This window comes from Pseudarthrobacter sp. PvP004 (assembly GCF_017876035.1).
Lineage (GTDB): Bacteria > Actinomycetota > Actinomycetes > Actinomycetales > Micrococcaceae > Arthrobacter > Arthrobacter aurescens_A.
In genome coordinates this window covers 1,605,681-1,836,366 of the sequence record NZ_JAGINL010000001.1, presented here as the reverse complement: position 1 = coordinate 1,836,366, position 230,686 = coordinate 1,605,681, and the positions used below count along the sequence as shown (strand labels likewise).

The 230,686-nt window shown below is 61.0% G+C and carries 204 protein-coding genes and 4 pseudogenes (2 of these 208 only partly in view); 115 read left to right on the top strand and 93 right to left on the bottom strand.

Annotated features, from left to right (window positions below):
* From J3A64_RS08335 to J3A64_RS08325, 3 genes are all read left to right on the top strand, one after another.
* Nucleotides 1-103, top strand: partial view of a Gfo/Idh/MocA family protein gene (locus J3A64_RS08335; protein WP_237715699.1) — the end only. 1,031 nt of this gene lie to the left of the window's left edge; the window shows 103 of its 1,134 coding nt (coding positions 1,032-1,134); its start codon lies off the left edge, out of view; it ends in the stop codon at nucleotides 101-103.
* A 184-nt stretch (nucleotides 104-287) separates the two neighbouring features.
* Nucleotides 288-2,249 (top strand): 3D-(3,5/4)-trihydroxycyclohexane-1,2-dione acylhydrolase (decyclizing), encoded by a 1,962-nt coding sequence (gene iolD, locus J3A64_RS08330; RefSeq protein WP_017197453.1) that lies wholly within the window; start codon nucleotides 288-290, stop codon nucleotides 2,247-2,249.
* Nucleotides 2,250-2,342: 93 nt separating this feature from the next.
* Complete coding sequence (locus tag J3A64_RS08325) at nucleotides 2,343-3,698, top strand: aldehyde dehydrogenase family protein (RefSeq protein ID WP_026005296.1); 1,356 nt, start codon at nucleotides 2,343-2,345, stop codon at nucleotides 3,696-3,698.
* A gap of 74 nt (nucleotides 3,699-3,772) precedes the next feature.
* On the opposite strand, the gene J3A64_RS08320 is transcribed toward J3A64_RS08325, so the two are convergent.
* Nucleotides 3,773-4,957, bottom strand: coding sequence for a Gfo/Idh/MocA family protein (locus tag J3A64_RS08320; protein WP_017197454.1), 1,185 nt, complete (start codon nucleotides 4,955-4,957; stop codon nucleotides 3,773-3,775).
* Nucleotides 4,958-5,145: 188 nt separating this feature from the next.
* On the opposite strand from J3A64_RS08320, the gene J3A64_RS08315 reads away from it, so the two are divergent.
* The 16 genes from J3A64_RS08315 (at nucleotide 5,146) to J3A64_RS08240 (ending at nucleotide 25,726) form a co-directional block, all read left to right on the top strand.
* Nucleotides 5,146-5,913, top strand: coding sequence for an SDR family NAD(P)-dependent oxidoreductase (locus J3A64_RS08315; protein ID WP_017197455.1), 768 nt, complete (start codon nucleotides 5,146-5,148; stop codon nucleotides 5,911-5,913).
* A gap of 52 nt (nucleotides 5,914-5,965) precedes the next feature.
* Nucleotides 5,966-7,726, top strand: coding sequence for an IlvD/Edd family dehydratase (locus J3A64_RS08310; RefSeq protein ID WP_187329936.1), 1,761 nt, complete (start codon nucleotides 5,966-5,968; stop codon nucleotides 7,724-7,726).
* A gap of 59 nt (nucleotides 7,727-7,785) precedes the next feature.
* A complete protein-coding gene (locus J3A64_RS08305) occupies nucleotides 7,786-8,760 on the top strand; it encodes a D-2-hydroxyacid dehydrogenase (protein WP_014921507.1) in 975 nt (324 codons plus the stop codon).
* Nucleotides 8,761-8,912: 152 nt separating this feature from the next.
* Nucleotides 8,913-10,376 (top strand): APC family permease, encoded by a 1,464-nt coding sequence (locus J3A64_RS08300; RefSeq protein ID WP_014921508.1) that lies wholly within the window; start codon nucleotides 8,913-8,915, stop codon nucleotides 10,374-10,376.
* A gap of 41 nt (nucleotides 10,377-10,417) precedes the next feature.
* Complete coding sequence (locus J3A64_RS08295) at nucleotides 10,418-11,425, top strand: Gfo/Idh/MocA family oxidoreductase (RefSeq protein ID WP_014921509.1); 1,008 nt, start codon at nucleotides 10,418-10,420, stop codon at nucleotides 11,423-11,425.
* A 296-nt stretch (nucleotides 11,426-11,721) separates the two neighbouring features.
* Nucleotides 11,722-12,606: an ATP-binding cassette domain-containing protein gene (locus J3A64_RS08290; RefSeq protein ID WP_043470061.1), complete on the top strand. Its 885-nt coding sequence runs from the start codon at nucleotides 11,722-11,724 to the stop codon at nucleotides 12,604-12,606.
* Nucleotides 12,603-13,601, top strand: a complete 999-nt coding sequence (locus tag J3A64_RS08285) for an ABC transporter permease (RefSeq protein ID WP_231745402.1) — start codon at nucleotides 12,603-12,605, stop codon at nucleotides 13,599-13,601. The genes J3A64_RS08290 and J3A64_RS08285 overlap by 4 nt, the downstream gene beginning before the upstream one ends.
* 72 nt (nucleotides 13,602-13,673) lie before the next feature.
* Nucleotides 13,674-14,642: a sugar ABC transporter substrate-binding protein gene (locus tag J3A64_RS08280; protein ID WP_014921512.1), complete on the top strand. Its 969-nt coding sequence runs from the start codon at nucleotides 13,674-13,676 to the stop codon at nucleotides 14,640-14,642.
* A 110-nt stretch (nucleotides 14,643-14,752) separates the two neighbouring features.
* Nucleotides 14,753-17,701, top strand: coding sequence for an FAD-binding and (Fe-S)-binding domain-containing protein (locus J3A64_RS08275; protein WP_210064047.1), 2,949 nt, complete (start codon nucleotides 14,753-14,755; stop codon nucleotides 17,699-17,701).
* Entirely contained in the window at nucleotides 17,702-17,899 is a 198-nt protein-coding gene (locus J3A64_RS08270; RefSeq protein ID WP_014921514.1) for a hypothetical protein, read from the top strand.
* Between the two features lie 376 nt (nucleotides 17,900-18,275).
* On the top strand, nucleotides 18,276-18,959 hold the full coding sequence (locus tag J3A64_RS24075) for a carboxyltransferase domain-containing protein (RefSeq protein ID WP_374100538.1): 684 nt from the start codon (nucleotides 18,276-18,278) through the stop codon (nucleotides 18,957-18,959).
* A gap of 38 nt (nucleotides 18,960-18,997) precedes the next feature.
* On the top strand, nucleotides 18,998-19,699 hold the full coding sequence (locus J3A64_RS08260) for a TetR/AcrR family transcriptional regulator (RefSeq protein ID WP_014921516.1): 702 nt from the start codon (nucleotides 18,998-19,000) through the stop codon (nucleotides 19,697-19,699).
* Between the two features lie 47 nt (nucleotides 19,700-19,746).
* Nucleotides 19,747-21,210 carry an APC family permease gene (locus J3A64_RS08255; RefSeq protein ID WP_210064046.1) on the top strand — a complete coding sequence of 488 codons (1,464 nt, stop codon included), beginning with the start codon at nucleotides 19,747-19,749 and terminating at the stop codon, nucleotides 21,208-21,210.
* Nucleotides 21,211-22,792: 1,582 nt separating this feature from the next.
* Nucleotides 22,793-23,887: a tyrosine-type recombinase/integrase gene (locus J3A64_RS08250; RefSeq protein ID WP_210064045.1), complete on the top strand. Its 1,095-nt coding sequence runs from the start codon at nucleotides 22,793-22,795 to the stop codon at nucleotides 23,885-23,887.
* On the top strand, nucleotides 23,884-24,222 hold the full coding sequence (locus tag J3A64_RS08245) for a helix-turn-helix transcriptional regulator (protein ID WP_210064044.1): 339 nt from the start codon (nucleotides 23,884-23,886) through the stop codon (nucleotides 24,220-24,222). Before J3A64_RS08250 ends, J3A64_RS08245 begins: the two co-directional genes overlap by 4 nt.
* Before the next feature lie 436 nt (nucleotides 24,223-24,658).
* Complete coding sequence (locus J3A64_RS08240) at nucleotides 24,659-25,726, top strand: recombinase XerD (RefSeq protein WP_286176232.1); 1,068 nt, start codon at nucleotides 24,659-24,661, stop codon at nucleotides 25,724-25,726.
* A 23-nt stretch (nucleotides 25,727-25,749) separates the two neighbouring features.
* On the opposite strand, the gene J3A64_RS08235 is transcribed toward J3A64_RS08240, so the two are convergent.
* From J3A64_RS08235 to J3A64_RS08225, 3 genes are read right to left on the bottom strand one after another with little or no spacing between them, the layout of a single operon-like run.
* Nucleotides 25,750-26,418 carry a thioredoxin domain-containing protein gene (locus tag J3A64_RS08235; protein WP_210064042.1) on the bottom strand — a complete coding sequence of 223 codons (669 nt, stop codon included), beginning with the start codon at nucleotides 26,416-26,418 and terminating at the stop codon, nucleotides 25,750-25,752.
* On the bottom strand, nucleotides 26,415-27,248 hold the full coding sequence (locus J3A64_RS08230) for a cation diffusion facilitator family transporter (protein WP_210064041.1): 834 nt from the start codon (nucleotides 27,246-27,248) through the stop codon (nucleotides 26,415-26,417). Before J3A64_RS08230 ends, J3A64_RS08235 begins: the two co-directional genes overlap by 4 nt.
* Entirely contained in the window at nucleotides 27,245-27,571 is a 327-nt protein-coding gene (locus J3A64_RS08225) for a helix-turn-helix transcriptional regulator (protein ID WP_210064040.1), read from the bottom strand. Before J3A64_RS08225 ends, J3A64_RS08230 begins: the two co-directional genes overlap by 4 nt.
* 660 nt (nucleotides 27,572-28,231) lie before the next feature.
* Between J3A64_RS08225 and J3A64_RS08220 the strand changes: the two are divergent.
* Nucleotides 28,232-28,982 (top strand): annotated as a pseudogene (locus J3A64_RS08220) (recombinase family protein).
* Here the strand turns inward: J3A64_RS08220 and J3A64_RS08215 are convergent.
* Nucleotides 28,903-29,412, bottom strand: coding sequence for a MarR family winged helix-turn-helix transcriptional regulator (locus J3A64_RS08215; protein ID WP_210064039.1), 510 nt, complete (start codon nucleotides 29,410-29,412; stop codon nucleotides 28,903-28,905). The pseudogene J3A64_RS08220 and the gene J3A64_RS08215 sit on opposite strands and share 80 nt — an antisense overlap.
* Nucleotides 29,413-29,529: 117 nt before the next feature.
* On the opposite strand from J3A64_RS08215, the gene J3A64_RS08210 reads away from it, so the two are divergent.
* Complete coding sequence (locus J3A64_RS08210; protein WP_210064038.1) at nucleotides 29,530-30,321, top strand: SDR family NAD(P)-dependent oxidoreductase; 792 nt, start codon at nucleotides 29,530-29,532, stop codon at nucleotides 30,319-30,321.
* Nucleotides 30,322-30,384: 63 nt separating this feature from the next.
* Here J3A64_RS08210 and J3A64_RS08205 read toward each other — a convergent pair whose 3' ends face one another.
* Nucleotides 30,385-30,939, bottom strand: a complete 555-nt coding sequence (locus tag J3A64_RS08205) for a TetR family transcriptional regulator (protein WP_210064037.1) — start codon at nucleotides 30,937-30,939, stop codon at nucleotides 30,385-30,387.
* Between the two features lie 81 nt (nucleotides 30,940-31,020).
* On the opposite strand from J3A64_RS08205, the gene J3A64_RS08200 reads away from it, so the two are divergent.
* Entirely contained in the window at nucleotides 31,021-31,779 is a 759-nt protein-coding gene (locus J3A64_RS08200; RefSeq protein WP_210064036.1) for an SDR family NAD(P)-dependent oxidoreductase, read from the top strand.
* Nucleotides 31,776-32,417, top strand: a complete 642-nt coding sequence (locus J3A64_RS08195) for an NAD(P)H-binding protein (protein WP_210064035.1) — start codon at nucleotides 31,776-31,778, stop codon at nucleotides 32,415-32,417. The genes J3A64_RS08200 and J3A64_RS08195 overlap by 4 nt, the downstream gene beginning before the upstream one ends.
* A gap of 665 nt (nucleotides 32,418-33,082) precedes the next feature.
* Here J3A64_RS08195 and J3A64_RS08190 read toward each other — a convergent pair.
* A complete protein-coding gene (locus J3A64_RS08190; RefSeq protein ID WP_210064034.1) occupies nucleotides 33,083-34,081 on the bottom strand; it encodes a sugar phosphate isomerase/epimerase in 999 nt (332 codons plus the stop codon).
* A 1-nt stretch (nucleotide 34,082) separates the two neighbouring features.
* Nucleotides 34,083-35,279: a Gfo/Idh/MocA family protein gene (locus J3A64_RS08185; protein ID WP_210064033.1), complete on the bottom strand. Its 1,197-nt coding sequence runs from the start codon at nucleotides 35,277-35,279 to the stop codon at nucleotides 34,083-34,085.
* A gap of 178 nt (nucleotides 35,280-35,457) precedes the next feature.
* On the opposite strand from J3A64_RS08185, the gene J3A64_RS08180 reads away from it, so the two are divergent.
* The 8 genes from J3A64_RS08180 (at nucleotide 35,458) to J3A64_RS08145 (ending at nucleotide 43,737) form a co-directional block, all read left to right on the top strand.
* Entirely contained in the window at nucleotides 35,458-35,694 is a 237-nt protein-coding gene (locus tag J3A64_RS08180) for a hypothetical protein (protein ID WP_210064032.1), read from the top strand.
* A 140-nt stretch (nucleotides 35,695-35,834) separates the two neighbouring features.
* Nucleotides 35,835-37,187: an ABC transporter substrate-binding protein gene (locus tag J3A64_RS08175; RefSeq protein WP_210064031.1), complete on the top strand. Its 1,353-nt coding sequence runs from the start codon at nucleotides 35,835-35,837 to the stop codon at nucleotides 37,185-37,187.
* Between the two features lie 8 nt (nucleotides 37,188-37,195).
* Entirely contained in the window at nucleotides 37,196-38,137 is a 942-nt protein-coding gene (locus J3A64_RS08170; protein ID WP_210064030.1) for an ABC transporter permease, read from the top strand.
* Nucleotides 38,137-39,921 carry a dipeptide/oligopeptide/nickel ABC transporter permease/ATP-binding protein gene (locus J3A64_RS08165; RefSeq protein WP_374100537.1) on the top strand — a complete coding sequence of 595 codons (1,785 nt, stop codon included), beginning with the start codon at nucleotides 38,137-38,139 and terminating at the stop codon, nucleotides 39,919-39,921. The genes J3A64_RS08170 and J3A64_RS08165 overlap by 1 nt, the downstream gene beginning before the upstream one ends.
* A complete protein-coding gene (locus tag J3A64_RS08160) occupies nucleotides 39,918-40,760 on the top strand; it encodes an ABC transporter ATP-binding protein (RefSeq protein ID WP_210064028.1) in 843 nt (280 codons plus the stop codon). Before J3A64_RS08165 ends, J3A64_RS08160 begins: the two co-directional genes overlap by 4 nt.
* A 122-nt stretch (nucleotides 40,761-40,882) precedes the next feature.
* Nucleotides 40,883-41,761 (top strand): sugar phosphate isomerase/epimerase, encoded by an 879-nt coding sequence (locus tag J3A64_RS08155; RefSeq protein ID WP_210064027.1) that lies wholly within the window; start codon nucleotides 40,883-40,885, stop codon nucleotides 41,759-41,761.
* Between the two features lie 167 nt (nucleotides 41,762-41,928).
* The gene (locus J3A64_RS08150; RefSeq protein ID WP_210064026.1) at nucleotides 41,929-43,281 is read left to right on the top strand and encodes a GMC oxidoreductase; all 1,353 of its coding nucleotides are present in this window, start codon (nucleotides 41,929-41,931) and stop codon (nucleotides 43,279-43,281) included.
* Nucleotides 43,282-43,515: 234 nt separating this feature from the next.
* Nucleotides 43,516-43,737 (top strand): hypothetical protein, encoded by a 222-nt coding sequence (locus J3A64_RS08145; protein WP_210064025.1) that lies wholly within the window; start codon nucleotides 43,516-43,518, stop codon nucleotides 43,735-43,737.
* A 990-nt stretch (nucleotides 43,738-44,727) separates the two neighbouring features.
* On the opposite strand, the gene J3A64_RS08135 is transcribed toward J3A64_RS08145, so the two are convergent.
* The 5 genes from J3A64_RS08135 to J3A64_RS08115 all read right to left on the bottom strand — a co-directional run bounded on the left by J3A64_RS08135 (nucleotide 44,728) and on the right by J3A64_RS08115 (nucleotide 49,653).
* Complete coding sequence (locus tag J3A64_RS08135) at nucleotides 44,728-45,909, bottom strand: FAD-dependent monooxygenase (protein ID WP_210064023.1); 1,182 nt, start codon at nucleotides 45,907-45,909, stop codon at nucleotides 44,728-44,730.
* 10 nt (nucleotides 45,910-45,919) lie between these two features.
* Nucleotides 45,920-46,615, bottom strand: coding sequence for a TetR/AcrR family transcriptional regulator (locus J3A64_RS08130; protein ID WP_210064022.1), 696 nt, complete (start codon nucleotides 46,613-46,615; stop codon nucleotides 45,920-45,922).
* Complete coding sequence (locus tag J3A64_RS08125) at nucleotides 46,608-47,525, bottom strand: alpha/beta hydrolase (RefSeq protein ID WP_286176626.1); 918 nt, start codon at nucleotides 47,523-47,525, stop codon at nucleotides 46,608-46,610. The genes J3A64_RS08130 and J3A64_RS08125 overlap by 8 nt, the downstream gene beginning before the upstream one ends.
* 219 nt (nucleotides 47,526-47,744) lie before the next feature.
* Entirely contained in the window at nucleotides 47,745-49,175 is a 1,431-nt protein-coding gene (locus J3A64_RS08120) for an APC family permease (protein WP_210064020.1), read from the bottom strand.
* A 70-nt stretch (nucleotides 49,176-49,245) separates the two neighbouring features.
* Nucleotides 49,246-49,653: a hypothetical protein gene (locus J3A64_RS08115; RefSeq protein WP_210064019.1), complete on the bottom strand. Its 408-nt coding sequence runs from the start codon at nucleotides 49,651-49,653 to the stop codon at nucleotides 49,246-49,248.
* 209 nt (nucleotides 49,654-49,862) lie between these two features.
* On the opposite strand from J3A64_RS08115, the gene J3A64_RS08110 reads away from it, so the two are divergent.
* The gene (locus J3A64_RS08110) at nucleotides 49,863-50,792 is read left to right on the top strand and encodes a dihydrodipicolinate synthase family protein (RefSeq protein ID WP_210064018.1); all 930 of its coding nucleotides are present in this window, start codon (nucleotides 49,863-49,865) and stop codon (nucleotides 50,790-50,792) included.
* A gap of 11 nt (nucleotides 50,793-50,803) precedes the next feature.
* On the opposite strand, the gene J3A64_RS08105 is transcribed toward J3A64_RS08110, so the two are convergent.
* The 4 genes from J3A64_RS08105 to J3A64_RS08090 form a co-directional block, all read right to left on the bottom strand.
* Nucleotides 50,804-51,520, bottom strand: coding sequence for a YoaK family protein (locus J3A64_RS08105; protein WP_307807176.1), 717 nt, complete (start codon nucleotides 51,518-51,520; stop codon nucleotides 50,804-50,806).
* Between the two features lie 145 nt (nucleotides 51,521-51,665).
* Nucleotides 51,666-52,391: a GntR family transcriptional regulator gene (locus J3A64_RS08100; RefSeq protein WP_210064017.1), complete on the bottom strand. Its 726-nt coding sequence runs from the start codon at nucleotides 52,389-52,391 to the stop codon at nucleotides 51,666-51,668.
* A 103-nt stretch (nucleotides 52,392-52,494) separates the two neighbouring features.
* Complete coding sequence (locus J3A64_RS08095) at nucleotides 52,495-54,309, bottom strand: gamma-glutamyltransferase family protein (RefSeq protein WP_286176230.1); 1,815 nt, start codon at nucleotides 54,307-54,309, stop codon at nucleotides 52,495-52,497.
* A 47-nt stretch (nucleotides 54,310-54,356) separates the two neighbouring features.
* The gene (locus J3A64_RS08090; RefSeq protein WP_210064016.1) at nucleotides 54,357-54,881 is read right to left on the bottom strand and encodes an Lrp/AsnC family transcriptional regulator; all 525 of its coding nucleotides are present in this window, start codon (nucleotides 54,879-54,881) and stop codon (nucleotides 54,357-54,359) included.
* 148 nt (nucleotides 54,882-55,029) lie between these two features.
* Here J3A64_RS08090 and J3A64_RS08085 point away from each other — a divergent pair, with 148 nt between their 5' ends.
* The 19 genes from J3A64_RS08085 (at nucleotide 55,030) to J3A64_RS07995 (ending at nucleotide 77,379) form a co-directional block, all read left to right on the top strand.
* The gene (locus tag J3A64_RS08085) at nucleotides 55,030-56,121 is read left to right on the top strand and encodes a Glu/Leu/Phe/Val dehydrogenase (protein ID WP_210064015.1); all 1,092 of its coding nucleotides are present in this window, start codon (nucleotides 55,030-55,032) and stop codon (nucleotides 56,119-56,121) included.
* A complete protein-coding gene (locus J3A64_RS08080) occupies nucleotides 56,118-57,200 on the top strand; it encodes a thiamine pyrophosphate-dependent enzyme (RefSeq protein WP_210064014.1) in 1,083 nt (360 codons plus the stop codon). Before J3A64_RS08085 ends, J3A64_RS08080 begins: the two co-directional genes overlap by 4 nt.
* Complete coding sequence (locus J3A64_RS08075; RefSeq protein ID WP_286176229.1) at nucleotides 57,197-58,183, top strand: alpha-ketoacid dehydrogenase subunit beta; 987 nt, start codon at nucleotides 57,197-57,199, stop codon at nucleotides 58,181-58,183. Before J3A64_RS08080 ends, J3A64_RS08075 begins: the two co-directional genes overlap by 4 nt.
* 13 nt (nucleotides 58,184-58,196) lie before the next feature.
* On the top strand, nucleotides 58,197-59,504 hold the full coding sequence (locus tag J3A64_RS08070) for a dihydrolipoamide acetyltransferase family protein (RefSeq protein WP_210064013.1): 1,308 nt from the start codon (nucleotides 58,197-58,199) through the stop codon (nucleotides 59,502-59,504).
* A 43-nt stretch (nucleotides 59,505-59,547) separates the two neighbouring features.
* Nucleotides 59,548-59,787, top strand: a complete 240-nt coding sequence (locus J3A64_RS08065; RefSeq protein ID WP_159734508.1) for a hypothetical protein — start codon at nucleotides 59,548-59,550, stop codon at nucleotides 59,785-59,787.
* 43 nt (nucleotides 59,788-59,830) lie between these two features.
* Entirely contained in the window at nucleotides 59,831-61,045 is a 1,215-nt protein-coding gene (locus tag J3A64_RS08060; RefSeq protein WP_210064012.1) for an acyl-CoA dehydrogenase family protein, read from the top strand.
* 46 nt (nucleotides 61,046-61,091) lie between these two features.
* Nucleotides 61,092-61,847 (top strand): SDR family NAD(P)-dependent oxidoreductase, encoded by a 756-nt coding sequence (locus J3A64_RS08055; protein WP_210064011.1) that lies wholly within the window; start codon nucleotides 61,092-61,094, stop codon nucleotides 61,845-61,847.
* 47 nt (nucleotides 61,848-61,894) lie between these two features.
* Nucleotides 61,895-63,115, top strand: coding sequence for an acetyl-CoA C-acetyltransferase (locus J3A64_RS08050; RefSeq protein ID WP_210064010.1), 1,221 nt, complete (start codon nucleotides 61,895-61,897; stop codon nucleotides 63,113-63,115).
* A gap of 79 nt (nucleotides 63,116-63,194) precedes the next feature.
* Complete coding sequence (locus J3A64_RS08045; RefSeq protein ID WP_210064009.1) at nucleotides 63,195-64,715, top strand: MmgE/PrpD family protein; 1,521 nt, start codon at nucleotides 63,195-63,197, stop codon at nucleotides 64,713-64,715.
* The gene (prpB, locus tag J3A64_RS08040; protein WP_210064008.1) at nucleotides 64,716-65,642 is read left to right on the top strand and encodes a methylisocitrate lyase; all 927 of its coding nucleotides are present in this window, start codon (nucleotides 64,716-64,718) and stop codon (nucleotides 65,640-65,642) included.
* Nucleotides 65,639-66,817: a bifunctional 2-methylcitrate synthase/citrate synthase gene (locus J3A64_RS08035; RefSeq protein WP_286176226.1), complete on the top strand. Its 1,179-nt coding sequence runs from the start codon at nucleotides 65,639-65,641 to the stop codon at nucleotides 66,815-66,817. Before prpB ends, J3A64_RS08035 begins: the two co-directional genes overlap by 4 nt.
* Nucleotides 66,818-66,860: 43 nt before the next feature.
* Nucleotides 66,861-67,634, top strand: coding sequence for an enoyl-CoA hydratase (locus tag J3A64_RS08030; RefSeq protein ID WP_210064007.1), 774 nt, complete (start codon nucleotides 66,861-66,863; stop codon nucleotides 67,632-67,634).
* 236 nt (nucleotides 67,635-67,870) lie between these two features.
* On the top strand, nucleotides 67,871-68,983 hold the full coding sequence (locus J3A64_RS08025) for a branched-chain amino acid aminotransferase (RefSeq protein WP_210064006.1): 1,113 nt from the start codon (nucleotides 67,871-67,873) through the stop codon (nucleotides 68,981-68,983).
* A gap of 103 nt (nucleotides 68,984-69,086) precedes the next feature.
* Nucleotides 69,087-70,643 carry a Re/Si-specific NAD(P)(+) transhydrogenase subunit alpha gene (locus tag J3A64_RS08020; protein ID WP_210064005.1) on the top strand — a complete coding sequence of 519 codons (1,557 nt, stop codon included), beginning with the start codon at nucleotides 69,087-69,089 and terminating at the stop codon, nucleotides 70,641-70,643.
* Nucleotides 70,640-72,112, top strand: coding sequence for a Re/Si-specific NAD(P)(+) transhydrogenase subunit beta (gene pntB / locus J3A64_RS08015; RefSeq protein WP_286176225.1), 1,473 nt, complete (start codon nucleotides 70,640-70,642; stop codon nucleotides 72,110-72,112). The genes J3A64_RS08020 and pntB overlap by 4 nt, the downstream gene beginning before the upstream one ends.
* Nucleotides 72,113-74,610: 2,498 nt before the next feature.
* On the top strand, nucleotides 74,611-75,060 hold the full coding sequence (locus tag J3A64_RS08010) for an SdpI family protein (protein ID WP_210064003.1): 450 nt from the start codon (nucleotides 74,611-74,613) through the stop codon (nucleotides 75,058-75,060).
* A 45-nt stretch (nucleotides 75,061-75,105) separates the two neighbouring features.
* Complete coding sequence (locus J3A64_RS08005) at nucleotides 75,106-75,807, top strand: hypothetical protein (RefSeq protein WP_210064002.1); 702 nt, start codon at nucleotides 75,106-75,108, stop codon at nucleotides 75,805-75,807.
* A 45-nt stretch (nucleotides 75,808-75,852) separates the two neighbouring features.
* Nucleotides 75,853-76,437 carry an SdpA family antimicrobial peptide system protein gene (locus J3A64_RS24070; protein ID WP_210064001.1) on the top strand — a complete coding sequence of 195 codons (585 nt, stop codon included), beginning with the start codon at nucleotides 75,853-75,855 and terminating at the stop codon, nucleotides 76,435-76,437.
* Nucleotides 76,438-77,178: 741 nt separating this feature from the next.
* The gene (locus tag J3A64_RS07995; protein WP_210064000.1) at nucleotides 77,179-77,379 is read left to right on the top strand and encodes a hypothetical protein; all 201 of its coding nucleotides are present in this window, start codon (nucleotides 77,179-77,181) and stop codon (nucleotides 77,377-77,379) included.
* 1,258 nt (nucleotides 77,380-78,637) lie between these two features.
* Here the strand turns inward: J3A64_RS07995 and J3A64_RS07990 are convergent.
* Nucleotides 78,638-80,014 carry an MFS transporter gene (locus tag J3A64_RS07990; protein WP_210063999.1) on the bottom strand — a complete coding sequence of 459 codons (1,377 nt, stop codon included), beginning with the start codon at nucleotides 80,012-80,014 and terminating at the stop codon, nucleotides 78,638-78,640.
* A 117-nt stretch (nucleotides 80,015-80,131) separates the two neighbouring features.
* Nucleotides 80,132-81,697: a PucR family transcriptional regulator gene (locus J3A64_RS07985; protein WP_210063998.1), complete on the bottom strand. Its 1,566-nt coding sequence runs from the start codon at nucleotides 81,695-81,697 to the stop codon at nucleotides 80,132-80,134.
* A gap of 107 nt (nucleotides 81,698-81,804) precedes the next feature.
* Here J3A64_RS07985 and J3A64_RS07980 point away from each other — a divergent pair, with 107 nt between their 5' ends.
* Nucleotides 81,805-82,176: a pyrimidine/purine nucleoside phosphorylase gene (locus J3A64_RS07980; protein ID WP_017197464.1), complete on the top strand. Its 372-nt coding sequence runs from the start codon at nucleotides 81,805-81,807 to the stop codon at nucleotides 82,174-82,176.
* 943 nt (nucleotides 82,177-83,119) lie between these two features.
* Here the strand turns inward: J3A64_RS07980 and J3A64_RS07975 are convergent.
* Nucleotides 83,120-84,127: an Lrp/AsnC family transcriptional regulator gene (locus J3A64_RS07975; RefSeq protein ID WP_210063997.1), complete on the bottom strand. Its 1,008-nt coding sequence runs from the start codon at nucleotides 84,125-84,127 to the stop codon at nucleotides 83,120-83,122.
* Between the two features lie 120 nt (nucleotides 84,128-84,247).
* Here J3A64_RS07975 and J3A64_RS07970 point away from each other — a divergent pair, with 120 nt between their 5' ends.
* The 3 genes from J3A64_RS07970 to J3A64_RS07960 are packed head-to-tail and all read left to right on the top strand — an operon-like array spanning nucleotide 84,248 to nucleotide 87,274.
* Complete coding sequence (locus tag J3A64_RS07970; protein WP_210063996.1) at nucleotides 84,248-84,976, top strand: DUF5058 family protein; 729 nt, start codon at nucleotides 84,248-84,250, stop codon at nucleotides 84,974-84,976.
* A 19-nt stretch (nucleotides 84,977-84,995) separates the two neighbouring features.
* Entirely contained in the window at nucleotides 84,996-85,727 is a 732-nt protein-coding gene (locus tag J3A64_RS07965; RefSeq protein WP_071162403.1) for a hypothetical protein, read from the top strand.
* Nucleotides 85,728-85,786: 59 nt separating this feature from the next.
* Nucleotides 85,787-87,274, top strand: coding sequence for an amidohydrolase (locus J3A64_RS07960; RefSeq protein WP_014921607.1), 1,488 nt, complete (start codon nucleotides 85,787-85,789; stop codon nucleotides 87,272-87,274).
* A gap of 213 nt (nucleotides 87,275-87,487) precedes the next feature.
* Here J3A64_RS07960 and J3A64_RS07955 read toward each other — a convergent pair whose 3' ends face one another.
* The 8 genes from J3A64_RS07955 to J3A64_RS07920 form a co-directional block, all read right to left on the bottom strand.
* Nucleotides 87,488-88,474 (bottom strand): cyclase family protein, encoded by a 987-nt coding sequence (locus tag J3A64_RS07955; protein WP_210063995.1) that lies wholly within the window; start codon nucleotides 88,472-88,474, stop codon nucleotides 87,488-87,490.
* Entirely contained in the window at nucleotides 88,471-88,713 is a 243-nt protein-coding gene (locus J3A64_RS07950) for a hypothetical protein (RefSeq protein ID WP_210063994.1), read from the bottom strand. Before J3A64_RS07950 ends, J3A64_RS07955 begins: the two co-directional genes overlap by 4 nt.
* A 10-nt stretch (nucleotides 88,714-88,723) precedes the next feature.
* The gene (locus J3A64_RS07945; protein ID WP_210063993.1) at nucleotides 88,724-90,061 is read right to left on the bottom strand and encodes a TRAP transporter large permease subunit; all 1,338 of its coding nucleotides are present in this window, start codon (nucleotides 90,059-90,061) and stop codon (nucleotides 88,724-88,726) included.
* Between the two features lie 76 nt (nucleotides 90,062-90,137).
* On the bottom strand, nucleotides 90,138-90,929 hold the full coding sequence (locus J3A64_RS07940; RefSeq protein WP_210063992.1) for an NAD(P)-dependent oxidoreductase: 792 nt from the start codon (nucleotides 90,927-90,929) through the stop codon (nucleotides 90,138-90,140).
* Between the two features lie 15 nt (nucleotides 90,930-90,944).
* Nucleotides 90,945-91,577 carry an RraA family protein gene (locus J3A64_RS07935; protein ID WP_014921612.1) on the bottom strand — a complete coding sequence of 211 codons (633 nt, stop codon included), beginning with the start codon at nucleotides 91,575-91,577 and terminating at the stop codon, nucleotides 90,945-90,947.
* A 47-nt stretch (nucleotides 91,578-91,624) separates the two neighbouring features.
* Entirely contained in the window at nucleotides 91,625-92,626 is a 1,002-nt protein-coding gene (locus J3A64_RS07930) for a tripartite tricarboxylate transporter substrate binding protein (protein WP_014921613.1), read from the bottom strand.
* Nucleotides 92,627-92,666: 40 nt separating this feature from the next.
* Nucleotides 92,667-94,169, bottom strand: a complete 1,503-nt coding sequence (locus J3A64_RS07925) for a tripartite tricarboxylate transporter permease (protein ID WP_014921614.1) — start codon at nucleotides 94,167-94,169, stop codon at nucleotides 92,667-92,669.
* Nucleotides 94,170-94,171: 2 nt separating this feature from the next.
* Nucleotides 94,172-94,675, bottom strand: coding sequence for a tripartite tricarboxylate transporter TctB family protein (locus J3A64_RS07920; RefSeq protein WP_043470122.1), 504 nt, complete (start codon nucleotides 94,673-94,675; stop codon nucleotides 94,172-94,174).
* Between the two features lie 124 nt (nucleotides 94,676-94,799).
* On the opposite strand from J3A64_RS07920, the gene J3A64_RS07915 reads away from it, so the two are divergent.
* Nucleotides 94,800-95,600, top strand: a complete 801-nt coding sequence (locus tag J3A64_RS07915) for an IclR family transcriptional regulator (RefSeq protein WP_014921616.1) — start codon at nucleotides 94,800-94,802, stop codon at nucleotides 95,598-95,600.
* A gap of 123 nt (nucleotides 95,601-95,723) precedes the next feature.
* On the opposite strand, the gene J3A64_RS07910 is transcribed toward J3A64_RS07915, so the two are convergent.
* The 17 genes from J3A64_RS07910 to J3A64_RS07830 all read right to left on the bottom strand — a co-directional run bounded on the left by J3A64_RS07910 (nucleotide 95,724) and on the right by J3A64_RS07830 (nucleotide 108,677).
* Nucleotides 95,724-96,632, bottom strand: coding sequence for a carbohydrate ABC transporter permease (locus tag J3A64_RS07910; RefSeq protein WP_210063991.1), 909 nt, complete (start codon nucleotides 96,630-96,632; stop codon nucleotides 95,724-95,726).
* A gap of 12 nt (nucleotides 96,633-96,644) precedes the next feature.
* Entirely contained in the window at nucleotides 96,645-97,595 is a 951-nt protein-coding gene (locus J3A64_RS07905) for a carbohydrate ABC transporter permease (RefSeq protein ID WP_014921618.1), read from the bottom strand.
* Between the two features lie 28 nt (nucleotides 97,596-97,623).
* Entirely contained in the window at nucleotides 97,624-98,571 is a 948-nt protein-coding gene (locus J3A64_RS07900; protein ID WP_210063990.1) for a phosphodiesterase, read from the bottom strand.
* Between the two features lie 16 nt (nucleotides 98,572-98,587).
* Nucleotides 98,588-99,361: a tyrosine-protein phosphatase gene (locus J3A64_RS07895; protein WP_210063989.1), complete on the bottom strand. Its 774-nt coding sequence runs from the start codon at nucleotides 99,359-99,361 to the stop codon at nucleotides 98,588-98,590.
* 30 nt (nucleotides 99,362-99,391) lie between these two features.
* Nucleotides 99,392-100,750, bottom strand: a complete 1,359-nt coding sequence (locus tag J3A64_RS07890) for an ABC transporter substrate-binding protein (protein WP_210063988.1) — start codon at nucleotides 100,748-100,750, stop codon at nucleotides 99,392-99,394.
* Nucleotides 100,751-100,800: 50 nt separating this feature from the next.
* Entirely contained in the window at nucleotides 100,801-101,925 is a 1,125-nt protein-coding gene (locus tag J3A64_RS07885) for an ABC transporter ATP-binding protein (protein WP_307807175.1), read from the bottom strand.
* Between the two features lie 137 nt (nucleotides 101,926-102,062).
* Nucleotides 102,063-102,968 (bottom strand): MurR/RpiR family transcriptional regulator, encoded by a 906-nt coding sequence (locus tag J3A64_RS07880; RefSeq protein WP_210063987.1) that lies wholly within the window; start codon nucleotides 102,966-102,968, stop codon nucleotides 102,063-102,065.
* 462 nt (nucleotides 102,969-103,430) lie between these two features.
* Nucleotides 103,431-103,625, bottom strand: a complete 195-nt coding sequence (locus tag J3A64_RS07875) for a hypothetical protein (protein ID WP_014921624.1) — start codon at nucleotides 103,623-103,625, stop codon at nucleotides 103,431-103,433.
* A gap of 19 nt (nucleotides 103,626-103,644) precedes the next feature.
* Complete coding sequence (locus J3A64_RS07870; RefSeq protein ID WP_307807174.1) at nucleotides 103,645-103,935, bottom strand: ATP-binding cassette domain-containing protein; 291 nt, start codon at nucleotides 103,933-103,935, stop codon at nucleotides 103,645-103,647.
* Nucleotides 103,936-103,959: 24 nt separating this feature from the next.
* Nucleotides 103,960-104,430 (bottom strand): pyridoxamine 5'-phosphate oxidase family protein, encoded by a 471-nt coding sequence (locus J3A64_RS07865; protein WP_210063986.1) that lies wholly within the window; start codon nucleotides 104,428-104,430, stop codon nucleotides 103,960-103,962.
* Complete coding sequence (locus J3A64_RS07860) at nucleotides 104,405-104,920, bottom strand: hypothetical protein (RefSeq protein WP_286176223.1); 516 nt, start codon at nucleotides 104,918-104,920, stop codon at nucleotides 104,405-104,407. The genes J3A64_RS07865 and J3A64_RS07860 overlap by 26 nt, the downstream gene beginning before the upstream one ends.
* A 235-nt stretch (nucleotides 104,921-105,155) precedes the next feature.
* Complete coding sequence (locus J3A64_RS07855; protein WP_210063985.1) at nucleotides 105,156-106,601, bottom strand: DUF4389 domain-containing protein; 1,446 nt, start codon at nucleotides 106,599-106,601, stop codon at nucleotides 105,156-105,158.
* A gap of 2 nt (nucleotides 106,602-106,603) precedes the next feature.
* Nucleotides 106,604-106,897, bottom strand: coding sequence for a hypothetical protein (locus J3A64_RS07850; RefSeq protein WP_210063984.1), 294 nt, complete (start codon nucleotides 106,895-106,897; stop codon nucleotides 106,604-106,606).
* The gene (locus J3A64_RS07845; protein WP_210063983.1) at nucleotides 106,894-107,436 is read right to left on the bottom strand and encodes an ATP-binding cassette domain-containing protein; all 543 of its coding nucleotides are present in this window, start codon (nucleotides 107,434-107,436) and stop codon (nucleotides 106,894-106,896) included. Before J3A64_RS07845 ends, J3A64_RS07850 begins: the two co-directional genes overlap by 4 nt.
* Nucleotide 107,437: 1 nt before the next feature.
* Nucleotides 107,438-107,884: a universal stress protein gene (locus J3A64_RS07840; protein ID WP_014921631.1), complete on the bottom strand. Its 447-nt coding sequence runs from the start codon at nucleotides 107,882-107,884 to the stop codon at nucleotides 107,438-107,440.
* The gene (locus tag J3A64_RS07835; RefSeq protein WP_210063982.1) at nucleotides 107,884-108,351 is read right to left on the bottom strand and encodes a flavodoxin domain-containing protein; all 468 of its coding nucleotides are present in this window, start codon (nucleotides 108,349-108,351) and stop codon (nucleotides 107,884-107,886) included. Before J3A64_RS07835 ends, J3A64_RS07840 begins: the two co-directional genes overlap by 1 nt.
* Nucleotides 108,348-108,677: a DUF3040 domain-containing protein gene (locus J3A64_RS07830; RefSeq protein WP_014921633.1), complete on the bottom strand. Its 330-nt coding sequence runs from the start codon at nucleotides 108,675-108,677 to the stop codon at nucleotides 108,348-108,350. Before J3A64_RS07830 ends, J3A64_RS07835 begins: the two co-directional genes overlap by 4 nt.
* 87 nt (nucleotides 108,678-108,764) lie before the next feature.
* Here J3A64_RS07830 and J3A64_RS07825 point away from each other — a divergent pair.
* Nucleotides 108,765-108,872, top strand: a pseudogene (locus tag J3A64_RS07825) (PEP/pyruvate-binding domain-containing protein); the annotation flags it as partial.
* Nucleotides 108,873-108,874: 2 nt separating this feature from the next.
* Nucleotides 108,875-109,411 carry a YegP family protein gene (locus J3A64_RS23650; RefSeq protein WP_286176222.1) on the top strand — a complete coding sequence of 179 codons (537 nt, stop codon included), beginning with the start codon at nucleotides 108,875-108,877 and terminating at the stop codon, nucleotides 109,409-109,411.
* Nucleotides 109,412-109,524: 113 nt separating this feature from the next.
* Here the strand turns inward: J3A64_RS23650 and J3A64_RS07815 are convergent, their stop codons facing one another.
* Nucleotides 109,525-110,655 (bottom strand): zinc-dependent alcohol dehydrogenase family protein, encoded by a 1,131-nt coding sequence (locus J3A64_RS07815; protein WP_286176615.1) that lies wholly within the window; start codon nucleotides 110,653-110,655, stop codon nucleotides 109,525-109,527.
* A 217-nt stretch (nucleotides 110,656-110,872) separates the two neighbouring features.
* Here J3A64_RS07815 and J3A64_RS07810 point away from each other — a divergent pair, with 217 nt between their 5' ends.
* Together J3A64_RS07810 and J3A64_RS07805 are read left to right on the top strand one after the other, a co-directional pair.
* Nucleotides 110,873-111,319 carry a universal stress protein gene (locus J3A64_RS07810; protein ID WP_210063981.1) on the top strand — a complete coding sequence of 149 codons (447 nt, stop codon included), beginning with the start codon at nucleotides 110,873-110,875 and terminating at the stop codon, nucleotides 111,317-111,319.
* A gap of 2 nt (nucleotides 111,320-111,321) precedes the next feature.
* The gene (locus tag J3A64_RS07805) at nucleotides 111,322-111,765 is read left to right on the top strand and encodes a pyridoxamine 5'-phosphate oxidase family protein (RefSeq protein WP_162486144.1); all 444 of its coding nucleotides are present in this window, start codon (nucleotides 111,322-111,324) and stop codon (nucleotides 111,763-111,765) included.
* Between the two features lie 82 nt (nucleotides 111,766-111,847).
* Here the strand turns inward: J3A64_RS07805 and J3A64_RS07800 are convergent, their stop codons facing one another.
* The 3 genes from J3A64_RS07800 to J3A64_RS07790 form a co-directional block, all read right to left on the bottom strand.
* The gene (locus tag J3A64_RS07800; protein ID WP_210063980.1) at nucleotides 111,848-112,711 is read right to left on the bottom strand and encodes a universal stress protein; all 864 of its coding nucleotides are present in this window, start codon (nucleotides 112,709-112,711) and stop codon (nucleotides 111,848-111,850) included.
* A gap of 98 nt (nucleotides 112,712-112,809) precedes the next feature.
* Nucleotides 112,810-114,195 carry an MBL fold metallo-hydrolase RNA specificity domain-containing protein gene (locus J3A64_RS07795; protein ID WP_210063979.1) on the bottom strand — a complete coding sequence of 462 codons (1,386 nt, stop codon included), beginning with the start codon at nucleotides 114,193-114,195 and terminating at the stop codon, nucleotides 112,810-112,812.
* 130 nt (nucleotides 114,196-114,325) lie between these two features.
* Nucleotides 114,326-114,688 carry an SPW repeat protein gene (locus J3A64_RS07790; protein ID WP_014921640.1) on the bottom strand — a complete coding sequence of 121 codons (363 nt, stop codon included), beginning with the start codon at nucleotides 114,686-114,688 and terminating at the stop codon, nucleotides 114,326-114,328.
* 237 nt (nucleotides 114,689-114,925) lie between these two features.
* On the opposite strand from J3A64_RS07790, the gene J3A64_RS07785 reads away from it, so the two are divergent.
* A complete protein-coding gene (locus tag J3A64_RS07785) occupies nucleotides 114,926-115,624 on the top strand; it encodes a response regulator transcription factor (protein ID WP_014921641.1) in 699 nt (232 codons plus the stop codon).
* A gap of 4 nt (nucleotides 115,625-115,628) precedes the next feature.
* Here J3A64_RS07785 and J3A64_RS07780 read toward each other — a convergent pair whose 3' ends face one another.
* Nucleotides 115,629-117,344 carry a GAF domain-containing sensor histidine kinase gene (locus J3A64_RS07780; protein ID WP_210063978.1) on the bottom strand — a complete coding sequence of 572 codons (1,716 nt, stop codon included), beginning with the start codon at nucleotides 117,342-117,344 and terminating at the stop codon, nucleotides 115,629-115,631.
* Nucleotides 117,345-117,498: 154 nt separating this feature from the next.
* On the opposite strand from J3A64_RS07780, the gene J3A64_RS07775 reads away from it, so the two are divergent.
* Genes J3A64_RS07775 through J3A64_RS07760 form a run of 4 tightly spaced genes read left to right on the top strand, consistent with a single transcriptional unit; the run spans nucleotide 117,499 to nucleotide 121,485 of the window.
* Nucleotides 117,499-117,969 (top strand): pyridoxamine 5'-phosphate oxidase family protein, encoded by a 471-nt coding sequence (locus J3A64_RS07775; protein WP_210063977.1) that lies wholly within the window; start codon nucleotides 117,499-117,501, stop codon nucleotides 117,967-117,969.
* The gene (locus J3A64_RS07770) at nucleotides 117,966-118,424 is read left to right on the top strand and encodes a pyridoxamine 5'-phosphate oxidase family protein (protein ID WP_014921644.1); all 459 of its coding nucleotides are present in this window, start codon (nucleotides 117,966-117,968) and stop codon (nucleotides 118,422-118,424) included. The genes J3A64_RS07775 and J3A64_RS07770 overlap by 4 nt, the downstream gene beginning before the upstream one ends.
* A 49-nt stretch (nucleotides 118,425-118,473) precedes the next feature.
* Nucleotides 118,474-119,541, top strand: coding sequence for a zinc-dependent alcohol dehydrogenase family protein (locus J3A64_RS07765; protein ID WP_014921645.1), 1,068 nt, complete (start codon nucleotides 118,474-118,476; stop codon nucleotides 119,539-119,541).
* Nucleotides 119,542-119,550: 9 nt separating this feature from the next.
* Nucleotides 119,551-121,485, top strand: a complete 1,935-nt coding sequence (locus J3A64_RS07760; protein WP_014921646.1) for a heavy metal translocating P-type ATPase — start codon at nucleotides 119,551-119,553, stop codon at nucleotides 121,483-121,485.
* Here J3A64_RS07760 and J3A64_RS07755 read toward each other — a convergent pair.
* Nucleotides 121,424-121,846 carry a pyridoxamine 5'-phosphate oxidase family protein gene (locus tag J3A64_RS07755; RefSeq protein WP_043470135.1) on the bottom strand — a complete coding sequence of 141 codons (423 nt, stop codon included), beginning with the start codon at nucleotides 121,844-121,846 and terminating at the stop codon, nucleotides 121,424-121,426. The two genes, J3A64_RS07760 and J3A64_RS07755, sit on opposite strands and share 62 nt — an antisense overlap.
* Nucleotides 121,847-122,057: 211 nt before the next feature.
* On the opposite strand from J3A64_RS07755, the gene pta reads away from it, so the two are divergent.
* Complete coding sequence (gene pta, locus J3A64_RS07750; protein ID WP_043471257.1) at nucleotides 122,058-124,133, top strand: phosphate acetyltransferase; 2,076 nt, start codon at nucleotides 122,058-122,060, stop codon at nucleotides 124,131-124,133.
* On the opposite strand, the gene J3A64_RS07745 is transcribed toward pta, so the two are convergent.
* A complete protein-coding gene (locus J3A64_RS07745) occupies nucleotides 124,130-124,588 on the bottom strand; it encodes a universal stress protein (protein WP_210063976.1) in 459 nt (152 codons plus the stop codon). The genes pta and J3A64_RS07745 overlap by 4 nt on opposite strands.
* A 67-nt stretch (nucleotides 124,589-124,655) precedes the next feature.
* Nucleotides 124,656-125,333 (bottom strand): annotated as a pseudogene (locus J3A64_RS07740) (cation transporting ATPase C-terminal domain-containing protein); the annotation flags it as partial.
* 101 nt (nucleotides 125,334-125,434) lie between these two features.
* On the opposite strand from J3A64_RS07740, the gene J3A64_RS07735 reads away from it, so the two are divergent.
* Nucleotides 125,435-125,941, top strand: a complete 507-nt coding sequence (locus tag J3A64_RS07735; protein ID WP_210063975.1) for a pyridoxamine 5'-phosphate oxidase family protein — start codon at nucleotides 125,435-125,437, stop codon at nucleotides 125,939-125,941.
* Between the two features lie 58 nt (nucleotides 125,942-125,999).
* Here J3A64_RS07735 and J3A64_RS07730 read toward each other — a convergent pair whose 3' ends face one another.
* Nucleotides 126,000-126,725, bottom strand: a complete 726-nt coding sequence (locus tag J3A64_RS07730; RefSeq protein WP_307807173.1) for a universal stress protein — start codon at nucleotides 126,723-126,725, stop codon at nucleotides 126,000-126,002.
* A gap of 164 nt (nucleotides 126,726-126,889) precedes the next feature.
* On the opposite strand from J3A64_RS07730, the gene J3A64_RS07725 reads away from it, so the two are divergent.
* Genes J3A64_RS07725 through J3A64_RS07715 form a run of 3 tightly spaced genes read left to right on the top strand, consistent with a single transcriptional unit; the run spans nucleotide 126,890 to nucleotide 130,869 of the window.
* The gene (locus J3A64_RS07725) at nucleotides 126,890-128,038 is read left to right on the top strand and encodes an acetate/propionate family kinase (protein ID WP_210063974.1); all 1,149 of its coding nucleotides are present in this window, start codon (nucleotides 126,890-126,892) and stop codon (nucleotides 128,036-128,038) included.
* Nucleotides 128,039-128,045: 7 nt separating this feature from the next.
* Nucleotides 128,046-130,466, top strand: coding sequence for a phosphoketolase (locus J3A64_RS07720; protein WP_210063973.1), 2,421 nt, complete (start codon nucleotides 128,046-128,048; stop codon nucleotides 130,464-130,466).
* Nucleotides 130,467-130,503: 37 nt separating this feature from the next.
* Nucleotides 130,504-130,869, top strand: coding sequence for a DUF1003 domain-containing protein (locus J3A64_RS07715; protein WP_210063972.1), 366 nt, complete (start codon nucleotides 130,504-130,506; stop codon nucleotides 130,867-130,869).
* 48 nt (nucleotides 130,870-130,917) lie between these two features.
* On the opposite strand, the pseudogene J3A64_RS07710 reads toward J3A64_RS07715, so the two are convergent.
* The 5 genes and pseudogenes from J3A64_RS07710 to J3A64_RS07690 form a co-directional block, all read right to left on the bottom strand.
* A pseudogene (locus tag J3A64_RS07710) lies at nucleotides 130,918-132,198 on the bottom strand (multicopper oxidase family protein).
* 383 nt (nucleotides 132,199-132,581) lie between these two features.
* Nucleotides 132,582-132,830 carry a hypothetical protein gene (locus J3A64_RS07705; protein ID WP_210063971.1) on the bottom strand — a complete coding sequence of 83 codons (249 nt, stop codon included), beginning with the start codon at nucleotides 132,828-132,830 and terminating at the stop codon, nucleotides 132,582-132,584.
* Between the two features lie 430 nt (nucleotides 132,831-133,260).
* The gene (locus J3A64_RS07700) at nucleotides 133,261-134,631 is read right to left on the bottom strand and encodes an L-serine ammonia-lyase (RefSeq protein ID WP_210063970.1); all 1,371 of its coding nucleotides are present in this window, start codon (nucleotides 134,629-134,631) and stop codon (nucleotides 133,261-133,263) included.
* A gap of 131 nt (nucleotides 134,632-134,762) precedes the next feature.
* Nucleotides 134,763-135,656 carry a LysR family transcriptional regulator gene (locus J3A64_RS07695; protein ID WP_210063969.1) on the bottom strand — a complete coding sequence of 298 codons (894 nt, stop codon included), beginning with the start codon at nucleotides 135,654-135,656 and terminating at the stop codon, nucleotides 134,763-134,765.
* A 45-nt stretch (nucleotides 135,657-135,701) separates the two neighbouring features.
* The gene (locus J3A64_RS07690; RefSeq protein WP_286176219.1) at nucleotides 135,702-136,706 is read right to left on the bottom strand and encodes an Lrp/AsnC family transcriptional regulator; all 1,005 of its coding nucleotides are present in this window, start codon (nucleotides 136,704-136,706) and stop codon (nucleotides 135,702-135,704) included.
* A 102-nt stretch (nucleotides 136,707-136,808) separates the two neighbouring features.
* On the opposite strand from J3A64_RS07690, the gene J3A64_RS07685 reads away from it, so the two are divergent.
* Both J3A64_RS07685 and J3A64_RS07680 read left to right on the top strand, forming a co-directional pair.
* The gene (locus tag J3A64_RS07685; RefSeq protein ID WP_210063967.1) at nucleotides 136,809-138,263 is read left to right on the top strand and encodes an MFS transporter; all 1,455 of its coding nucleotides are present in this window, start codon (nucleotides 136,809-136,811) and stop codon (nucleotides 138,261-138,263) included.
* A gap of 25 nt (nucleotides 138,264-138,288) precedes the next feature.
* Complete coding sequence (locus tag J3A64_RS07680) at nucleotides 138,289-139,518, top strand: M20 family metallopeptidase (protein ID WP_210063966.1); 1,230 nt, start codon at nucleotides 138,289-138,291, stop codon at nucleotides 139,516-139,518.
* A gap of 751 nt (nucleotides 139,519-140,269) precedes the next feature.
* Here J3A64_RS07680 and J3A64_RS24065 read toward each other — a convergent pair.
* From J3A64_RS24065 to J3A64_RS07650, 6 genes are all read right to left on the bottom strand, one after another.
* Complete coding sequence (locus J3A64_RS24065) at nucleotides 140,270-140,512, bottom strand: competence protein CoiA family protein (RefSeq protein ID WP_374100559.1); 243 nt, start codon at nucleotides 140,510-140,512, stop codon at nucleotides 140,270-140,272.
* Between the two features lie 235 nt (nucleotides 140,513-140,747).
* Nucleotides 140,748-141,536 (bottom strand): SDR family NAD(P)-dependent oxidoreductase, encoded by a 789-nt coding sequence (locus J3A64_RS07670; RefSeq protein WP_210063965.1) that lies wholly within the window; start codon nucleotides 141,534-141,536, stop codon nucleotides 140,748-140,750.
* Nucleotides 141,537-141,648: 112 nt separating this feature from the next.
* Complete coding sequence (locus tag J3A64_RS07665) at nucleotides 141,649-142,461, bottom strand: sugar phosphate isomerase/epimerase (RefSeq protein ID WP_286176613.1); 813 nt, start codon at nucleotides 142,459-142,461, stop codon at nucleotides 141,649-141,651.
* A gap of 116 nt (nucleotides 142,462-142,577) precedes the next feature.
* Nucleotides 142,578-143,996 (bottom strand): MFS transporter, encoded by a 1,419-nt coding sequence (locus J3A64_RS07660; protein ID WP_014921664.1) that lies wholly within the window; start codon nucleotides 143,994-143,996, stop codon nucleotides 142,578-142,580.
* Between the two features lie 313 nt (nucleotides 143,997-144,309).
* Nucleotides 144,310-144,852 (bottom strand): AAA family ATPase, encoded by a 543-nt coding sequence (locus J3A64_RS07655; RefSeq protein WP_210063963.1) that lies wholly within the window; start codon nucleotides 144,850-144,852, stop codon nucleotides 144,310-144,312.
* The gene (locus J3A64_RS07650) at nucleotides 144,852-145,499 is read right to left on the bottom strand and encodes a bifunctional 4-hydroxy-2-oxoglutarate aldolase/2-dehydro-3-deoxy-phosphogluconate aldolase (RefSeq protein WP_018778619.1); all 648 of its coding nucleotides are present in this window, start codon (nucleotides 145,497-145,499) and stop codon (nucleotides 144,852-144,854) included. Before J3A64_RS07650 ends, J3A64_RS07655 begins: the two co-directional genes overlap by 1 nt.
* A gap of 207 nt (nucleotides 145,500-145,706) precedes the next feature.
* On the opposite strand from J3A64_RS07650, the gene J3A64_RS07645 reads away from it, so the two are divergent.
* The 9 genes from J3A64_RS07645 (at nucleotide 145,707) to J3A64_RS07605 (ending at nucleotide 154,144) form a co-directional block, all read left to right on the top strand.
* Nucleotides 145,707-146,627, top strand: coding sequence for a Gfo/Idh/MocA family protein (locus J3A64_RS07645; protein WP_210063962.1), 921 nt, complete (start codon nucleotides 145,707-145,709; stop codon nucleotides 146,625-146,627).
* A complete protein-coding gene (locus tag J3A64_RS07640; protein WP_014921668.1) occupies nucleotides 146,620-147,615 on the top strand; it encodes a LacI family DNA-binding transcriptional regulator in 996 nt (331 codons plus the stop codon). Before J3A64_RS07645 ends, J3A64_RS07640 begins: the two co-directional genes overlap by 8 nt.
* Complete coding sequence (locus J3A64_RS07635) at nucleotides 147,612-148,178, top strand: VOC family protein (RefSeq protein ID WP_014921669.1); 567 nt, start codon at nucleotides 147,612-147,614, stop codon at nucleotides 148,176-148,178. The genes J3A64_RS07640 and J3A64_RS07635 overlap by 4 nt, the downstream gene beginning before the upstream one ends.
* A gap of 4 nt (nucleotides 148,179-148,182) precedes the next feature.
* Complete coding sequence (locus tag J3A64_RS07630) at nucleotides 148,183-149,082, top strand: sugar phosphate isomerase/epimerase (RefSeq protein ID WP_014921670.1); 900 nt, start codon at nucleotides 148,183-148,185, stop codon at nucleotides 149,080-149,082.
* Nucleotides 149,082-150,074: a Gfo/Idh/MocA family protein gene (locus tag J3A64_RS07625; protein ID WP_210063961.1), complete on the top strand. Its 993-nt coding sequence runs from the start codon at nucleotides 149,082-149,084 to the stop codon at nucleotides 150,072-150,074. The genes J3A64_RS07630 and J3A64_RS07625 overlap by 1 nt, the downstream gene beginning before the upstream one ends.
* Nucleotides 150,075-150,172: 98 nt before the next feature.
* Nucleotides 150,173-151,540, top strand: a complete 1,368-nt coding sequence (locus tag J3A64_RS07620) for a CynX/NimT family MFS transporter (protein ID WP_286176218.1) — start codon at nucleotides 150,173-150,175, stop codon at nucleotides 151,538-151,540.
* Between the two features lie 134 nt (nucleotides 151,541-151,674).
* Nucleotides 151,675-152,661 (top strand): Gfo/Idh/MocA family protein, encoded by a 987-nt coding sequence (locus J3A64_RS07615; RefSeq protein ID WP_210063960.1) that lies wholly within the window; start codon nucleotides 151,675-151,677, stop codon nucleotides 152,659-152,661.
* Between the two features lie 136 nt (nucleotides 152,662-152,797).
* Nucleotides 152,798-153,547 carry an SDR family NAD(P)-dependent oxidoreductase gene (locus J3A64_RS07610; protein ID WP_014921674.1) on the top strand — a complete coding sequence of 250 codons (750 nt, stop codon included), beginning with the start codon at nucleotides 152,798-152,800 and terminating at the stop codon, nucleotides 153,545-153,547.
* Between the two features lie 144 nt (nucleotides 153,548-153,691).
* Nucleotides 153,692-154,144: a VOC family protein gene (locus J3A64_RS07605; RefSeq protein ID WP_051024967.1), complete on the top strand. Its 453-nt coding sequence runs from the start codon at nucleotides 153,692-153,694 to the stop codon at nucleotides 154,142-154,144.
* Between the two features lie 477 nt (nucleotides 154,145-154,621).
* Here J3A64_RS07605 and J3A64_RS07600 read toward each other — a convergent pair whose 3' ends face one another.
* The 9 genes from J3A64_RS07600 to J3A64_RS07565 form a co-directional block, all read right to left on the bottom strand.
* A complete protein-coding gene (locus tag J3A64_RS07600; RefSeq protein WP_280115938.1) occupies nucleotides 154,622-155,176 on the bottom strand; it encodes a carbohydrate ABC transporter permease in 555 nt (184 codons plus the stop codon).
* Nucleotides 155,177-155,478: 302 nt separating this feature from the next.
* A complete protein-coding gene (locus J3A64_RS07595; RefSeq protein WP_014921677.1) occupies nucleotides 155,479-156,321 on the bottom strand; it encodes a carbohydrate ABC transporter permease in 843 nt (280 codons plus the stop codon).
* A gap of 144 nt (nucleotides 156,322-156,465) precedes the next feature.
* The gene (locus tag J3A64_RS07590) at nucleotides 156,466-157,722 is read right to left on the bottom strand and encodes an ABC transporter substrate-binding protein (RefSeq protein WP_162486146.1); all 1,257 of its coding nucleotides are present in this window, start codon (nucleotides 157,720-157,722) and stop codon (nucleotides 156,466-156,468) included.
* A gap of 1,090 nt (nucleotides 157,723-158,812) precedes the next feature.
* Nucleotides 158,813-159,919 carry a low temperature requirement protein A gene (locus tag J3A64_RS07585; RefSeq protein WP_307807172.1) on the bottom strand — a complete coding sequence of 369 codons (1,107 nt, stop codon included), beginning with the start codon at nucleotides 159,917-159,919 and terminating at the stop codon, nucleotides 158,813-158,815.
* Nucleotides 159,920-160,127: 208 nt separating this feature from the next.
* The gene (locus tag J3A64_RS23645) at nucleotides 160,128-160,499 is read right to left on the bottom strand and encodes a hypothetical protein (protein WP_238324572.1); all 372 of its coding nucleotides are present in this window, start codon (nucleotides 160,497-160,499) and stop codon (nucleotides 160,128-160,130) included.
* Between the two features lie 50 nt (nucleotides 160,500-160,549).
* Nucleotides 160,550-160,972, bottom strand: a complete 423-nt coding sequence (locus J3A64_RS23640; protein ID WP_286176217.1) for a hypothetical protein — start codon at nucleotides 160,970-160,972, stop codon at nucleotides 160,550-160,552.
* Nucleotides 160,973-161,554: 582 nt separating this feature from the next.
* Nucleotides 161,555-162,127: a flavin reductase family protein gene (locus J3A64_RS07575; RefSeq protein ID WP_011774548.1), complete on the bottom strand. Its 573-nt coding sequence runs from the start codon at nucleotides 162,125-162,127 to the stop codon at nucleotides 161,555-161,557.
* Nucleotides 162,128-162,129: 2 nt separating this feature from the next.
* On the bottom strand, nucleotides 162,130-163,176 hold the full coding sequence (locus J3A64_RS07570; protein ID WP_210063958.1) for a methionine synthase: 1,047 nt from the start codon (nucleotides 163,174-163,176) through the stop codon (nucleotides 162,130-162,132).
* Between the two features lie 20 nt (nucleotides 163,177-163,196).
* The gene (locus tag J3A64_RS07565; protein WP_210063957.1) at nucleotides 163,197-164,189 is read right to left on the bottom strand and encodes a DUF1852 domain-containing protein; all 993 of its coding nucleotides are present in this window, start codon (nucleotides 164,187-164,189) and stop codon (nucleotides 163,197-163,199) included.
* A 120-nt stretch (nucleotides 164,190-164,309) separates the two neighbouring features.
* On the opposite strand from J3A64_RS07565, the gene J3A64_RS07560 reads away from it, so the two are divergent.
* From J3A64_RS07560 to J3A64_RS07535, 6 genes are all read left to right on the top strand, one after another.
* Nucleotides 164,310-165,251: a LysR family transcriptional regulator gene (locus J3A64_RS07560; protein WP_011774551.1), complete on the top strand. Its 942-nt coding sequence runs from the start codon at nucleotides 164,310-164,312 to the stop codon at nucleotides 165,249-165,251.
* A 627-nt stretch (nucleotides 165,252-165,878) separates the two neighbouring features.
* The gene (locus J3A64_RS07555; RefSeq protein WP_011774553.1) at nucleotides 165,879-166,154 is read left to right on the top strand and encodes a hypothetical protein; all 276 of its coding nucleotides are present in this window, start codon (nucleotides 165,879-165,881) and stop codon (nucleotides 166,152-166,154) included.
* A gap of 561 nt (nucleotides 166,155-166,715) precedes the next feature.
* Nucleotides 166,716-167,549, top strand: a complete 834-nt coding sequence (locus J3A64_RS07550; RefSeq protein ID WP_210063956.1) for an aldo/keto reductase — start codon at nucleotides 166,716-166,718, stop codon at nucleotides 167,547-167,549.
* A 260-nt stretch (nucleotides 167,550-167,809) separates the two neighbouring features.
* Nucleotides 167,810-168,121 (top strand): putative quinol monooxygenase, encoded by a 312-nt coding sequence (locus tag J3A64_RS07545; protein ID WP_011774555.1) that lies wholly within the window; start codon nucleotides 167,810-167,812, stop codon nucleotides 168,119-168,121.
* Nucleotides 168,122-168,185: 64 nt separating this feature from the next.
* The gene (locus tag J3A64_RS07540; RefSeq protein ID WP_210063955.1) at nucleotides 168,186-168,821 is read left to right on the top strand and encodes a TMEM175 family protein; all 636 of its coding nucleotides are present in this window, start codon (nucleotides 168,186-168,188) and stop codon (nucleotides 168,819-168,821) included.
* 143 nt (nucleotides 168,822-168,964) lie between these two features.
* On the top strand, nucleotides 168,965-171,187 hold the full coding sequence (locus J3A64_RS07535) for a catalase (protein ID WP_210063954.1): 2,223 nt from the start codon (nucleotides 168,965-168,967) through the stop codon (nucleotides 171,185-171,187).
* A 74-nt stretch (nucleotides 171,188-171,261) separates the two neighbouring features.
* Here J3A64_RS07535 and J3A64_RS07530 read toward each other — a convergent pair whose 3' ends face one another.
* The 4 genes from J3A64_RS07530 to J3A64_RS07515 form a co-directional block, all read right to left on the bottom strand.
* Nucleotides 171,262-171,849 (bottom strand): hypothetical protein, encoded by a 588-nt coding sequence (locus J3A64_RS07530; RefSeq protein WP_210063953.1) that lies wholly within the window; start codon nucleotides 171,847-171,849, stop codon nucleotides 171,262-171,264.
* Between the two features lie 11 nt (nucleotides 171,850-171,860).
* Nucleotides 171,861-173,009: a zinc-dependent alcohol dehydrogenase gene (locus tag J3A64_RS07525; protein WP_014921687.1), complete on the bottom strand. Its 1,149-nt coding sequence runs from the start codon at nucleotides 173,007-173,009 to the stop codon at nucleotides 171,861-171,863.
* A gap of 54 nt (nucleotides 173,010-173,063) precedes the next feature.
* Nucleotides 173,064-174,212 carry a glutathione-independent formaldehyde dehydrogenase gene (locus J3A64_RS07520; RefSeq protein WP_011774560.1) on the bottom strand — a complete coding sequence of 383 codons (1,149 nt, stop codon included), beginning with the start codon at nucleotides 174,210-174,212 and terminating at the stop codon, nucleotides 173,064-173,066.
* A 719-nt stretch (nucleotides 174,213-174,931) separates the two neighbouring features.
* Entirely contained in the window at nucleotides 174,932-175,111 is a 180-nt protein-coding gene (locus J3A64_RS07515; protein WP_011774561.1) for a hypothetical protein, read from the bottom strand.
* Between the two features lie 851 nt (nucleotides 175,112-175,962).
* On the opposite strand from J3A64_RS07515, the gene J3A64_RS07510 reads away from it, so the two are divergent.
* Nucleotides 175,963-176,901 (top strand): EAL domain-containing protein, encoded by a 939-nt coding sequence (locus J3A64_RS07510; protein ID WP_307807171.1) that lies wholly within the window; start codon nucleotides 175,963-175,965, stop codon nucleotides 176,899-176,901.
* Nucleotides 176,902-177,055: 154 nt separating this feature from the next.
* Here J3A64_RS07510 and J3A64_RS07505 read toward each other — a convergent pair whose 3' ends face one another.
* The 5 genes from J3A64_RS07505 to J3A64_RS07485 all read right to left on the bottom strand — a co-directional run bounded on the left by J3A64_RS07505 (nucleotide 177,056) and on the right by J3A64_RS07485 (nucleotide 183,463).
* Nucleotides 177,056-178,099, bottom strand: coding sequence for an AraC family transcriptional regulator (locus J3A64_RS07505; protein WP_011774563.1), 1,044 nt, complete (start codon nucleotides 178,097-178,099; stop codon nucleotides 177,056-177,058).
* A gap of 196 nt (nucleotides 178,100-178,295) precedes the next feature.
* Nucleotides 178,296-179,384 (bottom strand): hypothetical protein, encoded by a 1,089-nt coding sequence (locus tag J3A64_RS07500; protein WP_011774564.1) that lies wholly within the window; start codon nucleotides 179,382-179,384, stop codon nucleotides 178,296-178,298.
* 136 nt (nucleotides 179,385-179,520) lie between these two features.
* Entirely contained in the window at nucleotides 179,521-181,134 is a 1,614-nt protein-coding gene (locus tag J3A64_RS07495) for a CdaR family transcriptional regulator (protein WP_011774565.1), read from the bottom strand.
* Nucleotides 181,135-181,409: 275 nt separating this feature from the next.
* Nucleotides 181,410-183,176, bottom strand: a complete 1,767-nt coding sequence (locus tag J3A64_RS07490) for an FAD-dependent oxidoreductase (protein WP_210063952.1) — start codon at nucleotides 183,174-183,176, stop codon at nucleotides 181,410-181,412.
* A gap of 23 nt (nucleotides 183,177-183,199) precedes the next feature.
* Nucleotides 183,200-183,463, bottom strand: a complete 264-nt coding sequence (locus tag J3A64_RS07485; RefSeq protein ID WP_011774567.1) for a UBP-type zinc finger domain-containing protein — start codon at nucleotides 183,461-183,463, stop codon at nucleotides 183,200-183,202.
* Between the two features lie 467 nt (nucleotides 183,464-183,930).
* Here J3A64_RS07485 and dnaK point away from each other — a divergent pair, with 467 nt between their 5' ends.
* The 8 genes from dnaK to J3A64_RS07445 all read left to right on the top strand — a co-directional run bounded on the left by dnaK (nucleotide 183,931) and on the right by J3A64_RS07445 (nucleotide 192,697).
* A complete protein-coding gene (gene dnaK / locus J3A64_RS07480; RefSeq protein WP_011774569.1) occupies nucleotides 183,931-185,829 on the top strand; it encodes a molecular chaperone DnaK in 1,899 nt (632 codons plus the stop codon).
* An 8-nt stretch (nucleotides 185,830-185,837) separates the two neighbouring features.
* Nucleotides 185,838-186,380 carry a nucleotide exchange factor GrpE gene (locus J3A64_RS07475; protein ID WP_210063951.1) on the top strand — a complete coding sequence of 181 codons (543 nt, stop codon included), beginning with the start codon at nucleotides 185,838-185,840 and terminating at the stop codon, nucleotides 186,378-186,380.
* Entirely contained in the window at nucleotides 186,373-187,314 is a 942-nt protein-coding gene (locus J3A64_RS07470) for a DnaJ C-terminal domain-containing protein (protein ID WP_210063950.1), read from the top strand. The genes J3A64_RS07475 and J3A64_RS07470 overlap by 8 nt, the downstream gene beginning before the upstream one ends.
* Nucleotides 187,311-187,628 (top strand): chaperone modulator CbpM, encoded by a 318-nt coding sequence (locus tag J3A64_RS07465; RefSeq protein ID WP_011774572.1) that lies wholly within the window; start codon nucleotides 187,311-187,313, stop codon nucleotides 187,626-187,628. The genes J3A64_RS07470 and J3A64_RS07465 overlap by 4 nt, the downstream gene beginning before the upstream one ends.
* Entirely contained in the window at nucleotides 187,625-190,261 is a 2,637-nt protein-coding gene (gene clpB, locus J3A64_RS07460) for an ATP-dependent chaperone ClpB (protein ID WP_210063949.1), read from the top strand. Before J3A64_RS07465 ends, clpB begins: the two co-directional genes overlap by 4 nt.
* The gene (gene trxA / locus J3A64_RS07455) at nucleotides 190,258-190,686 is read left to right on the top strand and encodes a thioredoxin (protein ID WP_011774574.1); all 429 of its coding nucleotides are present in this window, start codon (nucleotides 190,258-190,260) and stop codon (nucleotides 190,684-190,686) included. The genes clpB and trxA overlap by 4 nt, the downstream gene beginning before the upstream one ends.
* Before the next feature lie 336 nt (nucleotides 190,687-191,022).
* Entirely contained in the window at nucleotides 191,023-191,601 is a 579-nt protein-coding gene (locus J3A64_RS07450; protein ID WP_014921694.1) for a WxL domain-containing protein, read from the top strand.
* A gap of 109 nt (nucleotides 191,602-191,710) precedes the next feature.
* The gene (locus J3A64_RS07445; RefSeq protein ID WP_307807170.1) at nucleotides 191,711-192,697 is read left to right on the top strand and encodes a WxL protein peptidoglycan domain-containing protein; all 987 of its coding nucleotides are present in this window, start codon (nucleotides 191,711-191,713) and stop codon (nucleotides 192,695-192,697) included.
* A gap of 90 nt (nucleotides 192,698-192,787) precedes the next feature.
* On the opposite strand, the gene J3A64_RS07440 is transcribed toward J3A64_RS07445, so the two are convergent.
* Both J3A64_RS07440 and J3A64_RS07435 read right to left on the bottom strand, forming a co-directional pair.
* Complete coding sequence (locus tag J3A64_RS07440) at nucleotides 192,788-193,831, bottom strand: helix-turn-helix domain-containing protein (protein ID WP_307807169.1); 1,044 nt, start codon at nucleotides 193,829-193,831, stop codon at nucleotides 192,788-192,790.
* Nucleotides 193,832-194,096: 265 nt separating this feature from the next.
* Nucleotides 194,097-195,365, bottom strand: coding sequence for an ROK family protein (locus J3A64_RS07435; RefSeq protein WP_014921697.1), 1,269 nt, complete (start codon nucleotides 195,363-195,365; stop codon nucleotides 194,097-194,099).
* 252 nt (nucleotides 195,366-195,617) lie between these two features.
* Between J3A64_RS07435 and J3A64_RS07430 the strand changes: the two genes are divergently transcribed.
* From J3A64_RS07430 to J3A64_RS07375, 12 genes are all read left to right on the top strand, one after another.
* Complete coding sequence (locus tag J3A64_RS07430; RefSeq protein WP_011774579.1) at nucleotides 195,618-196,754, top strand: Gfo/Idh/MocA family protein; 1,137 nt, start codon at nucleotides 195,618-195,620, stop codon at nucleotides 196,752-196,754.
* Nucleotides 196,751-197,794 (top strand): Gfo/Idh/MocA family protein, encoded by a 1,044-nt coding sequence (locus tag J3A64_RS07425; RefSeq protein ID WP_014921698.1) that lies wholly within the window; start codon nucleotides 196,751-196,753, stop codon nucleotides 197,792-197,794. Before J3A64_RS07430 ends, J3A64_RS07425 begins: the two co-directional genes overlap by 4 nt.
* A gap of 44 nt (nucleotides 197,795-197,838) precedes the next feature.
* Nucleotides 197,839-198,978: an ABC transporter permease gene (locus J3A64_RS07420; protein ID WP_210063948.1), complete on the top strand. Its 1,140-nt coding sequence runs from the start codon at nucleotides 197,839-197,841 to the stop codon at nucleotides 198,976-198,978.
* A gap of 65 nt (nucleotides 198,979-199,043) precedes the next feature.
* The gene (locus J3A64_RS07415) at nucleotides 199,044-200,030 is read left to right on the top strand and encodes a sugar ABC transporter substrate-binding protein (protein ID WP_011774582.1); all 987 of its coding nucleotides are present in this window, start codon (nucleotides 199,044-199,046) and stop codon (nucleotides 200,028-200,030) included.
* Between the two features lie 77 nt (nucleotides 200,031-200,107).
* A complete protein-coding gene (locus tag J3A64_RS07410) occupies nucleotides 200,108-200,959 on the top strand; it encodes a sugar phosphate isomerase/epimerase family protein (RefSeq protein WP_014921700.1) in 852 nt (283 codons plus the stop codon).
* Complete coding sequence (locus J3A64_RS07405) at nucleotides 200,952-201,806, top strand: sugar phosphate isomerase/epimerase (RefSeq protein ID WP_210063947.1); 855 nt, start codon at nucleotides 200,952-200,954, stop codon at nucleotides 201,804-201,806. The genes J3A64_RS07410 and J3A64_RS07405 overlap by 8 nt, the downstream gene beginning before the upstream one ends.
* Nucleotides 201,803-203,299, top strand: a complete 1,497-nt coding sequence (locus tag J3A64_RS07400) for a sugar ABC transporter ATP-binding protein (RefSeq protein WP_210063946.1) — start codon at nucleotides 201,803-201,805, stop codon at nucleotides 203,297-203,299. Before J3A64_RS07405 ends, J3A64_RS07400 begins: the two co-directional genes overlap by 4 nt.
* 26 nt (nucleotides 203,300-203,325) lie before the next feature.
* Nucleotides 203,326-204,339: a sugar phosphate isomerase/epimerase gene (locus J3A64_RS07395; RefSeq protein WP_210063945.1), complete on the top strand. Its 1,014-nt coding sequence runs from the start codon at nucleotides 203,326-203,328 to the stop codon at nucleotides 204,337-204,339.
* A 409-nt stretch (nucleotides 204,340-204,748) separates the two neighbouring features.
* The gene (ppsA, locus tag J3A64_RS07390) at nucleotides 204,749-207,157 is read left to right on the top strand and encodes a phosphoenolpyruvate synthase (RefSeq protein ID WP_210063944.1); all 2,409 of its coding nucleotides are present in this window, start codon (nucleotides 204,749-204,751) and stop codon (nucleotides 207,155-207,157) included.
* Complete coding sequence (locus J3A64_RS07385; protein WP_014921704.1) at nucleotides 207,158-208,000, top strand: pyruvate, water dikinase regulatory protein; 843 nt, start codon at nucleotides 207,158-207,160, stop codon at nucleotides 207,998-208,000.
* 468 nt (nucleotides 208,001-208,468) lie between these two features.
* The gene (locus J3A64_RS07380) at nucleotides 208,469-208,675 is read left to right on the top strand and encodes a ribbon-helix-helix protein, CopG family (RefSeq protein WP_286176214.1); all 207 of its coding nucleotides are present in this window, start codon (nucleotides 208,469-208,471) and stop codon (nucleotides 208,673-208,675) included.
* Nucleotides 208,672-209,040 carry a type II toxin-antitoxin system death-on-curing family toxin gene (locus J3A64_RS07375; protein ID WP_210063943.1) on the top strand — a complete coding sequence of 123 codons (369 nt, stop codon included), beginning with the start codon at nucleotides 208,672-208,674 and terminating at the stop codon, nucleotides 209,038-209,040. Before J3A64_RS07380 ends, J3A64_RS07375 begins: the two co-directional genes overlap by 4 nt.
* 17 nt (nucleotides 209,041-209,057) lie before the next feature.
* Here J3A64_RS07375 and J3A64_RS07370 read toward each other — a convergent pair whose 3' ends face one another.
* Complete coding sequence (locus tag J3A64_RS07370) at nucleotides 209,058-210,044, bottom strand: helix-turn-helix domain-containing protein (RefSeq protein WP_014921706.1); 987 nt, start codon at nucleotides 210,042-210,044, stop codon at nucleotides 209,058-209,060.
* A 185-nt stretch (nucleotides 210,045-210,229) separates the two neighbouring features.
* Here J3A64_RS07370 and J3A64_RS07365 point away from each other — a divergent pair, with 185 nt between their 5' ends.
* From J3A64_RS07365 to J3A64_RS07355, 3 genes are all read left to right on the top strand, one after another.
* Nucleotides 210,230-211,264 (top strand): carbon-nitrogen hydrolase family protein, encoded by a 1,035-nt coding sequence (locus J3A64_RS07365; RefSeq protein ID WP_210063942.1) that lies wholly within the window; start codon nucleotides 210,230-210,232, stop codon nucleotides 211,262-211,264.
* Nucleotides 211,265-212,365: a phenylacetaldoxime dehydratase family protein gene (locus J3A64_RS07360; RefSeq protein WP_210063941.1), complete on the top strand. Its 1,101-nt coding sequence runs from the start codon at nucleotides 211,265-211,267 to the stop codon at nucleotides 212,363-212,365.
* Between the two features lie 90 nt (nucleotides 212,366-212,455).
* Nucleotides 212,456-214,711 carry a beta-glucosidase gene (locus tag J3A64_RS07355; RefSeq protein ID WP_210063940.1) on the top strand — a complete coding sequence of 752 codons (2,256 nt, stop codon included), beginning with the start codon at nucleotides 212,456-212,458 and terminating at the stop codon, nucleotides 214,709-214,711.
* Nucleotides 214,712-214,732: 21 nt separating this feature from the next.
* Here J3A64_RS07355 and J3A64_RS07350 read toward each other — a convergent pair whose 3' ends face one another.
* The 6 genes from J3A64_RS07350 to J3A64_RS07325 form a co-directional block, all read right to left on the bottom strand.
* Nucleotides 214,733-216,196, bottom strand: a complete 1,464-nt coding sequence (locus J3A64_RS07350; RefSeq protein WP_210063939.1) for a glycosyltransferase — start codon at nucleotides 216,194-216,196, stop codon at nucleotides 214,733-214,735.
* Nucleotides 216,197-216,341: 145 nt separating this feature from the next.
* Complete coding sequence (locus J3A64_RS07345) at nucleotides 216,342-217,244, bottom strand: diacylglycerol kinase family protein (protein WP_210063938.1); 903 nt, start codon at nucleotides 217,242-217,244, stop codon at nucleotides 216,342-216,344.
* A gap of 365 nt (nucleotides 217,245-217,609) precedes the next feature.
* Nucleotides 217,610-218,653 (bottom strand): zinc-binding dehydrogenase, encoded by a 1,044-nt coding sequence (locus tag J3A64_RS07340; protein WP_011774595.1) that lies wholly within the window; start codon nucleotides 218,651-218,653, stop codon nucleotides 217,610-217,612.
* Between the two features lie 41 nt (nucleotides 218,654-218,694).
* Entirely contained in the window at nucleotides 218,695-219,993 is a 1,299-nt protein-coding gene (locus J3A64_RS07335; protein WP_210063937.1) for a four-carbon acid sugar kinase family protein, read from the bottom strand.
* A gap of 1 nt (nucleotide 219,994) precedes the next feature.
* Entirely contained in the window at nucleotides 219,995-221,260 is a 1,266-nt protein-coding gene (locus tag J3A64_RS07330) for a RuBisCO large subunit C-terminal-like domain-containing protein (RefSeq protein ID WP_210066076.1), read from the bottom strand.
* 38 nt (nucleotides 221,261-221,298) lie between these two features.
* On the bottom strand, nucleotides 221,299-222,267 hold the full coding sequence (locus J3A64_RS07325) for a 2-keto-3-deoxygluconate permease (RefSeq protein WP_286176212.1): 969 nt from the start codon (nucleotides 222,265-222,267) through the stop codon (nucleotides 221,299-221,301).
* 191 nt (nucleotides 222,268-222,458) lie between these two features.
* Between J3A64_RS07325 and J3A64_RS07320 the strand changes: the two genes are divergently transcribed.
* The 4 genes from J3A64_RS07320 to J3A64_RS07305 all read left to right on the top strand — a co-directional run bounded on the left by J3A64_RS07320 (nucleotide 222,459) and on the right by J3A64_RS07305 (nucleotide 229,286).
* Entirely contained in the window at nucleotides 222,459-223,319 is an 861-nt protein-coding gene (locus tag J3A64_RS07320) for a GntR family transcriptional regulator (protein ID WP_307807168.1), read from the top strand.
* A 1,142-nt stretch (nucleotides 223,320-224,461) separates the two neighbouring features.
* Nucleotides 224,462-226,675 (top strand): GEVED domain-containing protein, encoded by a 2,214-nt coding sequence (locus tag J3A64_RS07315; RefSeq protein ID WP_307807167.1) that lies wholly within the window; start codon nucleotides 224,462-224,464, stop codon nucleotides 226,673-226,675.
* Nucleotides 226,676-226,761: 86 nt separating this feature from the next.
* A complete protein-coding gene (locus tag J3A64_RS07310; protein ID WP_210063933.1) occupies nucleotides 226,762-228,243 on the top strand; it encodes a SpaH/EbpB family LPXTG-anchored major pilin in 1,482 nt (493 codons plus the stop codon).
* A 113-nt stretch (nucleotides 228,244-228,356) separates the two neighbouring features.
* On the top strand, nucleotides 228,357-229,286 hold the full coding sequence (locus J3A64_RS07305; protein WP_011774602.1) for a class C sortase: 930 nt from the start codon (nucleotides 228,357-228,359) through the stop codon (nucleotides 229,284-229,286).
* 78 nt (nucleotides 229,287-229,364) lie between these two features.
* Here the strand turns inward: J3A64_RS07305 and J3A64_RS07300 are convergent, their stop codons facing one another.
* Nucleotides 229,365-230,686: the 3' portion of a sigma-70 family RNA polymerase sigma factor gene (locus tag J3A64_RS07300; protein ID WP_011774603.1), read on the bottom strand. Its footprint extends 349 nt past the window's final position; 1,322 of the gene's 1,671 nt are visible here — the last part of the coding sequence; its start codon lies beyond the right edge, outside the window — the gene reads right to left on this strand; the stop codon is at nucleotides 229,365-229,367.

Sequence of the window (230,686 nt, the reverse complement as noted above, 5' to 3'; positions counted from 1 at the left end):
AGCATCCTCGGAGCAAGGCCGACACATCCGGATTGAAAGCACCTGCGAACGGCCGCGCCCGCTGCCCTCCGTCGGGCCCCAGGAACCTTACCGTTTCGACTAAAAGGACAACAGCCAGAACAGCAGCCGACGGCGGGACTCAAGTTCCGCCGTCGGCTGCTGTTTGTCTTCCATGGCCGGGCCGCGTATCAAACTGGGACACACCGGCGCCTTCGCGCGGTGAAAACCTGAAGTTCGGGCGAATCGGTGTGGAAAATGCCGACGCACCTTCGAATTTAGGAGATCGCATGACTAGCACAGCCGCTGCTGACATCGGCACCGTGGTCAACACCGCAGGCGACAAAAAGGCCGTCCGCCGCCGCACAGTCGCACAAGCAATCGTTGAATACCTTCAGGTCCAGTACAGCGAATTGGACGGTGAACGCAGGCGCCTCGTTCCCGGAATGTACGGCATCTTTGGCCACGGCAACTCCGTTGGCTTGGCGCAGGGAATCGACGAATATGGTGTGGACTTCCCGCACTATCAGGGCAAAAACGAGCAGTCCATGGTCCATGCGGCCATCGGGTTTGCAAAGGCTTCCAACCGCGCCGCAACACTTGCGTGCACGGCCTCAGCCGGCCCGGGATCGACCAACATGGTATCCGGCGCCGCCACAGCAACCACCAACCGCCTCCCGGTGCTTCTTTTCCCCGCGGACATCATCAACAACCGTTTCGGTGACCCGGTGCTCCAGCAGATCGAGCACCCGGTGGAACGTGATGTGTCGGCCAACGATTGTTTCCGCCCGGTCAGCCGCTACTTTGATCGGATCACCCACCCGGCACAGTTGCTGTCCACACTCCCTGAAGCCATGCGGGTACTCACCGATCCCGTCGAAACCGGGGCCGTGGTTGTTTGCCTGCCCCAAGACATTCAGGGCGCGGAGTTCGACTTCCCGGAATCCTTCTTCACGCCGCGCGTATGGCACATTCGCCGTCGCCCGGCAGTTGAGGACGAGCTGCGCGACGCCGCCGAAATCATCCGCAACGCCAAGCGTCCGCTGCTGATCTCCGGTGGCGGTGTCCGCTACTCCAAGGCACAGGAGGAACTGGCACGCTTCAGCGCGGAGTTCGGCATCCCGGTGTCAGAGACCTACGCGGGCAAGGGCAGCGGACCCATCACCGACCTCAACCTCGGTGCTCTGGGTGTGACCGGAACCGTTGGCGCCAACGAGATCGCGGACGGCGCAGATGTGGTCATCACTGTCGGCTCGCGTCTCCAAGACTTCATCACGGCCTCGCATTCGCTGTTCCAGAACCCGGATGTTAAGTTCGTCAACCTCAATGTGGGCTCCTTCGATGCCCACAAGATGGGCTCATTCCCGGTCATCGGCGATGCAAGGCTGTCGCTGGCTGCTCTGCGGGAGCGTCTGGCGGCCGTTGGGTACTCGACGTCGGACGAGTTCCGCAGCGACATCGCAGATGCCCGCAAGGCCACGATGGAGGTGCGCAAGCACGACCTTCAGGATTTCGCCGGCGAACTGATGAGCCAGGCCCAGGTGATCGACGTACTCAATAAGCGCACCACAAGTGACGACGCCCTGATTTTGGGCTCCGGCGGCGTGGTTGAAGGCATCCATAAGGCGTGGGATCCCTCCAACGGCACCGAAATTCACTTTGAATACGCCAACTCCTGCATGGGCCATGAGATCCCGGCGGGCCTCGGCTACCGTTTGGCTCGTCCCGATGCGCCGGGCGAGGTATATGTCCTGATCGGTGACGGTACCTACTTCATGCAGCCCACCGAACTGGTCACGGCAGTCCAGGAACGCAAGAAGATCATCACTATCGTTATCGACAACCGCGGACACCAGTGCATCTGGCCCCTCCAAGTTGCCAAGGGTGGTCCTGGCCGCGAATTCGGCACACAGTACCGGGAACGCAGCAAAGAGTCAGGTCGACTGGACGGGTCGATCCTCGACTTCGACATCGCAGCCAACGCAGCCAGCATGGGCTGTGCTGCCTGGTCCACGACGACCATCGAGGAGTTCTCGGCCGCCCTCACCGAGGCGCAGGAAGCCGAAGGCCCCGCCGTGATCGTGGCCCGAGTTGAGCCCTGGCGCTACCTTTCCGGCAATGGCGCCTTCTGGGACGTTGGAGCTCCGATGACTTCGGAGCGACCCGCAACGCTCGAGGGCATCGCCAAGCATCTCAAGGGCCGTGAGCGCCAGCGCTTCTACGCTGCCACCACCGCACCTGAAACGCGCTGAGCGCACCGGGCGGGACCGCTACGCAGCGGTCCCGCCCGTCGTCTTACGGGCTTGCCCGTTCTTTCCAATTTTCGCAACAAAGGAGCATTCATCATGAGCGCATTTGCCGTTACTGATCCGGCTACCGGAACCATCCACGCCGAATACCCCGCAGCCACTGATGCCGAGGTGGAAGCCGGGCTCAGCGCAGCACAGAGGACCTACCAGGAGTGGTCCCGTACCACCACGGTGGCCGAACGGGCGGCCTTGGCCAAGCGTCTTGCGGACCTGTTTGTCGAGCGTAAGGACAAGCTGGCCGCCATCATCAATCGGGAAATGGGCAAGCCGCTGCAGCAGGCAGTGGGCGAAGCTGAGTTCTCCGGTTCCATTGCGGCCGCTTTCGCGGAGCACGCCGAGGAATGGCTGGCCGATGAGCAACTCGAAGTAGCAGACGGGCTCCGGAGCTTCTTCCGGTACCAGGGCCTCGGCGTGATCCTGGGCATCATGCCGTGGAACTACCCCTACTACCAGGTGGCACGGTTTGCCATTCCGAATATCATTTTGGGCAACACAGTGATCGTCCGCCACGCCAGCCAGTGCCCGGAATCGGCGTTGGCGTTGGAGGAACTCTTCCGCGACGCAGGCTTCCCGGAGGGCGCCTACGTCAACCTGTTCGCCACGCACCAGCAGATCTCCACCATCATTGCCGACGATCGTACACAGGGCGTCTCACTCACGGGCTCAGAGCAGGTGGGTGCGATCGTTGCCGAGCAGGCCGGACGCGCCTTGAAGAAGTGCGTGCTGGAGCTCGGTGGGGCCGACGTCTTCCTGGTGCTCGATACGGATGACGTGGACCTTGCAGTGAAGAAGGCCGTCATGGGCCGCATGGGCAATACAGGCCAATCCTGCAACGGTTCCAAGAGGATCGTCGTGATGGACAAGTACTTCGATGAGTTCTCGGAGAAGTTCAAGGCGGCCATCGCCGGCCAGTCCTACGAGAACGGTGATTTCGGGCCGATGTCTTCGGCTTCCGCCACCAAATTCCTGGCCTCGCAGGTGCAGGGTGCCTTGGACCAGGGGGCCGAGATCCTGGTGGGCAACAATGAGCCCGAGGGCAACGTCTTCACGCCGACGGTTATCACCAACATCACCCCGTCCATGGACGTTTACAGCGAGGAGCTTTTTGGCCCTGTTGCGCAGCTCTACAAGGTCGGCAGTGACGCTGAGGCGATCAAGCTGGCCAACTCTTCGCCGTACGGCCTGGGTTCCGTGGTGATTTGCGACGACGTTGAGCGCGCCGAGCGCGTCGGCAACCAGCTCGACGTCGGCATGGTCTTCGTAGGCGCCTATGACCTCAGCGGTGCGGATGTACCGTTCGGCGGCGTCAAGAAGTCCGGGTATGGACGGGAACTCGGCAAGGTAGGAATGCTGGAGTTCGCGAACAAGAAGCTGTTCCGCTTCGCCAAGTAGTCAGCAAACCTAAGAAGGAGGCCGGATCGTCGTGATCCGGCCTCCTCTTTTGTGAGTGGGGTGATGGTGGCGGTTCAGGCCTGGTAGGTGGTGTGTCCGGAGACTTCCGGGATCTCAACCCAGTTCCCGGAACCGGCGCTGCGCAGCGATGCATCCACCAGTTCCGAGGCAGACCAGCCGTCAGCAGCAGACGGACCCAGCTGTTGACCTTCGGCCACTGAGCGCAGGAACAGGGCAGCCTCTATGGTCTTGAGATCGTTAAAACCTATGCCCGGACCCGGACCCGGCTGGAAGCGTCCGAACTCGCCGTAGGACGGCGGCGTCATGATGGTTCGGTAGCCGCTGCGGTCCGTGGCAACTTCCAGCTGGTTCATCCGTTCGAAGTTCCAGCGGAGTGAGCCCTCGGTGCCGTAGACCTCGATGATGTATTCCGCGTGGGGTCCAATAGCTACCCGGGTGGACTCGAACATGCCGATCGCGCCGCCTTCGAACCGGGCGAGCATTGCCGTGTAGTCCTCGTTTTCCACCTCCCGGGTGACTTCGGACGCCTGGCCCATGTCAAAGGAATTCGAGGAGTTTCCCGCCGGAAGAGGCCGGTCCTTGATGAACGTCTCCGTCACAGCATTCAGAGAGGTGATGCGTCCTACCAAGAACTGGGCGAGGTCGAACCCGTGGCTCAAGACGTCACCCAGGACTCCCGAACCTGCCCGGGCCTGCTCGTAACGCCAAGTAAACACCTGGCTTGGATCCGAGGCGTAGCCGGTGAGCAAACGGATCTGCACGTTGGTGATGCGGCCCAGAGTGCCGGAGCGAATCAGCCTGCGGGCCTCCGCCACAGCCGGGGCGTGCCGATAGTTAAAGCCCACCGAGGTGATCAGCCCCGCAGCCTCGGCCCCCTGCGCGATCTCGCGGGACTCCTGGGCGCTCCGTCCCATAGGCTTCTCGATCCAGAAGTGCTTGCCGGCCTCGATGGTGGCAAGGGCTATTTCATGGTGGAGGAAGTTCGGGGAGCATATGGAGACCACATCCACATCCGGGTTCTCCAGTACCTTGCGGTAGTCAGTGGCGGTCTCCTTATACCCGAGGGCATCCTCGGCATGATGGCGGCCGGCGTCGTCGGGATCCGCGGCGATCACAAGCTCCGGGTGCCGTGGCAGTTCCGGGAAGAACTGCTTGGTGGCCAAGTAAGCGCGGGAGTGCAACCTGCCCATCCATCCGACCGAAATCAGGCCAACCCCAATGCGGTTCTGCTGTTCCAAGAGGACTCCTTAGTCTTTACCGCTCTCAGGCGGTGCTGTGCCGCAGAATGACGGCGGCATCTACTGATCAGCCTAGGAATGTTGCGGGTGTGTGCTGTGTCTCAATGTGAGACACATGGCGCCGGGATAGCGCTGTTTTAGTTGAAGGAACCAGCCCGACACCACCTAGCAAGAGGAGCCCGTCGACGATGATGGACCGCAACCAACCACTACGAACCGGCCCCCTGCGCGTGCTCGTTACTGGAGCTTCGTCAGGTGTCGGGGAAGCCACGGCCAAGTTGTTCGCAAGCCGTGGCGCCCGTGTGGCGTTGTTGGGCCGCCGGCCTGAAGAACTGCAGCGGGTGGCCGCGGACATCGGCACCGATGCCCACACTCTGGTTGCCGACGTCTCCGATGCCGGGGCCGTCAGGAACGCTGTGAGGAGTGCGATCCACGTCATGGGTGGTTTGGACGTGGCGGTCAACGCCGCAGGTGTAGCAGGACATGTTGCCTTGGAAAACCTCACCGATGACCACTGGCATGAGGTGCTGCAGACCAACTTGTCCGGCACCTTTTATGTGGCACGCGAGGCTGCACTCCATATGCGGCGGGCCGGCCGGGGTGCGATCGTCAATGTCGCTTCCGACCTGGCCTCTGTTGGCGCTGCAGGACTCGTCCACTACTGCGCAGCCAAAGCCGGTGTCGTGGGACTCACCAAAGCGCTGGCCCTGGAACTTGCGCCCTCCGTCAGGGTCAACGCCGTCTGCCCAGGTCCGATAGATACGCCCATGGTGCGCGCCGGATTGTCGGCGGCACCGGATCCTTTGGCGGCCCTCACGTCGAAAGAAGGCACCGTGCCGCTGAACCGCCTCGCTGATCCAGAGGAGGTGGCAGCCGCTATTTATTTCCTGGCGGTCGAGGGGACCTTTGCCACCGGAACCAGCATGGCGTTCGACGGCGGCACAACAGCTGCGTAGGAACGCCACCAATTACCTGTCAACTGAACAAGCCCAAGGAGCTTTGAAGGAAATGGAAGAGTCAAACTACAAGGACCTCCGCAGCGCACGATGGTTCGCGCCGCATGATCTCACCGGATTTGTTCACCGCACGGCGATCCAAGCTGAGGGATTCTCACGCTTTGCGCTCAAGGACAAGCCGGTCATTGGCATCGCCAATTCCTGGTCGGAACTGGTCAACTGCAACATCCACTTCAAGCTCCTGGCTGATGCGGTCAAGCGCGGTGTCTTGATGGCCGGCGGCCTGCCGCTGGAGTTCCCCACAATTTCCTTGGGCGAAAGCCTGATGAAGCCCTCGGCCATGCAGTTCCGCAACCTGATGGCCATGGACGTCGAAGAGTCCATCCGGGCATACCCTTTGGACGCGATCGTACTCCTGGGTGGCTGTGACAAGACTGTCCCGGCACAGCTTATGGGAGCAGCAAGTGCCGATGTTCCCACGATCATGCTGACCGGCGGACCCCAGGAGCCCGCACACTTCCGCGGGAAACAGCTCGGTGTCGGTACAGACACGTGGAAGTACGCAGATGAACTGCGCGCAGGAAAGATTACCGAGGCGGACTTCGACGAGCTTGAGTCGGCCGCGAAGCCCTCTGCCGGGCACTGCAGTGAGATGGGTACGGCCTCAACCATGACCTCGCTGGTTGAAGCACTTGGCATGTGTTTGCCGGGTACCGCGTCGATCCCCGCGGTAGACGCGCGCCGTGCCCAGGCAGCGGAAGCAACGGGACGCCGCGCGGTGGAGATGGCGCTGTCACAGGGGCCGAAGCCCAGCGAAATCTTGACAAAGGAGGCCTTCGATAACGCCATCACACTCCTGATGGCTGTGGGAGGGTCCACCAACGCAGTGGTCCACCTGCTGGCCCTGGCACGGCGTGTCGGCTACGAGCTGCCCTTGGACCGATTCCATGAGATTTCCCAACGGACGCCCCGAATTGTCAACGTACGTCCATCCGGCGAGTACCTGGTCCAGCAACTCTTCCAGGTTGGCGGAATCTCCACCGTTCTCAAGGAGCTGACGCCACTGCTAAATAAGGACGCAATAACCGTCACAGGCGAGTCCCTTGAGAAGGGCTACCTTAGTGCTCCCGAACCTGACGGCGTGGTGGTCAGTACGCTGGAGGCGCCTTTCGATGCCTCCGGAGGCATCGCCGTCGTGCGTGGCTCCCTGGCGCCCAACGGCGCTGTCATCAAGAGGAGCGCCGCTTCCAAGGACCTGCTGCAGCACAAGGGTTCCGCAGTGGTGTTCGAAGACATCTACGATCTGGGACGCAGGATTGATGACCCCGATCTGGACATCTCCGAGGACTCAGTCTTGGTCCTGCGCAACAGCGGGCCGGTTGGGGCTCCCGGTATGCCCGAGTGGGGCATGCTGCCGATCCCGGAGAGACTTCTGCGCCGCGGTATCCGGGACATCGTCCGGATCTCAGATGCCCGGATGAGTGGCACGGCCTTCGGCACTACAGTCCTGCATGTTTCCCCAGAGGCTGCCGTGGGCGGCCCGCTGGCGATTGTCCGCGATGGTGATCCAATCGTGCTCGACGTCGAGAACCAGCGCCTCGACTTGGACATCCCGGCAGAAGAAATCGATAACCGCTTGGCCGAACTCAAACTTCCGGAACCGAAATATCGTCGCGGCTATGGTCGGCTCTTCATCGACCACGTGAACCAGGCCCACGAAGGGTGCGACTTCGACTTCCTCAAGGGCCTGCCTGACGAGGAACCACAGCGACTGCCGTACGGCCTGATGAGCGGTTGGCAGGGCGGCTGGTAGCCGGCAACGGGTCCAATCTGAAGATGGGTTCCCCACAGGGACACCCCGGGAAGGAAAATGTGTCACAACCAAAAGTAATAGCCATTGTTCAGGAAGGTCGCCCGCTCCCTCCACTGGAACGGCTGAAGGCCGACGCCGATATCGTTGTGGTCCGCACCGCGGATGAGTACCGTAAAGCGCAACCGGGTGCGGAAATCCTGTTTTTGAACGACTTCAGGACCAAACTCCTGCGCGAAGTAGGGCCGGGGGAGTTGCGGTGGATCCATACCTCGAGCATCGGCGTCGATAGTCTCATGACGGACGACATCATCAATAGTGACATCGTTGTGAGCAACTCCCGGGGCGTCTGTGAGCGTCCCATTGCCGAGTGGGTTCTGGGCGTCTTGTTGATGTTCACCAAGGACCTCCGGCGCACCATTGAATTGCAACAGGCCAGAACATGGCAGCATCGTGAGACCGAGCCCCTGCTGGGTCGGAAAGTGCTTGTGGTGGGTCCGGGGCCTGTAGGCCGCGAGACGGTCCTTCTGCTCAGGGCAGCCGGCATGGACGTGACGGTCGTGGGCCGGTCAGGCAGGAACGATCCCCAGCTGGGCACCATATCCGGCTTTGATGGCCTTGAGGAGCTGTTGAGCCAAGCCGATGACGTCGTGCTGACACTGCCGCTCACAGAGGAGACCCGGGGATTGTTCAACTCTGCAATGTTCCGCACCATGAAGCCCGGGGCGAGACTGGTCAACGTGGGCCGTGGAGCGGTGGTCGTGGAGCAGGACCTCCTGGACTCCCTTGATGCCGGACACCTCGGTGCAGCCGCGCTGGACGTCTTCGAGTATGAGCCGTTGGATGCCGGCAATCCGTTGTGGGGTCGACGCGACATCCTGGTCTCACCGCATGCATCCGGCGATCTCATCGGTTGGCGGGGAAGGGTAGTGGACTGCTTCGCCCGGAACCTGAGCCTCTGGAAAGCCCACGAGCCGCTGAACGACGTAGTGGACCTGAAGAAACTCGGCACGGTCAGCCCGGCGGCCGGGGTCTGAGACACCCTGCTGGGGCCAATCCCATGGGGTATTCGGCGCTTTAAAACCGCGTGGAATACCCCATGTGATCCCGTGTCCCAAGCTGGTACAGTGCTCCCACCATCCCCGTCGATAGTGTGATTCAGCATTCAAACTTTCGTGACGAGGATTACATGTCTAGCACAACAAGAGGTACGACGAAAACGCCGACCCAGACCCAGGACCATAAGCTCAGCGGCAATATGGGCGTAGGTGAGCTCGTGATGAACGTGCTCGCTTTCTCCTCCCCGCTGACGACAGTCGCGGGCACCCTGCCCGTGATGCTCCTCTTCAGTGGGCACACTGCTCCGGGCATCTACCTTCTGGTAACACTGATGCTCCTGATTTTCTCCGTGGGTTTTGTGAAGATGAGCCGCAGCGTGGAGGCGCCGGGAGGTTTCTACTCCTTCGTCACGGCAGGCCTGGGCAAACCCGCCGGCCTTGGAGGAGCGTTGCTTGCCCTCTTCGGATATGTGTTTATTGGGTTCTTCGCTCCGTCCCTCTTCGCCCTGACACTTCAGAGCTTTGTGGTCAATACGCTCAATGGTCCTGACATCCCGTGGTACTGGTACGGTCTGGGCATCATTGCCGTCACCACACTGCTCGCCTACAACCGCATTGATCTCTCCGCCAAGGTCTTGACGGTGGTCATGCTGCTGGAATCGGCAGTAGTTATCGTCTTTGACATCGCAGCCTTTGCGGCGGGTTCAGGCGAAGTTGTCCAGGGAATCGGCTTCTCCATGCCGTGGATAACAGATGCCGGTCTGGGTTTGGCACTGCTGTTCGCCGTCGGAAACTTCTTCGGGTTTGAAGCGACGGTCATTTACAGGGATGAAGTCAAGAACCCGGACCGCACCATTCCCAGGGCCACCTACATTGCGGTAGTAGGAATCGGTCTGTTCTATGCTGTCGCCGCCTGGGCTTACACGACCTTCATTGGAGCAGACAAAGTTCAGGACGAGGCCGCCGCTAATACAGTTAACCTCTTCAACGACGGCGCCACTGCTCTGGTCGGCAAGATCTTTGCGGATGTGGCGGTGGTATTGCTGATCACCTCGATCCTGGCTTCGATGCTCTCCATCCAAAATATTGCCGCGAGGTACAGCTTCTCGCTGGCAGCCGATGGGGCGCTACCGTCCGTGCTGAGCCGGGTCCATCCCCGGCACAAGTCACCTTACGTGTCAGCCCTGGCAGTGGGCCTGGTGTGGGCCCTGGCCACGGTGGTCTTCACCTTGGTGGGCGTTGCCCCGGAGCTGCTGTATCCCATCGCAAGCGGCAGCGGAACCTTTGCTGTTCTCCTGTTGATGTTCATCACGAGCTTTGCTGTCCTTGTGTACTTTGTACGGCGGCGCCGCATCGCCCCTGAGTCGGTGTGGAAAACGATTGTCGCACCGATCATCAGCGTCATCTTCCTTGGCGTGATCACCTACCTTGCGATCACTAACTACCCCGAGCTCATCGGGGGATCGGCCGTGATGACGGCGATCTTCATGACTTTCACTTTCGCCTTGTTCTTCGGCGGGATCGGGTACGCGTACTACCTGCGGTCACAACGCCCTGATGTGTACCGGCGACTGGGCCGGCAAAGAGTCGACTAAAAACCAATCTCACCTGATCTTCAACTGTCTGGAGTTTTGCAATGACGCAACAAATCAGAGTTGGCCTCTTCGGCACGGGAAGAATAGGCCAAGTCCATGCCATGAGTGTGGCCACCTTGGATGAAGCCACCTTGTCCTGGGTCTGTGACCCTTTCGTCGAGGGTGCCAAGCAAACAGCCGCGGAGTTCGGGGGGCGCGTCAGCGATGACCCTCACGAGGTCTTCGCGTCAGGGGAGGTTGACGCTGTCATCGTAGCCTCGCCCACGAAGACCCACCTCGACCTTCTGGAGATGGCGGTAGACGCCAACATCCCGGTGCTCTGCGAGAAGCCGATAGATCTGGACATAGGCCGTGTGGATGCCCTGCGTGCAAAAGCAGCGTCGGCGGGCGTGCCCATTGCCTTGGGCTTCAATAAGCGCTTTGACAGGCACTTTGTGGAGCTCAGGAGACGGGTGGGCGCCAATGAAATTGGGGCATTGGAGCAGCTGGTCATTACCAGTAGGGATCCAGCGGAACCACCGGCTGCCTATTTGCCTCAATCGGGAGGAATCTTCCGGGACATGACCATCCATGACCTGGATATGGCGCGCTACTTCATCCCTGACATCGTTGAGGTGTCCGCGAGGGGTGCGAACGTTTTCAGCGATGGCATCCGTGAGGCAAACGACTTCGACTCCACCGTAGTCACCCTCCGGGGTTCCAAGGACGAACTCGTAACAGTCCTGAACTCGCGTCACTCGGCGTACGGTTACGACCAGCGAATTGAGGCTTTCGGAGCAACAGGGCTCCTGCACGTGGGCAACAAAAGCGACAGCCTCGTGCGGCACTGGGGAAGCCGGTCCGTCGAATCCGCGGGCCCCTACCAAGACTTCTTCTTGGAGCGATATGCGGAGGCCTACCGGCTGGAAGTTGCCGAATTCCTCCGCGCCGTCCGTGGCCTGCCATCGAGAAGCCCGGGATTTGAGGACGGCAGGGCTGCTCTCATCCTTGCCGATGCCGCGGAAGAGTCAGCCCGGACCGGTGTTGCCGTGGCAGTGAACCTCAACTAACACCTAGAGGTCGCCTGCCTGGGCCGTTGGCGTTTCGCAACGACATTTACGGCCCAGAGCAGGCTTTTTCCATTCTTTTTGAAACGATTCACAATCGGTGTTCCAAAGTGGTACACATGCTGAATTCGGGGATCCGTCAGAGTTCAGGTAAGTGAAACAGTGTGGTGAAGGTCACGCAGCTTCGGGATGTATTTGCAACTACCCGGAGCCAGCAGGGTCAAACAATGTTGATTGATCAGCCGCCACCAAAGGTGTTTCACCGGTTCATTTACATGGCCCTATCGAACGAGGATGAGATGACCGACGTACCACCGGCGACCCCTCCACTGGTCGCCCTCAACGACATACACAAAACATTCGGGGCGGTGTCCGCATTACGCGGCGTCAGCATCGATGTCCAACCCGGCGAAACCTTTGCTCTGCTTGGCGATAATGCCGCCGGCAAGTCCACGCTGATGAAAGTACTCACTGGCGTGTATCAACCCGATCAGGGTTCCATTGAGCTTGACGGAAAGACCACGGAGTTCCCCACGCCATCCGCCTCCCGCGACCAAGGGGTGGAGATGGTTTACCAGGACTTTGCCCTGGCAGACAACCTGGATGTTCGCTCCAATATCTTCCTGGGGCGGGAGCCGCAAAAGAATGTCCTTGGCCCCTTGTTGCGGATTATCGACCGCAAAAAGATGGAGCTTGAAACCAAACGGGTGCTTGAACGCCTGGACATACCCATCAATCCTCGGCTCAAGGTCAAGCGGTTATCCGGTGGTCAACGTCAAGCCGTCGCCATAGGCAGAGCGCTGGCATTTGACGCCCGACTCATCATCATGGACGAGCCGACAGCGAACTTGTCGGTGGCCAAGGTGGACAAGCTCATTGAGGTGACTCAACGCCTCAAGGATCTGGGCATTGCCGTCATCATCATCACACACCGATTGGACGAGGCCTTCGCCGTGGCTGACCGCTTTGCGGTCATGCGCCAGGGCCAAGTGGTGGGGCGGTTCCGCGTCGGGGATGTTTCAGAAGCCCAGGTGGCCCACTTGATCTCCCACGGCACCTTGGATGACTACATCGACGACGGTGCCGGCATCCCCGAAAAGCGCCGCAAAATCGGGAGCACCTCATCGATGGAAGTCGTCGATGTGATGGCAACTCCAGCCACTACGAACGGGAGTCACTCATGAGTCTCACAATGGAACGCGTCAAAACAAAGCTGGGCCCTGCGGACCTTAAAGAAGGTATGACAGCTACCAAGGTCAAGCGCTTCATCGGTGATTACGGGATCATCATACTTTTTGTGGTCATCCTCGTCTTTCTTGCCGCCGTAGCCCCCAACTTCCTGACCCTCAACAACATCGTCAATGTGGTTAGACAGTCGTCCATCATCGGACTGATCGCCCTCGGGATGACCTTCATCATGATTACCGCCGGCATCGACCTTTCTGTTGGTTCGATTGTGGGTTTGGCGGGTATGACCTTCGCCTTGCTGGCCCCGGCAAGCGGTGGAGCCTTTTGGTTGCCGTTGGTTGCCGGTCTTGCGGTAGGCCTGCTGGTTGGATTCCTGAGTGCAGCCTTAGTGGTCTGGGGAGCCATCCTGCCGTTCCTGGCAACACTGGCAACCATGGCCATTGCCCGCACGGCAGTCCTGGTCATGACGGACGGCCAGGTTGTTTCCGGACTCAGTGGACCTGCTGAATGGCTCGGCTCGGGCTTCATAGGCCCGGTTCCCGTCCCGGTCATCATCTTCTTGATCGCGGCCATAATCTGCGAGTTTGTGCTCAGCCGGACAAAATTCGGTTCGCACGTTTATGCCGTGGGTGGCAATGAAGAGTCTGCCAAGAAGGTTGGCATCTCCACCGGCCGTGTGCTGTTCACCGTGTACCTCATTGGTGGTGTGACAGCCGCGCTGGGTGGTTTGGTCCTCACTGCGCGTTTGGATGGCGCGGCCCCGGTGGCCGGCACTGGCTATGAACTCCAGGTGATTGCCGCCGTCGTCATTGGAGGAACGAGTCTCTTCGGTGGCGTCGGCACCATCCGCGGAACGGTCATCGGCGTTCTCCTGCTGGGTGTGGTGATGAATGGCATGAACCTGATGGGGGTCTCGTCGTACTTCCAGCAAGGCGTCCAGGGCATCATCCTGGTGCTCGCCGTGCTGTTGAACCGTTGGAAGTCGGACTGACCGCAACACCCGCACCAAGCAACAAAAAAATCTCCCTCAGCACAGACAGAAAACCACCGAAAGGAACACACCATGGGAATGCGACGGAGTATCGCAGCGGCGTTCGCAATGATGGCAGCAGGTGCGCTTACGCTGACCGGCTGTGCCGGCAGCAGCAACGCAACCAGCAGTGGCGGGACAGGCAAGACCTACAACATTGGCGTTGTGGTTCTTGACCTCCAAGACCCGGATCTGGCCCACATGACGGACGCCATGAAAAAGACGGCTGATGAAAAGGGTGTCAAGCTCAACATCACCGACTCCAAGAAGGACGTAGGCAGTGAACTGAACCAGGTTGAGGACCTCCTCACCCGCCAGGTTGATGCCGTAATTATGCAACCGTTGGATGGTGACGCCAGCCAGAACGCCGCAAAGCGCGTTATCGCCGCCAACATCCCGCTGTTTATCCTGTCCACCGAGTTCGCCGAAGGCTCAGACGTTGGGTACAAGAGCTACATCGGCGTCGATGACACAGTGGCCGGTGAAATGCAGGCAGATTATTTGAACAAGGCGCTGCCGGAAGGTGGCAACATCGTGTTCGCCGCCGGTGTCTACGGAGCCTCTTGGACGGATCGCCGAAAGAACGGCTTCGACAGCAAGATCAACAAGAACTTCAAGATCGTGGCGGAATTCCAAGCCAAGGGAAGCCGTGACGATGCCAAGCGCAACATGGAGGATACCCTTCAGCGCTTTGGCGCCGGCCAGATTGATGCGGTCGTGGCAAACAATGACGAGATGGCCATTGGTGCAGCCTCTGCCATTGCTGACGCTGGACGGACGGCGGAGTTCAAGGCAGTAGTCGGCGTCGATGGTACCGAACCAGCCATGCAGGACATCAAAGCCGGGACAATGTCGGCTACAGTCCGGCAGGACTCCGCTGGACAGGGTGTTAAAGCAGTTGAAGTGGTTACTGACTTCCTCAACGGCGGGAATGTCGAGAATCGCTACACCCTGCCCTTCACCCTCATTACCAAGGACAACCTCTCTGAGTTCTTGAAGTAGGACAATCCATCAATCAAACGGGCACGGCGGTTTTCTCCGCCGTGCCCGTTCCGTTTTGGCACACCTCCGCACATGCCGCGGCTGCCTACACTTCAGGCGGACCACTACGAATGGAGAATGCGACCATGCCCCATGGTGACGATCGCGACGCGAACATCAGTCAGCTACTCGCCAGACTGGAGCATCACGGGATTGAGGTGGACGACTCCCAGCGAAGACGATCCGAGTACTCCTACGACGCATCCAACTACCGCGTGCGCCCGGCCGCTGTCGCCTTTCCTGGGAATATCGAGGACGTACGCACCGTCTTGCGCGTCTGTTCGGCGCTGGAGGTCCCGACGACCACACGCGGCGGCGGGACCTCGATGGCAGGCAACGCTATAGGCGACGGTTTGGTGATCGATCTTTCCCGCCATATGACCTCGGTAGGAACCCTTGAGGCCGGGCAGAGGACTGTATGGGCCGATGCGGGGGTGGTCCTGGGAGAGTTGCGTACGCAGATTGAAACCATCACCTCTGGGGTGCTGACGTTCGCCCCGGACCCTTCGTCCTTATCGCGGGCCACGATCGGTGGTTCCATTGGTAATGACGCCTGCGGAAACCACTCTGTAGCTTACGGTCGCATGACCCATCACGTGCAGGAATTGGAGTTGGTGACCGCAGACGGCGCGTACCTTCGGGCCGGCCGTGATTTCCTGCACGCAGTCGACCACAACGACATCCATTCCATTGCCCGGGCCCGTGAGTTGTTCGAAGGCCTGAAGTCGCTGGCTGCCGCGAACTTGTCGCCCCTCCGCGTGGAGCTGCAGACCATCCCGCGGCAGGTCTCCGGTTACCACGTGGGACACCTGTTGCCGGAACACGGTTTCAATGTTGCCAGTGCGCTCGCGGGCAGCGAAGGGACCTGTGCTGTTGTTGTGCGTGCCAAGGTGAAACTGGTGCCGAAGCCCCGCGCCACCGCGCTGCTATGTCTGGGCTACCTCGACACCATTGATTCTGCCCGCGATGTCATGACCATATTGTCCGCCAAACCGAGCGCGATCGAGGGTTTGGACGTTTCTATCGTGGACATCATGCGTCACCGTCGGGGACCGGCAAGCGTGGAATCACTGCCGGACGGCAATGCCTTCCTTATGGTCGAGTTTTCAGATGACACCCTTCATCAGGCCGCCGCTTCCTGTGAAGACCTCGTGGAGAAGCTTCGGGCCGAGGGCCGTGTTGTCGACTACTCGGTGGTCACAGAACCCCTGGCGCGAGCCGCGATGTGGCGGGTCCGCGAAGACGGGGCAGGGCTCTCCTCGCGACGGATTGACGGAATTCAAACATGGCCCGGTTGGGAAGATTCTGCCGTTGCTCCCGAACGACTCGCTGACTATTTGGCGGACCTGCTTCCCTTGGTGAAAAAGTACGGCTACGCAGCATTCATGTACGGCCACTTCGGTGCGGGGTGTGTCCACATGCGTTTGGATTATGATCTGCGCAGTGAGGCCGGGCGTCGCAATTTCACTGATTTCACCCGTGAAGCTGCCCAGCTGGTGGTGGCCCATGGGGGCTCGCTGTCAGGGGAACACGGTGACGGGCGGGCGAGAAGCGAACTGTTGTCGGTGATGTATTCCAAGGAGATGATTGGCATCTTCAAAACGTTCAAAGAGCTGTGGGACCCGGCGGGGATTCTCAACCCTGGGGTCATCGTGGACCCCGTTCCGTTCACTGCCTCGCTGGCCTTGGAAGGCGTGGCCAAAGCCGGCCCCACGCACAGTGAACTGACGACGTCGCCGACTGCCGCCGTCGTGCCGTCCTCTGACCGTGAGCTGCTTCCGGTGGTGAGTCCGTTCGTGGGGAACACCCATGCCTGCATAGGCGTGGGTAGGTGCCGCTCCACCACCGGGGGTTTCATGTGTCCCAGCTACCGCGCCACCAAGGATGAGAAGGACTCCACTCGTGGCCGCGCACGGGTGTTGCAGGAGCTGACCAGGGTTCAAGGGAGCAGTAAGGACGGCTGGAAGAGCGCGGAAGTCCGGGAAGCGCTGGATCTTTGCCTGTCCTGCAAGGCATGTTCCGCAGACTGTCCCACGGGAGTGGACATCGCTGAGGCCAAGTCGGAGCTCGTGGATGAGTATTACCGCGGGCGTATCCGACCCTTCACGCACTATTCGATTGGGTGGCTGCCTCGGTGGCTCCCGTGGTTGACCCGCGTAGCGGCTCTGGCGAATTGGGGGACCTCCTTCCGGCCCTTCAGGACGGTGGGGGAGTGGTTGGGCATTAGTGCTCGACGGCGGTTGCCGGCTTTCGCGGCGAACGGCCGGATCCGAAACCGGGTACGGGAAGCCCGGTTCGAGGACAACGCAGACATCCTTCTGTTTATCGACAGCTTCACCCGCGCTTTCAGGCCGGAGGTCATTCCGGCAGCGGCCCGGGTTCTTCGCGACTCCGGTAGCTCTGTGGGGTGTACACCGGACGCCTGTTGCGGCTTGACCTGGATCTCCACAGGGCAACGTGATGGGGCCCGCCGGCGGCTGGCCCGGTTGATCAGCAGTCTCGACGATGGCACGGACAGGGATATCGTCGTACTCGAGCCCAGCTGTGCGGCCGCTATCCGCGATGAAGGTCCAAAAATGGTAGGCGGGCCGGCCGCTGCCCGAGTGGCGGCAAGGGTACGGTCGTTTTCTGTAGCAGTGGATGAGGCCATCAAACGCGGCTGGAAGCCCACGGCTCCTGCACCGGAAACAGCAGTACTGCAGACTCACTGCCACGAGCACGCCGTGTTCGGCTCGGGCGCCCAGAAACGCGTCCTTGAGGCCTGGGGAGTTCCACGAGTAGTGGAATCCTCGTCCTGCTGTGGCGTGGCTGGAAACTTCGGATTTGAGGCCGAGCATTTCGATATGTCCATGAACGTTGCTGAGCACTCTGTCATACCCGCCCTCGCGAAGGGCGAGGCTGATGCCCTTGTTCTCACCGACGGATTTAGTTGTGCCATGCAGGTCTCACAGGTTGATGCCGGGCGTTCAAGTGCACACCTGGCCGTGGCGCTGGATCCCAAACCCACCGAGTCAAAGTAGATGGAGTACGTCGGCATATTTCTGATCCTGATCGCTGCCGGACTGCGGGTGATCGGCGATCATATGGCGAACTCGGCCCAACAACCACGAACCACGGCAAGCATGCGTGGCATCCCCAGCGTTCCACCACGAGCCGCGGCCTTTCTGGTGGCTGCGGCCGGGATCTTCATCTTTGTCACGAGCATCAGTTCGCGGTGAGTGGCCCCATCCAGGGCAGTGTCTCAAACTGACACGATCGACTGTGTGCTTTAAGGCCGATTCTGGAAGAGACCAATAAGCACGACTAGTTTGAGGGTTGATCCCGATGATGAACAGGAAGCTCGCACAAGGACGGCACGTGGAGTGGCTCCGATCTTCGGCCCACTGTGGCCAAGCCGATTTGGGTGAACGCAGCGACTATCAGCCAAAGCGATCCGGCAGGCTTATACATCGTCTCCTACAGGACGTGGCGGAAGGCCGAGAGATCGGCGACGCCACGCCCTGGCCTTCTCCCGGGTCGTAGCCCTTTTAAAGCCGCGGTCCGTAGCGATTGTTCCTGGCACTGTGCTCAAGCGCTACGGACCGCTTTACCCCTGTGCAGGAGACAGATTTGTCCATTCCGGGCCCCGCCGTCCTCGCCAGTGAGCCTGGCAAGGTGTTGGTTGAACTCCCACAGCCGGACTTCCGGGGTCCCCGCGCAACCGCATTCATCGAAGCTTTGCAATCTTTCGAGCCGTTAGGCATTACACGGTGCCGACGGCTACGGGATGGAATCATCGTGACCTACGACGACGGCGCCTTGGAGGTGCACGAGCTACGGGCACTTCTGTTGGCCGCATCCTCCAAGGTCAAGTACATGGAGGGGGACTTTTCTCCGTCAACGCATATCTTGCCAGTGACGTTCGGCGGTTCGTTCGGACCGGACTTATCCATGGCCTCTGTGCTGCTCGACTCTGCCGAGCGAACCCTCATTCGACGGATGTGCCGTTCCCGGCATACTGTCAGGTCATTTGCTGGGCCAGGTGCCTCCGTCTTCTGCGAAGTGCCGTGGTCGAAAGACTGGCTCCGAGCCCAGCCGGACTTGTCTGTAAGAGAAGTGCCGAGAGGGTCCCTCACACTTTCAGCGCAGGGAGTGACCGTTACGAGCCGCCGAGGCTACACAAATGAGCTTGTGGTGGGCAGGGTCCGAGACGCCTTTCTTGACGTTCCGGCGGAGATACGGATGGGGGATTCAGTGTGGCTGAGACTAGGCAAAAGGTGCCTACCTAACGATAGTTAGCTAAATTGGATCCAGCCGGACAACGTTGTGAGGATGATATGGACCCTACGCCCCGCGAGCAAGCAAATGCTGCAGTCAGGAAGTTCCTGTCCGGTCATGACTGGTCAACCCAGACGCCCACCCGACAGCGAATACTCCTGGCTTTCCTGCACTTGGCGGCCGTCAAAGGCGTCAACGCCGTGAGCATGAGGACCATGGGTCGCGAACTCGACATGAAAGCGCCCAGCTTGTACTCGAGCTTCCCTCGCGGCAAGGACGAAATCGTTGCCGAGTCGCTCCGCTGGTTCACCCATGGATTCGCCAGAGATCTCCTTGAGGCTGTCGAATCGACAAACACGCCGGAGGATTACTGGGCCGCGCTGGTCCGCGTCCATCTTGCACAACAGCTCCAGCGACCGGAAGCCGATCTTTGGGACCTGCTGATAGCCACTGACAGGGCGGCCCGCTTCTTGAGCGACGACGCCCGTGCTGAGGCCAACCAATGGCTGCGCCTGCACGAGGATATGTTTTCGGCTGCTGCCCGGGAGATGGGGTATCGCTTCAGGGCGCAAACCGTCCGAGTGATTCTCGCGCTCCTCGACGGCGCCGGCCGATGGGTCGACAGGAGCGACAATGACCAGGATTTCGCGGCTCTGTCGGATCGCGCCGTAGCTCTAACTCTTTCGATTCTTGAGATCGATACTCAAAGGCGCTCCACGGATAGGGCATTGTCCCAAGCTGGCACAACGTCGCTCCGCTGAGCGCCGATACTGTGATTCGAAACTCAGATATTAGTGACAGGGATTACATGAATAACGTAACGCTGGAATCACCAAGGACGACGGTTCGAACCCAAGAGACCAGGCTCAACGGCAACATGGGCGTGGGCGAACTCGTAATGAACGTACTGGCGTTCTCCTCGCCACTGGCCACCGTTGCCGGAACGCTGCCTGTGTTGTTGATGTTCAGTGGACAAACAGCCCCTGCCATCTACATTCTTGTCACTTTCATGTTGCTGATCTTCTCGGTCGGCTTCGTCAAAATGAGCCAGAGTGTACGAGGCCCCGGAGGCTTCTATTCCTTTGTCACTGCAGGTCTGGGCAAACCCGCCGGCCTCGGAGGAGCCTTTCTCGCCCTTTTCGGTTACATCTTCATCGGGTTTTTTGCGCCCTCGTTCTTCGGTGTAACGCTGCAGGGTTTTGTGGTCGAAACGCTGAACGGACCGGACATACCTTGGTACTGGTATGCGTTGGGTATAACTGCCGCCACCACAGTTCTCGCCTACAACAAGATCGACTTGTCCGCAAAGTTGCTGACGGGAGTGATGCTTCTCGAAGTGGCAGTTGTTGTCGTCTTCGACGTCGCGTCGTTTTCAGCCGATGGACTGGAGGTCGTCTCGTCCGTGGGGTTTGCCCTTCCCTCATTTTCAGACGCAACATTGGGTTTGGCGCTCCTGTTCGCCGTAGGCAACTTCTTCGGATTCGAAGCCACCGTCATCTACCGCGACGAGGTCAAGAACCCTGACAAGACCATTTCAAGGGCCACATATATTGCCGTTGTGGGAATCGGGCTGTTCTACGCTGTGGCGGCCTGGGCCTTCATTGCATTCCTTGGACCTGAAAATGTCCAGGCCGCGGCCGAAACCAATACGGTGAACCTCTTTAGCGATGCAGTCGCTGCTCTGGCGGGCAAGATCTTCGCGGACGTTGCCATGATCTTGCTCATCACCTCAGTTTTGGCTTGCATGCTCTCGATCCAAAACATTGCTGCCAGATACAGCTTCTCGCTCGCCGCTGACCATGCGCTTCCAGCAATCCTTGGGCGGGTGCATCCCCGCCACAAATCCCCGTACGTTTCCGCTCTGGCCATCGGCCTCATATGGGCAGTTGCCACCGTCGTCTTCACTTTTGTGGGCGTTGCACCCGACGCCTTGTATCCCATCGCCAGTGGGAGTGGAACTTTCGCCGTCCTCCTGCTCATGTTCATCACCAGTTTCGCAGTGCTCGTGTACTTCGTTCGCCGACGCAGTTTCGCGCCAGAATCGGTCTGGAAGACCATCATTGCGCCGCTCGTCAGCGTGGCGTTCCTGGGCATTATCACCTATCTGGCTGTTGCCAACTACCCGGAACTCATTGGTGGCTCGGCAGTCATGACTGTCATTTTCATGAGCTTCACCTTTGCACTCTTCATCGGCGGAATCGCCTACGCGCTCATCCTCAGGTCCAAACGGCCCGAGATCTATGCGCGGCTTGGGCGGCAGCAGATCGACTGAACCACTGTGCTGGTGTATCGGCGAGTCGCGCGATATTCCGGCGTTCCCGAAGCCTCGCCTTCTGCGAAACACTTACCCGTCGAACTCACTTCGTGGCCGGTGGCCGCCCCAGAGCACCCTGGAGGACTCATGAATAGCTATTACCCACTCGCACTTCTCCTGGCGCGGCAGGAAGCTGCACAAAGCGCTCTTGAAACCGCGCACAGCGCCCTGCCCGGCGCGCCTGTCGTTGTAGAACGGCAGAGGCCTCATTCACTCCGGTGGGCCGCGTTGCGCGGGCGTTTAGCTACGCTTCTCCACCGCCTGGCCTGGGCGATTGAGCCGGGTGAGTACGGAACGCCGAACTCGGGATCATGACATATCTACTACTCTCGTGGAATCAGGGCGCTTGAGCGGAGCGCCCACCGAGTCGTTCTTTCGACTGCTCAGTCTCGTTCATCGGGCGGTTCCACTTGTTCAGCCTGTCGGGACGGATTTTGTTCCCGGTTCCCGCGGCTGGTGTGGACAATGTCCACACTTTCCGCCTCGGACTGGCCAGGACTGCCACCGGATTGGCCCGGAATCGGCATGTTTCCGCCACTTCCCAGTGTTCCCAAGACCCAGAATCCCGTTCGAGTCCCACCTCGGGCACAGCGAACCCCCTCGTCAGAGGGGGTTTTTGCTTTAATGTGTGTACATTCTGGGTGGTCAGGTCTCTCTGACACTGGCCGCGGGGTGTGCCTGGCGCCGCGTGTCTCCTGTGAAGTTGTGGGGGAGCGGGTTCAGGGTCGTGGCTGGGGGGCCCTCCGCTGGCTGTGAGCTGGGGCTATGTGTTCATTTCTTAGTTCGTTCGGTAGGTCGTTTTGCCTACACCTCTCCATGGGTAGGGGGAATGAGCGCAACATGACTTCGAGATCCGGCGTCAAAGTTCTTGGTTTTGGCTCGTTGCCGGAGTTAAGAGGCTTGAATCAGGAGAGCTTTGTCAGGCCAAAGGGGGTGTGGACATTGTCCACACTTAAATCTTCTTTATTGAGCCTGATCACAGCCATTTCCTGCGCCGCGTTCGGCCTACATCTACTGATCGCGTGTAAGGGCCCGAACAACATGACGCCCGTTCGCGGGCGCACCATGTGCAGGGCCGCAGCGACGTGAGAGTCCAGCCGCCACGGGCGACTGGGTGCTTTGGGGAGGTCTCTTCGGTGTCGTCGACGCGTAACTACGACTCAATGGGGGAGTGTCCGGCGCGGATTGCGGTCCCTGCCAAGGTCACCGAGCATTTGGAGTTCACACGCTGGTCGGGGCGTGCACGTCGAAGCCGACCAGTTCGCCGATAAGGGCCCATATGTCGTACTTTCCTCTGCGTATCTCATCAGATGAATCAATCGCGCGATTCGTGGCTCGATCAAAGGAGCCTGGTTAATTCCCTCGATTCGCGCCGCATTTCTTGCGCGTTCGGTGCCGTCTGCGGACCTTCCCCGTCCGCACTTGGGGTGAGCCCTTGACCCGACTTGAGCAGTAAAGGGACCTCTGACCTGCACGTTTGTCCTGATGATGCGTTTAATGAATCATTGATTCAGGATTTGAAGTTCACTTGGGAGGTTGTGTGGGTGTCGATGGATCGGGCCGTGTTCACCTTGTGGAGTCCTTACCTCTGCTGCATCCGGAGCAGCAGACGTTCGAGGAAATGCTCAGTGGATGGCGCAATCAGCAGTTGTCGCGGAATCTTCAGTTCGGCACGATCGATCAACGGATCCGCTTTGTTCAGCGGTTCATGGAACACGTCAACGAGTTCCCCTGGCGTTGGTCACCAGCCCATGTTGAGGAGTACTTCGGGGACCTGCGTTCGATCCGGAAGTTGGCTCACTCAACGCTGCGTGGTCAGCAGTCTGCCCTGCGGCAATTCAACTCTTACGTCGCCAATCCTGATTACGGTTGGGACGTTGTTTGCGAGCGACGGTTTGGTACCCACCCGGCCCAGGTCTTCTTCGACTGGAACACGGCCACGCATGCCGAGGAGTTCGAGGGCAGGCCATCGAAACGGCCCTTCACCAAGGACGAGCTGCAAAGACTCTTCGACTACGCGGACGACCAAGTCGAGATCATCCAGGCCTCCGGACGAAAAGGCTGGAAGGCTGCTTACCGTGATTCCGTCATGCTGAAGATCGCCTACTCCTATGGGCTGAGGTTCAACGAGCTTCGTCATTTGCAAACGGTCGATTTCAGCATCAACCCGCATATACGCCGGTTCAGGAAGGTAGGCGTTTGCAAAGTGCGGTTCGGCAAAGCCCGGAAAGGCTCGCCACCGAAGTCCCGTAGCGTGCTCACAGTCTTCGAGTGGACGCCGGACATTCTTGAAGACTGGCTGGCCAATGGCCGCGGGACGCTTCAGACGCTGGACCTCTTTCCCAGCGAACGCGGTGGTTTGATTGTCGAGTCGACTCTCCTGCGAAGGCTCCGCCGGTATTTGGATGAGTTGGGCATAGCTTCGGATGGGCTGGACTTGCATTCATTGCGGCGGTCGTACGCAACCCACTTGGCCGAGGATGGATGGCATTCTAGGTTTGTGCAAGATCAAATGGGTCACGAGTATGCGTCCACCACGGGTATCTATCAGTTCGTCAGCGATGACTTCAGGATCCGGACCCTGCAGGCGGCCCTGGACCGTACTGTTGCCGACGCTTTGGAGGCTGGCCGGTGAAACGCCAGGTTGAGTACACGTGGCGGCTTGCGGAGTTAATGGCCGCCCGGGGACTGCACAACACCACGGGGCTGATCCCCTTGCTGGCAGAACGCGGAATCGAGCTGTCCCGGCCCCAAGTCTATCGCCTGGTCAATCAACGACCGGAGCGGGTCTCACTGCAGGTCATCGCGGCGATCTGCGACATCTTCTCCTGCGGCCCGGAGGACCTGATCACCGTGACGGCCGCAGACGTCCGCGCCCGTAGATCCGGCACGACGAACTCCCCGAAGGTGGTCGACCTCAACCGGACGGTCCGCCCGCGTCGGGCACGCGTCATCAACAATGACGGCTGATAAGCCCGCGGGCCTCACCCCGCGCAACATCGTGCGCGGCCGGCCGCGCACGAAAGGATCCATCACCTGTGCCCGATGCGGCCGAGGCGTCCGCCGAACCAGGGCAAGCTGGCCCGAGGGGCGAATCTGCGGCCCTTGCTTCACGACGGCGACCCGAACTCACGGCACCTGCACAGGCTGCGGTCATCACAGGCTGTTGCCCGGACCACCCGTTTCGGATAGCGGAGACCCTCGGTGCGCCCCATGCGCTGGCATCAATCAGGATTTCCAGTGTTCCCGTTGCCGCCAGGAAGGCGAGTTTTACCGCAAAGGATTCTGCGCGCGTTGCGCCCTCGAAGATGACCTCAACGACCTGCTGACCAGCGATCCGGATCATTCTGGAACCGGGTCACGACTCGTGGAGGTCCTGTGTTTGGCCAGCCGCCCCGAAAGCGTCATGACGTGGAAACGTTCAGCCAGGGTCGCGACGTTGCTGCAATCGATCGCCAGCGGCCAGACCCCACTGACGCATGAGGGTCTGGACAGTCACCGGGACACAGCGGCCCGGGAAGCAGACCACTTACGGGAGATACTTACCCACCACGGCCTCCTCCCGCACCGTGACCTCTATCTGGCGCGTTTCGAGCGCTGGATCCAGGACGAGCTGCCGCAACTGCCAGCGGAAGTCGCCAGACCGGTTGAACAGTTCGCCAAATGGCACCACCTCCGACGCATCCGCCCCATGGAATCGCCGGAGCGGAACCTCCACAGCCAGGTGCACTCGGCCAAACAAGAGATCAAGGAGACGATCAAGTTCCTGAACTGGCTCTGGGCGGTCCACGAACGAACGGCGGCCAACTGCACCCAAGAGGACGTAGACAGCTGGCAGGCCTCAGGTCCCACTACACGGCGTTTGATCCGAACGTTCCTCGCATTCGCTCAGAAGACCGGTACAAACACGCAGGTCCGCGTTGCCCGCCCCACCAGCACGAACCGACCCACCATAACGCCCGAACAACGGCTCCTTTGGATACGCGAATTCCTCGAAGGCAATAGTGATTCCTTGCCCTACAGAGTCGCGGGAATTTTGCTCCTTCTCTACGCCCAACCCCTGACGAAAGTGGCAGCAATCCGAACGAGCGCCGTCACCGTCGACGAGGCCACCGGAAGACTCCGGATCACACTTGGCAAGCACCCCCTCCCGATCCCACCGCCGTTCGCAGAGCTCCTCAAGCAGCACCTTCGAACCCGGCCCAACCTAGGAACAGGAACAAGCGCTCAAAGCCCATGGCTCTTTCCCGGCGGCCGGGCGGGTCACCACTTGGGACCCAATACTCTCGCCGCGCGACTTCTCGACCTCGGCTTGAACTTACGCGGGGCACGCAACACAGCGCTTGACGAGCACGTCATCGCCTCACCACCGCCCATAATCGCCGACGCCCTGGGCTACAGCTACCAAGTCGCTCACCGCCACGCCGAAGCAGCCGGCGACACCTGGTCCCGCTACATCGCCGATCGCTCCTGACTCAAACGCCGTTGCTGTGAGTTCTAACGGATGGCTTCGTCGAGCAACTGCCGGAACTGGGCCTCGGTGTTCAGAGTCAGCTTTTTCCCGTTCAGGAAGAAGGTTGGCGTTCCGGTTACCCCCAGAGCTCGCCCATCAGCGACGTCCCGGTTGATGCGATCCTTCGTTGCTTGGTTAAGGACCGCGTTGTCATACTTTGCCGGGTCCAATCCGAGTTCCTGGGCGTAGTTCCTAAACAGGACCGCTTGGGAGTCCTGCCGTTCCCCCCATTGGGGCTGGGATTCAAACAGCTTGGCGGCCATTTCTTCATATTTACCCTGTCGGGCGGCGGCTTCCACGGCCACTGCTGCCGTGCCGGAATTCCGGTGCCCGGGCAGGGGGTAGTAGCGATGGATGAACGTGATCCGATCCCCGTATTCCTTTTTCAGTTCCGCCAGCAGTGGTTCGGCAGCGCGGCAGGATTCGCATTCGAAGTCCAGGAACTCCACCAGCTGCGCCTTCTCCGTGACCGGGCTCGTGACCCGATGGCTGTCCTCCCTGACGAGCTGGGCGTCGGCGGCCACGACCGGTGCGGCCGGAGCCGGCTTGTTGGCGACCAGCACGGCGTACCAGATCAGCCCGGCACCAACGATTGCAGCCAAGAAGATCCAGATAGCGATGCGGACCCTTCGGCCTGAAATGACGGCGCTCACCGATCCGTCTGCTTTGATCCAAGCTCCACGGCAACCGCCTCGCTCGAGGCGTCTGACCCGCACCCGGCACAGCAGGAACCCGTCGGCTCAGCGCCAGCTGGCCGAGCCAGTTCGATGACTACCGGAGCAGACGTGGTCGGGGGCTTGTCAGTAGGCGCGCAGCACTCATCAAGTTCTTCGTCGGCGTGGCCCTGATCGGCGTGCGGAACGGCGCAGCAGGCCTCACCCTTCCAGGCGTTGATGCCTTCCCTGACTGCGATACCGGCGATAATCAGTGCCGTGACCGCATCGGCCCACCACCAGCCCAGCGTGCTGTTCAGGACCAAGCCGACCAAGAGAACGGCGGACAGATATGTGCACAGCAACGTTTGCTTGGAATCCGCCACGGCCGTCCGGGAGCCGAGCTCCCGCCCTGCACGGCGCTGAGCCCATGACAGCACCGGCATGATCGCCAAACTCAACGCGGCGATAACGATGCCGGGTGTTGAGTGCTGAGCTTCTCCCGCACCGGTCAGGGAGCGGACAGCGTCCACGGCCACGAAAGCAGCCAGCGCGAAGAAGGAAATGGCGATGATCCGCAAGGTCAGATGTTCCCGCGGCTCGGGGTCCCTGGCAGTGAATTGCCAGGACAAGGCAAGAGCCGAGGATACTTCGATGACCGAGTCCAGTCCGAAGCCGATCAGCGCCGACGAATCCGCGGCCCCTCCTGCCCAGAGGGCCACGACGGCCTCGATGACGTTATAAGTAATGGTCGCAGCGGCGAAGAGCCGGATCCTGCGGCCCAGGACCGCACGGCGATCCGAGGTCGGTGCATTTACCAGGGCCGTCATGCGAAGCATTCTCCGTCCGGTGCGCAGCAGGCAGGGTCCACTGCCAGGACAACACCGAGCAGGTCTTTGATGGCGTGACCTAGCCGGGCATCAGCGAGTTCATACCGTGTCCGACGTCCGTCCGGGACCGCGACTACCAGCCCACAGCCGCGCAGGCAGGTCAGGTGGTTGGACATGCTCTGCCGGGACACCTTGATGGAGTCCGCCAGATCGGACGGGTATGCCGGGGCCTCGGCGAGAGCCAGGAGAACCTGGGCCCGCGTTGGATCCGAGACCGCGTAGCCGAACCGGGCCAGCACCGGGGCGTGGGTGAGAATTTCCATAAACCCAAAGTACAGCCATCAATGTATTCACACAATGATGTACCAACAAACCCTGTGACACCGTAGTCCGAAAATTCTCCCATCTAACACCGCATCCATCGCCCACACAACAGCCACGGCATAGGTCTCCACCGGCCTCGAATACGCCCGAACCTGATACACAGGGGTGCCAGTATGAGGCAACGCTTGGGCCGCCTGACCTGGCCTGTAGGTCTCAGAAGCGCCCGAATGATTGAGTCTTACCGCTGTTCTGGGACGGCGGCCGAGCCAGTTCCTCAAGCCACCCGCCGGGTGAGCCGGTATGCCGGTCAAGAGATGCCTTGTCGACGGCGTCCGGGGTGAAGCCTGAGACGAGCCACGCAGACGCCTACTACCCACTTCCCAGCAAACCATCAGGTGATCTAGGCAGAATCAATTCGAAGCTTCGGTCAACCGCTATTTGACCGGGGCTTCGCCAATTCAAGCTTGGTTGCTGGCCGTTGCCAGTTGTCAATTTCCGAAGTCGTCTGCACGATGTCCAAAGTCGTCTACACAGCCACAGCAGTGTCCCGTGAGGGGGTCCTTCATCGGCCACTGCGGGGAACCCAGGGACGTTCTTAAAACCCCTCGTTTTCGCGGTTTCGTGATTCCCGCAAGACCCGCCCATAAAACTGCCCAGTGATGGGCCCTAAACGCTACATCAGGCTCATGCTTGTCGGCTATGCCCGCGTTTCCACCAACACCCAAGACCCGACCGCCCAGCGGGATGCTCTCGCAGCAGCCGGCGTGGATCCCGACGCGATCTACGTCGATAACCGGCACCCAGCGCGAACGGCCCGGTCTTGGTAAGGTCCTGGCTGCCTGCCGCAATGGTGACACCCTGGTCGTGACCAAACTCGATCGCCTCGCGCGCTCATGGCCCCACGGCAGGGACATCGCTGGACGAGCTCACCCGCAAAGGGGTGGCCCTTAACCTCGGTGGCAGCGTCTACGACCCCATGAGCCAGTGGGCAAACTGCTGTTCAACGTCTTGGGCATGGTTGGCGAGTTCGAAGCCGACCTCATCCGTGCCAGAATGCGGGAAGGAATGGCCGTCGCGAACGCCAAGGGCCGGCTCCGCGGGAAACAACCAAAGCTCTCCAAAGCCCAAGAGGCGCACCTCGTATGTCTTCACCAAGGCAGCGTGCACACCACCACCGAGATTGCTGAAACTATTCGGCGTCGCCCTCTCAACCGTCTACCGTGGACCAACGCCGCCCAGGTGACAAATAGCTCCGTTTTCGGCGGCCGGGAACCCCCGCAACTCTCGCCTGTCCTCGCGGAGAGGGCAGTGCGCAGCCGGAGGCCGCCTGCTAGCTTTGCTGCGCCGCCGTTTCCTGTGGTGGTCTCCAGCCAGCGTCCGGTCCGATCGCCGCGGAAATCTTTCGCGTGATCGAGCTGAGGGTCTGCGCTTGGGCCGCGGAGATGCTCTCAAAGACCAGGTGACGGATCAAGGCGTGGTGAGCCGGTGTTGATTCGACGACCTTGTCCCGGCCCGCGTCGGTGAGGATGCCGAAGGTGAAACGACCATCTGCGGGATCGACTTCGCGACGCACCCAGCCCTTTGCCTCGAGTCGGGAGATCGCCCGTGACAGCCGAGACAGCGTGCAGCTGGCGTAGCCGGCGAGCACGCTGAGGCGGAGGGACGAGTCGGGTGCGGAGTACAGCGCGAAGAGGATGCCGTGCTCGAAGTTCGTCAGCCCGCTATCGCGCTGCAGCTGTGCGTCGAGCGCCGCCGGGAGCCGCTCGAGCAATGTCGCGACTCCTGCCCAGACATCGAGCTCCTGAGGGTTAAGCGAGGTGGCGTCCGCATTATCGACCATGTCTGAATACTAACGCATAACCAACCTATGACTTGCGCAGGCAAGTAAAAGTGGCTTACTGTTAGTTTCCTAAGCAAGTCAATGGCGCCAGATCAGGCGCGTGTCACGGGAGATTTCATGGATCTGCAGTTGCAGAAAAAGAGGGCATTTATCAGCGGCTCGTCGCAGGGGATCGGCTACGCGATCGCGGCCGCACTGGCCGCAGAGGGCGCGTCGGTCGTGCTAAATGGGCGTGACTCCGAGCGGCTCGCCGCCGCCGTTGATCGCCTTGAGTCCGAGCAGCCGGACGCGAACATCTCAGGGCTCGCCGCCGACTTCTCGAACGCAGCCGACGTGGCGCGCCTTGTTGAGTCCCTGGGAGAGGTCGACATCCTCGTGAACAACGTCGGCCTGTTCGGGCTCGCGGACTTCACTTCGGTCACGGACGAGGACTGGGCCCGCTACTTCGAGGTGAACGTCATGAGCGGCGTGCGCCTGTCCCGCGCGGTTCTCGGCGGCATGTTCGAGCGCGGCTGGGGGCGGGTGGTGTTCATCAGTAGCGAGTCCGGGGTGAACGTGCCGGCGGACATGGTCCACTACGGCATGACTAAGGCGGCGATGCTCGCCGTCGGCAACGGTCTGGCGAAGCTCACCCGCGGCACCTCGGTCACGGTCAACACGGTCCTCGGCGGCCCGACGTTCTCGGATGGAGTGGCGGCATCGGTGGCGGCAGTGGCGGATGCGCAGTCTCTCCCGCCTGAGGCAATGAAGGACGCGATCATCGCGCAGAATCTCACCACCCTGCTCGAGCGCTTTATCGAGCCAACGGAGATCGCGCACCTTGTGACCTACCTCGCGAGCCCGCTGTCGTCGGCAACGAACGGGGCAGCCCTGCGGGCGGACGGAGGCGTGCTCACCGCGATGCTGTGACGCCTGCCTACGCATGCGGTCGTCATGATGCCCTCGGATGTGAAGCTCTCACATCCGAGGGCATCATGCGTCACGGAGCATCCCCTCGACTGCTGAGACAACGGCGCGACGATGCGCCCTGATGCGGCGGGGGTCATCGTGTGCGCCCCCAAGGGCGGTGAGCCCAGTGGGCGAGAGCTGCCAGGCCTGCGCGATCGCATAGATAAAGATGAGGACATCGACCGGCGTCAGGGCGCTAGTACTCGCCGCCCGCACACCCTCAACTTTGGCGGAATATACGTCAACGGGCTCGGACAGCGCGGACGGTCGCTCCAGACGTGCCCACATGCTCAACCGGAGAATGTCCGGCCGTTCCTGGTGGTGGTCGAACACCCGCCCCGCCCATCCAGCCAGATCCTCGGGGTCGGGAGGAACATCGGTCGCGAGCGTCCGCAGCGCGGTCTCAAGCGCAGCATCGAATAAGCCACTCTTTCCCCCGAAGTACGCGTAGATCATCCGCACATTGCTTTCCGCACTCCGCGCGATCCGATCGACTCGGCCGCCTGCGAAACCTTGCTCCGCGAATTCCTCGATGGCCGCGGCAAGGATCCGCGACCGGGTTGCTTCTGCGTCTCTCATGCACTCCCCTTCGATTTGACGATCTCCGTCTCTGCGTTAATCTTACAGGTAAGTATTCGTTTACTTATTTAGGGAGTCAGTATGGAGAATCCAGAAATCGCTGTCGTTACAGGCGCAAGTCGAGGGCTGGGGCGTGCGACCGCGCTTGCCCTTGGCGAGAGCGGCTACCGCGTGGTCGTAGCGACCCGGACCGTCGAGTCGGCGCAGGACGTGGTGAGCCGCATCAAGGAGGCTGGCGGCGAAGCGCTGCCGCTTCGGTTGGACGTCGCGGATCCACAGTCGATCGACAACGCGACGACGACGGTTCTTGCCGCGATCGCTGCGAAGTGGGCAGGGTCTCGCATCACGGTCCTCGTGAACAATGCCGGGGTGGGGCATTTCGCACCATTGGGTGAGGTGAGCGTCGCAGACTTCGACGACACGTTCGCCGTCAATGTGCGCGGACCGTTCCTCCTGATCCAGACGCTAGCGCCGCATCTCGCGGAAGGGGCGCGCGTCGTGAACCTGTCGAGCTCGCTGAGTCGACATGTGAGTCCCGCCACCGCCGTGTACGCGGCATCCAAGGCGGCGATCGAAGCCCTGTCGCGGAGTCTCGCGCTCGAGCTCGGGCAACGAAACATCCGCATCAACACGATCGCTCCCGGTCCGACCGCGACCGACTTCAACGGCGGTGCGATGCGTGACAACGCCGAACTGCGCCACGGGCTGGGTCAGCAAACCGCGCTCGGCAGGGTCGGCGAACCGGCGGAGATCGCCGACGCCATCGTCGCTCTCGTCTCACCCAGCCTCCGCTGGGTCACGGGTGAGCGCATCGAGGTCTCCGGCGGGGTCCTGCTGTGAGTACGGTCGCCGTCTTCGGCTCCAGTGGGCAAACTGGCCGCCGGGTCGTCGACCACCTGGCACGCGAGGGACATGATGTTCTCGCGGTCAGTCGGCGGGCCGCGGTCGGCAGCTCGCCCCAGGTCCGGACAGCGGCCGCCGACCTTACGCGCGCGAGCGTCAGCCAGCTGCGCGAGATCCTGGACGGGGTCGAAGCCGTGGTCTTCGCGGCAGCTGGCGACCCGATCCGCGTGGACCGGGACGGTGCTCTGCGCGTGATCGAAGCCGCCGAGCAGGCAGGCGTCACACGTTTCGTCCTGATCACCGGGATGGGGGTCGGGCGAACCCGGCCAGCCGAATACTACGGCGGGTTCTGGGACACGTACTTCGGAGCGAAGGAGGCCTCCGAACACGCACTCCGAGCGAGCAGACTGTCGTGGACGATCCTGCAACCGGGAGAGCTACTCAACGATACTGGGCGCGGCCGCGTCGAGCTGGCGCTCACCGGATCACTCCCGATCGGCGCCGTCACCCGTGACGACCTCGCCGCGGTGGCCGCGGCGGTAGTCAATCGCGCGGATTCAGCCGGCCACGGATGGGAGGTGGTCGGCGGAAACCAGGGCGTAGGGTGCGCAATCGACGCGGCAGTTCTGCGCTGACTCCGAGACAGCACGCCCCTCAACAAGTACGGAACTTAAATTATGAGCAAGACCATCCCATGACTCGTTTCACCCCCACCGCTGCCAAGCCTGGCGCGTCACATCGTAAGCACATCGAACTGAAACTACCCGCAGACCCAATCACTGCGTTCGGAACGGGTTTGACCCCTGCCTGCCCCTCGCGTCTTCAAAGAAGACTTTCTTTTTCGGCGACAGGATTCACCATTCAGTCACATTCAATACATGGAGATGTCTGTCCGCCGTCCAAAAGTGTGGGATTGGACTCTAGGACTCGCACCAAGTGCTGCCCAGAAAAGGTCTTCGGCGCCCTAGCCTGACGCCTTCCCGGCAACAACCTGACGTCAGGTTGGGGGTGTGGTCTAGGACGATCCTTTGGGTACCAAGCTAGTTCCGACGCATGCTTGCGGCAACGTCTTTCTGTCGGGACTGCATAAGTGTCCTGATATCCGCCACGACCTGGTTTCTGGCTGTGCTTTTGGGGTCAGTCAATGATCTCTGTTCACCGCTCGTGACCTCTTGTCTTCTTAGTTCCGTATCCTGGACCTCAAAGGGGCCGTTTCCCGACGAGAACGGATCGTAGAATATTCGGTCATACACAAGGCCTCCCCTCGTAGGAAGGAATTGATGATCCCCAAGTCATGCGCCTAGTCCTGGCTGAAGGCGGCGTCGAAGGAGGTCTGTGAGGCGGGGAAGTCGAACTTCTTCAGCGCCGCGAGGGCTTCGGGGGCGCCGTGGAGGCGGTCCATGCCTGCGTCTTCCCATTCCACGCTGATGGGTCCGGTGTAGCCGATCGCGGTGAGCGCCCGGAAGGAGGATTCCCAGGGCACGTCACCGCGTCCGGCGGAGACGAAGTCCCAGCCTCGGCGGGGGTCGCCCCAGGGCAGGTGCGAGCCCATGACGGTGTTCCGGCCGGTGGGGCGGAGCTTGGTGTCCTTGCAGTCCACGTGGTAGATCCGGTCCTTGAAGTCCCAGATGAAGGACACGGGGTCGATGCCCTGCCACATGAAGTGGGACGGGTCCCAGTTCAGGCCGAACGCTTCCCGGTGTCCGATCGCTTCGAGGGTCCGGACGGTGGTCCAGTAGTCGTAGGCGATTTCGGAGGGGTGGACTTCGTGGGCGAAGCGGACCCCTTGTTCGTCGAAGACGTCCAGGATGGGGTTCCACCGGTCGGCGAAGTCCTGGTAGCCGGCGTCGATGACCTTTTCCGGGACGGGCGGGAACATGGCGACGTATTGCCAGATGGAGGAGCCGGTAAACCCCACCACGGTGTCCACGCCCAGGGCGCGGGCGAGGCGGGCGGTGTGTTTCATTTCTTCGGCGGCGCGTTGGCGGACACCTTCGGGTTCCCCGTCGCCCCACACACGGGAGCCGACGATCGCTTCGTGGCGGAAGTCGATGGGGTCATCGCACACGGCCTGGCCCTTGAGGTGGTTGGAGATGGCCCAGACCTTCAGGTTGTACTTTTCCAGGATGGCGAGTTTGGATTCGACGTAGCCGGGTTCGTCCCAGCGCCAGGCGTCCAGGTGGTCTCCGGAGACGGCGATTTCCAGGCCGTCGTAGCCCCAGCCCGAGGCAAGGCGCGCGACTTCCTCGAAGGGAAGGTCGGCCCACTGGCCGGTGAACAGGGTGAACGGCCGGGGCATGTCAGGCTCCTTCAATAGTGGTTGCGTTGAGCTGGATCAGTGAGCTCTTGGCGGCGGCGGACTCTTCAACCGCGGCCAGGACGCGCTGGATTTGGAGTCCGTCCTCGAACGACGGCGACGGCTGGCTCCCGTCCCGAACTGCCAACAGGAAGTCGCGGATCTGGTGCGTGAAAGTGTGTTCCCAGCCGATAATGTGACCCTGCGGCCACCACGCTTCGAGGTACGGGTGTTCGGGCTCGTTGACCAGGATCCGCCGGAAGCCCTGCTCCCGGACGGGAAGAGTGGCGTCCAGGAACATCAACTCGTTGAGGTTTTCGAGGTCAAAGGTCAGCGACCCGGCAGAGCCGTAGATTTCGATCCTGAGGCTGTTCTTTTGTCCCGTGGCTACGCGGGAAGCCTCGACAGAGGCGCTGATATTTCTCGTCAATCCAAGGGTGGCCCATACTGCATCGTCCACGCTAACTTCTTCCAACCCCGCCGGGCCCGGCCGGTCATTTACGAAGGTCCGTAGCGTTCCGGTCACTTCGGTGACCGTTTCGCCGGTGAGGTTCTGAATCTGGTCGATGGCGTGGGAGGCGATGTCGCCCAACGCTCCGGAACCGGCGGTTTCCTTCCGAAGCCGCCAGGTCATGGGGGACTCGGCGTCGGAGAGCCAGTCCTGAAGGTAGGCGGCGCGGACGTGCCGGACCGTGCCAAGCCGCCCTTCGGCGATGAGTTCCCGTGCCAGTGCCAGGGCGGGGACGCGCCGGTAGTTGAAACCGATCATGGACTGCACGCCCCGGGCGCGCGCCTTGGCTGCGGAAGCGGTCATGAGTTCGGCCTCGGCCAGGGTGTTGGCGAGGGGTTTCTCGACCAGGATGTGCTTGCCGGCCTCGAGGGCCGCGATGGCGATTTCGGCGTGCATCCAGCCCGGGGCGCAGATATCGATGATGTCGATGTCGTCCCTGTAAATGACAGAGCGCCAACTGCTCGATGATGTGGCCCATCCATACCGCGAAGCGGCTTCAGCTACCAGGGATGTATCGCGACCTACCAGGACCTTCTGTTCGAAGGTGGGGACGTCGAAGTAACTGGACACGTTCCGCCACGCGTTCGAGTGCGCCTTTCCCATAAAGGCGTAGCCGACGCAGGCCACGCCGAGCGGGCGGGAGGAGCTTGGACGTTCTCCAGATGGCGAAGAAAAACTTGAAGGAGCCATTGACGTTTCCTTTGGGAATGAGTCTTCGTGTCGCCTCAATCTCGCCAGTTATGGGCGTGGGTGAGGTTGTACGGGGCGGTAGAGACGGGGCGACAGGGGACAGTCGCCGGGCACGGCGTGCGTGAGACTGCCTGGCTCCACAGGCGGACGTGACCGTAGCAGCAATCTAGGAGAACTTTTGCCTGACGTCAAACAAAAGCTGCGCGCTCTTGACGAAAAAGGTCTTTTCAAACTGGATCCAACTTGTTACTTTGTAAATGGATCCAATTTCTATGGATTGGATCACAAGGAGAAGGTTTGGCCGATGCTCCCCGGAAACGGCGGCCGTTCCAGTCCAATCAAGATCAAGTTTCTGACCATCAACGAAAGCGAAAAACGATGCTTCGTCGCCTTAAATATGCCTGCGGTGCTGTAGCTACAGCCGCCGTGCTGGCATTGACTGCGTGCAGCCCAACGGGAACGCCGCAACCTGAATCCGCTGTTCCGACGACTCTGACGATCAACGGAGCCCGTCCGATTTCGTTTGATCCTGCCCAGGGGCAGGAGGGCTCTTGGATGCCGACATTCCAGGCTGCCTACGACACCCTCATTCTGCGCAAGCCCGACGGCTCCCTGGCACCGATGCTTGCCACGGCCTGGGAGTTTAACGGCGACCGGACAGAATTGACGTTGCAGTTGCGCAGCGATGTGACCTTCAGCGATGGATCCAAGTTCGACGCTGCGGCCGCGAAAGCAAATCTTGATCATTTCCGAACCGGAACAGGTCCTCAAGGGGGCACATTGGCGGACGTCAAGTCCGTGGAGGTTCTTAGCGAGGACTCTATCAAGATCGTCCTTTCCGCCCCGTCGCCTTCACTGCTCATCGCACTGTCAAACGCCGCCGGCTTGATGGGCAGCCCGAAGGCCCTGGGCACTGAAGCGATCAAGGCGAGCCCCGTCGGTAGTGGACCCTACACGCTCAACCATTCAGAAACTGTCGCCGGATCCCAGTACACGTTTGTGAAACGCGACGGTTATTGGAACCCCGAGCTCCAGCACTTTGACAAAGTTGTGATCAAAGTAATCCCTGATGCCACGGCAGCGGTCAACGCTCTTGTCTCCGGACAGCTTGATGCCGCCTTACTCAACACGAAGACAGCCGCCCAGGCACGCCAAAACCCCGACCTTGCTGAATACAGGTACGTCAACAACTGGCTCGGCTTAATTCTCTACGATCGCTCAGGCAAGATCCTCCCGGCGATGAAGGATGTCCGGGTCCGTCAGGCCATCAATTACGCCATCGACTCCAAGTCGATCTTGAAGAACATTTATGGAGACCAGGGCAAACAGACGGCCCAGATCTTCGGTCCGAACTCGTCGGCCTACGACGAAACCCTGGATGAGCGCTACCCCTACAACCCGCAAAAGTCCCGCACTTTGTTGGCGGAGGCGGGATATTCAGACGGTTTCGAGATCACCTTGCCGGTGGCCGCGTCACTCGATCCTGCAATGATTGCAGTCGTTGTCAAGCAACTGGGTGAAGTTGGAATCAAGGCCAAGACACAAGCCGCGGATCCGGCTAACCTGATCGGCGACCTGACCTCTGCGAAGTACGCGGCAATCCCGATTACGCTCTTCCAGCCTGACACATGGGCAACGATCAGAACCTCCGTCTCCCCGACTGCCCTTTTCAACGCACAGAAGACCCAGGATCCCAAAGTCGATGAACTGATGGAGAAGATCCGGATCTCTTCGGAGGATGATGCCAAGAAGGCTGCCCAAGAACTGAACAGATATCTCGTTGATCAAGCCTGGTACGTGCCGTTCTTCCGGCTGGATCAGACCTTCTTTGCCAAAAAGACGGTCAAGGTGACTCCGCAGCAGGAGCAGTTGGTTCCGTCGATCTACAACTACGAACCGGCGTCCTAGGATTCCCTATGCTTCGATTCATCGCTGAACGGCTGGTCTCAGGAGCCATTCTCTTATGCGCCATCGCGACTTTCACGTTCTTTCTCATTTATTCTTCCGGCGCCAACATTGCCCAAACAATTCTCGGGCAGTCGGCTAGCCAGGAACAGGTCGCAGCGAAAGCTGCCGAACTTGGTCTCGACCAACCGCTTGCGGAGCGCTACATCTCCTGGCTGGGAGCCGCTGCGAAGGGTGATCTGGGGAATTCGTGGTTCACCAGTGAAGCTGTTTCCTCGGCTATCCTCGGCAGACTGCCCGTGACTATCACTCTTGTGGTCATGGCCTTGGTCATATCCGGGTTGGCCGCGACGGTTCTGGCGATGCTTGCCGCCGTCAGGAGGGGCTGGCTCGACAAGGTACTTCAAGTGTTCAGTGTCGCGGGTTTCGCGATCCCTGGTTTTATTGTTGGGATCCTGCTCATTACGGTCTTCGCGCTCAACCTCAAGATCCTTCCGGCTACAGGCTACGTCCCCTTCCCGCGCGACCCGGCACGGTGGTCCATGTCGATTACGTTGCCAGTTGCCGCGTTGGCCATCGCTTCAGTGGCTGCGGTTGCCAGTCAATTACGAAGCTCGATTATCGAAGTACGCCAGAAGGATTTCGTGCGTACGCTCAAAACGCGAGGGCTGGGACAAGGCGAGATCCTTTTCAGGCACGTCCTTCGTTCTTCCGCCTCGTCTGGTCTGACAGTTTTGTCGTTGCAGTTCGTGGGCCTGATGAGTGGAAGCGTCGTTATTGAGCAACTCTTCGCCTTGCCAGGAATCGGGTCCTTGGCCGTTAACTCCACGGCCCAGGGCGACTTGCCCGTCGTCATGGGCGTGGTCGTATATACGGTGATCGTGGTCATCGTCGTTAACGTCCTCGTTGATTTGCTGGTCGGTTTCCTGAATCCGAAAGTGAGGGTCCACTGATGGCGGCTTCGCTCAAGGGCCATACAATAAGCATCAGTCCGGCTATTCGCAGATTCCTGCACGACAAGGTGGGGATGTCAGCGGTTGCGATCCTGCTGATGATCACCCTGCTCAGCGTCGCTGCGGGCCTCATAACGCAGATGAGCCCGAGCGACGCGGATATTAACGCGATCATGCAGGCCCCATCTTCGATGCACCCGCTAGGGACGGACAGCGCGGGGCGGGACGTCTTCAGCAGGCTCCTTCACGGCGGTCAACAGACACTTCTGGCCGCTCTCCTCGCCACCGGTGTTGCTCTTGCCCTGGGTATTCCAACGGGATTGGTTGCGGGCTACTACGGCAAATGGCCTGACACCCTCGGAATTTGGGGTTCGAGCCTGCTGCTTTCTCTGCCAGCCATCGTTGTCCTTCTGGCGGTCCGGGCATCCTTCGGCCCATCCGTTTGGATTTCCATGACTACCTATGGGGTGCTTACTTCCGCCAGTATCTTCCGTGTCACCCGGGGAAGTGTCCGGAACGTCGTCGGGGAACTGTACGTGGACGCGGCCCGTGTCTCGGGTTTGTCGGATGCCAGAATTATCGCCAGACATATACTCAGCGCTGTAAGGGCGCCCATTATCATTCAAAGCGCTCTCATTTCCGGCATCGCCATCGGTGTCCAGGCAGGCTTGGAGTTTCTTGGGCTTGGCGATCCGACGGTGGCGACGTGGGGGCTCATGCTCAGCGAGGGTTTCCGCAATATCTATGTCAGCCCATGGCTGGCCGTCTGGCCGGCCTTGGCGGTCAGCCTGACAATACTTTGCCTCGTGTATTTGGGTGGCAGCGTCCGTGACTCTGTCGAAGAAACTGCAGGCCCTGACCCACAGTCCGCCCGGGCGGTAGTTGCTGCTCCCGCCAGCAGGAATCGCAAACCAGTCACGACATCCGTGCTGGGCGCAGAGCGGCTTCTGGTAGTGGAGGGATTGACCATCGCCTACCCCCAGGAAGACGGCTCATTTAAACGGGTTGTCAATGGAGTCAGCTTCGAACTGGGCCCGGGGGAGACGCTGGGCATCGTGGGGGAATCCGGCTCAGGCAAGTCTCAAATAGCCTTCTCCGTTCTCGACCTTCTTCCGGATTCAGCACGGCGTGTGGCCGGAGAAGTAACTTTCAACGCAGATTTCCTGAGCTCCCCCGGGAGGAACAATGGCGGCAAAGCCTGCCCTGCGTATGGTCGGGACGTCGCCTACATACCCCAAGAGCCAATGAGCAACCTGGATCCATCGTTCACCATAGGTCATCAGTTGGTCCGGCCGATGGTCAAAGTGATGGGTCTGAGCCGGTCCGAAGCGCGGGACCGCGCGATTTCGCTTTTGACCAGGGTGGGCATCCGGGACCCCCAAAGGACCTTGGCATCCTATCCCCATGAAATCTCAGGAGGCATGGCCCAACGTGTGCTGATCGCCGGTGCTGTTTCGTGTTCCCCACGATTGCTCATCGCTGATGAGCCCACAACAGCACTGGATGTGACAGTGCAGGCTGAAGTCCTTGACCTACTGAAAGAACTACAGGCCGAACTGGGCATGGGTCTGCTGCTGGTCACGCACAATTTCGGCGTGGTCGCGGACATGTGCGAACGGGTGCTGGTCATGGAACAGGGAACAGCTCTTGAAATCGGCAACACCGCAGAGGTGCTATCTGCTCCGAACCATCCCTACACCCGGCTGCTGCTTTCCTCCATGTTGGAGGGCAGGGAGCCCTTCACCCCGATAATTGGCTCTGAGAAGGCTGGCGTACCGAGATGACGGACAAGAATCAGGCACTGCTACAGGTTGAAAACCTCGTGGTCGAGTACAAGGCAAAATCACGCCGTGAAAAGCGCTTCCGCGTTCTCAAGGGCGTCAGCCTCGAGCTGAATGCAGGGTCGACGCATGGGATTGTCGGTGAATCCGGCTCAGGCAAGTCCACCCTGGGCCGGGCGGTGTTGGGTTTGGCACCTGTCACGGACGGTTCCATCCGGTTCAGTAACACCGAGATCGGACATGCCAACCGCCGGGAGCGCCGCAAACTCGCCCGGGACATCCAAGTGGTCTTCCAGGATCCGTACACCTCGCTGAACCCCGCCCTGACAGTCGGAGAAATTCTTGCGGAACCATTGGTGGCCCACGGGACCGCCAGGAAAGAAGCTGAAGCACGGATTCGTCGTCTTCTGGATCAGGTTCACCTCCCGGCGGGCGCCTTTTATCGGCGGCCACGGGAGTTCAGCGGCGGCCAACGGCAACGAGTGGCCATAGCCAGGGCACTTGCCTTGGAACCTGCCTTGATCATCTGCGACGAGCCGGTCAGCGCACTGGACCTGGTCAACCAGGCCAGAGTTCTGGACCTGCTCCTTGAAATTCAACAGCAAACGAATACTGCCTACCTGTTTGTCTCGCACGACCTCGACGTCATCCGGCACATCAGTCACACCGTCTCCGTCATGCTCAATGGCGAGATCGTCGAGCAGGGAAGCGGAAAGGCCGTAACCACCAACCCTCAGGATCCCTACACCCGGAAGCTCCTTCTGGCAGCACCGGTCCCGGATGTAGAACGACAACGTGCAAGGCGCGAGCAGCGACTGGCCAGTCCTGCTCCAAGCAGGTAACTGGGTCCGACCTACAGCAACTGACGAGAACACGGAAGGATCCCGCTATCACCATTTCCGAGGGCCAGTTCGCCCTGAACCCCATACAGTGGAACCACACCCACGAGGCTTTTCCTCGAAGGATGGACCCTCTATACCGTTTGTCGCGGCAGGAGGAAATCTACCGTGAAATCCGCTCTTCCGGTTTCAGCACTGTGATGCTTGAACTGGTGGGCCTCCAAACCTTGCAGCACTACCAGCAGGTCCTGCAGAACGCAGACCTGCGAGTGGCGCCCGGCATTGTCCCGGTCCCTTTCCCCATGGATTTCGGATTGACTATCTCACCCGGTTCTGTGGAATTCGCAAAGTGGTTTGACCCAGTGCGCCGTCTGGCCGAAGTATCAAACTACTTCGACTTGAAAACGGCCTTTCTGTGTCCCCACATGCCACTTGATGGTGTGCGCAACAGCCGCGTAAGCGCGGTCGGGTACGGATATTCCCGGGAAAGGATGGACCACGTAGTGGAAATCATGAGTGCAGCAGCCGAAGTGCTCGCCTACGAAGGGATCAGAGGCGGTCTGCACAACCACGTCGGCACATGGATCGAGACCCAATCCGAGGTTGAGTATGTCCTTGACAACACCGACCCCCTACTACTCGGCGCCGCTTTCGACGTGGGACACTTGGAATGGGCCGGCGCTGATGCCACCAGGCTGTTCCGAAAGTACCGGGACCGTATCACCGACCTCCACATCAAGGACATCGACAAACGAATTGCCCAACGGACCCGGGAACAACCCGGCCCATACTTCGATGTCTACGAAGAAGAGTTCTTCTTGGAGCCAGGCCGGGGCGACATCGACTTTCCTACTCTTCTTTCGGAACTCCCCGACGACTACGGTGGCTGGATCATTGTCGAAGTCGACAGGACCTCCATGAGCCCGAAAACCAGCGCCGAAGTCAGCTGGGAATGGGTACAGAAATTGACTGCTCACACGGAAACCGCGGTGAACGGATGCTAGACGTTGTTATCGTCGGCAGTGGTCCTGTCGGAGCTGCTTACGCGAGAACTATTTTGGAATCCAGACCATCGGCGAAAATCACCATCGTCGAGGCGGGTCCCGCGGTGTCAGATCCGCCGGGGTCCCACATAAAGAACATTCATGAGTCCAAACGACAGGCCCTTGCGATGACAATGGCTCAAGGGCAGCGCCAACGCGTGGACGAGCCTGTGACGCTGCCGCAGCGGGCCGGAGCGGTACGCGATGCGGCGGAAAAATTCTTCCACCGTCCAGGGCTCTTTCTGGTTGAGGGACAACGGGTGCCCGAAGAACAGAGTGGGTTGCCGGCGGCATCGGCAACCCAGTGCGTCGGAGGTATGGCTACTCAATGGACAGCGGCTTGCCCCCGGCCCCGCGGGAGCGAGGTCATACCTTTCATTGACCCGAAGTCCATGGATGCAGCGTTCGACCGGGCTGAGAAACTGCTCGACGTCTCGAATCAGCAACTAGGCCTGTGGTCGGAGGACCCAGTGGGCCAAGTGATCGCTGAACTATTCAATGCAGGACGGACCCCGGAATCCGTCGTGCAGAGCATGCCACTCGCCGTCACCTCCGAGAATGGTCACCGGAAGTGGTCTGGAATGGACACCGTCCTGGGAGACACAGTTGGCAGCCCGGGTTTTGAGTTGCTGGCGAACACCCGATGCACCCGGGTAATCATGGACGGGCGCACAGCCCGCGGAGTCGAGGTAGTCGACGAAGTTTTGGGTGCTGTACGTCAAATCTTTGCCAGCAACGTTGTCATTACCGCCGGTTCGCTGCATGGACCCCAACTCCTCTTCGCATCCGGCATCCGGCCGCGAGCATTGGGGCGATACCTGAATGACCATCACATGATTGTGGGCGCGGTCGCAGTGCCACGGCGCAGCAGCGGAAACGACGAAAGCCTGATCCGCAGTGGAACTGACGTTGTGAGTGGCGTGACTTGGATTCCGTTTGACGACGACGTACTGCCACTTCATGGTCAAATCATGCACACAGATGCTTCACCCGTGGCCGTCACCGGCAATGCGGATGCAGGCATGCAGGTGATCTCACTAGGCTGGTTTGCGGCCAAAGACATTCAGGACACAGACCGCATGGAATTCTCCGAAACCGAGACGGACAGCTATGGGATGCCGTGGTTCACCATCCACTACGAGCTGACCCAACGAGATCGCGAGTTGATCCAACTGGCGAAGGAAAAGACAAGCCTCATGGCTGACGCGCTTGGCAGTTCGATCTATTCCGACGATGCATACCTGATGCCTGCGGGTTTTTCTTTGCACTACCAAGGCACCATGAGAATGGGCCCGGTTGATGACGGGACCTCCACTTGCGATGCCACGAGCAGGGTATGGAACACAGAGAATGTGTTCGTTGGTGGCAACGGTGTCATCCCCACTGCTACGGCCTGCAACCCAACCCTGACGAGTGTCGCACTGGCGGTTCTTGGTGCCGATGAGATTGTTCGACGGATGGGCCCGTACTCAGCTTCCTGAGGACCTGGCAGTGGCGGGGCCGCGTTCCGCATCCCGGAAAGCGTTCCTGCCGCTGTCCTCCTAGTTGGCGGAGAGGATTCTTCGCAGCGTTTCGACGGCGGACCTGCGTTCCTGGGCGGGTGGACGAACAGCCCGGACGCGATACCGGCCCAGTACCGTGACGCGTATCTTGAAGCATCCGCTAACGCCCTCCTTTCCATCGTGGCCGACTACCGTGCCTCCGCAGGAATCGACGTGCTTCACGACCAAGCCGACCGGAACGCCTGCACCGCCCTCACCATGCCCGTCACCGTCATCCAACAGGATTGGGGAGCAGCCCTCGGCTACAACGCCAGCGCCCTCTGGAGCGCATGGGCGCCCAAGCTGCGGCACATCACACTGAACTCCGGACACTTCATGGCCGAGGAAAACCCCGAAGCCGTCAGCCAAGCTCAACGCGAACTCATGCAGAGTTAGCACGTTGCCTCCGGCAGGTCGGTCCAGGAACTTGGAGCGACCCGCCGCCGGGCTAATCGGTTCGGACAGTCACTTTCGGGGGGAACTGCTGATTCCGGGCATCAATCTTTTCTTGAGATTCTGAAACCATGAAGTCCCGCGCCTCGATGGCTCCGTCCTGTGCTTTTCTTACCGCAGGACGGAGGCGCTGCTCATACTTTTCGAAGGCTGTGGACGGATCGTAACGGCCTGCCGGGCTTTACTGATCACAGCTCCGAAGCGCCGGCTTCGGGGGCCCAGTGTGGTTGGCCGGCATCGGCAGTGGCAGCTCAGATCTACTTGCCTGCGAAGGCCCCTTACATGGAGGGGCCCATTGGTACGTTCGTTCAGGCTGTAAGGCGGGCCGGTCTCCGGTAGCCGTGATGCTAAAAGTCAGCGTCTGACGGCCAGTGAAGATGCCAGTGCACTTGCGGCACTCGTCGGCCCCGAAAAGACTCGTTTCTGAAGGCGTCGGGCAAGGAGATTCACGCTCGGGGCCAGGGAATACTGCGCCAGGAACACGGCGAAATTTTCGGGAGCACGTTCGGCCTCGGGTGCAATGATGTCAGTCAGGAGGCTGGGATCTCCAGCTTCTGAGCAGATCTTGAAATCCCTCGGAGCAGTTGCGGGACGGCATGCACGCAGCGCGGTAGGCGTTGCTGCGCTGCCACATAATGCCAGTGTTGAAGTGGAAATGATCGCCCGAATCCAATGACCTGTGCCCTCGGGGCAAGCTAGCGGCATCCGTGGCGGCATGTTGCGCGGGTGGACTCCATTGCATAACCGGACGACGCCGATTAGTGGACTTAGGGTGGCATCAGGTCCGTGAGCGGAATTTGCGATCCCTGAAAGGAAGCGCTTGTTTGCAGAGAAGGTAACCGAGTAGCGTGCTCTGATGGCGAAGGCATGTTCAAGACACAAGAAGCATTGGCGGCTGTCCGGTATCCCGGAAAGCCGCCATTGTGATGTCTTTTAGGCCAGCGGGAGTGAAATCAGGGGAAATTGCCGGTTTCGCTCATCGATTTGGTCTTGGGTCTCGGGCACCATGAAGTCGCGTGCTTCTGAGACCCCCTCTTGTGCCTTTGCCACAGCAGGCCGGAGACGGGACTCATACCGGGCGAATGCGAGCTCAGGTACGTGATCTGAATTGAGGAGTTCTTCAGCGAGGATGGAAGCACCCATTATCGCCAAAGACGTTCCCCTGCCTGAGAACAGCGATGCCGCGTGCGCAGCGTCCCCGACCAGCACAACACGTCCTTGGGACCATCGAGGCATGTGAACCTGGCTGACGGAGTCGAAGTAAATCTCGGAGGCTTCCCAGACGGTGTCCAGAAGAAACGGGATGTGCCATCCTTGCTCTGCTTCGAATGCTTCTATGAGGAGCTTCTTTTGGGCTGTTGTATCTCTGTAGTCGTATTCGGTTTCCGGGCCTCTGTAGGCAAAAACACCGAACGAGCGGTCTCCGTAGTCGTTAATCCCCACCATGCGGCCTGGACAATTGAACGTGCGGCTTTCGCCGCTGATACCTTTGCTGGAGCGGGGGAGGTCGACGATTGCGTAGTAAACGCCCAGGTGCTTTCGGTACAAGCTTTCCGGACCCATCAGAAGTCGCCGCACTGACGAGTGAATCCCATCCGCGCCCACGACGATGTCAAAGGTCTTCCGCTCCCCACTTGCAAACTGCACATCCACGTTTGTTTCACCATCGGTAATGGAAACCGGCCAGTCACGATACACGAACTCGGTTGTCCCGTCCGTCTTGGCATGAAGTATGTTAATCAACGCTTCGCGGGAGATTTCGATGTCATCGTCGGAGTCGTTGGCCATTTCCAGGGGCAGTTGGGCAACCGCATCCCCGTTTTCGTTGACGAAAGTGGTGAACACTGGTCGTTCATCACTGGTTACCCTGTTCTTACGTAGGTCCTCGAGAATTCCCATCTTCTCGGCAACGGCCAGGGCTTCGCCGCGGACGTCGATGGGCGTTCCAGTGAGTCTCAATTGCGGTGACCGTTCAACCACCGTTGTTCTGTAGCCGACGGCAGAGAGCTGGGCGGCCGCAGAGAGACCTGCCATGCTTGCGCCCACTATGAGTGCGGTGCGGGTGTGAGCAATAATGGTGGGTGCTTTAGAGGGTGTTGGGAGATCGTGCGGCATGGTGGCCTCTCTAGGGATGGTTAGGGTTTGGTTCGTGTATTTCGCCCGATGCAGGAGTTTTACGGGGCGGGACGCGGCCCAATAGATATGCTGTGACCGTCTGGATTAATTCCCTCTCGTAGACGGCGGGATTGGGAAACCCGTCATACACGAGTTCAGCCTCGGTGACGGTTCCTAACGATGTGGCACGCATCAGAAGGCTCTGCACCATAAGTTCGTAGACGAAGTCAACGGATCTTCCGGATTCTTTGTCCCGGCCGGGATGGTTTAGCAGCAGGGTATGGCGCAGGGTTGTTTTTAGTCTCTGATGGAACAGGAACCCACGTCTCCGCATTTCAGCGTCGTGGACACTCTGCGCGAAAATGAAAGCGAAGAGCTTGCGTTGATCAGTGAGTGCACCTGACAGCTCGGTGACGAAAGCATCGATGGTACTTTCAACACTGTCGGCGCTGATTTGGAGCCGCTGTTCGAGTTTGAGCTCAAGTCGGGTCAGTACGTCGTTCTTCACCTCACGAAGCAGCGCTTCTTTGTTCGCGAAATGGGCGTATAGCGCGCCTATAGACAGTCCAGAGCCTGCTGACACCGAAGCCATACTGAATTCCGAGTAGCCGTGGAGATCAAGTGCTTTCTCGGTGGCTCCGAGTATTCGTTGAGCCGAGCGACGGCTCCGTTCCTGGACTGGCTTGGAGCTGGTTGAGTTAATCACGGGGGGCTCTGGTACTTGGGTCAGCCCAGGATGCCCGCAGAAAGATGATAGCCTGCTGGACTGTTTCTCGTTGGGAGAATACCTGGTCTCCGTGCTCGGCCCCAGCCAGCGTTACCAACGTAGAACTCCGGCCGAGACCCAAGAGCCCTTCGTGAAAACGAATACTTTGGCCAAGGCCAACGCGATGGTCAGCGTCTCCATGCATGAACAGGAACGGTGGAGAAGCTCCTCGTTCCAGGGCAACTTGCAGTGGCGTGGCTTGGGTTGCTCTTTCCGGATCCTTCATGGGATCGAAGCCAAGGAACTGACGAATGATTCTGGCGAGGGCTTCCTTCTCATCCTCGGTATTCTCAAACGCGTCTTCACTTAGCTTTGCGAAATCTGAGATGCCGTAGTGGTTTACGACCGCGGAGACATGTGTGGGTGTATCGAGATCGTCCCCGATGGGTCGACTCAATGGAATTTCTCCGGAAACGGCGGCCATGGAAGCGAGGTAGGCACCGGCGGAGCTTCCCCACAGGGCGATCGCGTTGGCATCCAGGTTGAATGCTTCGGCGTTCCTCCGGGTCCATCGCACAGCGGCGCGGATGTCTTCGACGGGGTCCGGGAAGTGGGCTTCTCCAGACAGGCGGTAGGACACCGAGACCACGGCTATTCCTTGCGCCGGCAGGGATTGCCATGGTCCCATCGCCTTGATTCCTCCTAGAAAGCTACCTCCGTGTACATACACAACCGCAGGGTAGGGACCTTTCGATCCTTCCGGAAGGTGTACGTCCAGAAGCAGCGGCCTCCAGCCGAGGGGGGAAGCATATGAGAGATTTAGGTGGCTAAGGCAGCCATCGAGCACCCTCTGGGGAGGTGGGCGAAGCAGCTCAGCGGGGGCTAGTTCTTCATAGTCGAACGCTGGCATGAGCGTTGAAATATGAGTGCCCGATTCGTCGCTGGTTGGCTCGTGGTCTGGGAACATGCGGCTTGCTTTCTACTCGGGACTCAAAGCCCTGCGTCTGTTCGGGGCTGTTGGGGGTACGGAAACCGAATTCTGTTTCGCCTTCGCGGACAAAAAAGAGGGCCGGTCGGGCCGGCTGGTTCGGATGCGGAGCCACGACGGCGGCTCCGCATCCAAGTCCTACTACTCCTTAAGATGTTCCTCCAGGTCCGCGGCATGGCGCCTTCTGTAGGCGATGGCTCCATAGAGCGCCGCCGCAGCGGGGATGGCCGGCATTAGGGCCACCACTACGGAGTCGCTTCCGGTGACCGCTTGGTAGTTCATGACGATGATGATCACGATGATGAGCAGTCCGGCTCCCGAGATGGCCGGGGCCACGATGGTTGCCCAGAGCCCTTCGGGAAGGAGCTTCCGGGTGCTTGCGACGATGATGCTGACGCAACAGCCGATCATGAGTGACGTCAGCGACAGCGATGTGATGCCTGAAACAGCCGGGAAAAGGTTCACTATGGGGTCGGCCTGTGTCAGGACGAACGGAACCAGCATGATAAGGGAAATGGCAATCTGGACCATTGAGCTGATGTAGGGGGTGCCGAAGCGCGAGTGTGTACGGGCCAGGCGTTTTGGGAGGAGGCCTGTGCGTCCCAGTGCAAAAAGGTATCTCGCGGCCATGTTGTGGAAGGCGATGGCCGCGGCCAGGAAGCTGACAGTCACCACTGTACTCAACACACCGCCGGACCAAGGACCCAAGTACATGTCAGCAGTACGGAATACGAGGGTCCCGGCATCCTCAAGAGCCACCGACTGAACGTCATCGAAGGCCGACACGATGGACCAGGTCGAGAAGACGAAAACGGCCGCCAGCAGGATCAGGGAACTATAGGTCGCAATTTTGATGCTGCGGCGGGCCGCTTTCGCTTCCTCCCCATATATTGCTGTTGCTTCGAATCCGGCGAAGGAGAGCACACAGAAGACCAAGCTAATGGCGATGTTGCCGTTGAATGCAGCAGAGGGAGAAAAGGCTGCCAACGACCATCCTTCGGGACGTTGCAGCAGGATCGCAACGCCGAGGGCAATAATGATACCGAACTGTATCAAGGAGATGCCTGTGGTGAAGCGTTGGGCTATTCCGACGCCGCGAACACCCAACAATCCAGTTACTACGAGTGCGACTGTTCCGTAAACATACCAAGGCACACTAAGTCCGGTGTAAGACTCGACAGTGAGGCTCGCGAAGTAGCCGGTGGCAGCGATCATCCCTCCTGCAGCCATGTTGTATGCCACGGATGCCACAAAGGCGGACGCCGCTCCGGTTCGCTTTCCCAAGCCGTAACCGATGAAGACGTAGTACGCTCCGGCGTTGGTGACGTGCCTGCTCAGGACTACGAAGCCGACTGCGAAGATGGCCAAGAGCCCTGCCACGAGAATTAGCTGACCTACTGTGCCTGCACCCACCCCAAGTGCAAGGCTGATGGAGAGGTTTGAAGCCATTGCTGTCATCGGCGCGGCTGCGGCGATAACCATGAAGGTCATCCCGAAGGCTCCGATGGTGTTCTTTTTCAGTCCGGGTGAAGCAGATTGTGCCACGTCTGCGGCGCTGCCCTGAACGGTCATATTTCCTACTCCTAAAGTGGTCCCGCCCGTTGGGGAGGGCGGGTGATGGCTGGTACGGCCCTGGAGTGAATCAGTACCTGTTGCGTAAGTCGGTGACTTTGCCATAGTCGTTGGAGACCGTGGGCAAATCCCTTGTGCTGGGGGACTCTTCGCTGATGAGCTCGATGATGTAATGCGTCGTTGCATGATCGTCGAGGCTTCGAACCCTGTGAGGAACAAGCGGTCCTGATGAACCGACAGTCTTGAAAGCGACGTATCCGGGCTGGGCGACTTGTTCCAGTGACCAATCGTCATCTCCAAGCTCCTGGCCTTGGACGTGTCCGTTTTCGGGCCAGAGGATCACATGATCGTGGAAATGCTGGTGGTAATCGAACATGCCATGGGCGGGGATGGTCATCGACCACACCCGGACCCTCTCGTTTTCGAAGATCAGTTTGTCTCCAGGGGTGGGAGGGTATGTGCCCTGTGCGTCCGTCATGACTCTCCTGGTCGATCCGTTCTTGGCCGGAGCGAGCTGCTACAGGGCCGCTTCGATTCCAAGGATTGGATGTAAATGTGTAGAATTGGATCCGATTTGATGTGATGAATATCGCATGCATCTGGTGGCGGCGTCAACCCGTCACGGAAAATTCACCGTATGTTTCTTCGCCCGGGTGCTTGGCTGCACCAGAGGCGCGAAGCACTTCCATGATGGGAAAGAACTTGACGAACGCAGAAGCATCCCGGACCGGCGCCGGCCTCACCGCAGAACCTCCCCTGGATCTATGGGGCATGGTTGCAACGCCATTTCTGGCGGATTTGAAGGGGGTTGATGAGAATTCGCTGGGGCAGCTGGCGCGGACGCTGGTCGAGCGAGGATGTACAAGGCTGGTAGGCCTTGGTGTTATCGCCGAGCCGGGTAGCCTCTCCATGAGTGAGAAGCTGCTGTCGATGGAAGTGATTGCGGAGGCTGCCGGCAAAATACCGGTAGTAGGGTCGGTTGTGTCGGTGAGTGAAAGTGAAGCGTTGCTGGAAGCCGGGCAGCTGGCGCGAGCCTTGCGGGGGCAACTCTCGGCGATCATGGTGCCGGTTACCAGTAGCGAGTTCGCGACATTCCGCGATCATCTTCTGGGCGTCCACCGGGCTACAGGACTGCCGATCCTGGTTCAGGATCTACCGCGTGCCACGGGCATCCGGATCAGCGCCGAGGATCTCTCGATGGCCGTTGCAGGCTTGGATTTCATCGCAGGTATCAAATGCGAGGCTGAGCCTACGTTTGCGACCATTCAGCATCTGGCAGCTACAACGTCGTGTCGCCTCATCGGAGGCTTCGGGGGGTTGGGATTGGTGGAGGATCTCCGTGCTGGAGCAGTTGGAATGGCTGCCGGGATCACTCGCCCGGAGGTACTTGCAGCGGCCATGACGGCGTGGCAGTCGGGCAATGAAAGTCGCGCCGCCGCCCTGATCGGGGGGATATCCGGGCTCATCAATTTTGAAACCCAGCCGGGGACGAGTGTAGCAATCCGAAAAGAGCATTGGCGCAGGCAGGGCATCATAGAATTCGCTGGGGTAAGGCCGCCGGCCAGCTCGTGGTCGGCGGCCTTCGATCCGCACAGTCGGTTCTATGGATTTATCTGAGCGCGGTGCAACTAAACTGCGGCGACCTGAGTTTCCGACTCGGGCACCGGCGTCTGCCGCCCCAAAAGATGGCCAACCACGGCTGCGACGAGGGTGATTGCTGCTGAAAGGGCGATGCCAAGGGCCAGGTGAACTGTTAACAGAACCGCGCCGACCGTTGCGCCGGCGCTGATGAGCAAAACAGCCAGTAGGCGCCGTGGCCACGGCTGGGAGATGCGGGCCGCCAACCACGAATCCGCAGAGAGTCCGGTAATGGTCGAGGTAACGACCACCGTAGTGACATCTTTGACGCCCAGGTGTCGGGCGGCGGCGGCTTGGGCACCCATTGTCGTTGCTATAACGGCGGCGACAATGATTTCACTCAATTCCGGGGCTCCGGCGGACTCGAGGCCCAGATACACAGCCAGTGCGGCCAGGGCCAGGCCTACGCCCAGCAGGATCCCGGTGGTGACGGCGGTCCATGCTGCTTTCAGCCCTCGAAGTGCGCGCCCGGCTATTGCTGCGCCGGCCATAAACCCCACAAGCGCAACGGCAGGGCCAACAATCGGTAGTCCATCCGCGCCGGCCAGAGCCATACCAAGGATGACCACATTCCCTGTCATGTTGCCGGTGAACACCTTGTCGAGGCCAAGGTATCCCACGGCGTCGGCCACGCCGGTGGAGAACGTCAAACCCAGCATCAGCCAAAGGTGAATCGTCGCTACCTTGGGGCGATTTCTGGCTTTCACAGTGCCGCCCCACTCAAGTCAGTGAGCCGGCGGAGGGGGTGAGTCATGGCAAAGGAGCTATCAATTGGATATGTCATAAGCTGATGATATCCAAAGTACAAAGAATTGGATCCAAAATGACTCAAAGTTATGACCGCAGTAACTGTCAGCCTTGTTGCGTTTGTGATCCCACGTGAATTTCGACAAGTTCCCGTGCTCGGGCGCTGTGCTCAATGGTCAGTTTGCGCGCAAATTCGGAGTCCCGTTCTTCGATTGCGTCCGCGATGCGCAGGTGCTCTTCTGCATTGTCGCTGAGCAATCGAGGGTCCCCTCCGAGCGCTGACCATGTCAGGTTTCTCGGCATCCGATGATGCAGGGCGTTGATGCTCAAGCTGAGCTGCCTGTTGCCGGAAGCTTGGATAACGGTGCCGTGGAAGAGCTCATTGGCTTTGTACCAAAGTTCCTTGGCCTTCTCGTTGGATCCCTTGCGCGCTTCTTCGGCGGCCGCTTCAAACCATTGCCCTGCCTGATGGAGCTTGTCCATTTCGGCCTGAGTGCAGCCGCGTGCCGCGCGGAATGCCGCATGGCCTTCAAGTACGCCACGAACCTCAAAGGCTTCTGCAATATCGCGCATGGAGGGCATCTTCACGCGGGCGCCACGGTTTGCGACAATCTCGACGACGCCGAGTGCCTGGAGTCGGTGGAGCGCTTCGCGTATTGGCATCCGGCTGACCCCGAATTCTTCGGCCAATCTTTCCTGCCGAATCCACGACCCGACGCCGAACTCGCCGTCGCTAATTCGCTCCTGAAGTGCGTTGACCAGAAAGTCGACGGTGCGTGCCCGCCCTTCGGTTGGTTGAAGGCGGGTATCACTGTCAGTGGGGTCAGTCATTGGGTCCTCCAAGATCGATGCTAACGCATTTCAGTCAATTGGATCCTATCTGAATGAACTACCTGTAGGGATGTAGTAACTGAAGCAGTGCAGAGAACGAAGGTCATCTACCGGCGGCGTAGCCCTGATTGCCTCGTGGGTTTGCGGCCGCACTGACTTGACCGGTCTCGGGATCCCTGAGGACCGTCGATAGGCGCCCCAGGGACCAGCCGTCGACCATGGTCACGTCGTGGCCCCTTTCCCTTAACTCGGCCAGGACCTCAGGTTGAAGACGATCCTCGGCAATGACACCCAGTGCGTTCCACGTTCGTGGCCAGAACGAACTGGCCAGGGCGCTGGTGTGGAAGGTTGGTGCGTCTATCGCTTCCTGGGGCGTATACCCACCTACAAGCGTCCTGAGCAGATAGAGCAACTGCCACTGATCCTGTTGATCACCGCCCGGCGATCCCAGGGAAGCGACCACACGGCCATCTCGCATCAGCAGCGTGGGGCTTAGTGTCGTTCGGGGCCTGGCCCCCGGGCGGAGTGCCGAAGGCGAGGATTCGTCCAGCCACGTCATCTGCAGTCGAGTCCCGAGGGCGAAGCCCAACTCGGGGATCGCGGGGGAGGACTGTAACCAGCCGCCCGATGGCGTCGCGCTGACCATGTTTCCGTATCTGTCGACGACGTCCAGATGGCAAGTATCTCCCCGGGTTTCGCCCGTTATCCGGACGGTGGGTTCGCCGGCGCCCAGCGCGGATGTCGAATCAAGGGCATTAATAAGCGGGGGCCTGTGGGCAGGGATTCCGGGCAAAGCTCCCGGCCGGAAGTCCTTTGACGCATAGTCCGAAATGAGCTGAGCCCGGTCCCTGCCGTATGAGTCGGAGTACAAGGCTGTTAGATCCGCCGGCTCCGCACGCGAGTCCCCATAGAAGGAATCCCGGTCAGCCATGGCGAGCTTCAATGCTTCGATGATGGTGTGGGCGCCGAGGGCTGTTGACGGATCCAAATGTTCAACGTCAAAATTCTTAAGGATAGCCAGACACTGCAAAAGTACCGGTCCCTGCGACCAGAAACCCGCTTTGAGAACAGTCGTCCCACGGAAGTCCATGGATACCGGTTCTTCGATGCAGACGCTGAAGTCAGAGAAGTCACTGAGGCCGATAACTCCCGCGTGATCTGTTCCGGACGAGTGCCTATGGGGCCTGCGTGCGAAAGTGGTAAGGGCTTGGGCGACAAAACCTTCCTTCCACTCCTTGAGGGATTCACGGATCCTGCCCTGGCGCGTATTAGCCGCGTTACCGGCTTCAATCAATCGTTTAAGGACATTGGCGTAGGCTACGTTTTTGACGTTGTCCCCCGCTGCGGGAAGTTTCTGGTCCGGGATCCAAAGCGACGCGGAAGTAGGCCAGTGTTGCTCAAAATGCACTGCCATGGTGCCGATCACTGCCGCCGCTTGATGACCTATAGGGTGACCATTCTCTGCGTAGTGGATGGCGTACTCGAGCACTTCTGCCAATTCCCACGTTCCGTGGTCGGCCAGCAATGTCATCCAGGCTTCAACGGCCGCCGGGACAGCTGCCGCAAGCGCGCCGGCACCAGGCACTGAATCGAGACCCTCCGCGGCAAAGTGCTGAATAGTGGCTCTCGCCGGGGCTGGTCCCTGACCCATCAGGACGCGCGGATCCCGGCCCTTGGGTGCGTAGAGCGCCACCATGTCACCAGCGGGCCCGTTGAGGTGGGGTTCAACGACGTGCAGCACGAAGCCAGCCGCTACGGCTGCGTCGAACGCGTTGCCCCCGCGTTCCAAAACAGACTGGGCACTCGCCGTAGCCAACCAATGGGTGGAGGCGCTCATGCCGAACGAGCCCCGAAGAGTGGGCCGGGTAGGCGTCGCAGCCGCCGTCGTGTATTTCGTTGCAAAACCTGTGTGCGTCATGAGCCTAGTGTATTCAATTTTTCCAGTTTTGGATCCAATTATTGAGCCTAGTTCTCGTCGACTTCCGGGCTGGCGGGAAGGGGAGTGGATCGGCCCCATCCTAAGTCCTTAGTGAGATGGTCCAGGAGTGGTTGAACCCGATAGGGCAGCGGGGTGGAGACCGTAAGCGTTGTGTTGGTGTGCCGAACGCCGGGAATGTCCACCATTCTGGCTGCAGCGGACTGAACTCCCTGCAGGGTGGTGGAGGCAACCCGGACCATGAGGTCTTCGCGTCCTGCCTGCGTAGTGACTTCAAGAACCTCCGGGATCCTGCTGAGGGCATCGACCACCTTTGCGAGCTGGCGCTGGTCCAATTCCAAGCCAATGAAGGCCTGGACGGGGACGCCCGCTGCCTCCAGGTTCATCACGGGGGCGAATCCCTTGAGTATCCCTGCGCCTTCCAGCCGTTGAAGTCTTCCCAAGACCGTATTCCGTGAAATTCCCAGTTGCGCTGCCAGTTCCGCCACTCCCACCCTGGCCTTACTGTGCAGCCGCTTGAGGAGTTCAGCGTCGAGCTTGTCAATGGTGATCATTTTGTTCAGCTGCCTCTTCGAGCGCATCGCACTAAGTGAGCGATTCGTTTAGTTGCTAAAGAATGTGTTGACCATATCACCATGCTTACCTCACGATTGTGGAACAGATCCATATTGGATCCAATTATCCGGCATCAGGAGGCACCACGTGTGTGCGGCGTTATTGATCAACCCCGACATGGGCAGGGACGGTACCTTCGACGTCGACGTTGATCAGACCAGCGGTCACGAACTAGTACGGATCATTCGTGACAGAGATACGGGACTGAGGGCGATCGTGGCGATCCATGACTCTTCCCTCGGCCCGGCACTGGGGGGAACACGCTTCTTTCCCTACAGGGATGAAAAGGAAGCCCTCACAGATGTCCTGCGGTTGTCCGAGGGAATGACGCTCAAGGCAGCCGCTGCTGGACTTCCGCTTGGCGGTGGCAAAGCGGTAATCATCGGGGACCCTCGGGCCCGAAAGTCTCGGGAGCTGCTTGAAGCGTACGGCAGGTTCGTGGACACGTTTGAAGGCGGATACATCACTGCAGGGGACGTGGGGACGACGGCGTCCGACATGGACATCATTGGTTCCCAAACCCGTTGGGTGGTAGGGCGCAACACGGGAGGATCCGGAGACAGCGGGTTTTCTACGGCCTTGGGTGTGTACTCGGCCATGCAAGCCGGCGCGGTCCACCTTTGGGGCAGTGCGGGGCTTTCGGGCCGCAGCGTCGGTGTAGAAGGTGCGGGAAAAGTTGGGGGCCAGCTTGTCCGTCTGCTCGTGGACGCAGGTGCGAAAGTGGTCCTTGCCGATCGTGACCCCGAGGCAGTGGAGCGCACCGTCCAAGCTAATCCCGGGATAGCCACAGCGTCTGCAGTACTGGATCAGGAAGTCGACGTCTACGCTCCTTGTGCTTTGGGAGCCACCCTAAACGAAAAGACAATCCCCTCCCTGAGGGCGCGATTGGTTTGTGGTGCTGCCAATAATCAATTACTGACTGCGGAGGGTGAAAGGCAACTCCACTCACAGGGCACCCTCTGGATACCCGATTACGTTGCCAACGCCGGTGGCTTGATTCAGGTCTCATCCGAGGTCTGCGATCCAGGCGCAGAAGAAGTAAGTACCCGAATTGCAATGATCGGCGCCGCCGTCACCGAGATGCTCAGCACAGCACGGGATGGTTCGAAATCCCCGGCAATGGCAGCTCGGGAAATTGTGCAGCGCCGTCTTGCCGATGCAACAGGAGGCCGCGCATGACTGCCGAACCAATCCAGCTACTAAGCCAGGATGGAACCCTTTTATCACACCCTGATTTGTCTCTTGATCAGGACACCGTAGATGGCGCTGCCCTCTTGCGAGACATGATCATGACCCGCAGGGTCGACACCGAGGCAATCGCGCTGCAACGCCAGGGAGAACTTGGACTGTGGCCATCCCTGCTGGGTCAGGAAGCAGCACAAGTAGGAGCCGCTGCCTCACTGGCGGAAAGGGATGTAGTTTTTCCTACCTACCGAGAACACGGTGTGGCGTGGTGCCGTGGGGTGGATCCGGTAAACCTCTTGGGACTCTTTCGAGGCACAACCCTTGGTGGCTGGGATCCCACAGAGAACAACTTCAACCTCTACACGCTGGTCATTGGCGCCCAAACCCTTCATGCAGTGGGATATGCGATGGCCATAGTGCGCGACGGTGACGTCGGGACGGGCAATCCTGAACGTGACCGTGCGGTCCTGGTGTTCCTTGGTGATGGGGCCTTGAGCGAAGGAGAAACCAACGAGGCGTTCATCTGGGCTGCGGCCCAGAATCTTCCCGTTGTCTTCTTCTGTCAAAACAATCAATGGGCGATCTCGGCTCCCTATTCTGTCCAAAGCCGGGTTTCCGTCGCACAGCGAGCCCAAGGGTTCGGTTTTCCCGGCATAAGAGTCGACGGCAACGACGTCCTTGCATGCCTGGCGGCAACCGGCGATGCAATGGCATCGGCCAGAGCGGGGAATGGCCCAACGCTCATCGAAGCATTCACGTACCGGCGCAATCCGCACACAACCTCGGACGATGACGGACGCTACCGCTCAGGCGCAGAAAACGACGTATGGGCATCACTGGACCCAATCGAACGCCTCAGCAACTACCTGACAGCAGCTGGACTTATCGATCAATCGTTTTTGGATCGGATCGCCCAGGAAGAACAGGAATTGGCCGAAAGGCTCAGGGCCGGCTGCCGCTCCGCCAAGGACCCTGCCCCCGATCTGCCCTTTAGAACTACGTACACCGACATCACAGCAGAACTTGAACGCCAAATGAATGACCATAAGGCGTTTGTGGAGGCAGCAGAATGAGCAAGCAGCTGAGCACAATGCCGATCGCGCACGCCTTGAACGCCGGGTTGCGGGAGGCCATGGAAGAGAATGACAAAGTCATGCTGATCGGAGAAGACATCGGCCAATTGGGCGGAGTTTTCAGAGTCACCGACGGGCTCCAAAAGAGCTTCGGCGATCTAAGGGTCGTGGATTCTCCACTGGGTGAAGCAGGGATTATCGGAAGTGCCATAGGTCTCGCAATGGCAGGCTATCGACCGGTCTGCGAGATCCAGTTTGACGGTTTTGTGTTTCCTGCAATGAACCAGATCATTACTCAGCTCGCAAAGTACAGGCACCGATCAGAGGGCAGAGTGAGTCTGCCTGTCGTAATCCGTATACCGGTCGGAGGAGGTATCGGCGCGATCGAGCACCACTCCGAGTCTCCGGAAGCCTATTTTGCCCATACTGCAGGCCTGAAGGTGGTCAGCCCGTCGTCGCCGCAGGAGGCATACGACATGATCCGTTTGGCAGTGCGCAGCCAGGACCCTGTGGTGTTCCTCGAACCCAAACGTTCCTACTGGCTCAAAGGCGAGGTAGACCCAGCCCGGGCGCCTCAGCCTTTGGAGAAGGCAACTGTCGTCCGACCCGGCAATGACTTGACTCTTGTAACCTACGGGGCCCTGGTTCCCGTGGCCCAAAAAGTCGCCGACGTATGCGCCGAAGAAGGCCGCAGCGTTGAGGTTGTTGATCTCCGATCGCTGTCCCCGATTGATGATGCCACGATCATCGAGTCAGTAGAACGCACCGGTCGTCTGGTCGTCGCCCACGAGGCTTCCCGCACGGCAGGATTGGGCGCGGAGATCGCCGCCCGAGTCCAAGATGCAGCCTTCCACTCTTTGGAGGCTCCAATCATCAGGGTAACCGGTTACGACACGCCGTACCCACCGAGCCGGCTTGAAGAAGACTGGCTGCCCGGGTTCGACCGCATTCTCGACGCCGTTGACCAGAGCTTCAACTACTAACGGAACCGGAACCATGACTATCAAAGAATTTGCCCTTCCGGATGTGGGTGAGGGCCTCACAGAAGCAGAAATCGTAAAATGGTTGGTCAAGAGCGGAGACCATGTCACGGTCAACCAAGCCATTGTGGAGATTGAAACCGCAAAATCGCTGGTGGAACTACCGTGTCCCTTCGCAGGAGAAGTCCGCGAACTGCTGGCCGAACAGGGCGAAACAGTTGATGTGGGACGCGCGATCATCAGCATAACGACCTCGTTGACCGAAAACTCCAGCACAAACCAGCCATCCACGGATGCGAAGGATTCCGTGGCCGATGATCGGAACCCGAAGCTGTTGGTGGGTTATGGGGCCCGGGAAACCGTGGCCAAACGACGGCGGTCGCGCATAACGGGACCAGATAAGCAATTTCGTCACGCTCCCGCAGTATCGGTGAGCCGGCCCAAAGCAAGCCCGCCGGTGAGGAAGCTGGCGAAAGACCTGGGATTGGACCTTCACACTATCGAACCAACAGGTAACGATGGAATAAGGACCCGCGAAGATGTGCTGAGGGCGGCACACTCAGTCAGTACATCCAACACTCCTGCAGTTCAGCCGGCCTCTGCAGGAACCGTTACCCCCGGCGACATCCGAATTCCCATTAAGGGCGTTCGTAAACACACTGCCGCAGCGATGGTCCAGTCAGCATTCACGGCACCGCATGTCACAGAATTCGTCGCCGTCGATATCACACGCACTTTGGAACTGAAGGCCGAAATCAGTCGCCGCAGAGAATTCTCAGGAATCAAGCTCACGCCTCTGACCTTCGTAGCGCGTGCCTTCCTGAAGGCACTTCAAAGAACGCCGGAAGCAAATGCCAGCTGGGACGAGAGAGCTCAGGAGATCGTGCAATTCGCGCAGATCAACCTAGGCATCGCGGCAGCCACACCCCGCGGTCTCATGGTTCCCAACGTCAAAGGCGCCCAGCAGATGGGCCTCCTCGAACTAGCGGGAGCGATTGGAGACTTGGCAGCTACGGCCCGTGCGGGCAAAACAGAACCGCAGGCTATGTCCCAAGGCACCGTGACCATCACTAACATCGGCGTGTTCGGCATCGATTCCGGAACCCCCATACTCAACCCCGGGGAAGCTGCGATCCTGGCGGTCGGAACTGTCCGTCGGACTCCCTGGGTTGTGGAGGACGAACGCGGGGAAAGGATCGAACCAAGGTCCATCCTTCAACTGGCTCTCTCTTTCGACCATCGCATCATAGACGGGCAGCAAGGCTCTCAGCTGCTGGCTGACACCGCTGCTCTGCTCCGCGAACCAGGGCTCGCATTTCTATAGAGCTCGCCCGCAGCCAACCTGAGAGACATGAGACAGGCCGGACATGGAGACGAACCAAGCCTTCCTGGTCACTGACTGGACCATCCTCATCGGAGCCATGGTTCATGTTTGGCAGGACCGACGCATTCTTCGTATGGGTGTCGTTGAGACAGTTTCGACAGACGGCCGCGTCATATGGCTCGAGCAGGGGCATGGCTTCGGCCGGCAAGTGGTGGACAAGGGGTCGGGATTCCAGATCCTCATATCCGAACAACAACTCAGATCCATCGGCAAGCTCCAGTAGTACAAATCCACCATTAGCTGACCCTGATAAGAAAAGAGGAAAAATGCCAGTGCTCAAAGAGGCAGTACCGACGGTATGCACAGCCACTGCCCAGCATAAGGACCTACCGCCATACCCTGAAGCCGACCTTCTGTTCCTCTCCGACCTCCTCACCGCAGAGGAATACGCCAGGCTCCAGAGCGTACGGGACTTCTTTCAGCGCGAGGTACGGACCATAGCTGTTGACTATTGGAACAGAGCCGAATTCCCCTTCGAACTCCTTCCCCGTCTTGCCGAACAGCAACTGACCTGCCTGAACAGCCAAGGACATTTGCTAGCGGGCCTGATTCAGATGGAATTCGCCCGTGCTGATACCTCCATCTCCACCTTCTTCGGGGTGCATGACGAGCTCTTCACCGCCGCCATCAGGGAACTCGGGTCTGAGGACCATCGCCGAAGAATTCTTCCCGAGCTGCTGTCGCTCAAAAAAATTGGAGCATTCGCCCTCACAGAGCCGCTGCACGGATCCGACATCTCACGGGAAATGCAGACGACGGCGACCCAAGACGGCGGCGAATGGATCTTGAACGGCCATAAGCGGTGGATTGGAAACGCCACTTTCGCTGATTACGTTTTAGTGTGGGCCCGTGACACCGCAGACGGGCAAATCAAGGGCTTTATCGTAGAAAAGGGCACCCAAGGCTTCCATACACAGGCAATCACCAACAAGACCGCCGTTCGGATAATCCAAAACGCCGACATCACTTTGGATAACGTTCGAATTCCCTTCACCAACTGGCTGCCCGGAACAAACACTTTCCGTGACGCCAATTCCCTTCTCCTGCACTCCCGGGTCTGGGTCAGCTGGCAGGCGGTGGGACAGCAGCTTGCAGCATTCGACGTTGCCCGGTCCTATGCCTTGCAGAGGAAACAGTTCGGCAAACCCATCGCGTCATTCCAACTCATTCAGGAACAGTTGGCCAGAATGGCCGGAAACGCCACCATGTCGCTCTCTCTCATGATCCAGCTTGCCCGGCTCGAGGAATCGGGGAGGCTCACCATGGACCACGCGGCACTGGCTAAGGCGAGTTGTACAGGTCTGATGCGCAGCACCGTTGCACTTGGCAGGTCCATCGTTGGCGGAAACGGAATCAGTACCGACTTTGAGATGGCGAAAATCTTTGCGGACGCCGAGGCCATCTATTCGTACGAGGGAAGCTACGAAATCAACGCCCTCTTGGTCGGCCGGGCGGTAACCGGGATCTCTGCATTCGGCTGATGCCCCCGCGACCTACTTCAGCACACCCCAACGGAGGAGCACCTCAATGGAAATCAACAACACAGCAGCAATCGTTACCGGTGGCGCTTCTGGGCTGGGCGCGGCAACCGCTCGTGCACTGGCCCTGAATGGCTGCTCGGTATTCGCCGTGGATCTGGAGGAATCAATTCAGAACGCTGAGCCCGTGAGCGGCGTGGAGTACCTCGCCGCCGATGTCACCGACCCAGGACAGGTCCGTACTGCCATCGAGAAGGCATCAGCTGGACTCCCACTCCGAACCGTTGTTAACTGTGCCGGGATCCTGCCAACAATGCGAATTCTCGGCAGGAGAGGAGTCCATGACTCCGCGCTCTTCATGAAAGTTGTCCAAATCAACCTGGTCGGTTCATTCAACGTTCTGTCGGCCGCAGCTGAAGCAATCTCGAAGACCGCCGCCGATGAGCACGGACAGCGCGGTGTCATCATCAACACTGCCTCGATCGCGGCGTTTGAAGGGCAAATAGGCCAATCCGCCTATGCCGCATCAAAGGCCGGAATCGTGGGCCTGACGTTGCCTGCTGCGCGGGACCTGGCTCCGTTCGGCATACGAGTGAACACCATTGCACCGGGCATTGTTGAAACCCCCATGATGGCGTCCGTGAGTGAAGAGGTGCGCAACGGCCTCGCCGCAGACGTCACATTCCCTAAACGGTTGGCCCGCCCCGAGGAATTTGCGCAGCTCGCCCTTTCGATCATTGAGCACGACTACCTCAATGGGGAAACCATCCGCATGGACGGCGCCCTGCGGATGGCATGTCGGTAAGCGACAACTCCATCCCGGAAGCCCACGACTTATCCCGAAGGACACACATGAACAAGCAATCGCCAGCAAAACACATCCCGCCACGACCGGACGACGTGGTGATCGTAGGGGGAGCCAGAACCCCACACGGCAAGCTAAACGGCCAACTGGCCAGCCTGACAGCCGTCGATCTCGGCGCGGCTGCCGTAAGCGGGGCACTCGAAAAGGCAGGAATCGATCCCTCTTTGGTCGACGCAGTCGTGATAGGGCAAGTAGTCCAAGCCGGCTCAGGTCAAAACCCCGCCCGCCAGACATCGCTCAAAGCCGGCATCCCGCCCGAAGCGCCCGCAACGACCGTGAACAAAGTATGCCTTTCGGGTCTTACCGCCGTTATTGACGCCGCCCGCCTTATCCGTGCCGGAGACGCCCAAGTGGTTGTGGCCGGGGGACAGGAGTCCATGACCAGGAGTCCGCACCTGCTGCCGGGGGCACGCCAGGGTTGGCTCTACGGCCAGGGGATCATGGAAGATTCGCTCGTTCGGGATGGGCTCAGTGACGCCCAGGAGGCCGTCTCCATGGGGATTCTGACGGAGCGCGGAAACGAAGTTCTCGGTATTGAACGGCTCGAGCAGGACGAAGTTGCAGCAGCGTCACACCGGCGAGCCGCGCAAGCTGCCCAGGAAGGGATTTTCAACGACGAGATCGTTCCCATCACCGTCAGGCTAAAAAGGGAAGAGCCTCGAGTCCTCAAACATGACGAGCAGGTGCGCCCCGCCACAGGCGTGGACACCTTGGCCAAACTCCCTCCAGCTTTCGACGCAAATGGGAGCATAACAGCGGGCAATGCTTCCCCACTCACCGACGGTGCTGCAGCCGTTGTCCTCACCAGCCGGGCAAATGCGGAACGCCTCAACTGCCAGGTACTTGCAGTTGTGGGCGCTCCCGGCCAGGTGGCGGGTCCAGGCAACTCACTGCATTCGCAGCCAGCACATGCCATCTCATCCGCACTGGCCAAGTCGGAGTGGACAGTAGAGCAACTCGATTTCATCGAGATCAACGAAGCTTTCGCAGCTGTCGCTGTGCAGTCCCTCAAAGAACTGAACATTCCCTTGGACCGCTGCAACATACACGGCGGAGCCATCGCGCTGGGCCACCCAATCGGCGCGTCCGGAGCGCGGATTGCGCTGCACGCAGCAAACGAACTGTTCCGCCGCGGCACCGGAAGGGCAGCAGTGGCCCTTTGCGGCGGCGGCGGCCAAGGCGAAGCACTTTTACTCTACCGAAACTAGTCTTCCCGGCTCCGAGATATACCAAACGGACCATCCGAGCGCGCCGACGTTCCCGACTACCAAATTTCAGGATGAATCAATGACACCAACCTATAAAGTCCGCGTCTCTAAGTCTGAAGAGAACCTGCCCCGTGAGGAGCAGTTGGCGCACAAGATCGCCGTAGTCGCCGCGGACACCGTCGATGTATCCGCCGAGGTCACTGACATGGTGATTAACCGGATCATCGATAATGCTTCGGTGGCCATCGCCTCGTTGAACCGGGCACCGATCGTCGCGGCCCGCGCTCAGGCGTTGACCCATTCCCCGTCTGCCAATGGCAAGGGCGCCTCAGTGTTCGGCATCGAAGAGCAGGTCTCCCCGGAGTGGGCGGCGTGGGCCAACGGTGTGGCCGTCCGCGAACTCGATTACCACGACACGTTCCTGGCCGCGGACTACTCCCACCCGGGCGATAACATCCCGCCGATCCTGGCCGTCGCCCAGCACGTTGGCTCCAACGGTGCCGACCTGGTCCGTGCCATCGCCACCGGCTACGAGATCCAGGTGAACCTGGTTAAGGCCATCTGCCTGCACAAGCACAAGATCGACCATGTGGCCCATCTTGGCCCCTCCGCCGCCGCAGGCATCGGGACATTGTTGGGACTGGATGTTGAGACGATCTTCCAGTCCGTGGGCCAGGCCCTGCACACCACCACCGCCACCCGGCAGTCCCGCAAGGGCGAAATCTCCACCTGGAAGGCCCACGCTCCGGCGTTCGCGGGCAAGATGGCAGTCGAGGCCGTGGACCGCTCCATGCGCGGACAGACCTCCCCCGTGCCGATCTACGAAGGCGAAGACGGCGTCATCGCCTGGATGCTCGACGGCCCCGATGCCTCCTACGAGGTCCCCTTGCCGCTGCCCGGTGAAGCCAAGCGCGCCATCCTGGACACCTACACCAAGGAACACTCCGCCGAGTACCAGGCCCAGGCGTGGATCGACCTCGCCCGCAAGCTCCACAAGGAGCACCCGGAAACCGCCGATCCCGCCAACGTGGCCTCGGTGCTGATCAAGACCAGCCACCACACGCACTACGTGATCGGTTCCGGCGCGAACGATCCCCAGAAGTACTCCCCGACCGCGTCCCGCGAAACTCTGGACCACTCCATCCCGTACATCTTCACGGTCGCCCTCCAGGACGGTGCGTGGCACCATGTGGACTCCTACGCCCCGGAACGGGCTGCCCGTCCGGACACCGTGGAACTCTGGCACAAGGTCACCACCGTGGAAGACCCGGAATGGACCCGCCGGTACCACTCCCTGGACATTGCAGAGAAGGCCTTCGGCGGTTCCGTGGAGATCACCCTCAACGACGGCACCATCATTACGGACGAGATCGCCGTGGCCGACGCCCACCCCCTCGGCGCCCGGCCGTTCGCCCGCGAGCAATACGTCAACAAATTCCGCACCCTCGCTGCCGGACTCGTTGAGGAATCCGAAATCGAAAGGTTCCTCACCGCCGTCGCACGCGTCACCGAACTGGGCGAAGGCGAACTGGACCAGCTGAACATCACCGCCGCCCCCGGCGTGATCAACCTCGAAGCAGCTCCGAAGGGACTGTTCTAAATGCTGTACTCGAAAGTCACTCCCGAACAGAAGCGGGTGAAGCTGCGGGAATTGCTGGCCTCCGGGACTGTGCAGCAGTTCCCGGGCGCGTTCAACCCGCTCTCGGCACGGCTCATCGAGGAAAAAGGCTTCGCCGGGGTCTACATCTCCGGCGCAGTCCTGGCCAACGACCTCGGCCTGCCGGACATCGGCCTCACCACCCTCACCGAGGTAGCCACCCGGGCCGGACAGATCGCCCGCATGACGGACCTGCCCTCCCTGGTTGACGCGGACACCGGCTTCGGCGAACCCATGAACGTTGCCCGATCCATCCAGGAACTCGAGAATGCGGGCCTGGCCGGCTGCCACATCGAGGACCAGTTCAACCCGAAACGCTGCGGGCACCTGGACGGCAAGAACGTGGTTGACCTGGACACCGCCACCAAACGGATCCGCGCCGCAGCAGACGCCCGCCGGGACCCGAACTTCCTCATCATGGCCCGAACTGATATCCGCGCCGTCGAAGGAATCCAAGCCGCACAGGACCGCGCCAAAGCACTGGTGGACGCCGGCGCTGACGCGATCTTCCCCGAAGCCATGGCCACCCTGGACGAATTCCAGGCCATCCGAGACGCCGTGGACGTACCGATCCTGGCCAACATGACCGAATTCGGCAAAAGCGAGCTCTTCACCGTGGACCAACTCCAAGGAGTCGGCGTGAACATGGTCATCTACCCCGTCACCCTCCTCCGCATTGCCATGCGGGCGGCAGAAGGAACCCTGAACACCCTCAAGAGGCTGGGTACTCAAGAGGTACGCGTCGGCGAAATGCTCACGCGTGCGCGCCTCTACGAACTCGTCGACTACGAGGCATACAACCAATTCGATACCGGCATATTCAACTTTGAAGTGCCCTCGTTGTTCACAATGACAAAGGAGTCACGATGACCATTCAGCAGGAAGTAGTGCAAGCGCCCGAAGTTCGTAAAGGATTGGCCGGCGTCGTGGTGGACTACACCGCCGTCTCGAAGGTCAACCCGGACACCAACTCGCTGCTGTACCGCGGCTATCCGGTCCAGGAACTGGCCGCCAAATGCAGCTTCGAAGAAGTCGCGTACCTCCTGTGGAACGACGAACTGCCGGGACACGCAGAGCTGGCTGATTTTACTGCCCGGGAACGCGCCGGCCGCGCGTTGGACCCCGTGGTCAAACAGGTGATAGACGCCCTTCCCACCAGCGCCCACCCCATGGATGTGTGCCGAACAGCTGCCTCCGTGCTCGGCGCCCGACACGAGTTGGCCGAGGATTCCACCCCCGAGGCGAACATGAAGAAAGCAATCGACCTCTGGGCTGCCATGCCCGCCGTGGTTGCCTACGACCAACGCCGACGCCGCGGCCAGGAACCCGTGGAGCCCCGCGAAGACCTGGACTACTCGGCCAACTTCCTCTGGATGACGTTCGGCGAAGAACAGGTGCCCGAAGTGGTGGAGGCGTTCAACGTCTCGATGATCCTGTACGCAGAGCACTCCTTCAACGCTTCCACCTTCACCGCCCGCGTGGTCACCTCCGCACTCGCTGACCTGCACTCAGCGGTGACCGCTGCGATCGGCGCCCTCAAGGGTCCGCTGCACGGAGGAGCCAACGAAGCCGTGATGCACACCTTCGATGAAATCGGCATCCGCAGCGAAGAGTCCCTCGAGGAAGCCGCCACCCGTGCCCGGGCATGGATGGACGACGCCCTCGCACAGAAAAAGAAGGTAATGGGATTCGGACACCGCGTCTACAAGCACGGCGACTCCCGCGTGCCCACCATGAAAGCCGCCCTGGACAAGATGATCGCCCACTACGGACGCCCGGAACTTCTGGGACTGTACAACGGGCTCGAGCAGGCCATGGACGAGGCCAAGGCCATCAAACCCAACCTCGACTACCCCGCCGGCCCCACCTACCACCTCATGGGCTTCGACACCCAGACGTTCACCCCGCTGTTCGTCGCCAGCCGCATCACCGGCTGGACCGCCCACATCATGGAACAGGTGGCCTCCAACTCCCTGATCCGGCCGCTCAGCGAATACAACGGACCCGAAGAACGGCAAGTCGCTGTAGCGACTCCTGCGATCTGATGAGACCCCTCCGGAACGGCAACACTGAACAATGAGGACCGCAATGAACTACCAATCCATCAACGTGTCGCGCAATGACAGGGTCGGCATAATCACGTTGAACAGGCCCGAGGCGCTCAATGCCTTGAACTACGAACTCATGCAGGAAGTAGTTTCAGCGGCGACTGAAATGGATAGAGACGCCACAATAGGAGCCATCGTCCTCACCGGTTCAGAACGCGTCTTTGCCGCAGGGGCTGACATTAAAGAAATGTCGTCCAAATCGTACATGGACTTGTACTTTGAAGATTGGCTGCAGGACTGGGAAAGGCTCTCTGCTGTTCGCACGCCTGTCGTGGCTGCAGTCTCTGGCCATGCACTGGGCGGCGGCTGTGAACTGGCCATGGCCTGCGATTTTATACTTGCCTCCGACACTGCAACCTTCGGCCAGCCGGAAGTTAAGCTCGGCGTCATTCCCGGAATGGGCGGTTCTCAGCGACTGACACGGGCGGTCGGAAAAGCAAAGGCCATGGAAATGATTCTTACCGGCCGAACCATAGATGCTGTCGAAGCCGAACGAATAGGTCTTGTGGCCCGAATAGTTCCCGGAAACGGACTCATCGACGATGCTCTAAAAACGGCTGCGGCGATCGCCGGGATGCCAGCCCCAGCCGTGATGCTCGCTAAAGAAGCAGTAAATGCGGCCTTTCAGACAACCCTGGATAGCGGGATCCTGTTCGAACGCCGCATGTTCCATTCCATTTTTGCCACAGCTGACCAAAAGGAAGGCATGCTGGCATTCGTCGAGAAGCGCCCTGCGCGCTTCTTGCACCGATAAGTACTCGTCCGCACGAGCCTCTTGAATACCTCAACATAAGCGAATCCAAGCCAGCGGAACAGAATACCCATAATCTCCCGGCGCGGCAGATGACGTCGCAACGCAGAGCCCGAAATCCGGGTGCCGCGCCGGGACCCACTCCCCGGGGCGTCTTTGCCAGCTGCAGTTCAGCGGCGGGATCGCCTACCCGGGCTTCACTTGCGAAAACGCACAATATGCCTAGACAGGAAATCGGAATGACTCAGACTGCCCATGGCGTCGAATTCAGCCAGCAGCTTTCGGAAAACCCGAAGTCTGCTGGGGAGCGTGCAGCCGTCCTGGCGAACCCAGGCTTCGGCGACTACTTCACCGACCACACCGCTGTCGTCGACTACAAAGTCGACGCCGATGGAAATGGCGGTTGGCAGAATGCCCGGATCGAGCCTTACGGACCCATTTCTTTGGACCCCTCGGCAGCTGTCCTGCATTACGGCCAGGAAATCTTCGAAGGACTCAAGGCATACCGCCACGCTGACGGTTCTGTGTGGACCTTCCGGCCCGAAGCCAACGCGGCACGGCTGAACAAGTCGGCCCGCCGGCTCGCACTTCCGGAATTGCCCGAGGAGTACTTCCTTGGCGCTATCCGCGAACTCGTCCAGGCAGACAGGGAATGGGTTCCGTCCGGCGACGGTGAAGCCCTGTACCTGCGTCCGTTCATGATCGCCACCGAGGCGTTCCTGGGTGTCCGGGCTGCCCGTGAGGTGTCCTTCCGCGTTATCGCTTCCCCTGCCGGCAACTACTTCGGCGGCGAGCTCAAGCCCGTCTCGATCTGGATCTCCCGCGAATACGCACGCGCGGGCCGCGGCGGTACAGGTGCGGCCAAGTGCGGCGGCAACTATGCTGCCTCGCTGATCGCGCAGCAGGAAGCTGAATCGAACGGTTGCAAGCAGGTGCTTTTCCTGGACCACTTCAATGACGAAGCCGTGGAAGAACTCGGCGGCATGAACGTGTTCTTCGTCATGAAGGACGGCTCGCTGGTCACGCCCGCCCTCAGCGGCACCATCCTTGAGGGCGTTACCCGTATGTCCGTGATCCAGGTGGCCAAGGACATGGGCCGCGAAGTGACAGAGCGCAAGATCACCCTGGACGAGTGGCGTGACGGTGTTGCTTCCGGCGAGATCACCGAGGTCTTCGCTTGTGGCACTGCAGCCGTGATCACACCGATCGGTGTCCTCAAGGACGCCACGGAGTTCATCGGCGCCGACGACGCCAAGGCTGGCGAGACCACCATGGCCATCCGCGAGCAACTCCTGGGCATGCAGACCGGAACCGTCGAGGACCGTCACGGCTGGCTGACCCGCCTGGTCTAGCCTCCGGGCGAGGAGGTGGATCATATCCAACCCGACGTGACCACGACGCCCGTTCACGACTGTGACGTGCAGCCAGGAACTTACATATGAAAGAGAGCAAACGATGACACGCATAGGTATCGTGGCCGAGCTGGGCCAGGAGTCGAGGGTTGCGGCGACGCCTGTCACAGTGCGGCACTTGTTGGGGTTGGGCTTCGAGGTTGTGGTCGAGAAGGGTGCGGGGGAGCGTGCCTCGTTCCCTAATGAGTCCTATGCCGAGGCTGGGGCCCTGATTGTGGGTAGCGACGAGGCATGGAGCAGCGAAATAGTGCTGCGGGTTAATCCGCCCTCTGAAGAAGAGATAGGCCGTCTAGCCGATGGTGCCACCCTCATCGGAACGCTCAGCCCGGCGCTCCGACCCGAACTGGTGGAGGCATTGGCGTCGCGCCCTATCACGGCCTTGGCCCTGGATGCCGTGCCACGCATTTCACGCGCGCAGTCGATGGACGTCCTCAGTTCGATGGCGAATATAGCAGGGTACCGGGCCGTAATCGAAGCCGCCCACGAATTTGGCCGCTTCTTCACCGGGCAGGTCACCGCAGCGGGCAAAGTCCCGCCCGCGAAAGTCCTGGTTGCCGGCGCAGGCGTTGCCGGACTCGCGGCAATCGGTGCGGCCTCCAGTCTCGGCGCGATCGTACGCGCCACCGACCCCCGGCCTGAGGTGGCTGATCAGGTGAAGTCCATCGGCGGTACCTACATTAAGGTCGAGGTTGAGGAGGAGATGAACTCCTCAGACGGCTATGCCAAGGCAACGTCCGAAGCGTACAACGCCCGTGCTGCCCAGATATATACAGAACAGGCCGCGGACGTAGACATCATCATTACCACTGCTCTGATTCCCGGCAGGCCGGCACCAAGGCTGCTCACAGCCGGGGACGTGGCCGGGATGAAGCCCGGGAGCGTGATCGTGGACATGGCCGCTGGCCAGGGCGGAAACGTGGAAGGCTCAGTCGCGGGACAAAGGATCGTGACCGAAAACGGCGTCGTGATCCTGGGCTATACGGATCTTCCGGCGCGATTGCCGGCCCAAGCATCGCAGCTGTACGGCACAAACTTGCTGAACCTGCTTAAGCTTCTTACGAAAGACAAGGACGGGCACCTCAGCATCGATTTCGACGACGTCGTTCAACGATCGGTCACCGTGGTGAGGAGTGGGGAGAAGACCTGGCCCCCACCTCCCGTCCAGGTCTCGGCGGCGCCGGTTGTAAAGGCCGACACCGGGACAGCGGAAAACACTGCGGCGACAAAGACAGAAGGTCTGGGCACAGTTGGTAAGGCTGGGTTGTTCGCTGCGGGCATCGCAGCGCTTTTCTTGGTCAATGTCGTCGCGCCAGCGCCGTTGCCACAGCACTTCACGGTACTGATGCTCTCTGTCGTGGTCGGTTTCTACGTCATCGGTAAAGTCCATCACGCCCTGCACACCCCGCTGATGTCGGTGACGAACGCCATTTCCGGAATCATCGTCGTCGGCGCCCTGCTGCAGGTCACCTCCGAAAACTCCCTCATGCAGATCCTTTCCTCCGTTGCGGTGCTGCTCGCAAGCATCAACATTTTCGGTGGCTTCGCCGTTACTCGGCGGATGCTCGCAATGTTCTCCAGCGGACGAAAGACACGATCATGAACACCGCCACCGAAACAGCAGCAACACTTACCAGGAGCCTAACCGTGACTGACACCGTCTCCGGTCCGTTGACCGCGGAGTCCATCGCAGGGGCGGCTTACATTGTCGCGGCCCTGCTGTTCATCCTCAGCCTCGCCGGGCTGAGCAAACACGAGAAAGCCCGCTCCGGAGTGATCTACGGCATCACCGGCATGGTCATCGCCCTGGCCGGGACCATCTGGCTGACCCTCCAGGACGGGCGGGGCACGAGTCACGCCCTGACCGGTCTGGGCCTGCTCGTCGCCGCGGTCATCGTTGGCGGCGCCATCGGGCTCTGGCGTGCCCGCGTCGTCGAAATGACCGGCATGCCAGAACTCATCGCACTATTGCACAGCTTTGTGGGCCTCGCCGCGGTCCTTGTCGGCTGGAACGGACACCTCCAAGCCCCAGGCCTGTCCCCGGAACTGACGGCAATCCACCACGCCGAGGTGTTCATCGGCGTCTTCATCGGCGCGGTCACCTTCACGGGCTCCATCGTGGCGTTCCTGAAACTCTCCGCCAGGATGAAGTCCACGCCGCTGATGCTGCCGGGTAAGAACGCTATCAACCTCGGCGCCCTTGTAGCATTCATCGCCCTGACCGTCTGGTACGTCAAGGACTCCCAGCTCTGGCTCCTGATCGTGGTCACCCTCGTGGCCCTCGGGCTGGGCTGGCACTTGGTGGCCTCGATCGGCGGCGGCGACATGCCCGTCGTCGTGTCCATGCTCAACAGCTACTCCGGCTGGGCTGCCGCGGCCGCAGGCTTCCTGCTCAACAACGACCTTCTCATCATCACCGGTGCCCTGGTCGGCTCGTCGGGTGCGTACCTGTCGTACATCATGTGTAAGGCCATGAACCGGTCATTCATCTCCGTGATCGCCGGCGGGTTCGGCATCTCCGCACCCAGCTCAACCGACGCCGACTACGGAGAGCACCACGAAATCACCGCACAGGCAACCGCAGAGATGCTGACCAACGCGTCCAGCGTCATCATCACCCCCGGCTACGGCATGGCTGTGGCCCAAGCCCAATATCCCGTCGCCGAACTCGCCCACCACCTACGGGAACGCGGCGTGAACGTCAGGTTCGGCATCCACCCCGTCGCCGGGCGCCTGCCAGGTCACATGAACGTTCTCCTCGCCGAGGCGAAAGTGCCCTACGACATCGTCCTGGAAATGGACGAAATCAACGAAGATCTGAACGAGACGTCCGTGGTTCTCGTCATCGGAGCCAACGACACCGTAAACCCCGCCGCTGCAGAGGATCCCAGCAGCCCCATCGCCGGCATGCCAGTGCTGCGCGTCTGGGAGGCTGAAAATGTCGTGGTATTCAAACGGTCCATGGCAGCGGGTTACGCCGGAGTACAGAACCCGCTGTTCTTCAGAGACAACTCCCAAATGCTCTTCGGAGACGCCAAACAACGCGTGGAAGACATCCTTCGTGCCCTTTAGCCATTGCCGCATTTGAATGCCTGCATCCGCAAATATCATCCCTAATACAACGGTGGTGAAAGTGATCGAACTACAGAAATATGCGAACTGGGCCCACCTTCGGGGCTACTTCGTAGAAATCAGACGTCTGAATAATGTGGTGCGGTGTGGCTTCGTGGACGATGCGACAGCAGATTCCGAAATCATATGGGTAGCGGCTGATGCCAACAGTCCACGACAGATATTCGAAAAGTCGGAGGACTACGAGGTTTGGATAGGAACGGATGCTTCAAGCCATGTCAGCTCGGCGTTCCCGCTGCGAAGTACAGAAAAGTGAGTAAAGCCAGTTGAAGAAGCGCGTCCTTCGCCGAGCCCTAACAGGTGAACATTGTCCTGCGTCCGGATGGTGGTCCCCGGACGACAGTATGAGCCCTGCGCTGTTTCTGAGCGAGGGCACGTTGATGCCAACGTCAAACGATGAACCCGCTATTTGGCGGCTGGTTTCTGTCCCGCGAACAGCAAAGGCCAGGTGGTTAGACGTATCCGCCGAACCGATACGACCCGTCGGCAGGACCAACGACGCATAGATTCGTCTCCTCTGACGTGCAGGTTCGTTCGAAGCACCAGAGGTGTCCAGAACGATCACATGAGGTTCTAGTTCGACCAGTTCGAGTGCGGTGTTCTTTTAGTCTCCAGACTCGTGGCGGACTAAAGGCGAGAGCAGGAGCGCTTAGCGGCGCGAAGCATCGGCATAAGGCCGAGCTCCGCTGGGCTCCCTCGAGGAAATCGGGCTATGTCTGCTGAACAGGTGGTTGGCTGATGTGGGACGGCCGGCTCTCGATGTGGCCTGAGGTTGGCTGATTATTGTCATGTGTTTCCGGGACCGGCATCCATGAAGGATATGAAAGGAGGCGAACCGGATGACTGTATTTGATGCTTCGTTGCTGGCCAGGACCGTGGTGCTTTGGCTCGAACTTTCATGCCCAGGTCCATCGGCCGGGATGGTCGCAACACGGCAGAAAAGAAGTGTGGACAATGTCCACACTTTCCGCGCCGGACTGGCCCGTACAGCCGCCGGATTGGCCCGGATTCCGTATGTTTCCGCCACTTCCCAGTGTTTACAAGGCCGGGAATCGCGTTCGAGTCCCACCTCGGGCACGGCATACCCCCTCGTCAGAGGGGGTTTTTGCTTTAACGTGTTGACAATTGTTGACACGAGTCTCTGATGTGTGGTGGCGGCGTTTGCCTGGCCGCCGGTTGGCCTGTTCAGTTGCGGGGGAGCGGGTTCAGGGTCCTGGCTGATGGGCCCTCCGCTTGCTTTGTAGAGGGCTTATGCGTTCCTCCCTTGGTTCGTCCGGTAGGTCGTGGCTGGCCTACACCTCTTCATGGGTAGGGGGACTGAGCGCGACGTGACTTCGAGAACCTACGTCAAGGACACCAGCCATGGCCTCGCTCCTGGGTGGGCGCCTTGTTCAAGGTCATGGCTGTGCACCGACTGCGGCTGTCGGCTGTGTTCAAGCCGTATTCGTTCCTTTGGGCACAGGAGAGGCCGGCTCAGTGGTCACCCATTGAAAGAGTTGAGATTGAGCGGCAGTCCCGAAATCCCGGACCGGCGGTGCGAAGTTGAACCTCTTGGCATTTAGCCGGGGCCTGTCCAGTCGGGCGCCTCCATGACGACGGTGGCTTTGGTGCTGGCCTTCCAGGCGGCCCGGGCGTCAACGTGGACTGTGGCTCTGCTGTTGTGCTTAGCCTCTTGCCAGGTGTCGTTTGGGGCCGCTTGTCGCCCGCGGCTTGACCGCGTCGAGACCACAAAATCCTGGCAACCACTTTGACCCTGCGCGGTTGCATCGGCATTGCCATTGCCATTGCCATTGCCATTGCCTTCACGTCCAACGTCACCGGGCTATTGATGCTGCTTGGGGTGGCCCCTGTGTGTCTGTGATCGATGGTCCAGCGCTGACGTTACTTGTGCTCAAGGTCCAGAAGCCAGGCTGGGGGCCCATGACAGCCATCGCCCGGATGTAAGCGTTCCGCGGCGTGGGTGTCGTTCTGGGCCCGTTGTTGGCTGGTGTGCTCGCGGACCAGCTCGGCAGCAGGATCGTACTGGTGAGCGGCGCTGGATTATTCTGGCTTGTCGCCGCGGTCATCGTGCTGTGGGGTGTGCGCCGGTACCCACCTGAGAACACGGCGCCGACGCAGTCTCCATAGTTCAAGCAGGTAGCCGCCGGCCCGCCACCTTGCCTGAGGTGAAGACTGTGGGGTTGGGAGTGAGCCAGCCGTGAGCGAGTTAGTACTCGGCCGCAGTTTCAGTGACCACGGCATAGACGGCGGTTTTGTCGGCGGAGCTTGAGGCCTTCTCCAGGATGGCTCCATTCCGACCCCTGCAAGACAAACGTAACTCCGCCGACGAATTATCTCCCTATTTCGCAGGTGCTAGCGAATGACTGAAGGCGGGGTCGTGGTCGGAGCCACAGCAAATCAAAGGCCGTGATTTGCGACGGGCTACGGCCGCTGTTAGCGTGGCATTTCAATCTGGAGTTTCCTCGGTTATCCGAGTACGTAACAGTGAAAGGATCGTTTTGGGGGCGGTTTTCAGCACGACAATGTTCACGATTGCGTTCTTGGTTGTAGCAGGCCTACTTCAAATGCTGGCATCGCAGGTTAAGTCCGGCGATTCGAAGCCTAACTATACGTTTGGCATCCGCTCGAAAGCTACTCTGTCGTCTGAGCGTGCATGGAACGCTGCACACACTTCAGCGCTTGGTGCCCTGAAAGCTATTCCGTTGATGCTCATCGGCTTTGTGGCAACACTGTGGGTCATATTCGCAGTACTGCCCAAGGATGATTCAAGTGTTCCGTGGATCTTCTTCTCGGGTATGGGGTTCGCAGCCATCATGGTGGCCCTGCTCATGCACATGTACTACAGAGCTGATTCGCTGGCTCGACGTATTACTGAGGGCGATGAATAATCGAAAGCGGCAATCAGTCTACAACTAAATTTCTTTTCATTAATATTGGGCAATATTGTGTTTTATAGTTCATCTAGTCGAACTTTTCGCATCAGCGTGGCTATGTTGCTATCTCTTCTGCTCGGCCCGGTTGGTATCTCGTCCGCTCAAGCATCTGTGGCTACCACTGTTTCAACGAAGAAAACAGATTTCCGAGGAAACTACAGCGCCGAAGATGCGCTCCGGCTTCTCCTAGCTGGTGTCGGCCCATTGGCCGAAAGTAACCCACGATTGCTTAGCCTGCTGGGTTTTGCCGCAGATCGTCCGGTCCCAACTCTTGCCGAGGTTGACCCGATTGTTCAGGACTTCATGGCCTATTACCCTGGGTTTAGTTCCGAAGTACTGCCAAAGCTCCGCTCCGGAAAGCTCCGCTCGGTCGAGGCTGGCCTGGCCACTTTCACGGAAAAGTTCTATGACTACCTGGCTTACCGCAAGGCGATAACCGATCCTCAGGATGCGCAGCAAGTTGCGCCCTATGGGTGCGGCGTGACTTGGACATGGGCAGCGGTGGCTGCCTTCGTAGTGGCAAACGGCGCCTTGTATGCCAACGTAGCGGTTGCGACCTTGGTGGTCGTCGCCGGTGGCGCCGTTTTGGTTTTGCTAGTAGTTCCCGGCTATTTGGCAAACAAGGACTACATGACAACGGCAGGTGTAGAAGAGATCGGGCGGGACACCGCTATTGCAGAGCTCACACGAGCGCTGCGATGAACTCGTCACTCCTATCCCTGAACTGGCTACCTGCCCAGACTTGCCATGACCCTGCATAACCCGTCACGGAGAACAAGAACGTCGGTGCTTGCGGGAGTAATTTCTCTAGCACTGTTTGGCGCCTTCTTCGCGCTTACGATCTTCTACGCCATGCCCAGCAATGTGTTAGCCGTGAAGGAGGGGGAGCCCCTTCGCCGCACATTGGTGTCAGTTGCACCCCAAGCGTGGGCATTCTTCACCAAGCCGCCGAACGAGCCGGAATTCGCCGTCTATCAGCTCCGAGATGACGGATCCGTAGAGTCGTTGATGCAGACTCCACAAACCCGGCCCGAAAACTACTTCGGACTAAGTCGTAAACAAAGGTCTCAGGGGCCGGAGCTGGGCGTGATTGGTAACACCATAATGGAATGGGTCGATTGCAGCCCCGACGGCGGTCGACAGGAATGCCTTGAGAGGGTGCGATCCTTGGAAACCCAGATTGTCGACAATGACTCACCGGTTGCTTCCGTTTGCGGCCGGATAGTAATTTTTCAAACCAAAGCAGTCCCATGGGCTTACCGGGAATTTGAATCAGAAGCCCGGTTTGAAGTCAAAGGTGCGGTTGTGGATTCGAGATGCAAGGTGCGATGAGAATAATATCCAGTCTGTAAAATGACATCTGGTCATTCAATCTACAATCCCGAATCATTGCTGGCGCCAGGAGCGGTCTGGCGCTCTCCCAGGTACTGACACTCCTACTGACACCAGCGCCCTACCTCTACTCGGTTCCGATTCTGGGACAGCCTCCAGCCGGACAGTGCACTCGTGCACTGGAGAACGTATCGTTATTCTGCGTTGCGAGCGAGCTCTCGGATGAGGTTGTGCATGTCTTGATGATTATTGGTCTAATCGTTGTGATTTCCGGGTTTCTTCCTCGAGTTACGTCAATTCTCCACCTTTGGCTTTCCTACTCATTTGCCCATACGGTTGCCCTACCTGACGTGGCGACACGGTATTGATTTTCACGACTTTTTCCTCGTGTTTGTCTCTCTGCCAGATAACCGGCTTTGGCACTGGCCGCAAGGCCACTCACGATCCACTACCAGGTTTGGTGCCTGGCAAGGAATTTCGTGGGCCGCACATTGGGCTCTTAGGATCCAGGTTGCGTATATCTATCTGCACAGTGCGTTGGCAAAACTGAGTGTTGAGAATTGGAGCGAGGGAAGTGCCCTGTACTACATCGTTCGCGGTGAATTCTTCGGAACTGCGAACTTTCTTCAAAGCTTCGTTTTCTTTCTTACATCCGTTCCTATCGTTGCTCTAATACTTAGTTGGGGAACGATGATTATGGAAGGCGTCATTGCAGGAGCCCTCCTTAGCAGGCGACCCATCGTGCAGACCGCAGGATTCGTCGCCTGCGTCTTGTTGCATGTCGGCATCATCATGTTCATTGGGATCTGGTCCTTCGCACTGGCCATGATTTTTTCCGTCATGATTGCAGCGTCGCGGGGGCTGGGTCCTGTCATGAACAAGCTCTTGTCGGAGTTGCCCTTCAAAGCGAGTCCGCGCGGCAATCCGGCGCCCATCGCTTGAGCAGTGAGCCGTCCGGAGGGTGCAGAAGCCAGCGCGGCGATTCGAGACCGGACCGCTGTCTGTGCCCGGCCCGTCATTGGGCCCCAGCTGGACGATTCCTCGGGCGTCTATCATCCGCTGTTCAAGGTGAAGCCTGCTTTGACGCTCCCCGCACTGACTGCGACCCGAACCCGGGTGTGGACAATGTCCACACCCTCCGCCCCGGACTGCCTCGTACACGCGTCGGACTGCCCCGAATTCCGCACGTTCCACGGACTTCCCGGTGTTCTCAAGGCCCTGAATCCCGTGCGAGTCCCACCTCGGGCACCGCATAACCCCTCGTCAGAGGGGATATTGCTTCTAACTGTTGACAGCGGTTGACAAGTCCCTCTGATTGGGTGTCCCGGATGGTGCCTGGCCGCCGGGTGCGGCCTGTTCAGTTTGGGTAGGGAAGCGGTATCGGCGTCCTGGCTGGTGGGCGTTCCGCTTGCTGTGAGCTGGGGTTATATGTTCGTCTCTTGGTTCGTTCGGTAGGTCGTGGTTGTCCTGCACCTCTTCGTGGGTAGGGGTGCTGAGCACGACATGACTTCGAGATCCTGCGTCAAAGATCTTGGGTTCGGCTCGTTCCTGGCGTTGGGGAGACTTGCCGGGCGGACGCTTTGTCAGGCCAAAGAGGGGTCTGTGCATTGTCCACACTGAGATCTTTCGTATTGTGACTGCTTGCGGCCATTGGCTCTTCCCCCTTGGGCCTTCATCTGCTCATGCATGTGAGCGGCAGTAGCGACATGACGCGGGTCCGGAAGCGTTCTACATGTGCAGGTTCATTCCGAAGTGAGAGTTCGGCGGCCACGGGCGGGCGAGTGCTATCAAATGGGTCCTGGCCTTGTCATCGAAGCGCACTGCGAAATCAAGCGGGACGCGGGCCCGACGCATATGACCGCTCCCAATGGTGCCTCCGGAACATTGCAGTTCACGCGAATGTCGGCTTAGCACGTCGGAGCCGGCCACGGATTGCCGAGAGGGGCCCCTCCGGAGCGGGTCGTTGACGACGGGTTTTCAAGAATCCTCGTTTCGGCTCTTCGACTCCGGGTGCTCAACGATTGGCAGTGTCGGCCGGGGTCACGTCTAGGTCCAGAAGGCAGGGAATGCCGGCAAGCGCTGCTTCGGACAAACGCCGCGGGCGATTACGCTGCTCTGATGGCACGCGTACGGGCCGGACAGCATTACCCGAGGTGCTGTCCGGCCCTGCCCATAGTTCCGAAAGACGAGTCCTGCGGTGTTATGGCGCTGTAACGTGGGGGACCGATTGCTTGCGTACTTCAGCTTGCTCGTCGGCGAGGGGTTTGCGTGCTGTCTCCGCGCTCATCAGCAAGCCCGCCAGGGAGAGCACACCGATGCCCATCAGGAAGAACGCCGGCGAGCTGGGGTTGCCTGTCGTGGCGATCAGCCAGGTGCCGATAAGCGGTGCGACGCCGCCGAAGAGCATGGCGCCGACGTTGAACGGCAACGCGAATCCGAGGTAGCGCGAGCGGGTGCCGAACAGTTCGGTGAAGAATGAAGGAAACACTGCATCGTTCATGGCGAAGAACATGAGCGAGACGATGAGGACCGCGGAGGCGAGGACCACGCCTCCGAAGGAAAGCAGGGTCATGATCGGGTAGCTCAACACGATGAAGGCGATGCTTGAGATCATCAGCGTCCGTTTGCGGCCGATCCGGTCGGACAGGCGGGCGGCCAGGGGTATGAAGATGATGTGGGCGACGAGCCCAATCGTGACTACTAATGTCGCGGTTGCTTCGCTCATTCCGGCTTCTTCGATGAGGAACGAGGGCGTGTAGCTGAGCAGGAGGTAGTAGGCGCCGGCATTGAGGGACATGACGAGCAGTGCCTTGAGCATTGAGGGGAGGCTCTTGCGGGTCTCGGACCAGCGGTTTGAGGCCGGAGGCTGATCAACTGCGCTCTGGCGCTGCTTCTTTTCGAGTTCCAGCACCCGGCGGAACTGCGGGGTGTCTTCCAAACGCAGGCGAAGCCAGAGGCCAACGATGCCGAGCGGGCCCGCGATGAGGAACGGGATCCTCCAGCCCCATTCCTGCATGAATTCCGGTGAGGTGCTGGCGTAGAGGATGGTGGCCATGAGCGAGGCTGCCAGGAACCCGGCGGCAGCTGCGATGGGTACGACACTTGTTAGCAGTCCGCGCTTGGCGGCGGGGGCGTACTCGGCAACGAAGGTGCCTGCGCCGGCGTATTCGCCGGAGGCTGAGAAGCTCTGTGTTACGCGGAGCAGCAGGAGCAGGATGGGTGCTGCGATGCCGATGGTGGCGTAGTTCGGTATGAATCCGATGAGGAAGGTGGCTCCGGACATGAGGATGATGGTCGTGGCGAGGATGCTCTTGCGGCCGATTTTGTCGCCTAGGCTGCCCCAGACGAAGGCCCCGAGCGGACGTACGAGGAACGATAGCGCGAACACTGCGAAGGTGCTCATCAGGGCAACAGCGCGGTCCTCCGGGGGAAAGAAAACTATTGCGATGGTGGTCGCGAGGTAGCTGTAGCTGGCGTAGTCGAAGTACTCCAACAACGTGCCGAGCCCGCTGGCGATGACGACTCGGCGGAGTATGGATCGGGGGACGGAATCTGTGGTGGCTACGGTGGTGGGCATGGTGTCGTTCCTCATTTGAGTACCGGATCTTCGCGGTGGGTCCGCAGGATGTGACGACCATCATGGCAGCTAACGTCAGCCCGGAATATGGCCTCGGCGGCGAATCCCCACTGTTAGTTATGGCCCTTTAGGTGAAGTACCTACGCTGTCGCGGAAGCCCCTGACTTTCAGGGCGAGCCAGAGCTCGGTCTGAGCATCGATTCCGTCCAGGTCGTGACCGGTGATCTGGACGATCCGCTGCATCCGGTTCCGTACTGTGTGCCGGTGGACTCCCATTCGTTCGGCTGTCGCTTCGACGGATCGGCGCTCGAGAAGCCAGGTGTGCAGTGTGTTCAGGAGGGCTTCGCCTCCGCGCGAGTTCTCGATGGGGGCGAGGACAGCGCTGGAGAAGGCTTCCAGGTATTCGGATGGAGCGGCGTTGATCAGGAACTCGTGCGAGGCTCCGTCGACGTACTCGATGGGGGTGCCGGCCCGACGGCTGGTCTCCAGGGCCAGGGTTGCCTGCCTGATGCTGCGGGCGGAGTGCTCGGGAGCGCCCCTGGTGCCGATCCCCGTGGGGACGTCGAGGCCGTAGTCAGCCAGGGCCTGGCGGGGGTCCACAGTTGCCAGACATTCGACGATGCGGTGACGGTGCCGTATAAAAGGGGCGGCGAGGACTACTGCGAGATCGTCGATGAGCACTTCGGCATGGGTCTCATTGCGCGCTTCGATGCTCACGCCCCGCAACGGGCCTGAATCTATGCCGATGCTCCGGAGGAACGTCCGGGCGCTGCCCGGCTCCGTGAACGTCAGGAGGCGGGCAAACCGTTCGGCGCGCTTACGGCGCGCAGATTCGTCGAGGAACCACACGCGTTCGAATTCGAGTGCCAGGAGCGAACGTAGTGCTGGCGCGGCGAGCTCAGCCGTCTCCTGGCCCGTCGGGATACGGACGCAGAACCCCCGGACAGTGTCATTGCCTGCGAACGGGAAGACCTCGACCGTCTCTTCTACGCCGGCGGATGTGCCGTCGGGATCCGCGACCAGTTCGGTGGCTGACAGGAGGAGTTGCTCTCCAAGTCGTGGTGCTTCACGTCCGGCGAGGCGTTCGCTCAAGGGCGCGAGCAGGATCGAAGGAAAGGCCGAGCTTCTGGCCATGACCCTCCCGAGACGATCGAATACAGCCACCGGCTCCTCGGTCCGTTGCTGCCAGCCGGACAGCAGGTCCCCAAACGAGCCGCCGCGGGCCACAATTGCTGTGATCTCCATCTGCAGGTCGAGCGGCCGTCTGAGCGCTTCCCGTTGTCCTTCCGCGTGCAGGACGGCGATGGTGTGCGCGATTCGCCCGAAGTCGGCGATGTCACCGGTCAGCAGTGGCAGGTCATTCTCGCTTGCCAGAGCCAGCACCTGCGCCGGGAGGCGCTCGAATGCGGCATCGGCGCCGAGGCCGATGATGAGCCCCGAGGCACCGGCGCCCGTGGCTTCCGACAGGAAATTCTTCCAGGCTGTCCAGTCCTCACCGATGTGCAGCCCGCTGGTAAGCACCATTTCGCCGCCGTGGAGTCTCGGAAACGGTCCTTTTCGCTCGACAGCAATGGGGACACCGGCGGCTCGTTCAACGCCGGCGCCTCCGTGCGCCGTCGTCAGCCCAAGCCCTGGGGTGGAAGCAAGCTTGGCCACCGTGAACGCCGTCAATTCAAGTGCCATGGCCCCATGTTAGCGACGATCAGGCGGCATTTCTGTACGGGCCGGCCACTATTTGGTTAGCTAAGAGTACGCCCCGGCGATGGTCTGGAAAGGATGGCTTCAATAGTGTGATTCGCAGCAGGCCGCACCAGCGAGCCGAAGACCGCAACTGCGAATGGGAGCATGTGATGATCGGCCAGAACGAGTACTTCGAGGGACAAGTACGAAGCCTTGAATTCAAGAACGAGCAGGGAAACTTCACCGTCGGGGTGATGGAGCCCGGTGAATGGAAGTTCGAAGCCCCCGTCAAAGAATGGATGCACCTCGTCCGCGGAACCTGGGATGTGCAGCAACCCGCCGGTCAGGGGGAGTGGACAACCTACAAGGAAGGCGAACGGTTCGAGGTTCCGGGTGGTACCGACTTCACCGTCCGCGTAAAAGACACCGTCGCCTACCTCTGCCCCTACACCGGTGAATTCCTCGGTCACCTGGACATGTAGCATCCGCAACTGCCTGAGCACTGACACAAGTGAGTATGTGTTGGACTGACCTCAACAAAAGGAGCCTGGCGCCAAGCCGGGCTCCTTTTAGTTGCGCCCGTGCGGGCCTTCACCTCTATGAGTGAGAGTTATATGTATCCGTAGCGTGACTCGACGGCTCAGTGGGCAGTCCGCTAAGCCGTCAATCAGTCAAGGTCCGTTCCCCTTGCCTCGAGGTAGACCCTGACTGCATCGATCAGGTGGCCGATATGTTGAGGCATCAGCTGGCCCCCCATATCTGCCGTCGGGGTTGGCCGGACGGGCCTGGACATATTCTTCGGTCTCGTTTCGGCGAGGTAATTGCTGAAGAAGGTGCTTCCACTGTGTCGAATTGTTCACTCGTTCTGGCAATTAGAGAGCCGCCGCAACTCGGTTTGCTCTTCCGACCGGCAGGCAATCTGCAGAGGCGGCAGCACCGATTTCCCTGCGCAGGGTTTGAGTGTGCAAGGGTGCGTCAAGTCCCTGCTTCTCGGTGTTCGATCGAGCAGAAAAGGGCGTGGACAATGTCCACACTCTTCATCTCGGATTGCCTTGTGCGGCCGCCGGATTGGCCCGGATTCCTTATGTTTCCGCCACTTGCCTCGAATCTCCCCGCCCGCGTCATCTTTCAACGAAGCAGATTGGATTTCTTGGGTGACCGCGGTGTTGCCCCTTTGCGGGTGCCGGCTGGTTGGTCGCCGAATGCTGGTAACGGAGGTTTTCCGGACTTTCCGAGTTAGGGTCCGGTTACCCGACAGACTGCGTAACCTCGACTGACTTCGAGCAGGTCTGGTCCTGCAGCGTTGGCTTGCGCAGCACGGATAGTTTGCAATCGAATATGCACGCGTACCCATAAGCAGCCGGGGGAGGGGCCTATTCGCTCTCCCCAGCCAGGCCGAGAATTTATGCCGCGGACGCCGGCGGCCTAGCTAGGCGGCGGCACGTAGCGGTCGGTGAAGCGGCCCGCGTCGTCGAGCAGATGGCCTAGCCGTTTGGACGTGCGCAGAATGATTTGGCGCCTGATTTTGACGCCTGTCTGGGAGAGTGAGTCGATCTTAGCCTCCAGGACGTGCAGCACACCTAAATTGCGCAGCCACACGTCGAACGTCAGGTTGGCCAGTCCTGCTGCAGTGCCGACGTACCGGACCTCCGGGTGGGTGGTGAGCGCGGACGCCACGGAACTGAGCTGTCGAGGTGGGACTTCCATGAAGTACCAGATGTGCACCGGCCAGCCGGACCAGACATTGACAACATCGGTACGCAACCGGTACTGCTGGCCGTGCAGCAGCACGGCAACGGCGTCGTGGATTTTCTGCTCACTAACCCCTAGGTCGCGAGCCAGCACGGCGGCCGGTGTGCGGGCGTCCTGTCCAAGCGCGGCCATGAGGGCGACGCGGAATTGTGGGTCCAGCGCCCGCGCGGCTCTGGCGCGGGGCGGTTGCGGGCCGCCGATCCGCGCCACCTCCTCCGGATCCAGCGACCGCACGTTCCATCGTTCGCCGGACTTCAGGACAGACGTAGCCATATGCGCCCGCACGTCCCGGACCCCCGGCAGCGACGGCAGGGTCTCGAGCAGTAGTGCCGCCAGCGCGGCCTCGCTGGGTGCGCTGAGTGTTGCGATAAGGCAGGTGCCTGAGGCTGCGGCATCCAGCGTCAGCGCCATGGGGAGCTCGGAGAGGATAGCCGTGGCCATAGCGAGCGAGCCCGGCTCCAGATCGATCTCGGCGAACGCAGTGTTGCCGCTGCTGTTAATCCACGAGGGGTGACCGATGGCCCGGACCAGACCAGCATCGTGCAGCCGCGCATAACGCCGGGCCAGTGCTGCTGGGCCGACAGACAACGCCCGTGACAGTTCGCTCCAAGGCGCCCGCGGCGAAATTTGAAGTGCGTGAATCAGGCGCGCATCCTCATCAGAAATCGAGATGTCATTCATTAGGAAACCCATTTTCACAGATTCAGCGTCTTTTACCTAGCGGAAACCGACTGTTGTCAAACTCACTTTTGACCCGCCCGCTCTAAGGAATGGGACCCTACGAGGTGAAAGGAGCGCTCCATGGAGGAAGCTGCCCCAACCCTGGCCGAGACCGTCAACCACCCACTGCTGTGGATCGGCGCCATCACGGTGCTCGTGGTGATTCTGGTTCAAAGTGTCATCTATCTGAGGGCTGCCAAGGCCGCCGCGGCCGAGGTGGGCATGCCCGCCAAGCAGGTGCGCACCGCGTTCCGCGCCGGGGGCGTTTCAGCCATCGGCCCATCAATCGCGGTCTGCTTGGTGGCACTCGCCCTGCTGCCGCTGTTCGGCAGCCCGAGCACGATCACCCGCATCGGTCTGATCGGTTCCGCCGCGTACGAAACAATCGCGGCCAACCTCGCCTTAGGCACCATGGGCTCCGCCCTCGGCGACCCCGGCGTGGATGGCAACATGCTGGTGACCATGTTGCTGGCGCTTGCCATCGGTGGCAGCGGCTGGATGGTGGTCACGCTCGTGATGACCCCCGTCATGAAGCGGAGTATGGCGGCAGGCACCAGCACAAAGACCGCCCGCAAGCGCTCCGCACGCTGGTCGGTTCTGCCCACGGCTGCCCTGATCGGCGCGTTCTTCACCATGGGTCTGAAGGAGGTGGCGGCCAGTTTCGACGGTGCCATCGTGTTCGCTACGTCCGCGCTGATCATGCTGGCGCTTACCCTGCTGGCCAGGCGGCTGAACAAGCCGACCCTGCTCGAATTTGCGCTCGGTGCCGCCATGATCGTGGCGATCGCTGTGGGCTATCTCATCTCCTGACCTTCTGAGAGGACCAAGCATGTCAAACACCTCCGCGCGTACCGAAAGTCCCGGCACGACACTAAACCCTATGGCGGGCTACGACCGCACCACCTCCTTGTGGGGACCGATCACGATGCTCGCCGGCATGGCGGCCATGCTGATCGGCCCGATCCTGATGGTCTTTGTAGGCGGATACACCATCAGCCCCGGGACGCTGGTCACCGCCGTCGTCGCGATTGCGCTGGTCATGGGCGTGGTTTGGGTGATCGAACCGATCTCCTATTTCCCGATCCTCGGACCAGGGGCCATGTACCAAGCGTTCCTGATCGGCAACATCTCCACCAAGCTGCTGCCCGCCGCGGTCACCGCCCAAGGCCGCATCAACGCCAAACCGGGAACTCCGCAAGCACAAATCGCCGCGACCCTGGCGATTTGCTCGGCCGCCATCATCCACGTCGTTGCGCTCGTGCTCGTCGTCGCCGTCTTCGGGCAGTGGCTGTTGACGGCCATCCCGGCCGACCTGCTCGCCGCCGTCACCAAGTTCGTGGTTCCTGCGGTACTGGGCGCCTTCCTGATGCAGAACATCATCAGCAACCGGAAGCAGCCGAAGGTGCTCATTGCCGGCCTCGTCGTCGGCGTCCTCGTCATCTACGTGCTGGTGCCGGCGGTGCCCGCGCTGGCCACCGCCGCCCCACTGTTCGGGGTGGTCCTCACCGCGGCCGCGGTGATGCTGACCTTTAGGCCGAAGCCAGAGGCCGACGCCCAGTAGGGCCATTCCGCCTTGCTACCGCGCCACAACGCGTATCCAACCCCTTCGAAAGGAAAACAATGACCATCGACAGCACCATGACCGCTGGCACCCTGGACACAGACCACCTGACCGCGCTCACCGAACGGACGGCGGCGGCCGCACCTGAGTTCACGGCAATGGCCGACGCAATCTGGGACGACCCGGAAATGCGCTGGGAGGAATCCCGCGCCCAGGAAAAGCACCAAGGTGCCGCCCGTGCGCATGGATTCACGATCACCGAGAAGGTGGCCGGCATCCCGACGGCGTTCAGCGCAGAACGTGGCACCGGCGGGCCCGTCATCGCGTTCTTGGGTGAGTACGACGCCCTGGCTGACATCAGCCAGGAGTCCGGGAACCCCGAGCGCACCCCGGACCCGGCGAACACCTCCGGCAACGGGCACGGCTGCCACCACCACCTGCTCGGCTCCGGTGCGCTGCTGGCCGCGGTGGTTACCGCGGAGTACTTCGAGGCAGCCGGCATCCAGGCCCGGGTTCGCTACTACGGCTGCCCCGCGGAGGAGGCCGCTGCCGGCAAGACGTTCATGGTCAAGTCAGGGGCGTTCAACGACGTCGACGCGGCCGTGACCTGGCATCCAATGACCCTTACGCGAAGCCGCCAGTCCCTGACGCTGTCGTATTCGCAGGTCTACTTCCACTTCACGGGCCTTGCAGCCCACGCGGGGGCGATGCCCCATCTTGGGCGCTCCGCGCTTGACGCCGTCGAACTGATGAATGTTGGGGTGAACTTCCTGCGGGAGCACATGCCCGATTCCGCACGGGTGCACTATGCGATCACCGATGCCGGTGGCCGTTCCGCCAACGTGGTCCAGGCCCACGCCAGCGTCTACTACGTGATCCGGGCCGAGGACACGCGTCAGATGCGGGACCTCCAGGAACGAGTAGAGAAGATCGCCCGCGGCGCCGCCTTGATGACGGAGACAGATTTGGAGATCGAGTTCGACGGCGCGTGCGCCGAGGTGCTCCCCAACGAGGTGCTCGAGCGCACCCTGGAGGGCGTACTGCAGCAGCTCGGCCCCGTGCCGTTCGACGCCGCCGACCAACTCGCCGCCTCGGAATTCGCTGTCGGGCTTGACGCCCGCGAGATTGCCGGGTCGAAGCGGCTCGCCGGCTGGGACGTGCGCGATGAACGCGCCCTGCACGACGAGATTGCCCCGTACCTTCCGGAACAGCCGCGCCCGCAGATGACCGGCTCCACGGATGTGGGCGATGTGAGTTGGGTGGTGCCCACAGTGCAGATCTCGTCCGCCACCGCGGCGCTGGGCACTCCATTCCACGCTTGGCAAACCGTGGCGCAAGGCAAAATGCCGGCAGCGCACAAGGGTATGATCCACGCGGCCACATCCATGGCGGCCATGGCCACTGCCATCGTCACCGATCCCGAAATCCTGGCGGCGGCGCAGCGGGAGCACGCGGAAATACTCGCGCTAACACCGTACCTGGAGCCGATCCCCGACGGCGTCGTAGCTCCACCTCTGCGCACCGCCGGCCGCTCGGCTACACACTAGCCCTCCAACAGTTGGACACCCCGGCCGTGTCGGGGTGGATGGTCAGAGGCCTTGCGCTTTCCGGCATCTACCCCGACACGGTTGCGCCCTATCAATACCCGGCGTGCGAATTCTGCTGAGGCGGGAGGTCGCGATCGTTACCTTTCGAGGCGACCACCGGGAAGATGTCAGGTCGATGATTGGGGCAAGTGACTGCTGCCAGTCCCGAAATGATCAAACCAGTGCTGTGGCGTTGGCGGGTGAGCCTGTGGCTCCGACGATGTTGAGGGGCTTGATGCTGATCAAAGCATCCCAGTTCCCTGTTGAACGCATGTACCGGCTGAGCGGACCCAGCTTCCAGAGTTCACCAAGGGGCATTCCAAGTTTGGCGAGGAGTTGCTGGTGCATCATGCCGTGATCGTTGGGTGCAGTATTTTTGAAGGGACTGTCGGGAACGGCAGGAAGGCATTCGAGGGCAAAGTTGTCGGCCGCCACAAGGGCAAGCTGGTTGTCCCATGCCCACGCTACGAATTCGTGTGATTGGGCAATGCCCGTAGCGCGGCGGCTTTCCCGCAGATCCTGCTTGTGGCCGTGAGACAAGGCAAGGAACCATTCGCACCAGCCGGTGTGGAGCATCAGGATGTCGCCTGGCCGGAGGGCGACGGACTGCTCCAACAACGCCGAGTGGATCAGATCCAGGGTGAGGGGTTCTCCGGCGGCGTGGTCAATGGACGATCCGTGGGCGGACCGGTAGCCGTCAAGATCCACAAGAACGCCGCGGCCCACAATGGGTTCCTCGGCCCAGCCCTGTATCCCCAGCTCCGGAGTGCCTGCCTCGACACGGTCATCCGGGGTGCCGTTGTAGAAACCGACGTCGTCCGCCCTTCGGTGCCTAAGCCCGTCGATCTGCGTAGAGCCCTGAAGGAAGTAGCCGTCCAGGTAGTCGTCCCGGTGGGCAGGGTGCGATGAGTAGATCGTGTGGCGTGGGGCGCCGCGCTTCAGCGACATCCCGGGGTCGAAGGCGTCCGCGGCATAGTCCAGGCCAAAGGCCGTCCCTGCCCGGATGCAGTCCCGCGCCTGTAGAACGGCGTGCGGGCTGATGAACGACGGCGTCCCGCGGGTTTCATCGGGAAACAGTCCCCACGAGGTGCCGGCGAGGTTCCCATTCCGTTGTTGCAGCTCGGCGAAGGTGGGGTACTTCCCGTTGGAGGTATTCGTCACCGGCTCCGGGCCTCCTCGGGTTGGCTTTGCTTTTGATGGCGTTTATAGCTGAGGAGGAAACCGGCGATCGCGCAGATGGAGGCGGCGATGCACATCGGGTCCTTCAAGGAATAGTTGAGGAACGTCAGCCATTCGCCTTGGCCCAGCACGAGGGAGACGCTTTGTCCTGCCACGAACACCACCCCGCCCAGGAGCAGGGCGGCGAGTGTGAGGACGAAGATGGTTTGGATGAGTTTCACGGAAACTTCCTTAGATGGGCAGGATGCCGAGGATGATCAGGACTCCGATGCCCAACAACGGCAGTGCGTAGTGGGTCAGTAACCGGGCGAACGTGGTGATGGGGTTGACGTCGGCGATGCCGCAGGCCACATAGAGCGGCGCACCTCCGGGCGGTACCGCGGCTTCACACGATGAAAAGACCAGGACGGCGACGGCGGCAGTAGTCGCCGGGACTCCTGCAGCTGCCAGCGTGGCCACTCCGACGGTCCCGACGGCGGCCATGGTCGCCGTCGCGGACAGGGGTGCGGCCACGGCGATCACGATCAAACCAATGAGGATGGCGAGCAGCCACAGCGGCAGGTTCATCTGATGGAGCAACGTGGTCATCTGCTGCGGCAAACCTGTAGCGGCGAGGGCATTGGCACCGGCAAAAGCAAACACCACGGTGATCCCGACAACACCGAACCTGGGCGCGGAACTCTCCAGGAGCTTCCACCAGTCCTGTCTTCCACGCGGCAGGCGCTTCCAGCCGAGCAGTGCCCCTGTGATGATGAGAACCACTGGGATCCAAACAATGACGCTGACAGACTTGGTGACATCACCGCCAGTCCAGTCGGACAACGCCGTGGCGATGGCCCCGGAAGTGATGATCAGCGGAATGGCAACCACTACGAAGAGCAGCAGGGTGGCCCATCCCTGGCGGAAAGCGGTTGTCACAGTGAGTCTGTGTGCCGCATCCAGCGGAGCCATCCCGCTCTTGCGGATCAGCAGCCATGTGACTATTAGCCGGTGCAGGAAGCACCACAGCCCACCGAACAACAACGGCAGCACGAGATCGTTGATGTTCAGCAAGGGTCCTACCGTGGCGGATCCCACTAGGACGAACATGGATGCGCTGAAAGGGAACGTGATGCCCATCCCCGCGTTTCCGGCCACCAAGGTAGCGGCTGCGGGCTTGTCCAGATTGGACTTTTCCATCCAGGGAATGGTGACAGAACCAACGGTTGCTGCGATGGCTGCTTGGTTGTGGACCACACCTCCCAGGCCAGCGGATGCCACGGTGGAGACCCACGCTGGACCACCTTTGACTCCGCCGATCAGGGAGTTCAGCAGGTCAATGAGACGATTCAGCACGCCGGACCTGTCCAACAGGTGGCCCATGAAAACGAAGGCCATGGTGGCGTACACGATCTCATCGGTCACTGCAGAGTAAAGCGATTTCCAGCCGATCTGCAGGGCAGCGGCTCCGGTGAAGGGAAGTATCACGAGGAAACCGATGATCATGGCTTCGCCGACGCTGCGCTTGATGAGGGTAGTCCACAGCAGGATGACGGCCAAGTAGGCGCCGAGGGCCCAAATGCCGATCATGATGCTGCTCCTGGAAGAAGGTGTGCTGGTGAGTGGGTCACCGTTGGTCCTGTTCTGATTCTTCCCGATGCCGGACTCAGCGCAAGGCTGCGGCGGCTTCTGTGGATTCTGTTGCCATGCGTGCGAGGGCAGCCGCTGATGCTGTGGTCATCTCTGCGGGTACCTCCAGGTCCGACGACAGGTAGTGGGCTGTGTCCTGCATTTCCTTGGAACGGCGTTGGGCATGTTTTGCAGTGCCGGAGAGGAACCGGTCTATCACTGCTTGCCCGTCACCAGCCAGTTGGCCGGCGATCTGGCCGCGGATCCACTCTTCGAGACCGGCAGCTCTTCCTGCGGTGACTGCTTCGACCACTACGGAGGCAAGGCCTTTCATCAGGACGCTGCGGAGCAGCTTGTGTGCCATGGCAGCACCAGGCTCGCCGTCGGCGATTTCGACGTCGGCGCCTAGCGGGCCGAGCAGGTCGGCCACCGCTCCGGAGCCGGGTCCGCTGACCATCAACGGTGTCTTGGCCCCCTGGGTGGGGACGGGTCCAAGGATCGCTACGTCGGCGAAGAGTGCTTCGCTGGGCACCTGCCCAAGTTCCTGCATAACGTGCGGCGAGGACGACGTGAAGTCTGCGTAGCAGCTGCCGGCGGGCAGCACGGGCAAACACTCCTGGGCAACGGCCCGGGCGGCCGCTGCGCCTGTAAGCACCAGGACGATGTCCGCATTGGCGCAGGCTTCCGCGGCCGTGGTGGCCCGGGTAACACCGGCGGGAGTGTTTGGGGCAACGGGATCGAATCCGCTGACCCGGTGCCCCGCGGCAACCAGGGCGGCCGCGTAGGTGGCTCCGGCCTCACCGAGGCCGATGACTGTGCAAGCTGTCATGTTCGTCTGTCTTTCTTACTTTGCCCGGTCCGCGATGATGGCGGCCCTGCGGTTCGTTTCGTCGGCGAACACGGCCTCGGCGGCCTCGGCCACGTTTGCTGCCTGTTCACGCGGGATGATGACGACGCCGTCGGAGTCGCCGATGATGATGTCGCCTGGCATGACGGGTACGCCTCCAAACGAGATCGGTGTCCCCAGGCGGGACGGTCCGTTCTTGTAAGGCCCAGCGGGGGTGGTTGATCGGGCAAAGACGGGCATCCCGATTTCCCCAAGAGTCTCGGCGTCCCGGGCTGCGCCGTCCAGTGCGAACCCGGCGATGCCGAGGTTGATGGCGCGTTCCCCGATGAGTTCTCCTAACAGGGCCCGGGACTCGTCTCCGCCGCCTGCGACGACGATGATGTCGCCCGGATGGGCGAGCTGCAATGCGCGATGAATGCCCTGGTTGTCGCCCGGGCGGGTCCAAACCGTGAAGGCCGGACCGGCAATACGTGCGCCTGGCCATATGGCCTGGATGGCCGAGTCGGCAACCCCCAGACGGTCCATAGCATCGCCGATGTTCGCAGCCGGCAGCTTGGCAAGTCGTGCAAGCACGTCCCCGTCGGGGCGCGGGAAATCGGCGTCGATATCTTCAAGGACTGGAGTTGTCATGATGTGGTTCTTCCGTGTGTGGTGGTGGGATGGGAAGCCGGCTTGGTTCAGTCGGCCTTCTGAACCAGCGGGAGGACCTTTTTGAAGTCTTCTTCCTGGCTTGCCCAGAATTCCTGGTAGTCCTTGCCGGTCAGGTAGCTGGTCTGGAGTCCGAGGTCTTCCATCTTCTGGACCACGGTGGGATCTTCGATTGCTTTTTGGATGGCAGCCTCCAGCTTGGTAGCCACAGCGTCCGGCAAGCCTGCCGGTGCTGAGTAGCCGCGAACGGTGCCCGCTTCGACGTCGTATCCGGATTCCTTGAACGTAGGCACGTCCGGAAGCGAGGGTGCGCGTTCGGCCGTCATGACGCCCAGTACCCGTGCTTTGCCCTGCTTGCTGAGGTCGGTGACGTCGCTGACGTTGGCCACCAGGATGTCCACGTGCTTCCCCAGGAATGCCGTGGTTGCCTGTGAGGCGCCTTCAGAGAAGTGCACGGGTGCAAACTCCGCGCCGGTGGTTTCCTGCAGTTGCGCCAGAGCGAAGTGCTCGCCGGTCTGCAAACCGGTAGTGCTGGCCGTCATGGACTTGGGTTCTGCCTTGGCAGCGTCCAGGAGTTCCTTCAGCGTCGTGTACTGGCTGTCCGGCTGGACGGCGATCACCGTGGGATCGATAACCTGCCGTCCCAGGGGCTGGAAACTGTCGCGGGTGTATTTCGCACCGCGGGCCGGGTCCAGGGGCGAGACGACCACGGACGGGGATCCTGTGGCGCCGATGGTGTAGCCGTCGGCCTTGGCGCTGGTGAGCTGCGTGTAGCCGATCTGTCCGCCGGCTCCCGGTTTGTTGACGACCTCAACGTTGGTACCAAGTTCCTTCTCCAGGATCGGCTGGACCAATCGGGCGGCGGTGTCCACGGCTCCTCCGGAGGAGAAGGAGACAATTAGTTCGATCGACTTTCCTTTCTTGGGGAAGTCGTCGCCTGCGTTGTTGGCGGCGCCGGGGTTGGAGCCGCAGCCGGTGAGCCCGATGAGGGCGGCAGCAGCGAAAGCTGCGGCGATGCGTGTGCGTGTCATGGTTCTTCTCCTTTGAAGGGGGATTACAAATGGGTGGTGTCTAGGTTTCCGGGTCTTCGTTGAGTGCTTTTGGCTTTCGGAGCTTGAGGAGCGGGCTCAGGATGATCAGGACGCCGATGCCGATCAGGACCACCGAGATGGGGCGGTTGACGAAGATGCCGAAGTCTCCTTGGGAGATTTCCAAGGACTCGCGAAGTGAGCGCTCCATAAGTGGTCCCAGCACGAGTGTCAGGACCATCGGAGCCAGCGGGATATCGAGGTGGCGCAGCGCCAGGCCCAGGAGGCCGAACCCGATCATGACGAAAACATCGAAGACGTTGAAGTTGATGGTGTAGGCGCCGATGACCATGAACAAGAGGATCAGTGCGGTGAGGATGGAGGCCGGTACCCGGAGAATTGACGTCCAAAGGCCCACCAAAGGGACGTTCAACAGGAGCAGCAGCAGGTTGCCGATGAAGAGGCTTGCAATGATGGCCCACGCAATTTCCGAGTGCTCGGTGAAGAGGGTCGGCCCCGGGGTTAGTCCTTGTTGGAGGAAGGCGCCCATCAAGACGGCAATCGTGGGGGAGGCGGGAATGCCCAAGGTGAACAACGGGATAAGGGCAGCGTTGGCGTGGGCGTTGTTGGCGGTTTCCGGTCCGGCGACACCTTCGATGGCGCCCTTGCCCAGCTCGTTGCGGTGCTTGGAGAACTTCTTTTCGGCCCCGTAGGCCAGCAGTGAGGAAACGGATCCTGTCATGCCTGGGATGAGGCCAAGCCCGAATCCGATGCCTGTTCCGCGTGCCATGGATGGTGCGCTGCGGCGCCATTCGGTGCCGGTCGGAAGCAAGGAACGCATCCCAGGTGCGTGTACGGCAGCAGCTTTGGAGTCTTTGCGGTAGGACAGTATTTCGGAGAGGCCAAAGACGCCTACGATCACGGCTACGAAGCTCACGCCGTCCAACAGGTTGTCCGAGCCGAAGGTAAAGCGGGGCGCGCCGGCCACGGGGTCGATGCCCACCATGGAGATCAGCAGGCCCAAGCCACCGGAGATAAGAGCTTTGACCATGGATTTCCCGGCCAATGCGACAAGAAGGGAGATTCCAACCACCATGAGCGCGAAGAACTCCGGAGGGCCGACCAGCAGTCCTAACTCACCTAAGGGTTTTGCGGCTGCCACCAAGCCGAGGGTTGCGATGGTTCCACCAACAAAGGACCCGACGGCGGCGATGGTCAGTGCCGCTCCAGCTTTGCCAATCTTGGTCATGGCGTAGCCGTCAATCGTGGTGATTGCTGAGGCGGCCTCGCCGGGTGTGTTCAGCAGGACGCTGGTGATGGTTCCGCCGTACGCTGTGCCGTAGAAAATGGCACACAGCATGATAATCGCCCCAGTCGCGTCGAGGTTCATGGTGAGGGGGATCAGCAAAGCGACGCCTGCCACGGGGCCGATTCCGGGCAGCACGCCGATGATGGTGCCGAGCAGGCAGCCCAGGAAGGCGAAGATCAGGTTCTGCCAGGTCAACGCGGAAGCGAATCCGTTGGCCAGTTCGTTGAGGGTATCCACGGTTAGAGTCCGATCGAGTTCAGGACGGAAATTGCGGCGGTGGGCAGGGCCACGTTGAGGCCGTAGTTGAAGGCGTAGAACGCTCCTACACTGCCGGCGAGGGCAATGATCAGCGATGACACCCATCCGCGGCGGCTTCGTATTTTCAGGTGGTACATCAGAAAGAGGAACATGCTCAGCTGAAAGCCGATCAGGTCCATGACTGCGGCCAGGAGCGCAAGGCTGACGACGACGGCGATCACCAGCCCTCGGTCAACTCCCTGCGGGGTTTCGCTTGGCTGCCGCAATTCCTGAACCAGCCAGATCGCTGACATGGCTACCAGTAGCCCGCCCATCGCGAAGGGAAACATCCCGGGGCCCGGGCCCAGGGAAGTCCATAGGCCTAAGTCGATAGAGCTGACCAAGACATAGACCCCCACTAAGACGAAGGCCCCGATGCCCGCCAGCACGGTGGGAGCAACACGTGTCCCGCGCTGGGGCTTGGTCATAACTGACTCCGTTGTCATTGGTTTTTCCTTCATACATTCCGTGGTCATTCATTTCATAGAATGAAAGAACATTGCGTCTGAAGAAATAGTGACAGGAGCCACATGTGATGTCAAGCGCAAGAAAATTACATAGGATGAAACAATGACCGTCAGCTCAACACACTCCGCCGGTTCCGCCGAAGATGGCCCCAAGGCGGCAAACATGCGTTCCCTTTCGAGGGCCTTGGAGGTGTTTGCAGAACTGCAGCGCGCTGAGCGGCCTCAGCGGCTTAGTGACCTCGCTAGGACCTGCGGCATGAGTCTGCCCACGACGCTCAGAATCCTCCGTGTCCTCCAGGATTTCGGCATGGTCAGCCAGACTGACAAGACCTATCGCGTCGGGCCGGCGGTTCTTCCTGCGGCCCGCAGCTTCCTGGAAAACGATCCGTTAGTAGTTGCGGCACGGCCCATTCTGCAGCAGGTTGCCACACAGACGGCCCGGACAGCGTCTCTCTACACTCGGCTTGGCTTCGAGCGGATTTTGGTGGCACGTGTGGATGGTGACTCGCCACTCCGGTATGACCTTCCCTTGGGTAAGAGGCTGCCTCTTACCGTGGGTGCCGCGGGAAAAATCCTGTTGGCCTCGGCTTCCGCGGAGGAACTGCAACAGGTTGCCGTGGCCGCCTCCGCATCGGGCCACGAAAGTGCTGGGTTTACCGCCGACGAGCTACGGGCACGACTGCCCGGTCCGGGCGAAGATTTCGCGTATTCCGCCGACGAGCGCGCCACGGGCGTACTCTCCGTCGCGGTGGCTGTTCCCAACAGGGCTGGCCGTGCGAGTGAATCCATCGCCCTGACGAGCCCCGTTGAGACGGCCACTGAAGCCGAGCTTAAGGCCAGCGTCCCGGAACTGCGACGTGCCGCTGCGCGCTTGTCGGAGCTCCTGATGGGCTCGGTGTATTAGCTATCGGGGATTCGTCCACCGAAAGCAATTTATGCGTGCAGTCGCGGCCAGAGGGACTACGACGGCGGTGGGCCACAGCGTGCGTGGCCCACCTCGTGTTGGGGATGTGCGGGTTGGGTGTTCCTATTTGAGTCCTGATCTGACGAATGCGTCCACGACGTAGCGCTGCAGGAAAATGTAGATCAGGAAGATTGGCAGGCACGCCAAGGCCGAGGCGGCCATGACGGCGCCCCAGTTGTTTCCTTCGGCGCCGAGGAAGCCACGGATTCCTACTTGGATCAGGGCATCGGATTTTTGCATGATCAGGGACGGCCAGAGGTATTCGTTCCATGCGCTGATGAACAGCATGATGCCCAGTGCTGCCAGCGCAGGCCGGAGGTTCGGGATCACCACTTCCCAGAGGGTCCGCCATGATGAGCGGCCGTCCATCTGGCTGGCGTCGAGCAGGTCCTTGGGGAAGGCTTCAAGGTGTTGCCGGAGCATCATCACGGCGAAGGCCGAACACAGCTGGGGGAGTACTACTCCGGTGATGGTGTTCAGCAGCCCCATTTGAGAGACCAGCAGGTAATTGGGAATCATTGTGACCTGGAACGGGACCAGCCATGATCCGACGAAGAGCAGGTACAAGGCCTTCTTGCCCACAAAGTTCCAGCGGGCGAAGCCGTAGGAGGCAAGGATTGCCACGAGCAGTTGGCACACCGCCAGAACAAGTGCCATGCCGAAGGTGTTTGCCATCATCCCAACAATAGGAAGCGTCTCCACCACGTACTCAAAGTTCTCCAGGCTGAACGGGACCGGGAAAGGATTGGTTGACAGCGAATCCGCCGCGGGGCGGAATGCGGTGACGAACATCCAGTAGACGGGGAAAATCGAAGCCGCCGCCAGCACCAGAAGCAGTGCATGGCTGGGGGCCGCAGACCAGGCCACCCACCGGGGGATGTTCCGCGCCTTGGAGTCATCTGCGCGACCCGTCACAGACGCCGCGGTCAAGGGACCGGGTTGGGCCGGTGGGGCAATCGCAACGAAGGTCATAGGGATCCCTTCCTAGTTGTCGTAAAAGCTGAGGCGTTCGGAAAGCTCCACAAAGAGAAGGGCAATCAGCCCGAACCCCGCGAAGAAGAGCATTCCGGCGGCTGATGAGAGACCGGCGTCGAAATTCCTGAAACCGAACTGGTACAGCAGGTAGTAAATGTTCGTGGAGGAGTTACCCGGGCCGCCCTGGGTCACGAGGTCAATGATCGGATAGGTCCATTGCGCGGAAAGCAGGATGGTCATCAAGGCCAGGAAGACCAAGCTGGGTGAGAGCAGTGGAATGATGATCCGCCACGTGATCTGGCGGCTGTTGGCGCCGTCGATGGAAGCGGCCGCGGCGTAGTCGGGGCTGATACCAGCCAGCCCTGCAGAGACCACCAGAACGCCGAATCCCAGCATCTGCCAGCCAACAATGACGATCACGGACATCATGGACCCATCAGGATCGCGGAACACATTGCCCATCGGGACGCCGAGGGCTGCCGCGATGGCAGGGATGGTTCCGCCTTCGGGAGCAAAAAGCCATCGCCAGATGGCGCTGGTGGCCACCGGAGTGATGAGGAAAGGCACGAAGATCAAGGCCTGATAGGCGGTGCGTGCCTTGCCCTGCACTTTGCGGGAGAGCAGGGCAAACACCAGCGGCAATGCAACGGAGATCCCCAGGAACGCCAGGATGTACAGGCCCGTGTTCAGCAGGGCTTGGTGCAATTCAGGCAGGCTCAGCACCTTCGCGTACTTCTCGACGCCGACGAATTGTTTGGGACGTGTGGGAATCAGGTTCCAGTCATGGAAGGAAAGGTTAAGGGTCTGTCCCAAAGGCCAGTACGTCCACACAAGGAGAAGGACGACGGCCGGAAGGACATAGAGATAAGGGTTCCAAGCGCGGCCGGTGCGGTGCATGACCCGACCGGCCGACGCGCCGGCAGCGACGGGCGCTGCCGGCGGGGCGGTTTCTACAAACATGGTGCGTGTCTTCCTCTAGTGGGCAGGACTAGCGGGCCGTCCCGGCAAAATTGGCATCTGCCGGTGCGGGTTCGACGTCGGGCACATAGTCTGCGCGCATGGCCGCGGTTGCATCTTCCAAGCTCATCTTCTGATAGGCGGCCATCTGCTCGGCGGAAACGCTGTACACCGTGGAAAATTCGCCGATCGGAACCACGGAGTTCAGCACCCGGTCCTGGTAGAGGTGGACAAGGTTGAACGCCTGGGCGCCGTTCTGTCCGCGCATGGTGTCGCGGGGAACGTTGAGATCCTGGGTGTAACAGGTAGCTGATGCAACCGAGACGGGGACGCCGGCGAAGGTGGAGAAAGTGGAGTAGTGCAGGTGGCCGGCCAGGATACCTCGGACGTCCGTGCCTTCGATGACCTTCTCGAAGCGGCTCTGCTCACGAAGTTCCACCATGGCCATGATTTCCAGAGGGCTGGGAACCGGCGGGTGGTGCAGGGCGATGAGTGTGCCGTGCGGTGCCGGGGTGGCCAGAACGTTGGCCAGCCACTCGAGTTGTTCGTCGGAGATCTCGCCATGGTGCAGTCCCGGGACGGTGGAGTCCAAGGCGATGATCCTCAGTCCGTTCACGTCGTGGACCATGTCCACGGATTCCTGGCCTGCATCGGAGCCGAGCAGCCCGGCACGGAACGCTGCGCGTTCGTCGTGGTTGCCCATGACCCAGATGATTTTTGCTCCGAGCTCTTCGGCAACCGGTTCAACGATGTTGCGCAGGCGGACGTAAGCGTCGGGGCGGCCGGTGTCGGCGAGGTCGCCGGTGAAAACCATCGCTTCTGGTTTGACCTGTGCTTTGACGAAGTCACGGAAAAGTTGGCGGAGGTTCTCGTCGCTGTCAACGCTGCCGTGCAAAAGGTCGTCGTCGGCGACGAAGTGGGTGTCGCTGATATGCAGGATGAAGTGCTCGGGGGCCGGGTGCTGAGCTTCGTTAGTCATGGTGTTCTCCTAGGTATCAGTTGGTGGTGGGGACGGTCAGGACATCGGTAAGGCGTTGGAGATCGGCCTCAGTGAAACCGTGAGTGGTGAGCAGGCCCCTCGCGCTGCCGAAATTGTCTTCAACGAGGTCGATCGTGGTGCCCAGGACTGCCGCCGGACTGGCGGAGATGATCTCGTGAAGGCGCTCGCCGACGGCACCCAGGCCCGGGTGGCTTTGGACGGCGGCCACCATTTTCTCGCTCCATTCGCCCGCAAGGTTGGTCTCGGTGGCTTCGTAGTCGCGGATTACCAGGTTCCGGTCGACGCCTGCTGCGAGCATGGCCAGGGCGATCACCACACCGGTCCGGTCTTTACCTGCTGTGCAGTGCACCAGGACAGGGGCAGTTCCGGAGTCGGCGATCAGCCTCACAGCGTCTGCAAGGCGTTGGGCGTGCAGGCTGATCATCAGTGCGTAGATGTTCTGGAGGGTGATCGATTCGGCAGCCCCCGGGACTTTTCCGGCGTCGAAGATCGGATGGTGTCGAACTTCGATGGGAAGCCCGTCCAGGCGGCTGGGGGAGTGGTCCAACTCGGTCTGGTCCCGCAGGTCGATGACCATGCCGATGCCCAATTGTGCCAGCTGGTTGCGACCGGCGTCGGTCAGTGCATGCAGGCCGTCAGAGCGGAAGAGTTTGCCGTCGCGGATGGTTCGGCCTGCTGCCGTGGGGTAGCCGCCGGTGCTGCGGAAGTTGTAGGTGCCTTCAACGTTGAGCGGCTCGTTGGCTGTTGCGGGGATCAATTCCCCGGACATGGTGGTCACAGTATGTCTTTCTGTATGTGGTTAGCGGGGGAGCAGGTCCTGGGCGCGGCGCGCGGCTTCGGACATAGTGGATTTGGGGTCCTTGCCGTAGTAGACGACGTCCTCGATGGCGGTGGCCAGAATGTCGTCGACCTGGACATAGCTGTTGCCGGGGTAGGAAACCCAGGGCTGGAGACGATCGAGTTGGGCAAGGTTCGGGGCCAGCAGGGGGTTCTTCTGTGCCCAGTCGTACAAGACCCCGCCTTTCTCGGTGAGGGATGGGCGCAGCGGCAGGTAGCCGATCTTGCTGGAAATCTCTTCGTACGCGTGATCGCTGGTCATGAACTTGATCAGTTCCCAGGACGCGCGTTGCTTGGCGGGGTCCTGGCTCAGGATGAAGAGGGCAGAACCGGAGTTCGTGGGAACGGAGGGCTTGTCCCCGAAGCCGGGCATTCCGGCTGCCTTGAGTTGCCAGCCTGTCTTGGCGGCGCTGGACATGAACATGCCTTGCATCGCCGAGGTGGTGAGCTGGAGAGCTGTCTCTCCCTTGGCGAAGCCTTCGTACATGCTGCTTGAGTCACTGTTCCGGAGGACGCCGGCCTTGTTCAACTCGGCCAGCTTCTCCACCGTGTCTACTGCGGCGTCGGCGCCGAAGCCGATGGTCTTCCGGTCAGCTGAGAGCACCTCGGCGCCGTTGGATTTGAAGACACCTTGCATGCACCAGTTGCCGCCCTTGACGGAGCACGAAATGTCCAGCGAGGGCTTGCCGGTCTTGGCGGTGACCGCTTTGGCCACTGCCAGCACCTTGTCCCAGGTGGAGAGATCGGTGTCGGCAGGGAGTCCCGCTGCCTCAAGCTGGGTTGCGTTGTAGAACAGGACGGGGGTGGAGAAAACGTAGGGGATGCCGTAGGTCTTGCCGTTCCAGTCGGCGAGTGTCTTTGCGTTCTCGTGGAAGGGGTTTTCACCGTTCAGGTGCGTGTCCACCGCTTCCTTTCCCACGAGGTCACTGATCGGCTGGGCACCCAGTTGGGTGGCGGCGAAGTCGAGGGTATCGAAGGTGAGCTGGGCGACGTCGGGTGCCTTCCCGGCAAGCAGCTGTGTCTGGACGCTGCTGACAGTGTTGGATCCGACGGCCCCGCCGCCTTGGGGAGCTTGAGCGGTGACGTGGATGTTGGGGTGTGCCTTTTCGAAGTCTGCGACGAGACCCTTGACGGTGTCCGTCCAGACGCCCGCTTGGGCGAGGTTGTAACTCTCGAAGGTGATTTCTACTTGCTGGTCGTTTGTGAGTTCGGGGATTTTTGCGGCGACGGAGCTGGCCTGGGTTGTACCGCCGCAGGCACTGAGGGTCAGTGCGGCTGTGCCGGCCACGATGGCGAGGGCAAGGGAACGGAGGGTTAGCACGGGTTTCCTTCTGGTGTTGGGGAGGACGGGTCGGGATAGTGCTTAGGGATTCAGGGGACTGATGCCGGAATGGGCGCGGGCTGCCACTCCAGTCGGCGGCCGCTTGCTCGGTCGAAGAGATGCAGGCGGTCGGCGTCGGCGCTGAGGATCACGGCGCTGCCGTGCTCCCAGTGTTCGTCGCGTGGTGCCCGCACTGCCACGCGCTTGGAGCCGACGCGACAGTAGATGATCTGCTCGCTGCCGAGGTTTTCGGATAGTTCGACGACGCCGCGGAGCGCGGCTCCGGCGGTCGGCGCGGCAGCGGCAGAGGCGGGTGCATTGATGGTGAGGTGTTCGGGGCGAATGCCGAGGACAATGTCCTGTTGGGGTGTGTCGCCGGGCCAGAGGACCGCCTCAATGGATGGGCCCATCACGGTGACGAGACCGCCACTGGTGCCCAATCCGGCGTCGAGCAGGTTGGTGGCAGGGGACCCGAGAAAACCGGCGGCGAAAATGGAAGCCGGTTTGTCGTAGAGCTCTTCCGGGGTACCCAGCTGTTCCAATTCCCCGCCGTTGAGCAGGGCGATCTTGGTGGCCATGGTCATGGCTTCCACTTGGTCGTGGGTCACGTAGATGAACGTGGCACCCAGGCGCCGGTGGAGCCCTGCCAATTCCTGACGGGTGGCCGTCCGGAGTTTAGCGTCAAGGTTTGATAGGGGCTCGTCCATGAGGAAGGCCTTCGGTTCCCGGACCAGGGCGCGGGCCACCGCTACCCGCTGGCGTTGTCCACCAGAGAGCTCGCGGGGCTTGCGGTCCAGCAGATGGCCGATCTCCACCATCTCAGCAACGGATTCGACGCGCTCCTTGATGAGCTGCTTGTCGGTCCGCCGCACAGTCAAGGGAAAGGCGAGGTTCTTGGCCACGCTCAGGTGCGGGTACAGGGCGTAGCTTTGGAAAACCATCGCCAGGTCACGCTTCTTCGACGGGACGGTGGTGATGTCCCGCCCATCCAGCTCAAGCGTCCCCGACGTCGGGTCCAACAGTCCTGCGATCATGCGCAGCAGGGTGGTCTTGCCGCAACCGCTAGGGCCGAGAAGGACCAGGAATTCACCGTCTTCGACGGTGAGCGAAATATTCTTTACAGCCGTCACGTCCTTGAACGAACGTGAGAGCTGGTTGAGCACTAGTTGGCCCACAGGCACCTCCGGGAAACTGTATTTCCTCAATCGATTTGTTGAGGAAACGTTCTACCCCTGAAGAGTGGGGGCCGCAGATTAACGAGTGGTGCTCATTTCGTAAACAGCGCTGGAGGCAAACAGAAACTTCTGCCTCCTTACACGGCGGGCGGCTCCGGTTCCTCGCCGATAATGTGAAGGACCTCCTCGAAGACGGCTGACCGTGCCTGATCGACCTCCGGGGAGTCGCCCGTGACGCCGGCGTGAAGCGCGGAGAGGACCAGCATCTGAACGATGTTTCCGATGGGGAGCTGGTCCTGCCAGTAATGGAATTCCGCGCCAGCCACGAGCGCGTGCGTGGAGATTTCGGCCAGGGTCGAGCGTGCATAACTTGTCACCCCGATGACAGTGGCTCCCTTCTCCAAAGCGATGCGTGCTCCGCCCAGGGTGAAGCCATTCAGGCCGCTGTCGCTGATCGCGATGCAGACATCATCCGGACCCAGCAACTTCGCTGTGATGTGTTGGGAGACGACGTCGTCCGGCGCCTCGCAAATCACCCCACTTCCCAGGAAGCGCAGAGCCAGGGACTTGGCTGGGGCAAGTGAAGCGCCATTGGCCACCACGAGCAGCCGCTTGGCTGACCGGACAGCATCGACGGCGGCCCCGAAGGACTCGAAGTCCAGCGAAGCCAGTGCGCCACGGATATCGTGTGAGGCACGCGAGAAGATACCCGAGATGAGATGTTCGGGAGTTCCCGGTGTCCCCGTGGCTCCCCATCCTTCCTGGTCCGCATTGTCGCGGGCAGCAGCGCCCAGGTCCCGCAACAGGACCTGCCGCAGGTGCTGAAAACCGTCGAACCCCATGCGCTTGCAGGCCCGCACGATCGTGGCCGGTGACGTACCGGTTGCGGCCACGAGGTCGGCCACGGACATTGTCGCGACGGATTCGGGGGAGTCGAGGCAGAACTGGGCAACCCGCTGCTCGCTGGGTACCAACGAAGGAAAGATCGACATGATGTGGGCTCGGGAGCCGCCCAGCGGCGGCTCCGCCTTGTACGGGTTCATCCGGCTTTCATATCAGATTCATTTGAACAACGTGGTACACCGTGGTGAGTGGAGGTTGCAACGAGGTGCTGCGTCGCCGCATGATCTGCTGCGTATTTGGGCGTTTTCTTGTCAGCGGCCTTACTACCAAGGGCCTGCGAGACAATAATCAACTGGCCGCATTTCCCAGGCCCAGAAGTGTTCGTGGTCATCGCGTTGTGGCACGGTATGTTTGGCGGCTTCTTCGGCTTTCTGGTGGGGGTAGGGCAAGGCTCCAAGGTACTTCTCCAGCTGGCGCAGCGTGCGGACAGTGCGGGCTGGCCTCGGCCGTGCCGTATGTACTGGAAATGCGGGTCTTACGTACGCTTCCGGAATCGACGTTCTCGATACTCATGTGTCTGGCACCGGCGGCAGCTGCCGAAGCGGGCCCAACCCGAGCGCGGGTATCCCGGATGCTCAGGCTGGGCCGACAAGCCTTTCTGGCTAATTCTCGTGGCGGTGGAACATCACGAACCACTGTCCCTCTTGGCAGACCTCGTCTTTCTGGTTCTTGACCTGAACGTCGAAAGTAACGATGCCCCGGTCCGTTTTGGATTTCGAGGCCCGGACCTCAGCGACGGTTTGTTCGACACGAATGGTGTCACCAATGCGCACAGCGCCGACGAGCTTCCAGTTCATGGCAGGTTCTCGCGTGCCGTCAGATCCGGATAGATGGCGAGCTCTTGGGGACCAGCCCCAGGTTGCGTTTTGCGGCTACACTCCCTGGGTCCATCCGGATACCGGCCACGTCCACTGATCCGGAATCGGCAGGGATCAGACCGGCAACCATGCTGATGATGGTGGTCTTTCCGGCACCCTTCGGGCCAAGGAAGCCGTAAGTCTCACCGGGGCGGATGGCGAAAGAGACGTCCTCGACGGCGGTTAGGTTACCGAATTTCTTGACGAGCCGGTCTGCTGACAAGACTGTTCCGGTGCGAGGCGGTGCCACCTGATTCTTCGAGGGCGCACCGCGCTATTCCAAGCCGGCCCGTGTTGCGTCGTTGAGTGGAGTTTGAAGCGACATTGGTGCTGAAAGGTCGAATCGTCTCCCGGTTACCGAGGCTGGAACAATTCTGAAGAGGTGGTCCTGACCCACTCCCTGCCACGGGGAAAGGGCGCGCCTGATCTCATCAAGTCGAGGGCCTTCGGACCCTGCGTCCTCAACTGTGCCTTTCACAACCACACTCCACGCAATTCCGAATTCGGCACTGACGGAGTCGGCCTCGATGGCTACCACGGCGTCATCCTCCATGGCCCACTGTTTGGTTCCCGGTCCGGTCCTGAAAACCACAGTGTTGTTACCCACCGCGAAGTTCACGGGAAAGATGTCAGGGTGGCCGTCGACGATCACAGAAAGCCGCCCAACGTTGGCCTCGCCAAGGAGCCTCCAACAATCGTCCGATTCAAGTACTTCTGCCTCAGGCACTATGTTTTCGTCGGTCATGGGGAGATCCTACGGCCGGTTCCCGGCCCTCAACAGGGCCCAAAGGCCCGAGTAGTTCCGCAAAGCTTGCCGTCCGCTCCGGGGAGGCGACACCCAGCAAAAGCAAGAGCAATCCTACTTCCGCCAAGGCAGCACTAAAGTAGACCGCTTGCAATGCACTGAACGGGATCAGTGCCATTTGAACGAATATCCACACGAGGATGGAATATCCCGCCGTGGCGGCCGCCATGGATGCCAATCCACGTCGACGGAGGAGCAGGACGAAGGCCACCGTGTGCGTGCCCCCTACGATGACGGCCAGCAGAAGCCCCGGGACCAGGTAGCTGCTGAACGGCGACCCGCCCAGGTATTCCACCGGTAGCTGGACTTCGGGCGGCAAAACGCTCTTGTCCACCCCCGGCCATGACCCCCAGACCATGACCAAGCCGCCGGCAATCGATGTCACCGCTACCAACGCTTGCACGGTCAGAAGCATCACTCGAATCATCATTCCTCCTAAATGATGGTGTGTCGAAAACGTTTGTCAGCAGCCACTGCCACGGAAGCAACTACACCGACACGCCGACGTCGTCGTTAGCGCTCCTCGAACCCCCTGCGGCTCCGCTGCGATCAACAGTGTCAGCCCCGCGGCGAGCACCGCCATGGCTGCCAAGCCACGACGGCGACCGCTCGCCGTCGTGCGCTTCTTCGCGGCGTCAAGGCTACTGCTGTTGTGTGGCCGTCGTTCACGGCTGGTTGGCCCTTCCGTCAGCGTTCGTGGGCTGCAGTGGTTCGGGATCGAACGCACCCTGGTCAAGGCGGAACGGCGGATATTCGTCGCGGAGGAGGGCCCCGTAGATGAGCACGCGGTAGACCCATCGGTTGATGCCCATGATGAAGGCGAACAGGGGGCGCGGATAGCTGCCGGTGAACAACAGGATTATCAGGGCGATGAGGACCAGCAGACCCAGCAAGGACAGTCCTCCGCCGCGATCGTTGATCACGCCGGCGGGTCCGTCCTGGGTTCTCCAAGCCCACGTCGCCGTCCCCGTGAATGCTGCCACGATCAACAAGTGCGGTATGAGCAGTAACCAGGACTTTACAAGAACCAGGCCCCGCGACAGGCGCGGCGGATAATCCACCTCAACGTTCGCCGGATAGTCCGTGCGGGAGAGACTGAACGGCGGATATTGATCGGTCCCGCCCACGCCGTAAGCGTAGAAGGCCACGCGCCAGTTCCATCGGAGGACGCCCACATTGAAATGGAAGAGGGACAACGGGTAGCGGCCCGTGAAGAGGATGGCGAACCAGGCAATGATGCTGGTGACAGCGAACGCGAACCAGAGAAACAACAGCACGAAGAAATGGGGGATGGCGAGGAACCATTTCACCAGCCACATCCAGGGCGACAGAGCGGGGTCCAGTTGGCCGGTGAAATGAAGCGGTGAACTCATGGCCCTTGCCGGTGCGGGGCCTTGTGCTGCCGCGGATGTCGAAGGGGGCTGCCCGGGCGATCCTCCGGCACGGCCCAGACCTACGGCGCCCAGCACCAACAGAGGCACGCCGATAAGGATGGCCAGCACGCCGGCGAACAGCAGGCCCATTGCGGCGGGCTTGATGAGGTCCGAACGGAAACCGGCTTGCAGATCTGCGGAGACCCCGCCGCTGGCGTCAGCGTTCATCACCACAACCGTCCAATTACCGGGGGCGATGTTCCACGTGAGCTCCTGCTCACCAGGGCCGGAGGCTGATGCTGCCCAGAACTGCTGCGCCCCGGGCGCTGCGGGGGGCGATGATCCTGGAACATCCCTGTAGACAGGCCGGAAGGGTTGGAATTTCACTTCACGCAGCTCGGTGTGATGTACGCCGGCGAGGTACCCGTCCACCTCGTTTTGGGGTGCAATGCCGATGAAAACTTCACGGCCGGCCTCCGTCGCAGTGGCCCGGAGCCTGAGGGTTCCGACGTCGAAGGGAAGCCTTTCGGGGGTGCCCTCGCCCACAGCATCGAGTTGGGGGGAGACCAATGCGCGGGACGAAACCGTGTACCGCTCTGTTGGGGAGGTGAAGAAGGCTCCGTCGTCTTGGGAAGAGGCTAGCCATGCCGCTGCCGCACCCGCCGCTGCCATAGTGACGCCGAGCAAGGAAAGAACTATGCCCACAACAAGAAGGACGATATGACCTGGCTTTTTCATGGCTAGAGTTCTTTTCGGTTGAAGATCAGGGAAGCAACCCCGAGGGCTGCGGCAGCGGCAATCGTGGCTGCGATCCCGGGTACGCCTGCCGGCCCGAAGGTCGCGATGGTGACGAACCACGTGGTGAGGGTCCCCAAGGCAAACACGACCGTGATTAACATGGCGTGCATGAATGGCTTGATGATGATGGTGAAAAGGACGATTTGTGAGAGGTTCTTTTTCCACTGCCCCCAGATCCGCCACGTCCGGAAGATTTTCTGGCCTTCCTTGGACGTCAGGACTGAGAAAGTGCTCACTGGTTCCCCTTTCCGACAAGCTCCAGGAAGACCTCTTCATGACCCGATTCAGCGTTTTCCATGCGAATGAGACCCGTATCCTGCCTGCTGATCGGGAGGGGGATTTCCCGCTGCGCGGTTGCTGTATCCGAGACCCGGACTTCTTCGCCTCGCGGTCGGGACTGGACTGATATCGCCCAGTCCTGTTGTCCGAGGACTCCGGCAAGGGCTTCCGCACCCTCGCACGCGGGGTGATCCGGTAAGTAGCTTATGCCGTCACGGATCGACGGCGTGCTCGTCGTCGCGTCTTCGCCCAGAAGCCGCAATGAACCCGAACTCGCCCGGGAAAGTCCGCTCATGACACGGAGCAATGTGGTTTCGCCAGCCCCGTTCAACCTTAGGAAACCGAAGACGGAACCCGCGGGCACCCTCAGGTTCATGGCGTTGAGCGCATGATAGTTCCCGTATGTCTTGATCAGCGCCACCGCCTCGATTACAGCAGGCGCGCCGGCCGCCGGTCGCCCTGGAGCTGAGGGGACGGACATCTGCCCGGTGGTCATCTCATTGACCCTTTTCGGGGGAGTGGACCACCAGAACCGGGCAGTGCGCGTGCGCGACGCAGGCCGAACTGACCGAACCAAGGAGGAGTCCGCCAAATCCACCGTGACCGCGCCGGCCTACTACAAGTAGTGACGCATGTTTGCTGCCTTCAACAAGCCCTGCCCGGGGCGAACGTTGAACGAGGCGGGAACTGACGTTCCTGGGCTTGTCAGTACCGAAAGCCTCGGCCACTGCCTTGTCGAGTCGCTCCTCGGCATCATGGGCAAAGCCGTCTACACCCATGGCCAGGTATCCCTCATATCCCAGTGGCATCTCCCAGCACCCCCACGCTTCAAGTGGTGCGTCGAGCGCCATGGCAATGCGCTGTCCTTGCCGAAGTGCCTCCACCGATGCTTCGGACCCGTCCACGCCGACAATGATCTTGCTCGGATCAAGCCACCCGGCCATCACGCACTCCTCCGGGTTCCATAGGCTTTGGCATTTGCCAGGAGTTCTTCAGCCCACGCAGCTGCGCGGGAGGTCTCTCCGTCAAGCAGGGGGCCCTCGGTTCCTTTCACGTAGAAAGCCATGGGTTTGGCAACAATGCTGGCTCCGGCGTCTTTTAAGGTTTTCGTGATCTTCTTGGCCGCATCACCGTGGATGAACAACTTGACCCTCGTATCAAAGCCGGCAGCAACCACTCCGGACAGCCCACGGCTGCCAAGGCGGGACAGGGCCTCCATTGTCTTCTGTGTGGGACGCCAACCATTGATGGGGCTTCCCACCACCAACAGGTCACCGACGGAGATATCTTCGGATCGGAGTTGTCCGACGGGCAACACTTTCGCGTTGAGCGAGCTGAGGCCCTGTGCAATGGCCTCAGCGATTGACTTCGTGTTGCCGAAGCCGGAATCATAAACGACGAGTGCTTTCATGACTGTTCCTTCTTGTTCTCGTGGGCGTTTGTCCGGGAACGCGGCTTCCCGCGAAGAGGGCGGTCACCTATAAAAACGGTTGCCAAGTACGTTCCTCCGCCCATGATGAGGAAACCCAGCACACCCAGTGCCAGACTGCCCAACGGGAAACTCACCAGCAGCAATCCGAGCCCGGCAAGAGCAGCGAGGCCGCCTCGCTTTATGCCCTTCCAGCGGCGCCGATTCATCTCGTCGAAGCTCATCAGTGCTGCCAGCCTGGGGTCCTCCTCCAGGAGCGCCTGTGAAATCTTCTCCAGTTCGAGCCGTTCGAACTCCGAAAGAGCCATGGTGTGCCTCCTGCCTTCCCTCCCAGCATGTGTGGTGCCGGAATCAGGAAACAGGGCCGAAAGTCACTAAGCATTGCCGGGCAATAGGAGGCATTCCTGAACGTTTCGGGCGAGAACGCGCGCCTGGACGCTTGCCGGCATAGCTTTGCATCGCTTTTCACTGATCGCGCTATCAGCTACCGGTGCACCCGCGGCTCTTGACAGGGTTTCTTGCCACCCGCTGGGGGTTGGATGCGGTCGATCTCGCGCTTGAGCAAAAGTGGGGCATCATGCTCTGCCTGAACGGCACCGACATCACCGATGTGCCCCTGGCATCGGCTTTGGGGAATCTGTTGACCGTTCTTCTGGAGGCTCGCTTTAAGGAAGCAGAAGCGGGACTTCCGGCCCTTACGACGGATCTCTGTTTGCGGGCATGCTCATGGAAGGCATGGGGGATCGATGATGCCGTGATCAGCAAGTGCAGAAGGGGCGGGCCCATGAACGGGATCTTTGAGCTTTTTACGGACGGCCAGGCCAATGTCCGGTTCCGGCTGGTGGACTCCGAGGGGCGGGAACTCGCAGTCTCGTGCTCATACGTAGACAAGGACTCCGCGGTGCAGGGCATCTCCCATGTCCGTGAGTGTGCAGGGATGGGCTTGGTCCAGGACCATTGTTCGCCTATGACGCCAGCCGACACGAAACCTGCAGGCAGCCGGGTTCCTGCGAATGGGCGGATGAGCAGGGCTGCCGAATGAAGATCGAACACATTTCTGAGAATCCGGATCCGGTCGGACGTCAACGCCCCTCTGAGGCGGTTGAGCCAGCGACGGGCAATCAGGGCCGGCAAACGCAACGCGGAAGGGTCCGTTCAATCCCACAGAATCCGTTGGTTCAGCAGTTGTTCCGGCTGGGAAAACGCCGCGAGGACGCGGAAGCGAAGCTTGAGAAACGGTTCGCTAAAAGAAAGAAGACCTAAAGCCCAGAGCACGCTGACCCGTAATGAAATCCTCAACACAGCAGCTCCAGTGATTCTGTCATTCGCGAGGTCGTCCAATGCCTGGTCAGCTGCTGCGAAGGCATATGCCGTGGTGGTGGGAATCAATGGCATGTCCGCTGCGAGGGCAAGCAATTCCGTTCCGTCACCCCTCGTGTTGGCGGTGACGCTGCGGACTTGCTTCTCGTAGAAGAGCTCGTCGGCATAGCTCATCGAGGGGATGTCGGAGAGATGGATGCCGGCAACCGCCAGAGTTCCGCCCCTGTCCAACGCCCTCATCGCGATTGGAACCAGGTCACCGACCGGTGCGAAGAGAATGGCTGAGTCCAGCTTCACGGGGGGAGCGTCGAATGCACCGCCGACGTATTCTGCCCCCAGGTTCCGGGCCAAAACCTGCGCCTCCTCCGATCGTGTCATGACGAAGACCGACGCGCCTGAATGGATTGCGATTTGCGCGGTTAGGTGGGCTGAGCCTCCGAACCCGTAGATGCCCAAGCGGCCGCCGGGGGGAAGGGCAGCCCGCTTCAGGGCGCGGTAGCCAATTATTCCGGAGCAAAGGAGCGGCGCCGCCTCCTCATCGCTGAATTGGGGAGGAATAGCGTAGGCAAAGTCCTCTCTGACTGTCATCATTTCCGCAAAGCCGCCGTCACGGTCCCAGCCCGTGAAAACCGGTCTGCTGCACAGGTTTTCGGCGCCGCGCTGACAATAGCGGCAAGTACCGCATGTGCTGCCGAGCCATGCGACACCCACCCTGTCGCCGGCTTCAAACCTACCCGTGCCAGCGCCTGATTCCACGACGATTCCCACAGCTTCATGACCTGGAACAATCCGGGAATGGCGCGGAGGGAGGTCACCTTCAGCCAGATGCAGGTCCGTGCGGCAGACTCCACACACGGTGACTTTGACCAGCAATTCGCCCTTGTCAGGTATCGGCACGTGCTTGGTCCCTTGCTCTAGCGGATGAGTCGAAGTGCTTCCTGGCCTTCCCACCCACCACGCCTTCATCATGTTTGCCATGCAATGAGCGTGATGGAGATGTGATCCGGCAGCAAGAGTCAAAGGTCCTGCAGGAAAGGGGGTGGGAAGCCTGCTCATCTCAAACGAGGTTCGGTCCGAAGGCAACGGACACCGGGGTCTCCACTGTGACCTTCGGCCCTGTTCGATGCTGTCTGTTCACGGCATTCTGACAGGAAGGAAAGTCACAAGCGCCAGGAGGACAAAGATGAGCAAGGACGGATCACCAGGGAAGATTGTTGTAGGGGTGGATGGTTCGGAGCCGTCCATCGAGGCGCTCCGCGAAGCCCAACGTTTGGCAGTCGCCTTGGGGGCAACCGTTGAGGCAATTGCGTATTGGGATTTCCCGCCAGTCTATGAGGGTTATGTGGCCGTGGGGATTACGGGATTTGAGGAGGCTGCAGGGCAAGTCCTGAAGGAGTCAGTCGAAAAGGCCTTCGGGATCGACGTGCCGGACAACGTCATTTCCCATCTGGAACAAGGCCATCCTCGGCAAGGACTGATCAAAGCCAGCCGCGGAGCAGGGATGGTAGTGGTGGGCAGGCGTGGCCACGGCGGATTCGACGGTCTATTGATGGGATCGGTCAGCTCGGCCTGCGTCGCACACGCCCATTGCCCCGTTCTTGTAGTGCACACCCCCGAAAAGGAAGCATGAAAATGAGTGTGCCCAGCCAAGAACCTGCACGCATCGATGGTGCCCGACACGTCAGCGAAGAACTCAGTGAGGTGCAATGCTGGGAGAGGCTGCGTGAGCACGACACAGGTCGGATTGGATTCGTCCACCATGGCAGGGTGATGATTTTGCCTGTCAACTACCTGGTTCACGATCATGCCATCTACTTCCGCACCTCCCTCGGAGGTTTGATTGGTGCGCCGGTGGCCCGCATGCAGACATCTTTCCAGATCGACGATGCCAGGGCTGATCGAAGCGAAGGGTGGTCGGTGTTGGTCAGCGGGTCCTCGTCCCATGTTGTTGACCGGGAGTCACTCACGCGCCTCTGGGGTCACATGACGGCAGAACCGTGGGCCGGTGGGGACAGAAGCCTCTTCATCTGCATCCAGCCCACCATCATTACAGGCAAGCACGTTTACCTCGCCTAGTCGGCAAGCAGAAAGTGCGGGCTTGCCGGGAGAACCGGTGAGCCCGCACTTTCATACCCAGCCAAGGGTACAGCCGTTGCTTTCAGTCGGAGTGCTTGACCGGGCTGATCCGCGTGATAATCGTTGGACAGGGCAATTTGGTGAGAACCGCGTGCGCTGTCGAGCCCAGCAGCAGGCGTTTGAAGCTGCCCCGTCCGCGGCTGCCGACCACCAGCAATTGTGCAGTGGCCCCGGCCGCGAGCAGTGCTTCGGCGGCCCGTGTGTGGGTATCGAGGACCTGGTGCACTACCAAATCCGGGTACTTATCTGCTAAGCCAGCAACAGTCTCGGCCAAGACCACCCGTTCTTCTTCCGTGATGACCTCGAAGTAGTTGGTGTGGGGTACATTGCGGGTTACCCATGGTTCTGGTGTGAGGAAGGCATGGAGGACAGTCAGCTCTTGGCCCTGGCGGTCGGCCTCTGCCGCGGCAAAAGCGACGGCCTGTGTGGACTCTTCGGAACCATCCACGCCGACTACAATCCCTTTGCGGTGTGTCATGTCGTGCTCACCGATGACTGCTACGGGACAACGCGCAACGGCTGCAATCTGTAAAGCGCGATCGGTCAGGGAACCGCCAGCCCAACCATGGCCGGAACCAATGACTACCATGGCGGCCTTTTTTGACCTTTTGCCCAATGCGTAGCCGGCTCCACCGGAGACGAGGTCGGTGGTGACATTGACGGTGGGCTCTATTTTGGCAGCCCGGTCCTTCGCAGCCGCAAGAAAGTTGCCGCCGGATTCCCGGATCCACTCGTTGTACCCCACAGAATCGTACGCCCAGCGGTCATCCACGGCATGGACAAGCTGTACCGGCAGCTTGAAGCTGGCCGCTCGATGCATGGCCCACCGCATGGCGGCCTCGCTGCTGGGGGAATCGTTGACACCGACGACAATTGCTTCATTCATGGCTGGGCCCGTTCTTCGTTGATGGGTTCCCCGGACGTCAGCCGGGGCTTGTTGCCAGTTTGTACCGTGTTCTTAGTGCCGGTTAGTGCCGGAAGTCCTTATTCCGGTCTGTCGATCGAGATGGTCTCTTGGTACTCCGGGACGCGTGCCTTCCAACCCAATTCGTGCTTGATGCGGAGGCGAAGCGCGTCAGATGCTTCCGGCTCGCCATGGGTGATGTACGTCATCCGTGGCGCCTGTGGGGCTGACCGCATCCAGCGGATAATGGCGTCCGAATCGGCGTGTGCACTAAAGCCTTCCAGCTGGACCACCTCCGCCTTGATCCTGACGTCCTGCCCATAGATCCTCAGTTCTCGTGCACCAGCCGCCAGCGCTGCGCCCCTGGTGCCGGCGGCCTGGTAACCACTGAGGACAATCGCGTTGTTGGGGTCGTTGCCGTAAGCCGTAAGGTGATGCAGTATCCGGCCACCCGTCAGCATCCCGCTGGCGGAGATAATGATCATGGGTCCACCCCTGAGGTTAAGGAGCTTGGAGTCGTCCGCCGAGCGGGTCATAGTGGCCACCCGGTACATGTCCTTGAATTCATCCGGGTGAAGGCGGTGTTCGTCCGGATGCTGCTGATACATATAGGAAGCATCGATGGCCATGGGGCTGTTGAGATACACGGGAATATCCGGAATGAGGCCTTTTCGGCGAAGCCGCGCCAACTGAAGCATGAGTGTCTCCGCCCGGCCAACGGCAAATGCCGCGATCAGTATGACTCCGCTGCGCTTCGCCACTCGGGAAACCACCTCGCCGAGTTCCACCTCAGAGCTACCGGCTGGGTGGGTCCTGTTGCCGTAGGTGGACTCCGTTACCAACACGTCGACGGCCTCAAGCTCCCGGGGAGGATACATGAGCGGGTCGTCGTCGCGGCCCAGGTCGCCGGTGAAATGAACGGAGTTGCCGCCCACCCGGATCTGTAGCTGCGCCGCTCCCAGGATGTGACCGGCCGGCACGAAAGTGGCCTCGACGCCGCTGCCGAGGTCCAGGGCCTCGTCGAACTCAACGGGGCGGAAACTATTGAGCGACTTCACTGCATCTGCCGCCGTATACAGGGGCAAGGCAGGAGTGTGGATGGACGATCCACGGTGGTCGGCGTACCTGGCCTCTTCTTCCTGCAGGTGTCCGCTGTCTGGCAGCAGGAGTTTGCACAGTTCGGTGGTCCCGTGTGTGGCATGGACGGGACCTCTGAAACCATCCCTCACGAGCCTGGGAACGTACCCTGTGTGGTCCAAGTGGGCATGCGTCAGCAAGACAGCGTCGATGGATGCAGGGGAGACAGGAAAAGGCTGCCTGTTCAGTAAGCGGAGGCGTTTGTAGCCTTGGAACAGCCCGCAGTCGACCAGGATTCGTGTTCCGTGGAAGTCCACAAGGTAGCGGGAGCCAGTTACGGTATCCGTGGCGCCAAGAAAGCGCAGCGTTGCGGGGTTTTTGGTGGCCATGCCGATGCTCCATCCTTAAGGCAGGGTACGGCTCCACGGGGTGAACCAAGGCCGGGCCGTTGAGGGCTGTTCACTGCCATGAAGCCATTGGCGCCGCGCGGTGACGCGGCGCCAAGCAGTGCTTTGGCGTTTATGGCGTAGACGCCACATGGTGATGCCTGTATTCCTCAGTGCTTGGCCGGATCGCCAGGGCTGTCACCACCAAGGCCACCGCCCCTGGGATCCAAGCACTCCATGCTGCGCCCGTTGCGGAGGTGAAGCCACCCACCCAAGGAGCCAGGAGGAGGGCTACTGCCACGATTGCCTGGGCCCACTCAGCGACCGGCATTCCGGGCATCGCCAGGTTCACTACTCCTCCAATGACCAGCAAGAGTCCCAACGTAACCATGATCGCCGTCGACGACCCGGCTTGTGTGGTCCACAGAACAGACAGAGCTGCATATGCGCCGGCGCCGATCACGGTGTAGTCCTGCCAACGCGTCCATTTCTTCATGGGGATCGATACTCCTTCATTTGTTCGATGCCGGGGCCGCCCACATTCTGCGAGCGGTTTCGGGTCTCCCGTTCTTCCAGCGTCGGTACAAAGGCACGTTCCCAACAGGGCCTAAAGTCACACGCACCGGCAGGGTCCTTGGGCCCTTGTGGCAGTGCCGGCCGTCAGCAAGAATTTGGCAGAGTCGCCAACACAAGCTCTCGACATCGCGGCCATCAGCCGCCGGACAGGAGAATCATGGATCGCCCAGAAACAGCCGGCCAAGGCACCGGCGTTTCCCGCGGAGAACCAATCCGCGTTTTCATCCTCGATGACCATGAGTTGGTTCGCAGAGGCCTCCAGGAACTTTTGGAAGGTGAAGGTTTCGTGGTAGTGGGCATGTCCGGTTCGGCGGAAGAAGCGACGCGCCGGATTCCCGCATTGCGTCCCGATGTCGCTGTTCTGGATGCACGGTTGCCCGACGGCACCGGAATCGAGGTCTGCCGGGACGTTCGCTCCGTTGACCCGGGTTTGAATTGCCTGATCCTCACCAGTTACGACGACGAACAGGCACTTCGCGGGGCTGTCCTTGCCGGTGCTGCCGGGTACGTCCTGAAGGAAATCGGAGGAATGGACCTGCTGGGTGCCCTGCGCAAGGCAGCCAAAGGCGAGTCGTTGTTCGATGAGGCCGTCAAGACAAGGATCATCCAGGGCCTCACGGAGCCGAAGAAGCAGGATCCCCGAGTCTCATCCCTCACACCGCAGGAGCGCAAGGTCCTGGAGTTCGTTGGACAAGGCATGACCAACCGCCAGATTGGCGAGGAAATGCTCCTGGCAGAGAAGACGGTGAAAAACTACGTCTCGTCCCTGCTGGCCAAACTAGGGTTTGAACGCCGAACCCAGGCGGCGGTCTTTATGGCCCATTCGCCCGGAGAGGACGCTGGAAACCTGCGCTGAGGGATCAGCCCAACGGGATCGACCATACCAGCGACGTACCCTTGCCTGGTGCGCTGGTGATAGTGCAGGTGCCCTTCAGTTCTGCTGCCCGGTGAGCCATGTTGGTTAGCCCGTTCCCCGGGGCGGGATCCTTGAATCCGCATCCATCGTCCACCACTTCAAGGGTCAGCCGGCCTTCGTGCAGAGCCACGGAAACATTGATGGACTGGGCTGCTGAGTGGCGCGCCGCATTGCTGAGGCTCTCTGAGACAACAGCCAGCAGGTGTTTGATCATGGTTTCGTCCGTCAGAGAATCAACGGGGCCGGCCACCGTCAGATGGGGCGCGAAGGGCAAGGATTTGGCACCCGCTTGAATCGATTGGAGGATGCGGCCGCTCAACGGTTCCCGTTCGTGGGTGCTGGCTTGAAGGGAGTAGATGGTGTTTCGGAGATCGCGGATGCTGGTGTCCAGTTCTTCGGTGACGGAGTCGATCCTGTTCAGGGCAGATTCGCCCGTCGTAAAACGGCGGAGGCTCTGGATACTCAACCCTGCCGCGAAAAGCCGTTGAATCACCAGGTCGTGGAGATCCCGGGCGATCCTGTCCCGGTCCGAGAACACCATCACTTGTTCACGGAGCCTGTGGATACGTTCCAGTGCCAAAGCTAGTGCCACGTGTGAGCCGAAGACCGCCCCCATCTCCACATCCGTCTTGGAAAAGTTTCCTTTGTCTGGATCACGGGCCAGGACCAAGAGGCCATGATGGGCTCCTTGGGCGCTGAGGTCGATGATCAGGAGCTTCGCTGGCCCTGCAGTTCCCGCAATACCGAGGAGTTCCCTGGAATCATCCAGGCAAACGGGCTTCCCATTTCGTTCGACTCCTCGAATTTCAGGGGCCTCCATGGGCAATGACATGCCAGCGAACTCAGCGCCGGGTTCCCCTGCCGTACCCGCCACTACATACGGCCCTCCCGGTGAAGAGGGGACAAGAATCAAGGCGAGACGGGATGCGGACTCCTGCAAAGCCCTTCCAGCGATCAGGTCCAGTGCCGAGTCCTCAGCCTGCTCCGTCTGGCCCCCGCCGAGCATTCTTCCAGTGACGTCCATGCAGGCCTCGAGCCAGGATGCCCGACGTCTGGCGTCTTCATACAGCCGGGCGTTCTCAATTGCCACGCCAGCCGCCGCAGCCAAAGCCACGGCAAGGTCCTCATCCTCCGGGGTGAAGTCCCCACCACCATCCTTTTCGGTTAGGTAGAGGTTCCCGAACACCACGTCCCTGACCCGCACGGGAACTCCGAGGAACGACTTCATGGGCGGGTGGTGTGGGGGAAATCCATAGGCTTTAGGGTGTTGGCCCAGATCGTGAAGGCGAAGTGGCGCAGGCTCGGTGATGAGCAGGCCGAGTACACCGTGCCCCGTCGGGAGGGGGCCGATGCGTTTGGCGAGCTCGCCGTCTATCCCCACGGTGATGAAATGACTGAGCGCGTTGTCCTCGCCAATGACGCCCAACGCACCGTAGCGTGCCCCAAGCAGCTGGCAGGCAGAGGTCACCACGCGGTCCAGCACCGCTTCCAGACTCAGGTCTTCCGCTACGGCGACAACTGCTTCGAGTAGACCCCGCGTTCGTTCCTGTGCCTGCAAAAGCTCCCCGGCGCGCCCAACGAAGTCCTTCAACAGGTCATCAATCGGGATCCGCACTTCAGGTTTCGGCTGGCGGGGCTCAGGAGGTTCGGATTCGTTCACCAATGCCTTTCGAAGAATGCATGAAATCCTGCGTTGGGGCCGGAAGGCTCCTTGCTGCCAGACTACTCCGGCGCTTATTAACCGGCTACCGCGCCGGGCGCGTGCGGGCCTTTGTGCCCTGTTGTCCCGGCGTGACCAGGCCTACGGTCTAACCATGACGAATAAACCTACGGTTCCGGAAGCTGAGATCCTGGACAACAAGCAGTGTTGGGAGCTGCTGCGCAGTGTCTCAGTGGGACGCCTCGCAGTCTGGGCGCAGGACCATCCCGACATCTTTCCCGTCAATTACAAAGCAGACCACGGCACGCTGGTCTTCCGCACTGGCGAAGGGAGTAAGCTCCACGCTGCCCTCAGCGCCACACCGGTAGCGCTGGAAGCCGACGGAGTAGACCCAACGTCGGGAATCGCGTGGAGTGTTGTGGTCAAAGGCGGGGCAGAGAGCACCAAGCTGACCCAGGAGGTGCTGGACACCGTCGGTCTGCTGCTTTTCCCGTGGCAGTCCGGGCGGAAGGACCATTTTGTCCGGATCGTTCCCACCTCGTTGACCGGGCGCCGCTTCAAAGTGACACCGCCGCTGACGTGGTGGAGTCCGCTCGACGACGCCACCAGGGCGGGTTTGGAATGAAAACACAGCCAAGTGCCGCCGTCGAACGGCTCGCCCCGGACGAATGCTGGGACCTGTTGGCACAGACCAACGTTGGCCGTCTGGCCGTCCTGGTGGACGGACATCCCGATATCTTTCCAGTGAACTATGTGCTGGATGGTGACAGCATTGTGTTTCGAACCGGTGCGGGCACCAAGTTTTGGAGCACACTGAGAACCCCTTGCGCCCTGGAAAGTGATGGCTACTTCAGCGGAAAGGCATGGAGCGTGGTTGTCCGAGGGCAGACACACCTGATACTCGACCGTCAGGAAAGAGCCGACGTCGACGCCTTGGGACTGGATCCCTGGCAACCAGGCGCCAAGGACTGCTATCTGAGGCTAACTCCGAATGCTGTCACGGGGCGGCGGTTCAAAACCACCCGGCCAGACCTCTGGGGGACCCCCTTGAACGACGCCCGCCTGGGCGACTTCCACTAGTACCCACGCCCGGTGTGTCAGCCTGGCATAACAAGGACGGAACAACACCATGAAGGCGCTCGTCTACGGTGGCCCCGGCGAAAAGTCCTGGACGGATGTTCCGGATCCCGTCATTCTTCAGGCCACCGACGCAATCGTGCGCATCGACACCACCACCATTTGCGGTACAGATCTGCACATCCTCAAAGGAGACGTCCCTGCGGTCCAGCCAGGACGCATCCTCGGGCACGAAGGGGTGGGAACCGTCACCGATGTTGGGAGTTCGGTCAGCTCACTCCGCCGGGGCGACCGAGTGATCATCTCGTGTATCAAGTCATGTGGGCATTGCGGCAATTGCAGGAAGGGCCTGTTCTCCCACTGCCTCGGTGACGAAGGACAAGCGGGAACCGGCTGGATTTTCGGCCACCTCATCGACGGTACGCAGGCCGAATTCGTCCGGGTTCCCTATGCAGAAAACTCCTTGCACAAACTGCCCCACGGCGTCACCGACGACGAAGCCGTGATGCTCTCCGACATCCTGCCCACGGCCTTCGAAATCGGAGTCCAGGCCGGGCACGTGGCCCCGGGTGACGTCGTGGCCATTGTGGGGGCAGGGCCCATCGGCCTCGCAGCCATGGCAACAGCCGGGCTCCACGGTGCAGCCACGGTAGTGGCCATAGATCCCGACGAGGGCCGGCTCGCCAAGTCCCGTGACTTCGGAGCCACGCACACGGTCAACCCCACCAAGCCCGAATGGATTGCGGAAGTTCTCACCCTCACCGACGGGGCTGGGGTGGACGTGTCCATGGAAGCAGTGGGAATACCGGAGACCTTTGACATGGCCTTACGCCTGGTCCGCCCCGGCGGGCACGTGGCCAACATCGGTGTCCACGGCAAGCCAGTCCGACTGCCCCTCCAGGATCTGTGGATTCAAAACATCAACATCAGCATGGGACTGGTCAACACCAACACCACCCCGATGCTGCTTCGCCTGGTGGCACAACACAAGCTCCCCGCTGATAAGTTCGCTACCCATCATTTCGGCCTGGAACAAATCATTGATGCCTATGACACGTTCTCGCGCGCGGCGGAAACAGGTGCCCTGAAAGTTGTTCTCAACCGCACCCCTCACGACTGATCAGCGGACATGACACGGCACCTGCTGCACTCGGCCTTGCGCTTTCCGTTAGTGACAGCAACCTTTGTGGTGCTCGTCGCCGTCGCGGTCCTGACAGTCATCGGACTGATACCGGCGGCCCAAGGGCTGGCGAGCATCTTCGCCCTCAGTGTTGCCCTCTACCGGGCAGGCACCATGATCAAAGGGCTCCTGCACGGACGCTGGGGCATTGATCTCCTGGCCGTGATGGCCATTTGCTCGACAGTTGCGGTGGGGGAATACCTGGCATCCCTCATAGTGGTTCTGATGCTGACAGGCGGCGAGGCGCTGGAACAATTTGCCCAAGGCCGCGCCACCAGGGAGCTCCGTGCGCTCCTGGACCGGTCCCCGCGCAACGCGCACCGCGAACGGCCCGGAATGCCCGTGGAGGATATCCTGGTGGATGCCGTGGTTCCGGGAGACGTGCTGCTGGTCAGGCCGTCAGAGTTGGTTCCGGTGGACGGTACCTTGCTGTCCGACGTCGGAATCTTTGATGAGTCAGCGCTGACAGGCGAAAGCCTGCCTGCAGAGCGAACCAAGGGCGACTTGCTGCTCAGCGGCACTGTCAACGGGGCCGATGCCGTGCGTATGAAGGCCACGGCCACCGCAGCGGATTCGCAGTACAGCCAAATAGTTGCCTTGGTTCAGGAAGCCGCGGCAAGCCGTGCGCCGACGGTACGGCTTGCCGACAAATATGCTGTGCCGTTCACTCTGGTCGCCTTGGTGCTGGCCGGCGCTGCGTGGTTCTTCAGCCAGGATCCACGACGGTTCGCTGAGGTTCTGGTGGTAGCCACCCCGTGCCCTTTGCTGATTGCTGCACCCGTCGCGTTCCTCGCGGGGACCAGCAGGGCCGCACATGCCGGCATCATCATCAAAAACGCGGGGACGCTTGAGCAACTCAGTAGAGTCAAGACCGCCGTCTTCGACAAGACAGGGACCCTCACACAAGGCAACCCCTCCTTGGCTGGAATCCGGGTGGCCCCAGCCTCACATCTGTCCGAAGACGCCCTGCTGCAGTTGGCCGCCTCCGCCGAGCAGTATTCCACGCACGTCCTGGCTGCTTCAGTCATGGCAGAAGCCCGAGCGCGCAGCCTGGTACTTATACCGGCAACGGGCGCGAGTGAACATGCAACCAACGGTGTCACGGCCGACTGCGGAAGCCACCACGTAGTGGTCGGAAAACCCGCTTACGTCGGCTCCCTGGTGAGCGGCTTCGACAAGACGACACTGCCCGGAGGCCATCTTGGGATCTACGTCGGCGTGGATGGGCGGTTTGCCGGCACTCTGATCATGAGCGATCCATTGCGCCCAAACGCGAAGAACACCCTGACGGAACTTCGGAGGCTCGGGATCGCGGAGACGATGCTCCTGACCGGAGACGCTGCGACGACAGCCCGACACATCGCTACGGAAGCGGGCATCAGCAACGTCATGGCCGAATGCCTGCCGGCTGACAAAGTCAATGCTGTCGCGGCCCTTCCGCTCAGGCCCGTGATGATGGTGGGCGACGGCGTCAACGACGCTCCCGTACTGGCAGCGGCCGACGTCGGTATCGCCATGGGTGCCAAAGGTGCCACTGCGGCCAGCGAGTCCGCGGACGTGGTGATTATGGTTGACGACTTGTCCAAGGCCGCCGTCGCTGTAGGCATCGGGCAGCGTACGCTTCGAATCGCCCGGACCAGCATTTGGACCGGGATACTGCTGAGCCTCGGTCTGATGGTGATGGCAACGTTTGGCATGATTCCGGCCGTCGCCGGGGCGCTGCTCCAGGAGCTGGTGGATCTTGCCACCATTCTCAATGCCCTCCGGGCTTTGGGTCCCGGACGGACTGTTGTGCCCGCACGCTCTGGGGAGGTCCGTGAGGTCAGTACCGCTCCGGCTCGTCACCAAGTTCAAAGTGGCGGCCATGGACCCGGGTGGGAGTGATCTCCACGTAGGTGTATTTACGCGTCGGAATCCAAGGCTTCAGGGGAAGCTTGTCCGCTTCGTCGATCTCCGACTGCGACTCGATCACCCTGGCAGTCCCCTTAAGGACAACACTCCAGGCTTCGGCGTCGACGATCTCCTCAACTTCGAAGGCAACCTTCTCATTGACGGTCAGTTCGGCGAGCTTTGTTCCGGGATTCGTCCTCAGCAGCAGCCGCTGGTTGTGGGCGATGAAATTAAGTGGGTAGATGTCCGGTTCACCCAGGACGCTGACAGCCAAGCGACCATGCTGGTTACGTTCCAGGACCTTCCATGAGTCGGCTTCGGTGAGGACGGTTCCGGGGCGTTCGTCGGTTTCCATGGTCTGTGTCTCCTGCGTGGGGTGGTGGCTGCTGGCGGATCGCCACGTCGCCGTTGGTTCGATGCTCCCGAGCCTATGGCTGGCTTCCTGCCCCCAACAGAGTCCAAGGTCCCGTGGGCGAAAGCAGCCATCATGACCTTCGACTCTGGCATTGAGGGTCTGCGGGGTGGAACCTGTGAAGCATCGGATGATCGGCCCGAAAGGTTACATCATGGTCCAAGGCGTATATGTTTTGTCCGTCGCACCCGAAGCCGGGAAGTCACTCGTGGTCTTGGGGCTGGCTGACGCGTTGCACCGCAGAACAGGCCGCCTGGGATTCTACCGCCCAATCGTGAACGGAACAGATCCGGCCGACGACCCGCTGCTTCGGATGCTTCACCGGCTGTACAAGATGGAGTCATTCCGCTGCAAGGGCGGAATGACTTTGGCGGATGCCCGGTCGGCACTATCGGCAGGCCGCGAGGACGAGGTTGTTTCCCGGGCGCTCGAGGAGTACGGACGCATCGCCGAAGAATGTGACGTGGTTGTGGTGGACGGTTCGGACCTGAGGAGCCCGGAACCCGGGAGGGAATTCGACCTGAACGCTCAATTGGCCAACAATCTAGGCCTGCCGGTGCTCGCTGTCATCGGGGCCCAGGGCTTGAGTCCTCGGGAGACCGCACAGGCTGTGGCGGACGCGTCACGGCAACTGGAAGCAGCCAGAAGCACGGTGTTGTCGGTGGTGGTCAACCGCGCCGAGCCGACAGCCATCGACACAGTCCGGGGCGCTGTTCGGACAACTACTGGAAGGCCCCCAAGCTATGTGATTCCCGAGGTCGCTGAAATATCGGCGCCCACTGCGGCTGATGTGGCGATGTCGTTGTCCCTTGAACGGATCTCGGGCAGCGCAGAGCTGGACCGGAACGTGGGCAGCACGAAAGTGGCTGCGATGAACGTAGAGAACTTCCTTCGGCTGCTCGAGCCCGGAAACCTGGTGATTGTTCCCGGGGATCGCACAGACATCGTCATGGCTTGCACGGCCTCGGCCTTGTCACCGGACCTGCCCACACCGTCCGGAGTCATCCTGACCGATGGCCTGGTCCCTGCCAGCTACGTGCTGCCATTTGTGGCACATGCGCCATTCCCCGTCTTCGCTGAAACTGCGGATACCTACACTACAGCTCAACGGGTCTCGCACGTCCGCAGCGAGATCCACACCGGAGAAAGCCGCCGGGTGGCCGCCGCTCTGGGCATCTGGGCTCGCTCCATTGACGAAAAGGAGCTGCTGGAACGTCTGGCGCTCCCGCGTCCGGCGACCATGACGCCGCTGCGCTTCCTCAATGACCTCGTGGAACGCGCCCGCCAGCAGAAGAAACGTATCGTTCTGGCTGAGGGCACAGATAGCCGGGTGTTGCGTGCGGCGGAGATTCTGCGCCGCCGGGATGTGTGCCACGTGACGCTTCTTGGGAACCCCTCGGCGGTCCGGGAGCTTGCCGAAGCCGAAGGTATCGAGGTGGGTGGCATCACCATCGTCGACCCCGCCCATTCGCCATTACGTGAGCGATTCGCGATGGAATATCAGCGCTTGCGTGCCCACAAAGGCGTGATCTTGGAACGGGCCAGGGAAGTCATGCTCGATGGCGCCTACTTTGGCACCATGATGGTCCACCTGGGGGAGGCCGACGGGATGGTCTCCGGAGCGGCGCACACCACGGCCAACACGATTCGGCCGGCGTTGGAATTCATGAAGAGCCAGCATGGCAACGGACTGGTGTCCTCGGTGTTCTTTATGCTGTTTCCTGACCGCGTGCTGGTGTACGGGGATTGCGCCGTGGTGCCGGATCCAACGGACCGGCAACTGGCGGACATTGCGCTCGCATCGGCGACGACGGCGGCGCAGTTCGGCGTAGAGCCCAGGGTGGCTATGTTGTCGTACTCTACTGGCGTATCCGGCGCCGGAACGGCCGTGGACAAGGTCAAGCGTGCCACGGACATGGTGGCGGCGGCCCGGCCGGACCTTGCGGTGGACGGGCCTATACAGTACGACGCCGCGGTGGATGCAGTTATCGCGAGTTCAAAGTTGCCGTCATCTGCTGTCGCGGGAAGGGCGACAGTCTTCGTCTTCCCTGACCTGAACACAGGCAACAACACCTATAAGGCCGTGGAGCAGTCTTCCGGTGCTGTCGCCGTCGGGCCCATCCTTCAGGGGCTCCGCAAACCCATCAACGACCTGTCCAGGGGATCGACGATCGAAGACATCATTAACACTGTCGCCATCACCGCTGTCCAAGCGCAGGGGTACAGCTAGCCCTGGTCGTCCTGAGTTACCACAAGGACGGGGCAAAGCGCGTGGGCCGAGCAAGCCCGGCTGACGGATCCCAGGGGCTGATTGAGGAAACCACCGGAGCCCCGCCTCCCCACCACAAGTAGTTGTGCCCCATGGCCTTCTTCGACAAGAACCTTTGCCGGTTCGCCGAACTTGACCGTCACTGTTAGATCCTTGGGGCGGTCTGCACCGAAGGCTCGTGCCAAGGCCTCATCGACCAGCCGCTTGGCGGTATCTTCCAACTCCGAGGTGAACCGGGTCAATTCGGGCTCAAAGCGGGATGCCATGAAGTAGTCGGACATTCCAATACAGGTGATCACCTCCAGGGGGCCTCCCAACGCAGCTGCCATGCGACCGGCCATCTGCAGGGTGTTGGAGGAATATTCGGATCCATCGACACCGACAACGATCCGATCAGAGCGCGGGTGTGTATTCATGGGACCAGCCTGCTCTTCCGTCTGGCGGCGCCACTAGGGTCGAAGGGCACGGATCCGGCAAGCTGCCTTAATGGGGGAGGGCCCCTCCGTGGCGCAGCCGTTTGTAGAGCCAGTCCGCGCCCAGCACGCCGGGAACCGCCAGGAGGGCAGTGGCAAAGCCAGGGAAGGGAGGAGGAGCCTGACCCAGGATGCCGGCTACCGGAGGTACGTAGAGGAACAGTGCCAACGCCGCCAGTTCCATCCCTACGGCCCACAGCAGTAACTTGTTGGTAAACCATCCCTGCTTCCACGCGGGAGCGGTAGCACTGCGGCAAGCGAAGGCAGTTGCCAGCTGGCCACGGACCACCGCCGTAAACGCGGCCCCTGATGCGCCCATCAGCACACCCGGGTCCAGCGGATCCCCACGGCCCCAACCACTGCCAAAGAGAACCACAGAGAAAGCACCCATGGCGAACAACGCCTCCGTGGGACCCATGACAGCAAACACCCTCAGCATGAGTTGCCGATCCAGAAGATGCCGCTTTTCGGGAGGCCGGCTCAACACGCGTTTACCTGGTGGCTCCGCCCCGAGGGCCAAGGCGGGAAGCAGATCGGTCCCGATGTTGGTGGCGAAATGGTCATCCAGGAGCACAAGGTCTGCGGCCTCACGGGCTACATCGGTGCCGCTGAGTCCCATGGCCACGCCGATATCGGCTTGACGTTGAGCGGGACCGTCGTTGACGCCGTCGCCGGCCTGTTCGATCAAAGACTCCACCGGGCAACTGCCCGCGTCCAGGGTCGAAGGGCACAGTCGGAGAGGGACCTTCTGCCCTATGAGCGTGCCGGCGGAGGGGTTAGGCTCAGCCCATGGAGAACACATCGACGGATCAGGACACCAAAGAACTCAGCGTCCACGACTGCTGGAAGTACCTTCAATCGGTGTCCATCGGCAGGATCGCCCTCATCAACGGTGAAGAGCCTGAGATCTTTCCAGTGAACTTTGTGCCGAAATTCGGAACTGTTCTTTTCAGGACCGGGCCTGGGACCAAGCTCGACGCCCTTCGGGAAGGTGCGGTGATTGCGCTGGAAGCCGATGGGTTCAACCGTTACGGGACCGTTGCCTGGAGTGTCATCCTCAAAGGAAGGCCGGAATTCGTTACGCAGCCCGAAGACATTCAGGAAGCCGTGGATGCCGGCTTGTCGCCTTGGCAGCCCGGCGCCAAGGACATCCTGGTCAGGGTCACGCCCACAGAGATCACCGGTCGCCGGTTCGTCATCAGCCCGCCGTCGAAGTGGTGGCCGCCGCTGGACCCCACCGCCTCTGACGTTCACGACGGCGAAACCCAGGAGGTCCCGCCCGGCACCGCTGGCTAGGGTCGGGTCAGGATGGTGGGGCGGAGCACGTGCTGGGCAACAGAGCCCAGCAGCACGCTCAACCTCCCCGTCCTTTGCAGCCCATGACCAGCAGCTGTGCGTCTCTTGCAGCAACTATCAGTGCCTCACCGGGGCCACGGGTGGTATCCAGGACTTTCTTCATGACGACGGACGGGAACTCGTAGTTGACCCGCTGGACAGCCGCGCCCAGGACATGCCCGCCCTCAGCAGGCCCAACCTCGGGACCTGTTGCATGGACAATGATCAATTCATCATTCAACCGTTGAGCCTCCCTGGCGCCTTGATCCAGGGCATCGACGGACTCAGCGGATCCGTCAACGCCCACCACTACGCCGGAACGCTTTTGAGGTGCAAACTCCGGGACAACGGCGACGTCGCTCTTGCTGGTAACGGCAACTTGGAAACTGACTGAACCGTATCCCTGCCCCTCCGTGCCGGGACCGCGGTCTGTGCCCACCGCCACCATCGAGTAGGCCGGTGACAGGGAAGCAATCGTTGCGGCAGGTTCGCCGGACAACCGCTGTGTCGTAATGCCCACGCGGGGAAAGGCCGCAGCCAGCCGTTGCGCTTCGCTAGTGAGCAGGTCCTCAGCGCGGCTTAGCTCCAGTTGACGGTCGTTCGCCCTCGGATAAGCCCACTCCCCGGGGACCACATGGACCAGGGTCAGGCCGAGATCAAGGGAATTCGCGCGTGCCGCAGCCCAGTCAGCCACGGGAGAGCCCACCCTTGAGCCGTCAAGGGCAACCAGGATCTGTTTCTTCACGAACCGACGTTCCCTTCGGATTACCAACGGTGGTGGTCTCCACTATCAGCGGGACGGCCCGTCGTTGCAAGGGCCGGAAGGCCCTCCCACTGAACGGCTCAGTGCATTAGGGTCCAGAGGAGAGGCATTCACTGCAGCCTTCCCCGCGGAAGTGAGAGGAGAACATGCGTGTTCTTGTGCTGAATCCCGGCTCCTCATCGCTGAAATACCACTTGCGCGACACAGCAGCCACCAACCCGGCTGCTGCCGTTCTTGCGTCCGGACAGGTGGACTGGCCTGCTGGGGAGCGTTCAACTCCCGAGCACCTGCAGGCAGCCTTTGAAGAGCTGAATGAAAGCCTGGAGAGCCTCGGATCCACGCACCCGGAGGCTATTGGACACCGAGTCGTCCACGGCGGTCCGCGGTTCAGCACCCCGGTACTTGTCACGGCGGATGTGGTGTCCGCCATTGAAGAACTAAGTCCCTTGGCGCCGCTCCACAACCCGGCCAGTGTCGCCTGCATTGACGTCGCCGGCAAACGATGGCCGGATCTCCCACAGGTGGCCGTCTTCGACACGGCGTTCCATCGCACCATTCCCGACTTCGCCGCCCACTATGCCATTCCGGAGCACGCCTACCGGGCCCATCCCGTGCGGCGCTATGGCTTTCACGGTATCTCGGTGGAGATGGCCTGCCGTGACACAGCAGAACTTCTCGGTACGGCGTCTCTGAATGCGATAGTGGCTCATGTTGGCAACGGCGCGTCCGTCACCGCCGTCAAGAACGGGCTCAGCGTGGACACCTCCATGGGAATGACGCCATTGGAAGGGCTGATCATGGGGACGCGATCGGGAGACCTGGACCCGTCCGTGGTCCTCCTGCTCCAGCAAGAAGGCGCAACTGCGGACGAAGTCGACCACATGCTGAATTACCAATCGGGGTTGCTGGCCATTGCAGGATCCGCAGATATGCGGACGGTTGAAAAGGCTGCGGGCAGCGGCGAACCCCAGGCCCGACTTGCCATAGACATGGCCGCCTACCGTCTCGCCAAATACATAGCGGCCTACTCGATGGTGGTTGACCGACCTGACGCTCTGGTGTTCACCGGCGGCGTGGGCGGGAACTCAGCACTGTTCAGGGCCAAGGTGGTCGACTGGTTGAGGCCACTGGGGCTCGGCCTTGATGAAGGCCTGAATACGGCCAGCCAGGAAGGCATGCGCAAGATCAGCACCATGGAATCCGCAATTCCTGTGCTCGTAGTGCCCAGCGACGAGGAACGCGCTATTGCAGAATCGACGGCGGCCTTGCTCGCCGCGCCCCCTAAGGAAGGTTGATCGCGACATGAGCATCGACGAGAACGCCACATCCAGCGACACTGAGCCGAAAGTCGAAAACTTTGACCTCCTGCACCGGTATTGGTCCGCGGCCAACTATCTGACCGTTGCCCAGATCTACCTGCAGGAGAACGCGCTGCTCCGGGAACCGCTGCAAGCAGCGCACATCAAACCCAGGCTTCTAGGTCACTGGGGCACAAGCCCCGGACTGTCCCTGATCTATGCACACCTCAACCGCCTTATCCGTCGCACGAGTGTGGAAGTTCTGTTCGTGGCCGGTCCCGGCCACGGAGGTCCCGCCGTCGTCGCCAATACCTATCTGGAAGGCAGCTACTCGGAGGTTTATCCGGCCGTTGGCAAAGACCTGAAAGGGCTTCGGAGGCTTGTCCGGCAGTTTTCGACGCCGGGAGGCATCGCCAGCCACGTCGGCCCCGCCACGCCTGGCTCCATTCACGAGGGCGGGGAACTGGGCTATTCCCTGATGCATGCTACCGGTGCGGCTATGGACAATCCGGACCTGATCGTTGCCTGCGTCGTCGGTGATGGGGAGGCCGAAACTGGTCCGCTCGAAGGCTCGTGGAAGGCGCCCTCGTTCATCAACCCGCTCAGGGATGGGGCAGTACTTCCCATCCTCCACCTCAATGGGCATAAGATCTCCGGCCCCACGGTCCTTGGCAGGCGCTCGAACACGGACGTAGCGTCATTGCTCGAAGCGCACGGCTGGGATCCCGTCGTCGTCTCCGGCGATAACCCCGCCGTCGTCCACCCCGCCCTGGCCTCAGCACTGGACTCGGCCTACGCCTCCATCCGCGCAATCCAGTCCCACGCCCGCGCGGAGGGAGTCATCGGGCCCGCACGATGGCCCGCCATCATCCTGCGGACCCCCAAAGGATGGACAGGACCGGTGACAGTAGACGGAAAGCCCGTAGAGGGAACCCACCGTTCCCACCAAGTCCCGCTGGCCGGAGTCAGAGAGAATCCGGCGCACCTGGCGCAGCTTGAAGCGTGGATGCGTTCCTACCGGCCAGAAGAGCTCTTCGACGCCGACGGACGCCTTCTCGCCGAGCTCGAACAGCTCGCCCCGACAGGCGATCTGCGCATGGGCGCACTGCCGGGCAGCCGCGGAATGGGAAGCCGCGACCTCGCCATACCCTCGCTCGATCGATACGCCATCGAGACTGTTCCCCGCGGGGGCGTGATGCACCAGAGCACCAAGCCATTGGGCGAGATGCTGCGTGATATCTACATCGATACAACCGACGACCCGAGGTTCCGTCTCTTCTGCCCCGACGAAACCAGCAGCAACAGGCTCAGCGCAGTCTTCGAAGCCACCGACAGATGCCTCCTCGAACCAGCGGCCACCACAGAAGGCGCGCTCGCAGACGATCATGTTTCCGCCAGCGGACGCGTGATGGAAGTCCTGTCCGAACACCTGTGCCAAGGATGGCTGGAAGGATACGTGCTGACAGGCCGGCACGGCCTATTCGCCAGCTATGAGGCGTTTGCGATGGTCAGCGCTTCCATGACCGTTCAGCACGCCAAATGGTTGCAGCATTCACGGGAGCTGGAGTGGCGGCGGCCCGTGCCCAGCTTGAACATCCTGCTGACCTCCACATGTTGGCGGAACGATCACAACGGTTTCAGCCATCAAGGCCCTGGTCTTATTGACACGGTTCTGTCCCTGTCCAGCAGCGTCATCCGTGTCTACTTCCCACCCGATGCGAACACCCTGCTGGTCACTGCCGAACACATGCTCGAAAGCAAGGACTATGTGAATCTCGTAGTGATCGATAAGCAGGAACATCCGCAGTACCTGACGCTCGAAGAGGCGCGGGCGCATGCAGCCGCCGGCGCATCCATCTGGGATTGGGCTGGACATGAAATACTCGGGACCTCGGCCGGCAAGGTCCCGGACATCGTCCTTGCATGTGCCGGAGATGTTCCCACGCAGGAGACGTTGGCGGCTGCATGGCTCCTCAGGCGGCATGTTCCTGAGATGTCCGTCCGGGTAGTCAATGTCATGGATGCCATGGTCTTGCCGCCGCCAGAGGCGCATCCGCATGGGCTGTCTGGTGAGAAGTTTGAAGAACTCTTCACCGCTGATGTGGATGTCGTTATGGCCTGGCATGGGTACGCGAGGGCACTGCACCAGCTCCTGCATGGTCGCCCGCATCCCGAGCGGTTCCATGTCCGGGGATACAACGAGCAAGGCACCACCACCACACCATTCGACATGGTGGTACTGAACAAGGTCAGCCGATACCACCTGGTGATGGAAGCCCTGCGCCGGACTCGCGGTCAATTCCCGGGGGCAGAGCAACTGCTGGAGCATTGCCGGAAGCAGTTGGACGCCCATTCCCTCTACATCCGCGAGCACTTTGAGGACCTACCCGAAATCAGGGATTGGGTGTGGACGCAGCAGCAGTAGGCTTCCAACACCGTTCCAGAGTTCTTAGTCTGTGCTCATGAGTGAGCGAGAGAACACGTGGCACGGTCAGCATCAAGCCGGCCTCAGTAGGGGAGAGCGTGCCGCCGACTACCTCCGCAATGGCATGGGTAGCTGGATTTTTGTGAATCTCTTCCTGTCCATGTTGGCAGGGCTCCAGGGCGCTATCTTGCTCATCGCCGCGAAAAGGCAGGACGCTATAGCGGCAGCCACGGCCCAGCACGACTACGACACTGACGTGCAAGCGAAGACGGAGATCGACCGGCTTATGGCCATTAACAGCCAACAGCTGGAACTACTGGAAGAACTGCGGGCATTGCTGCTCGCCGCGAGGGACCCTCACACCGAAACCGAGGAGACGATCCACTTGCCGCGCGAGGAGTAGGCGTTGCAAAGGTTTGCCGTGTGGGTTTCCACGGCCGTAACGTGACGCTCAGATGGCCTGGACGGTAGCCATCATGCCTTGGTCTTCGTGGTCGAGGATGTGGCAGTGGAAGACGGTGCGGCCGGGGAAGTCATCGAAGGCCACCCGGATTGTCACCCGGCCGCGGGCAGGGACATTGACCACATCCTGCCATCTGGGTTCGGTTACTTCGCGGTCCCCATCATGGATGACCTGCATGGGTCACACGTGCAGGTGGAGGGGGTGGTCCATGGAACTGGAGTTGACCAGGGCCCATTCCTCAACGGTGCCCACTGCGGTTGTCTCGTCGACTCTTTGGGGGTCGAACGTGCGTCCGTTGATGGTGAAGGACATCATGCTTCCCTGTCCGCTGCCCCTACCCATTTCCGCATCTGTCCCCGCACCCAAGGTCAGTGTTCGGGCGGCAGCGAGAGGTTCCTTCCGCAGATCGCGTAGGGGCCGGCCGTTGGTCACTGGCCGGAGATCAGTGCTCATGCTTGGGGAGACGGTCAGAGAACATAGTTCGAGCGGGCCTCCACCGGATTGGGTACCACCTCCAATGGCGCCGCCCATCATGGGGCTCATGCTGCCGCGATCCACGGGGGCGGCGGCGAGCGTGGAATTCGCTTCGCGGGTTTCTACGAGGAGTTCTACCCGATTCCCCGGAGCGAGAACCACCTCAGTGACGCCCTCAGGCTCTGGCAAACGGCCAATGTCACGGCTGAGGAGGCGGACCTGCTGTCCTGAAAGTGACAATCGCAGGTATCGAGAGGGACAGGCGTTGATGATCCGCCAGCGTTCCCGTTCTCCGGCAGCGGCGCGCAATTGTGGACGGACTTGGCCGTTGACCAAAACGACCTGCCCTTCGCGTCCCATCACCTGCTGCATCCGGTCCGCCCGTGCGAGGTTGCCGTCGGCGTCCAGAGACAAATCGGAGATCACTATCAACCTCTCACGGGTGATCGAAATCGGTTCGGTGTCCTCCACCACAATTGCTCCGTAGAGGCCACCGGCCACCTGGTCGGCGGCATGGCCGTGGTGATGGGGGTGGTACCAGTAAGTGCCCGGTGGGTGGTCCGCAGGCAGTGTGAACTCGTAATCGAATGTTTCGCCCGGGGCAACGCTGACAAAGGGGTTATCGCTGTTGCCCTGCGGGGAGACATGCAGCCCGTGCACATGCAGGTTCGTGGGTGCCAGCAGCCCGTTATGCAGGGAGATCCTGATAGTGTCGCCAGGGCCGGCCCGTAGCGTCGGTCCGGGCAAGGAGTCGTTATATGCCTGCACCGAAGCCTCCCTCCTGCCGATCTGCACCTGGGCCGGTGCAGCGACTAGCTGAACTTCCAGCACACGGTCACGGCTGGTCAGCACGTGGGGTTCGGTCAGGTCCAGCTTCTGGGTGTACAGGGGCTGAGCGCCGGGGCCGGTGGTCAGCCACAGCCCGGCAGCTCCGGCGGCCGTAACGCCGGCCCCTGCTGCACCCAGCACCAGCAGGTGGCGACGCGTCAAAGGTTTCACTGGTTGCTTCCTTCTAGTACTTCCAGTATCCGTCGCAATACCGCATTTTGACTTCCCGCGAGCTTGTCCATGCGTTCCACGTTGCTTGGCTGCCATTAAGTTTGAAAACGTTGTACGCGGCGCGGCGCGGCGGAGTGCGCTTGCCGCGACTGAGTTGTGCACCCCGCTTTGGCAGTAGCTCACAATTGTGCCTTTCGCGGGAACCTGGTCGAGGTGCCACACGGGCGGGCCACCGCTGAGCTGCTATAGCCGGGGACGAGCCGGGCCTTGTGCTCGGTCTTGCTGCGGACGTCAAAGACCAAGTCAGGGTCCACGTCGTTGAGGTCTTCGGTTGGGACCTGCACGGGGATGAAGGTGAGCAGCCCGTCATGGCTGGTCACGTAATTGGCCACGTTGTCGATGCCGACATGGACCAAGTGGTTCCACATATCCTGCGCTGATTCCCGGCTGAACAACGGCGCTGCTGTCGCGCCAAGGCAGCGGCGGACGTTCTCCCGTGAGCGAGGACCGTCGCGGTTCTGCCCTAAGGTTCCCCCGCTTCATCCTTGGGCGGGCCTGCTGCGCGGCAGCATTGCGGGGTCATTGTGATCACTACGACCGCATGTGGACCTACATAACGCGGTGTCCTGGCTGACACGTCATGACACCGCGGACACCCCGCGAGAAGGCACGTCGCTTGCGTGCTGTGATAGATCCGGGTCGTCAGTGTGGTGCTGGTGTGTCTCTCGAGACTCGATGGGGCACAAGCGTTGTGCCTGAGCTGTAGTGCCCGCTTCTGGAGTGCCTTCAAGTAGCTCCAGTAGCCCCCTCCATCCACAAGTCTTCAACTCCACTCCTTAGGGGAGGCAACGGCGGGCCTTAGCAAGCGATCACGTTGACGGCGAGGCCACCCCGGGACGTTTCTTTGTACTTGCTCTTCATATCGGCACCTGTTTCTCGCATTGTCTTGATGGCGGTGTCAAGCGAGACGTGGTGGACGCCGTCTCCGCGCAGGCTGATCCGTGCAGCGTTGATGGCTTTGTTGCTGGCCATGGCGTTGCGTTCGATGCAGGGGATTTGGACAAGGCCACCAACGGGGTCGCAGGTCAGCCCGAGGTTGTGCTCGATACCAATCTCCGCGGCGTTCTCCACCTGCCGGGGTGTGCCGCCCAGAATTTCGCACAGTGCGCCCGCTGCCATGGAACAGGCTGAGCCGACTTCCCCTTGGCAGCCCACTTCGGCGCCGGAGATGGAGGCGTTCTGCTTGAAAAGGACACCTATGGCAGCTGCGGTAAGAAGGAATCGGATCACTGATTCTTCGTTGGCTCCGGGGGTGAACATCATATAGTAATGCAGCACCGCTGGAATGATTCCGGCAGCGCCGTTGGTGGGGGCGGTGACGACGCGCCCACCCGTGGCGTTCTCTTCGTTCACTGCCAGGGCAAACAGGTTAACCCAGTCCACTGCACGCAAGGGATCGCTGGTGTCGTCTTTCGCTTGCAGGTCCGTCAGCAGTCGGGGCGCGCGACGGCGGACCATCAGGTTCCCGGGCAGGTGTTCTTCCGTTCGGCTACACCCACGTGACACGCACTCTTTCATGGTTTCCCAGATGTGCATCAACTGCGCGCGGGTTTCCTCCTCGCTGCGCCAAGCGCTTTCGTTGGCGAGCATGATGTCGCTGATGGCCAGGCCTTCACGCTCGCAGTGTGCCAACAATTCCTCGGCGTTGGAAAACGGGTAGGGGAGTTGCACCGCCTCCGGGAGCGACTGTCCAACTCCATCCTCGTCAACGACGAATCCTCCACCCACGGAATAGTAGACGCGTTCGCTCAGCACTGTTCCCTGGTTGTCGAAAGCCTGGAACCGCATTCCGTTGGGATGCGCCGGCAATGACTTGCGCAGGTGGAGCACCACGTCCTTGGTTCTGTTGAACGTGATTATTCGGCGCCCTCCAAGCAGTATTTTCTTGGTGTCTATGGCTTCGTCAACGACGCGATCAGCCGTCAGCGTGTCTACGGTTTCCGGCGACTCGCCCATGAATCCCAGGATGACCGCCTTGTCCGAGCCGTGCCCGCGTCCGGTAGCCCCCAAGGAACCGAAAAGTCCGGCGTGAACGCGATCAACGGCGTCGAACCTTCTTTCCCTCTCCAGTTCGTCGACGAACGAGCGGGCGGCGCGCATTGGCCCCACAGTGTGGGACGACGAGGGGCCGATTCCGATCGAAAAAAGGTCAAGGGCACTCAAAGCCATGGAATACCTCCGAAGCAGGTTTGGTGTGGGGTCTCCTACCAGCTTGGGTGCGAACTCGATCAGCGTCTATCGGAAAATTTTGAACGGAACGTCAAGCAGAACTTAACAATTGGCCTGAGCGCCAACGCGCGTCAAGCTTTCGGGCGGGCGTCAGTCGCTTTCCGCAGTTCATCGACGACGGCGGCTACTGCCGGCGATTCCCGGCTGGCCGCCCGGTGCAAGACAATGATGTTGCGGCCGCAGCTTGGATCTACTCGACGCACCACCAGGTCTTCCGTTTCCCGGCCGAGGTTCAGTTCACTCATCAAGGCGACTCCGAGGCCACCACGGACCAACCCCAGGGTGGCCATCAGGTTCCGACAGTGCGCTAGGACGTTCGGCTCGAATCCAGCGTCCCGGCAGGTTTGTAGAACGAACCGCTCAAAAACGCTGCCTTCCTGGTCAAGGATCCAGCGTTCATCGGCGTAGTCGGCCAACGTCGCTGCGTCCGGTGCCTCCCGGTCCTGAGGCAGGCAGAGGATGATTTCATCGCGGGCCAGTAGAGTCTTCACGAGCCCCTCATCTTGGATGTCGTGCAGGTCATCCACCACTGCGACATCGATGTTCCCTTCCCTCAACTGGGCCACACTCTCGAACGGTTCGAGGTCGGACACGGTGACGTCGAGTCTCGGGTAGTTGGCCTGAAGGGACATGACGGCGGCGGGGAGCACCGTGCTGCAAAAGCTGGGGAAGGCGCTGATGGCGAGGTGTCCGCGGACATCTGTTTGGAGTTTCTTTAAGTTCGCCTCGGCTGCCTCCACTTCCGCAGCTATCCGGCCAAAATGCTTCACCAGCATGACTCCAGCCTCCGTCAGCCGCACTTTCCGGCCGGCGCGGACCAGGAGCGCCAGCCCGGCCTCCCGTTCCAGCACGGCCAACTGCTGACTGACCGCCGATGTTGTCATATGGAGCTTGGCGGCCACGGCCGTCATGGTTCCCTCAACCTCAAGGGTCTTGAGTATTTGCAGGCGTCGGATATCGAGCACGGGACCTCCCAGGGTTTAGGACCACTTAACCTCAGAACCGATACGCTAGCTACTTTCCGACGACGGGTGTACGAATCCCAGCGTCGCGGCCCCTTGTTCATCGATGAGCCGGCCCAGGTGCTTGCTCATCCTGAACACCACGCTGCGGTCAACGATGCGGGCGCTCGGCACTGCAGCCTCCATGGCAGCCTCGAAGCGCATGACATCGGACATTTCCTTCAGCCACACGGCCACCACCATGTTGTACTGGCTCGCGACGGCCAGCGCCGTTCGGGCTTCAGGAATCTTAGCCATGAGCCCTTTCATCTGCTGAACGTGCTTGGCGGCGGTCCGCATAAAGTACCAGGCGTAGACGGGCCAACCCGTGACCGTCCGTGCGACGTCCGTGCGTATCCGCAGCATGCCATCAGCCCGCATGCGGGCCAGCCCATCCGCGACGCGCTGTTCGCTTAGTCCATGTTCTGCGGCAATCCGGCTGACGGGGCGTCGCGCATCTTCGGCCAGGCAATGGCGGAGCGCTGCTTCGACGTCAGGGTGCACGGTCCGCGGCGCCCTTGCCCGTGGTGGGCGAGGGCGGGGGACCCTGGCTGCCTCCTGCGTTGTGAGGGCGCGGAGCCTCCAATCGGAGGCCTCCATGACTACTTCGGTAACGAGATGCGTCTGGGTACTCCTGACGCCTTCCAAGCCGCCGATGCGGTTGGTGACTGTGTCCCAGATGGAGAGCGGGGAGTCGGCGAGGACCGTGGCCAATAGATCCCGTCCGCCGGAGGTGTGGTCGAGGGTCATCACTTCCGGGATCTGTGCCAGTTGGCGGGCCACTTCGCCCGTTTGCTGGGGTTTGCACGTGATGTCCACCAGTGCCGATGCTCCGTCGGGGAAGATACCGGTGACCCATGCGAGCCCGCGTTCCCTCAGGGAGTCCCAGCGCCTGGCGAGGGTTACGGCGTCGACTCCGATCATGGGGGCCAGTTCACTCCACGGCGCGCGACCTTCGATCTGAAGAGCATGAATGAGGCGCTCCTCAAGGGGATCAAGCATGTTTTCCGGCATAGACAACAGAATATCCATGGAAAGCTGCAATTTCATCAATTGGAAACACGGCACTTCCATGATGTTGTGATCCCGTTCACTTCTCATCACATCGGAGCGCACATGCGTACAACGGCGCAGAAATCCACCACGGCGGCAGGAGCCGTCGGTTTCCTGGTGGTCATGGAGCTTGGCAGTGGCATACTTCAGGGCTGGCTGAATCCTCTGTTCTCTTCCATTGGTGAACACCATGGAGTCTCGGCAGCATCCCTGAATTGGATCAGCGCCGCCTACTTGTTGGCGACAGTGTTGGTGGTCCCTTTGCTGTCCAAGCTGGGTGACATCCACGGGCACAAGCGGATACTCATGATTTCCACGGCTATCGTTGCCGCCGCTTCCGTCTTGGTTGCCTTCGCCCCAAACTACGAACTGTTCCTTCTGGGACGTGCTATCCAGGCCCCGCTGGCCGTTTTCCTCCCCTTGGAATTCGCCATCGTCCATCAACGCGACTCTGAACGCTCTGGGCGAAGCATCGGCAGGCTCGTGGCGGCGTTGACCCTCGGCGCAACGATCGGCGGTTTCCTGGCCGGATTTGTCCTCGACGCGACTGAGAGCCTGTCCATCACTCTGTTGATGCCAGCGATCTTCATGGCCCTGTGCGTCCCCGGCATCGCGTTCTTCGTCAAGGAAAGCCCGCTGCGGAGCGAAGGCCGGGTGGATTATCTCGGTGCTGCACTGCTTGGCGGTGGCTTGGCTGCTCTCCTGGGAGGCGCTTCAAATCTCTCAACATGGCCGCCGCTGACCACGGCCCTCGCGATGGCGGTCGGCATTGCCCTCTTGGTCGGCTGGGTGGTTTCAGCCCGCAGGACAGAACACCCCCTGGTGGACCTCACCATGCTCCTTCGTGGCGGCATTGGTCTCCCGATCGTCGTCGCCTTCCTTTACGGCGCGCAACTGTTCGGCGCGCAAGCACCCATCTCCGTCTACCTGCGCTCCGATCCGGCCACGCTGGGATTCGGCTTCGGCGCTGCAGCCTCTGCCGCTGGAACAATGCTCAGCATCATGGCGCTTGCAGCCTTCCTGGGTGCCTCATTCAGCGACCGGGCATCCCGGCTGATCGGCGGCCCACGGAGTGTGGCTCTTGGAGGGGGCCTCAGCGCAATTGCGTACGTCCTGATGATTCTGGCGCCGGGTACTCTGGTGACCTTCGCGGTGTGGCTCGTCATGGCCGGGCTCGGTGCGGGGCTGGTCAGCGGTACGCTGCCCACTTTGGTGGTCCAGCGCGCAGCAGTCGATTCAGTGGGTATCGCCTCGGGGCTATACAACACAGCCCGCACCGCCGCCGGAGGAGTCGCCGGTGCACTTTTCGCGCTGCTGATGGCAGCACTCGCCACACCAACCGCGGCCGGAACGCGGGCCGCCACCGAGCTGTCCTTCCACGCCGTCTGGTGGATCTGCGCCGGAGTCTGCGTCCTCTTCGCCGTGGCCGTGCTCTTCATCCGCCAAGCCCGGACCACATCGGTTGACTCAACCACGTCATCGTCGAATGTCGATGACGTCCTCGAACCTGCCAACTAACTCACCTCGACACGAAGGATCAACAATGACCGTTTCCATCGACACCACCTCCCGGGACACCTTGCGCGACACCGTACGCGAGTCCGCTGCCGCCGTCGGGCCTTCCATCCTTGAACTTAGCCACAAGGTCCATGCACTGGCAGAGATCTCCTGGGAAGAACACGACTCAGCAGCGGCCGTGGCCGCTGTCCTCCGCGACGGCGGCTTCGAGGTGACCGAACGCGCCTATGATGTTCCGACGGCGGTCGAGGCCGTCTACGGCACCGGCGAACTGACCGTGGTCATCTGCGCCGAATACGATGCCCTCCCTGAAGTCGGCCATGCGTGCGGGCACAACATGATCGCCGCAGCAGGCGTCGGCGCTGCGCTGGCCCTTAAGCCCGTGGCCGACGCCGCTGGACTGCGGATCAAACTCCTCGGCACGCCCGCTGAGGAACACGGCGGCGGAAAAGTCTCGCTGCTCCAGGCAGGAGCGTGGGAGGACGCAGCGTTCTCTCTCATGGTGCATGGCATGACGGGCGCTGAGCGGAGCGCCTCGGCTTTCAGTATGGCCGCCGTCGAGCGCTTCGAAGTGCAGTTCAAAGGCAGCGAAGCCCACGCAGCCGGCGCCCCGGACAAGGCCATCAACGCTGGCGCGGCGGCGAGTCTGGCCCTGATGAACATGGCCGTCCTGCGGCAGCACCTGCCGGAGAACGCAAACACCAACGCCTTTATCTCGCACGGCGGCGGCGCCACGAACGTCATCGCCGGCGACGCCACCGTTCAGGTGGAAGTCCGCGCAGGAGACGTTGATGTGTGGCGGGACCTCAAGCGGCGGGTCCTCGCGTGCTTCGAAGGTGCGGCCATCGCCACAGGCTGCACATGGACGCACCGGCAGACCGAACACCCCTACGCTCCCATCAATACCCACGCGGGGCTGGGCAAAGCATGGGACGCCAACATGGAAGCCGTCGGAAGGCCCGTGGACACCACGCCCATCTTCGGCGGCGGCTCCTCCGACATGGGCAACGTCTCCCAGGTAGTCCCGTCCGTGCACGGCATGGTGGTGGTCCGCAACAGCACAGCGGTCCCGCACCACCCGGACTTCACCGCCGCCGCCATCTCACCGGAGGCGGACGAAGCCATCCTCGACGGCGCCACCGTCCTGGCACTCACGGTTCTGGAGGCGGCTCTGGACACCTCACTGCGAGCCGAACTGCTGGAACTCCAGGCTGCGCGCGTGACCGGTGCCACGACGGTGACGCTGGAAGCCTGATTTCCGGGATGCTTCACCGGTGGCGCCTCTCAGACGAAACGCTGAGGGGCGCCACTCCTCGCGGTCGGGCCGTGCTCAGTGCCACAGAGGGGTCCGCTTCTTTAGACGCAAGACGTAGGGAGATGCCGTGCCCTGCTACCAGACCCCGGGCTAATCGGATGCCGTCATCACCCTCGGCGCGGAGCTGGAGGGCGACCAGCGCGCCCTGGCGAAGCATGCCGAGCTCATGGCCTCGAGAGTCCTGGACGTCCGCGGGGTTGGCAAACACGACTAGGCGCCAGCTCAGCCGGTACGGAGACCGGCAACTCAACCGCGCACTAGACGTCGTCGCCCGGACCCGAAGCCTCACAGACCCCGCCGCCCGTGCCCACATCCAGCGTCGCACCGCAGGAGGCAGGAGCCTAAGGGAAGTCTGCCACTGCCTCAACCGCCCCATCGCCCGCCAGATTTCCGTCAACTCCGGACACTCATGGCTTGGCTTATCACCATAGAGGGGTTGTCTAGAGCCGATATGCACACATGCGATGAGCACCTATGTAAGGTCAGCAACCAGCCGTAAGGACAATGTCAAACAGCGAGTGCAGCCCCTGAGCTGTTGGCGCCTCCGAGCACCGAAGCCGAATTGATCTGGGCGAATAGGGGTTGATCGAGTCCAGGCTCAAACTCGATACGGTGTCCACGACAAGCCGTCAGTGCTCGAAACGGCTTGCGAAGTGTGGTGATCAATCTGCGGAACCATGCGTACGGCACGCTAAGTACCTCGTCCTGCTTCTGCAAGGAATCTAAAGGCGCTCCACGGCCTCGAAACCAATCGGCAGTCCTGCCGGTGTCTGGCTGCGAACGACGGCTGACGCTGCTGTCCCGCTCGGAACACGGCCCGTCCGTCACAAGAAAGGCATGCCAATTCCTGGCGGGTTGCTCTCTGCTTTTCCGGAAGAAGCCCTGCAAATTCTGTTGCGGTCCACTCCGTGCCATCCAATATGCTTTTTGCCATATACAAGGTGCCTCCTCGTGTATTGCTAACTGAAGTTCGAACGGCCGTCAAAGAAGCTCCGCCGCCGGCCACCTCGCGAACGCCGGTTTCCCGCGAGCCCGTGTCAGTCACCAGCCTGGCGGGATAAGTTTTTGGCACCTCATTGCGTGCCATCTTTGTTCTGGAGGCGATTCCGCCGTCTGAAGGTCATGGGCCGCAGGTAGCCCCTGCGGCCCATGACGGGCCTTCAGGTCTGTTATTTCGAGCTGGGTCGTCCGGGGATATGGCTAAGAATGGACTTGGAGAAGCCGCCATCGACGCAGATATCTTGACCGGTGACATAGCCGGATAGTGGGCTTACGAGAAATTCGATCACGTTGGCGATGTCCATCGGATCTCCTATTCTTGCGAGCGGGATAATTTCCTCCCGTGCCTTCTTGATTTTGGGATCTTCATACATTTTTTCGGTCATCCGAGTGTGGGTCATGCCGGGGGAGACTACGTTGACGCGGATGCCGTCGGGTGCCCATTCCAATGCGAGTGTCTGGGCCAACATTGTCAGCGCGGCCTTGCTTGGGCTGTAGGCGCCGGATCCCGCGTGTGGTTGTTGACCGGACATGGAGGATGTGAAGCAGGCGGCGCCGTGGCTGTCCTTCAGGTGTTGGTGGCTTGCTTTGGCGAGAAGCCACGAGCCGCGCAGGTTGACGGAGAACATTGCGTCCCAGTCTTCAAGGGAGACGTCGCATATGGGTCCGGGGTTGGCGATTCCGGCGTTGGCTACCAACGCGTCCAGGCCACCGAATTCTGCAACTGCAGCTTTGACCAGCTGGCTTGGCACGTTGGGGTCGCCGAGATCACCTGCCAGTGCGATGGCGGTGCCTCCCATAGCCTGGATTGAACGAACGACCTGCTCTTGGCTGCTGTTTGATTCGTGTCCGCAGACTGCAATCATTGGCTGCTCCCCGCGCGCAAGGGCTGCCTCCGCGAGTCTCAGGGATGCTGCTGCGCCGATTCCGCTGCTTCCGCCACTGACCAAAGCCCTCATTAGACAAACTCCTCTTTCAGGTTGTTTCGCATTGAAAATTAGATCTCAACAATGCTGGTTTCTTCCATGCTTGAATAAACTCTTGGTGGAGCCCGGTTTTCGGCATGAGGAGTTAACTCTCCAGTTCCCATCCGTGGTTCTTGAGGTCCTGCATTGCTTTCGCAAATTCGTGGACCGGATTGTCTTCACGGATGATCTCCAGAACGACATTCCCGACGCCGCACGTGTCCTTGACGGCGTCGCCCAGCCCAGGCCAGTTGATGACTCCCGTGCCGATGGGGTCGTGACCCCAAGTGTCCACGCCGGTGTCGGAAATGTGCACCAGTCCGATGGCCTGGTGATGTTCCCGCAGACTAGACACGGGATCTTCTCCGATGAAAGCGGCGTTGGCGACGTCGTAGACGATCTTGACAGAATCGTCGTTGATCGTGCTGACGACACCTGCCAAGTCCTGAATTGTGGGAGTGAAGCAGTACGGGGTGTTTTCGAAGAGCAATCGTGTGCCAGCCTGCTTGGCCACCGGGATGAGACTTTCCAGGCTTTCATACATCCATCCGTGGACGCTTTCGAGCGAGGGCGAGATCATAGGACGGCGGGTGCCGGGGGAGATCACAACCTCGGTTACGTCCCAAGCGGCCGCCAAGTCAATTACCGATTTGATGTGATCAATACTCTTGCGGCGCATGCTGGCCCCAGGGCTGGCCAGGTTGATGTCATATCCGCCAGCGTTCAAGGACCGTATTTTCGCGCCGTAGTGGCTGAGCCTGTCTTGGATGGCCGTGCGTTCGGAGGTTGTTAACTCATCCGGCCAGCAATGCGGAGAACTGACTGGAACCTCGAACGTTTTGTAGCCGTTGTCGACAAGCTCGGCTATGGCATCGATCGCCGTCGCTGACCAAAGATATGAAAACGTATTGATAATCATGCTGTTCACGTAGGAGAAGTCCTCTCAATTCCGCGCCATGGAGAAAGAAGCTTCCCTTCATAACGCTCTATAAATTTTGAGCTGCGGCCGAGCTGCCGCAGCTCCGAGCCGACCGTCTATTTGGAGTGCCGGGAGACGTCGACCATCGACGTCGTGCCCGAAACCAACTTTTCGCCTTCGAGTACCTCAGGGTCTGCGAGTGCCACAGTGGAACGGTCACCGCGGTTGCCGGTCTCCGGCAGCGTGAAGTACACGACGAGGCACAATGCGACGACGACGATCATGTAGACAGCCACGAGCATCGGCTGCCCGGCTCCGACAAATGCGGCAGCGATCAGAGGTGCGGTTCCACCAAAGACGGCAATCACGATCTGATGCGCGAAACCGATGCCTGATACCCGGACGGAAGCCGGGAACAATTCGGCCTGGATGGTCGGATAGACCGACTGCCAGATGCCGAGAACTACCCACCCGGAGGCCGAGACCAGGACGTATACCCAGAAGCCCGGCTGGTTGAGGAGCAGGAGCAAGGGGTAGAAGAGAACGATCATGCCGATGGCGCCGATGATGGGGAAGATTTTGCGCCGGCCGAGTCGATCAGAGAGTGCGCCGCATGTCGGCACGATAACCACCAGCAAGGCCAGCCCGATAACGCTTCCGGCGAGTGTGGACGAGAGGTCCCGGCCGCTGGTGAGTTTAGCGTACGTGGGAAGGAAGGTGGCCCAGGTGTAATAGGCCACGGCTGGTGCGGAGAGTGCAGCTGCCTGAAGCAGGGCCTTCGGGTGCTCGCGAAGCAGGTCCATCAGGCGCGCCGCAGCGGACTTCTGGTCGACAAGGGCTTCTGCTTCGAATTCGGGGGTTTCTTCAGCCCGGGCCCTCAGGATCAGGCCGACGATGCCGAGGAAGCCGCCCACAACGAAGGGGATGCGCCATCCCCATGCGGCGAGATCGGCGGTGGAGAACGATGACGTCACCATTGCTGCTGCACCGGTGGCTGCCAGGGTCGCGAGGCCACTTGCCATGTTGGTGAAGGAACCGAACAGGCCTCGCCTGTTCGCTGGAGCGTGTTCGACCATGAACGCGATAGCACTTTGGCCCTCGCTGCCGGCCGAAATGCCCTGGATGACGCGGGCAATTAGGAAGAGGACGGGTGCCGCATAGCCGATGCTCGCAAATGATGGTGTGAGGCCGATGATGAGTGAGCCGAGCGCCATCCCGGAGACGGATAGAGTCAGGATGAGCCGCCGTCCAAAACGATCAGCCAGTGGCGAGATGATAATGCCGCTAAGAGGCCGTACAACAAACCCAACGGCATATGTCAGGAGTGCGGCGATCAGGGAGGCGAACGGGGAGTCGCTGGGGAATATCTGCGACGAGAATACCGCTGCGAGCAGCCCATAGATGTACCAGTCGTACCACTCAACGAAGTGGCCGATGGTGCCTGCCACCAGGTTCAGGGTGCGGCGCGGATGTTTGGACGTTTCGGGACGCCCCGAAGTGTCGGGACTGCCGACTGCTTCTTTTGAGGTCTTCATTGAACTCTCCATGTTTTCACGTTTAGCGCTGTGGTTATAGTGCTGGATCTGGGCACCTGGTGTGCGGGATGGTGCCGCCTGTGAATGCGTCCGACCGGATGACGAAATGCCAGGGGAGGCGGCCGGTGCGGGGCGGGCGGCGCTGCTTGCTCCTAAGCGAAGAAAGCTTTCACAATCCTCCGGACTTCCGAATGAGATCGGTTGCTGAGATCGGTTGCATTCAACGATACGGATGGAATGTGATCTTTGTCAATGTGTAGTAGAGACGCTTCGTCCTATGCCAACGCCACTCATAACCCGTAGCGAGGCTGCATCAATCGAGGGAAAGCGGTGCCTCGTTGTCGAAGTCCTGAAACTGCACGCCGGACCAGCTGCATTCCAGGCGGCCGTAAGTGGCCCAGTAGTCATCCCAGTGTGCGAGTTTCCAGTTGTCACGCTCCAAAGCACGCCGGATGAGTCGCGAACGCAGGACGTCTTGGGGCACCCGGACTCGTATCACGGTGATCTCGGGAGAGGGCCAGTGGAAGTCATTTACCGTACGGGTTAGGTAGTCCGGATCGTCAAAATAGGCCCCGAAGGGGGCATCGAGAACTACGGAGCGGCCGAGGCGCAGGTTTACTCCTGCCACATCCATGAGGGTCTCGTACTCAAGGGGCAGCAGATTGGCACGATAGTAATCGTTTGACTCGCGGTCGGTCGGGTCATGCCCCGTGGCGGTCAGTGCGAATTCGACGAAGCGGCCGCTCACCCGGTCCTTGTCCAGGTAAGCCGCTTGATGCTTCTCAGCCGTTTGTTGAGCGATGGTTGTTTTCCCTGAGCCGGCTGGTCCAATGACGATGAAGACCTGGGGAGACATTATCCGCGGGCCTCTGCTACTGCTGCGAGGAAGGCTCGGGCTGCTTCGGTGACGCGGGTGAAGTCCCCGTCAGGCTGCCATGCCTTGGTAACGTAACTGCCCACGCCGACGCCCGCCACGCCTGCGGCGAACCACTCGCCAACATTTTCCAGTGTGACGCCACCTGCGGGCATGATCGGCAGGTGCGCCAGAGGTGCCAGCACTGCTTTCGCATAGGCCACCCCGCCGGCCTCGGTGGGGAAGAGCTTGAGGATGTCAGCGCCTGCCTCGGCGGACTCAACGAATTCCGTGGGAGTGAAGGCTCCGCTGATGGTTGGCACCTGATAGCGGTTCGCGGTCCGGATCATCGCAGGGTTCAACTGGGGGCTGACGAGGAACTCGGCGCCAGCGCGGATGCACTCGTACGCGGAGTGCTCGTCAAGAACCGTTCCCGCACCAACCGCCACACCGCTTGGTCCATGCTTTGCGGCCAGGCGCCGGATCACCTCAACGGCCCCGGGAATCGACAGAGTGATCTCCAATGCCCGGAAGCCCCCCTCGATGGCAGCCTCAGCGACCTTCTCGGCAACCTCGGCGCTCTCTAGTCGCACGATTAGGACGGCCCCGGACTCGTCGATGGTCTGCAGGGTACGAAGTTTCTTATTCATGATGGCCTCTCTCTGGCCGGGTGGCTCCTTTGCTCCAGCCAACCCCGGCTCAATCGATGTTTCGTTGACAAACTCTCCCACCATCCATAGTGTTATTGCAACCGATCTCAGCAACCGATCTCATACAAGGGGGTATTGCGGTTGACTAAAGTACGAACAATTATTCTTGGTGCTTCCCACTGGCATGTTCCACTCTGCGCACAGGCTATGGCCGAAGAGCACGACATGATCGCAGTAGGCGACGATGATGTTTCCCGGGTGCAGGTGCAGAAACTGGCCGCCCACTGGGGAGCGCCAGCTGAAGCTGACTGGCGAAAGCTGGTGGATTTGCCCGATGTGGGACTCGCCTATGTGTTTGGTCCCCACGAGGGGATGGCAGAGAAGTGCATGGCCCTGATCGAGCGGAGAATTCCCTTCGTGGTCGAAAAGCCGTTGGGCACTTCCCTTAGCGAGCTTTCTGCCGTGCGACAAGCTGCCGAAGCAGCTGGTGTGCCGGCCACTGTGCCCTTGGTTCAGCGTGGCGGCCCGACGGACCAATGGCTCGCCAAGGCAGGCCGGCCAAGTTATCAACGGTCCTCGTTCATTGCTGGTCCGCCATCCCGTTACCTCCACAATGCCAATCCCTGGATGCTCGATCCTTCCAGGGCTGGGGGAGGCTGCCTGGCCAACCTGGCCCCACATTTTGTTGACCTGTTTCTAAGGGGCACCGGCGAATCAGAGCTGCAGGTGCAGTCCCGGCTCTCAACAGTTCTTCACGGCCAAGATATTGAGGATCACGCGAGCCTAATCCTCACTACGCCCGAGGGCCGCGAAACCATCGTGGAAGTCGGCTACGCATTCCCTGGCTCGCCGCTGAAGCGGTACTGCAGCTTCACCTCGGTCGGCGAAGCGGGATTCGCCGCCGTTGATTCCGACGGCACAGCTACTTTCACGTCAACGGACGGCACCACGGAAGTCGACAAGATCAATGTCGATAGCGACCCACTCTACGATCCGTTTGTCCGAAGTGTCGCCCGGACGCTGGAAGATGGATTCCAGGGCCTGACAACGCTGGCCCAGCTCGAAGATGTCATGCGCCCCATTTGGCAGGCGTATGACGACCAGCACGGAGGAATCGAACATGCCTGACTTGAGTATCGACGTCGTTGCAAAAGCTGCCGGTGTCCACCGGTCAACGGTCTCCAGGGCGTTCTCGCGCCCTGAGGCGGTAAAGAGTGAAACGCGCGAGCATATCCTCCGGGTCGCCGAGGGACTTGGCTACACCATGAGTCCGCTGGCACAGGCGCTCCGTCGAAAGACCAGCACCATCATCCCTCTGATCGTCCCTGACATTACGAATCCGTTCTTTGCAGAACTTGCCAAGACGATGACACAAGCAGCTGACGAGCGCGGCTACCAGCTCATGCTCTGCGTCACCAACGGCGACCCTGCCAAATCCGATGGATACTTCACGGCCATGCAGGCGATGTATGCCCCGTTCGGGATTGTGGCACCCTCCACAAAGGTCGATACCGAGGCGCTGAAGCGTTTCGCCTTCGGGCACAAGGTGGTGGTGATTGACCGCGTGGAAGGCGACGACTCCGTTCCAACGGTTACCGTCGACAGCCGCAAAGGAATCATGCTGGCGTTGGATCATCTGCATTCCCTGGGGCATACCTCAATCGGATACGTATCCGGTATCGCCGGGACACACACGGCCCAGGACCGGATGGACGCCTATCTGGAGCTCACCGCCCAAAGCGGAAGCACACCTGTAGTGCTCGACAGCGGGTCAGACCTTGACGCGGGCACGCGCGGCGCAGAGCATTTCCTGGAAATGGACAATCCACCCACAGCGATCATTGCGGCCAACGACATGGTGGCTTTCGCCGTGATTTCGGCGCTCGGTCGAAGTGGCCTTCGGGTACCGGAAGACGTGTCGGTCATCGGGTTTGATGGGCTCGCTCTAGGTGCCCGCTTCAACCCACCACTGACAACTGTGCGGCAGCCGATCGCTGACATGGGACACATCGCCATCGAACTGGCTGAAAAGCAAAATGTTGACGGTTCCGTGGACCATATCGTCCTCGAACCCGAACTCCTGGTCCGAGGCTCCACCTCGGAGCCCCGCAAATGAGCGGGGCGCAGGAGCAGAGGCTTCGGCGTCTGCCGGGGCTCCAGCACACGGACCACGTCGGTTTGACGGTTCCCAACCTTGAAGAAGGCATTCGCTTCTTCGTCGACGTTCTTGGAGCTGAAGAGTTATACCGCTCCGAACGCGGGCCGGACGAAGAGTTCATGCCCACGAACTTTGAAGTCCCGCCAGATGCCAAGCTCACGCTCGCCATGTTGCGGCTGCCACCGAATCTCAATATCGAGCTTTTCGAGTGGAGCAGTGCTGAGCGGCGGGAGACGCCACCGAGGCATTGCGACGCCGGAGGGCACCACCTGTGCTTCGTTGTGGATGACGTCGATGAAGCCATTGCCGTGCTGCAGGAAACGCCTGGAGTACGTGTGCTCGGTGAGCGCAAGGAAGTTGCCGGCGATAGCCCGCGTGTAGCCGGCAACCGCTGGACCTATTTCATAACCCCCTGGGGCCTGCTGATGGAAATCGTGGATCGATCCCGCGTCCCGGCCCCTCCCCGACTGGTCGGTCCCACGGACTGGGCAGCAGCTCCACACACTTCAGAAAGGACATAGAACAATGCGGCTAGCGGGTCACACACTAGGCACCCCGAACCACACGGTTCCCCAAGCACTGAGTCTCTTCCGGGCCGCAGGGCTCGATGCGGCAGAAATCATCTACCAGGACGACTACAAGTCCGGTTTGCCCCTGGGGGAGCGGCACTCCGCGATGGAGGCACTCAAAGCGTCCGAAGGCGAAGGCATACCAATCGTGGGACTAACGCCGTACACCACAGCCATCAACTCACTGGACGATGCCGAATGGCGCAAAGCGGTCGACGAATTCCGCGGGGCCATAGATACCGCACAACTGCTCGGGGCTGACAGGGTCCGTGTCTATGCCGGCTCCTGGCACCCCGGAGATACCGACCACGCTGCGCGGTGGGGGCAGTTGCGCAAAGCCTTGGAGACCCTCGCACCCGAAGCCCATCAAGCTGGCGTCCGCCTTTGCGTGGAGAACCACTTCGGCACGATGACCCAGACCGCAGCGGACACCGCGGCACTCGTCCGGGAAATTGCCCAGCCGTCCGTCCGCGTGCTCTACGACCAGGCCAACCTGACTTTCACGCACGACGAAAGCTACGAAGAAGCCTTCGCCGTCCAAGGTGACCTGATCGGCCACGTCCACGTCAAAGACCTTGTCTTCACCGACCCGACGGCGACCTTCCGAGCCTCGGAGACGGCCAGGGTCAACGCCTCAGAGCGTGCAGTCCGGTCACGTGTGGTCGGAAGCGGCGTTGTACCGTGGTCCCCGATTCTCGCCGCACTGCTGAAGCACGGCTACGACGATGTACTGAGCATCGAACTCGAATACCGCTGGCACCCGCAAGATCTCCCCACCCCAGAGGATGGATTCCGGGAATCCGCCGCAGTCCTGCGCGCAATGCTCACTGATTTGGCCCAAGTAAGGAACGCCTGATGAACACAAATCGCCTCCGTGTCGGAGTTATCGGCGCCGGCAACATCGCCACGATTGCGCAACTGCCCACCCTCGTCCAACGGGACGACGTCGAGTTGGCCGCCTTGGTTTCCCGGCGCGAAGATCCCAGCAGCCTGGTCCGGCGCTGGGGCTTCCACGCCGCCTACAAGACAGTGGAGGAGATGCTGGCCGCGCAGGAACTGGATGCAGTGTTCGTGCTGACCCCGCGCTCCGAGCACGCCCACGCCGTCGAGCTTTGCCTCAACCGCGACGTGGACGTGTTCTGCGAGAAACCGCTAGCCCCAGCGACAGATGAGGCAGAGCATCTGGCAGACCTCGCCGACGAGCGGGGACGGATACTCATGGTTGACTTCAACCGGCGCTATGCACCCGTCTACACGGCCGGCCGGGAGGCTTTTGGCGACAAAGGCGCCACCTTCTGCGTTGCCCAGAAGAACCGCCCTGGATCCGAATACCGTGCAACGTTCGAGAACGCCATCCACATGGTCGATCTCCTGCGCTGGTACTGCGGAGGCGAACCTGAGCACGTGGCCGCCCACGCTGCTGGTGAAGATCCTTGGGAAGAAGACGGAATCGCAGCGACCATCCGCTTCAGCACCGGCAACACCGGCGTCCTGATGGCAGCCCGAACAGCGGGAGCATGGAACGAGAAGCTGGACGCGTACGGTGACGGGAAGACCGTCGAAGTCAGGGCGCCCGAGACAGTTTCCACCACCATCAACGGCGTCACCACTTCACGGGAACTGAGTGCAGAAGCGTACGGCTGGGCTACGGCGACAGACACGCTGGGATTCTCGGCCGCCGTTCACCATTTCCTGGATCGGGTCGGCGACCGGGCCCAGCCACTTACTTCAGGTCGCGAAGCTGTTCGCACCCAGCGCCTGCTGGACCAGATCCTCGCCGCGGCTGGCCTGCCCGCAGAGGAGCAAACCGGGCGCGAGTGGGCGAGCCACGCAGTTAACGCACGCTGAACTACCAGCCCCATCTGACGAAATTGCACGGGTGTCTGATACGGGTTCCTTGAAACTGGTGTCTTGAGCCAGCCTGTCGGATATAGGGAGGTGCCACCATGGCTCCACGTCGCCTGCCTCAGCGTGAATTGCGAGTCAAGGGAGCCGGGAGACGGCCGTTGCGCGGGCGTCTCACCGCGCTTGCGGGCATCCTGCTGGTTGCCTTCAGCGCAAGAGAGGCGGTTTCGGCGGTGTCGCCGCTTCTTGGCCACATAGGCGCAGACCTCCCCCTTGACGCCGTGACCACAGGGACCCTAGGGATGCTGCCGACCGCCAGCTTCGCGGTGATGGGCTTCCTTGCGCTGCCGCTGCTGCGGCGTATCCAGCTTGAGCACCTCCTACTGGTTGCGATTCTGCTGACAACGTTGGGTCAGCTCGGCCGCGCAGGGGGATGGGACGTGTTGGCATTTTTGGTGTTCACGTGTATCGCCATGCTCGGGATTGGTCTGGTCAACGTCGTGGCGCCGCCTCTCTTGATGAAGTTTTTTCCCGACAGAATCGGGGGTCTCGCGGCGCTCCACGTCACGCTCCTGGGTGTCAGCACGGCGGTGGCCGCCCAATTCGCAATTCCTCTAGGCACTCTTTATGGCTGGCGGTTCTCCATTGGTATCTGGGCTGTACTCAGTGCGCTTGCTGCGATCCCGTGGCTGATTCTTCTATCGACCAGACGGATCGTTGCCCGCACACCAGTCAACGATCAGCAGTCGCCTCCTGCGAACAGGGTCAATCCTTGGAGATCATCAATCGGATGGGGCACTGCATTGGTTTTTGCTGGTTGTTCCAGCAATACTTTTACGGCGCTTACGTGGCTCCCGGCTGTCCTCGTTGACAGAGGACTAAGCGAGGAAACTGCTGGATCCATGCTGGCGCTGTATTCGATCCTTGCTTTGCCGGTCGCTCTGATGGTGCCCATGGTTGTTGTAAGAATGTCCCGCCCGCTACCTGTGGCCGTCCTGTTTGTGGTCGCGTTCGCCATAGGTTACGGAGGCATCATCTTCGCGCCACCAGCTTCTGCGGCGGTCTGGGTGGTCATTGCCGGGCTAGGCCAAGGGTCCTATTCCTTTGCGTTCACCATGATCAATAAGCGAACACGAACGCAGGCCGGCTCAGGACGTCTGTCCGCGTTTGCCCAAGGAACCGGCTACGCCCTGGCGAGTGTCGGCCCGTTCCTTTTCGCGCTTCTGCACAGCCCCGGGGATGGCTGGCTGGCCTCGTTCGGCATGCTCGGTGCCTGGCTCGTGGTGCTTCTGGCAGGGGCCATCATGGTCAACAAGCCACGCATGCTCGAAGATCACTCGGCGGTACCGGGGCTGGCTCCCGGAGAATTACTGCCCTTCCAGGGTCCAACGGCAGCAAGCTGCAGAACGGAAGTCGGCGTTGACACCGAAGACTTCCGACCTTCGGATCCGAAAATGCCAGGTATTTAAAGGCCTTCTGGGACACCAAAGGGTGGTGCCCCCGAAATACACAACTGATCTCGTCGATTTTCTGAATTAACTCAAAGGAGAGATTTCATGAGCACCTCTTTCAACTTCGGCCTGATCTTCGAGGGGCCCGCATCATGACGACGGCGGCACAGTCCCAGCGCGTCGCCGTGGTGGGGGCGGCCGGGTGGGCAGGATCCCGTCATGCACGAGCATTCACCAAGGTGGGTGCGAATGTCACCCACTTGGTGGAGAAAGACGAGAGGGCGGTCTCGTTGGCCCACGAGCTGGGTGCGCAGGTGGTGCCCAGCGTCCAGGAGCTTCGTTGTGATCAGCTGGACTTAGTCGTCGTCGCGTTGCCCACCACGCTACAACCGGATGTCTGTGCGGATCTGCTGAACAGAGGATTTCGGGTGCTGACGGAAAAGCCGGTAGCTGCAGATGCCGAGAGTGCTGCCATAATGGCCGCCGCTTCGGGAGTGAACCAACGACTCATGGTGGGTTACACACTCCACCAGCATCCGGCCGTCCCGCTTATCTCTCAGTGGATCAGAGACAACGACGTGATCGCTGTAAACGTTCGATCGGTCGCATATAAGGAGACCATCGACTCCTGGCGTGCTGATCCGAAAGAGGGTGGCGTTGCGGTGGTGAATGGCATCCATGCCATCGAGCTGGTCTCTTCGTGGTTCGAGGGAGACCCAAGAGTCGTGGCGACCAACGCCAGCAGCAGCCTGTACGGGTCTCCGGTGCCGGAACACGTCGTTTCCACCCTCGAATTCCCCTCTGGAGCGGTATTTACCTTGCAGAGCTATTGGTCTCCCTGGCGGGAACCCCAAGGGCTCAACCAAGGGGATTGGAGCCTCACCATCGATGTTCTGGCCACTGGCGGCCGGATGTTGTGGTCGAACGATTCCCTCCACGTGTGGACCCGTGACGGCGGACAGCAGGAGAAAAACTTCGCACCCTCCGACCTCTTCCTCCGCCAGGCTCAAGCGGCCCTGAGGTTCTGCGTGGGTGAAACGCCTGCCGTTACATTCGCCCAGGCGCTCCGCGCCACGGAAATCGCCGATGCAGTCCGGACAGCGGCGGCCACCGGCGCCCGGGAGGCGCTCACCCCTTAAGCATCATCGAAATCCAAGCAAACGAGGACCGGCCGAACCGGGCAATTTCGAGTAAGGAAACGAACATGAAGACAGCACCCCACGCTCCGACCACAGGAGAACTGCAGGCAAACTGCGCCCAGAACGGAGATAACCGATGAGCCTCAAAGACCAGGTGGTTCTGGTAACCGGATCAAGCGGAGGAATCGGCGACGCCGCAGTCAGCGCTTTTATAGCCGCAGGGGCCAGGGTCATCGGCGCCGACCGTTCCCCCAAAGAGGACCAGGCCCTTCAGGCGTTTTATCCCCTCGACATCACCTCGGAACAACAATGCGCAACGGTCATACAGGACATCGAAGCCGAGTACGGACGTGTCGATGTCCTCGTTCACGCGGCCGGAGTGCTTGGCCCCACGCCGGACATCATGAACACAACCACTGAAGAGTTCGACTCCATCCTGAGGATCAACGCAACGGCGACCTTCACCATGGTCCGGGAGACAGCAAAATCCATGCTTGCGACCGGCACTGCCGGCGCCATCGTGGTCCTGTCCTCAGTTGCGGCCAAAGAAGCACGCCTCAACTACCTGCCCTACAACGCGAGCAAGCTCGCAGTCCTCCACATCATGTGGTCCTTTGCTGAACTTCTCGGACCCAACGGCATCTCCGTGAACGCGATCGCCCCAGGACCGGTGAACACGCCCATGTGGGCGCAATTTGCCCGGGACTCCGGCCCCGACGCGGCAGCCAACCGAGCGAAGAGGGCAGCGCAGCTGCCGATGCGTCGGTTCGCCGAACCTGATGAAGTAGCCCGGGCCATCCTGTTCCTTTCCGATCCCGACAACCGCTACATCACGGGAGTGTCTCTCGACGTGGCCGGCGGAGCACATCTGGGAATCGGAAGTTGAAATGTGCGACGAGGGCTTGTTATTGGCCGCTTGTGCCACTGTGCCCTTGCCTCACTGAACCCAACAACGCTTTAGGGCCGCTTTCATCCTGAAAGGCAGTTCAGCAATCAGAGACGAGTCCCTGACCTTCGAAGGAGACACTTAATGCGACATCACCACACTGCCCTGCACGTCACGGATATGGAGCGGAGCGAGCGATTCTATGTGGATGGCCTCGGACTGGCGCGTTTGGATGCCTGGACGTCGGGACCATATATCGGAGAACTTTACGGCCGTCCTGACGTAACCGTCAGAGCCATGCTTCTCGCTACCCGTGACGGATCCTTTCGGCTGGAACTCGCCCATGCCGAGCCGCTACTGCCAGCCGTCAATCCATCAGAGGCGCAACCGGGCACCGCTCACCTCGCCTTCACGGATATTGATGTGCGACAGGTTTACACCAGAATGACAGCGCTCGGCTACAGCGCGGTATCAGAGCCCGTTGCTCCGACCTCCGGACCCATCGCAGGCGGGTGGCTGGTTTACCTCCTCGATCCAGACGGAAATCGCGTGGAGCTGATTCAGCCGCCAGACTGGCGCTCGAGCAACGACTCATAAGTCGCTCGTCTTCTGAATGACGCACTCCGTCAGCCCATGCGTCCGAGTGCGTACCGAGGACTGCCCCCGGACAAAGTACAGGGCGCGTCCGGCATAGGTTGCAAAGGCAGTCGGGCGGGCAGGCTGGATCCTGCCCGCCCACACTGCATCCAGTGTTTCAACACGCAGAACGCCTAAAGGTCCCAGACCGCGTTTGGCTCGCCGGCCGAGATTCTGCGCTCCGGAGTGAACTCGGTGGCCATGAGCCCCTCGCCGGCAATCAGGTTGCCCCGGCGGGCCGAGCCAACCACCGACTGAAGGAAATGTCAGGTGTCGACTTATGTCGGTCAGCCACCAGTGCCTGAGGCACTTCGAGGGCGCACTCAGCGAGTCGGACTTCCGTGGTGGCCCGCAAAAGCAGGCCCCGTGACCGCCTGATGCGGTCACGGGGCCTGCCTTTTTTGCGTTGTCGGATAGTGCGGCTAACGGTTGCTTCAGTTATCCCTTGACACCGCCGGATGTCATGCCGGCAACGAACCAGCGCTGGAATGCCAGGAAGATCGAGAGAACCGGGATGAAGGCTACGACGATGAATGCGGCGAAGAGTCCCCAGAAGCTACCGAAGCCGGTGGTTATGTATCGCACTATGCCGTTCTGCACGGTCTTCATGTCTTCTGTGGTGGCGAGGACGGTGCCCACGAGGAAGTCGTTCCAAACGAATACGAAGATGAAGATGGCTACGGCGGCGATACCAGGCCGGATGAGCGGGAGGATGATGCGCCACAAGATCTGCATGCGTGAGCAGCCATCAATCGCCGCCGCTTCCTCGATTTCGACGGGTATATTTTCGATGAAATTGCGCAGAAACAGGATGGTTTGTCCGCAGATGATTGCCGTGTAGACGATGATCATCATGGGGTATGTGTTGATCAATGCGGTTTTGACGAACATGGAGTAAAGCGCGATAAAGACCACGATCGCCGGGACCATGGAAAGGACCAGAATTCCAGTCATGAGAGTTTCCATGCGGCGGCTGCGATACCTCGTTGCCACATACGCTGCGGGGATGCAAATGGCCAGAGCAAGAACGATCGAGCCGCCGGCATAGATGAGAGAGTTTGCGAAAAAGCGGATGTTGGTCGATGTCAGAAGACCAACATAGCCCTCGGATGAGAAGGGGGCAGGTATCCACCTTGGCGGGAATTCCAACGTGCCGGACGCGGTCTTAAGCGACGTGGACACAATCCATGCGACCGGGGGGAGTACCACCGCTGCGGAAAGTATGATGTACGCCCAGGCCGGAACGGCCTTTATGAAACTGCCCAAGCGTCGTTGGCGGCGCGGGGTTGTGATGCTCACAAGCTTTCCTTCCGTCGGAAGCGAATGGCGACGAGGGTGAGGGCGATATTGACGGCGAAAAGCAGGATTGCCGTTGCCGAGGCTCCCGAGAGGTCAAACTTGTCGAACATCTGGTTGTAGACCCGCATGGACAAGGTTTCTGTGGAGCCGATGGGGCCTCCTCTCGTGGTGACCAGGATGATGGTGACCATCTGCACATAAAGCATGAGAAGGACGACCACAACGGAGACGATGGTGTTGCGCAAGTAGGGCAGTGTGATATTCGCAAACTGGTGCCAGATGCCGCCGCCGTCCATTTTGAGGCTTTCGCGGAGCTCCTCAGGAATCGTTTGAAGGGCGCCCAAGAAGAGGAGCATGGCTTGCGGGTAGGACCACCAGGCTGACATCAGAGTTACTGCAACCAGCGCACTGGCCGGAGATGAGAAAACGTCAGTGGGACCGAACCCGAGAGATTTAGTGATCGCTGATGCCGGACCATAGTTGGGGTTGAGGAACCAGAGCCAGATTGTTCCTGCAGTGGCCTGTGACATCAGCCAAGGCAGGAGGAAGAGGCTCCGGACCGAACGCTTGAAGCGGTGAAGGTTGTTGAGCACGATTGCAGAAAGCAGCCCCGCCGGCAGTGCGATAACCAAGGCGCCGAGCGAGAACACCAGGGTTGTCCAGATGCGGCTCGGCAGGTCGGAGTCTGAGAACAGTCGGACAAAGGAATTCAGGCCCGTGAATTTGCCGATCTGGTAATACGACGTCTCGTGGAGGGCCGTCCACGCTGTGTAGATGAGCGGTCCCACAAACACAAAGAGGAAGACGACGCTGACCGGGAGGACGTAGAGCCATACCATTCGATCCCTACGGACCCGGCGAAAACTTGGGGCGCCCAAGGGAGACGTTGCGGTGTTGCGTGGGCTGCGGGTGGGGCTTTTTGTAGACATTTCTGTCCCTTCCGTGGGGGCCTGATTTCTCAGGCCCCCAGATATCGCGAGCGGCTACTTCTTGTTGGCCGCATCCTGCGCGGAACGGACAAAATCGCTGCCTGATGAACCGTTGAGAGTCAGCTTCTGCCCGGCTTGGGAGAGGCCAGTGGCAAGCGCGGTCCATGTGTTGGAATACGTCCGCGGTTCACTGTTGGTCTTGACGTAGGCGGCGATGTCGTTGACGGTCTTTGCCTCCGGAGTGGAGAAAAATGGTTGCTGGTAGGTGGCCGCACGGGTGGGTACCTCACCGCCGGTTGCCATCAGAGCACCGGCTTCCGGGCCGGTCATGTATTCGATGAACTTCCAGGCGGCCTCGGTATTCTTACTGCCATTGCCTATGCCCAAGGTCCACCCAATGGTGGTACCTGTCGTATCGCCGGTACCCGCTTTGGGTAGGGCCGTCCACTTGAGGTCCTTGTTCTGCGAGCCGAAGGAAACCGCTCGTTCCGTGCCCAAGACTGCCATGGCAACCGTGCCGCTCGCCATGCCGTCAGCTACGGTGCCGTACGTGTCAGAAACGACGTTGCTGCCAAGAGCCTTAGCGTCCCTGAGCTTGGCCAGGAAGTCACCAAACTCGTTGCCTTTGGCCGTCGCGAAACTTGCCTGCCCATCTTTGTTCCAGATTTCCTGATCCACTTGTGACATGAAGCAGTTAAAGAACGTGCTGATGATGGCCGAGTTGTCCGTGTCCGAGAAGCCGGTCCCGAAGCCGGTATAACCAGCGGCAGCAGCTTTCTTGGCAACTTCGACTACTTGGTCGTACGTGGTGGGAACTGTCGCGCCGATCTGGTTGAGGATCTTTTCGTTGTAGTAGAGGGCGCAGGTTCGGTATTCATATGGCACGGCAACCGGTTTGCCGTCGGGGCCCGCCAGGGTGTCGGTGGGGCGCAGCCAGTCGGTGACCTTCGAAGCAGCGTCAGGCAGCGGGGAGTAGACGCCGGCAGATGCCATCTGGGGAACGACTGGAGTGAACATCTTGAAGACGTCAGGGGCCTGACCTGCTGCCGCGGCCTGAGGCAGCCTGTTCAACATGTCGCCGAGCGAAACAACGGAGAGGTTGATCTTGATGTCCGGATTAGCCGCCTCAAACTTGGCAATATTTTCCTTCAAGGCTTTTGAACGCGGATTGGCCTGGCTGGGATCGAGGAAGTCCCAGTAGCTCAATGTCACGGGCCCTTTGGGTTCCGAAGCTGAGGGTGAGCAGCCACTGAGGGCAAGGCTGGCTACGACGGCTGTTACGAGCGCCAAGCCCCATCGCTTTTTGATCATGAATTTCTCCTGTGAACGGATTTGCTGATGCGGGAGCATGCCGTGCTCAAGCGACGCGTGCTAAGTGCGGGACACCGACGGTCGGGAGAAGTCGTTTTGGTCATCGAGTCTCTCCTTTGAGATCGGTTGCATTATCGAAAGTAGCAGTGAGATCGGTTGCTGAGATCGGTTGCACTAAATTTAGAGCCGAAGGATGGCTCTGTCAAGGAAAGATTTGATGTGGCATTTTGGACGTCCGAATTTCGGCATTGAACAAGGAACTCAGGTGGTCAACCTTTCGCCTGTCCGGCTCTAAAGTGGCTCCCACAGACTCGTTCCTGCCCGCACGCATCACGATGAGTCTTCGGATGTGATCGCCACTCACAGGGCCGATCGCCAGACACGGGTATCTCCTTCGGATCAGGCCAGATCCCACGCCGTTATGCAAAAACTCCCTCAGGGGATGCCGAGGTTGGTTTTGTAGGCGGTGTTTTGTTGGTGTTCCAGCCGGCGATGATGCCGGCGCCGAGCATGTGGTCGGTGAGTCGTGCGTTGCGCCGCTGATAAGCCTGGACCCAGCGGCGCCAGAGAGGCCTGCGGAGCACTGGCAGCCCCCATTGATTGTCAGCTGATAACGCCGAAGGCGCCTGTCCGTCGTTGAAGGCCCATATTCAGACCTGTATTCCGCGTAACCCATGGACTGCGTCATTCCGACAACGCAGTACCAGAGGATTTCTGATGAAAACCTGGTGAGCCCGATGTGTTGACGATCGCGAACCGCAGCGCTCAATGGCGCGCTTTTGTCAGCGCTATTTTGTCACCCCGGGTCAAGGGGCTTGAGGCGAAATCGAGGTCAGCACCGGCTGCAGCTCTCTAGGCACAGAAAGTACTTTGTCTTCGACCACACCGGACGGCTCGCATGTGCCGTGGGCTTGGGGTTCCCCACCCAGCGGATTGGCCCTGGCGGCGTCGCTCGGTTGGGGCCGGTGGTGGCCCGAGCGGGGCAGGAGGCAAGTTATGCGCTCGGGTATGAGGGGCACGGGGACTGGCAGAGGACGCCCTGGCCTGCCAGGTTGGATTCAGGACTTGTCGCCTGGCATCGGATGGGCTGTCAGTTGATTGGCTGTTTGAATCGGCGGCGACGGATCACGGTGTCGGCAACTGCTACGCCAATGAGGGGAAGCAATGCGCCCATAGCGGCAACGAAGGCGGGCAGGAGAAGGCTCAAGCCTGCCAGCACCGCCAAGGTGCCGATGCCGATGAGATCAGTTGGATGGCGCAGGCCCAACACCTGGCGGATAAAAATGCCTCGGCCGGCAAGGAAGAGGGCGGGGCCGCCAAACAGGAGCAGAACGGTGGACAGTTCCGGACGGGCGGACGGATCGCTGATCACAAGCTGATCGCCCGCAGCCACAAGGATCAGGCCAGCCAGGAGCATCAACAAGGTGTTACCCGCCAATATGCCCGGCCGAAAATGATCATGGACCGTGGCGAGCTTGTCCAGGATGTCCCGTTCGAGGCTATGGAAGTAGCACCACCAGATGGCGATGCTTCCAGCCAAACCTACAGTCCCCGTCACAAAGATCAGAGGGTCCTCCAGATTCCCCGCTATTGCCAGACCGGTCGAGAGGATTGTCTCGCCGAGCGCGATCAGGTAGAACAAACCAAACCGCTCGAACATCCTTTCCCCCGGGAGCGGAACCCGGCTTCCTTCGGTTTTGCGGCCCGGCAATCGGTGAGCCAGCATATGGCCAAGAAGGTCAATCGCGGCAGCAACACCCCAGATCATCAGACGTGGCACCGCATCAAAGAAGACCCCGGCAATCCAAAAAGGCGCGCTCATAAACCCCCAAGTCAGCGTGCGCACGAAATGGTTGTGCGTTGTCTCATCCAGTCCCGCCGTAAGCATCCACGCACCGCGGCCCAACTGGACCGCCAGATAGCAGGCAACGAACAGCCAGCCGAAAGCGCCAAATGACGAGTCGATGGAGGCGTTCATGAACAGCGTGACCAGCATGACGATCAGCAGCATCCACTGCACTTCCCGCAGCGAAGTGTCCAGCAATGTTGCTGACCAAGTGGTGTACACCCATACCTTGTAGACCGCCAGAAGCAGCACGAATGTCTCCCCGGCACCCAGCCAGGACAGATGTTCCAGTAAATGATGGGACAGCTGTGACAGCGCGAAGACGAAGACCAGGTCGAAGAACAGTTCCACGCGGGTAACCCGGTCTCCGGAGGTCGCGGAGCGCATCAGCGACCTGGCACGGACCATCAGTATCCTCCACTGGACCAGGAACGGACGGATGCCCCCTCCTGTTGTCGACAACAGTGGCTGTGGTCAGTAGCAAAGTCAAGGGAGGGGAGCCAGCACAAACGTCAGGAGGTCGCAGGCGCGGGAGAGCGGCTTGGTTACACGGAAGATATCAGCGCATCAGGTTCACCGCCGCGTTGACGATCGATGCTTCGTCTATGCCGTGGATGCGGCAGGCGTCCTCCACGTCGGATGACTGACCGAAATCCCTCACACCCAGTGAGACAGCTCGGTCCCCGCGTGCCCCGGCCAAAAAGGACAGGGTGTGTGGGTGCCCGTCCTGGACCGTGACAAGGGGCGCAGGAGCGTGCCGCGGAAAGAGAGCGTCGACGATGTCGAATCCGGCTGGTCCGGATCCGTGGTTCAGCGAGTTGCGGCTTTGGAGGGAGTCGAAGACCAGGTCGGGGCTGGTGAGACAGACGACGCCGGCCGTGATGCCCAGTTCTTTCAGCCATGCAGCCGAGGCGATGACTTCGTGCATCATTGCTCCGATGCCGACCAGGGTGACCTTGACTTCGACCGGGTCGTGGTCGCTCAGCCGGCCACCGAGTGCCAGCGGCGTCGCTCCACCAGCGCCTCGTCCGTCGGCATGGCGGCCAGGCCTTGATCCAGTGGACGGGTGGTGAGCCGGAAGTAGGCAGAGCGTCCTCCGGGGAGGCCGATCCGGCGCTGCGCCTCGAGCATGCACCATTCCGGATCCTGGGCGAAGGCAGGCTCCCAAGCCGTGCACTCGGGCTGTTCCAGGCCAATGGAGGCAGTGGTGAGGGATTGGTGGGCGCCGCCTTCCGGTGCCAGAGTCACACCTGACGGTGTTCCAATGAGGATGGACTGGCCGCCGGCATACATGCCAAAGGACCACGGTTCGAGGGTGCGGGCCACAAAGGGGTCATAGATGGTGGCGATCGGAATCAGGGGCTGACCCCAGCGGCTCCAGGTCGTTCCGAGCTCGGAGACCAAGCCCACGAGGTTGGTGGAGGAGGCAACGTCAGGACTGCAGGTGACGACACGGTGGGCTACGTCGGGCGCTGCCCGTTTCAGGTCGGACAGGAACCGTCCCAGCGCCGCTGCGTGGAAATTCTGTCACCATAGCCCCAAGGCAGGGAATCGGGGATCTGTTCGAGCTGAGCCTGCTCGGGTTGCCTGCGTTTGAGGCGGAGGGATGTCCGGGCGCAGGTCCGTTCCTCGACCGTTCCCGCGGGGAATTTCCGTCAAGGATCGCCCAGGTCCATCCCTCGAGCAGCAGTCCAATGTCATGTTCGGCGAGGTCCCGTACCGCCACAGCCTGTCCGGCCGGGAAACATCGGACTCTGCACATCCAAAAACGGGAACGGGCTCTGTCGACGGGGGCTACTATGCGCGAGATGCTTCTTCCGTCCGGTGAAGCACTGATGTGCCCTGAAGTTCGAGTTCGCGTCTGACGCGGCATAGGCCATTCGGGATGTCGATGGACGCTCCGGCGTTAACGAGGACGACGGCGGGAGTTATGCTCCCGCCGTCGTGCGCCGTTCGGCTTGCCGCCTCGCATCGTTGGCGCGGCGCTCAGCCTTCATGCTTGGAATGCTCGCCCAAGCGGTGCCATGAGCGGTTGTGGTAGACCAGAGCGTCGCCGGGTTCGCCCGCTTGGACGTCACGCATCACGCGGGACTCCAGGGCGTGAACGGCGATGATTGTGGAGGTCCCCACCTCCATGCGATTGACGACGGCGCAGCGCACCCAGGCGCGGACATCGTCATACACCGCTTCGCCGGTTGCAAGGGTCGACCAACGGTGCGTCTGGTCAAAGCGGTCGGCGCCAGGGGTCGCGCCAAACTTCGCCAAGTCGACGTCGTGCGCGTCCAGCAGGTGCACGACGACAGTTTCGGCGCGTGAAAGCACCTCGGAGGCAGAGGACAGTGCCGAGACCGAGAAAATCAGCAACGGAGGTTCCGCACTCACTGACACCACCGACGATACCGTCAGCGCCACCGGTCCTTCGCCGGCATCCGCCGTGATGACGGCGACACCTCCCGGGTGGCCGCGGAACAGTGCTTTGAAATCGTCGGCCGATAGGGAGGACGGGAAGCCCGGCTTGGGAGCCTCGAGCCGGGTGTCTGGGGGGTAAGCGTGAAACATGGTTATGACACCGGGGTTGCAGAGCGGGCGAGTTCTTCGCGAATGATGTTCGTCCCTGCGCTGAGAGCACTCAGCTTGGCCAGTGCGACGTCCCGGGGGAACGGTGCCATGCCGCAGTTGGAGCTGGCGATGAGCTTGTCCGCATCGACGAACTGCAGGGCCTTGCGGAGAGTGTTGGCGACGTCCTCCGGGGTCTCGATAATCTCGCTTGCGACGTCGATTGCCCCGAGCATGACTTTCTTGCCGCGGAGGAGCTCGATGAGGTCCATGGGCACGTGGGAGTTCTGGGATTCCAGCGAGATGATGTCGATGCTGGAGCTCTGAAGCAGCGGGAACGTTTCCTCGTACTGCCGCCACTGTGAGCCGAGCGTCGCCTTCCAGTCAGTATTCGCCTTGATCCCGTAGCCATAGCAGATATGCACGGCGGTCTCCGCACACAGCCCTTCTGCCGCCCTCTCCAGCGCAGCCACGCCCCAGTCCTTGACCTCATCGAGGAAGACATTGAACGCGGGCTCGTCGAACTGGATGATGTCCACGCCGGCCGCCTCCAGCTCTTTCGCTTCCTGGTTCAGGATTGCAGCGAATTCCCAGGCCAGCTTCTCGCGGCTCTTGTAGTGGTCATCGTAGAGCGTGTCCACCATGGTCATTGGGCCGGGAAGAGTCCATTTGATCGGCCGGTCTGTGGTTGCGCGGAGGAACTTTGCGTCTTCGACGAATACCGGACGCTCGCGGCGCACCGCTCCGACGACGGTCGGCACGCTCGCGTCGTAGCGATCGCGGATGCGCACGGTCTTGCGCTGTTCAAAGTCGACCCCGCTGAGATGTTCGATAAAGGTGGTGACGAAGTGCTGGCGGGTTTGCTCGCCGTCGCTGACGATGTCGATGCCGCGTCGGGTCTGTTCGTGGATGGCGATGCGCAGAGCATCCTGCTTGCCCTCGAGCAGCTCATCTCCTTCCAGTTTCCACGGGGACCAAAGAGTCTCCGGCTGTGCGAGCCACGATGGTTTCGGCAGGCTTCCGACAACGGTGGTGGGCAAAAGTGTGTTCATGATTGACGATTCTCCGTGGGTCAGTTGACGAGAGCGGGGTATTTGGCGGTCCACTGGTCCAATAGATCCTTGTGGGGCGTGATGAAGTGTTCCTCCGTGTACTTCGCCTGAGTGATCGCGAGCTGACTGCGCTCTACGCGGTCATAAGCGATCTGGGTCCGCGAGTAGTCCTGCTCTCCCAGGCTCGGCTGGTAGACGACGGCGGCGGCGGAGTTCGCGTTGTAGATCTCCGGGCGGTAGATCTTCTGGAACGTCTCCATAGTGCTGATCGTGCCGATGAGCTGCAGGTTGGAGTAGTCGTTAAGCAGGTCGCCGCGGAAATAGAAGGCGAGCGGCGCAACGCTGCCGCGTGGCATGAAGTAGCGGACCTGCAGCCCCATCTTTGCGAAGTACGCGTCCGTCAGCGAGAACTCGTCCTGCTGGTACTCGACGCCCAGGACGGGGTGACGGTTCTCCGTTCGCCGGTACGTCTTGCTCGTTGAGACGCTGATGCACACCACTGGCGGCTGCGGGAAGCGTTCCTGGCACGCCGGGGAATCGAGGAATTGCTGGAACAGTTTGCCGTGAAGATCGCCGAAGTCCTCGGGCACGGTGGGCCCGCCTGCCGCCGCTGCTGCCGCTGGCAGTACGAGGCTGAAGTCGAAGTCACGGACGTACGAGGAGAAGTTGTTCCCCACGATCCCTTGGTGGCGGACCCCGTTCAGCTGGTCGACGATCTGGATGTCGAGAACCTCGAACAGCGGGAACTGCTGATCCGTACCTTCCGCGGTGAACTCTATCTGCACGGAAACGATCTCAAGGTCGAGCGTGTAACGGTCCCGGTCCGGGTTGTCCCAGCTTGCGAGATCGTTGAAGCGGCGCCGAATCATGGTCAAGGCGTTGCGGAGATTCTCTTGGCGGTGCTCGCCCCGTGCCAGGTTGGCGAAATTCGTCGTGATCCGCGAGCCTTCCGACGGGGAGTAGTCCTCGTCGAAGGGGGTGGTGGTGATGCTGAAGGTGAAGTCGTCTGCCATGTGCTGCCAATCCGTTGATGGGCCGGAGACGGCCTTTCAGAAGGTGATGTATCCATGGTGCAGCTTTCCGATGGGTATCAGGTAACTAGTGGTTACTATGCATTCATATAGAATTTCCCTATGTCCCAGATTTCGAGCGGATTGACCCTGCAGCAGCTCCGTTACTTCATAGAAGTTGCAGCTGAGGGATCCATCTCCGCGGCCGCCGATCTTCTCTACGTAGCGCAGCCGACAATGTCCGCCTCGATGAAGGACCTTGAGGCCCGGGTTGGCCGTGCACTCCTGCTTCGCTCCGCCCGCGGAGTCACCCTCACCGCCGACGGGGTAGAGTTCCTCGGCTACGCGAGACAGGTCGTAGAGCAGTTCGCTCTCCTCGAGCAGCGCTACCTTGGTAGGCCACCGCGGCGACGTCTGCTCGGGGTGTCAACGCAGCACTACTCGTTCGCGGTGGACGCCTTCGTCCGGATGGTCAAGGCCACTGATGTGGCCGAATACGAGTTCTCGCTGCGTGAGTCCCGTACTTGGGACATCATCGAGGACGTCCGGACGCTCCGCAGCGAGATAGGCATCCTCTACCGGAACGATTTCAACCGGAAGGTCATCGACAAGCTGCTCCGGGAATCCGGGCTCGCGTTCACTCCACTCTTCCTCGCCGATCCGCACATCTTCATCTCACGGAAGAACCCGCTCGCTTCAAAAGAGCGTGCAACTCTCGACGATCTCGCCGGCTTACCGCGGCTAACCTTCGATCAAGGTGCGAACAACTCCTTTTACTTCGCCGAGGAGATTCTCTCCACCTTGTCCAGCAAGCAGGAGATCCGGGTCTCTGACCGTGCCACGATCTTCAACCTCATGATCGGGCTCCACGGGTACACGATCTCGACGGGCATCATCAGCGGGCAGCTCGACCCGGAGATCGTCGCTATCCCGCTCGACGTTGACGAACGCATCGAGATTGGCTGGATCGGCCACGCCGCGATTCCGCTCACCGACCAAGCGCAGCGCTACCTCAAGGAATTGCGGGCCGTCGTGGCTGAGTTCGGCGTAGCGCTACTCGACTGACTGCCGCTGAGCGGGCGGGTCTTTACCCTGCAGTGATGGCACGTAGTTGATGCAGCCGTGCAGGTTGCTGAGCCGTGAGGCATGTTGGGCAGCCCTCGGAAACTGCAAGACAAAGATGCCTGGCGGGCATGCCCCCGTCAGAGGGGTTTTTGCTTTTGACGTGTATATATTCTGTTCGGTCAGGTCCCTCTGACACTGGCCGCGGGTGCGCTTGGCGTTGCGGGTCGCCTGTTTAGTTGTGGGGGGAGCACGTTATGGCTGGTGTGCCCTGCGCTTGCCGTGAACTGGGACTGAGCGTTCCTCGCTTGGTTCTTCTGGTTGGCCTACACCGCTTCATGGGTGGAAGGGCGGAGCGCAACATGACTTCTGGAGGACGAGTCGAAGCCACCTGGTTTCAACTCGTTTTTGGTTCACAAAAGCGAGTAGCTGCAGCAGCGTGAGTCTCCACACGTTATTTTGAGTAGATCGTAATAAGGCGTAGCTTGGATGTAGGCCAGAGTAGCCCTCGAGTACCGCACCGGTGAACATCCCCGGGCCGGCAGGGCAAGCAACACAACCAGCACAGCCCTTCCGCTTGAGCGGCACTGAACCTGAATCGGCCCTGATCCTGAACCCCAAGGAGAACCCATGACTTTGCTTACCGAGCGCCCCGCAACAACCGAACCCGCCCCTGAGGCCGTAAACCGTATCTCTGTAGCCGGTACCGCACTGCGTGGCGGCAGCTACGTATCCCTTCCCGCAGGCAGCGCCCAGGCCCGTGTTGAAGGCGCCTATGTCACCGCCCCCTGTAGCCGAAAAATCTCTGCTGTCACCCATGGCAGCTATGTCGCGGTATCCGGCGCTCCCGCTGTTGCCGGCGGCACCGTCGAAGGCAGCTACGTAACGCTTTCGAAGGCAGCCTAAGCCCCGGGCGTCTGTGGTGGATGGCGCCATCCGGCGCAAGAAGGGGAGGACGACGGCGACACTGCGTGTCGTCGTCGTCCCTTTTTATGCAGCCTTCGGCGGTCGGCGGGTTGTCCACATGCAGCACTTCGGGGCTGCTTCCATGGGGTGGCCGCTGCAGTGCTCGAGGTGCCCAGGCGGCTCAGAGAGGCCCCCTCCCGGAGTGGTAGCACCCAACCCTCGCCTGGGCAGTCACAGCGGCCGGCACCTCGGTCGGATCGAGGTGGTGGAACGCGACGAGAACATCCACTGTCTCTCCAAACAGGGGGTCACAGTAGGTGGCTCGACAGCAAGACTCGCCGTCAGCAGGGCGACAACCTACAGGCGGATGGACAGGCTGGAGGATCACCCGTCCGAAATAGGCGGTCGCCGCGCAGACTCCGGGGAGCCCCCTGTATCTTTCGTGTCCTCCGGCAGCGGAGTAGATTGAAGAAACACGGCGGGTGTCGCCATGGTCCGGACGAGAATCATCGGACGCGGTGCGGCCGACAACGGAACGGGCTCTTTCTGAGAGGAGTTACGTTGCGCGAGATATCTCTTCCTTCCGGTGAGACTGTCCCGGTGCTCGGGATCGGAACGTGGGGCATGGGCGAGAACCCCGACAACGCCCGCCAAGAGACCGCGGCGATCCATATGGCCTTGGACGTGGGAATGTCCGTGGTTGATACCGCCGAGATGTATGGCAATGGCGCGGCCGAGGAACTCGTCGGAAGGGCGCTGGCAGCCCGGCGGAATGAAACGTTTCTGATCACCAAAGTCCTGCCGCATCACGCCACATTGCGCGGAACCATCGATGCCTGCGAAGGTAGCCTGCGCCGCCTTGGAACGGACAGCATCGACCTCTATTTGCTGCATTGGCGAGGTGTTGTTCCCTTGGTCGAAACGCTCGAAGCCTTCGAACACCTGCAGCGGGCCGGGAAGATCCGGTACTGGGGCGTCAGTAACCTCGATGTAGCGGACATGGAAGAACTTCTGCGCTTGCCGGGCGGCCGGAATGTCGCGACAGACCAAGTGCTCTATAACCTGACCCGCCGGGGCATCGAGTTCGATCTGTTGCCCCGCTGCGTCGAGAGGGGCATCCCGGTGACGGCGTACTCGCCGCTGGAGCAGGGGCGGATGCTGAATGATCCAGTGCTGGTGCGCATCGCAACCAAACACGGCGTCAGTCCCGCGCAGATTGCCCTTGCCTGGGTGCTCAGGCAGCCACTCGTCTTGGCCATTCCCAAAGCGTCAAGCCCACAACATGTCCAGGAATGCCATCGGGCCCTCGACGTTCGTCTTGCGCCCCAGGACCTGGCCGACTTGGATCGCGCCCATCCTTCTCCCACCCACAAACGCGTGCTTGAGATGCTCTAGCGGCCTCCTCGTGGCGCGCATCCCTCAGCCGGGACCAAGGCTGCGATGCCAGTCCACCGGCAAGCGGAACTGTCTCTTGTGGTGACCAGCGATCACTGCGAGACTGGCAGTGCATCGCGCCGCTCCGTCGATAGGTTGAGGAGGGTTCCACGATGTCGGCTCGGTCCGCATCTTCCCCGCCGCAGTTCCGTTCACAGGAGGCTCGCCATGAAAACTGCCCTGCAGTATGGAATCCGTCAGATCGGGCCGGGTGAGGGAGCATGATTGAGGTTGCATTGTCGGTGATCCTGAAGGCAAAACCCGGCAAGGAGCAGGACGTCGCAGAGTTCCTCCGCTCCGCACGCTCCGTCGTTGAACAGGAGCAAGGGACGCGCGCCTGGTTCGCTCTCAAGTTCGACGATTCGACCTTCGGAGTATTCGACGTATTCCCCGATGACGAAGCCCGCCAGACCCACCTTGCCGGGGGTGTCGGGCAAGCACTAGCTGCTCAGGGAGCTGAGCTGTTCAGCGCGGAACCGAACATTCAGAACATTGACGTGCTCGCCTACAAGCTGCCCGGTGAAAGCGGGTAGAGGGCTACCGCTCCGCCGTCACCGCACTGCGATCCCGCCTGATGCATAGGTTCAGGAGCGGAGGGTGACACGCTCCGACACCGGCCGTGCCGAGGCGTTCAGCGATGCCGTCATCGCGATCGTTATCACGCTACTGGTACTTGAGCTCACGCCGCCGGAGACCGAACCCGGGGAGCTGCTGGCCGGACTGCTCGGTCAATGGCCGACATACCTGGCGTATGCGGCATCCTACATCTATTTGGCCGTGATCTGGCTCAACCACAAATCTGCCTTCTCCCGTATCCGGCAGATGGACATCGGCCTACAGTGGGCCAATCTGGGAATCCTTGCCACGCTCGCCCTTTTGCCCTGGCCAACAGCCGTGATCATCGATACAGCCAAGACAGGCAATGTGGCCGACGAGCGGGTCGCGGTCGCGTTGTACGCGATCGTCGGGGCACTGCTGTGCCTGTCATGGCTGGTGTTCTTCTCGCACTTGGCACGGCATCCTGAGCTCACCGAGGAAGAAGTGGCGGATTCCTACTTCGCGCGCGAGCGACCACGTGCCCTGGCCGGGGTAGTGCTGTACCTCGCGGCGGGAACAGCAGGTGTCCTCGTCCATCCGCTGGTAGCATCGGTGATTTTCGTGATCCTGCCTGTTTTCTACGGTCTCACCAGCCACGGGGTCGAGCACAGGCCGGGCTTCCTGCGAGGTCTCTAGGGCGCTGTCCACAGCCGCAATCGCGTTACTTTGCCGCGCCGACTTTGCAAGCGGGATTCCTGGCCCCTAGGGTACTAAGGAAGCTTACCTTTTTGGTTGAGTGCAGTAATCGATTTGCCGATCAACATCGAGGAGAACGCGCAGTGCCAACTGAGGACAACATTAAGATTCCAGGGGCTCCGTCGATTGAGCAGCCCGCCGTAGAAGAGCCCACAGCGTCGCGTGAGCCTTTGCCGCCGAAGCCTGATCAGCAGGGGCCGGAGGCCGTGTCACCCACGGGGAGCCCCACCGGCGCACCCGCAAACTCACGTGCCCAGTCCGGCCAGTACCTGACAACGGCCCAAGGTCTGAGGCTCGGAGATACAGACCATTCCTTGAAGGCCGGGCCGCGGGGCCCGATTTTGCTGCAGGACCATCACTTGCGTGAGAAGATCACGCACTTTGATCACGAGAGAATTCCTGAGCGCGTGGTCCACGCCAGAGGAGCCGGGGCGCATGGAACGTTCCGCTCTTACGGCACGGCTTCGAAGATCACCAAGGCAGGGTTCCTTGCGCCGGATGTAGAAACCCCGGTGTTCGTGAGGTTTTCCACTGTTCTGGGATCCAGAGGGTCGGCTGATACGGTCCGTGACACCCGTGGCTTCTCCACCAAGTTCTACACGGATGAGGGCACCTACGACCTGGTGGGGAATAACATTCCTGTTTTCTTCATTCAGGACGGCATCAAGTTCCCGGACCTCATCCACGCGGGGAAACCGCATCCTGACAGGGAAATCCCGCAGGCTCAGAGTGCGCACGACACATTTTGGGATTTTGTTTCGTTGCATACCGAAGCGCAGGCCCACACGATGTGGAATATGTCGGACCGCGGAATTCCCCGTTCCTACCGGACCATGGAAGGGTTCGGCGTCCACACATTCCGGTTGGTGGATGCTGCAGGTAAGACCACTCTGGTGAAATTCCACTGGAAGCCGAAGCTGGGTGTTCACTCATTGGTGTGGGAGGAGGCCCAGATTATTAACGGCATGGATCCCGATTTCCACCGTCGCGATCTGGCCGATGCGATCGAATCAGGTGCGTACCCGGAGTGGGAGCTTGGCATCCAGACGTTCCCGGACACCGAAGATCAAATGTTCGAAGGTATCGACCTTCTGGATCCCACCAAGTTTGTGCCTGAGGAACTGGCGCCGGTTCAGCCAATCGGACTGATGACGCTGAACGCCAACCCGACCAACTACTTTGCCGAGACCGAGCAGGTGGCCTTCCATCCGGGACACCTCGTCCCAGGCATCGATGTCACCAATGATCCTCTGCTGCAGATCCGCCTGTTCTCATACCTGGACACGCAGATTTCGCGGCTCGGTGGACCGAACTTCGCCCAAATTCCCATCAATCGTCCCCACGCCCCGGTCAACGACATGCTGAGGGACGGGATGCACCAGACTGCCGTGCATGGGGGAGTGGCCCCTTACCATCCGAACTCCCTTGATGGTGGTTGCCCCTTCATGGCCGGGCAGGACGTGGGAGCATTCGTGGACGTACCTGAGGAAATCGCGGCAGGAATTAAGGAACGGAGAAACCCGGCGTCCTTCGATGACCACTTCAGCCAAGCCCGGCTGTTCTTCCGCAGTTTGACGTCGGTAGAGCAGGACCACGTGATTCAGGCCTACACCTTTGAGCTTGGCAAGTGCTATGAAGCGGTGATCCGGGAACGGCAACTCATGGCGCTGGCTAATATTGACGCCGGACTTTGCGCCGCCGTCGCCAAGGGCCTCGGGATGCCGGCTCCCACGGCCACCGTTGACACGCAGGACGTGGAGCCCAGTCCCGCTGTGTCCCAGATTGGTGGGAAATGGCCTGTTGCTGGTCGCGTCGTGGGCATCATCGCGGACACTGAAAGTGACCTGTCGCTGGTGGCCGCAGCCCGCGAGGCGGTTGACGCGGCAGGCATGGTCCCCCTGATCATTGCGCCGACCGGTGGTGTGATTGAGCCGGAGCATGGTGCTGCAGTGACTGTCCAAAGGAGCTACCTCACAGCACGCTCGATCGAGTTTGACGCAATCATTGCAGCGGGCGGTGGGATTCCAGCAGCCGATGCCGTTCCGGGCCGCGATGCCAAGGCCGGCGAACCAGGTGCGACCCTTGATCCGCGCGTGGTTCTTATGGTCTCTGAAGCTTTCCGTCATGGCAAAGCCATTGGCGCCTGGGGTCCAGGTGCCGCAGTTCTGGACGCGGCCGGCGTCCCTCAGGATGCCCCCGGAATCATCAGTGGAGAAGGTCCGGACACCGTGATTCCGGTGGTCCGGGAACTGCTCTCTGCACACCGGGCATGGGAGCGGTTCCCGGCGGCAGGATCAGCTTCGTAGCACTTCCAGTAGGAGTCTGTTAGGTTCGACGGCGGCGGGTTGCCTATACGGGCCAGCCCGCCGCCGTCGGGTTGTCAGGCCGGACGGTGCTTTCGCAGCGTTCTCAAGGCGGCTGCTGCCCCCAGTCCCGCCAGTACCCACGGGGCGCCGACGAGGATGGGGTCGATCCACTGATGGTTCAGGTCGGCGCGCCTTTTCCCGACGCGGGAGCTCGCACCATGGTGGGAGAACTCGCTGAGCACACCGGTTTCGGTCACCGGGTTGTCCGGTCGCAGGGTTGCGAAGGAGCGCAGGTGGCTTTCCCACGCGTCCACTCTGTCGGCGGCGATCAGGAGCAGCCAGTGGGCTGCGCGGCCCTCGCTGTACTTCCGGTACGCGTACTTCCGCAGCGCACCGGAGATACCCTTGGGAGGGGTTGAGGTGCCAAAGACGGGGGTCACGAAAGCGTGTTCAACGGACCGTTCCCTGGGCCACTTCTCCGGCTGACGTTCGGGAAAGTCCCAGCGCGCACCGGTCTCGATACCGGGCTGCTCGCGGGGGTAGGAGGGTCTGTCCGCTGGGTCGAGGTCAACGCCCCATCCCGGAATCCGTGCCCGCAGCTCCTCCGCAGTCTCCTTCAGCGCGGGGGTGCCGGAGGTGTAAGGCGTTGGTATTTCAGCCATCATGGTCCCTTTCAGGCCGAGGTTGCGACGATGAGGGGTTTGATGCAGTCATCAAGCTTCGCCGAGAAGATGTGGTAGCCCTCGGCGATGTGCTCCAGAGGGATGCGGTGGGTGACAATGTCACTGGGTTTGAGGTGCCCGTTCCGGATGTGTTCGAACAACCGGGGCCACTGCCTTTTGACCGGGCATTGGTTCATCCGAAGCGTCAGCCCTTTGTTCATCGCGTCGCCGAACTTCACGGCGCTGAAGAGCGGCCCGTAGGCGCCCACGACTGACACAGTGCCGCCCTTGCGGACGGAGTCGATGGCCCAGTTGAGGGCGATGGGGGATCCGCCCTGCAGTTTCAGCTTGCTGCTGGTCACATGCTGGAGGAAGTTGCCGTCCGCCTCGGCTCCCACCGCATCGATGACGACGTCGGCGCCCAGATAGTCCGTGGCTTTCTTCAGGTGCACCACAATGTCGTCGTACTCCACAAAGTTGTAGGTCTCGGCGTGGGCGAATGAGCGGGCCTTTTCCAGTCGGTATTCCAGGTGGTCGATGACGATCACCCGCCCCGCTCCCATGAGCCAGGCTGACTTCGCTGCGAACAGTCCCACCGGGCCGGCACCGAACACCACAACGGTGTCACCTTCGGCAATGTCGCCCAACTGGGCGCCGAAGTAGCCAGTGGGCAGGGCGTCGGTGAGCAGTACGGCGTCCTCCTCGTCCATCCAGTCCGGAATCTTGGTGGGACCCACATCAGCGAATGGCACGCGCACAAACTCAGCCTGGCCGCCGTCGTAACCCCCGCAGGTGTGGGAGTAGCCGTAAATGCCGCCCACGGCGGTGGCGTTCGGATTGACGTTGTGGCAGTTGGAATACAGGCCGCGGGAGCAGAAGTAGCAGGACCCGCAGTAGATGTTGAACGGAACCATGACCCGATCCCCGACCTCCAGGTTTTGGACTGAGGAACCCACCTCGTGGACCACGCCCACAAACTCATGTCCGAAGGTCATCCCGACCCGCGTGTCCGGCATCATGCCGTGATAAAGGTGCAGGTCTGAGCCGCAGATGGCCCCCAATTTCACCTGCACGATCGCATCATTGGGATGTTCGATCTGCGGTATGTCTTTCTCTTCCACGCGCACCTTATAAGGCCCGCGATACACCATGGATCGCATCAGTTCCCCTTCCGGGAAGTAGTTCGTTCCGGCATCGGATTAGCCTGTCAGGCTCTAGGAGCCGGCCGGGTGGAGGACCACTTTGGTCCAACCGTCGACGCGGTCATCGAAGTTCCTGTAGGCCTCCGGGGCCTTGTCCAGTGGCAGTTCGTGGCTGACGAGGAAGGAGGGGCTGGCCTTCCCGCCGGCAATGAGGTCGCGAAGGGCCCGGTTGTATTTCTTGACCGGGCACTGACCGGAGCCCATCGTTTGTCCCTTAAACCAGTAGTTTCCGTAGTCGAAGGCCACCTGCCCCTGCTTGGCTAGTTCGTCCGGGGCTCCAGGATCCTGCGGCAGGAACACGCCTACTACGCCTAGGCCGCCGACGAACCGGACGGAGTCCACCAGGCGGTTCAACGTCAGGTTGGGCTGTTCGTTTCCGCTCGGGTCGTGGGCTTGGTACCCGACGCACTCGCAACCCCGGTCAGCCCCGAACCCCATGGTTTGGTCTTTGACGAACTCAACAGGGTCCACTTTGGAATCGTCTACAGGGATGGCACCGATCTGTTCGGCAAGCTTCAAGCGGTCACTTTGCCGGTCCACCACCATGACTTTTCCGGCGCCCTTGATGATGGCCGAGTAGGCTGCCATAAGTCCTACTGGCCCTGCGCCGTAGATGACTACCGAGTCGCCGGGGTAAACGCCGGCCATCTCGGTTGCGTGCCATCCGGTGGGGAAGATGTCCGCGACCATGACATAGTCGAGTTCCTTCTCCTCGGCGTCCTCGCCCAAACGCAGGCAGTTGAAGTCTCCGTACGGCACGCGCAGGTACTCGGCCTGTCCGCCTTGATACGGGCCCATGTCCGCGAACCCGTACGCCGCGCCGGCGAGCTTGGGTTCGGGCTGCATGGTCAGGCAGTAGTTGGTGAAGCCCCGTTCACAGTTCTTACAGAATCCGCAGGCGATGTTGAACGGCAGTACCACCCGTTCGCCCACCTTGACCTTGCTCACTGCTGAGCCGACCTCGATCACTTCACCGAGGTTCTCGTGCCCGAAGGTGCGTCCGGTTTCGAAGCTGGTGCGGCCCTCGTACATATGCAGATCGGAACCGCAAATATTCGACGACGTTATTCGCACCAACACGTCGGCGGGGCGCTCAATCTTGGCGTCAGGTACGTCCTCGACGCTGACATCGTTCGGTCCTTTGTAGACTACTGCCTTCATTTTTCCGCTCTTTTCTTGTTGCCCAAGCCGATCCGACCACGTCGATGTAGCTTTCCGTGGGCGCAGGCGCAGAAATGCCGCGGTGCCCTGAACGGAATGATGGCGCAGCCGTTACCCAGAAACGGGCGTTGATTCAGCGAGGAAATGGGGAATGCAAGTTGAGGTCCGGGCCCGCTCAAAGGGGCGGAATGCCCGAGGCTCTTAGACGTCAGGCTGTCCGGGTACCTGCCCGTCCGCCCGAAAACGAGACAACGAATGAGCCTTAATACTAAGCACACTTATTAACGCTGTCGAGGTGTAGCGCCAGAAACTTGTTGCAGACGGGTGGGCGGGTGGCAACGAATGAACTGGGCCTGTGCCTCGTCCACTTGTGACGCGCGAACGGGGCCGGCGTTGGTCATTTCAATGCCGGGATTTCCCGATTTCGATCAGAGATAGTGTTGCGGACCGTTTCGAGGACCTTCCCTGAACGCCTTTGAGGGAGATTCCCAGGAGCGTGGGAGGCTGCCACCCCGCCCATCAACCCAACTGCCTTGTCAGACCCGAAGGATGCCTGCAGGAGACCTGCCGCGAAGTTGCGGCCGCCGCGGGCCGTGCGTCGATCACTGGAGACTTAATCGAGGAACTCGGTAATCAGCGAATCCGCCACTGAGGACGAGACGCTGCGAAGTGGGCTCCGCCAACTACCTCGACCCCGGCCGGAACATGGGTTGCGAACGTCATTCCCACATGGCACGGACAACCATGGCCGCGTCGATTGCGATGTGCCGTCCAGTATGCCCGGCATCGAGAACGCACATCTCCTCGATTTCGTGCTGACCTGACCAGACAGGGCACCCGACGGCGCTAAAACTCAACAGCTCCAAGGGGAGGTTGTCGCCCACGCGAAGTTCGCTCATGATGTCCTTTGTTTGGTCCGGGAATTCTCAGTGGGGTCCGTGCCCGGCTCGGGGGAGGGACTGGTTCTCTTCCCCGGAGGCGGCCGGAAGTCATCAGCGTATAGCCCACCGTTGCCCGCCGGATTTACTGGCGCCGGGTGGAACATCTCCTGATTCGACGGGCCCGTGCGATGAATTGCGCGTTCTGGATGGCCCCTTGGGCGGAATGTTCCAGGGCGGCAAGTTGTCGTCAATGTGCGGCGCGGACAGGATTCTGCACGAATTGATCGCTTAGCAATCAAAGGATGCACACATTGGAATGCTTGTCGCCCAGGCCCGGTGGGCGGCAACCGTAGGATTTGAAAACCGGTCGGCGGCTTCAAAGCCCACAAGTGCGGGAGGCAGCGTTTGCCCATGCGCGGCACTATGGCCCGGCGACCCCAACACGAACAGGAGGGCCTTATGTGCACCGTCAACACCATGCCGACTTTTCCCAGCGTGGGCTGTCGGCCACAGGTGATGGCCCTGCGTCCTCGTTTCCGTCGAGGGAGTGGCGTGGAAGCGGGCCCGCAGAGAGTGCGGATTTCTCGTGAAGCGCCATCGATCGACCCCCATTCAGTGAACACCCGATGCGCTGCATCACCACACTCCCACGACTGATGCAGCGGCTAGGAGCGCACGTCGGAGCATTTCTCCGTCGACGCCTGTTGTCCATGTGTCCAGCTCTGACTGACGGCGTCCCCCCTCATAAGAGCGTTGGTAGTCGATGGTTGCTATGCCTGCTGTTCGGCGGGGTGCTGTCAACGTTGTCGGTACTCCTGCCCCTCGCTTTTGGACTTGAGCCGTGGGCCGGCCTGGAGGCGCATGCCAGAGTGTGCACCCTCATCACGGTCCTGCTTTTCCCGGCCGCAGTTCATGGCACGTGGCGGCTCATTCGGCACCGAGACGGTGAGCTCATCGAAGCCTCACATACCTTCGGCCCTATGGAACTCGCCACCGCGGATGTCCCGCGTGCGCTGAGCCGAAGGGACCAGGACATTGCGGCACGCGTCGATTCTCTGTTGACCACCCGGTCACTAACCGTGGTTTTCCAGCCGATCTGTCATTTGGGAACGGGCGAGGTTGTAGGCGTCGAAGCGCTCACGCGCATCATAGGCCCTCCGTTCAGGTCTGTAGATCAGTGGTTCACAGACGCAGAGTCAATCGGTCGCGGCCTCGAACTCGAATTCCTGGCCTTGAAAATGGCACTGGCCGCCGCTGCGGGTCTTCCTGCCCACGTCTACGTCGCCGTCAATCTCTCACCATCTGCGTGCCTTGACGTGAGGCTAAGTGGGATCGTGAGGAAATCAGGTCTCAGGCCAGAGCGAATCGTCGTAGAGCTGACCGAGCGCTCACCCGTAGCTGACTACGCCCGTCTCACGGCAGCGCTCGCCCCACTGAGAAGCGCTGGGGTACGCATAGCTATTGATGACGTCGGAGCCGGGTTCTCCTCCATGCGACACATCCTGAGGCTCAATCCGGAGCTCATCAAACTCGACCGGTCAATCGTCGCGGGAGTTGATACCAATCCTGGCCAGAAAGCTCTGCTCGCGGCAATGCTCAGCTTCTCTTCCCACATCGGGGCCGGGCTGGTCGCCGAGGGAATTGAAACCAGTTCCGAATTGGCCACGCTGGCTGAGCTGGGAGTTAAGACCGGACAAGGGTACCTCTTGGGGCGACCCTCTGTGCTTCGGGCGATCGGGTCCCACTCGTGGTGGCGGAACCGGTTGCCAACAAGTGCGATTGACGATCGTCACCATATCCAGGGCTGATCCTCGGGAGCAAGGGGCTGCGCCGGCCAATAGGGACCTCGATGATCTTGATCGCTTGGTGTCCCTCCGAGCCCGGCGCCGAGCCACCTGGCTTATCCCTCTGAAGCAAACGCGGTCCGGCGGTTTCATGCCAGGCGAGCAGCTGTCCGAGGGGTCACAACTCGGTCTGTTTTCTTAGTTCGGCGGCTCTAATCTGCAGTAGTACTGGCTTCTCCTGCGCGTCCCTCAACGAGAGGCCAGTGAGTTCCTTGACAGCGCGCCGCATGGCTGGGAGGGTTGTGAACCCGCTGGCGCCCGCTATGTCCGTCAGGGAACGTCTCCATGAGTTTGCCTCGGCGAGGAGATCAATGGCCTCCAAGGTCCGCAGGGCGCGGATGTATCCGCTGACCTGAAGTGTTTCGTCGTCGAAAAGGTAGTAGAGCGCCCGGCGTGAAAGAAAAGAGTAAGCTACAACCTCGTCAACGGTGAGCGCAGGACTTCTGAAGTTCTTGCGCACGAATTTCTTGATCGTTGCGATGCGGGCCAGCTTGAGATCCCCGGGATCGGCCGGGGTTTCAAGCAAGGAGCTGACCAGAGCCAACATCATGGACCGGGCGACCGGCTGGAGATGTTGGATCTCCTGCGCAATGACCGTCCGCTGCCACCCAGACAGGGCAGGAAGAATCAACCCACGCAGGATGGGATTGCTTCTGATATCAGCCAGCTCTTTCAGCCGTTTCATGGCTTTGTCGTCCAAGCCCAGCAGGTCCCGATCGAAGTGGATCCGCACAGCGCTAAAACCGGCTGGTGCATGGAAGTTGCCCGGCAAAGAAAGATCAAAGAACCTGACTGTCCCGGGCGAGACGGACTCCCCGCGTCCCGAGAAGCTGAACTTGTTACAGGCAGTTCTGAAATATACAAGCCAATCGCTGGGCCTCGTTTCACCGCTCCAGAAACAATCGGCGGGTTCATTCGTGACATCGACAAGGCTGAAGCCGGGACCGTCCAGGCTCAGGGCTGTTGGATTGAAACTCGGTCGTACCAGCTTGTCGGTCTTTTCCAGCCGAACTGGAGCGTCAATTGCACTGCCGTACCAGCTTCGCCAGTGTTCGAACTTTTCTTCGGGACTGAGCCCGACCGGAACCGCGTAGCGCCGTACGTGATCATGCGGTGCGCCGTCCGGTCTGCCAACGGGATTGTCGCGAGAAGTGTTTTCCATGGGCTTGGGACTTTCTGGCTGGAACTAGATTAGATGTGCCGCGTCCCTGCGACTGTTCGTGATCATGTTGTTGGGGTGGTTGGCCGACAGTAAATTCTACCTGCGGCCGACGGGGAGGTTCGTCCGCTGAGGGTGGGTCGGCCTGCGCCGCGGCGGAATGACGTTAAAGTCGTGGATTTCCGCCGTCAGGACACGATCATTCGTCATCGGCGACCGACTGGCGACGGTGGCGTTCCCGTTGACCGTACGCAGCTCGAAGAATGTCGTCCTTTGACTCGAATCCCGAGCCCAACGCACCACCGATCAGCGCCGCCGAAGTGGTCATCCACGCGACTTCGGCAAAGTCCCAAAAAGTCACTGGGTGTTGCATGGTTACCGCCAACAGGGCGTTGTCGATGGTGAACGCAGCGGCCAGCAGCACGGCCACGAACAGCAGGAAGTAGCTGATAACGACGCCGATTATGAGGGACCACACCGTCGAGATGTTATACAAGGAAGCCTTGTATCGTTCGAGGGAATCGTTGCGTTTGGCGCTTTCCCACAGATCGTGCTGGACGATGATCCAGAACACCATCGAACTGATGGAAAGTGCCATCAACAGTGTCAGTCTCGTCGTCCCGAGGAGGTCTGCGAGCTGCCAGATGGTGTTCGTGACAAGGGCGAAAGCGCCGGTGGCAATCGCGGCGGCCATCGCGCTTCTCAGGCCGAAGACGAGCCGCCATGGACGGTTCGCACGCAGCATGCCCGCCAGTAATCGTCCCCGGCCGAGGCGGGTTGCTGAGACGTAGCGGAACCCAATCGGCCCCTGGTCGGGAACAGTGGCTTCAATATGCCTCGATTTGTGTAACGAGGGTGGACCGAATTCCACCGCTTCATCTTCGGGATCGAAAGGACGGTGCATCGCCCAGCTGAGATCGGCGACGGCGGTGCGGACCCGGCGGTCCATGTTGATGGCACCGAGAGCGGGCACGGAAACAAGGGAGATCTGCTCGCCAAGCGCAACCTCCGCGATCACGGTCCGGCCATCCATCCGGATCGGAAGGTCGGTGAGGCAAACCATGACGTCCCATGCGCGGAGGTTCCTATGCTTCGCCAAGGAGCCCAACATGGGCTCCAACCCGTTGCCGGCAGTAAAATCCTGGTACTCAATCACCACTGACCAGACGTGCCGCTCATCGGCGAGGTTGAGCAGATCGCGTACTTCGCGCCCGTTGCGCTCGGCAAATTCGGCTGTGACTTCGGGTTCGGCGAGCACGCCCAGCGTACGGGCACTAGTAGGGTTCATATCGAAAGAATGTTCCAGCACGCGCTTGTCTCCTGTTGTTCATCGTTCATAACGAGTGAAGCCGGATTCCGTGACGCATCCCCGCATGGTCAACCGGTGGCGCGCTCACTGCGGCCACAGCCTGATTTAGGCACCGCTATGGGAGGTGGAACAAGGCACCGTGCGGACGAAGGCGCCAAGCCCGCGTTGCTACGTGCAGATTCAGGCGGGTCTCGGGATGGGCAAGATCGAAGCCGGTGATCTGCCGGATGGAATTCAAGCGATAGCGCAGAGTGCTTCGATGGATGGCCAGACTTTCTGCCGTCTTGTCGTAGTTGCCGCCGTGGTCAAGGTATTGGGCCAAAGTTTGAACCAGGTCCGACCCTCGGCTCTCGTCGGAACGCTGAAGGTCACCTAGCCACTCGTCGAGATAACCGACCAGGTCCGGTACGTTCCCAGCTGTGTCCAGGATCCGGTAGATCCCGAGTTGATCAAAGCGGGTGGCCCCGTAGCAATCGATTGAGGCGGTTCGAATGTGCAGCGCGTGCAAGGCCTCCGAGAAGGAACGCGGAATTTGCTCGACATCAAGGCTGGAACCACCGATGCCCACGGAACCGGTGGCACTTCGCAGGGTTTTGGCAACGACGGAATACACTTCGGCACCCAACGGATCTCCACGCACCACGGCAACAGCCATGTCCGAACGCCCTGATACAAGTGCGGAGCAGTGGAGTTTCTGGAACGTCCGGCGCAATGCGTCTACCACCGTGTCATCAGTTCTTGGCGGCTCCCACACCGCCACGACGACGTGCTGCGGACCACTGATGTCATATCCCAATGCCGCGGTACGGACTACTGCTGTTGCGGCCTCCATTCCGGATACGAGTTCGTCCACGAGGTCCCGCCCCAGCTTCAGCTCCAGCAAGGCAAGAGCGCGGCGGTGCGACAACTCTGCTTCCAAGAGCCGCGCTGCGTACTTCAACGCGAAGACATTGGCGGCGGTGACCGGAAGGTCGGTTTCCAGCATGCAGACAGCTCCCAGCACCTCTCCGTGCGACAAGGCAAGGGCGACGAGCCTTCGATGTTCGCTGACTGGCAAGCCCGAGGAGATCCAAAGTTGGGCAGTGCGCAACCTGGCCGCTGCGGGCAGCCTCGGGTAAGGGGGAGTCGAACCGATGCCAGCCTCCGCACTGATTTTCCCGAAGGCGTCCTCAATGTAGATGGGCCGGCCCGTCAGCCGTGAAAGGACCTTCGCCAGTAGTCCCTCCCTGGTCTCACTTGTACCGAGGTCGAGGGCCGCGCCCTGGTCCAAAGCCTCCCGGATACTGTCGCGTTCTTCCAGCTCCAGGATTCGCACCGACAGAGACCGGAGTCGCGGGTCCACGCCGTCACGTCGGTGTGGCTGACCGGGAGTGTCCTGGGGAAGTTCTGAGGTGCGAGCTGCTGCCACTACCCCTGCAACGGCCCGCAGCTGTTTTAGCTGGGGGATATCCGGCGGGTTGTCGGCGGACAGGACCAAGCACCCATTCAGCTCGCCGCCGCTACTTGTGAACAGCGCATAGAGCCAGCCAGGCCTGGCGCCCGGGAGCACCGAGTCCTTGCCGTTGAGGCGTCGGACGTCTTGATCCTGCGGTGATGCCGCGCGTGCCAGGACGGGCTTCAGCTGGCCATTCACCGCAAGGTACCGGTCCTGGATCTCACAAAACGACAATTCGGATACCGCCTGCGTGGCCGTGTTGAGGAATTCCTCTGCCGCACGTTGGTCGATCATGTGAATCCTCGCTTCGTCCAATGGGAGGCCTGCTGGACACAAGACCGGGCGGAACTGTTGCTCTCAGTGATCACGACCCGGCCAAGCCGCTTGCCTCCATCACGTGCAACAAAAAATCGACGATCCTGGGCCCCGGTAGGCCTTCCTGTAGATGAGCCTCTCCGCAGGTTAGCCAACGCCGTATTTGGCCAACATGCCGTCTTTCATTCACTTGCCAATGTGGAAGGCTTGAATCGGCATCTTGGGACCCAACCTACGCCTGTACTCCGCCGTTGTTAAGCTGTTGTGGCCGATGTGGGATCTGAGGCTAATGGTTCAGCGTCCGACGACGGCCCAAACCGGAGTAAGCGCAGGTGTTCGTGGATCATGGCCACCGCTGTTGAGCCCTCACCGGCAGCAGCTGTTACACGTTTCACTGATCCATGCCGAACATCCCCCACCGCGAACATCCCGGGTACGCTGGTTTCGAGGGGTAGTCTTCTGCGCCCCAGATGGCTGAATTCTGGAGGGAACTCCCCGAGGTCAGCGCCGGTCAGAATGAAGCCTTTGTCATCCAGCGCGAGCGTACCCTGCAACCATTCTGTGTGCGGTACGGCACCGATGAAAATGAAGAGGTAGCGGGAATCGAAGGTGTGTTGTTCACCCGTGGCCCGCAGATCGACCACGACCTGTTCCAGTGCGCCTGAACCACTGACGCCCACGATAGTGGCCCCCAGAAGCACCGTTATGGCAGATTGCTCTTCGATCCGGTCCGCGAGGTACCTCGACATATCCGCGCGCAGGTCCGTCCCCCGCACCACCAGACGCACTGCTGCTCCGGTGCCGGCCAGGAAAAGCGCGGCCTGGCCGGCGGAGTTTCCCCCGCCGACGACTGTCACTGGTTGCGATCCGCAGAGCCTGGCTTCATGGACAGTGGCGGCGTAGAAGACGCTGTTTCCCTCCAGCGACTCCAGCCCAGCAATCGGCAGCCGGCGGTAGTGGACCCCTGTTGCCAGCAGAGCGGCCCGTGATGAGGCAGGGCCGCTGCCGTTGAACTCGGCGCGGAAACCGCCATCCGTCAAGGCGATGGTGCGTGCCCCGCAGGCGACGTTAATGTGTACCCCGAACTTTCGGGCCTGAAGGATCGCCCTTTCTGTGAGTTCGCCGCCGGAGATGCCGGCGGGGAAGCCGAGAAAGTTTTCGATCCGCGGTGAGGTACCTGCCTGCCCACCCAGCCCGCCGCCCTCTTTAAGGACGACGGACAGTCCGTCGGATGCTGCATACACGGCCGCCGCCAGGCCAGCAGGACCAGCGCCGATCACCATGAGATCGTAGGTGGTCGAATGTTCTTTGACAGCTCGCAATCCCGTGGCGAGGGCCAGGTCTGCGTTTGAGGGGTTCCTGAGGACTTGCGAAGCATTCAGCACCACTGCGGGAAGGTCGCCCGCGGGGATACCGACCCGGTCCAGAATGGCTTGTGCTTGGCCGTCGTTCTCAAGATCAACCAGTCGGTGCGGCAAACGGTTGGAGGCGGAGAACTCCAGGAGGCGGAGGGTGTCGCGGCTGAAGCGGGATCCGACGATCCGGATGCCCGCGCCGGTACCGATCAGCAGGATGCGGCGCTGAAGATACGCACGGAGGATGGTCTCACCCACCGCGGCGTCCGTCAGAACCACGCGGCGCAGATCTTCACCACTGATCTGCAGCACCTTGGAAGCTTCGGCGGACACGCTACTGACAAAGGACGGTTGCCCCTCGACCAGGCCCAGCTCCCCGAGGAACCGTCCAGGACCGTGGACTTCGAGGATGTGCGTGCCTGGACCCAGCTGCGCGGCCTGGTTGCCCTGAACGTCCAATAGCCCCTCCACGACCACTACGGTGCCCTGCAGAACGACGAAGAAGTCGCCGTCGAGGTCGCCCTCCCGTGTGAGGACTTCGCCGGCGGCGGAACCCCTGATGGTGCCGACTCTGCTCAGTAAATCGATCTGGGCCTGGCTTAGCCGCGGATAGGCGCCGGAGACATCCGGTGTTTCAACCGGCCCGGAGTCTGCGAAAGGCTGCATCAGATGTTGCCCCCGTCAACTTCTTAGACGAATGCCTCGTGGGGATAGCACCAGCGCCAATTCTCGCCGGGCTCCAAGGAAAGAACGATTGGATGCAACTCGGTGGCGTGGGCTCGGGCGTGCCGCATGGGCGACGAATCACAACACCCGACATGGCCGCAGGACAGACACAGCCTCAAGTGAACCCAAGGAGTACCCAGGGATAGACATTCCTCGCAGCCTTCCGGCGTGCGCACCCGAACCGGACGAATTTGCGCGAGATGCGGGTCGGGAATTCGTGTAGTCATGTCCGCTCCTGTGATGGTTCGTTCATGGAGCCGACCCGGCCGTGACAGCCAACAACGATGTTACGTCGGCACTGACCAATGGTGTGGGTACCATCCGGCCCGGCGAGCGGGGTGCACCAGATATAGCCCAGTACTAGACCCGGCTCAGCTGCCTGTCAAGTGGTTTACGTGCTCGTGACCCTTGCTTGGTTGGACCGGCCATGTGGCCGATCCCCACCTGTGTCAGTGCCTTCGTCTCCACGCCCGGGGCCGTTCGCACGACAGGTTAATTTGCTGCAGCATATTTGACCTAACAGGGTCATGCGGCTCTCCCGTCCAGGGGGCAGACTCAACTTTATAAGACTGCATGACGAAGCCACGAAACCCCTGAGCCTCTTGGCTGGGCGGCAACGGCCTGCGTCGTGCGGTGCAACCTCGGGCGGACGTCGCCGCAGGGCCGGTCGCGTTCTCCAGGACCGGAGTCAGTCATGGGCAAGGCAGTAGGAATTGATCTCGGAACAACCAACTCGGTGATCGCTGTCTGGGAAGGTGGGGAGGCGCGCGTCATTCCCAACGCGGAAGGAGCGCGGACAACCCCGTCAGTTGTGGCTTACACCGACAGCGGGGAACGGCTCGTGGGGCAACTGGCCCGCCGGCAGGCGATCCTCAACCCCAAGGGAACCATCACGTCGGCCAAGCGATTTATCGGCCGTCACAATGATGAGATCACTGATGAGGCCAAGGCAGTGAGTTTCGACGTCGTGGCGGACGACAACGGTGTGGCGCGTTTCCAGGTGCAAGGTAAGAAGGTGGCACCTGAGGAAGTGAGTGCGCTCGTTCTTCGTAAGCTGGTGGACGACGCCGCGAAGCAACTGGGCGAGAAGGTAACGGAAGCAGTCATTACGGTTCCTGCGTACTTCAACGATGCACAGCGAACCGCCACCAAGGACGCTGGCAGAATTGCGGGGTTGGAAGTCCTGCGGATTATCAATGAACCTACCGCAGCCGCCCTGGCCTACGGCATCGACAAACGTCAGCATGAGACGGTTCTGGTTTTCGACCTGGGCGGAGGAACCTTTGACGTGAGCCTGTTGGACGTCGGCGACGGCGTTGTGGAGGTCCGTTCGACGGCGGGCGACACGCACCTTGGCGGGGACGATTTCGACCGGCGCCTTGTTGATTACTTGGCCGATGATTTCCAGAAGCAGGAGGGCATTGACCTGCGTGCGGATGCGCAGGCCTTGCAACGTCTGTTCGAAGCGGCCGAGAAAGCGAAGGTCGAGCTAAGTTCTGTGACCCAGACGCAGGTCAGCCTCCCCTTCGTCACTGCGGACGCGGCGGGGCCCAAGCATCTGACCACCACTGTTCGGCGCTCTGTTTTTGAAGACATTACTCATGATCTGGTGGAACGGACCATGGATCCGGTCAAACAGGCGATGACGGATGCCAAGGTTACCGCCAACGACATCGATGAAGTGATTTTGGTCGGCGGATCCACCCGTATTCCGGCGGTACAAAATGTGGTCCGGCGCCTGACCGGTGGAAAAGATCCGAACATGAGCGTCAATCCGGACGAAGTCGTGGCCATAGGTGCGGCGATTCAGGCCGGAGTTCTTAAGGGCGAAGTCTCGGATGTCTTGCTGTTGGATGTTGTGCCGCTTTCCCTGGGGGTTGAGACCCGCGGCGGTGTCATGACAAAGATCATCGAGCGCAACACGACCATCCCCGCACGGCGAAGCGAAGTGTTCTCCACCGCCGATGATAACCAGCCTGCCGTGGACGTCGTGGTCCTGCAGGGGGAGCGGGAACTGGCTGCGGATAATCGGGTTCTGGGTCGATTCCAGCTAACCGATATCCGGCCGGCGCCTCGCGGCGAACCGCAGGTTGAGGTCACGTTCGACGTCGACGCAAACGGCATTCTCAACGTCACAGCCCGCGATAAAGACACAGGCAAGGAACAAGGCATCACGATCAGTGAAGGATCCAACCTCGATGCCAAGGAAGTCGAGCGAATGATTGCCGAGGCCGAGTCCCACAGGAGCGAGGATGTGCAGAATCGGGAGCGCATTGACACCCTGAATGAACTCGACGCGGTGGCTTATCGCGTTGAGCGGGCCGTCAATGAGCTGGGTGATGCTGTCCCGGTGCACGACAAGGCCCGTGCTGAACTACTGGTTGGTCAGGCGCGGGACGCCGTCAGCAACCAGGCCGACGTTGGGGCGGCGAGGGAACTGATTTCCGAGCTCCAGCAGCTGCAGTCGGCCCTGAGTGCCTCGGCAGCCTCCGTGGCCAGTGCAGGGGCTGGCCCGGGACCCGTGTCTCAGCCCGGGACTTCTGACAATGTGGATGACGATGACATTGTCGATGCAGAATTCGATCGTGGCTAGGTACGGCCATGAGCGACCACGCAGGGCCGGCTGGGCACGCCGATCCAGGAAGTGATGGAACGGAGACCGCCGCAGCCGGCGAAACGGAAACCATGCCTGGGGCGTCGGCGGAAGCGCTGGCCAAAATGGAGGATCTTTGGCGCCGCGCGCTGGCTGACGCAGACAATATTCGAAAACGCGCCGCCAGGGAGGCCTCACAGCTAAGGGCCCAGGAGCGCGCAGCGGTCTCGCTGCTGTGGCTGCCCGTCTTGGACAATCTGGAACTTGCCCTCGCTCATGCCCCCTCTGCCGGGGACCCCCTCGTGGATGGACTGGCCGCTATCCGTTCTCAGGCCATCGATATCCTGGCCCGCCTCGGGTACCCCCGGATCGACGGCGAGAACGTCCCCTTTGACCCTAGGATTCACGAGGTGGTCAGCGTATCGGAGACGGATGACGTTCCTCCCGGGACAGTGATCACCGTCCTGCGCCCGGGTTACGGCGGGACTGATACCATCCTCAGGCCCGCCGCCGTCGTCGTGAGCCGGGCGGTGACCGCTGACCGTGGCTAAGGATCACTACTCAGTCCTCGGCGTCCCTCGCACGGCGAAGCCGGATGCAATCCAGCGGGCTTACCGAAAACTGGCAAGGAAATACCATCCGGACGTCAATCGGGAGCCGGATGCTGCGGACAAGTTCAAGGAGATCGGCGAGGCGTACGATACTTTGTCAGATCCCGAAACCAGGGCGCGCTATGACCGGTTCGGCGCGGACTACCGGCAATATGCCGGTAGCGGTGCTGATTCGGAGGCCGGCGGCGCGGGGTGGGGTTCAGGTGGTCCGCGCCCAGGCCCGCGCCCGGGACGCGGCCCGTACGGCGGCGCCCATGTCGACATGGGAGGGGACGTCGATTGGGAGGATCTGCTGGGTGGCTGGTTCCGTCAGCACGGGGCGGGTCCGGCGCCGGGCTCAGACCACGAGGCCGAGCTTCGGCTGACGCTCGAAGAAGCAATCCGCGGCGGGCGGCGCACGGTTCGCCTGGCAGAGCCAGGTGGCGAGACGCGGAATTACGACGTCAACGTGCCGCCCGGTGTGGTGGACGGCCAGCGTATCCGACTCGCGGGGGAGGGCGCCGGTGGCCGCGACGGGGGCCGGCCGGGGGATCTCTTCCTGACCGTGAGCATCCAGCCGGACGCGAGGTACCGCCTCAAAGGCCGGGACATCCATTTCGACCTTCCCGTCACGCCGTCCGAAGCGGCGCTCGGGGCCAGGATCAAGGTCAACGCGCCCGGCGGCCCTGTGACCATGACCGTTCCAGAAGGGTCTTCCAGCGGACGCAGACTACGGCTTCGCGGGCAGGGGTTGCCCGACCCGAAAGGCCAGCCGGGGAACCTCTACGCCGAGATCCGCGTCATGGTGCCCCCGCGGTTGAGTAATGAGGTGCGCAAGATCTACGAGCAGCTTGCAGCCGTGTCCGATTTCCACCCGAGGGAGGGGCTGCTGTGAGCCGCCAATATCCGCTCGCCTATCCGTGGCGCCTGAGTCTCGAAGCGGTGGCTCGTAGCAGCGGTGTCCACTCCGACGTCGTCATGAGGTTCGTGGAGCTGGATCTGATCCGGCCGCTGGGAGGCGATGGTCCGGGCGGTCCCTGGTTCAGCCCGCGGGCTCCTGAATTGATCGCCCGCGTCCTGCGTCTGCATTCGGAGCTGTCGCTGAACTATGCGGCAATCCCGCTGGTACTGGATTTGCTGGCGAGGGTGGACACGCTGGAACGTCGTTTGGTTGAAATCTCGTATGTGGAAAGGACTGCTTCGCCATGAACATGGAGAGCTTTACCCAGAAGTCGCAGGAGGCGTTGGCAGGGGCACAGCGGATCGCCCAGCAACACGGCCATACCGAGACCGACGGGGAGCACCTGCTTGCGGCCCTGCTGGAACAGGAGGCGGGACTGGTCCCGCGACTGCTCGCAGGCATGCAGATTGACGTTGAGGAGCTGAACAGGGCGGTCGAGACCGAGCTGCAAAAGAAGCCGAAAGTCACGGGGCCTGGCGCAGCACCCGGTCAGGTGTACGTCAGCCGTAGGCTTGGCACACTCCTTGATGCTGCTGAACGTGAAGCCAAACGGCTCAAAGACGAGTACGTCTCGGTGGAACACCTGCTGGTCGCGCTTGCGGAGGAAGGCCGGGCATCGGCGGCCGGCAGGGTGCTGGCGGAACACGGCATTACCCGCGAGGCATTCTTGTCGGTCCTGACCCAGGTTAGGGGAAACCAGCGCGTTACCTCGGCAACGCCGGAACAAACCTACGAAGCGCTGGAGAAGTACGGCCGCGATCTGGTGGCGGACGCGCGTACCGGAAAGCTGGATCCGGTCATCGGCCGCGACTCGGAAATCCGGCGGGTTGTCCAGATACTGTCACGCAAGACCAAAAACAACCCGGTGCTTATCGGTGAGCCTGGAGTCGGCAAAACCGCCATTGTGGAGGGACTGGCCCAGCGGATCGTCCGGCAGGATGTGCCCGAAGGCCTGAAGAACAAGACCATTTTCTCGCTGGACCTGAGCGCCCTGGTGGCCGGTGCCAAGTACCGCGGCGAATTCGAGGAACGGTTGAAGGCTGTGCTGGCCGAGGTGCTGGCGGCAGAAGGCAGGATCCTGCTCTTTGTGGACGAACTGCACACCGTCGTCGGGGCAGGCGCTTCCGAGGGGTCGATGGACGCCGGCAACATGCTGAAGCCCATGTTGGCCCGCGGGGAGCTGCACATGATCGGCGCTACCACGCTCGACGAATACCGCAAACACATCGAGTCTGACGCCGCATTGGAGCGCCGCTTCCAGCCGGTCACGGTTGAGGAGCCCGACGTCGAGGACGCCATTTCAATCCTTCGAGGCTTGCGGGAGCGACTCGAGGTATTCCATGGCGTACGGATCCAGGATAGTGCCCTGGTGGCCGCGGCCACCCTTTCCCACCGGTACATCACTGACCGGTTTCTTCCCGACAAGGCCATTGACCTTGTGGATGAGGCGTGCGCCCGGCTCAGGACGGAAATCGACTCGATGCCGGCGGAACTGGATGAGCTCACCCGGAAGGTCACGCGGCTCGAAATCGAAGAAGCGGCACTTGCCAAGGAAACCGATCCGGCCAGCAAGACCCGGCTCACGGAGTTGAGGCGTGAATTGGCGGACTTGCGCGCCGAAGCCGACGCCAAGAGGGCCCAATGGGAGGCCGAGCGCCAGGCGATCCACAAACTGCAGGAAATACGTACTGAACTGGAGCGGGCGCGGCTGGAGGCTGAGGAAGCCGAACGGAATTACGACCTCAACCTGGCGGCAGAGCTACGCTACGGGCGACTTGCCGACCTCGAACGGCGGCTGGCCGCCGAAGAAGAACGGCTGACCGCTAAACAAGGCGAAAAGCGCTTGCTCCGCGAGGTGGTGACCGAGGACGAGATCGCCGACATTGTCGCGGCCTGGACCGGGATACCGGTCGCCCGGCTGAAGCAGGGCGAACGGGAGAAGGTCCTTCACCTGGATGAAATCCTTCGCGCCCGCGTCGTCGGACAGGAAGAAGCGATTACCGCGGTGTCGGACGCCATTATCCGGGCCCGCTCCGGTATCCGGGATCCCCGGCGACCCATCGGCTCCTTCATCTTCCTCGGCCCCACGGGAGTCGGGAAAACCGAGCTTGCCAAGGCATTGGCTGCATCGCTATTTGACAGCGAGAACGCAATGATCCGGCTGGATATGAGCGAGTATCAGGAACGCCACACAGTGAGCCGCCTGCTGGGCGCTCCGCCCGGCTACATCGGCTACGACGAAGGAGGACAGCTCACAGAAGCGGTACGCCGGAAGCCATACTCGGTGGTGCTCTTTGACGAGGTGGAAAAGGCCCATCCGGACATCTTTAACACCTTGTTACAGGTGCTCGACGACGGACGGATTACAGACTCGCAGGGCCGGACGGTCGATTTCCGCAACACTGTCATCATTATGACGTCCAATATTGGCTCCCAGTATCTTCTGGAAGGTTCGGCCGAAGGAGGGACGATCACGGAGGAGGCGCGCGGCATGGTGTTGGGTGAGCTCCGGGCGCACTTCCGACCCGAGTTCCTTAATCGCGTCGACGACACGGTCCTGTTCGCGCCCTTGGGACTGGCGCAAATCGAACGAATCGTTGATCTGCTGTTTCAGCAGCTGCGGCAGCGGCTGGCCGAGCAGCAAATAGAGCTGCACCTGACCGAACAAGCACGCCTTCTGATTGCCGAACGGGGCTTCGATCCGGTCTACGGAGCCCGGCCCTTGCGCCGCTATATTTCCCATGTTGTCGAAACGCAGGTGGGTCGGGCCTTGCTGCGCGGAAGCATCGAGGAGGGCGGAGTGATCACAGTGACCGTATCCGGAAACGAGCTCGTGGTTGAATACAACACATCGGAGCTAGAGGAGGCCGGAACCACATGAATAAAGCCATCATCAAATGTCCTCACTGTGGCAAGTCGAACCGCGTTCCGGCCGCCGCCGACGGCCGGCCGCGCTGCGGGAATTGCCACCACGACCTCCCTTGGGTGGTTGAAGCGGGCGACGACGACTTCAGCGCGATCGCCGAACGAGCCGGTGTTCCGGTATTGGTGGACTTTTGGGCGGTGTGGTGCGGACCCTGCCGGATGGTGAGCCCCGTGCTCGACCAACTGGCACACGAACGCGCCGGGCAGATCAAACTTGTGAAGGTCGATGTGGATCACTCGCCGCAGCTCTCTGCCAGGTTCGCCATCCAGGCGGTGCCGACGTTGATGGTCATTGTTGACGGCAAAATCGTGGCGAGGCAGGCCGGCGCGGCTCCCGCGCCGGTGTTGAGGTCATGGCTGGAGGAAGCACTCACGAAGTAGCCCGGAAACAGCGGACGACGGCGGCAGTGGCGGTGTCCCGCCGTCGTGCCTTTTGCGCTTCGCGTCCAAGTTCAGATGTCTGAGAACAATTCCAGTGTCTGACTGAAGGAATGGGAAGACTGCGAATATCGCGGTCTTCTCTTTTTGTATCCCGGCGCTCAACGGCCCCTTGCACGAAGTGATCCCTTTGCGGCAAAGCTCTGCACGAATCGGATTCTTCGCTACTTTTTCGCGCCATCAAGATTCATAGAATAATTTCACGCTGATCGTCGGGTTTCTCCGTCCCAGCGGGATGCGCGTTTTCACTTTTTGTCACCTCAAACACAGGAAACAATCATGCGTAGAATTACCAGGCTCTCTGCCATTTTCACCACTTCCGCTGTGGCTCTAACCCTCGGTTTGACCCCTGCCTCGGCCGACGTCGTCGACTCAACGATCTCCGGCGGAACGCTTACGGCCAATACCTACGGAGCGACCCTGACAGGGGTCACCCTGGACGGATCCAATACCCAGACCTCCACGGGCAATTCCTCCTCGGAGTGGACTATCACCGATGCCCGTGGCACGGGCTCGGCGTGGGCTCTTTCGGTGAGCGCATCCACGCCGACCAGCGCCGCAGGGACAGACGAATCGATCCCACGCACTATCCCTGTCAGCGGCTTGACGATCACGCCCGGCACCATCACCGCGGGCGCGGGCTCGGACTCTGCAGCTACTATCACCGCCCCGGCATTGGCTTTGTCAACGTCCTCTCAGGCTCTGGTCTCCACGGTGGGCCAGAACATGGGAACGTACACGCTGGCCCCGGCGTTCAGCCTCGCCATTCCGGCCAACGCCTACCGCTCCAATTACGCTGTTGGCGCCAGCGGAGCCCTGAACCCTTACACCTCGACCATCACTTACACCATGGGCTAGAACACGCGGGCCCGTCCGCCGTCCTCTTTACGAGGAGGCGGGCGGGCTTTCGCTCCCCACACCACAGCACCACAATCGCTAATCCGGATGCTTCCAGGACTGAGAAAACGTGAAAACACCATCCCCGCGCCTGACCGGGCCAGTGATCATCGCTGTGGCTTTGCTGATCCTGGAAATTCTCCTCATGGCCGGCCCCGCCTCTGCAGTCGATAACGGGACTTTGGGTATCCGCCCGGAGACAGAATCGGACTTCTTCCACTTGTCCCTCTATCCCGGGGCCACGACGGAGGCCACAGCCGTCGTTTCCAACCACACTTCCTCGCCAGTGACCCTGCTGACGTATCCCGTAGACGGGGAGAACACGGTGCAGGGAACCTTTGCGATGGCCGCACAATCCGCCCCCCGCGAAGGTGTGGGGGCGTGGGCCGAGCTTGATACGGAACAGATCACCGTCCCCGCCAACACGGACCTGAAAGTGCCCTTCCGTCTCACCGTTCCCGAAGGCACACCTCCAGGAGACTACGCAGGAGGGCTCATCATCCAAAGCCCCACTGTCCAAGGCAAGACCACCGCGGTCAATGGTGATACCGCCGTTCGACTGGACACGATTCAACGCCAAGGCGTCCGAATTTACCTCAACGTTGCCGGCACGGCAGCCAAATCACTGGCCCACGGCAGCCTGAGCTGGAAACACAACGGGGACAACCTCGACTTCACTCTGCCCATACGCAACACCGGCAACACCATCCTGCATCCGTCCGCTCACATGGAACTCTCAGGCTGGCCGGCAACGGCGACGAGGTTGGAATTCGACACACCCGATGGCCTCCTTCCAGGAGCGAGCATTGACCTGCACGCCACACTCGCGCGGGCACCCATGATCCAGAGCGGCGCGGCCGAGGCAACGCTGACTTCTGAGGCCGGCACCGCTCAGGCGGGCTTGCGCGTTTTCTACGCACCGTGGCCACTCCTTGTCATTGGCCCGGTCTGCTTTGCTGCTGCCTTCTACGGGGCGTGGAGGGCTTTCCGTTTCATTCGCCGCGCCCGCATTGCGCTCTCCCAGCTGAAATCCATGGGGAGCGCGGCACCTCAATAATGCGCGGGCGCCGTTTCCCGAGTGGTCCCGTCCGCGCGCCTGGGCAAGGTTCGAACAGCGCGTTGTTGGCGCCGTCAATCGCCGGTCCGGTCAGGCTGCAGAGTTGAGTCTCTGCCGCAGTTGTTGCAGGGCCATATGAACGACGGGCTCGGATTTATGGATCTCCCTGATATTCATCCCCGTAAACTCTTTGATTGCCCGGCGCATGCTTTGAACGTTAGTGAATCCGCACCGTGCGGCAATTTCTGAGTAGGTGATTCTTTGGGCATCGGCTTGAAGCAGGAGCTCCAGTGCTTTCCGCGTTCTCAAGGCGCGAATTCGCTCACCCAGACGGAGTTCTTCAGTCTCAAAAAAGTAGAACAAGGAGCGACGGGAGAGGTTGAACTTTCCGGCGATCATTGCCACGTCCAGACTTGGGTTATCGAAGCTGGTCTCAAGGTATTTCTTTACCGCCCGGCTTAGTGCGGGTTTCTGTGCCTCATCGTCGACCGGCGATTCGAGCAGGGAACCCACCAAGGTTGCCATGACGGATCGGAGGATCTCGCCGGTTGCTGATGCCTCACTGTCAATGCCCGGCCTCTTCCAACTCATCAAGGCGGGGACCACGAAGGTGCCCACAATTGGGTGGCTTGCAAGGTCAGGCAGGCGAAGAAGGGAGCGCAGTCCGCCTTCGCTGACGTTGAGACTGATGCGGTCTATGTTGAGCTGTTGTGCGTGAAACCCTTCGGGGGCATCGAAACTGCCGCCCAGCGACGTGTCGATGAATCTCACCGAGCCCGTCGGAATTGGTTCGGGTATGCCGTTGAGATCCAGGGTCAGGCCTGATGCCTTACGGAAGTATGCAAGGCGCAGATCCGTGGTGTCGGGATTCGGCGCCCAAAAGCCCAGCGCGGGGGTGTTGTGCATCTCTATGAGGCTGAAGCCCGGTCCGGCAAGATTGATGGCTGAGGGACTGACGGACGCAGGACTCTCGCCTTCTGACCTTTCCAGCCGCATCGGTGTTTCGACGGCGTTGCCGTACCACACCCGCCAATGCTCAAACCTTTGCTCGGGAGTGAGCCCTTCCGGCACTGCGTATCGTCGCACACGGGCGCTGTTTGCGTCACCAGATTGAGGCATGCCATCCTCCTTCACCAGCCGAGCATCATGGCAGTCGTGTGAGCTGCCACGGCGCCTTAAGGAAGCGGTTGCGGTGACTCGTCAGACCGGCCGAAAATGAGGTCCGCTGGTAGGGCAATTTTACCCCTGGATGCGCCTTCGGCTGGCGCGTTGATGTGCTTATATTGGTGCCGTCGAGGCCTGCATGAGCATGTCGTGCACAGGTACGTATTTGGAGAAAGGGCCGTGGCGGGTCCAAACCCACGCGCGGCTGTCTAACCGAATTAGTGCAGAGAGGTGGTCACGTAGGTGCGTCCTGCAATTGTTTGGCCATCGCCTCAAGAAGCGGCCAGGGTGTCGGGGGAGCGGGCTCTTCCTGCCGATTGATATTTTCTTTTCCGCCGGAAAGCAGCCGGGTTGCCAGTTGATTTACTCGGTGGGGGGAGAGGACATGCTCGACGGCCAAGATGCTGGCCCCAACCACTCCAGCTTCCGGCCCGGTTGCGGATTGGGTGATGTTCAGGTGCTGGGTCGCCAATGGCGTTGATCGTGCATAGACCGTTTCGCGTATTCCTGCCATGAGGTGTTCTCCGGATTGGGCAAGCGAGCCGCCCACAACAATCAGGGATGGGTTGATGAAGCTCACGCACATGTTGAGCATTTCTCCGATGTCACGGCCCGCCTGGCGGACCGCTTGGATAGCAGCTGGATTCCCGGAACGAACGAGCGAAACGACGTCGCTTCCGTTGGTTGCCCCCAGTCCGTTCTCGCGGAGCTGGGCGGCGATGGCCGGGGCGCCCGCTATGGCTTCCAGACAGGCACTCTTGCCACAGCGACACAGAATTCCTGCCCCGCGGGAAACAGCAATATGGCCGACGTCTCCAGCGACACCTGCTGCGCCCCGCTGCAATTCTCCTCCACTAACCACTCCCGATCCGATCCCGGTGGCGACCTTGAGGAAGATCATGTTCTCCTCGTTTGGCCAGCGGGTGGCCCTCTCACCAAGTGCCATAAGGTTGACATCGTTATCCACGAGTACGGGTACGCCCAAGGTTTGCTGAATGTAAGCGGGAACATCGAATCCGTCCCATCCCGGCATGATCGGGGGGCTCGTCGGCTTCCCAGTGGAGTGCTCAACGGGGCCAGGTAGCCCAATGCCGACTGCGATGACATCAGCAGTCGGACGCTCCAGCGCTTTCAAGTGTCCATTCACCATCGTCAAAAGCCAGTCCAGGACCGTTTCGGGTCCGCACGAAATCTCCATCCGCTCTGTGGTTTCCACGAGTACCGCTCCTGACAGGTCCGTGAGTGCCACGGTGGCGTGAGTGGCACCAACGTCTGCAGCCGCCACCAACTTTGCGCCTGGGTTGAAAGCTAGCCGCGCCGATGGACGGCCTCCAGTAGAAGGCGCCCCTGATACGGGTATCACCAGTTCCAGCTTCAGGAGCGGCTCAAGGCGGGAACTGACGGCGGCTCGGCCCAACCCTGTTGTCCCAGCCAAGTCGGCTCTGGTTCGGGGTTGTCCGTCCCGCAGGATTTGCAGAAGCTCGCCGGGTCCGCCGTTGTCCATGTCACTCCAATTCAGGGCTCAAAAGAGGTTGTTTGTGTGCGCCTGAATTGCTGACGCATCGGGCTCACCGGCCCCTGCGGGCCCTCATCTCCACTCAGTGTCAAGCTGCTCACTCGTTCCCGTCCACCCGGCGAAGTGCTAAGCATCAAAAAGTGCAACTTGGGCGTGCATTCGACCGTCCTCAGCGTCAAAAGGTGCAGACTTTTGCTGGGCCCCTGACCAAAGTCAGGTGCTGCGTGTCACTGTTTCGGCATGGAAAACGACAGAACCACGACAGCCCCCTCCCGGTTACGGGCCGGGTTCGTCGGCGCCGGGTTCATGGCCGAGGTGCACAGCCGAGCCGCCCGTGCTGCAGGGGCGGATATCGCCGGCATTGCGTCCTCGAGCCGTACCAGCGCCGACCGCGCCAAAGACCGCCTGGGTGTGCAGCAGGCCTACGACTCCGTACAGGACCTCGTCGAAGACGACGCCATCGACGTCATCCACATCTGCACGCCAAACGGCACTCACTACGGACTGGCTGAGGCCGCGCTGAAAGCAGGCAAGCATGTGGTTTGTGAGAAGCCTTTGGCCACCAACGTCCAGGACGCAACCGAACTTGTAGAGCTGGCCGCCAAGGCCGGGACTGTTGCGACCGTTCCCTTCGTCTATCGCTTCCATCCGATGATCCGGGAAGCCCGGGAACGTATTGCATCGGGCCAAACGGGACGGATCTCCGCCATCCAGGGCTCCTACCTTCAGGATTGGCTGCTCTCCCGGGAAGACGACAACTGGCGAGTTGACGCCACTTTGGGTGGGCCCTCACGGGCGTTCGCCGATATCGGCTCCCATCTGTGCGACCTTGTCGAATTCGTAAGCGGTGAACACATAACAAAAGTCGGCGCCCTGAGCCGGACTCTTTTCTCGGGCCGGACGAACAACAAGGACATCCAGACCGAGGACCTCGTTGCCGCTGTTTTCGCCACTGAATCCGGCACCGTGGGAAATCTCTTGGTAAGCCAGGTTGCTCCTGGGCGGAAGAACCGCCTGATGATCGAGATCGCGGGTTCGGAGGGCACCCTCCAGTTCGACCAGGAAGCCCCGGAGACGTTGTGGCTAGGCAAGCGGGCGGGGTCCCAATTGCTTGTCCGTGACCCGGAGGTGCTTAGCCCGGACGCAGCACGGCTGAGTGTTCTGCCAGCTGGCCATCCGCAGGGTTATCAGGATGCCTTCAATGCGTTCGTGGCCGATACCTATGCCGCCATCGACGGTGACGTCCGCGAAGGCCTGCCCACGTTCCAGGACGGCCTCAGGTCAGCCATCCTCACCGAAAGCATCATCAAATCCAGTAAGGGCGGCGAATGGGTCGACGTCCCAAACACAAAAGAGTTAGAAGGAGTGCAGCAATGAAAATCATCCAAGTAGGCCTCGGCGCCTGGGGCGCCTCATGGCTGAACGTGATTCACCACAGCAAAAGTTGGGAGCTGGCCGGTGTTGTCGACGTCAACTCCGACGCCGCACGGGCCGCTGGTGAACAGTACGGAATCCCCGCGTACGCCACCATCGAGGACGCGCTGGACCACAAAGATACGTTCGACGCTGCCTTGGTCATCGTTCCACCCGAATACCACGCAGCCGTGGCCATCCCTGCTCTGGAAGCAGGCGTACACACACTTATTGAGAAGCCACTTGCGCACAGCCTTGAAGACGGCGTCCGGATTATCGAAGCGGCAGAGAAATCCGGGAAACAGGCCATGGTGTCACAGAACTACCGTTTCAAGCGCGCAGCCCGCACCGTTCAGCGCCTCATACGCGACGGAGTTATTGGAGACCTCGAGCATGTCTTCGTCGACTACAAGAAGAACCCGCCGTTCGAAGGCTTCAGGCTCGAAATGGATGAACCCTTGATCGTGGATGCCATGATCCATCATCTTGACCAGCTCCGCGGCATCGTTGGTGTCGAACCCACCGCAGTCCGTGCACGGTCCTGGAACACCGGCACCTCGAGGTTCAAGGGCAACGCGTCCGCGGTGGTGCAGTTCGACTGCGACAACGGGGCACGCGTCGTCTACACCGGATCATGGAGCTCATATGGCCCGCAGACCAGCTGGGACGGTGACTGGGAAATCCAAGGCAGCAAGGGCGCCATTACGTGGAAGAACAACGAGGTCACCATCAACTTCGCATCACTGTTCGACACCGTATTCCTCGCCGGCGCCGTGGAACGCTCCGGCGTCATGCACGTCGATTTGGACCCGTTGCCGGTGGAGGAACGCTTGGGAACCCTCGAAGCGTTCCGCGACGCCATCGAAACCGGGAACAAGGCTGAGACGGATGTCACCGACAACATTCAGAGCCTGCAACTCGTCATGGCCACCGCCGACTCCGCCCGCCAAGATGGCGCGCCCATCACCTTGAAGACCAACGCCGAACTCTTCGGCAGCCACTAGCACTTCCGACCCGAGGAAGTGTCGAATTGACTGGAGATACAAACATGCAGCCACAAACAGCCACCGGCTCTGCCGGTCCGGTTTCCGGGAGGGCTGGCCCCGGAAAATCCCACGACGAGTCCCGTTCACGGCTCTCCGGCGTCGGCGACTTCATCGGTGCGCAGGGCCTGCTGGTCGTCGTCTTGCTCTTCGGTGTACTGCTGACGTTCCTGAGCCCGGTATTCCTGACCACAGTCAACCTGGTAAACCTGCTCTACCAGTGCACGATCCTCGGTGTGTTCGCCATCGGCATGACCTTCGTGATCCTTACCGGCGGCATCGACGTCTCGGTAGGATCTACGGCTGCCCTGTCGTCCGTGCTGTCCATGGGCGTGATCGTCAACATGGATATGCCGCCGGCAATCGGACTCCTGACCGGCCTCGTAGTTGGCGCCGGAGTCGGAGCGGTCAACGGACTGATGGTCACGAAGCTGGGCATATCCCCGCTGATCGCGACCCTGGCAACACTCTCCGCCGGCTCGGGAATCGCCTTCGCCTACTCGGACGGCGGCAACATCACGCCTGTGCCGAAGGTGCTCACCGATATGGTCAGCGCGAAGATCGCCGGAATTCCTTTGCTCATACCGGCCGTTCTGGTGCTGGCTTTCCTGGCCCACTTGGTCCTGACCCGTACTACCTACGGACGTTCCATTTACGCCGTCGGCGGCAACAAGGAAGCAGCCCTGCTTGCAGGCATCCGCGTCGATCGAGTCACGATGAACGCTTACATTATCGCCGGCCTCTCGGCGGGAATGGCGGGTCTTCTGCTCACCGGTCGTCTGGCCTCCGGAAGCCCGCGTGCCGGCGACGGCATTGAACTCACCGTCATTGCCGCCGTGGTCATCGGCGGAACAAGCCTCTTCGGTGGCCAAGGAAACATCAAGGGCACACTGCTCGGCGTGCTGTTGATCGCGATGGTCTCCAATGCCGTAAACCTTCTCGGAATCCCGTCGTCCTACGACCGCATTGTCCAGGGCGTCGTCATCTTCGCTGCGGCCGCCCTGGACGTGTACCGCTACAAGTACGTCCAGAAGAACCTGTCAAGGAAACGCAGGATCGGACCGCCGGCGGCGATAGACCCGACGACGGCGGGCAGCCCGGTTACCGGGCCAGCCACAGCGCACACCACCGGAACTTCGGCCTAACAGCTCACCCGCATACAGGCCGGCACAGCCGGCATGTCCTAGCACCCAACAGAAAGAGTAAGTCAATGAAGACCTCACCCAAACTGGCGGTCCTCGCGGCAGTCTCCGCCGCAGCCATAGCCCTCACCGGCTGCGCACCCAGCGCCGCCCAGGAAGCCAACGACGGAACGAAGACTAAGAAGATCGCCGTCCTGCTCTATAGCCAGAGTTTTGAATTCATGGTTGCCCTCGGGCAGGGTGTCAAGGATAAGGCGAAGGAACTCGGCGTGGAGGTCACAGTCCTTGATGCCAAGGGCGATTCCAGCACGCAGATCAGCCAAATCCAGGACCAACTCGCCCAGGGTGTGGACGGCATTGTCCTCAGCCCGAATAACTCCGCTGAATTGGTTCCCGGAGTCCAGATGATCCACGATGCCGGAAAGACCGTCACCACCGTGGACTCGGTCATCCCGGGTGACATCGCCGACGCTGCCGTCGCCTTCGACAACGAAAAGGCCGGCAAGCTTGGCGCTGAAGCCTTGGCCAAACTGATGGGAGAAAAGGGAACCGTCCTTGAGTACCAAGGAGCCAAGGGTGCTTACCACGCGATTCTGCGTGGCAAGGGGTTCAACGATGGCATCAAGCAGTTCCCCGGCATCAAGGTCATCGGCCGTGACGCACAGTGGACTGCAGACAACGCTCTGTCCCTGACCGTCGATAACTTCACCGCAGATTCCAGTATCAATGGCCTTTTCAGCCACAACGACGAAATGGTGCGGGGAATAGTCTCCGGCCTCTCCCAGATCAACAAGGACGCTCCGGTGGGCGCCGCAAACCACATCCCGCTCGTCGGAGTAGACGGCACACCCCTTGCCCTTGACCGGATCCGAAATGGTGTCCAGGACGCCACGATGGACCAGAACCCGTTTGAGATGGGCGCACTGGCCCTTCAGGCCCAGGTTGACCTGCTTGACGGCAAGCAGGTGCCCAAGATGCAGCTGACTGACACCAAGCTCATCACCAAAGAGAACGTCGATGACCCCACTCTCTGGGGCAACATCTTCAAGGACTAGCGCAGCTCACCCCTCGGCTGCTTGGCCAGGCCTCGCCGCTTGGCCAGGCAGCAACACCAATTCCATCAAGGAGAAACATGTCCCGCTTCAAGTATTCCTACAACGCCATCGTCTACTACCAGGAAGACATCGCCAAAGGCATTGACCGCGTCGCCCGTTATGGCTACGACGCCATCGAACTGGTCGGAGAACCGGCAACGCACAACGTCGATGAGATCAACAAACTGACCAGCGACGCCGGTATCGACGTCAGTTCCATCTGCAGCATCTGGTTTGGAGAGGAACGCGACCTGATCAACCCCAGCGCCGCCAACCGGCAGAAGGCCTTGGACTACGGCAAGTCAGTAGCTGACTTCGCCGCCGCCGTCGGAGCTCCGACCATCATCGTCGGGCCGTCCCCGGTGGGCAAGACCGAAGCCCTGGCGAGCGATGAACAGGAATGGGAATGGGCTGTGGAGAACGTCCGCACACTTGGCGAATACGCGGCGAGCGTCGGCATCAACATCACCCTCGAACCGTGGAACCGCTACGAGACGCATTTCCTGAACCGGCTCGACCGCGCCGTTGAACTTCTGGACGCTACCGGTCTGAAAAATGCCGGCGTGCACGGAGACCTCTTCCACATGAACATCGAAGAAGACACCATCCACGGTGCCTTCGCCCGCGCCGGCAGCAAGGTCAACCACGTCCACCTGGCCGACTCGAACCGGGCAGCCCCCGGTGTAGGACACATCGACTTCCGTCCGACACTGCAGACGCTGAAGGACATCAACTTCGACGGCTACCTGACCTTCGAACTTCTTCCCGCCGCGTCGAATCCCTTCGCCATGATGGCACGCGGCGGGCACCTGGAGTTCCTGGACCCCTACACCGAAAAGGCCATCAACGAAATGAAGAAGCTGGAACAGGAGCTGTGGCCCAATGAGTAAATACCAATTCGGAGTCAGCACCTTCATCCTGGTCTCCCCGTTCACAGACCAGGACGTTGATCAGTTCGACGTCGCCAAGGAGATGGGCTACGACCTGATCGAGGTCTGCATTGAAGACCCGGCCGTAGTCAGTGCGGAAGCACTGAAGAAGGCCTCGGAACGGACCGGACTGCCCGTGTCCATCTGCGGTGCATTCGGACCCGATCGCGACGTCTCACACGAAGACCCGCAGAAGCGGCGGCAGGGCATTGACTATCTGAAACTCTGCGTTGACATCGCTCAAGCCGTCGGATCCCCCCACGTGGCCGGCCCGATGTACTCCGCCACCGGCAAAGCACGGCTCCTTCCCCCCGAGGAACGTCGGCAGCAGCGCCAGTGGGCAGCCGACAGTCTGCGTGAAGTGGCCGACTACGCCTCCGAACGCGGCGTTACCCTGGCCATAGAACCGCTCAATCGCTTCGAAACGGATCTGGTCAACACCGTCGAGCAGGGACTGGAACTCTGCGAATTGATCGGCCGGGACAACGTGGGCCTGATGCTGGACACGTTCCACATGAACATCGAAGAGAAGAACATCGCTGCGGCCATCACCTCTGCCGGTGACAAGGTCTTCCATTTCCAAGTGTCAGAAAACGATCGCGGAACGCCCGGCAGCGGACACGTTCCTTGGTCCGAGACCTTTGACGCGTTGAAAACGATCGATTACCAAGGTTCCATTGTGGTCGAATCGTTCCTTCCCACGGTGGAGGAAATCGCCAAGGCTGTTTCGCTCTGGCGGCCGGTGGCACCGTCCATGGACGCGCTGGCCAGAGATGGACTCACCTTCCTGAGGAGAGAACTGCCGTGACTAAGACGCCCGGACGTGCTCCAGCAATCGTTGAAGCACGTAATCTCGTAAAACTGTTTCCGGGCGTCGTCGCCCTCTCCGGCATGAACTTCGAACTTCATGCCGGAGAGGTGCACTGCGTCTGTGGTGAGAACGGAGCCGGTAAATCGACGCTGATTAAGACGCTCAGCGGGTTTTACACTCCCGACGAAGGGGGCGTGTACGTGGACGGCGAACTCATGCCCTCCAGTACAGCGGCCTCCAAAGCCGCCGGGATTGCAACCATCTACCAGGAGCACAACCTGGTCCCGGACCTGTCCGTGGCCGAAAATGTACTGCTGGGAAACTGGGGTGGACGCAACGGCATCCTCTCTCGCCGCGAGATCCGCAAGCGGGCAAGGAAGGCACTCGACCAGGTTGCACCGCACCTCAACCTCGACACTCCTGCCATGGCGCTCTCAACGGTGGACGGCCAGATGGTGGAAATCGCGCGCGCCATAGCCCAGGACGCGAGAGTGATCATCATGGATGAGCCAACCACCGCCCTGACCGAGCAGGACGTTGAGAAGCTGTACAAGCTCGTCAACGAGCTTCGGGGCAAGGGCTTGGCGATCATGTACGTTTCGCACAAACTGGAGGAAGTCTTCACCCTGGCCGACCGGATAACCGTCATCCGCGAAGGCAAGACCGTGGCCTCATCCGTCCCCGCGGGTGAGCTAGATGCCCGATCCGTCGTGCAGCTGATGGTGGGCCGGGACGTGGACCTTTACGAGCATATTCCCCGCGAACGCGGTGAACTGGTTCTTGAGGCGCGGGGTCTAAGCCGTGCCGGAGCGTTTGAGGACGTGAATGTTCGACTGCATGCAGGGGAAATCGTTGGACTGGCAGGACTCGTGGGCGCAGGCCGGACAGAGGTCGCCCGGTGCATCTACGGGGCAGACAAAACAGACGCAGGAACCGTAGAGATCAACGGCCGGAAACTACGTCTCCATGGTGCTTCTGACGGCATCGCCGCCGGCATTGCCCTCGTCCCGGAGGAGCGAAAGCTGCAGGCCATCATCCCCATGCTGTCCATCCGCGAAAACACCACCCTGACTCTCCTGAAACAGATCAGCAAGTGGGGCGTGCTGAAGAGGGGCCACGAAAAGAAGATGGTTGGCGACTACATCAAAGAACTTGATGTCAGGACCCCCTCTGCGGAAACGCCGATACAGTCCCTGTCCGGCGGCAACCAGCAAAAGGTCATCATCGCACGCTGTCTGGCCAGCAATCCCAAGGTCCTCATCCTGGACGAGCCAACAAAGGGCATCGACATCGGCGCGAAGGCCGAGATCCACCGTCTGATCGAACAACTGGCTCGCAGAGGCGTAGCCGTACTCGTGATTTCCAGCGAACTCCCCGAGTTGCTCGAGCTCTCCGACAGAGTGATGGTTATGCGGTCCGGCCGAGTAGTGGCCGAACTGGACAAGGCACAAGCAACCAAAGAAAACGTCATCGCATATGCCGCGGCGTAAGCGATCCAACCAGAACGGATAGAATCATGCCCGATCAACAGACCCGGCCGTTCACCCTGTTCACCGGCCAGTGGGCCGACCTCCCGTTCGAGGAAGTCGCGCGTCTTGCCTCGGGCTGGGGCTACGACGGCCTGGAAATCGCCGTCTCCGGAGACCACCTGGACGCCTGGCGCTGGGACGAACCCGGTTACGTCGAGTCCAAACTCGCCATCCTGGAAAAGTACAACCTGAAGGTCTGGGCCATCTCCAACCACCTCAAGGGCCAGGCCGTATGCGATGACCCCATCGACTTCCGGCACGAAGCGATCGTCGGATCCCGTGTGTGGGGCGACGGGGAACCCGAAGGTGTCCGCCAACGCGCCGCCGAAGAAATGAAACACACCGCCCGCCTCGCCCGCGCCCTGGGCGTGGACACCGTGGTGGGGTTCACCGGCTCCTCCATCTGGCAATACGTCGCCATGTTTCCGCCCGTCCCGGAAAAGGTCATCGACGCTGGATACCAGGACTTCGCCGACCGCTGGAACCCCATCCTGGACGTCTTCGACGAACAAGGGGTCCGTTTCGCCCACGAAGTCCACCCCTCCGAGATCGCCTACGACTACTGGACCACCGTCCGGACCCTCGAAGCGATCGGACACCGGGAAGCGTTCGGCCTGAACTGGGACCCGTCCCACTTCATGTGGCAGGGCATCGATCCCGTGTCCTTCATCTGGGACTTCAAGGACCGGATCTACCACGTGGACTGCAAGGACACCAAGCTCCGCCCCACCGGCCGGAACACCGTAATGGGCTCCCACCTGCCCTGGGGCGATCCGCGCCGCGGCTGGGACTTCGTCTCCGCCGGACGCGGCGACGTGCCCTGGGAATCGTCCTTCCGGGCCCTGACTGCCATCGGCTACACCGGACCCATCAGCGTGGAATGGGAAGACGCAGGCATGGACCGCCTCCACGGCGCCCCCGAAGCCCTCGCGGCGCTGAAGAAGTTCGACTTCCCCGCCTCACAGACCTCCTTCGACGCCGCCTTCAGCAGCAAGGACTAAACCGAAGACCATGACGCCTAAGACTCCCGGAGGTCCGGGGTGTCTTACATTCAGGCCAATTCGGTGATGCTCCTGGATTGGGCCTCCGCTCCTCGAAAGTTGTAGGGCGGAGGTCCAATCAGTTGACTAGAGCGCCACGCTTTTGGGAGGCGGCGGGCTTGGAGGGAGTTGCTCGCCAACACTCCGGATGATGGACACCATCGAATCATCTGTGCCGACTCCCTGCCTCTGAGCACGAGTTTCCTGAGTCCCGTTCGATCCGCTGCCCACGAGCTTGATGACCTTTCGTTACTTCGTGGGTATGTTGCGCGAGTCACATCTATTTGCTTCCACTGAGCTGGTGCCTTGATCCTTGCATGACCTAGTTTTTTAGCGCTTGTCAGAGCGTGCCCAATGGAGGACACAATTTATGACTAACGTTCTTTGGTTTTCGGAGCTTGGCTTGTCCGACCTTGACCAGGTTGGCGGCAAAAATGCATCGCTTGGCGAAATGGTCCGGAATCTCGCCTCTGCCGGGGTGAAAGTTCCGGGCGGATTCGCGACGACGGCGGACGCTTACCGGCGTTTTCTGGCGGAGTCCGGGTTGGATGCCCGGATCGAAGGCATCCTGGAAGGCCTGGACAGCAGCGACGTCACTGCTTTGGCCAAAGTCGGCCAGGAAATTCGCACCTTGATTCGTGAAACACCGTTCCCGGCCGGATTCGAAGGAGACATCCGGACCGCTTATGAGCGCCTTACGCAGGAGCATGGTGGGGATGTGTCGTGGGCGGTGCGTTCCAGCGCCACGGCTGAGGACCTTCCGGATGCATCATTCGCCGGTCAGCAGGAGACGTTCCTGAACATCCGTGGCATAGACAACATTCTCTTGGCCATCAAGGATGTGTTCGCTTCCCTGTATAACGACCGGGCCATAGCCTACCGGGTGCATCACGGCTTCACGCATTCTGAAGTGGCGCTGTCGGCCGGTATTCAGCGGATGGTGCGTTCCGACGTCGGCGCCTCTGGCGTGATGTTCACCATGGACACCGAAACCGGCTTCACGGACGCTGTGTTCATTACGTCCTCGTATGGGCTGGGGGAGGCCGTGGTCCAGGGTGCTGTGAACCCGGACGAATTCTATGTTTACAAGCCGGCCCTGGCAGCCGGTCGTCCGGCCGTGCTCAAGCGCGGACTGGGGGAGAAGGCCGTTCAGATGGTCTACACGGACTCGGAGGAAGTTGGCCGGACCGTTGACTTCGTTCCTGTGGCGCAGGATTTGCGGAGCCGTTTCAGCCTGACCGATGCCGAAGTCCAGGAGCTCGCCCGGCACGCTGTAGCCATCGAGGCACACTATGGCCGTCCGATGGATATTGAGTGGGGTAAGGACGGTGTGGATGGTGAGCTGTACATTCTTCAGGCTCGTCCGGAAACCGTCGAGTCCCGTAAGGCCGCCGGGACCACGTCCCGGTACACGCTCACGGAACGTTCCACGGTGTTGGTGGAAGGCCGGGCGATCGGTCAGCGGATCGGTGCCGGGCAGGTTCGGGTGCTGACCTCGATCGATCAGATGGCCTCCTTCCAAGAGGGTGATGTCCTGGTGGCGAACATGACGGATCCGGACTGGGAACCGATCATGAAGAAGGCCGCGGCTATTGTCACCGACCGTGGCGGACGGACCTGTCACGCAGCGATCATTGCCCGGGAGCTGGGTATCCCCGCCGTCGTCGGTACCGGGTATGCGTCCCAGATCCTCAAAGACGGGGCCCCGGTCACGGTGTCCTGCGCTGAGGGGGAGGCCGGTCTGGTCTATGAGGGTTTGCTCGAGTACTCCTTGCACGAGACCAGCGTGGAGACCATGCCGGAAGCTCCGGTGAAGATCATGATGAACGTGGGTACCCCGGAACAGGCGTTCAGTTTCTCCAGGCTCCCCAACCATGGCGTGGGCCTGGCCCGCCTGGAGTTCATCATCAATCGACAGATCGGCGTCCACCCCAACGCCTTGCTGGCGGTGGGAGGCGAAATTGAGCGCCCGGCTGCCTTGGATGACTACACCGTCCGGCAAATCCAGGAAAAGACCGCCGCTTACGATGGTCCCCGCGATTACTATGTCCGCCGCCTGGCCGAAGGCATCGCCACCATCGCGGCGGCGTTTGCGCCGGATCCGGTCATCATCCGGCTCTCGGACTTCAAGTCCAACGAGTACGCCAACCTCATCGGTGGTCCGGCTTTCGAGCCGGAGGAGGAGAACCCGATGATCGGGTACCGTGGCGCGTCCCGGTACCTGTCGGCGTCCTTCCGCCAAGCGTTCGAACTCGAGTGCGAAGCCTTGAAGTACGTCCGCAACGAGATGGGCCTGAGCAACATCAAGCTGATGGTCCCGTTCGTCCGGACCTTGGACGAGGCTCGCGGTGTGATTGAACTCCTCGCCGCCAATGGGCTCCGCCGGGGCGAGGATGGGCTGGAGATCGTGATGATGTGCGAACTGCCGGCCAACGCACTCCTGGCCGATGAGTTCCTGGAGTACTTCGATGGTTTCTCCATTGGCTCCAACGACCTCACCCAGCTCACTCTGGGACTGGATCGTGACTCCGCCCTGGTTGCTGAGGGCTTCGATGAGCGGAATCCGGCAGTGACCAAATTGCTGGAATTGGCGATCACCGCATGTCGCGCCAAGGGCCGCTATGTGGGAATCTGCGGCCAAGGCCCCAGCGACCACCCGGACTTTGCCGAGTGGCTGCTCGGACAGGGCATCAGTTCGATTTCGCTGAACCCCGATGCCGTAACCGAGACCTGGCTGCGCCTGGCCCGCACCACACGTACCACCAGCACCACCGCCTAAATGGCAGACCACACCACCGCGGGGGCGGGCTCCGTGCCCGCCCCCACGGTGTTCTTCCTTTCCGACAGCACCGGAATCACGGCTGAAACACTCGGCAACACGCTGCTGACCCAGTTTCCCGGCCAGCGGCTGGAACGGCGCACCATCCCGTTCATCACCACCAGCGAGCAAGCGCGTGAGGTGGTGGCACTGATCGACCGGGTCGCGGACAGCGGTTCCCTGCCGATCATCTTTTCCACGGCTGTGGGGCAGGACATCCGTGCCATCCTTTCCCGGAGCCGCGGGCAGTTCTTCGACTTGTTCGGCACGCACATCGGACAACTCGAACAGACCCTTGGCGCGCAGGCCAACGGCAAGCCCGGCCAGGCCCACGGCGTGGGTGACGCCGTCCGCTACCAATCCCGCATGGCCGCCGTCGAATACGCGATAGAGCACGACGACGGTCAGTCGCTTCGGGCGCTCGAACGCGCCGAGCTGATACTCATCGCCCCGTCGCGGTGCGGGAAAACTCCCACCACCATGTACCTGGCCCTGCAACACGGCATCCTCGCCGCGAACTTCCCCCTGGTGGAGGAAGACTTCGACACCATGACTCTCCCGAAACCCTTGCTGCCCTTCGCGAGCAAATGTTTCGGGCTGACCTCCCAGCCCGTTCGCCTCAGCCAGATCCGGCAGGAACGCCGCCCGGGCAGCAACTACGCCTCACTGAATCAGTGCGCCTTCGAGCTGCGCAATGCCGAGGACATGTACCGGGCCAACAACATCCCTTACGTCAACTCCGCGTCCATGTCCGTGGAAGAAATATCCGCCACCGTCCTCCAACGCATGCAGCTGCACCACTGATGACGCTTGGTGGCCAACGTTCGTCCCCTACCATGTAACCGGGCAGGCATGACCCACATGCGATTGCAGACTCGATGTTTTCGTGCTCGACATGTGCGCCGTTATCGGCGTTACTTGCGTTTATCTTTTGTGAATATCGAATGGAACTCTGAATCTGGGCAGCTCAAGGTCGAAAGCAATGATGAATGGTTTGCCGTCGGCTTTGCCTGCCTCCATGAGGACGTTCATGCGAAGTGGCTTGGTCGAGTGGAGGGATTCCGGGCAGCAGGGTCCGTACTTCGCGAAAGGGGACCCTTAGCATGTAGTTCACATGGTGAAGCCGATTGCAGCGCTCGAAGACGCCGCGATCGAATCGCCCTAGCTCAGTGTCGGGGTTGGTCGAGAGAGCTACTTTTCTCGCATCACGGGCGGGAAGTGTAGATGAGGCGTCTCCGCTGATAGTTTGTACCGTTTTGGTACCATTGGGGCATGGCAATGAATCTCCGCGTCCCGGAAGACCTCGATCGCCGGCTCGAGGAGCTCGCAGCCGAGGAACATACGTCCAAGTCGGCGTTGCTCTTGCAGGGTGCCGAGCTTGTCTTGCAGCGCCACGCGCGCCGGCGTGAGATTAGTGCGGGCCTTGATTTCGTTATGGGCCATGACGCCGAGCTGCTGACCCGCCTTGAGGACGCGTGACCGCGTACCTCGACATTGAGGACGCACTGCAGGTAATCGACCGGTACGGGTTCCACATCCGCGACGTCGGCCTGCTCGCCTCGGCGCTGGCCAGGCCAGCGACAACAGTCATGGGCACTGAGGCCTATCCGGAATTGGCGATGAAGGCGGCCGCATTGCTGGAGTCGGTGGCCCGCTTCCATCCGCTCATTGACGGTAACAAGCGTATCGCCTGGACGCTCATGGTTCTGTTGTTGTGGATCAACGGTTACCGTCATGACTTCACGACTGACGAGGGCTTCGGCCTCGTGGTCGGAGTCGACGAAGGAACTGTTGAATTGCGGGACTCCGCCGCGCTGCTTTCCCGGCATCTGGTTTCGCGCTAGCCCAGGCTGCAGTCCGGTCAGGGCCATTGATCGGGGTCCCGCCGCCGGTCTGCCCAGGCGTCGTCGGCTAGCGGCCGCAGCAATTGCGAGGGCGCGTGTCCGTACCGCTGGCGGAAGGCCCGGCTGAAGTGCGAGGGGTCCGAGAATCCCCACGTAAGGAACAAGTCCGTCAGTGTGCCCTCATATCTTCCGGTCAATAAGGTCTCCCGGATCCTCTTTAGACGTTGCTGCCAGACCCAGCCCATCACTGTCTCACCGTCCGCTGCGAAGGCGCGGTGGATGCTGCTCGGAGATAGGTGAAGGTCGCTTGCGATGGATTTGATACTGAGGGACTCGTCGCCCAGGTTTTCGAGGATATGGGTTTGCACGAGCTTGCGCCGGGAGATTCGGTGCGCGTCCGGGACGCCCCGGGTGAGGCCGCCCAAGCCAGCAACAATCAGATGCTCAACGCCCTGGGAGACCGATAAGGCAACATCGGGAGACAGAACGTCAATATCGTTCGCTAGGAACTGCACTGTATTTACCAGAAGACGTCCAGCCCCCGGATCCGCGTTTACTGCCAGCGCGGTGAGTCTGGCAGCTTCGGGCAAATATCGCTCCAAAGCGGTTCTCGGAAGGCGGATCACGAGTTGCTCAAAGTGGTCGGTCAGCAGCAGTGAATACGGTCGGGTGGTGTCATAGAGCGCGAATCCGCCGTCGTGGAGGGCTGCCGAGCGGCCATCCTGGGTTACCAAGCATGAGCCTTCGGTTTGCATGCCCACGAGATAGTAGTCGTCGGAGGAAGCGTCGATGGCGGCTGGTGTGCGGTGGACGGATTGCGCGGAGGCACGAACGCGGGCCAAATCAATCGACGCCAGCGTCTGGACAGCTATTTCACCGTCTATGGACTCGCGGCCGTCACCCGCCTTGCAGTCTAGGACAACAAAAGTATCAGAGACGGCCTCCGTCCAGAACGAAACACTGTTCCGGGGAGACACCGCCGCTGTGCTCACAACCTTGGCCATGCCCCATCTTACCGTCGCCCTGCGCCCACTCTGCGGTCTATTTCAGAAGGGAAGCGGGGGTGCATTCAACGTGACACTCGCAGTCAACGTTCCTGCGATTCTCGATCAAGAATCCCTCGGAATTGAGACTTACCGTTGAAATGCATTCAGTTTATGACTCGCATCACATGCTTTAGGAGGTCCCAATGACCCACCCCCAGTTCAAGGCAGCCGTAGTTCAGGCAGCACCGGTATTCCTCAATTTGGACAAGACCATCGATAAAACGATCGCCTTGATCGAGGACGCGGCCCGTAACGGCGCGGAGATCATTGCGTTCCCCGAGACCTGGCTCCCGGGTTACCCATGGTACGCCTGGCTCGACGCCCCTGCCCTGTGGCTACCGCAATACACCCAACGCTACTTCGATAATTCCCTCGAGTACGGCACTCCCCAGGCTGAGCGGATCTCGAAGGCAGCCAAGGAAAACAACATCATGGTCAGCATGGGCCTGAGCGAACGCCACGGCGGCAGCCTCTACATCGCTCAATGGTTCATCGACAGTGAAGGGCAGACCATCTCCCAGCGCCGCAAGCTCAAGCCCACCTTTGTGGAGCGCACCATCTTCGGCGAAGGCGACGGAAGCGACCTTGCCGTCTGGGACACCAAGCTGGGCCGCGTCGGGGGGCTCTGCTGCTGGGAGCACCTGCAGCCACTGTCCAAGTACGCCATGTACGCCCAAAACGAGCAGGTCCACGTCGCCGCATGGCCAAGCTTTTCCCTTTATGAAGGTGGCGCTTACGCCCTCGGCCCTGAGGTCAACAGTTCCGCCTCGCGGATCTATGCCGTGGAAGGCCAATGCTTCGTCCTGGCTCCTTGCGCCACCGTATCCCAGGAGATGGTCGACGAAATGTGCATCACCGACATGCAGAAGGCACTCCTGAAAACCGGCGGCGGACATGCCCGCATCTTCGGACCCGACGGCCAGCAACTCCACGAATCCCTCCCGGAAAACCAGGAAGGCCTCATCTACGCTGAGATAGATCTGGGTCTCATCTCAGCGTCGAAGACTGTTTCCGACCCCGCAGGCCACTACGCCCGCCCCGATGTCACCCAGCTGGTCCTCAACAAGGTTCCTCGGCGGGCCGTCATCGACGCCGCCCCGCCAGCGGATTCCGCCCCCGGTCCTGAACAGTTCCGCCACGTAGAGGAGCCAGCCCTTCCAGACATGGCGGAACTCTAGATGGCTCCTGACCCAAGCCGGCAAGACCCGGCTATTGAGTCTTCGATCCCGAGACACTTCACTGTCAAACGGACGCGCCCGAAGCGGGCAGGTGCTGGCTATACGCCGCCCTATCCGTCCTACTCCGTGCGATTCGCGGAAGGCGTCAGCAATCTTGTTTGCGCCTTCCTCGGCGTCCAAAGCAGGGCGCCGCTCTCTCACGAGGCGAAAGTAGCTTCCGCTGGAATGTGGGAGCTGTGTGCCAACGAAGACGGACCGATGTCCCGCGAGCATGCAGTCCACACGGACGAACAAGGCTTCGATAACCAGGTCATCATTGCCTATTGGGACGATGTCGACGCCTATGGTCGCTGGTTCAAGAAGCACCGTGACGCACTGATCGGTGCTGGCCTGGAGCCCTCCGACTACGGCCGCTGGATCGAAGCAGTCACGCCGGAAGCACGCGGGTTTGAGACCCTGTATTCTTCCAATACCTTCCCGGAAGGCGCCGCGCGAATGGCCACAGGAGGATTCACTGGGGAAATCCAGGAGCACGGGTACTGGGGCAGCATGCGCGACCGCCTGCCGATTGCGCAAACCGACGCCCTCGAGCCTGTGGGCGATCCAGTCGTCCCCCGGAACCCGGGGATCGTCCGGGTTGAACCGCACGACAACCTGGCGGTCATCCGTTCCGGCCAAGACTGGAGCCTTTGCGACGACGCAGAACGTGCGTCCTATTTCAGCGATGTGGAACCCCAGCTGAAAGCAGGCATGGACTTCCTGACGACGGAAGGTGCATCGATCGGTTGCTACGCGAACAGGTATATGACGAGCAGCGATGGAAACGGCAATGTCCTTGAACAGAGCTTCGGTCTGAGCTTCTGGCATAGCCTGGAGGATATGGAGAGGTGGGCGGAATCGCATCCCACCCACGTCGCCATCTTTAGGTCCGCCATGACATTCCTGCAGGCAAACGCGGGCGCTAGGCTTCGCCTCAGCCATGAGGTTGCAGTGGTCTCACGCGACCAGCAGTACTACGAGTACAACAATTGCCACGCTGGAACAGGCATGCTCGGCGCCAGGAGGCCGCTGGGAACAGCCACTCCTGGCACTCGGACCTAATCTGCAAGGCGGGCGGCCAGTTCAATCTGTCCGCCCGCCGGCAATCCCGGCATGCGTGGGTGCATGCGCACAGGGTGCAGACTTTAGTACATGAACATGACCGCTGGACGTCGGGCAGCGCTAACGCGGGAGCAGGCTTCGTCAGAGACGATGACTATGGAAAGCAGTGCGTATGGCGAGGCAGTCCGGGCAGTCCGGACGGGTGAAATCAGCGCGGATGAAGCGGCGAACCAGCTGATAGACCGGATGACGGAGGGGGAGGTTCTCGGCCTGCTCGACGGCGACTCGTCCAGGTGGGTGCTCCCGTTCATTCCCGCTCTGCTCGACAGACGACCGTTCGTGGCCGGGGCGGTCTCACGGCTCGGCATACCAGGCATTCGGTTCAGCGACGGTGGCCGTGGTGTAGTGATAGGCGCCTCCACGGCTTTCCCCGTGACGATTGCCCGGGCAGCGACCTGGGATCCATCGCTGGAGGAACGTGTCGGGATCGCTATCGGCTTGGAGACCCGGGCGAGGGGAGCGAACTACTCTGCCTCCGTCTGCGTGAACCTCCTTCGCCACCCCGCGTGGGGCCGGGCCCAGGAATGCTACGGAGAAGATCCGGTGCTCACCGGCCGGATGGGATCGGCCCTTACACGAGGCGTACGTTTGCACGTCATGGCGTGCGTGAAGCACTTCGCGCTCAACTCGATGGAGAACGAGCGCTTCGAGGTGGACGTGGCGGTGGACGAACACGCCCTGCATGAGGTGTACTTGCCGCACTTCAAGGCTGTAGTGGACGCTGGCGCCGATTCCGTCATGAGTTCGTACAACCGCGTGCGAGGCGAGTATATGGACGTCAACCGCGCCCTGCTCACCGACGTGTTGAGGCGGGAGTGGGGTTTCTCCGGGTTCGTGACGAGCGACTGGGTTTTCGGCACCCACGACGCAGTGGCCAGCCTGGAGGCGGGGATGGACGTGGAGATGCCACTGCGGCTGCTACGCGCCCGCGAGCTGCCCGCCGCGCTGAGGAACGGTGTCCTGGCCCGGGCCACAGTTCTGCAATCCGCGCGCCGGGTTCTGCGCACGTGCGTCGAGCATGCCGCGAACCGGGAACTGGCGGCCCCTACTCGCGCCGTTATTGCGTCCCCGGCGCACCGGGCGCTCGCCCACCAAGTCGCTGCGGAGTCGATCGTAATGCTGAAGAACGAAACCGTCGGCGCGGCACCGCTGCTGCCTTTGGCTCCCACCATCCAGCATCTCGCGGTGATCGGACGACTCGCCGCACAAGGGAACCTCGGCGATCATGGTTCCTCACGCGTCCGTCCTCCCTCCACTGTCTCGCCGCTGCAGGGCTTGCGTGAGGCGCTTCCCGGTGTCCTGATATCGACCACCACCGGCCGAGACGAGCGCCGCGCGGCGGCGATGGCCGCCGCGGCGGAGATGGCGATCGTCGTCGTCGGGCTGGACCAGCACGATGAAGGCGAATCTGTTGTCACCGGAGGTGTAGACGTGGGCGTGATCGGCCGAACCTTTGCCTCAGGCCCTCTCCGACAGGTTCTCATTGGACTCGCACACCTGGCCTCGCGCTTCGTCCGGGGCGGCGACCGCAGCTCGCTTAACCTGCGTCCCTCTGACGAGCGGCTTATCCAGGCGGTCGTCGCCGCGAACCCCAGGACCGTCGTCGTGCTTGTTAGCGGCAGTGCGATCCTCACCGAGGCGTGGCGTAATCGCGTGCCAGCGCTCCTCCTTGCCTGGTACGGCGGTATGGAGGGCGGCCGTGCGCTCGCGAGTGTGCTGACCGGCAGTGAGGAGCCCGGCGGACGGCTGCCCTTTGTGCTGCCAACGGATGCCGCGCATCTGCCATTCTTCGACTCCGCTGCCAAGTCCGTGGTCTATGACGCCCAATGGGGTCAGCGCAGGCTCGACGGCGAGGGGCACCGGCCCGCCTACCCGTTTGGATTCGGCCTGGGCTATACAACTCTCGAGCAACGACTCATTGACCACACCTTGGACAGCTCAGGCGGCAACGCGAACGTGCACGTAACGAACAAAGGCCATCGCAAAGGCTCAACCGTCGTTCAGGTCTATGCGGCAGATGTGTCCCTCCGCAGACCTGTGGCCCAACTCCTTGGCTTCCGGAAGGTGACCCTGCAGCCTGGCGCGGAGACCACCGTGCGTGTCGTTTTGGATGCGGGCCCCACCCTGCAGCGTGATTCGACCACACGGCGCTGGTCTCCCCGATCGGGGGTGTGGGCCCTGCAAGCGAGCCAACACAGCCCGGACAGCTGGGAGAACGCCGTCCGCTTGCGTCGCACGGAGGGTCTGATTGACCAGGAAGGTACTTCAGACGTCAAGCCGGCCTGATGTAGTCAGGGGTTCCGCCGATTATTCAGGAAGATCGCGAAACGGGGCCAACGGCCCTTCGACACGGACCGCCAAATGGTCGTCGCCCCGAAGCATGGCGCGGAGCAGCCGACGTTCCTCCCAGTGGAGAATCAGAGACGCTCGGCCTGGGCGCAGGACCATGTCTTCGTCCGGCGTCGTGTACCGCTTCTGCAGATCCGCCAGCTCTTCCTCTTGCAGCAGTGCAACCGTGCTGCCCGAAGCCTGGTCGACTAATCGGACCAATGAGGAGGGGCCGGTGAGATCGGTCGCGACGAAGCGCTGCTCACTGGCGGCAAGAATGGTCCTCTGCGCCGCCCGCGTCACGACCAGCGGACGGGACGGTCCGCCCAGGAGGGCGCCTAGTACGTCGGCCGCAGCATCAGGGCGACCTGTTCTCTGCGCCGCCGCCTGCATCTTTTGCAAACGGCCGGGCTCACGCAGCACCTGATCGATCTTCCAGCCGATCGTTGCCGCTGCGTTGCACCGGACGGCCGCGCCCTGCTCCATGAGGTAGTCGCCGTTGCGTACCTCCTGACCAGGGATCGGGTTCACAAGTACCATCGGCAGCCCCGCAGCCATGCACTCCGACGCCGAGAGCCCACCCGGCTTGCCCACGAACAAATCTGCCCGCTGCAACAGCTGCGGCATTTCCGTCGTGAAGCCGAGCACGCTGTAGCGGTCGCGGGCGGTCGCCACCAGCTTTTCGATGCGTTGCCGCAACGCAATATTGTTTCCGCACACGACTGTCGCCGTGAACGCCGAGCGCATGTGCATCGTTTGCCGCACCACCGAGACAGCGTAGTCGCCGCCGGTCGCACCTGCCGAGATGATCAGCATCGGCGGCTTTTTGGCATCGCGTACGGGCGCTGGACTGGGCTGTTTGGTGATCGGGATTCCCGTGGCAACAACACGGTCGGGAGGAAGACCCAGGGCCATCAGCTCCACCTTTCCCTCCTCCCTGGCCACAAAGATCTTGTGGAACGCCCCGGAAAGGGACAAGCCTTGGAAGTCGTAGTCGGTGGTCACGACAGCTGTCTTGGCGTCGATCACGCCGCGAAGGAGCAGTGAGGCCATCAGCTGGGCCGGGAGGAAATGCGTGCACACAATCGCGGTGGGCCGGAACTGCTTGATGGCACTGATAACCGGGCTGGCATTCAAGCGCGTCCAGGGGTCAATCGGGCCGCGACGCCGGAACGGCGGGTTGCTGATGTCGTAACCCCACTCGACCAACCAGGGCAAGTCCTCCACGAGGACGAAGTAGCCCTTACTCAGCAGCGCTCGGTAGAGCACACTGCTTACCTTCAGCACATCAAGCACCTGCACCTCGGCGATGTCATCGCGTGCGGCACATGCTTGTTGTACCGCGGTCGCTGCGCTGTTATGCCCGGATCCCACGCCTGCAGACAGGATCAAAACGCGCTGTCCGTTGGCGGTGGCTTTGGTTCGTGCCGACGTTGTGCGCATGAGGAGAGGCTAGCAGGGTGCATTCTCCTGAAGACGAGGGCGAGACACGGCAGGAGAGTGCGGCTCCGTGCGGAGACGGGACCTGCAAACGCTGTGCTCATGGGTGGGCGGGAGCCGTGGCATCTTGATGGTGCCGCTTATGGTGTCAGATGATGGTGAGCGCGTGTTTGGCGCTTTCCACCAAAACGTGGGTGTTTGCCGGAACGTGAACTACTTCCCCATCAATCTGGCAGGGAATGGCGTTCCGCGTTGTGAAGGAATAACTGTTGACGCTGGGCTGCGGTCCGAGGCCAAGTGTCACCGCGCGCAGCGTCATTAAGGCCATTCGCCAGCGCCCGGAGTGTGGCAATGTCACAATCTCGAATTGACCGTCGTTGGGGTTGTTCTTATCGCTTACTGTTCCGTATTTTGCCATGTGGGAGATGTTTGCCAGGACAAGACTGTCGAACTGTGCTGTTGCTCCGTCTGCCCGCTCAAGCTCAAACGGCTCCAGACTGGACAGTGTTCTGGTCACGGAGAGAAGTTCAAGGATTTTTCCTTTACCTCCCTTCTCAATTCCGATCGCCATCAAGGGGGTCAGCCCGAAACCTATATAGGAGTGGGCGTAATGGACTTGATCCGCTTTTTCTCCACTCAACGTGATTCGGAGCAGATCCATCGGACGGACCGAACCATTACGGATAGCTTCCGTCAGCTGCCGTACCGGCATGCTCCTGAAGTGGTCGTTGGCGTTGCCTGCGGGTAGAACGGTGCACACTGCCCGAGTAGATGAAATGTCCATGACACCGTTGACGACTTCGTTGTATCCGCCGTCGCCACTGACGGAAATGATGAGTGGAGATCCGTTCGCCGCCGCTGAGCGTGCAAGATCCCGGGCGTGCCCCGCGAAAGCGGTCGGCTGTGTCTCGACTTTCATTTCGGGCAGCGCGGCGAGCAATTCCTGCTCGAGGGCGTCCATCCGCGTGGCCATTCCGGGTCGGGCCGGATTGAAGATCAGGACCACCCGATCAAAGTGTGCTGCAAGAGCGTCAGGTGCCACCCACCGCATGTTTTCCCAAAAGTCCTTTGCAACTACTGACCGTTACTCGGTTTGAATACTTCCAGCCTAGTGTTGGCACCTGGAATTCACATATGGTTCTTGGGCATAGGCAAAAAGGGAGTGTGGAAAATGTCCACACTCCCCGCCACGGACTACCTCTCACACCAATCTGGCTGGCACGGATTGAGCACGTTTCCGCCCCTTTCCACTGTTTTGAGGCCTGGCATTGCGGTCGGGTCCCACCTCGGGCACCACAAACCCGCTCGTCAGAAGGGGTTCGTGCTTTAGCGTGTGCTGCGTCAGATGAAGACCTGCTCCGACATGAAGGGTCAGCTACTAATGGCCGGAGACCGTTTGCCTCCCAGAGGGTCTTATCAGCCGAGGTTCGGGATGAGCAGGACTTTGCAGGCGTCTCCGGTGAGGAGCTCTACGGCTTCGTCAATTTGGCTGAGTTTCATGCGGTGGGTGATGAGCCAGTCAAGTTCCAGTTTTCCGGAGTCCAGTAGCAGCAGGCTTTGTTCCCAGGTTTCCCAGAGCCGGCGGCCGAAGATGCCGCGCAATGTGATGCCCTTTTTGTTGATGTACGCCGCGATATCGACTTCCGCGGGGCGGCTGGGGTGTCCGACGGTGATGACGGTGGCTTCCCGGCGGACGGCTTCGAAGAGGGTTGCCAGTGTGCCTGGTGCTCCGGAGCATTCGAAGGCGACGTCGAAACCGCCGCGGCGGCCGGTTAGTTCGCGGCAGCGTTCAACGATGCCGTCGTTGGGGTGCAGCGCGGTTGCGCCGAGTTTTTCGGCTTGGGCGCGGCGGTAGGGGTTGGGGTCGACGGCGATGACGTGGGAGGCGCCCATGAGTAGAGCCAAGTTCACCACGACGAGACCCACCGGGCCTGCCCCGCTGACGAGCACCGCCCGGCCTGCCACGGAGTAGTTGGCCCGCTGGATGGCGTGGACTGCGACGCCGGCTGCTTCGAGAAGGGCGCCGGATTCCAAGGACAAGCCGGTGGGGAGTTTGACGCAGATGTCCTGCGGCACGGCGGCGTATTCGGCGAAGACGCCGTCGATGTGCATGCCCAGGATGCCGGTCCGTTCGCAGGTGTGGGCGTCTCCGGTGCGGCACGGGAAGCACTGGCCACAGGTCAGGTGGCTTTCGAGGGCAACTTGGTCGCCGACTTTAAGGCCGGTGACGCCGGGGCCGATTTCGACGACGGTGCCCGCGCCTTCGTGGCCGAGGACCACCGGAAGGTTGAGGTTGAAGGCTTGGGCTGAGGGGGTCCATTCGTAGAGTTCGCGATCGGTGCCGCAGAGGGAGGCAGCGCCGACTTCGATGACGACCGATCCCTCGGTTGCCTTGGGGTCGCCGGCGTCGGTGACGTATGAGACGCCTCGTTCAGCTGCGTTTTTGACTACTGCCCGCATGTGGGCCGCCTTTCGTTGGTTCTGGTGATGAGTTGGGGGTGTTAGCTAGGGAGTTCGCCGGCGAATCGGCGCAGGATGTCAGCGGGGCCTACCTGACCGCCTTTGAGCAGGAGTCTGCACCCGCCGACTGTGGAGCCATCGTCGGCTTCCAAGATGGGACCCGCTGTGACGAACTGGTCGGAGACGCGGAGCTGGCGCACGCCCATGGCGATGAGTGCGTGGCTGGAGGTGTCGCCGCCGCAAACGGCGATGTCGCGGGTGAGGCCGGCTGCGGCCATGCGGGCCGCGATGCCGCCGATCAGTGCTCCAACGTAGCCGGCATCAGCCGGTGAGGCGGCTCCATATCGGGGATCCCCGGGACCGCGAGTGGTGTGGACGACGACGTTGCGGCCCTTCTGAAGGGCGTCAGCGACCCGCCGGTCCAGTGAGGCCAGGGCTCCAGCGTCGTGTCCCTGTAGCAGCTCGGCGGGTACTGGCGCGTCCTCCCATCCGTGGGAGACGGCGTCGTTGATCTGTTCTGCTGTGGTGCTGGAGGCAGAGGCGCTGATGGCCAGCACGGGTCCTGAAGGCTGCTGCGGGCCGGGAGTGCGCGGATTCTGGTCAGAAACAGACCGGGCAAGGGCTGCCATGATTCCACCTGAGCCCACAACAAGGGAGGGCCCATGGCCATGCCCCTCCCGGGTGAGCGCTTCAGCGACGGTATCCATATGCTGTTCGTTTACGGCATCGACCACGAAGGCCTGCGCATCGGGGTCCCGGCGCCGGTCTGCCCAGGCGTCCTTGAAAGTCCCGTCGTCATAGGCGGGCAGATGAATGGCTTCGGGTTCCGGAGAGCTGGCCAACTGTTCGGCGAGGACGTGGCGCAGGTCGGCCTCGGCCATGGGGGTGGAGGGGTGCCGAGACATGATGGGGTGGCGGTCCAGCCGGTAGGTCTTGCCTGCGTAGCTCGCGTAGTGGTTGCTGAAGGCTGTAAAGCGGCCGAACCCGGGCTGGGCCGGCACTACGGGGATTGGGCCGTGGAGGGGGAACTGCTGATGCAGCAACTGGATCCCGCGGCCGATGCTGCCAACGGTGGGGGAGCTGTCGAAGGTGGAGCAGACCTTGTAGAGCAGCACTTCCAGGTTTAGTTGCGCAATGCCGGCAAGGTCACGGGCAACCAAGGTGTCGAAAGCTTCCCCAGCCAGGGACCGGGCGGGTCCGGCGATTCCGACGACGTCAGCATCGGTGGGCAGCGGTGAGTCTCCAATGACGAGGACAGCTTCCAGTCCGTATCGATGGGACTGGGCCAGGACATCGGCGGCTCCCGTGAGGTCGTCCGCGACGAAACCAAAAGCGGGCATGTCAGGCACCTTTCCCGAAGGTTTGGACTGCGTGCAGGAGTGCATCGTCCCCGGTGTGGGAACGCTTCTGTGCGGCTTCCTGCAAGGGGACTCCGGCCACTGCAGCTTCCCAAGCTTGTCGGAGGCTGCGCACCCCGGCCCCCGGACCGTCCGGATGGGCCGCGACGCCGCCGCCAGCGAGCATCATGAGGTCTGTGGAGCCCACGGCCTCAAACGTGGGCCCTGGGGTGGTGACGTTTTGGCCCGAGGACAGGACGGGCAGCGGTGCGGTGGTCTGTCCCAGGGGTTCGAGCAGGCTGCGGATGTTCGCGGCGACCTCTTCGTCCAGTTCGTAGAACTTGCTGCCGAGTCCGCTGGCGTGCAGGTGGTCCGCGCCGGCGAGGCGCGCCATCTGCTGCCACACCCGGTAATCCATGCCGAGGCCCTTGGACCGCATCGAGGCGGCGAGGCCGGCGCGGTGGCCGTGGATGGGAACTTCGGCGAAGCTGCGCAGCAAGGCCAATGCGGGAAGGCCCATGACCGGGATGTTCAGCATCACGCAGCGGCCTCCGGCGTCGACGACGAGGTCATGGCGCTTCTTGAGGCCGGCGAGGTCTCCGGTGATGTTGAAGGCATACATGGTGGAGTGGCCGGTGACCTGTTCTGCGGCGCGGATTTCTTCGGTGGCCACAGCAACCCGGCGTTCCAAGGGCAGGTACGCGGGGTCGGTCATCAATTCGTCGTCTTTGATGAGGTCGATGGAGGCCATGGCCAAGTCCCGCACGACCACCCGGAATTCCTCTTCCGAAAGCCCGACGTTGGGTTTGACGATGGTTCCCACCATGACGCCTTGTACATCGCTGATGAGTTTACGCGTCCCCTCGATGCCGAAGGCAGGGCCGGGATGGGCGGCGACAAAGTCTTCGGGCAAGGCTATGTCCTGCAGTCGGCAGGCATACAGCTCGCCCAGTTCAAAGAGGTTACCGGCTATGGCAGTCTGCAGGGTTGCCAGGTCCGTGCCGATATTCTCCATGGGGAAATCGACGGTGACGAGGGCGGCACGGACCTTCTCCGGGGTTGCCCGTGATGGCAGTGAGGGCCGGCAGAAGCCGAGCTCCTGGACATCTGATATACGGGCGGCGTGCCTCTCACGGATGCGGGCAGACTCGCCGGGTACCGGCATGAACGTGCCGCTGGATTGTTCGCCTGCCATGATGGCCGCGGCTTTTGCAGGGTCGATTTCCGACTCAAGGTAATAGGTGCATCGCACCGAGCGCGGATCGCGCATGGTCTCTCCGTCCATGAAGGGGATGTACAAGTAATGGTTCAGACTGCGGCGGGGACCGGATCGGCTGGCTGCAGGCCTCCGGCCCGCTTCAAGGCCCAAGAGGCGACGATCGGGGCAAGCAGTGCTGTCACGAGAACTGCCGTTGCGGCCTGGGCTGACGCGGAGGCGACGAAGGGCTCGAACCTGGGGTCTGCGACGGCGACCACTGCAGGTACGGCGACGGCGTTGCCGGCCGTTGTGCCGGCCGCGAACCCGATACCGCTTTTGGAACCGCGCCTGAGGATGAACCGGTACCCGAGATAGGTCAGGCCGCCGGTGAAGACGACGACGATCAGGCCGAGGAAGATCCCGGCGAAACCGCCGGTGAGCACGGTTTTCAGGTTGATGCCCGTTCCAACAGCGAAGGACATGAAGGGGATCACGATGTTCGGAACATGGTCCAAGGCTTTCGTCCACTCCCGGTCAACGGCGCCGATGAAGAGGCCGATGATGAACGGGATAAGTGCCGCGGCGAAGGCGAGCACGGGAATATCGCCTAGCCCTGATGCACCCAGGAAGATCAGGGCCAAGAACGGCCCATCGTCAAAGGCGCTGGCCACGTAGGCGCCGGTGTCCCTTTCGTCGCCATACTGGCCGGCGAAGGCCAGCCACAAGGCGCCGTTGCTGTTACCAAAGATCGCCAGCATGGCCAGGATTGATACCCCTGCAATGCCATCGATGCCGACCACCAGGCCCAGGATCACGGCGATGGTGGCCGGGATCAACGTCTTGCAAACCAGGACAACCGTGGTGGTGGATGCGGCGGCCTTGCCGCTGTGGCTTCCGGTGATTTGAGCGCCGGTGGCCAGGATCAGCACCGCGATCAGCGTCAAGGCCCCGTCCTTGAAAAGCGCCGTGGTGAAACCGCCGATTTTCAGGGCTTCGGGCGCAAAGGTGTTCATCAGTACGCCCAGCATGAGCGGTATCAGCATCATGCCGGCGGGCACCTTCTGGAGGAAGGCAAACATCGGTATCCGAGAACGCCCGGACCTCAAATGCATCTGCGTCATTATTCGACCTTTCTACGCCATTGTATGTTCCAGCCGACGGATCAAGTCCGTACAATTAGTACGTACATTACATGTGGGGTGGATCACTCGTCAAGGATGAGATGAGGCCCGGGCGGGCTATGATGTGCTCGAACGCCAAAGGAGTCAGTGTGAGTGTGCAACCCACCGGGGGAGAGCCCCGGGAACGGTCCAACGGCCTGAACCGTGCGGAGGGGCCGCCCCTGCATGCGCAGATCCGGGACATCCTTCACCGGCAGATCCTGGACCGGCCATTGCTGCCCGGTTCTCCGCTGCCCACTGAGGAGGAACTCCAGAAACAGTTCGGCGTCTCCCGCAGTGTCGTGCGCCAGGCGTTGTCCGGACTTTCAGACCTCGGGCTCATCCGCCGCCAACGCGGCCGCGGCAGCGTGGTGGCCGCCGCACCGGTCCTCCGAAGGCATCTGCAACAAGCCGGAGGACTTGACGAACAAGCAGCGGCGCACGGCCAGCGCCTCCGAACCCACGTCATCTCCGTGGAACACGCCACCCCGCCTGAGCCGGCGGTAGAGGCTTTGAACACCACCAACACCTGGAAAATCGAACGCATCCGCTACCTGGAAGAGACCCCAGTGGCGTTCATGCGCACCTGGGTTCCCCGCGACCTCTTTCCGCACTTCACCAAAGAGTTGCTGGAAAACGCATCACTTCTTGGCGTCATGCGGGAGCATGGCTACCACCCGGCAGGCGGACCCCGGCAAGTTCAGGCAGTGGCGGCAGATGCCGACCTTGCACAAAAACTCGAATCCAATACCCGCGAACCCCTCCTCCTGCTTCAAGGGGTAACGAGTGACGCGCTCGGTCATGGCCTCGAATGGTTCAACGTCTGGCACAGCCCCAACACCGTCTTTGACGTCGACGCACAGGTAACCTCACAGCCAGGGCGCGTGTCGCAGGATCACATCAGCCGCCTGCGGAGCCTGACCCGGCAACTTGAATCCGAACTGGCAGAAATTGAACGAGGTGTCCGTTAAGGGCGCTGATGACGACGGTGACTTGGGGCAGAAAAACAACCGCGTTTCCCGCGGTGGGGAGCGCGGTTGGCTTTGTGCCTGCGCCGAACGGCCGTATCGAGTAAGTGTCCGCACTCACTGTCCCGGACTGGGCCGAACACCCACCGGACGGCCACTGATTCCGCACGTCCGCCTCTTCGCAGTCTTTCCAGGGCCTGAATCCCATTCGAGTCCCGGTTCGTGCACTGCAGGGTTGTCGGCGGCCAGCTGCCGGTAAATCGACGGCGTCCAAGCCGTCTCTGCGGCATTGATACCCGGTCGTCTACTCTGGGCGATCCGGATAGCTACCCTCCGTTCTTCCAAGGCCATCTGCCCCCTCGGGAACGACCCACTAGATAAGATTCCCCGCAACTCCATGGTTTGGTTTTCGTTTTGGTCAGCTGCACTGGCAGCGGGGACTGCAGAGTCAGATTGCGCCCGGGTAACCGACATAGCAGCGGGTAGATGGCGCCGGTGAAGGGTGTCGAACGCCCAAAGGCCGCCCTCCCGCACTTTGGCGATGAGGGCGGGATTCGAACATTCCACGTGCGGGAGCTGAGGGCTCGCCAACGACGGCCTCAAGCGGCGTCAGTAATAGGTGACTATCAAAAACTTCTGAGAATCTGCGACACACTCGGCGCTGATTCGCATCTTCATTAGTGGAGCGTCGCCCTTGCGTAAAGTGCGCGCGCTGCCCTGTACACATGTCGCTCCCGCAGCTGGAGCGAATGCGCAAGAGTTCTCGGAAGGACACTCCATTGAAGTTTTCCCGTGGGGGAGCGACAGCCCTTGTTGCTGCCTTGATGGTGGTCCTGGGAGGGCTGTCATTCGGCGTGCCCGCTCAGGCATATGAGGTGGCGACTACTCCGGCGAATGTGGGTGGCGGTGTTGCCGTGCTGACGATGCCCGGGTCGGGTCTGACCGCAACCTTCGACCAGTCGGGGTTGACGGGCTTAGTGGGGAGGACGACGCTGAATAGCCGGGGATATGTCGGCTCCGACTACCCCCAAGGCGTTCCCGGGACTTCTCCAGCTGTCGAGTTTGCTACTGATGCCACAAATAACTGCGCAGCCAGCGGCCCGTGCTCAGGTCTGGGTACAGTCACTGTCGCTTTTAGTCAGCCGGTGAGAAATCCAGTGTTAAATCTGGCAGGCATAGGCGGCTTCGTGCTGTTGGACGAAGATGACGACGGCGACGTGGATCGTCAATCGCAGTTGCATGTGGTCCTTAACCTTGCCACGGGCGGTTTGACGATGAGCAAGCTGTCCGGGAGTAACCTTGCAGTTAACGGCAATTCCATTACGGCTATTGATGACAAAACTGGCACTGCGTGCAACACCACTGCTCAAGCCGGAGATCCCAGTCCCCTGAATGCCGGGGCCACAGCTGCGTGTGGATCGGTGCGCGTGAACGGTGTTGTGACGTCGTTGACCTTCAATGTCAGCAGCGTCTTCGTTCCCGTCAGCAGCGCGATGCCAGGTTACACGAATAGTGATATTCAGGACCCTGAACACAACGCGGACAACTTCGTCATGGCCGTAACGGTTCCGCAGGACTTCGGGGATGCCCCGGCGTCCTACGACCAAAACAACGCTGCTCGGGCAGTCATATCGGACGTCACGCTGGGTAGCAACATCACTGAAGACAACCCTACCGTCGCCAACGGCACAGCGTCACCGAACGCCAGTGCGACAGCAGCGCTGGACCAGATGGACGATGGCGTAGTGCTGGCTCCTATGACGGCGGGGGCAACAAGTTACTCCACAACCGTCGCCATTAGCGGTGCCAGCAAGGCCGGTATCACGTGCGGATGGATTGACCTTAACAAGAACAACACGTTCGACAACACAGCCGAACGTGCCTGCGCCAACTTTGTTGCCGGAGCTACGTCGGCCACGCTAGCCTGGTCCGCTGTTCCCGCGACTCTGACTGCCGGGACCACGTACGCTCGCTTTCGGATCGGCTACACCGCATCGCAGATTCAAGTGCCGATTGGGCCATCCAACTCCGGCGAGGTCGAGGACTACCTCGTCACCATCGCCCCCGCAGGCGTCCCTGCCATCACGCTGCTCAAGACCGTCGACAAGACGACTCTTGTGGCCGGCCAGACGGCAACCTACACCTTCGTCGCCAAGAACACAGGCAACGTCACTTTGACCGGTGTCGTGATAAGTGAAACTCAGTTCTCCGGCACAGGGACCATGTCAGCTTTGACTTACTCCTGGCCGGGGGTGCCCGGTGTGTTGCTGGCAGGACAATCGGTAACTGCCACGGCCACCTACGTTGTGACCCAGAACGATAGCACCACCGGGGTTCTGACCAACACCGCCAAAGTCACCGGCAATCCACCCATAGGTCCACCGGTCACCGCCACGGACGATGCAGAAATCAAGGCGCCCCCGGCGTGGAAGATTAAGAAGACCGCCACGGTCAACGGTGCAGTTCCCGCGAACGGATCGGTAACGCCCGGCGAAACCATCAACTACTCAGTGACAGCGACCAGTCTCAGCGGCATCATCACCGGAGTGGTCCTCAAGGACAATCTCGCTGACGTTCTGGACGATGCCACGTACGTCCCCGGCTCGGCAACCCTCACCATAGGTACAGGAACCCCTGTTGCGGTGGCGGATCCTGTAGCCCCGTCAACAACATTGACAACGGCCGCTTTCACGCTTCCGGCCGGTCAAACAGCGACATTGCGCTACAGCGTGACAGTCAATACCGGTGCCTGGAATGCCACGTTGGTTAATACTGTCAGTGGCGGCGGCAGCACCTCTCCCCAAACCTGCGCCGAATCAGGCTCCTCCGGTCCCGGCCCCGACTGCATCACCACACACCAGACATCCGCCAAGGTCCTCATCGAAAAGATCGGTGAATCCTCTGACGAGGAGTGGGTCAGAATGGCCGGCTCGTCCTGGACGATCTACACCAACAATAACGGCGTCCCCGGACCTGCCCTTGTAAGCCCAACCGCGGTTGCGGTCGCAGGCGAAACAGGTTTGTTCCAACTCGAGGGAATCGAACCCGGTATCTATTGGCTCGAAGAGACCACGGCACCTGAAGGGTTCAACCTGTTGGCCGAACCTGTGCAGTTCACCGTTGCAGCTAACGGCGCGGTGACAGTCGGACAAGGCAGCGGTACGGGCATCGTGACCAACGGTGACAGCGACGGTGATGGGATATTCCTCCTTACCGTGCGCGACGTGCCCGCTTTGGAAATGCCCGAGTCCGGCGGCATCGGCTGGTGGCCCTTCACCGCAACCGGATCGGTTCTCGTCCTCACGGCCCTCGGCCTGGGACTGGCCAGCGTGCGTCGCCGAAACATCACCATCACTTAGGCCTCCCGGAGGCCGCTAGCGCGGCAGTCCCGGAACACAGAATGTTCACTCCCGAGCATCCGTACCATCAATAGAAAGAGACACAAGTGAGTAATCCCAGCTCTTTGCGGTTACTGAAAACCGCCGCCGCGACAATGGCCGGGGCGGTGCTGGCCATGTCGTTCTCCATCGCACCAGCCTCCGCAGCGCCCCTTGTCGATGGCGACCAAACCGGTTCCATCACCGTCCACAAGTTCGAACGCCCGACGACGCCCACAGGCCTTCCAAACAACGGCACCGCCGTGGAAACTACTGGACTGACGCCTTTGGCCGGCATCGGATTCACGATCCAGCAGGTCAACACCATCGACCTGTCCACGAACGCCGGCTGGGACTCAGCCCACAACCTGAGCAGCGTCTTCGCTCCGTCGGACGCAGCTGGTTCCATCACGGGCGCTGGATACACTTTGGGTGCGGGACAGGCACAGACCACCGCTGCTGATGGCAGCGCATCGTTCGCCAACCTCCCCCTCGGCCTGTACTTGGTCACCGAGACCAACTATCCGGCCGGCGTCACCCCGGCAGCTCCGTTCCTGATTTCCGTGCCATTGACGGACCCGGACAACAAAGACAAGTGGATCTACGATGTTCACGTCTACCCCAAGAACTCGATTGCCGGGGCCGAGAAAACCGTTACGGATGCCCCTGATGTGAAGCTGGGCGACCAGATTGACTTCACCATCACCGGTGACATCCCCAACGAAGCAGTCATTGACGGGTACAAGATCGTCGACGTGCTCGACCCCAAGCTGACCTACGTGGGCGCCACGGCTACCCTGCTTGATGGCACGCTTATCACCGAAGGCACTCACTACAACGTCCTCTTCGACGCAGCAACCAACACTGTCTCCGTTGTCTTCACCGATGCCGGTCGTGCCGTGCTTGCTGCACACAATGCCACTCGCGTCCAGGTTGTTGTGAACACCACCGTGAACACCATCGGTGAAATCGAAAACGAAGCACTGGTCTACCCGAACCTTCCCAGCTTCACGGTCACCCCGGGTCAGCCCGGTGGCCCGATCGTGACGCCCCCGGTAGTTACCAAGTGGGGCGAAATGACGCTTCAGAAGGTAAACGAGAACGGCACTGCTCTAGCTGGGGCTTCCTTCTCGGTTTACACCAACGAAGCTGACGCGCTGGCCGGTACCAACCCTGTCGTGCTGAACGGCCAGAGCATCTTCACCGTCGCTGCCGATGGCACCATGACCATCTCCGGTCTGCGCTACTCCGACTGGGCAGATGGCACAGCTGTTGCACCGGGTTCGGCTGACTACCGCACCTATTACTTGGTCGAGACCACAGCCCCGGCCGGGTACGAGTTGCTTGCTGAGCCGATCTCCTTCCTGATCAACTCTGCCAGCACGAGCGTCGGCATTGACCTGAGCGTAAAGAACATCGCGTCCAACGGCGGCTTCGAACTGCCACTCACCGGTGGCACGGGAACCGGATTGCTGTATGCAGCCGGTGCCCTTCTGGTTGTTGGTGCAGGCCTGCTGTTCGTACGGAACCGCAAGACCACCAACAGCTAACATCTGCGGAGCCGCAAGTAGGCGCCCAGCTAGCGAAAGTGGGGGAGAGCGCGTCACAGCGCCCTTCCCCACTTTGAAGTTTCAGCACTAAACCCCTCCGCTATAGGATCCTGATGACTCACAACGCAGCCCCTTCCCGTCGTGACCTCGGCCGAGTCATCGGACCATGGAGCAAACAACGAATCCTCGTGGTCCTGATCGCCATCACGGGTGTAGGTATCCTGCTCTACCCAACAGCCGCCGCATGGTTTTCAGACCGGGTCCATGCCACCGAAATCAGTGGGTACGTCGCCACTGTCGAAAATCTGAATCCCTCCGAAAAAACATCGATCCTTGACTCGGCAAGAAAGTTCAACGAAGAACTTCCTTCCGGCCCTCTCCGGGATCCCTATTCCCTCAATGAGGAGGGCAAACAAACCACTATCGGCGCAGGTTCAGACGCCTACCAGAATCTCCTGGATGTGGGTCCCGGCGGAATGATGGGCAGGATAAGTATTCCTTCCATTCATACGGACCTGCCAATTTTCCACGGCACGGACGAAGACTCGCTGTCCAAGGGTGCAGGACACCTCTTCGGTTCGGCACTGCCAGTTGGGGGACAGGGAACCCATGGTGTTCTCAGCGCGCACTCGGGTTTCGTCAACGCCACCCTTTTCGAGGACCTCGATAAAGTCGCTGAAGGCGATACGTTCAGCATCAGCGTCCTGGACCAGACCATTTACTACAAAGTCGACTCCATCCAAACCGTTCTGCCAAACCAAACGGACGCGCTTCGAAAGGTGCCCGACAAGGACTACGTAACTCTCGTCACCTGTACACCCACAGGCGTCAACAGCCACCGTCTGCTCGTCCGCGGCGAACGCACGGAGGCGCCAAGTGCCGAGAGCCCGCAAACAATGCCCAGTCGAGCGTCGGACCCGGGCTTCCCTTGGTGGGTATTGGGCCTCATTGGCGCGGCAACGGTTGCCATTCTCATCACCCGTCCGCAGGAGACACCTCAAGGCATCGGGGCGACTCAACCCCCCGCAACCATCCACGCCTAGCCGCCCTCGGCTTCGAAAATCGGCGCTCCCGGCCCATGCGCAGGGTTCGAACAAGGCGGCCAGGTGACTTGTGAGTGCTCAGAACCTATTGGAGAAGGAAAGCGGAGCGAGCCCGGTTCCAGTGAATCCATAGTCGACTGTGTTTTGGGAGATTGAGTCTTTTCGGGATACTCCAAGCGTGAATTGGAGGTTGTCTGGGTCCACCCGGGTGCTAGTGCATTGGATTCGCTTTGTGTCGGTGTTCGGGGACGCGCAGTTCCATCCATCAGGATGAGAGAGTTTTCCTGGGATCAGGTGTGCACCTTCTGATACTGAGAAGTCTACTTCAGCGGTGTCAGGTGTCTTCTGGCCGAGTAAATTGAAGGTTATCGTGATGTGGACATCGGCTGCGGCTGTGCCAGGCCCTGAACTAAAGTCTGCGGTTATCAGTTGTGGCGTGGTTTCGCTGGACGATGGTGTTGGGCTGGGGGTCGTGGGCCCAGTGGGTGCCGGGCCAGGCGTAGTGGTGAGTATCGGCGCCGGAGTCCGACTTGTGCCGGGTAGCGGCGTCGAAGGCGGGCGGGATCCCTGTGAGGTGGCATTCGGCGTCGGCGACGGGACGGGACGGCTCGCAGAGACGGGAAACACGGCCGGACTGTTTCGCGCGCTGTTGGGAGCCGGGAACGGTTGCGGATTCGGGAGGAGCTCTTTCGTGGGGGGAGCGGAGGCAACTGACGTTGGTTGCTCCCGCGCGGCAGGTGTCCGACTGTTGTCCATTGTTGGGGATTTGGTGACCGGGCTGCCGTTTGCTGAAGCGGCAGCTGGTAGATAGCCCGCCTCTGCTCGTTCTGCACCATCAGTTCTGGCGGCGGCCAAGCCGAAGGTGGCGCCCACAATGACGGCCGCTCCGGTCAGGGCCACTGCCCCGGCTTTCAGCATAGTGGACATGGATTTCGGGGCGGCCCCTGCACCGGCGCCAATCAGCGTACCGGCGACTGCAGGGACGCCAGCGGTAAACGCCATGCCCGTGATCAGCGGGAAGATGACGACTCTCATGGAGGATTGGACGTCGTTCAGGTCCACAAGCAGGGCCGTGCATTTGGAGCATGACTCAAGATGAGCACGGAGCTTATCCTGGGAGCGTCGGCTGAGTCCATTGCGGGAATATGCTCCGAGCTTGTCTGAGTATCCTTCGCACTCCTCGCCTGATGAGGCTTTGATGTGGTGCTGCAAGTATGCCTGCCGTAGGGCTTCCCGGGCACGAATGGCCAGAGACGATACCCCGTTAGGAGTTACCCCTAGAATTTTCGAGGCGGCCGCCGGTTTCATTCCCTCGACGTCGATATACCAAAGGACTTCTTGCCAACGCTCAGGTAGGGACTTGAACGCTGTCGCCACTGTGCTGGACTCAAATTCGGCCA

Excerpts from the sequence above, each read along its gene's own strand:
- J3A64_RS07565 (WP_210063957.1), bottom strand. The coding sequence starts at position 164,189 with ATGGCAGACGACTTCACCTTCAGCATCACCACCACCCCCTTCGACGAG.
- J3A64_RS07765 (WP_014921645.1), top strand. The coding sequence starts at position 118,474 with ATGAAGGCGCTCGTCTACGGTGGCCCCGGCGAAAAGTCCTGGACGGAT.
- J3A64_RS08190 (WP_210064034.1), bottom strand. The coding sequence starts at position 34,081 with ATGCCCCGGCCGTTCACCCTGTTCACCGGCCAGTGGGCCGACCTTCCC.
- J3A64_RS07505 (WP_011774563.1), bottom strand. The coding sequence starts at position 178,099 with ATGGAAAACACTTCTCGCGACAATCCCGTTGGCAGACCGGACGGCGCA.
- pta (WP_043471257.1), top strand. The coding sequence starts at position 122,058 with ATGGTCCAAGGCGTATATGTTTTGTCCGTCGCACCCGAAGCCGGGAAG.
- J3A64_RS07840 (WP_014921631.1), bottom strand. The coding sequence starts at position 107,884 with ATGGCCGGGTGGCTTGATCCGAGCAAGATCATTGTCGGCGTGGACGGG.
- J3A64_RS08310 (WP_187329936.1), top strand. The coding sequence starts at position 5,966 with ATGGAAGAGTCAAACTACAAGGACCTCCGCAGCGCACGATGGTTCGCG.
- J3A64_RS07860 (WP_286176223.1), bottom strand. The coding sequence starts at position 104,920 with ATGATGATTCGAGTGATGCTTCTGACCGTGCAAGCGTTGGTAGCGGTG.
- J3A64_RS07875 (WP_014921624.1), bottom strand. The coding sequence starts at position 103,625 with ATGAACTGGAAGCTCGTCGGCGCTGTGCGCATTGGTGACACCATTCGT.
- J3A64_RS07865 (WP_210063986.1), bottom strand. The coding sequence starts at position 104,430 with ATGACCGACGAAAACATAGTGCCTGAGGCAGAAGTACTTGAATCGGAC.
- J3A64_RS08125 (WP_286176626.1), bottom strand. The coding sequence starts at position 47,525 with ATGCCAGCGTTCGACTATGAAGAACTAGCCCCCGCTGAGCTGCTTCGC.
- J3A64_RS07985 (WP_210063998.1), bottom strand. The coding sequence starts at position 81,697 with ATGGCACTTGAATTGACGGCGTTCACGGTGGCCAAGCTTGCTTCCACC.
- J3A64_RS07910 (WP_210063991.1), bottom strand. The coding sequence starts at position 96,632 with ATGACCTTCGTTGCGATTGCCCCACCGGCCCAACCCGGTCCCTTGACC.
- J3A64_RS07895 (WP_210063989.1), bottom strand. The coding sequence starts at position 99,361 with ATGTCCGGGGAATTGATCCCCGCAACAGCCAACGAGCCGCTCAACGTT.
- J3A64_RS07395 (WP_210063945.1), top strand. The coding sequence starts at position 203,326 with ATGCCCGATCAACAGACCCGGCCGTTCACCCTGTTCACCGGCCAGTGG.
- J3A64_RS07930 (WP_014921613.1), bottom strand. The coding sequence starts at position 92,626 with ATGACACGCACACGCATCGCCGCAGCTTTCGCTGCTGCCGCCCTCATC.
- J3A64_RS08240 (WP_286176232.1), top strand. The coding sequence starts at position 24,659 with ATGACGTGGAAACGTTCAGCCAGGGTCGCGACGTTGCTGCAATCGATC.
- J3A64_RS07610 (WP_014921674.1), top strand. The coding sequence starts at position 152,798 with ATGAGCCTCAAAGACCAGGTGGTTCTGGTAACCGGATCAAGCGGAGGA.
- J3A64_RS08030 (WP_210064007.1), top strand. The coding sequence starts at position 66,861 with ATGAACTACCAATCCATCAACGTGTCGCGCAATGACAGGGTCGGCATA.
- J3A64_RS08215 (WP_210064039.1), bottom strand. The coding sequence starts at position 29,412 with ATGGTCGATAATGCGGACGCCACCTCGCTTAACCCTCAGGAGCTCGAT.
- J3A64_RS07650 (WP_018778619.1), bottom strand. The coding sequence starts at position 145,499 with ATGAATAAGAAACTTCGTACCCTGCAGACCATCGACGAGTCCGGGGCC.
- J3A64_RS08080 (WP_210064014.1), top strand. The coding sequence starts at position 56,118 with ATGACTGCCGAACCAATCCAGCTACTAAGCCAGGATGGAACCCTTTTA.
- J3A64_RS08065 (WP_159734508.1), top strand. The coding sequence starts at position 59,548 with ATGGAGACGAACCAAGCCTTCCTGGTCACTGACTGGACCATCCTCATC.
- J3A64_RS07345 (WP_210063938.1), bottom strand. The coding sequence starts at position 217,244 with ATGCGGTGGGTGGCACCTGACGCTCTTGCAGCACACTTTGATCGGGTG.
- J3A64_RS07965 (WP_071162403.1), top strand. The coding sequence starts at position 84,996 with ATGTCAAACACCTCCGCGCGTACCGAAAGTCCCGGCACGACACTAAAC.
- J3A64_RS07330 (WP_210066076.1), bottom strand. The coding sequence starts at position 221,260 with ATGCGCGATCCGCGCTCGGTGCGATGCACCTATTACCTTGAGTCGGAA.
- J3A64_RS07715 (WP_210063972.1), top strand. The coding sequence starts at position 130,504 with ATGAGTGAGCGAGAGAACACGTGGCACGGTCAGCATCAAGCCGGCCTC.
- J3A64_RS08120 (WP_210064020.1), bottom strand. The coding sequence starts at position 49,175 with ATGACCGTTCAGGGCAGCGCCGCAGACGTGGCACAATCTGCTTCACCC.
- J3A64_RS07735 (WP_210063975.1), top strand. The coding sequence starts at position 125,435 with ATGGAGAACACATCGACGGATCAGGACACCAAAGAACTCAGCGTCCAC.
- J3A64_RS07560 (WP_011774551.1), top strand. The coding sequence starts at position 164,310 with ATGTCCCAGATTTCGAGCGGATTGACCCTGCAGCAGCTCCGTTACTTC.
- J3A64_RS08095 (WP_286176230.1), bottom strand. The coding sequence starts at position 54,309 with ATGACGCACACAGGTTTTGCAACGAAATACACGACGGCGGCTGCGACG.
- trxA (WP_011774574.1), top strand. The coding sequence starts at position 190,258 with ATGAATAAAGCCATCATCAAATGTCCTCACTGTGGCAAGTCGAACCGC.
- J3A64_RS07420 (WP_210063948.1), top strand. The coding sequence starts at position 197,839 with ATGCAGCCACAAACAGCCACCGGCTCTGCCGGTCCGGTTTCCGGGAGG.
- J3A64_RS08200 (WP_210064036.1), top strand. The coding sequence starts at position 31,021 with ATGGAGAATCCAGAAATCGCTGTCGTTACAGGCGCAAGTCGAGGGCTG.
- J3A64_RS08165 (WP_374100537.1), top strand. The coding sequence starts at position 38,137 with ATGGCGGCTTCGCTCAAGGGCCATACAATAAGCATCAGTCCGGCTATT.
- J3A64_RS07620 (WP_286176218.1), top strand. The coding sequence starts at position 150,173 with ATGGCTCCACGTCGCCTGCCTCAGCGTGAATTGCGAGTCAAGGGAGCC.
- J3A64_RS07805 (WP_162486144.1), top strand. The coding sequence starts at position 111,322 with ATGAGTGTGCCCAGCCAAGAACCTGCACGCATCGATGGTGCCCGACAC.
- J3A64_RS07635 (WP_014921669.1), top strand. The coding sequence starts at position 147,612 with ATGAGCGGGGCGCAGGAGCAGAGGCTTCGGCGTCTGCCGGGGCTCCAG.
- J3A64_RS07570 (WP_210063958.1), bottom strand. The coding sequence starts at position 163,176 with ATGAACACACTTTTGCCCACCACCGTTGTCGGAAGCCTGCCGAAACCA.
- J3A64_RS07525 (WP_014921687.1), bottom strand. The coding sequence starts at position 173,009 with ATGCGATCCATGGTGTATCGCGGGCCTTATAAGGTGCGCGTGGAAGAG.
- J3A64_RS07385 (WP_014921704.1), top strand. The coding sequence starts at position 207,158 with ATGGCAGACCACACCACCGCGGGGGCGGGCTCCGTGCCCGCCCCCACG.
- J3A64_RS08285 (WP_231745402.1), top strand. The coding sequence starts at position 12,603 with ATGAGTCTCACAATGGAACGCGTCAAAACAAAGCTGGGCCCTGCGGAC.
- J3A64_RS07305 (WP_011774602.1), top strand. The coding sequence starts at position 228,357 with ATGACTCACAACGCAGCCCCTTCCCGTCGTGACCTCGGCCGAGTCATC.
- J3A64_RS08255 (WP_210064046.1), top strand. The coding sequence starts at position 19,747 with ATGAATAACGTAACGCTGGAATCACCAAGGACGACGGTTCGAACCCAA.
- dnaK (WP_011774569.1), top strand. The coding sequence starts at position 183,931 with ATGGGCAAGGCAGTAGGAATTGATCTCGGAACAACCAACTCGGTGATC.
- J3A64_RS07900 (WP_210063990.1), bottom strand. The coding sequence starts at position 98,571 with ATGACTAACGAAGCTCAGCACCCGGCCCCCGAGCACTTCATCCTGCAT.
- J3A64_RS07770 (WP_014921644.1), top strand. The coding sequence starts at position 117,966 with ATGAAAACACAGCCAAGTGCCGCCGTCGAACGGCTCGCCCCGGACGAA.
- J3A64_RS07380 (WP_286176214.1), top strand. The coding sequence starts at position 208,469 with ATGGCAATGAATCTCCGCGTCCCGGAAGACCTCGATCGCCGGCTCGAG.
- J3A64_RS08150 (WP_210064026.1), top strand. The coding sequence starts at position 41,929 with ATGACAATGGCTCAAGGGCAGCGCCAACGCGTGGACGAGCCTGTGACG.
- J3A64_RS08055 (WP_210064011.1), top strand. The coding sequence starts at position 61,092 with ATGGAAATCAACAACACAGCAGCAATCGTTACCGGTGGCGCTTCTGGG.
- J3A64_RS07920 (WP_043470122.1), bottom strand. The coding sequence starts at position 94,675 with ATGACAACGGAGTCAGTTATGACCAAGCCCCAGCGCGGGACACGTGTT.
- J3A64_RS07945 (WP_210063993.1), bottom strand. The coding sequence starts at position 90,061 with ATGATCGGCATTTGGGCCCTCGGCGCCTACTTGGCCGTCATCCTGCTG.
- J3A64_RS07645 (WP_210063962.1), top strand. The coding sequence starts at position 145,707 with ATGGCCGAAGAGCACGACATGATCGCAGTAGGCGACGATGATGTTTCC.
- J3A64_RS07555 (WP_011774553.1), top strand. The coding sequence starts at position 165,879 with ATGACTTTGCTTACCGAGCGCCCCGCAACAACCGAACCCGCCCCTGAG.
- J3A64_RS07845 (WP_210063983.1), bottom strand. The coding sequence starts at position 107,436 with ATGACCACCGGGCAGATGTCCGTCCCCTCAGCTCCAGGGCGACCGGCG.
- J3A64_RS07970 (WP_210063996.1), top strand. The coding sequence starts at position 84,248 with ATGGAGGAAGCTGCCCCAACCCTGGCCGAGACCGTCAACCACCCACTG.
- J3A64_RS08270 (WP_014921514.1), top strand. The coding sequence starts at position 17,702 with ATGGAGTACGTCGGCATATTTCTGATCCTGATCGCTGCCGGACTGCGG.
- J3A64_RS07720 (WP_210063973.1), top strand. The coding sequence starts at position 128,046 with ATGAGCATCGACGAGAACGCCACATCCAGCGACACTGAGCCGAAAGTC.
- J3A64_RS07630 (WP_014921670.1), top strand. The coding sequence starts at position 148,183 with ATGCGGCTAGCGGGTCACACACTAGGCACCCCGAACCACACGGTTCCC.
- pntB (WP_286176225.1), top strand. The coding sequence starts at position 70,640 with ATGAACACCGCCACCGAAACAGCAGCAACACTTACCAGGAGCCTAACC.
- J3A64_RS07495 (WP_011774565.1), bottom strand. The coding sequence starts at position 181,134 with ATGATCGACCAACGTGCGGCAGAGGAATTCCTCAACACGGCCACGCAG.
- J3A64_RS07665 (WP_286176613.1), bottom strand. The coding sequence starts at position 142,461 with ATGATTATCAATACGTTTTCATATCTTTGGTCAGCGACGGCGATCGAT.
- J3A64_RS07425 (WP_014921698.1), top strand. The coding sequence starts at position 196,751 with ATGAAAATCATCCAAGTAGGCCTCGGCGCCTGGGGCGCCTCATGGCTG.
- J3A64_RS07415 (WP_011774582.1), top strand. The coding sequence starts at position 199,044 with ATGAAGACCTCACCCAAACTGGCGGTCCTCGCGGCAGTCTCCGCCGCA.
- J3A64_RS08110 (WP_210064018.1), top strand. The coding sequence starts at position 49,863 with ATGATGGGAAAGAACTTGACGAACGCAGAAGCATCCCGGACCGGCGCC.
- J3A64_RS07855 (WP_210063985.1), bottom strand. The coding sequence starts at position 106,601 with ATGAAAAAGCCAGGTCATATCGTCCTTCTTGTTGTGGGCATAGTTCTT.
- J3A64_RS07810 (WP_210063981.1), top strand. The coding sequence starts at position 110,873 with ATGAGCAAGGACGGATCACCAGGGAAGATTGTTGTAGGGGTGGATGGT.
- J3A64_RS24065 (WP_374100559.1), bottom strand. The coding sequence starts at position 140,512 with ATGGCAAAAAGCATATTGGATGGCACGGAGTGGACCGCAACAGAATTT.
- J3A64_RS07325 (WP_286176212.1), bottom strand. The coding sequence starts at position 222,267 with ATGTTTGCCTTCCTCCAGAAGGTGCCCGCCGGCATGATGCTGATACCG.
- J3A64_RS07545 (WP_011774555.1), top strand. The coding sequence starts at position 167,810 with ATGATTGAGGTTGCATTGTCGGTGATCCTGAAGGCAAAACCCGGCAAG.
- J3A64_RS07725 (WP_210063974.1), top strand. The coding sequence starts at position 126,890 with ATGCGTGTTCTTGTGCTGAATCCCGGCTCCTCATCGCTGAAATACCAC.
- J3A64_RS07935 (WP_014921612.1), bottom strand. The coding sequence starts at position 91,577 with ATGACAACTCCAGTCCTTGAAGATATCGACGCCGATTTCCCGCGCCCC.
- J3A64_RS08230 (WP_210064041.1), bottom strand. The coding sequence starts at position 27,248 with ATGACGGCCCTGGTAAATGCACCGACCTCGGATCGCCGTGCGGTCCTG.
- J3A64_RS07795 (WP_210063979.1), bottom strand. The coding sequence starts at position 114,195 with ATGGCCACCAAAAACCCCGCAACGCTGCGCTTTCTTGGCGCCACGGAT.
- J3A64_RS07590 (WP_162486146.1), bottom strand. The coding sequence starts at position 157,722 with ATGATCAAAAAGCGATGGGGCTTGGCGCTCGTAACAGCCGTCGTAGCC.
- J3A64_RS07360 (WP_210063941.1), top strand. The coding sequence starts at position 211,265 with ATGGCTCCTGACCCAAGCCGGCAAGACCCGGCTATTGAGTCTTCGATC.
- J3A64_RS07800 (WP_210063980.1), bottom strand. The coding sequence starts at position 112,711 with ATGAATGAAGCAATTGTCGTCGGTGTCAACGATTCCCCCAGCAGCGAG.
- J3A64_RS08205 (WP_210064037.1), bottom strand. The coding sequence starts at position 30,939 with ATGAGAGACGCAGAAGCAACCCGGTCGCGGATCCTTGCCGCGGCCATC.
- J3A64_RS08035 (WP_286176226.1), top strand. The coding sequence starts at position 65,639 with ATGACCATTCAGCAGGAAGTAGTGCAAGCGCCCGAAGTTCGTAAAGGA.
- J3A64_RS07745 (WP_210063976.1), bottom strand. The coding sequence starts at position 124,588 with ATGAATACACACCCGCGCTCTGATCGGATCGTTGTCGGTGTCGATGGA.
- J3A64_RS24070 (WP_210064001.1), top strand. The coding sequence starts at position 75,853 with ATGACCCTGCATAACCCGTCACGGAGAACAAGAACGTCGGTGCTTGCG.
- J3A64_RS08100 (WP_210064017.1), bottom strand. The coding sequence starts at position 52,391 with ATGACTGACCCCACTGACAGTGATACCCGCCTTCAACCAACCGAAGGG.
- J3A64_RS07475 (WP_210063951.1), top strand. The coding sequence starts at position 185,838 with ATGAGCGACCACGCAGGGCCGGCTGGGCACGCCGATCCAGGAAGTGAT.
- J3A64_RS08280 (WP_014921512.1), top strand. The coding sequence starts at position 13,674 with ATGGGAATGCGACGGAGTATCGCAGCGGCGTTCGCAATGATGGCAGCA.
- J3A64_RS07975 (WP_210063997.1), bottom strand. The coding sequence starts at position 84,127 with ATGAATGACATCTCGATTTCTGATGAGGATGCGCGCCTGATTCACGCA.
- J3A64_RS07835 (WP_210063982.1), bottom strand. The coding sequence starts at position 108,351 with ATGAAAGCACTCGTCGTTTATGATTCCGGCTTCGGCAACACGAAGTCA.
- J3A64_RS08295 (WP_014921509.1), top strand. The coding sequence starts at position 10,418 with ATGACGCAACAAATCAGAGTTGGCCTCTTCGGCACGGGAAGAATAGGC.
- J3A64_RS23645 (WP_238324572.1), bottom strand. The coding sequence starts at position 160,499 with ATGATGCACGAAGTCATCGCCTCGGCTGCATGGCTGAAAGAACTGGGC.
- J3A64_RS08175 (WP_210064031.1), top strand. The coding sequence starts at position 35,835 with ATGCCGACATTCCAGGCTGCCTACGACACCCTCATTCTGCGCAAGCCC.
- J3A64_RS07755 (WP_043470135.1), bottom strand. The coding sequence starts at position 121,846 with ATGGAAACCGACGAACGCCCCGGAACCGTCCTCACCGAAGCCGACTCA.
- J3A64_RS07760 (WP_014921646.1), top strand. The coding sequence starts at position 119,551 with ATGACACGGCACCTGCTGCACTCGGCCTTGCGCTTTCCGTTAGTGACA.
- J3A64_RS08160 (WP_210064028.1), top strand. The coding sequence starts at position 39,918 with ATGACGGACAAGAATCAGGCACTGCTACAGGTTGAAAACCTCGTGGTC.
- J3A64_RS07880 (WP_210063987.1), bottom strand. The coding sequence starts at position 102,968 with ATGAACCCGTACAAGGCGGAGCCGCCGCTGGGCGGCTCCCGAGCCCAC.
- J3A64_RS07815 (WP_286176615.1), bottom strand. The coding sequence starts at position 110,655 with ATGAAGGCGTGGTGGGTGGGAAGGCCAGGAAGCACTTCGACTCATCCG.
- J3A64_RS08155 (WP_210064027.1), top strand. The coding sequence starts at position 40,883 with ATGGACCCTCTATACCGTTTGTCGCGGCAGGAGGAAATCTACCGTGAA.
- J3A64_RS08325 (WP_026005296.1), top strand. The coding sequence starts at position 2,343 with ATGAGCGCATTTGCCGTTACTGATCCGGCTACCGGAACCATCCACGCC.
- J3A64_RS07655 (WP_210063963.1), bottom strand. The coding sequence starts at position 144,852 with ATGTCTCCCCAGGTCTTCATCGTCATTGGACCAGCCGGCTCAGGGAAA.
- J3A64_RS07775 (WP_210063977.1), top strand. The coding sequence starts at position 117,499 with ATGACGAATAAACCTACGGTTCCGGAAGCTGAGATCCTGGACAACAAG.
- J3A64_RS07615 (WP_210063960.1), top strand. The coding sequence starts at position 151,675 with ATGACGACGGCGGCACAGTCCCAGCGCGTCGCCGTGGTGGGGGCGGCC.
- J3A64_RS08075 (WP_286176229.1), top strand. The coding sequence starts at position 57,197 with ATGAGCAAGCAGCTGAGCACAATGCCGATCGCGCACGCCTTGAACGCC.
- J3A64_RS08025 (WP_210064006.1), top strand. The coding sequence starts at position 67,871 with ATGACTCAGACTGCCCATGGCGTCGAATTCAGCCAGCAGCTTTCGGAA.
- J3A64_RS08045 (WP_210064009.1), top strand. The coding sequence starts at position 63,195 with ATGACACCAACCTATAAAGTCCGCGTCTCTAAGTCTGAAGAGAACCTG.
- J3A64_RS07670 (WP_210063965.1), bottom strand. The coding sequence starts at position 141,536 with ATGAGGGCTTTGGTCAGTGGCGGAAGCAGCGGAATCGGCGCAGCAGCA.
- J3A64_RS07685 (WP_210063967.1), top strand. The coding sequence starts at position 136,809 with ATGCGTACAACGGCGCAGAAATCCACCACGGCGGCAGGAGCCGTCGGT.
- J3A64_RS08300 (WP_014921508.1), top strand. The coding sequence starts at position 8,913 with ATGTCTAGCACAACAAGAGGTACGACGAAAACGCCGACCCAGACCCAG.
- J3A64_RS08135 (WP_210064023.1), bottom strand. The coding sequence starts at position 45,909 with ATGCCGCACGATCTCCCAACACCCTCTAAAGCACCCACCATTATTGCT.
- J3A64_RS07990 (WP_210063999.1), bottom strand. The coding sequence starts at position 80,014 with ATGCCCACCACCGTAGCCACCACAGATTCCGTCCCCCGATCCATACTC.
- J3A64_RS07515 (WP_011774561.1), bottom strand. The coding sequence starts at position 175,111 with ATGAGCGAACTTCGCGTGGGCGACAACCTCCCCTTGGAGCTGTTGAGT.
- J3A64_RS07350 (WP_210063939.1), bottom strand. The coding sequence starts at position 216,196 with ATGCGCACAACGTCGGCACGAACCAAAGCCACCGCCAACGGACAGCGC.
- J3A64_RS08020 (WP_210064005.1), top strand. The coding sequence starts at position 69,087 with ATGACACGCATAGGTATCGTGGCCGAGCTGGGCCAGGAGTCGAGGGTT.
- J3A64_RS07410 (WP_014921700.1), top strand. The coding sequence starts at position 200,108 with ATGTCCCGCTTCAAGTATTCCTACAACGCCATCGTCTACTACCAGGAA.
- J3A64_RS08275 (WP_210064047.1), top strand. The coding sequence starts at position 14,753 with ATGGAGAATGCGACCATGCCCCATGGTGACGATCGCGACGCGAACATC.
- prpB (WP_210064008.1), top strand. The coding sequence starts at position 64,716 with ATGCTGTACTCGAAAGTCACTCCCGAACAGAAGCGGGTGAAGCTGCGG.
- iolD (WP_017197453.1), top strand. The coding sequence starts at position 288 with ATGACTAGCACAGCCGCTGCTGACATCGGCACCGTGGTCAACACCGCA.
- J3A64_RS07340 (WP_011774595.1), bottom strand. The coding sequence starts at position 218,653 with ATGCGGGCAGTAGTCAAAAACGCAGCTGAACGAGGCGTCTCATACGTC.
- J3A64_RS07830 (WP_014921633.1), bottom strand. The coding sequence starts at position 108,677 with ATGGCTCTTTCGGAGTTCGAACGGCTCGAACTGGAGAAGATTTCACAG.
- J3A64_RS07520 (WP_011774560.1), bottom strand. The coding sequence starts at position 174,212 with ATGAAGGCAGTAGTCTACAAAGGACCGAACGATGTCAGCGTCGAGGAC.
- J3A64_RS08060 (WP_210064012.1), top strand. The coding sequence starts at position 59,831 with ATGCCAGTGCTCAAAGAGGCAGTACCGACGGTATGCACAGCCACTGCC.
- J3A64_RS07625 (WP_210063961.1), top strand. The coding sequence starts at position 149,082 with ATGAACACAAATCGCCTCCGTGTCGGAGTTATCGGCGCCGGCAACATC.
- J3A64_RS07940 (WP_210063992.1), bottom strand. The coding sequence starts at position 90,929 with ATGACAGCTTGCACAGTCATCGGCCTCGGTGAGGCCGGAGCCACCTAC.
- J3A64_RS07530 (WP_210063953.1), bottom strand. The coding sequence starts at position 171,849 with ATGGCTGAAATACCAACGCCTTACACCTCCGGCACCCCCGCGCTGAAG.
- J3A64_RS07355 (WP_210063940.1), top strand. The coding sequence starts at position 212,456 with ATGAACATGACCGCTGGACGTCGGGCAGCGCTAACGCGGGAGCAGGCT.
- J3A64_RS08170 (WP_210064030.1), top strand. The coding sequence starts at position 37,196 with ATGCTTCGATTCATCGCTGAACGGCTGGTCTCAGGAGCCATTCTCTTA.
- J3A64_RS07370 (WP_014921706.1), bottom strand. The coding sequence starts at position 210,044 with ATGGCCAAGGTTGTGAGCACAGCGGCGGTGTCTCCCCGGAACAGTGTT.
- J3A64_RS07595 (WP_014921677.1), bottom strand. The coding sequence starts at position 156,321 with ATGGTATGGCTCTACGTCCTCCCGGTCAGCGTCGTCTTCCTCTTTGTG.
- J3A64_RS07905 (WP_014921618.1), bottom strand. The coding sequence starts at position 97,595 with ATGTTTGTAGAAACCGCCCCGCCGGCAGCGCCCGTCGCTGCCGGCGCG.
- J3A64_RS08185 (WP_210064033.1), bottom strand. The coding sequence starts at position 35,279 with ATGGCTCCTTCAAGTTTTTCTTCGCCATCTGGAGAACGTCCAAGCTCC.
- J3A64_RS07405 (WP_210063947.1), top strand. The coding sequence starts at position 200,952 with ATGAGTAAATACCAATTCGGAGTCAGCACCTTCATCCTGGTCTCCCCG.
- J3A64_RS08050 (WP_210064010.1), top strand. The coding sequence starts at position 61,895 with ATGAACAAGCAATCGCCAGCAAAACACATCCCGCCACGACCGGACGAC.
- J3A64_RS07435 (WP_014921697.1), bottom strand. The coding sequence starts at position 195,365 with ATGGACAACGGCGGACCCGGCGAGCTTCTGCAAATCCTGCGGGACGGA.
- J3A64_RS07500 (WP_011774564.1), bottom strand. The coding sequence starts at position 179,384 with ATGAACCCTACTAGTGCCCGTACGCTGGGCGTGCTCGCCGAACCCGAA.
- J3A64_RS08260 (WP_014921516.1), top strand. The coding sequence starts at position 18,998 with ATGGACCCTACGCCCCGCGAGCAAGCAAATGCTGCAGTCAGGAAGTTC.
- ppsA (WP_210063944.1), top strand. The coding sequence starts at position 204,749 with ATGACTAACGTTCTTTGGTTTTCGGAGCTTGGCTTGTCCGACCTTGAC.
- J3A64_RS07365 (WP_210063942.1), top strand. The coding sequence starts at position 210,230 with ATGACCCACCCCCAGTTCAAGGCAGCCGTAGTTCAGGCAGCACCGGTA.
- J3A64_RS08210 (WP_210064038.1), top strand. The coding sequence starts at position 29,530 with ATGGATCTGCAGTTGCAGAAAAAGAGGGCATTTATCAGCGGCTCGTCG.
- J3A64_RS08315 (WP_017197455.1), top strand. The coding sequence starts at position 5,146 with ATGATGGACCGCAACCAACCACTACGAACCGGCCCCCTGCGCGTGCTC.
- J3A64_RS07790 (WP_014921640.1), bottom strand. The coding sequence starts at position 114,688 with ATGAAGAAATGGACGCGTTGGCAGGACTACACCGTGATCGGCGCCGGC.
- J3A64_RS08090 (WP_210064016.1), bottom strand. The coding sequence starts at position 54,881 with ATGATCACCATTGACAAGCTCGACGCTGAACTCCTCAAGCGGCTGCAC.
- J3A64_RS07485 (WP_011774567.1), bottom strand. The coding sequence starts at position 183,463 with ATGACTACACGAATTCCCGACCCGCATCTCGCGCAAATTCGTCCGGTT.
- J3A64_RS07680 (WP_210063966.1), top strand. The coding sequence starts at position 138,289 with ATGACCGTTTCCATCGACACCACCTCCCGGGACACCTTGCGCGACACC.
- J3A64_RS08290 (WP_043470061.1), top strand. The coding sequence starts at position 11,722 with ATGACCGACGTACCACCGGCGACCCCTCCACTGGTCGCCCTCAACGAC.
- J3A64_RS07690 (WP_286176219.1), bottom strand. The coding sequence starts at position 136,706 with ATGCCGGAAAACATGCTTGATCCCCTTGAGGAGCGCCTCATTCATGCT.
- J3A64_RS07785 (WP_014921641.1), top strand. The coding sequence starts at position 114,926 with ATGGATCGCCCAGAAACAGCCGGCCAAGGCACCGGCGTTTCCCGCGGA.
- J3A64_RS07960 (WP_014921607.1), top strand. The coding sequence starts at position 85,787 with ATGACCATCGACAGCACCATGACCGCTGGCACCCTGGACACAGACCAC.
- J3A64_RS07575 (WP_011774548.1), bottom strand. The coding sequence starts at position 162,127 with ATGTTTCACGCTTACCCCCCAGACACCCGGCTCGAGGCTCCCAAGCCG.
- J3A64_RS07915 (WP_014921616.1), top strand. The coding sequence starts at position 94,800 with ATGACCGTCAGCTCAACACACTCCGCCGGTTCCGCCGAAGATGGCCCC.
- J3A64_RS08115 (WP_210064019.1), bottom strand. The coding sequence starts at position 49,653 with ATGACGGACGCACAGGGCACATACCCTCCCACCCCTGGAGACAAACTG.
- J3A64_RS07700 (WP_210063970.1), bottom strand. The coding sequence starts at position 134,631 with ATGGCTTTGAGTGCCCTTGACCTTTTTTCGATCGGAATCGGCCCCTCG.
- J3A64_RS07335 (WP_210063937.1), bottom strand. The coding sequence starts at position 219,993 with ATGCCCGCTTTTGGTTTCGTCGCGGACGACCTCACGGGAGCCGCCGAT.
- J3A64_RS07640 (WP_014921668.1), top strand. The coding sequence starts at position 146,620 with ATGCCTGACTTGAGTATCGACGTCGTTGCAAAAGCTGCCGGTGTCCAC.
- J3A64_RS08070 (WP_210064013.1), top strand. The coding sequence starts at position 58,197 with ATGACTATCAAAGAATTTGCCCTTCCGGATGTGGGTGAGGGCCTCACA.
- J3A64_RS07705 (WP_210063971.1), bottom strand. The coding sequence starts at position 132,830 with ATGTGGAACCACTTGGTCCATGTCGGCATCGACAACGTGGCCAATTAC.
- J3A64_RS07450 (WP_014921694.1), top strand. The coding sequence starts at position 191,023 with ATGCGTAGAATTACCAGGCTCTCTGCCATTTTCACCACTTCCGCTGTG.
- J3A64_RS08225 (WP_210064040.1), bottom strand. The coding sequence starts at position 27,571 with ATGGAAATTCTCACCCACGCCCCGGTGCTGGCCCGGTTCGGCTACGCG.
- J3A64_RS07605 (WP_051024967.1), top strand. The coding sequence starts at position 153,692 with ATGCGACATCACCACACTGCCCTGCACGTCACGGATATGGAGCGGAGC.
- clpB (WP_210063949.1), top strand. The coding sequence starts at position 187,625 with ATGAACATGGAGAGCTTTACCCAGAAGTCGCAGGAGGCGTTGGCAGGG.
- J3A64_RS07660 (WP_014921664.1), bottom strand. The coding sequence starts at position 143,996 with ATGAAGACCTCAAAAGAAGCAGTCGGCAGTCCCGACACTTCGGGGCGT.
- J3A64_RS07430 (WP_011774579.1), top strand. The coding sequence starts at position 195,618 with ATGGAAAACGACAGAACCACGACAGCCCCCTCCCGGTTACGGGCCGGG.
- J3A64_RS07490 (WP_210063952.1), bottom strand. The coding sequence starts at position 183,176 with ATGCAGCCTTTCGCAGACTCCGGGCCGGTTGAAACACCGGATGTCTCC.